Source organism: Rhizobium tropici CIAT 899 (genome assembly GCF_000330885.1).
Classification (GTDB): Bacteria; Pseudomonadota; Alphaproteobacteria; order Rhizobiales; family Rhizobiaceae; genus Rhizobium; species Rhizobium tropici.
Map to the genome: position 1 here is coordinate 1,258,857 of NC_020062.1, position 230,686 is coordinate 1,489,542.

At 59.2% G+C, this 230,686-nt stretch carries 208 protein-coding genes, 4 pseudogenes and 1 riboswitch (2 of these 213 only partly in view); of the genes and pseudogenes, 108 read left to right on the forward strand and 104 right to left on the reverse strand.

The annotated features are described in order from the left end of the window. The 6 genes from RTCIAT899_RS27885 to RTCIAT899_RS27910 form a co-directional block, all read right to left on the reverse strand. Positions 1–464 carry the start of an ABC transporter ATP-binding protein gene (locus RTCIAT899_RS27885; protein ID WP_015343183.1) on the reverse strand. It extends 532 nt beyond the left edge of the window, so only the first 464 of its 996 coding nucleotides appear in the window; it begins with the start codon at positions 462–464; its stop codon lies off the left edge, out of view. Further along, a complete protein-coding gene (locus tag RTCIAT899_RS27890) occupies positions 457–1,554 on the reverse strand; it encodes an ABC transporter ATP-binding protein (RefSeq protein ID WP_015343184.1) in 1,098 nt (365 codons plus the stop codon). The genes RTCIAT899_RS27885 and RTCIAT899_RS27890 overlap by 8 nt, the downstream gene beginning before the upstream one ends. Positions 1,555–1,557: 3 nt before the next feature. Further along, positions 1,558–1,746, reverse strand: coding sequence for a hypothetical protein (locus RTCIAT899_RS27895; protein WP_041678216.1), 189 nt, complete (start codon positions 1,744–1,746; stop codon positions 1,558–1,560). Continuing rightward, the gene (locus RTCIAT899_RS27900; RefSeq protein WP_015343185.1) at positions 1,743–2,684 is read right to left on the reverse strand and encodes a carbohydrate ABC transporter permease; all 942 of its coding nucleotides are present in this window, start codon (positions 2,682–2,684) and stop codon (positions 1,743–1,745) included. Before RTCIAT899_RS27900 ends, RTCIAT899_RS27895 begins: the two co-directional genes overlap by 4 nt. Then, positions 2,681–3,628 carry a carbohydrate ABC transporter permease gene (locus RTCIAT899_RS27905; protein ID WP_015343186.1) on the reverse strand — a complete coding sequence of 316 codons (948 nt, stop codon included), beginning with the start codon at positions 3,626–3,628 and terminating at the stop codon, positions 2,681–2,683. Before RTCIAT899_RS27905 ends, RTCIAT899_RS27900 begins: the two co-directional genes overlap by 4 nt. Positions 3,629–3,729: 101 nt before the next feature. Continuing rightward, the gene (locus RTCIAT899_RS27910) at positions 3,730–5,064 is read right to left on the reverse strand and encodes an ABC transporter substrate-binding protein (RefSeq protein ID WP_041678217.1); all 1,335 of its coding nucleotides are present in this window, start codon (positions 5,062–5,064) and stop codon (positions 3,730–3,732) included. Positions 5,065–5,314: 250 nt separating this feature from the next. On the opposite strand from RTCIAT899_RS27910, the gene RTCIAT899_RS27915 reads away from it, so the two are divergent. After that, positions 5,315–6,337 (forward strand): LacI family DNA-binding transcriptional regulator, encoded by a 1,023-nt coding sequence (locus tag RTCIAT899_RS27915; RefSeq protein ID WP_015343188.1) that lies wholly within the window; start codon positions 5,315–5,317, stop codon positions 6,335–6,337. 101 nt (positions 6,338–6,438) lie between these two features. Here the strand turns inward: RTCIAT899_RS27915 and RTCIAT899_RS27920 are convergent, their stop codons facing one another. From RTCIAT899_RS27920 to RTCIAT899_RS27930, 3 genes are all read right to left on the reverse strand, one after another. Next, positions 6,439–7,842, reverse strand: a complete 1,404-nt coding sequence (locus tag RTCIAT899_RS27920) for an aminotransferase-like domain-containing protein (RefSeq protein WP_015343189.1) — start codon at positions 7,840–7,842, stop codon at positions 6,439–6,441. A 349-nt stretch (positions 7,843–8,191) separates the two neighbouring features. Beyond that, entirely contained in the window at positions 8,192–8,455 is a 264-nt protein-coding gene (locus tag RTCIAT899_RS27925) for a hypothetical protein (protein ID WP_015343190.1), read from the reverse strand. A gap of 394 nt (positions 8,456–8,849) precedes the next feature. Further along, complete coding sequence (locus tag RTCIAT899_RS27930; RefSeq protein WP_015343191.1) at positions 8,850–9,365, reverse strand: NUDIX hydrolase; 516 nt, start codon at positions 9,363–9,365, stop codon at positions 8,850–8,852. A 332-nt stretch (positions 9,366–9,697) separates the two neighbouring features. Between RTCIAT899_RS27930 and RTCIAT899_RS27935 the strand changes: the two genes are divergently transcribed. From RTCIAT899_RS27935 to RTCIAT899_RS27975, 9 genes are all read left to right on the forward strand, one after another. After that, positions 9,698–10,561 (forward strand): DMT family transporter, encoded by an 864-nt coding sequence (locus RTCIAT899_RS27935; RefSeq protein ID WP_015343192.1) that lies wholly within the window; start codon positions 9,698–9,700, stop codon positions 10,559–10,561. Positions 10,562–10,906: 345 nt separating this feature from the next. After that, on the forward strand, positions 10,907–11,713 hold the full coding sequence (locus tag RTCIAT899_RS27940; RefSeq protein ID WP_015343193.1) for a class I SAM-dependent methyltransferase: 807 nt from the start codon (positions 10,907–10,909) through the stop codon (positions 11,711–11,713). A 94-nt stretch (positions 11,714–11,807) separates the two neighbouring features. Further along, positions 11,808–12,839, forward strand: coding sequence for a prephenate dehydratase domain-containing protein (locus RTCIAT899_RS27945; RefSeq protein WP_015343194.1), 1,032 nt, complete (start codon positions 11,808–11,810; stop codon positions 12,837–12,839). Then, complete coding sequence (locus RTCIAT899_RS27950) at positions 12,836–14,263, forward strand: FAD-binding oxidoreductase (protein ID WP_015343195.1); 1,428 nt, start codon at positions 12,836–12,838, stop codon at positions 14,261–14,263. Before RTCIAT899_RS27945 ends, RTCIAT899_RS27950 begins: the two co-directional genes overlap by 4 nt. A gap of 36 nt (positions 14,264–14,299) precedes the next feature. Next, positions 14,300–15,523 carry an alpha-hydroxy acid oxidase gene (locus RTCIAT899_RS27955; RefSeq protein ID WP_015343196.1) on the forward strand — a complete coding sequence of 408 codons (1,224 nt, stop codon included), beginning with the start codon at positions 14,300–14,302 and terminating at the stop codon, positions 15,521–15,523. A 38-nt stretch (positions 15,524–15,561) separates the two neighbouring features. Continuing rightward, complete coding sequence (locus RTCIAT899_RS27960; RefSeq protein WP_041678433.1) at positions 15,562–16,542, forward strand: ABC transporter substrate-binding protein; 981 nt, start codon at positions 15,562–15,564, stop codon at positions 16,540–16,542. Then, positions 16,539–17,471, forward strand: a complete 933-nt coding sequence (locus RTCIAT899_RS27965; RefSeq protein WP_015343198.1) for an ABC transporter permease — start codon at positions 16,539–16,541, stop codon at positions 17,469–17,471. The genes RTCIAT899_RS27960 and RTCIAT899_RS27965 overlap by 4 nt, the downstream gene beginning before the upstream one ends. Beyond that, positions 17,471–18,268: an ABC transporter ATP-binding protein gene (locus RTCIAT899_RS27970; RefSeq protein ID WP_041678435.1), complete on the forward strand. Its 798-nt coding sequence runs from the start codon at positions 17,471–17,473 to the stop codon at positions 18,266–18,268. Before RTCIAT899_RS27965 ends, RTCIAT899_RS27970 begins: the two co-directional genes overlap by 1 nt. Positions 18,269–18,323: 55 nt before the next feature. After that, on the forward strand, positions 18,324–18,875 hold the full coding sequence (locus RTCIAT899_RS27975) for a MarR family winged helix-turn-helix transcriptional regulator (RefSeq protein ID WP_015343200.1): 552 nt from the start codon (positions 18,324–18,326) through the stop codon (positions 18,873–18,875). A 93-nt stretch (positions 18,876–18,968) separates the two neighbouring features. On the opposite strand, the gene RTCIAT899_RS27980 is transcribed toward RTCIAT899_RS27975, so the two are convergent. After that, on the reverse strand, positions 18,969–19,910 hold the full coding sequence (locus RTCIAT899_RS27980) for an MYG1 family protein (protein WP_015343201.1): 942 nt from the start codon (positions 19,908–19,910) through the stop codon (positions 18,969–18,971). A gap of 144 nt (positions 19,911–20,054) precedes the next feature. After that, complete coding sequence (locus tag RTCIAT899_RS27985; RefSeq protein ID WP_015343202.1) at positions 20,055–20,951, reverse strand: GGDEF domain-containing protein; 897 nt, start codon at positions 20,949–20,951, stop codon at positions 20,055–20,057. A 441-nt stretch (positions 20,952–21,392) separates the two neighbouring features. On the opposite strand from RTCIAT899_RS27985, the gene RTCIAT899_RS27990 reads away from it, so the two are divergent. Further along, positions 21,393–23,438: an SPFH domain-containing protein gene (locus RTCIAT899_RS27990; RefSeq protein ID WP_015343203.1), complete on the forward strand. Its 2,046-nt coding sequence runs from the start codon at positions 21,393–21,395 to the stop codon at positions 23,436–23,438. An 80-nt stretch (positions 23,439–23,518) separates the two neighbouring features. On the opposite strand, the gene RTCIAT899_RS27995 is transcribed toward RTCIAT899_RS27990, so the two are convergent. Genes RTCIAT899_RS27995 through RTCIAT899_RS33720 form a run of 4 tightly spaced genes read right to left on the reverse strand, consistent with a single transcriptional unit; the run spans position 23,519 to position 24,768 of the window. Continuing rightward, complete coding sequence (locus RTCIAT899_RS27995) at positions 23,519–24,094, reverse strand: alpha-ketoglutarate-dependent dioxygenase AlkB (RefSeq protein WP_015343204.1); 576 nt, start codon at positions 24,092–24,094, stop codon at positions 23,519–23,521. Between the two features lie 15 nt (positions 24,095–24,109). Then, positions 24,110–24,304 carry a hypothetical protein gene (locus RTCIAT899_RS28000; protein ID WP_015343205.1) on the reverse strand — a complete coding sequence of 65 codons (195 nt, stop codon included), beginning with the start codon at positions 24,302–24,304 and terminating at the stop codon, positions 24,110–24,112. 42 nt (positions 24,305–24,346) lie between these two features. Further along, positions 24,347–24,583, reverse strand: coding sequence for a 30S ribosomal protein S21 (rpsU, locus tag RTCIAT899_RS28005; RefSeq protein WP_015343206.1), 237 nt, complete (start codon positions 24,581–24,583; stop codon positions 24,347–24,349). A 32-nt stretch (positions 24,584–24,615) separates the two neighbouring features. Beyond that, on the reverse strand, positions 24,616–24,768 hold the full coding sequence (locus tag RTCIAT899_RS33720) for a hypothetical protein (RefSeq protein WP_015343207.1): 153 nt from the start codon (positions 24,766–24,768) through the stop codon (positions 24,616–24,618). 864 nt (positions 24,769–25,632) lie between these two features. Here RTCIAT899_RS33720 and RTCIAT899_RS28010 point away from each other — a divergent pair. Together RTCIAT899_RS28010 and RTCIAT899_RS32720 are read left to right on the forward strand one after the other, a co-directional pair. Then, positions 25,633–26,160 carry a hypothetical protein gene (locus RTCIAT899_RS28010; RefSeq protein WP_015343209.1) on the forward strand — a complete coding sequence of 176 codons (528 nt, stop codon included), beginning with the start codon at positions 25,633–25,635 and terminating at the stop codon, positions 26,158–26,160. A 70-nt stretch (positions 26,161–26,230) separates the two neighbouring features. Next, complete coding sequence (locus RTCIAT899_RS32720) at positions 26,231–26,392, forward strand: DUF1328 domain-containing protein (protein WP_015343210.1); 162 nt, start codon at positions 26,231–26,233, stop codon at positions 26,390–26,392. A gap of 194 nt (positions 26,393–26,586) precedes the next feature. On the opposite strand, the gene RTCIAT899_RS28020 is transcribed toward RTCIAT899_RS32720, so the two are convergent. Then, a complete protein-coding gene (locus tag RTCIAT899_RS28020; protein WP_015343211.1) occupies positions 26,587–26,961 on the reverse strand; it encodes a hypothetical protein in 375 nt (124 codons plus the stop codon). Positions 26,962–27,563: 602 nt separating this feature from the next. On the opposite strand from RTCIAT899_RS28020, the gene RTCIAT899_RS28030 reads away from it, so the two are divergent. From RTCIAT899_RS28030 to RTCIAT899_RS28065, 8 genes are all read left to right on the forward strand, one after another. Continuing rightward, entirely contained in the window at positions 27,564–29,570 is a 2,007-nt protein-coding gene (locus RTCIAT899_RS28030; RefSeq protein ID WP_041678218.1) for an ABC transporter ATP-binding protein/permease, read from the forward strand. A 148-nt stretch (positions 29,571–29,718) separates the two neighbouring features. Next, entirely contained in the window at positions 29,719–30,519 is an 801-nt protein-coding gene (locus RTCIAT899_RS28035; RefSeq protein WP_015343214.1) for a bestrophin-like domain, read from the forward strand. 164 nt (positions 30,520–30,683) lie between these two features. Further along, positions 30,684–30,980: a hypothetical protein gene (locus RTCIAT899_RS28040; protein ID WP_244441516.1), complete on the forward strand. Its 297-nt coding sequence runs from the start codon at positions 30,684–30,686 to the stop codon at positions 30,978–30,980. Between the two features lie 96 nt (positions 30,981–31,076). Next, positions 31,077–31,868 (forward strand): SDR family NAD(P)-dependent oxidoreductase, encoded by a 792-nt coding sequence (locus RTCIAT899_RS28045; RefSeq protein WP_015343216.1) that lies wholly within the window; start codon positions 31,077–31,079, stop codon positions 31,866–31,868. 57 nt (positions 31,869–31,925) lie between these two features. Beyond that, positions 31,926–32,612, forward strand: a complete 687-nt coding sequence (locus RTCIAT899_RS28050) for a Crp/Fnr family transcriptional regulator (protein WP_015343217.1) — start codon at positions 31,926–31,928, stop codon at positions 32,610–32,612. Between the two features lie 151 nt (positions 32,613–32,763). Then, on the forward strand, positions 32,764–33,174 hold the full coding sequence (locus RTCIAT899_RS28055; protein WP_015343218.1) for a VOC family protein: 411 nt from the start codon (positions 32,764–32,766) through the stop codon (positions 33,172–33,174). Positions 33,175–33,423: 249 nt separating this feature from the next. Then, positions 33,424–33,897: a MarR family winged helix-turn-helix transcriptional regulator gene (locus RTCIAT899_RS28060; protein ID WP_015343219.1), complete on the forward strand. Its 474-nt coding sequence runs from the start codon at positions 33,424–33,426 to the stop codon at positions 33,895–33,897. Next, on the forward strand, positions 33,878–35,206 hold the full coding sequence (locus RTCIAT899_RS28065) for an alpha-amylase family protein (RefSeq protein WP_015343220.1): 1,329 nt from the start codon (positions 33,878–33,880) through the stop codon (positions 35,204–35,206). The genes RTCIAT899_RS28060 and RTCIAT899_RS28065 overlap by 20 nt, the downstream gene beginning before the upstream one ends. Before the next feature lie 169 nt (positions 35,207–35,375). Here RTCIAT899_RS28065 and RTCIAT899_RS28070 read toward each other — a convergent pair whose 3' ends face one another. The 4 genes from RTCIAT899_RS28070 to RTCIAT899_RS28085 are packed head-to-tail and all read right to left on the reverse strand — an operon-like array spanning position 35,376 to position 39,471. After that, a complete protein-coding gene (locus RTCIAT899_RS28070; RefSeq protein WP_015343221.1) occupies positions 35,376–36,302 on the reverse strand; it encodes an efflux RND transporter periplasmic adaptor subunit in 927 nt (308 codons plus the stop codon). Next, positions 36,289–37,023 carry an ABC transporter ATP-binding protein gene (locus RTCIAT899_RS34320; RefSeq protein WP_015343222.1) on the reverse strand — a complete coding sequence of 245 codons (735 nt, stop codon included), beginning with the start codon at positions 37,021–37,023 and terminating at the stop codon, positions 36,289–36,291. Before RTCIAT899_RS34320 ends, RTCIAT899_RS28070 begins: the two co-directional genes overlap by 14 nt. A 4-nt stretch (positions 37,024–37,027) precedes the next feature. Beyond that, positions 37,028–38,164, reverse strand: coding sequence for an FtsX-like permease family protein (locus RTCIAT899_RS28080; protein ID WP_015343223.1), 1,137 nt, complete (start codon positions 38,162–38,164; stop codon positions 37,028–37,030). A 2-nt stretch (positions 38,165–38,166) separates the two neighbouring features. Then, a complete protein-coding gene (locus tag RTCIAT899_RS28085; RefSeq protein ID WP_244441517.1) occupies positions 38,167–39,471 on the reverse strand; it encodes a TolC family protein in 1,305 nt (434 codons plus the stop codon). A 695-nt stretch (positions 39,472–40,166) separates the two neighbouring features. On the opposite strand from RTCIAT899_RS28085, the gene RTCIAT899_RS28090 reads away from it, so the two are divergent. Next, on the forward strand, positions 40,167–41,096 hold the full coding sequence (locus tag RTCIAT899_RS28090) for a GNAT family N-acetyltransferase (protein WP_015343226.1): 930 nt from the start codon (positions 40,167–40,169) through the stop codon (positions 41,094–41,096). Positions 41,097–41,119: 23 nt separating this feature from the next. Here the strand turns inward: RTCIAT899_RS28090 and RTCIAT899_RS28095 are convergent, their stop codons facing one another. From RTCIAT899_RS28095 to RTCIAT899_RS28105, 3 genes are read right to left on the reverse strand one after another with little or no spacing between them, the layout of a single operon-like run. Next, entirely contained in the window at positions 41,120–41,965 is an 846-nt protein-coding gene (locus tag RTCIAT899_RS28095) for a TIGR01459 family HAD-type hydrolase (protein WP_015343227.1), read from the reverse strand. Beyond that, positions 41,962–43,245 carry an FGGY-family carbohydrate kinase gene (locus RTCIAT899_RS28100; RefSeq protein ID WP_015343228.1) on the reverse strand — a complete coding sequence of 428 codons (1,284 nt, stop codon included), beginning with the start codon at positions 43,243–43,245 and terminating at the stop codon, positions 41,962–41,964. The genes RTCIAT899_RS28095 and RTCIAT899_RS28100 overlap by 4 nt, the downstream gene beginning before the upstream one ends. Further along, positions 43,242–44,321 carry a class II aldolase/adducin family protein gene (locus tag RTCIAT899_RS28105; protein WP_015343229.1) on the reverse strand — a complete coding sequence of 360 codons (1,080 nt, stop codon included), beginning with the start codon at positions 44,319–44,321 and terminating at the stop codon, positions 43,242–43,244. The genes RTCIAT899_RS28100 and RTCIAT899_RS28105 overlap by 4 nt, the downstream gene beginning before the upstream one ends. A gap of 170 nt (positions 44,322–44,491) precedes the next feature. Between RTCIAT899_RS28105 and RTCIAT899_RS28110 the strand changes: the two genes are divergently transcribed. The 6 genes from RTCIAT899_RS28110 to RTCIAT899_RS28135 all read left to right on the forward strand — a co-directional run bounded on the left by RTCIAT899_RS28110 (position 44,492) and on the right by RTCIAT899_RS28135 (position 51,212). Further along, positions 44,492–45,265, forward strand: coding sequence for a DeoR/GlpR family DNA-binding transcription regulator (locus tag RTCIAT899_RS28110; RefSeq protein WP_015343230.1), 774 nt, complete (start codon positions 44,492–44,494; stop codon positions 45,263–45,265). After that, the gene (locus RTCIAT899_RS28115; RefSeq protein WP_015343231.1) at positions 45,262–46,671 is read left to right on the forward strand and encodes an FGGY-family carbohydrate kinase; all 1,410 of its coding nucleotides are present in this window, start codon (positions 45,262–45,264) and stop codon (positions 46,669–46,671) included. Before RTCIAT899_RS28110 ends, RTCIAT899_RS28115 begins: the two co-directional genes overlap by 4 nt. Further along, positions 46,668–48,218 (forward strand): sugar ABC transporter ATP-binding protein, encoded by a 1,551-nt coding sequence (locus tag RTCIAT899_RS28120; RefSeq protein WP_015343232.1) that lies wholly within the window; start codon positions 46,668–46,670, stop codon positions 48,216–48,218. The genes RTCIAT899_RS28115 and RTCIAT899_RS28120 overlap by 4 nt, the downstream gene beginning before the upstream one ends. A 35-nt stretch (positions 48,219–48,253) precedes the next feature. After that, a complete protein-coding gene (locus RTCIAT899_RS28125) occupies positions 48,254–49,228 on the forward strand; it encodes an ABC transporter permease subunit (RefSeq protein ID WP_015343233.1) in 975 nt (324 codons plus the stop codon). A gap of 68 nt (positions 49,229–49,296) precedes the next feature. Continuing rightward, the gene (locus RTCIAT899_RS28130; protein WP_041678221.1) at positions 49,297–50,235 is read left to right on the forward strand and encodes an ABC transporter substrate-binding protein; all 939 of its coding nucleotides are present in this window, start codon (positions 49,297–49,299) and stop codon (positions 50,233–50,235) included. A gap of 80 nt (positions 50,236–50,315) precedes the next feature. Then, complete coding sequence (locus RTCIAT899_RS28135; RefSeq protein WP_015343235.1) at positions 50,316–51,212, forward strand: sugar phosphate isomerase/epimerase family protein; 897 nt, start codon at positions 50,316–50,318, stop codon at positions 51,210–51,212. Positions 51,213–51,299: 87 nt separating this feature from the next. On the opposite strand, the gene RTCIAT899_RS28140 is transcribed toward RTCIAT899_RS28135, so the two are convergent. The 3 genes from RTCIAT899_RS28140 to RTCIAT899_RS28150 form a co-directional block, all read right to left on the reverse strand. Then, positions 51,300–52,133 (reverse strand): carbohydrate ABC transporter permease, encoded by an 834-nt coding sequence (locus tag RTCIAT899_RS28140; protein WP_015343236.1) that lies wholly within the window; start codon positions 52,131–52,133, stop codon positions 51,300–51,302. After that, entirely contained in the window at positions 52,130–53,026 is an 897-nt protein-coding gene (locus tag RTCIAT899_RS28145) for a carbohydrate ABC transporter permease (protein WP_015343237.1), read from the reverse strand. Before RTCIAT899_RS28145 ends, RTCIAT899_RS28140 begins: the two co-directional genes overlap by 4 nt. Positions 53,027–53,154: 128 nt before the next feature. Beyond that, positions 53,155–54,489, reverse strand: coding sequence for an extracellular solute-binding protein (locus RTCIAT899_RS28150; protein ID WP_015343238.1), 1,335 nt, complete (start codon positions 54,487–54,489; stop codon positions 53,155–53,157). A 236-nt stretch (positions 54,490–54,725) separates the two neighbouring features. Between RTCIAT899_RS28150 and RTCIAT899_RS28155 the strand changes: the two genes are divergently transcribed. After that, positions 54,726–55,349, forward strand: a complete 624-nt coding sequence (locus RTCIAT899_RS28155; RefSeq protein WP_015343239.1) for a GNAT family N-acetyltransferase — start codon at positions 54,726–54,728, stop codon at positions 55,347–55,349. Between the two features lie 26 nt (positions 55,350–55,375). Here RTCIAT899_RS28155 and RTCIAT899_RS28160 read toward each other — a convergent pair whose 3' ends face one another. After that, complete coding sequence (locus RTCIAT899_RS28160; RefSeq protein WP_041678222.1) at positions 55,376–57,133, reverse strand: glucosidase family protein; 1,758 nt, start codon at positions 57,131–57,133, stop codon at positions 55,376–55,378. Between the two features lie 41 nt (positions 57,134–57,174). Here RTCIAT899_RS28160 and RTCIAT899_RS28165 point away from each other — a divergent pair, with 41 nt between their 5' ends. Together RTCIAT899_RS28165 and RTCIAT899_RS28170 are read left to right on the forward strand one after the other, a co-directional pair. Next, the gene (locus tag RTCIAT899_RS28165; RefSeq protein ID WP_041678223.1) at positions 57,175–57,390 is read left to right on the forward strand and encodes a hypothetical protein; all 216 of its coding nucleotides are present in this window, start codon (positions 57,175–57,177) and stop codon (positions 57,388–57,390) included. A gap of 113 nt (positions 57,391–57,503) precedes the next feature. Then, positions 57,504–58,676, forward strand: a complete 1,173-nt coding sequence (locus RTCIAT899_RS28170) for an ROK family transcriptional regulator (protein ID WP_015343241.1) — start codon at positions 57,504–57,506, stop codon at positions 58,674–58,676. Between the two features lie 142 nt (positions 58,677–58,818). Here the strand turns inward: RTCIAT899_RS28170 and RTCIAT899_RS28175 are convergent, their stop codons facing one another. The 6 genes from RTCIAT899_RS28175 to RTCIAT899_RS28195 form a co-directional block, all read right to left on the reverse strand. Next, the gene (locus RTCIAT899_RS28175) at positions 58,819–60,678 is read right to left on the reverse strand and encodes an ABC transporter ATP-binding protein (RefSeq protein ID WP_041678224.1); all 1,860 of its coding nucleotides are present in this window, start codon (positions 60,676–60,678) and stop codon (positions 58,819–58,821) included. A gap of 619 nt (positions 60,679–61,297) precedes the next feature. After that, positions 61,298–61,705 carry a hypothetical protein gene (locus tag RTCIAT899_RS28180; protein WP_015343243.1) on the reverse strand — a complete coding sequence of 136 codons (408 nt, stop codon included), beginning with the start codon at positions 61,703–61,705 and terminating at the stop codon, positions 61,298–61,300. 586 nt (positions 61,706–62,291) lie between these two features. After that, a complete protein-coding gene (locus tag RTCIAT899_RS28185; protein WP_015343244.1) occupies positions 62,292–63,350 on the reverse strand; it encodes a helix-turn-helix domain-containing protein in 1,059 nt (352 codons plus the stop codon). A gap of 165 nt (positions 63,351–63,515) precedes the next feature. Beyond that, positions 63,516–63,686 (reverse strand): hypothetical protein, encoded by a 171-nt coding sequence (locus RTCIAT899_RS34685; protein ID WP_081598461.1) that lies wholly within the window; start codon positions 63,684–63,686, stop codon positions 63,516–63,518. A 105-nt stretch (positions 63,687–63,791) separates the two neighbouring features. Further along, complete coding sequence (locus RTCIAT899_RS28190) at positions 63,792–64,928, reverse strand: acyl-CoA dehydrogenase family protein (protein WP_015343245.1); 1,137 nt, start codon at positions 64,926–64,928, stop codon at positions 63,792–63,794. A 182-nt stretch (positions 64,929–65,110) separates the two neighbouring features. Then, positions 65,111–66,607, reverse strand: a complete 1,497-nt coding sequence (locus RTCIAT899_RS28195) for an aldehyde dehydrogenase family protein (protein WP_041678446.1) — start codon at positions 66,605–66,607, stop codon at positions 65,111–65,113. 148 nt (positions 66,608–66,755) lie between these two features. Between RTCIAT899_RS28195 and RTCIAT899_RS28200 the strand changes: the two genes are divergently transcribed. The 3 genes from RTCIAT899_RS28200 (at position 66,756) to RTCIAT899_RS28210 (ending at position 69,577) form a co-directional block, all read left to right on the forward strand. Next, positions 66,756–67,502, forward strand: coding sequence for a glucose 1-dehydrogenase (locus RTCIAT899_RS28200; protein ID WP_041678447.1), 747 nt, complete (start codon positions 66,756–66,758; stop codon positions 67,500–67,502). Positions 67,503–67,665: 163 nt separating this feature from the next. Then, positions 67,666–68,904: a phosphoglycerate dehydrogenase gene (serA, locus tag RTCIAT899_RS28205; protein ID WP_015343248.1), complete on the forward strand. Its 1,239-nt coding sequence runs from the start codon at positions 67,666–67,668 to the stop codon at positions 68,902–68,904. Between the two features lie 214 nt (positions 68,905–69,118). After that, entirely contained in the window at positions 69,119–69,577 is a 459-nt protein-coding gene (locus tag RTCIAT899_RS28210; protein ID WP_041678225.1) for a hypothetical protein, read from the forward strand. 48 nt (positions 69,578–69,625) lie between these two features. On the opposite strand, the gene RTCIAT899_RS28215 is transcribed toward RTCIAT899_RS28210, so the two are convergent. Next, positions 69,626–70,402, reverse strand: a complete 777-nt coding sequence (locus RTCIAT899_RS28215) for an SDR family oxidoreductase (protein WP_015343250.1) — start codon at positions 70,400–70,402, stop codon at positions 69,626–69,628. A 589-nt stretch (positions 70,403–70,991) separates the two neighbouring features. Here RTCIAT899_RS28215 and RTCIAT899_RS28220 point away from each other — a divergent pair. Then, the gene (locus tag RTCIAT899_RS28220) at positions 70,992–72,926 is read left to right on the forward strand and encodes a methyl-accepting chemotaxis protein (RefSeq protein ID WP_015343251.1); all 1,935 of its coding nucleotides are present in this window, start codon (positions 70,992–70,994) and stop codon (positions 72,924–72,926) included. Positions 72,927–73,137: 211 nt separating this feature from the next. On the opposite strand, the gene RTCIAT899_RS28225 is transcribed toward RTCIAT899_RS28220, so the two are convergent. Together RTCIAT899_RS28225 and RTCIAT899_RS28230 are read right to left on the reverse strand one after the other, a co-directional pair. Then, positions 73,138–74,664 (reverse strand): SulP family inorganic anion transporter, encoded by a 1,527-nt coding sequence (locus RTCIAT899_RS28225; protein ID WP_015343252.1) that lies wholly within the window; start codon positions 74,662–74,664, stop codon positions 73,138–73,140. Between the two features lie 4 nt (positions 74,665–74,668). Beyond that, the gene (locus RTCIAT899_RS28230; protein WP_041678448.1) at positions 74,669–75,358 is read right to left on the reverse strand and encodes a carbonic anhydrase; all 690 of its coding nucleotides are present in this window, start codon (positions 75,356–75,358) and stop codon (positions 74,669–74,671) included. Positions 75,359–75,795: 437 nt separating this feature from the next. Between RTCIAT899_RS28230 and RTCIAT899_RS28240 the strand changes: the two genes are divergently transcribed. After that, a complete protein-coding gene (locus tag RTCIAT899_RS28240) occupies positions 75,796–76,593 on the forward strand; it encodes a creatininase family protein (RefSeq protein WP_015343255.1) in 798 nt (265 codons plus the stop codon). Here RTCIAT899_RS28240 and RTCIAT899_RS28245 read toward each other — a convergent pair. Further along, positions 76,581–77,549: a LysR family transcriptional regulator gene (locus RTCIAT899_RS28245; RefSeq protein ID WP_041678449.1), complete on the reverse strand. Its 969-nt coding sequence runs from the start codon at positions 77,547–77,549 to the stop codon at positions 76,581–76,583. The genes RTCIAT899_RS28240 and RTCIAT899_RS28245 overlap by 13 nt on opposite strands. 184 nt (positions 77,550–77,733) lie before the next feature. Between RTCIAT899_RS28245 and RTCIAT899_RS28250 the strand changes: the two genes are divergently transcribed. The 7 genes from RTCIAT899_RS28250 to RTCIAT899_RS28280 all read left to right on the forward strand — a co-directional run bounded on the left by RTCIAT899_RS28250 (position 77,734) and on the right by RTCIAT899_RS28280 (position 84,723). Continuing rightward, positions 77,734–78,750 carry an ABC transporter substrate-binding protein gene (locus RTCIAT899_RS28250; protein ID WP_015343257.1) on the forward strand — a complete coding sequence of 339 codons (1,017 nt, stop codon included), beginning with the start codon at positions 77,734–77,736 and terminating at the stop codon, positions 78,748–78,750. Positions 78,751–78,894: 144 nt separating this feature from the next. Continuing rightward, on the forward strand, positions 78,895–79,719 hold the full coding sequence (locus tag RTCIAT899_RS28255) for an ABC transporter ATP-binding protein (protein WP_041678226.1): 825 nt from the start codon (positions 78,895–78,897) through the stop codon (positions 79,717–79,719). Then, positions 79,716–80,585 carry an ABC transporter permease gene (locus RTCIAT899_RS28260; protein WP_376766880.1) on the forward strand — a complete coding sequence of 290 codons (870 nt, stop codon included), beginning with the start codon at positions 79,716–79,718 and terminating at the stop codon, positions 80,583–80,585. The genes RTCIAT899_RS28255 and RTCIAT899_RS28260 overlap by 4 nt, the downstream gene beginning before the upstream one ends. After that, the gene (locus RTCIAT899_RS28265) at positions 80,585–81,898 is read left to right on the forward strand and encodes a cytosine deaminase (protein WP_015343260.1); all 1,314 of its coding nucleotides are present in this window, start codon (positions 80,585–80,587) and stop codon (positions 81,896–81,898) included. Before RTCIAT899_RS28260 ends, RTCIAT899_RS28265 begins: the two co-directional genes overlap by 1 nt. Position 81,899: 1 nt before the next feature. Beyond that, complete coding sequence (locus tag RTCIAT899_RS28270) at positions 81,900–83,309, forward strand: FAD-binding oxidoreductase (RefSeq protein ID WP_015343261.1); 1,410 nt, start codon at positions 81,900–81,902, stop codon at positions 83,307–83,309. Further along, positions 83,306–83,887: an NAD(P)H-dependent oxidoreductase gene (locus tag RTCIAT899_RS28275; RefSeq protein ID WP_015343262.1), complete on the forward strand. Its 582-nt coding sequence runs from the start codon at positions 83,306–83,308 to the stop codon at positions 83,885–83,887. Before RTCIAT899_RS28270 ends, RTCIAT899_RS28275 begins: the two co-directional genes overlap by 4 nt. Before the next feature lie 338 nt (positions 83,888–84,225). Next, positions 84,226–84,723 carry a BON domain-containing protein gene (locus tag RTCIAT899_RS28280; RefSeq protein WP_015343263.1) on the forward strand — a complete coding sequence of 166 codons (498 nt, stop codon included), beginning with the start codon at positions 84,226–84,228 and terminating at the stop codon, positions 84,721–84,723. 56 nt (positions 84,724–84,779) lie between these two features. Here RTCIAT899_RS28280 and RTCIAT899_RS28285 read toward each other — a convergent pair whose 3' ends face one another. From RTCIAT899_RS28285 to urtA, 6 genes are all read right to left on the reverse strand, one after another. Beyond that, a complete protein-coding gene (locus RTCIAT899_RS28285; protein WP_015343264.1) occupies positions 84,780–85,217 on the reverse strand; it encodes a YqaA family protein in 438 nt (145 codons plus the stop codon). A gap of 500 nt (positions 85,218–85,717) precedes the next feature. Then, positions 85,718–86,413, reverse strand: a complete 696-nt coding sequence (urtE, locus tag RTCIAT899_RS28290) for an urea ABC transporter ATP-binding subunit UrtE (protein WP_015343265.1) — start codon at positions 86,411–86,413, stop codon at positions 85,718–85,720. 1 nt (position 86,414) lies between these two features. Next, positions 86,415–87,170 carry an urea ABC transporter ATP-binding protein UrtD gene (gene urtD, locus RTCIAT899_RS28295; RefSeq protein ID WP_015343266.1) on the reverse strand — a complete coding sequence of 252 codons (756 nt, stop codon included), beginning with the start codon at positions 87,168–87,170 and terminating at the stop codon, positions 86,415–86,417. Between the two features lie 4 nt (positions 87,171–87,174). Further along, a complete protein-coding gene (urtC, locus tag RTCIAT899_RS28300) occupies positions 87,175–88,335 on the reverse strand; it encodes an urea ABC transporter permease subunit UrtC (protein ID WP_015343267.1) in 1,161 nt (386 codons plus the stop codon). Continuing rightward, positions 88,332–89,957: an urea ABC transporter permease subunit UrtB gene (gene urtB, locus RTCIAT899_RS28305; RefSeq protein ID WP_015343268.1), complete on the reverse strand. Its 1,626-nt coding sequence runs from the start codon at positions 89,955–89,957 to the stop codon at positions 88,332–88,334. Before urtB ends, urtC begins: the two co-directional genes overlap by 4 nt. A gap of 67 nt (positions 89,958–90,024) precedes the next feature. Beyond that, entirely contained in the window at positions 90,025–91,314 is a 1,290-nt protein-coding gene (gene urtA, locus RTCIAT899_RS28310; RefSeq protein ID WP_015343269.1) for an urea ABC transporter substrate-binding protein, read from the reverse strand. Positions 91,315–91,544: 230 nt separating this feature from the next. Between urtA and RTCIAT899_RS28315 the strand changes: the two genes are divergently transcribed. Continuing rightward, positions 91,545–94,934, forward strand: a complete 3,390-nt coding sequence (locus tag RTCIAT899_RS28315; protein WP_015343270.1) for a hybrid sensor histidine kinase/response regulator — start codon at positions 91,545–91,547, stop codon at positions 94,932–94,934. Continuing rightward, positions 94,927–95,850 (forward strand): response regulator transcription factor, encoded by a 924-nt coding sequence (locus RTCIAT899_RS28320; protein WP_015343271.1) that lies wholly within the window; start codon positions 94,927–94,929, stop codon positions 95,848–95,850. Before RTCIAT899_RS28315 ends, RTCIAT899_RS28320 begins: the two co-directional genes overlap by 8 nt. Positions 95,851–95,865: 15 nt before the next feature. On the opposite strand, the gene RTCIAT899_RS28325 is transcribed toward RTCIAT899_RS28320, so the two are convergent. The 5 genes from RTCIAT899_RS28325 to RTCIAT899_RS28340 all read right to left on the reverse strand — a co-directional run bounded on the left by RTCIAT899_RS28325 (position 95,866) and on the right by RTCIAT899_RS28340 (position 101,124). Beyond that, entirely contained in the window at positions 95,866–96,729 is an 864-nt protein-coding gene (locus RTCIAT899_RS28325) for an alpha/beta fold hydrolase (RefSeq protein WP_041678227.1), read from the reverse strand. 223 nt (positions 96,730–96,952) lie between these two features. Then, positions 96,953–97,783, reverse strand: a complete 831-nt coding sequence (kynA, locus tag RTCIAT899_RS28330; RefSeq protein ID WP_015343273.1) for a tryptophan 2,3-dioxygenase — start codon at positions 97,781–97,783, stop codon at positions 96,953–96,955. Between the two features lie 382 nt (positions 97,784–98,165). After that, positions 98,166–98,453: a hypothetical protein gene (locus RTCIAT899_RS32730; protein ID WP_015343274.1), complete on the reverse strand. Its 288-nt coding sequence runs from the start codon at positions 98,451–98,453 to the stop codon at positions 98,166–98,168. Positions 98,454–98,557: 104 nt separating this feature from the next. After that, positions 98,558–99,943, reverse strand: coding sequence for an MFS transporter (locus RTCIAT899_RS28335; protein WP_015343275.1), 1,386 nt, complete (start codon positions 99,941–99,943; stop codon positions 98,558–98,560). A gap of 233 nt (positions 99,944–100,176) precedes the next feature. Then, complete coding sequence (locus RTCIAT899_RS28340; protein ID WP_015343276.1) at positions 100,177–101,124, reverse strand: dihydrodipicolinate synthase family protein; 948 nt, start codon at positions 101,122–101,124, stop codon at positions 100,177–100,179. 162 nt (positions 101,125–101,286) lie between these two features. On the opposite strand from RTCIAT899_RS28340, the gene RTCIAT899_RS28345 reads away from it, so the two are divergent. The 6 genes and pseudogenes from RTCIAT899_RS28345 to RTCIAT899_RS28370 form a co-directional block, all read left to right on the forward strand. After that, complete coding sequence (locus tag RTCIAT899_RS28345) at positions 101,287–102,318, forward strand: LacI family DNA-binding transcriptional regulator (RefSeq protein ID WP_015343277.1); 1,032 nt, start codon at positions 101,287–101,289, stop codon at positions 102,316–102,318. Positions 102,319–102,978: 660 nt separating this feature from the next. Further along, entirely contained in the window at positions 102,979–104,172 is a 1,194-nt protein-coding gene (locus RTCIAT899_RS28350; protein ID WP_015343278.1) for an acyltransferase family protein, read from the forward strand. 15 nt (positions 104,173–104,187) lie between these two features. Further along, complete coding sequence (locus tag RTCIAT899_RS28355) at positions 104,188–105,291, forward strand: glycosyltransferase family 2 protein (protein ID WP_015343279.1); 1,104 nt, start codon at positions 104,188–104,190, stop codon at positions 105,289–105,291. A gap of 1 nt (position 105,292) precedes the next feature. Further along, complete coding sequence (locus tag RTCIAT899_RS28360; RefSeq protein WP_015343280.1) at positions 105,293–106,330, forward strand: glycosyltransferase family 2 protein; 1,038 nt, start codon at positions 105,293–105,295, stop codon at positions 106,328–106,330. After that, a complete protein-coding gene (locus tag RTCIAT899_RS28365) occupies positions 106,324–108,111 on the forward strand; it encodes an ABC transporter ATP-binding protein (protein ID WP_015343281.1) in 1,788 nt (595 codons plus the stop codon). The genes RTCIAT899_RS28360 and RTCIAT899_RS28365 overlap by 7 nt, the downstream gene beginning before the upstream one ends. A gap of 493 nt (positions 108,112–108,604) precedes the next feature. After that, positions 108,605–108,913, forward strand: a pseudogene (locus RTCIAT899_RS28370) (IS6 family transposase); the annotation flags it as partial. A 152-nt stretch (positions 108,914–109,065) separates the two neighbouring features. Here the strand turns inward: RTCIAT899_RS28370 and ribB are convergent. The 7 genes from ribB to RTCIAT899_RS28405 form a co-directional block, all read right to left on the reverse strand. Beyond that, positions 109,066–109,692: a 3,4-dihydroxy-2-butanone-4-phosphate synthase gene (ribB, locus tag RTCIAT899_RS28375; RefSeq protein ID WP_015343283.1), complete on the reverse strand. Its 627-nt coding sequence runs from the start codon at positions 109,690–109,692 to the stop codon at positions 109,066–109,068. 115 nt (positions 109,693–109,807) lie between these two features. Further along, positions 109,808–109,952, reverse strand: a riboswitch (FMN riboswitch). Between the two features lie 98 nt (positions 109,953–110,050). Further along, complete coding sequence (locus tag RTCIAT899_RS28380) at positions 110,051–110,833, reverse strand: glucose 1-dehydrogenase (RefSeq protein WP_015343284.1); 783 nt, start codon at positions 110,831–110,833, stop codon at positions 110,051–110,053. Positions 110,834–110,886: 53 nt separating this feature from the next. Beyond that, the gene (tpiA, locus tag RTCIAT899_RS28385) at positions 110,887–111,624 is read right to left on the reverse strand and encodes a triose-phosphate isomerase (protein WP_041678451.1); all 738 of its coding nucleotides are present in this window, start codon (positions 111,622–111,624) and stop codon (positions 110,887–110,889) included. A gap of 4 nt (positions 111,625–111,628) precedes the next feature. Next, positions 111,629–112,417, reverse strand: a complete 789-nt coding sequence (locus RTCIAT899_RS28390) for an SDR family oxidoreductase (protein WP_041678228.1) — start codon at positions 112,415–112,417, stop codon at positions 111,629–111,631. Between the two features lie 22 nt (positions 112,418–112,439). Then, positions 112,440–113,918, reverse strand: a complete 1,479-nt coding sequence (locus RTCIAT899_RS28395) for a sugar ABC transporter ATP-binding protein (protein WP_015343287.1) — start codon at positions 113,916–113,918, stop codon at positions 112,440–112,442. Between the two features lie 27 nt (positions 113,919–113,945). Continuing rightward, positions 113,946–114,875 carry a sugar ABC transporter substrate-binding protein gene (locus RTCIAT899_RS28400; RefSeq protein WP_015343288.1) on the reverse strand — a complete coding sequence of 310 codons (930 nt, stop codon included), beginning with the start codon at positions 114,873–114,875 and terminating at the stop codon, positions 113,946–113,948. 117 nt (positions 114,876–114,992) lie between these two features. After that, positions 114,993–115,976 (reverse strand): ABC transporter permease, encoded by a 984-nt coding sequence (locus RTCIAT899_RS28405; RefSeq protein ID WP_015343289.1) that lies wholly within the window; start codon positions 115,974–115,976, stop codon positions 114,993–114,995. A gap of 214 nt (positions 115,977–116,190) precedes the next feature. On the opposite strand from RTCIAT899_RS28405, the gene RTCIAT899_RS28410 reads away from it, so the two are divergent. From RTCIAT899_RS28410 to RTCIAT899_RS28425, 4 genes are all read left to right on the forward strand, one after another. Continuing rightward, entirely contained in the window at positions 116,191–117,000 is an 810-nt protein-coding gene (locus RTCIAT899_RS28410; RefSeq protein ID WP_041678229.1) for a transketolase, read from the forward strand. Continuing rightward, entirely contained in the window at positions 117,000–117,956 is a 957-nt protein-coding gene (locus RTCIAT899_RS28415) for a transketolase family protein (RefSeq protein ID WP_015343291.1), read from the forward strand. The genes RTCIAT899_RS28410 and RTCIAT899_RS28415 overlap by 1 nt, the downstream gene beginning before the upstream one ends. 65 nt (positions 117,957–118,021) lie before the next feature. After that, positions 118,022–119,488, forward strand: a complete 1,467-nt coding sequence (locus tag RTCIAT899_RS28420; RefSeq protein ID WP_015343292.1) for an FGGY family carbohydrate kinase — start codon at positions 118,022–118,024, stop codon at positions 119,486–119,488. 21 nt (positions 119,489–119,509) lie between these two features. Then, complete coding sequence (locus RTCIAT899_RS28425; protein WP_015343293.1) at positions 119,510–120,463, forward strand: sugar-binding transcriptional regulator; 954 nt, start codon at positions 119,510–119,512, stop codon at positions 120,461–120,463. Between the two features lie 88 nt (positions 120,464–120,551). On the opposite strand, the pseudogene RTCIAT899_RS32930 reads toward RTCIAT899_RS28425, so the two are convergent. Further along, a pseudogene (locus RTCIAT899_RS32930) lies at positions 120,552–120,671 on the reverse strand (spermidine/putrescine import ATP-binding protein PotA); the annotation flags it as partial. Positions 120,672–121,025: 354 nt separating this feature from the next. Beyond that, positions 121,026–121,970, reverse strand: coding sequence for an aromatic alcohol reductase (locus RTCIAT899_RS28435; RefSeq protein ID WP_015343296.1), 945 nt, complete (start codon positions 121,968–121,970; stop codon positions 121,026–121,028). A 744-nt stretch (positions 121,971–122,714) separates the two neighbouring features. Here RTCIAT899_RS28435 and RTCIAT899_RS28440 point away from each other — a divergent pair. Both RTCIAT899_RS28440 and RTCIAT899_RS28445 read left to right on the forward strand, forming a co-directional pair. Further along, a complete protein-coding gene (locus tag RTCIAT899_RS28440) occupies positions 122,715–123,389 on the forward strand; it encodes a YceI family protein (protein ID WP_015343297.1) in 675 nt (224 codons plus the stop codon). A 159-nt stretch (positions 123,390–123,548) separates the two neighbouring features. Continuing rightward, positions 123,549–124,880, forward strand: coding sequence for a YceI family protein (locus tag RTCIAT899_RS28445; RefSeq protein WP_015343298.1), 1,332 nt, complete (start codon positions 123,549–123,551; stop codon positions 124,878–124,880). A 385-nt stretch (positions 124,881–125,265) separates the two neighbouring features. Here the strand turns inward: RTCIAT899_RS28445 and RTCIAT899_RS34325 are convergent, their stop codons facing one another. After that, complete coding sequence (locus RTCIAT899_RS34325) at positions 125,266–125,895, reverse strand: hypothetical protein (protein WP_244441518.1); 630 nt, start codon at positions 125,893–125,895, stop codon at positions 125,266–125,268. A gap of 142 nt (positions 125,896–126,037) precedes the next feature. Further along, a pseudogene (locus RTCIAT899_RS28460) lies at positions 126,038–126,694 on the reverse strand (IS6 family transposase); the annotation flags it as partial. A 732-nt stretch (positions 126,695–127,426) separates the two neighbouring features. Here RTCIAT899_RS28460 and RTCIAT899_RS28465 point away from each other — a divergent pair. The 5 genes from RTCIAT899_RS28465 (at position 127,427) to RTCIAT899_RS28485 (ending at position 131,404) form a co-directional block, all read left to right on the forward strand. Then, the gene (locus RTCIAT899_RS28465) at positions 127,427–128,269 is read left to right on the forward strand and encodes a transporter substrate-binding domain-containing protein (protein WP_015343302.1); all 843 of its coding nucleotides are present in this window, start codon (positions 127,427–127,429) and stop codon (positions 128,267–128,269) included. 56 nt (positions 128,270–128,325) lie between these two features. Beyond that, the gene (locus RTCIAT899_RS28470; protein ID WP_015343303.1) at positions 128,326–128,988 is read left to right on the forward strand and encodes an amino acid ABC transporter permease; all 663 of its coding nucleotides are present in this window, start codon (positions 128,326–128,328) and stop codon (positions 128,986–128,988) included. A gap of 6 nt (positions 128,989–128,994) precedes the next feature. Continuing rightward, entirely contained in the window at positions 128,995–129,654 is a 660-nt protein-coding gene (locus RTCIAT899_RS28475) for an amino acid ABC transporter permease (protein ID WP_015343304.1), read from the forward strand. Positions 129,655–129,667: 13 nt separating this feature from the next. Continuing rightward, positions 129,668–130,438: an amino acid ABC transporter ATP-binding protein gene (locus RTCIAT899_RS28480; RefSeq protein WP_015343305.1), complete on the forward strand. Its 771-nt coding sequence runs from the start codon at positions 129,668–129,670 to the stop codon at positions 130,436–130,438. 162 nt (positions 130,439–130,600) lie between these two features. After that, complete coding sequence (locus RTCIAT899_RS28485; protein ID WP_015343306.1) at positions 130,601–131,404, forward strand: IclR family transcriptional regulator; 804 nt, start codon at positions 130,601–130,603, stop codon at positions 131,402–131,404. Between the two features lie 12 nt (positions 131,405–131,416). Here RTCIAT899_RS28485 and RTCIAT899_RS34330 read toward each other — a convergent pair. The 8 genes and pseudogenes from RTCIAT899_RS34330 to speB form a co-directional block, all read right to left on the reverse strand. After that, positions 131,417–131,602 (reverse strand): annotated as a pseudogene (locus tag RTCIAT899_RS34330) (ISL3 family transposase); the annotation flags it as partial. 338 nt (positions 131,603–131,940) lie between these two features. Then, a complete protein-coding gene (locus RTCIAT899_RS28490; protein WP_015343307.1) occupies positions 131,941–133,296 on the reverse strand; it encodes an aspartate aminotransferase family protein in 1,356 nt (451 codons plus the stop codon). A 44-nt stretch (positions 133,297–133,340) separates the two neighbouring features. Beyond that, positions 133,341–134,405, reverse strand: coding sequence for a phosphotransferase (locus RTCIAT899_RS28495; RefSeq protein WP_041678231.1), 1,065 nt, complete (start codon positions 134,403–134,405; stop codon positions 133,341–133,343). 69 nt (positions 134,406–134,474) lie between these two features. Next, the gene (locus RTCIAT899_RS28500; RefSeq protein ID WP_015343309.1) at positions 134,475–135,908 is read right to left on the reverse strand and encodes an NAD-dependent succinate-semialdehyde dehydrogenase; all 1,434 of its coding nucleotides are present in this window, start codon (positions 135,906–135,908) and stop codon (positions 134,475–134,477) included. Positions 135,909–135,928: 20 nt separating this feature from the next. Then, positions 135,929–137,521 (reverse strand): gamma-glutamyltransferase, encoded by a 1,593-nt coding sequence (gene ggt, locus RTCIAT899_RS28505; protein WP_041678453.1) that lies wholly within the window; start codon positions 137,519–137,521, stop codon positions 135,929–135,931. A gap of 13 nt (positions 137,522–137,534) precedes the next feature. Beyond that, positions 137,535–138,917: an aspartate aminotransferase family protein gene (locus RTCIAT899_RS28510; RefSeq protein ID WP_015343311.1), complete on the reverse strand. Its 1,383-nt coding sequence runs from the start codon at positions 138,915–138,917 to the stop codon at positions 137,535–137,537. A gap of 122 nt (positions 138,918–139,039) precedes the next feature. Further along, the gene (locus RTCIAT899_RS28515) at positions 139,040–139,882 is read right to left on the reverse strand and encodes a lysine/arginine/ornithine ABC transporter substrate-binding protein (RefSeq protein ID WP_015343312.1); all 843 of its coding nucleotides are present in this window, start codon (positions 139,880–139,882) and stop codon (positions 139,040–139,042) included. A 78-nt stretch (positions 139,883–139,960) separates the two neighbouring features. Next, positions 139,961–141,007 carry an agmatinase gene (speB, locus tag RTCIAT899_RS28520; RefSeq protein WP_015343313.1) on the reverse strand — a complete coding sequence of 349 codons (1,047 nt, stop codon included), beginning with the start codon at positions 141,005–141,007 and terminating at the stop codon, positions 139,961–139,963. A gap of 182 nt (positions 141,008–141,189) precedes the next feature. Here speB and RTCIAT899_RS28525 point away from each other — a divergent pair, with 182 nt between their 5' ends. The 11 genes from RTCIAT899_RS28525 to RTCIAT899_RS28575 all read left to right on the forward strand — a co-directional run bounded on the left by RTCIAT899_RS28525 (position 141,190) and on the right by RTCIAT899_RS28575 (position 152,416). Next, entirely contained in the window at positions 141,190–141,888 is a 699-nt protein-coding gene (locus RTCIAT899_RS28525; protein WP_015343314.1) for a GntR family transcriptional regulator, read from the forward strand. A 33-nt stretch (positions 141,889–141,921) separates the two neighbouring features. After that, positions 141,922–142,647, forward strand: a complete 726-nt coding sequence (locus RTCIAT899_RS28530) for an ABC transporter permease (protein ID WP_015343315.1) — start codon at positions 141,922–141,924, stop codon at positions 142,645–142,647. Next, positions 142,647–143,351: an ABC transporter permease gene (locus RTCIAT899_RS28535; RefSeq protein ID WP_041678232.1), complete on the forward strand. Its 705-nt coding sequence runs from the start codon at positions 142,647–142,649 to the stop codon at positions 143,349–143,351. The genes RTCIAT899_RS28530 and RTCIAT899_RS28535 overlap by 1 nt, the downstream gene beginning before the upstream one ends. A gap of 11 nt (positions 143,352–143,362) precedes the next feature. Further along, positions 143,363–144,169 carry an ABC transporter ATP-binding protein gene (locus tag RTCIAT899_RS28540; protein ID WP_041678233.1) on the forward strand — a complete coding sequence of 269 codons (807 nt, stop codon included), beginning with the start codon at positions 143,363–143,365 and terminating at the stop codon, positions 144,167–144,169. 572 nt (positions 144,170–144,741) lie between these two features. Beyond that, positions 144,742–145,845 (forward strand): dimethylsulfone monooxygenase SfnG, encoded by a 1,104-nt coding sequence (sfnG, locus tag RTCIAT899_RS28545; RefSeq protein WP_015343318.1) that lies wholly within the window; start codon positions 144,742–144,744, stop codon positions 145,843–145,845. 139 nt (positions 145,846–145,984) lie between these two features. Beyond that, complete coding sequence (locus RTCIAT899_RS28550; RefSeq protein ID WP_041678234.1) at positions 145,985–146,890, forward strand: ABC transporter ATP-binding protein; 906 nt, start codon at positions 145,985–145,987, stop codon at positions 146,888–146,890. Continuing rightward, the gene (locus tag RTCIAT899_RS28555) at positions 146,890–147,786 is read left to right on the forward strand and encodes a branched-chain amino acid ABC transporter permease (RefSeq protein ID WP_015343320.1); all 897 of its coding nucleotides are present in this window, start codon (positions 146,890–146,892) and stop codon (positions 147,784–147,786) included. The genes RTCIAT899_RS28550 and RTCIAT899_RS28555 overlap by 1 nt, the downstream gene beginning before the upstream one ends. A 3-nt stretch (positions 147,787–147,789) precedes the next feature. Beyond that, positions 147,790–148,830 (forward strand): branched-chain amino acid ABC transporter permease, encoded by a 1,041-nt coding sequence (locus RTCIAT899_RS28560; protein WP_015343321.1) that lies wholly within the window; start codon positions 147,790–147,792, stop codon positions 148,828–148,830. A 98-nt stretch (positions 148,831–148,928) separates the two neighbouring features. Continuing rightward, positions 148,929–150,263, forward strand: a complete 1,335-nt coding sequence (locus RTCIAT899_RS28565) for an ABC transporter substrate-binding protein (protein WP_015343322.1) — start codon at positions 148,929–148,931, stop codon at positions 150,261–150,263. Positions 150,264–150,340: 77 nt separating this feature from the next. Then, positions 150,341–151,138, forward strand: a complete 798-nt coding sequence (locus RTCIAT899_RS28570) for an ABC transporter ATP-binding protein (protein ID WP_015343323.1) — start codon at positions 150,341–150,343, stop codon at positions 151,136–151,138. 30 nt (positions 151,139–151,168) lie between these two features. Further along, entirely contained in the window at positions 151,169–152,416 is a 1,248-nt protein-coding gene (locus RTCIAT899_RS28575) for an SfnB family sulfur acquisition oxidoreductase (protein ID WP_015343324.1), read from the forward strand. 81 nt (positions 152,417–152,497) lie between these two features. On the opposite strand, the gene RTCIAT899_RS28580 is transcribed toward RTCIAT899_RS28575, so the two are convergent. After that, the gene (locus RTCIAT899_RS28580) at positions 152,498–153,226 is read right to left on the reverse strand and encodes a GntR family transcriptional regulator (RefSeq protein ID WP_015343325.1); all 729 of its coding nucleotides are present in this window, start codon (positions 153,224–153,226) and stop codon (positions 152,498–152,500) included. A 183-nt stretch (positions 153,227–153,409) separates the two neighbouring features. Here RTCIAT899_RS28580 and RTCIAT899_RS28585 point away from each other — a divergent pair, with 183 nt between their 5' ends. The 5 genes from RTCIAT899_RS28585 (at position 153,410) to RTCIAT899_RS28605 (ending at position 158,430) form a co-directional block, all read left to right on the forward strand. Then, positions 153,410–154,396 carry an ABC transporter substrate-binding protein gene (locus tag RTCIAT899_RS28585; RefSeq protein WP_015343326.1) on the forward strand — a complete coding sequence of 329 codons (987 nt, stop codon included), beginning with the start codon at positions 153,410–153,412 and terminating at the stop codon, positions 154,394–154,396. A 191-nt stretch (positions 154,397–154,587) separates the two neighbouring features. Further along, positions 154,588–155,367 carry an ABC transporter ATP-binding protein gene (locus RTCIAT899_RS28590; protein WP_015343327.1) on the forward strand — a complete coding sequence of 260 codons (780 nt, stop codon included), beginning with the start codon at positions 154,588–154,590 and terminating at the stop codon, positions 155,365–155,367. A gap of 7 nt (positions 155,368–155,374) precedes the next feature. Then, positions 155,375–156,298, forward strand: a complete 924-nt coding sequence (locus tag RTCIAT899_RS28595; protein WP_015343328.1) for an ABC transporter permease — start codon at positions 155,375–155,377, stop codon at positions 156,296–156,298. A 19-nt stretch (positions 156,299–156,317) separates the two neighbouring features. After that, positions 156,318–157,565, forward strand: coding sequence for a kynureninase (kynU, locus tag RTCIAT899_RS28600; protein ID WP_015343329.1), 1,248 nt, complete (start codon positions 156,318–156,320; stop codon positions 157,563–157,565). Positions 157,566–157,599: 34 nt separating this feature from the next. Next, positions 157,600–158,430 carry an alpha/beta hydrolase gene (locus RTCIAT899_RS28605; RefSeq protein WP_015343330.1) on the forward strand — a complete coding sequence of 277 codons (831 nt, stop codon included), beginning with the start codon at positions 157,600–157,602 and terminating at the stop codon, positions 158,428–158,430. Between the two features lie 80 nt (positions 158,431–158,510). Here the strand turns inward: RTCIAT899_RS28605 and RTCIAT899_RS28610 are convergent, their stop codons facing one another. From RTCIAT899_RS28610 to uxuA, 3 genes are all read right to left on the reverse strand, one after another. Further along, positions 158,511–158,942 carry a VOC family protein gene (locus RTCIAT899_RS28610; protein WP_015343331.1) on the reverse strand — a complete coding sequence of 144 codons (432 nt, stop codon included), beginning with the start codon at positions 158,940–158,942 and terminating at the stop codon, positions 158,511–158,513. Positions 158,943–159,098: 156 nt separating this feature from the next. Continuing rightward, positions 159,099–161,171, reverse strand: coding sequence for a putative bifunctional diguanylate cyclase/phosphodiesterase (locus RTCIAT899_RS28615; protein ID WP_015343332.1), 2,073 nt, complete (start codon positions 161,169–161,171; stop codon positions 159,099–159,101). 186 nt (positions 161,172–161,357) lie between these two features. After that, positions 161,358–162,536: a mannonate dehydratase gene (uxuA, locus tag RTCIAT899_RS28620; RefSeq protein WP_015343333.1), complete on the reverse strand. Its 1,179-nt coding sequence runs from the start codon at positions 162,534–162,536 to the stop codon at positions 161,358–161,360. 114 nt (positions 162,537–162,650) lie between these two features. Between uxuA and RTCIAT899_RS28625 the strand changes: the two genes are divergently transcribed. The 3 genes from RTCIAT899_RS28625 (at position 162,651) to RTCIAT899_RS28635 (ending at position 169,275) form a co-directional block, all read left to right on the forward strand. Next, positions 162,651–163,352, forward strand: coding sequence for a FadR/GntR family transcriptional regulator (locus RTCIAT899_RS28625; protein WP_015343334.1), 702 nt, complete (start codon positions 162,651–162,653; stop codon positions 163,350–163,352). A gap of 28 nt (positions 163,353–163,380) precedes the next feature. Next, complete coding sequence (locus tag RTCIAT899_RS28630; protein ID WP_015343335.1) at positions 163,381–165,849, forward strand: glycoside hydrolase family 2 protein; 2,469 nt, start codon at positions 163,381–163,383, stop codon at positions 165,847–165,849. Positions 165,850–166,014: 165 nt separating this feature from the next. Then, complete coding sequence (locus tag RTCIAT899_RS28635; protein ID WP_015343336.1) at positions 166,015–169,275, forward strand: GH36-type glycosyl hydrolase domain-containing protein; 3,261 nt, start codon at positions 166,015–166,017, stop codon at positions 169,273–169,275. Positions 169,276–169,385: 110 nt separating this feature from the next. Here the strand turns inward: RTCIAT899_RS28635 and RTCIAT899_RS28640 are convergent, their stop codons facing one another. Continuing rightward, positions 169,386–170,240 carry a WcbI family polysaccharide biosynthesis putative acetyltransferase gene (locus RTCIAT899_RS28640; RefSeq protein WP_015343337.1) on the reverse strand — a complete coding sequence of 285 codons (855 nt, stop codon included), beginning with the start codon at positions 170,238–170,240 and terminating at the stop codon, positions 169,386–169,388. Between the two features lie 320 nt (positions 170,241–170,560). Between RTCIAT899_RS28640 and RTCIAT899_RS28645 the strand changes: the two genes are divergently transcribed. From RTCIAT899_RS28645 to RTCIAT899_RS28670, 6 genes are all read left to right on the forward strand, one after another. Further along, positions 170,561–171,217: a DUF2161 domain-containing phosphodiesterase gene (locus tag RTCIAT899_RS28645; RefSeq protein WP_015343338.1), complete on the forward strand. Its 657-nt coding sequence runs from the start codon at positions 170,561–170,563 to the stop codon at positions 171,215–171,217. A 262-nt stretch (positions 171,218–171,479) separates the two neighbouring features. After that, the gene (locus RTCIAT899_RS28650) at positions 171,480–172,982 is read left to right on the forward strand and encodes a DegQ family serine endoprotease (protein WP_015343339.1); all 1,503 of its coding nucleotides are present in this window, start codon (positions 171,480–171,482) and stop codon (positions 172,980–172,982) included. Between the two features lie 278 nt (positions 172,983–173,260). After that, positions 173,261–173,890, forward strand: a complete 630-nt coding sequence (locus RTCIAT899_RS28655; RefSeq protein WP_015343340.1) for a J domain-containing protein — start codon at positions 173,261–173,263, stop codon at positions 173,888–173,890. A gap of 227 nt (positions 173,891–174,117) precedes the next feature. Next, positions 174,118–175,614, forward strand: coding sequence for a lipopolysaccharide biosynthesis protein (locus tag RTCIAT899_RS28660; RefSeq protein ID WP_041678235.1), 1,497 nt, complete (start codon positions 174,118–174,120; stop codon positions 175,612–175,614). 72 nt (positions 175,615–175,686) lie between these two features. Further along, complete coding sequence (locus RTCIAT899_RS28665) at positions 175,687–176,502, forward strand: hypothetical protein (protein ID WP_015343342.1); 816 nt, start codon at positions 175,687–175,689, stop codon at positions 176,500–176,502. Positions 176,503–176,540: 38 nt separating this feature from the next. Further along, positions 176,541–177,611 (forward strand): acyltransferase family protein, encoded by a 1,071-nt coding sequence (locus RTCIAT899_RS28670; protein ID WP_015343343.1) that lies wholly within the window; start codon positions 176,541–176,543, stop codon positions 177,609–177,611. 13 nt (positions 177,612–177,624) lie between these two features. Here the strand turns inward: RTCIAT899_RS28670 and RTCIAT899_RS28675 are convergent, their stop codons facing one another. Beyond that, positions 177,625–178,953, reverse strand: coding sequence for an aminotransferase-like domain-containing protein (locus tag RTCIAT899_RS28675; RefSeq protein ID WP_015343344.1), 1,329 nt, complete (start codon positions 178,951–178,953; stop codon positions 177,625–177,627). 100 nt (positions 178,954–179,053) lie between these two features. On the opposite strand from RTCIAT899_RS28675, the gene RTCIAT899_RS28680 reads away from it, so the two are divergent. The 5 genes from RTCIAT899_RS28680 to RTCIAT899_RS28700 all read left to right on the forward strand — a co-directional run bounded on the left by RTCIAT899_RS28680 (position 179,054) and on the right by RTCIAT899_RS28700 (position 183,948). Beyond that, on the forward strand, positions 179,054–180,031 hold the full coding sequence (locus tag RTCIAT899_RS28680) for an ABC transporter substrate-binding protein (protein WP_041678454.1): 978 nt from the start codon (positions 179,054–179,056) through the stop codon (positions 180,029–180,031). Positions 180,032–180,077: 46 nt separating this feature from the next. After that, entirely contained in the window at positions 180,078–180,968 is an 891-nt protein-coding gene (locus RTCIAT899_RS28685) for an ABC transporter substrate-binding protein (protein ID WP_041678455.1), read from the forward strand. Continuing rightward, positions 180,965–181,903: an amino acid ABC transporter permease gene (locus RTCIAT899_RS28690; protein WP_015343347.1), complete on the forward strand. Its 939-nt coding sequence runs from the start codon at positions 180,965–180,967 to the stop codon at positions 181,901–181,903. Before RTCIAT899_RS28685 ends, RTCIAT899_RS28690 begins: the two co-directional genes overlap by 4 nt. Next, entirely contained in the window at positions 181,900–182,691 is a 792-nt protein-coding gene (locus RTCIAT899_RS28695) for an amino acid ABC transporter ATP-binding protein (protein ID WP_015343348.1), read from the forward strand. Before RTCIAT899_RS28690 ends, RTCIAT899_RS28695 begins: the two co-directional genes overlap by 4 nt. 75 nt (positions 182,692–182,766) lie before the next feature. Then, positions 182,767–183,948 (forward strand): M20 aminoacylase family protein, encoded by a 1,182-nt coding sequence (locus tag RTCIAT899_RS28700; protein ID WP_015343349.1) that lies wholly within the window; start codon positions 182,767–182,769, stop codon positions 183,946–183,948. A gap of 275 nt (positions 183,949–184,223) precedes the next feature. Here the strand turns inward: RTCIAT899_RS28700 and RTCIAT899_RS33600 are convergent, their stop codons facing one another. Further along, positions 184,224–184,400, reverse strand: a complete 177-nt coding sequence (locus tag RTCIAT899_RS33600) for a hypothetical protein (RefSeq protein ID WP_015343350.1) — start codon at positions 184,398–184,400, stop codon at positions 184,224–184,226. 155 nt (positions 184,401–184,555) lie between these two features. Next, positions 184,556–185,566, reverse strand: coding sequence for a hydrogen peroxide-inducible genes activator (locus RTCIAT899_RS28710; RefSeq protein ID WP_015343351.1), 1,011 nt, complete (start codon positions 185,564–185,566; stop codon positions 184,556–184,558). A gap of 340 nt (positions 185,567–185,906) precedes the next feature. Here RTCIAT899_RS28710 and katG point away from each other — a divergent pair, with 340 nt between their 5' ends. Next, entirely contained in the window at positions 185,907–188,105 is a 2,199-nt protein-coding gene (katG, locus tag RTCIAT899_RS28715; RefSeq protein WP_015343352.1) for a catalase/peroxidase HPI, read from the forward strand. Between the two features lie 43 nt (positions 188,106–188,148). Here the strand turns inward: katG and RTCIAT899_RS28720 are convergent, their stop codons facing one another. The 4 genes from RTCIAT899_RS28720 to RTCIAT899_RS28735 form a co-directional block, all read right to left on the reverse strand. Beyond that, on the reverse strand, positions 188,149–189,174 hold the full coding sequence (locus tag RTCIAT899_RS28720) for an acyltransferase family protein (protein WP_015343353.1): 1,026 nt from the start codon (positions 189,172–189,174) through the stop codon (positions 188,149–188,151). Positions 189,175–189,469: 295 nt separating this feature from the next. Next, positions 189,470–190,477 carry an aldo/keto reductase gene (locus RTCIAT899_RS28725; RefSeq protein ID WP_015343354.1) on the reverse strand — a complete coding sequence of 336 codons (1,008 nt, stop codon included), beginning with the start codon at positions 190,475–190,477 and terminating at the stop codon, positions 189,470–189,472. A 181-nt stretch (positions 190,478–190,658) separates the two neighbouring features. After that, positions 190,659–190,964, reverse strand: coding sequence for a zinc ribbon domain-containing protein YjdM (locus RTCIAT899_RS28730; protein ID WP_015343355.1), 306 nt, complete (start codon positions 190,962–190,964; stop codon positions 190,659–190,661). Between the two features lie 164 nt (positions 190,965–191,128). Next, positions 191,129–192,046, reverse strand: coding sequence for an alpha/beta hydrolase family protein (locus RTCIAT899_RS28735; RefSeq protein WP_015343356.1), 918 nt, complete (start codon positions 192,044–192,046; stop codon positions 191,129–191,131). Between the two features lie 61 nt (positions 192,047–192,107). On the opposite strand from RTCIAT899_RS28735, the gene RTCIAT899_RS28740 reads away from it, so the two are divergent. After that, entirely contained in the window at positions 192,108–192,746 is a 639-nt protein-coding gene (locus tag RTCIAT899_RS28740) for a TetR/AcrR family transcriptional regulator (RefSeq protein ID WP_015343357.1), read from the forward strand. Here the strand turns inward: RTCIAT899_RS28740 and RTCIAT899_RS28745 are convergent. The 4 genes from RTCIAT899_RS28745 to RTCIAT899_RS28760 form a co-directional block, all read right to left on the reverse strand. Next, the gene (locus RTCIAT899_RS28745) at positions 192,722–193,300 is read right to left on the reverse strand and encodes a hypothetical protein (protein ID WP_015343358.1); all 579 of its coding nucleotides are present in this window, start codon (positions 193,298–193,300) and stop codon (positions 192,722–192,724) included. The genes RTCIAT899_RS28740 and RTCIAT899_RS28745 overlap by 25 nt on opposite strands. A 185-nt stretch (positions 193,301–193,485) precedes the next feature. After that, positions 193,486–193,878 carry a DUF779 domain-containing protein gene (locus RTCIAT899_RS28750; protein WP_015343359.1) on the reverse strand — a complete coding sequence of 131 codons (393 nt, stop codon included), beginning with the start codon at positions 193,876–193,878 and terminating at the stop codon, positions 193,486–193,488. Between the two features lie 79 nt (positions 193,879–193,957). Then, positions 193,958–195,466: an aldehyde dehydrogenase gene (gene adh / locus RTCIAT899_RS28755; protein ID WP_015343360.1), complete on the reverse strand. Its 1,509-nt coding sequence runs from the start codon at positions 195,464–195,466 to the stop codon at positions 193,958–193,960. Between the two features lie 154 nt (positions 195,467–195,620). Beyond that, positions 195,621–196,574, reverse strand: coding sequence for a GAF domain-containing protein (locus RTCIAT899_RS28760; protein ID WP_041678238.1), 954 nt, complete (start codon positions 196,572–196,574; stop codon positions 195,621–195,623). A 401-nt stretch (positions 196,575–196,975) separates the two neighbouring features. Here RTCIAT899_RS28760 and RTCIAT899_RS28765 point away from each other — a divergent pair, with 401 nt between their 5' ends. From RTCIAT899_RS28765 to RTCIAT899_RS28780, 4 genes are all read left to right on the forward strand, one after another. Beyond that, the gene (locus tag RTCIAT899_RS28765) at positions 196,976–197,878 is read left to right on the forward strand and encodes a phosphatase PAP2 family protein (RefSeq protein WP_244441520.1); all 903 of its coding nucleotides are present in this window, start codon (positions 196,976–196,978) and stop codon (positions 197,876–197,878) included. A gap of 178 nt (positions 197,879–198,056) precedes the next feature. Further along, complete coding sequence (locus RTCIAT899_RS28770; RefSeq protein ID WP_015343363.1) at positions 198,057–198,311, forward strand: GCG_CRPN prefix-to-repeats domain-containing protein; 255 nt, start codon at positions 198,057–198,059, stop codon at positions 198,309–198,311. Between the two features lie 229 nt (positions 198,312–198,540). Then, a complete protein-coding gene (locus RTCIAT899_RS28775; protein ID WP_015343364.1) occupies positions 198,541–198,960 on the forward strand; it encodes a thiol-disulfide oxidoreductase DCC family protein in 420 nt (139 codons plus the stop codon). Then, positions 198,957–200,582 (forward strand): saccharopine dehydrogenase family protein, encoded by a 1,626-nt coding sequence (locus RTCIAT899_RS28780; RefSeq protein WP_244441521.1) that lies wholly within the window; start codon positions 198,957–198,959, stop codon positions 200,580–200,582. The genes RTCIAT899_RS28775 and RTCIAT899_RS28780 overlap by 4 nt, the downstream gene beginning before the upstream one ends. Before the next feature lie 46 nt (positions 200,583–200,628). Here the strand turns inward: RTCIAT899_RS28780 and RTCIAT899_RS28785 are convergent, their stop codons facing one another. The 3 genes from RTCIAT899_RS28785 to RTCIAT899_RS28795 form a co-directional block, all read right to left on the reverse strand. After that, entirely contained in the window at positions 200,629–201,183 is a 555-nt protein-coding gene (locus tag RTCIAT899_RS28785; protein ID WP_015343366.1) for a GNAT family N-acetyltransferase, read from the reverse strand. 2 nt (positions 201,184–201,185) lie between these two features. Beyond that, positions 201,186–202,259 (reverse strand): serine hydrolase domain-containing protein, encoded by a 1,074-nt coding sequence (locus tag RTCIAT899_RS28790; protein ID WP_015343367.1) that lies wholly within the window; start codon positions 202,257–202,259, stop codon positions 201,186–201,188. 264 nt (positions 202,260–202,523) lie between these two features. Beyond that, positions 202,524–202,925 (reverse strand): hypothetical protein, encoded by a 402-nt coding sequence (locus RTCIAT899_RS28795; protein WP_041678239.1) that lies wholly within the window; start codon positions 202,923–202,925, stop codon positions 202,524–202,526. Positions 202,926–202,945: 20 nt separating this feature from the next. Between RTCIAT899_RS28795 and RTCIAT899_RS28800 the strand changes: the two genes are divergently transcribed. The 3 genes from RTCIAT899_RS28800 to RTCIAT899_RS28810 are packed head-to-tail and all read left to right on the forward strand — an operon-like array spanning position 202,946 to position 206,187. Then, positions 202,946–204,427, forward strand: a complete 1,482-nt coding sequence (locus RTCIAT899_RS28800; protein ID WP_015343368.1) for a DUF4153 domain-containing protein — start codon at positions 202,946–202,948, stop codon at positions 204,425–204,427. 45 nt (positions 204,428–204,472) lie between these two features. After that, the gene (locus RTCIAT899_RS28805; protein ID WP_015343369.1) at positions 204,473–205,177 is read left to right on the forward strand and encodes a response regulator transcription factor; all 705 of its coding nucleotides are present in this window, start codon (positions 204,473–204,475) and stop codon (positions 205,175–205,177) included. Beyond that, positions 205,177–206,187, forward strand: a complete 1,011-nt coding sequence (locus tag RTCIAT899_RS28810) for a sensor histidine kinase (protein WP_015343370.1) — start codon at positions 205,177–205,179, stop codon at positions 206,185–206,187. The genes RTCIAT899_RS28805 and RTCIAT899_RS28810 overlap by 1 nt, the downstream gene beginning before the upstream one ends. 94 nt (positions 206,188–206,281) lie before the next feature. Here the strand turns inward: RTCIAT899_RS28810 and RTCIAT899_RS28815 are convergent, their stop codons facing one another. The 3 genes from RTCIAT899_RS28815 to RTCIAT899_RS28825 all read right to left on the reverse strand — a co-directional run bounded on the left by RTCIAT899_RS28815 (position 206,282) and on the right by RTCIAT899_RS28825 (position 210,780). After that, positions 206,282–209,677, reverse strand: coding sequence for an acyl-[ACP]--phospholipid O-acyltransferase (locus tag RTCIAT899_RS28815; protein WP_015343371.1), 3,396 nt, complete (start codon positions 209,675–209,677; stop codon positions 206,282–206,284). 90 nt (positions 209,678–209,767) lie between these two features. Next, complete coding sequence (locus RTCIAT899_RS28820; RefSeq protein WP_015343372.1) at positions 209,768–210,049, reverse strand: YiaA/YiaB family inner membrane protein; 282 nt, start codon at positions 210,047–210,049, stop codon at positions 209,768–209,770. A gap of 41 nt (positions 210,050–210,090) precedes the next feature. Continuing rightward, positions 210,091–210,780, reverse strand: a complete 690-nt coding sequence (locus RTCIAT899_RS28825) for a PspA/IM30 family protein (RefSeq protein ID WP_015343373.1) — start codon at positions 210,778–210,780, stop codon at positions 210,091–210,093. A gap of 110 nt (positions 210,781–210,890) precedes the next feature. Between RTCIAT899_RS28825 and RTCIAT899_RS28830 the strand changes: the two genes are divergently transcribed. Next, complete coding sequence (locus tag RTCIAT899_RS28830) at positions 210,891–211,499, forward strand: TetR/AcrR family transcriptional regulator (protein ID WP_015343374.1); 609 nt, start codon at positions 210,891–210,893, stop codon at positions 211,497–211,499. A 14-nt stretch (positions 211,500–211,513) separates the two neighbouring features. Here the strand turns inward: RTCIAT899_RS28830 and RTCIAT899_RS28835 are convergent, their stop codons facing one another. Further along, on the reverse strand, positions 211,514–212,293 hold the full coding sequence (locus RTCIAT899_RS28835; protein WP_015343375.1) for a polysaccharide deacetylase family protein: 780 nt from the start codon (positions 212,291–212,293) through the stop codon (positions 211,514–211,516). A 43-nt stretch (positions 212,294–212,336) separates the two neighbouring features. Between RTCIAT899_RS28835 and RTCIAT899_RS28840 the strand changes: the two genes are divergently transcribed. Beyond that, positions 212,337–212,537 (forward strand): hypothetical protein, encoded by a 201-nt coding sequence (locus RTCIAT899_RS28840; RefSeq protein ID WP_041678240.1) that lies wholly within the window; start codon positions 212,337–212,339, stop codon positions 212,535–212,537. A gap of 64 nt (positions 212,538–212,601) precedes the next feature. Here RTCIAT899_RS28840 and minE read toward each other — a convergent pair whose 3' ends face one another. The 7 genes from minE to RTCIAT899_RS28875 form a co-directional block, all read right to left on the reverse strand. Next, positions 212,602–212,862 carry a cell division topological specificity factor MinE gene (gene minE / locus RTCIAT899_RS28845; RefSeq protein ID WP_015343376.1) on the reverse strand — a complete coding sequence of 87 codons (261 nt, stop codon included), beginning with the start codon at positions 212,860–212,862 and terminating at the stop codon, positions 212,602–212,604. Continuing rightward, positions 212,859–213,674, reverse strand: coding sequence for a septum site-determining protein MinD (gene minD / locus RTCIAT899_RS28850; protein ID WP_015343377.1), 816 nt, complete (start codon positions 213,672–213,674; stop codon positions 212,859–212,861). The genes minE and minD overlap by 4 nt, the downstream gene beginning before the upstream one ends. Positions 213,675–213,703: 29 nt before the next feature. Next, the gene (gene minC / locus RTCIAT899_RS28855) at positions 213,704–214,435 is read right to left on the reverse strand and encodes a septum site-determining protein MinC (RefSeq protein WP_015343378.1); all 732 of its coding nucleotides are present in this window, start codon (positions 214,433–214,435) and stop codon (positions 213,704–213,706) included. 314 nt (positions 214,436–214,749) lie between these two features. Continuing rightward, the gene (locus RTCIAT899_RS28860; RefSeq protein WP_015343380.1) at positions 214,750–215,166 is read right to left on the reverse strand and encodes an organic hydroperoxide resistance protein; all 417 of its coding nucleotides are present in this window, start codon (positions 215,164–215,166) and stop codon (positions 214,750–214,752) included. 186 nt (positions 215,167–215,352) lie between these two features. Beyond that, positions 215,353–216,675 carry an ATP-binding protein gene (locus RTCIAT899_RS28865; protein ID WP_015343381.1) on the reverse strand — a complete coding sequence of 441 codons (1,323 nt, stop codon included), beginning with the start codon at positions 216,673–216,675 and terminating at the stop codon, positions 215,353–215,355. Further along, the gene (locus tag RTCIAT899_RS28870; RefSeq protein ID WP_015343382.1) at positions 216,672–217,412 is read right to left on the reverse strand and encodes a response regulator; all 741 of its coding nucleotides are present in this window, start codon (positions 217,410–217,412) and stop codon (positions 216,672–216,674) included. Before RTCIAT899_RS28870 ends, RTCIAT899_RS28865 begins: the two co-directional genes overlap by 4 nt. A gap of 113 nt (positions 217,413–217,525) precedes the next feature. Then, the gene (locus RTCIAT899_RS28875) at positions 217,526–218,578 is read right to left on the reverse strand and encodes an alpha/beta fold hydrolase (protein ID WP_015343383.1); all 1,053 of its coding nucleotides are present in this window, start codon (positions 218,576–218,578) and stop codon (positions 217,526–217,528) included. Positions 218,579–218,936: 358 nt separating this feature from the next. On the opposite strand from RTCIAT899_RS28875, the gene RTCIAT899_RS28880 reads away from it, so the two are divergent. The 3 genes from RTCIAT899_RS28880 to RTCIAT899_RS28890 all read left to right on the forward strand — a co-directional run bounded on the left by RTCIAT899_RS28880 (position 218,937) and on the right by RTCIAT899_RS28890 (position 222,225). Beyond that, the gene (locus tag RTCIAT899_RS28880; RefSeq protein WP_015343384.1) at positions 218,937–220,709 is read left to right on the forward strand and encodes a cytochrome c biogenesis protein DipZ; all 1,773 of its coding nucleotides are present in this window, start codon (positions 218,937–218,939) and stop codon (positions 220,707–220,709) included. A gap of 49 nt (positions 220,710–220,758) precedes the next feature. Next, positions 220,759–221,517 (forward strand): alpha/beta fold hydrolase, encoded by a 759-nt coding sequence (locus RTCIAT899_RS28885; RefSeq protein ID WP_015343385.1) that lies wholly within the window; start codon positions 220,759–220,761, stop codon positions 221,515–221,517. 213 nt (positions 221,518–221,730) lie between these two features. Then, a complete protein-coding gene (locus RTCIAT899_RS28890) occupies positions 221,731–222,225 on the forward strand; it encodes a cytochrome b (RefSeq protein WP_015343386.1) in 495 nt (164 codons plus the stop codon). A gap of 21 nt (positions 222,226–222,246) precedes the next feature. Here the strand turns inward: RTCIAT899_RS28890 and solA are convergent, their stop codons facing one another. From solA to RTCIAT899_RS28920, 6 genes are all read right to left on the reverse strand, one after another. Further along, positions 222,247–223,395: an N-methyl-L-tryptophan oxidase gene (solA, locus tag RTCIAT899_RS28895; RefSeq protein ID WP_015343387.1), complete on the reverse strand. Its 1,149-nt coding sequence runs from the start codon at positions 223,393–223,395 to the stop codon at positions 222,247–222,249. Between the two features lies 1 nt (position 223,396). Beyond that, positions 223,397–224,902: an HAL/PAL/TAL family ammonia-lyase gene (locus tag RTCIAT899_RS28900; RefSeq protein WP_015343388.1), complete on the reverse strand. Its 1,506-nt coding sequence runs from the start codon at positions 224,900–224,902 to the stop codon at positions 223,397–223,399. Then, entirely contained in the window at positions 224,899–225,675 is a 777-nt protein-coding gene (locus RTCIAT899_RS28905; protein ID WP_015343389.1) for an ABC transporter ATP-binding protein, read from the reverse strand. Before RTCIAT899_RS28905 ends, RTCIAT899_RS28900 begins: the two co-directional genes overlap by 4 nt. A 22-nt stretch (positions 225,676–225,697) precedes the next feature. Next, a complete protein-coding gene (locus RTCIAT899_RS28910; protein ID WP_015343390.1) occupies positions 225,698–226,402 on the reverse strand; it encodes an ABC transporter permease in 705 nt (234 codons plus the stop codon). A gap of 10 nt (positions 226,403–226,412) precedes the next feature. Next, positions 226,413–227,138, reverse strand: coding sequence for an ABC transporter permease (locus tag RTCIAT899_RS28915; RefSeq protein WP_041678241.1), 726 nt, complete (start codon positions 227,136–227,138; stop codon positions 226,413–226,415). A 101-nt stretch (positions 227,139–227,239) separates the two neighbouring features. Further along, positions 227,240–228,079, reverse strand: a complete 840-nt coding sequence (locus RTCIAT899_RS28920) for a transporter substrate-binding domain-containing protein (protein ID WP_015343392.1) — start codon at positions 228,077–228,079, stop codon at positions 227,240–227,242. Between the two features lie 193 nt (positions 228,080–228,272). Between RTCIAT899_RS28920 and hutC the strand changes: the two genes are divergently transcribed. Continuing rightward, on the forward strand, positions 228,273–229,028 hold the full coding sequence (gene hutC, locus RTCIAT899_RS28925; RefSeq protein WP_015343393.1) for a histidine utilization repressor: 756 nt from the start codon (positions 228,273–228,275) through the stop codon (positions 229,026–229,028). Between the two features lie 179 nt (positions 229,029–229,207). Here the strand turns inward: hutC and RTCIAT899_RS28930 are convergent, their stop codons facing one another. After that, positions 229,208–229,645, reverse strand: a complete 438-nt coding sequence (locus RTCIAT899_RS28930; RefSeq protein ID WP_015343394.1) for an Lrp/AsnC family transcriptional regulator — start codon at positions 229,643–229,645, stop codon at positions 229,208–229,210. Positions 229,646–229,786: 141 nt separating this feature from the next. Between RTCIAT899_RS28930 and RTCIAT899_RS28935 the strand changes: the two genes are divergently transcribed. Continuing rightward, positions 229,787–230,686, forward strand: partial view of an ornithine cyclodeaminase gene (locus RTCIAT899_RS28935; protein ID WP_015343395.1) — the 5' portion only. It continues 150 nt past the right edge of the window; the window shows 900 of its 1,050 coding nt (coding positions 1–900); the start codon lies at positions 229,787–229,789; its stop codon lies beyond the right edge, outside the window.

The window sequence follows — 230,686 nt, forward strand, 5'->3', positions numbered from 1 at the left end:
TGCGGGTTTCTCACCAGTGCGCGCCCTATGGACACGCGTTGCATTTCACCGCCGGAAAGAGCCGTCGCCTTGTTGTCGAGCTTATGGGAAATCTGGAGAATTTCGGCGATCGCATTCACCTTTTCGTCAATTATGCGTTGCGGCGTCTTCAGCAAGGGCGACTTCAGCGGAAATTCCAGGTTCTGGCGTACCGAAAGGTGCGGGTAGAGCGAATATTGCTGAAACACCATCGCGACGTTGCGCTGCGCCGGTGTCAGCCCGCGCATGGATCGTCCACCGATCATGATCTCGCCGACATCAGGGTTATCGAGGCCCGACACCATTCGCAAAGTCGTCGTCTTGCCCGCACCCGTCGGCCCCAGAAGAACGACGAACGAACCGTCGGGAACGATCATGGACAGCTCATCGAGTGCCCGGTGGCCGGCGAAAGATTTCGTAATATTCTTCAAGATGACCTCAGCCACGGCGCAACACTCCCTCGTTGGCCTCGGAAACAAGCGCAGCCCCGGTCACAGAGTTGAAGACCGTCAGGCTTCTGGAATCGAAGTCCAGTCCGATCAGTTCTTCGACATGTGCGAGCTGGTGGGATGGTGTACGAGCCTTGATCTCGCCATGCGGCGTGTCGATCGTGACGATCTGCGTCGTACCCAGATATTCCACGGCTATGACCCGCCCCCTATAAGCGGAATCGTCGTTGAAGCGTATGTGTTCGGGCCTGACGCCCAGCGCCAGCTCGCCGGTATGTTCTTCGCGAGACATTGGCACCCTCACCATGTGTCCGGCAAGGCTGACATGAGTTCCGCCGGTTCCGAGCGAACCATCGAACTCCAGGAAGTTCATGGGCGGCGAGCCGATGAACTTTGCCACGAATTTCGTCGCCGGCCAGTCATAGATCTCCTGCGGCTTGCCGAACTGCTCGACGACCCCGTGGTTCATCACCACGATCTTGTCGCCCATCTGCATGGCTTCCAACTGATCATGGGTGACATAGACGGTGGTGGCGCCCATGCGGTCGTGCAGTGCCCGCAGCTCTTGCGCCATGTGTTCGCGGAATTCGGCGTCGAGGGCGCCTAGCGGTTCATCCATGAAGAAGGCTTTCGGGTTGCGGACAATGGCGCGACCTACCGCCACACGCTGCCGGTCGCCGCCGGAAAGCCCGCCGATTGGCTTGTCGAGAATATTTTCGATCCGCAGGATCTTGGCCACCTCCGCGACCCGCTTTGCAACCTCAGCCTTTTTCATGCCCTGGCTGACCAACGGATAGGAAATATTTTTTCGGACATTCATATGCGGATAAAGAGCAAACATCTGGAAAACGAATGCGATATCGCGCTCGCTTGCCCTCTTCATCCCAACCTCTTCGCCACCGATATAGATTTCACCGCTGGTTGGGAGCTCGAGACCGGCCATCATCCGCAAGGTGGTCGTCTTCCCGCAGCCGGAAGGCCCGAGCAGCATAAAGAACTCCCCATCTTCCACGGTGAAGGTGGAAGACTTCACCGCGTTGAAAGCTCCAAAGTCCTTGCGCACATTGTGAACTCTGATTTGCGCCATGATTCACTCCGGGAAATGGCTGACGATGATGAACATGACTGTTCCTGCCAGCGTCACGAGGAAGGAATAGGAGTAAAGCGACAGCCACAGCGGCTGCATCAGCATGACGACGCCGAGTGCGATCAGGACCGAAGCGAGAATTTCCCACGCATCGCGGCGCAGACGTACCAAGCGATAGAGAAACGTCGTCATTTGCGTACCGCTCCGAAGGTGATGCCGCGCAGCAGATGCTTGCGAAGCAGGATCGTGAAGACCATGACGGGAACCAGGAAGATCGTTGCGCCGGCGGCAACCGCTGGCCAGTCCTGGCCGCTGACGCCGATGATGGTCGGGATGAAGGGCGGCGCCGTCTGGGCATTGCCTGATGTCAGCAATACGGCAAACGCATATTCATTCCACGCGAAGATCAGACAGAAGATTGCCGTTGACGCGATGCCGGTAACAGCCTGGGGCAGCACGACCTTGTAGAAGGCCTGAAACCGCGTATAGCCGTCGATCAACGCGGCCTCCTCGTACTCAATCGGGATTTCGTCGATAAAGCCCTTGAGGAGCCACACCGACAGCGACAGGTTGACGGCTGTGTAAAGCAGGATCATGCCCGCATGCGTGTCGCTGAGGCCGAGCGAGCGAAACATCAGGAAGATCGGGATTGCAACGGCGATCGGCGGCATCATGCGGGTCGAAAGAATGAAGAAGAGCAGATCATCCTTCAGCGGAACCTTGAAGCGGGAAAAGGCATACGCCGCCGTCGTGCCAAGCACGATGCAAAGGACCGTGGAACCAAAGCCGATGATGACGGAATTATAGAAGCGCTCGGCGAAGCGCGAGGCACCGGTGATGATCAAGCCGTCCTTGCGAACTAGCTTGTCGTACCACGTCGTAGGTTCACCAAGCGCTTTGAGTTGATCCTCAGGCACACGAGTCCGGGTGGTAAAAAGATTGACATATCCCTCCATCGTCGGCTGGAAGACCAGTTTCGGCGGATAGGAAATCGCATCGGCTGGTGACTTGAAGCCGGTCGCGATGATCCACAGCAGCGGGAGGAGGGTTATGACGGAATAGAGGACGACCAAAATACCGGCAAACCATTTCTGACGCGCGGATGGCTCGGTTACGGAATAGCTGCTCATCGTTGTTTGACCCTATTTAGAGCTTTGACGTAGATCGATGCCAAACCGAATACGGTGACGAAAAGAATGACGGCGTAGGCGGATGCGTAACCGGTTCGCCATTGTTCGAAAGCGGCGCGCTTCAAGTTGATGGATGTCAGCTCTGTGATCGATCCCGGCCCGCCACCGGTCAACTGTACGACAAGATCGAACATCTTGAAGTTCTCGATGCCGCGGAAGAGGACCGCCAGCATCAGGAACGGCAGTACCATCGGGATGGTAATGGTCCAGAACTGACGCCATTTGCTGGCACGGTCGCATTCGGCAGCCTCGTAGATGCTGCTGGGAATGGAACGCAATCCCGCCAGGCAGATCAGCATCACGAAGGGCGTCCACATCCAGGTATCCACGATGACGATGGCCCAAGGTGCCAACGTGGTGCTCGCAATCATCGAGAAGCTGGAGGGATCGTTCCCGGTCAGGAAAGCGATCACATAGTTGAAGAGGCCGATTTGCGGCTGGTACAGGAAGGTCCAGAAGTTGCCGACAACCGCCGGACTAAGCATCATCGGAAGCACGATGATCGTCGTCCACAGATCGTTGCCGCGAAACTTCTTGTTGATCAGATAGGCAAGAAAGAAGCCGATCAGAACCTGCAGGATGATGGTCCAGATCAAGAAATGGGCGGTTGCCTGCATGCTCCGCCATACATCGCCATCCGTCAGGATATTGATGTAATTCCTCAGGCCGACAAACCGTATCGGCTCGTTGGGTCGGTTCACCCGGAAGTTCGTGAAGCTGAGGCGGATCGTCCAAATCAATGGAAAGATGTTGATGGCAAGCAGCAACACGATCGAGGGCGCGACGAAAAGCCAGGCTATGGCGCGATCAGAGAGACCTTTGACGCGCGCTGCGATCGCGGGCGGCGTCGCACCGGCAATCCGATCGATCGGTGAGTGGAGCATGTCCGTCTCCTTGGCATGAAGTTGGTGGTGGGCAGAGCCAGCCCAGTCGGCACGGCTGACCCTGCGTGACGCCACTGTCGGGGAATACCCCTATGCCGGCGTCAATATTTTCCGTCGTCCTGGAAGACACCCTTCCAGTCTTTGACAAGGCCGTCGAGCGCGTCCTTTGCGGTACCTTGGTTTGCGACCACATAGTCATGAAACCGCTTCTGCGATGCCTGCAGGAGGGAGGCGTAGGAAGGCTCGGCCCAGAAATCTTCGACGATTGCCATCGAATTGAGGAACGGCTTTGCATAGGGCTGGCTTGACGCAAAGCCCGGATCATCCACGACGGCCTTCAGTGCCGAATAGCCGCCAAACGCCCACCATTTCCGCTGGATCTCGGGTTGCGCGAACCATTTGATGTAATCGAGGGCCTCGGTCTTTTTATCGGAGTTGGCAACCACGGAGATGCCCTGCCCTCCGAGCTGGGCGAACTGTGCACCCTTCGGGCCGGCGGGATTTGGGAAATAGCCGGTCTTTTTGCCACCGACATTGGCATCGGCATTGATGCCCGGCCAGGTGAAGGTGAAGTTCATCTGCAAGGCGACCTGCCCTGACTTATAGGCATCGACGTCTTCGGTCATATAGGCATCGGAATGACCGGGAGGCGTGCAGCACTCATAGAGTTTCTTGTATTTCTCCAGGCCCGCGACTGCTTCCGCCGAGTTTACGAAGCCTTCCAGATCATAGGGTTTGTTCGGATTCTGATATTGGAAGCCGTAGCTATAAAGGGCATTCATCGCCCCCATGGTGATGCCTTCAGAGCCGCGCTCGGTGTAGATTGCCGCGCCATAGACTTTCTTGCCGTCGATTTCGCGCCCCTGGAAGAAGGCAGCGATGTCCGTAAGCTCGTCCCAGGTCTTCGGAACGGCAAGGTCGCGGCCGTATTTCTTCTTGAACTCCGCCTGAAGCTCTGGGCGGGAGAACCAGTCCGCGCGATAGGTCCACCCAACGACATCGGCGAATGCCGGCAGCGCCCAGTAATTCGGTGTATTCTTTGGCCACTCGGCGTATCCGACCACCGTCGCGGGGATGAAATCGTCCATCTTGATTCCTTCCTTATCGAAGAAATCGTTGAGCTTGACGTATTGACCGTTTTCCGCCGCGCCGCCGATCCACTGGCTGTCGCCGATCATCAGGTCGCAAAGCTTGCCGCTGGAATTCAGCTCATTGAGCATACGGTCGGCGAAATTCGGCCAAGGCACAAATTCATAGTGCATCTTGTTGCCGCTCTTCTTCTCGAAATCCTTGCTCAGCTCCACCAGAGCGTTGGCGGGATCCCACGCCGCCCAGCACAGAGTCAGATCGGCGGCTTGAGCGTGCGACGCCGTAGCCGCGGATACTGCAAGATATATCCCGGCAGCAACTGCCGGGCTCAGCAAAAGAGACCTCATGGCTTCAATCCTCCCGTTGAACCTCTCGACCTCCATCGAGAAGATAAGTGAAAGCGTGACAGCCGGAATGTTGCGAAACGCACTCCAAACCCGGCCTACCCCCCTCGATCCGACCCGATGGCCGGACAATAAAGAAATAACTGAGGTGCGCACCTCAATGCAAGCAGTTTTTGAGGTCCGCACATCAATTCTTGCCTTTCTCTCGTTTTTGAGGGAAATGTCTGCTGTCTGTAATTCAAGTGGAGCTATCATGCGGCCAACAGCAAAGGACCTTGCGGAAGCCGCCGGCGTAAGCCTTGCCACAGTCGACCGGGTTTTGAACAATCGCCCCAATGTGAGCAAAAAAGCCGCCCGCAGCGTTCAAGAAGCCATTGAACGCATTGGCTTTATCCGAAACCCTGCCGCCGTCAGCCTCGCACGCAACAAGAGCTACAAGTTTCGGTTCATCCTGCCGAAGTCAGGAGATCTTTATCTTGGCGAGCTGTTGCGCCGGGTGGAGAATCTGAGAGCGGCGCTTAAAAGCGACCTGACCGATATAGACTGCGTTCAGATCCCCACCGAAGACGCCCACGGTGTTGCGAAATATCTGACCGGCATCAGCGAGGACACCGTCGACGGCATAGCCGTGATGGCGCCGGAATCGCCCCAGGTGCGCGATGCCTTGATGCGGCTTCTGGAAAGGGACATCAAGGTCGTCCAATTTCTGTCCGGTCAAGAAAAGCTTCCCGCCGCGGATTTCGTGGGCGTTGACAACTTCGCGGCAGGTGCAACGGCAGGACGATTGATCGGCACGTTTGTCCGTCAGACACGGGGGAAGGTGATGATCGTCGCAGAGACCATGCAATCACTGGACAGTATTCAGCGGCGTCACGGCTTCGATACCATAATCAATGAGCAGTTTGCGAACCTCACCTGCCTTCCATCGATCGAGACGCACGCTGACGAGAAGCGGGCAAGCCAGATTATCGGCCGCGTACTTGAGGGCAACAAAGATGTCGTTGCCGCCTACATACTGAGCTCAGAGGCGCGTATCCCCCTCTTGGCAGCCGCGGCGACAAGCGATCTGCGCAATCTTTCGGTCGTGGTCCACGAGCGCACCCCCTTTACCGAAGAAGGATTGCGCGACGGCAGCATCAATGCGGTCATCGCGCTGGATCCGGGTCACGCTGTGCGCAGCGCGGTTCGCATCATGCGCGCTCGTGCCGACGCACGTGAGCTATTGGCCGAACAGGAGCGATTGCGCATTGAGATCCTCCTGAAAGAAAATCTCTAAACGTCCCTCTCCTTTAGAACGCCCGCGCCCCGAGTCCTTGATGTGCGCAGCTCATTTGGCATCGCATAAAAAACCGTTGGAGACATGCCATTCTACGATGCCTAGAAGAATGAGGCGGACATTTCCGGTGGGCCTTCGAGCGCATGCGCCATGAAGTCGAGCGCGCCTTTCAGTCGGTCGCGGCCGATCGGCCCGCCAAGGCAGATGCGCACAGCCTCACTGACCGCACCATCGACTGTAAAGGCGTCGCTTGCCACGACGCCGATACCGGAGGAACGCATGTGACTGCTGAAGGTCGACCGGGTCCAGCCGTTGGTTAGCGGCATCCAGATGTTGAAGCTGATCGGATCGGCCTTGTAGCTGCCCTTGGGCAGAATATCGGCCACCATCTGCTGGCGGGCGGCTGCCTCGGCGCGGATGAAGCGCAGGATCGAATCCGCCGTGCCATCCTCGATCCACCGAGTGGCGAGCGCAACGGTCATCGGCGAGGCCATGACATTGTTTGTACGCATGGCGCTGACGAAGGGCCAGATCGCCTTGGTGTCCGGAGCAACCACATAGGCAAGGCGAAGGCCGGCACCGATGCATTTTGCAAGACCACCAATATGCCATGTCAAGTCTGGCGCGATGGCGCCAAGCGGCGGCGGCCCGTGCAAGGGAATGAAGCCGTAGGCATCATCCTCAATGATGGGCACATGATATTTGCGGGCGACGGCGACGATCTCCCCGCGGCGCTTCTCGGGAATGGTCAGCGTCAAAGGGTTCTGCAGCGTCGGATTGAGATAGAGCGCTTTCGGCTGCAGTCGCTCGCAAGCCTCGGCAAAGGCATCGGGCAATATGCCCTCATCATCCATCTGCAAGCCTGAGAGATTGAGGCGCAGCTGGGCAGCGATCGAGCGCATACCCGGATAGGTAATGATTTCCGACAGGACTGTCTCGCCAGGCTTTGCCAGAAGACCGAAGATCGCCAGCAGCGCCGGATGCGCGCCTGGCGTTACGAAGATACGCTCTTGCGAAGGCACCAGGCCGCGACGGCTGAGCCAGGCGGCAGCGGTATCCTTATCCATGCCTGATCCGCCGAAGCCCTGGTATCGCAGCAGTGGAACCAGATTGCTTGCCACGGCTGACAGGCCTTCGCGCATACGGGCAATCAAATCCGCATCGTCAGGCTCTGGTGGAAGGTTCATCGACAAGTCCACCAACGAAGCACGACGTGGATCGGGCATGGCATCGGACACGAAACCACGCCTTTCGCGATCTTGCCCGCCTGTGACGAAAGTGCCCCTGCCGACGTGCGAATCCACCAGGCCGCGCTTCTGCGCCTCGACATAACCGCGAGCCACCGTGGTGAAATCGATGTTCAGCCGCTTGGCCATCTCTCTTTGCGGCGGCAAACGGTCTCCCACCGCCAGCACGCCACTTCTCAGATCCATTTCGATCAGGTCGGCAATAGCCATGTAGCGAGGGCTGGAGGAGCGACTAAGGTCAGGATGCCAGTCTTTCATGTCGTGATCCGCAATGTGTGAGGCGCGTGGGCGAGTCACCATTGACCATATATTGTTGCAAAATTCCCTGTCACGGGAAAACGCCTGCGCATAAGTGCGATGCTTCACGAACAGCTGTTGGCGGTCATCATTACAATGGCAAATTGCCTCCAAAATTGATCTCTTAATTGAATGTCTCTTTGAAGAAATTGGATGCAAATTATGCAGCATCAATTTGGCGCAGCGCTTGTTATTTCATGGCACACCCCCACACGAGCTCTTCTTGGGGGCGCCATAATCCGATGCGCTCTTGCCTGATTGGCCATCGCCGAAGCCACGCTCGCCAGGACGGACTAGCCGGTGATAGGGGTCAATCGAACGGGTTATCGAGATATACCCGATCCACAAGCTTCAGGCTGCGGTCGGGTTGCAGGATGTAGGTCTCGCGCACTCGTTCGCCCCACTGATCTGTGAATGTGTGAGGGACAATGCTACCGATCGGTGATTTTAGTAACCGTTGGCTCGGCTGCCCGCCGTAGGTGATGCTTCCGGGAATAGGCTTCAGCCCCTCTTGGCTGGTTTGGCAGGCCGCAAGCATTCCCGCCAGAATTCCCGCTGCGACCATTCTTTTCATCGCCTGCTCCAATCTTGCTTCGATATACCAAACCGAATGTCGGCATGGAGGTTCCACCAAGTGGATCATAGATCAGCGAAGAGCATCAAGCCCGAATGTTCGCCCTGCCACCGGAGGTTCCTCCAATGACAGGGCAGACCGCCGACGGGTGATAATAGTGTCGGCGACCGGGGGCGGTCATCCACTATCCGAATAGACCTACGTTGAACACGGACCTTAGTCTGATGACGAGCGACACTCTTGCCAAGATGAGCCGGAATTCGGTGGGTATCGGACCATCGCAACGGCCGGATGCCGATCACGGGCCCCGCGTCCGATCGACTTCGACCGTTTCGGGAGGCCAAAAACCGTGACCATTGCGCTTCCAGCTGAGCAGACAAGGTCGCACGGGCGATTATTTGCGCTGCGGCTTAAAATTGACGAGCAATGATTTAAGCTCGATTTCACGCACGCGGCGCGCCGCCTCGTCGGGGCTGACCCAATCAATCCGGCGCTGTCCTCGTTCCTTGAACTCCGCCCCGACCTCCTTCACCTCGATTTGGAACATGTCGACGACGCAGGGCGCGACTTTTCCGTCAGGGAGTTCTTTAAGATAGGTGTACCGGCCAAACGGCACCTTCCTCACCTTGCCACGAACGCCCGCCTCCTCCCAGGCTTCGATCGCAGCCGCCTCATGAGGCTCCTTGCCTTTCATTGGCCAACCTTTTGGTACAATCCAACGGCCGCTCTCGCGTGACGTAATCACCAATATCTCGATTTCGCCTTCATCACCCTTGTAGCGGAAACAAAGTGCACCATACTGGTTGCGGAAAGCACTTGAAAACAGCTTCTCCGGCGTTCGCGCAAGCTGCTGCAGTAAGTGTTTCGGTTTGGATGATGCAGGCTTTCCGCCTTGCTTTTTCGACTTCATGCCGTCCAGCTTGTCAGATTTTCACCCGTGCCTCAATTACGTTAGCGACGTTTTTGAACCTGAAGATACTTCTGTCGCCTACCTGATATGACGGGCAGGCGGTGCAAGTCGTTCGACCTGGCACGCTTAAACATTGCGCGATCCATCAACCAAGATCCCAAAACGCCCGGCAATCGCCATCGCAGAAACCGGCGCAGCAGCGGCATCGTGGATGCAATTTAATAATAATTGCGTTTTGCAAGTAAATAGTTGACATTACGCTCTGAGTCCTGTGCACCTTATGCTGAACTCGCCGCTTGCCTGGATTACCGTCTGGCCACAAAGGATGTGAGATGACCGCAGCCCTGTTTCTTGCAACTGTGCTTTTTTGGGGCTCGGGCGCCATTGTGACGTCCCTTCAGGCAAGCGCTTCCGCACCTGAGCTATCGGTCGCCATTCGCATGTTTCTTGTTGGGTCAGGCATGCTCGGCTTTTCGATCGCAACCGGCAAACCGATCACAATTGTGCGCGGCGACCGTTCTTGGGTGGCAATGCAGGGCATATTGTTTTTCGGGCTAGCTTTCATCGCCTTTTACAAGGCGACGCAAGGTATACCGAGCGGGATCGCAGCTCTGGTGCTGTCGAGTTCCTCGCTTTTCGCCGCGGTAGCCAGCCGGTTTCTGCTGGATCTACGAATAAGCCGCCGCGCCGCGATCGGCATAATCTTTGGCCTATTGGGCCTCGGCATCGTGGCCGCCCCACAGATCTTTGCCTTGCATCTCAACCAGCAAACCATGAAAGGCTTTATCTGGGCCGCCATTGCCGCGATAGCGACCGGCGCAGGGACGGCGATCGCTGCGCGCAACCAGCGGCGCGGCGTGCCCATCCCAGTCCTCATGGGCTGGGGCGCATTGTGCGGATGCGGCTTCGGGTTCGCCTGGGCTCTGGTTGTCGGCACATCCCTGACAATACCTGTAACAACCGGCTATCTGGCACAGCTTGCTTATCTCGCAATTGTCGCCTCCTGCGTCACCTTTCTCATGTATTTCACGCTGATTGAAAAGGTCGGCCCAGCCCGCGCCGCTTATGCGTTAACCGTCGTTCCCATCGTTGCTATGACAATTTCCGTCATATTCGAAGGGCTGCACGTCGATACACGTCTCGCCCTCGGTGGCGCAACGATCATTCTGGGCAATATCCTGATCCTTAATGCCTGAAACCGGACCGTTAACAATCATTTGAGATCAGGATCGTACCAGGATGTGCATTGGCAGGCATTGGGATCATAACCGGCTATAGCTTAGCGGCTCCTGCGAAATCCGGGATAGGGCTATTCCAATCAGGGAGAATATCCTCTTCAGACAGCAATTGCCTCGGGCAAGACTGCCTCCAAAGAGATCGATTGCACAAAACTTATGCATGTCCAAATTACTTGCAAATAGCAATTGATTTCCTATCAAATCTATGTTGTAGTTTTAATCATAAGAGGTAAATCGCATCGCGATTACCCGTATAACTAGAATCTAGGGAGATGTCCGAACCGCAACAATTTTGGAAGGCATATGTTCATGTATATGTCCTCGACACCGATTGAATCTGAGGTCGTCTTTTCAGGTCGCCGCTCGGCGACCTACCGCGATGCACTCCACCTCTTCCCCGATGCCTGGCTTGACGATATTGCCGCCATGCGCCGCTTCCTGCAGCCGGTCGATGGCCGACGAGTCTTGGAAATCGGCGCCGGCAACGGTCATTTCAGCCGAGCAATTGCCGAAGATGTAGGCCCTACAGGCTTACTGGTCGCAACCGATCCGTCCACCGAACAACTTGAGGATCTCGAAATCGAAAGTGGCGGCCGGATCAGGGTCTTCGGTCAGGCAGCGCACATGCTCGACCTGCCGATCCGCGATTTTGACATGGCCTGGTCGCGCGGCGCCGTCCACCATATTTCCGACAAGACAGCGGCTTGGGCGGCTATCGCAGCCCATATGCGCCCCGGCGGCAAGCTGGTGATTGCCGACATCTTCGCCGGAACGCGACTTGCCGCCTATTTCGACGATTTTATCGCCCTGAGTTGCTGTACCGGCCACGAGGTCTCTTTCCTCTCGCGGGAATTTGCCACCAGCTTGTGCGCTCTGACCGGATGGGACAAGCCCCAATTTACCGATGTCACCACCCGCTGGCGCTTCGATACCAAGGCAGATCTCGGACATTTTCTGCGATTGCTGTTCTCGGCAACCGAGACCTTCACCGACGACGACTGCCTTGTTGCAGCGGAACGCCATCTTGACATCGTTTCCGACGGCAACGGCATCGCCCTGCTTTGGCCGATGACCGTGATGGAAACGACAAGGCTGCCCACCGCAAATTAATCATGGATGAGCGATCACAGGCGCTCGACGCGGGAGGGGGTTATCCTGCCCGCGGCGTGACCTGGCGTGCGCAAATCTCCTTCGGAGTTCGCCTATGACATCGACCGCCGCAAACCGTGGATCCACGCCCCCTCGCCCTGCGATCCCTTTCGATCCGAATACAAGTATATCGCCTCCGGTTGCCACGAAACTTGGTTCGGAGCTTGCGGTCCATAAGGTCGGATATAATGGTCGGCCCGGTGCATTTGCGGATGTTGCCTGCAGGATGGCGTTCCCATCCGCCGACCGCATCGCCCTGCCGAGCCTGGAGACCACGATTGCCAGCACCGTCCGCGGTGAAGTCGACCGGATCCTCCTGCCATGCGAAAACAGCTTGGTCGGGCGGGTGCCGGATGTGCACAGGATCGTGCCCGACAGTGGTTTGCACATCGTCGGCGAACATTTTCAACGCGTCGAACATTGCCTCATGGCGCCGCCAGGCGCTTCGCTTGCAAGCATCAGGCGCGTGCGCTCGCACCCCGTCGCACTTGGCCAGGTCAGCCGGCTAATTGCGGCACTTGATCTCGAGGCCATTGCCGCTCCGACGACATCGCACGCCGCCGAGCTGGTGGCATCTTGCAAGGATCCATCCGAGGCCGCGATTGCCTCGGATGTCGCCGCCGACCTTTATGGATTGGATATCCTTAAACGCAATGTCGAAGACGATCCGCATAACACGACACGGTTCTACGTGCTGTCTGCCGAACCTCAAGCGGTCGAGCAAAAAACACAGCTTCTGACGACGATCGTCTTCCGCACCCAGAACCGGCCGGGCTGCCTCTACCATGCCATTGCCGGATTTGCCGAAAACGGCATCAACATGACCAAGATCGAAAGCTACCTCGTCGGCGGACAGTTCGTGCCATCCCGCTTCCTTTGCGAGTTCGAGGGCGATCCAGCCACATCGGAGGTGGCCGATGCGCTCGATACTCTCGCCCACCATGCTCGCGAGCTGGTCGTGCTCGGGACATTCCCGATGGCAAGCCACCACCTGCGCAACCGCAGTGAGGAAAAGCTCTCGTCATGGGGGACCAAGCCTCCAGCCGCCTTTCGATGGTCCGATGGCCAGCAGGAGGCCGATCGATGACGACGGCGGTAAACCACTACGGACGCCATGGCGATCTTGTCGATGCGGCAATCGCGAAATTGAAGCTGCATTTTGGCGAGCGGCTGACAACGGCGACTGCCGTGCGTGATCAGCATGGCCATGATGTGAGTTGGCATCCCTCCTATCCGCCGGACGCGGTCGTCTTCCCGGATACGGCGGATGAGGTATCGCGTATCGTCGCGACCTGCCACGCTTTTGACGTGCCGGTGATCCCGTTTGGAACCGGCACCTCCTGCGAGGGTCATGTTGCCGCCCTTATGGGCGGAATATGCATCGACCTCTCGCGGCTGGATCGAATTTTGACGATTCAACCGGACGATATGACGGCGACGGTCGAGGCAGGCGTCACCCGCAAGCGCCTGAACGCCGAACTGCGCGATACCGGACTGTTCTTTCCCGTCGATCCCGGCGCGGATGCCTCACTTGGCGGAATGGCCTCGACGCGTGCCTCCGGTACGAACGCCATGCGGTATGGCACGATGAAAGACAATGTCGTTTCACTCGGTGTCGTTCTGCCCAATGGCGATCGGATCCGCACCGCAAGCCATGCCCGCAAATCGGCCGCGGGCTATGATCTGACACGTCTCTGGGTGGGATCGGAAGGCACGCTCGGCATCGTGACCGACGTGACTGTCAAATTGCATCCAATTCCGGACCACGTCGTTGCGATTTCGGCGAGTTTCTCCACACTGGAACAAGCGGTCGGCTTCGTGCTTGTTGCGACCAAGCTCACCGACAGTTTGGCACGCATCGAACTGCTCGATGAACTGCAGGTCGAGGCCGTCAACAGCTATTCGAAACTCTCCTTGCCGGTCGAGCCGACGCTTTTTATCGAACTGCACGGTAGTCGCGCTGCGGTCGAGGCCGCCTTGCCGTTCATAGAGACGGAGGCACATGCCGCTGGCGCCAGTCGATTTGACACGGCCGTATCGGCGGAGGCCCGAGGCAGGCTCTGGCAGGCACGCCATGATATATGGTGGGCCAACCTTGCGCTGCGCCCGGGCGCAAGCGCCCTGCCTACAGATAGCTGCGTGCCGGTATCCCGGCTCGTCGAGGCCATTCTTGCTGCCAAGGCCGATGTGAGAGACCTTGGCCTTCTCGCACCGATCTGCGGCCATGTGGGGGACGGAAATTTCCATCTTTGCGTCCTATTCGATCCCGCCGATCCCGATGAGCGTCAGCGCGTCGAAACCCTGACCAAGCGTCTTGCGGCCCGCGCAATCGCGCTGCAGGGGACATCGACCGGCGAGCATGGGATCGGCCACGGCAAGATGGCCGCGCTCGTCGCAGAGCATGGTCCCGCCATTCGGGTGATGGCCGCGATCAAACGCGCCGTCGATCCTCACAACATCATGAATCCAGGCAAGATTTTCAATCTCGCCGAGGCACCGCCGTTCAATTGAGCAAGATCCATAAACCAGGGAGGGAATAGAATATTCATGTCCAATCAGCATGGTCCGGCCTCCATCGCCGACTTCAGAATCGCCGCGCAACGCGCATTGCCGAAAATGGTTTTTGATTTCTTCGACGGCGGCGCCGGCTCGGAACTCACATTGCGCGAAAACAGGGCTGCATTGGATCGGATCCGTCTCGTCGGCTCTGCGCCGGTCGATGTTGGCCACCGCTCGGCGGCCATCTCGCTCTTCGGCAAACCGCTCTCAATGCCGATCATCATCGGGCCGACCGGGCTGGCGGGTGCTGCATGGCCCGCGGGCGACCAGGCATTGACCCGGGCAGCCGCACAAGCAGGAATCCCCTTTGTCATGAGTTCGGCGGCCAGCGCGTCCATGGAAGCCGTGGCAGCTGCCGGTGAAGGCAGGAAGTGGTTTCAGCTCTACCTGTTCCGGGACCGCGAGGTGAGCCTTAGACTATTGCAGCACGCTCAGGCCTTGGGCTTCGAAGCAATCGAGATCACCGTCGACAACGCCATTCCCGGCAGGCGGCTGCGCGATGCCCGCAATGGATTTTCACTGCCGTTCCGCTGGACGCCAAGAAAGCTCCTGAGCCTTGCCACCCATCCCGGCTGGGCATTGCGGATGGCGCGCGCCGGTGCACCGAGGCTGGAGGTCATGGCGGCCGAGTTCGACCTCAGATCCGCCGCCACCATCGCCGAGGTGATGGAACAGCAACTCGATCCGACCGTGTCCTGGGACGATATCGCTTTCATACGCGACCGCTGGAAAGGCCCCTTGATCCTTAAGGGGCTGCTCGATCCAGTGCAGGGGGCAAGGGCAGCCGAATTGGGACTGGACGGTATCGTCGTCAGCAATCATGGCGGCCGGCAGCTCGATGGAGCCGTTGCAAGTATCGATATGCTGCCGGAATTCGCCGCCGCCGTGGCCGGTCGGCTCGCCATTCTCGTCGACAGCGGATTTCGCAGCGGCACCGACATCATCAAGGCGCTTGCCCTTGGCGCCACGGCTGTGCAGCTCGGCCGTGCAACGCTCTATGCGCTTGCGAGCGGCGGCGAGGAAGCGGTCTCCCGCGCTTTGAGCATCCTCGCTGCAGAACTCGATGTCGCCCAGGCGATGACGGGTTCACCGACCATCGCCGATATCGGCCCTGCAAAGCTACGGCTGCCGCCGCCCTTGATCCGGACCGAAAGGGTGGCGACACCTGGCGAGCTCGCCTCATCCCGCCCGCAAACCTTCGCAGCCGCTTGAACGAATTTTCCGAAAACCCTTCCGAGGAGATCATTCCCATGCGCCGTAGAACTGCTCTGTTTCACGCCCTCGCCCTCTCAGCATTGCTGATGCCGCTGCCCACAGCGACCGCATTTGCAGCCGACAAGACGGTGGCACTGACCTATATCGTCGAACACCCGGCCATAGATGCGGCCCGCAAAGGGATCGTCGATGCGCTGGCGGATGCCGGCTTCGTTGACGGCAAAACCATCACGCTCGATGTCGCCAGCGCTCAAGGGAGCATGCCGACGCAAACGCAGATCGCAAAAACATTCGCCGGTAAATCGCCCGACCTGATCGTCGCCATTTCCACCCCCTCCGCCCAAGCTTGCCAGGCCGCGGCCAAAGGAGCGATCCCGATCGTGTTTTCTGCGGTAACAGATCCCGTTGCGGCAAAATTGGTCAAAAGCTTCACGCAGCCCGACGGCACGCTGACCGGAACCAGCGACAGACAGCCTTTGAACCTCACCTTTGAACTCATCCACAAACTGACGCCAACGGCAACGAAGGTCGGCGTTCTCTACAATGCCGGCGAAGCCAACTCTGTCGCGCAGGTGGCGGACATGAAAGCGGCAGCGGCGAAATTCGGTATCAGCATCGTCGAGGCGACGGCCGCGCAGTCGGCCGCCGTGCCGGATGCCGCCCGCAGCCTGGTCGGCAAGGCCGACGTCATCCTGCTGCCGACCGACAGCACAGTGGTTTCGGCGGTTGAAAGCGTGGTCAAGGTCGGTGTCGATGCAAAGATCCCGGTCTATGCCAGCGACACCAACTCCGTCGAACGCGGCGCAATGGCTGCGCTTGGCTTCAATTACTATAAGCTCGGGCGGCTGACGGGCGAGATCGCCGCCAAAGTTCTGAACGGCGCGAAGCCCGCCGACATCCCGGTTGGAACTCTGGACAGCGAGGATCTCTACCTCAATCTCGTCTCGGCCAAGAAGATGGGCGTCACTCTGTCCGAGGCCACGACGCAAAGCGCAGCAAAGGTGATCGCACAATGAGCCTGATTGCCTTTTCCGGCGCCTGCGAGGCAGGCCTGCTGTTTGCCCTCGTTGCCCTTGGCGTCTATCTTTCGTTTCGGGTGCTCGATTTCCCCGATCTGACTGTCGATGGCAGCTTTCCGCTGGGCGCTGCAGTCGCAGCATCCGCGATTATGGCTGGCATCCCGCCTATCGTCGCAACACTCCTCGGCTTTGCGGCGGGCGCGGTCGCCGGCTTCGTAACGGCATTTCTGTCGGTTCGCTTGAAGATCATGAACCTGCTGGCGGGTATCCTGACCATGGTTGCACTGTTTTCGATCAACCTGCGCATCATGGGCAAGCCGAACATATCGCTCTACGGCACCGACACCATATTTTCCTGGATCGGCACGATCGCCGCACTCGGGGTCTGGGGCAATACAATATTGCTTCTCTGCATCGTAGTGGCCGCAAAGAGTCTGGTTGACTGGTTCCTCGCGACACACATGGGACTTGCCTTGCGTGCAACCGGCGCCAACCCGAAGATGGCCGAGGCGCAGGCCGTCGACAACGGCCGCATGGTCATGCTTGGCATGGCTCTCGCCAACGGCCTCGTTGGCCTTGCCGGAGCGCTGTATGCCGAAAGCCAGGGCGTTGCCGATGTCTCCATGGGTATCGGCACCATCGTCACCGGTCTTGCCGCCGTCATTATCGGCGAGACAATCGTCGGCACCGGGTCGGTTGCACGCGCCACTCTGGGCTGCATCCTCGGCGCTTTGATCTACCGGCTGGTCATCGCGCTGGCGCTCGATGGGGGCGTGATCGGGATCCAGGCGCAGGATCTCAATCTGGTAACCGCACTGGTGGTCGCCGTTGCCGTGATGATTTCAAAAACGCGGATGAAGAAGCTGCCCACCATCAGGCGTACCCGGCTGTCGGAGCCGTCGAAAGCAGAAGGAGCAGCCTCATGATGCTGAAACTCGATACGATCTCCGTCACGTTCAATCCTGGCACCGCTCTCGAAGTAGCCGCCCTGCGTGGCGCTTCGTTGGCCATTCCCCATGGCCAGTTCGTAACCGTGATCGGCAGCAATGGTGCAGGAAAATCCACGCTGCTTTCGGCCATTGCCGGCGCAATTTCACCCGACAAAGGCCGGATCGTGATTGATGGCGTAGACGTCACGCGACTGTCCGCCCAAGCGCGGGCGCGATTCATCGGCCGCGTATTTCAGGACCCACGGATCGGAACCTGTGAAGCTCTTACCGTCGAGGAAAATCTTGCGCTCGCCTCCGCACGCGCCGGGCGACGAGGACTGTCCCTTGCGCTTGGCGGGAGACGTGGCCGCTCGCGATTTGAGGAACAGCTCGCCGGCCTTGGGCTCGGACTTGAAACGAAGCTTAGAGCGCGAATTGGCACACTTTCCGGCGGTCAACGGCAGGCGGTAAGCCTGCTGATGGCAACGTTGCTGCCAATGAAGATACTTCTTCTCGACGAACATACAGCCGCACTTGACCCCAAGGCAGCAGCGCGCATCCTGGCACTTTCGGCGGAGATCAGCGAGCGTCAGCATCTCACCACGCTGATGGTCACGCACAGCATGCGGCATGCTCTCGATTATGGCCAGCGCACAATCATGATGAGTGGCGGACGCATCGTGCTTGATGTTGCAGGCGATGAACGGGCAGGTTACGACGTCCCCGACCTGATCGCCCTGTTCGGGGCAGTGAGCGGCGGCGAGATCGCCGAGGACAGGCTTCTGCTTGCTTGATTGCTGCCCGGAGTGGCCGCTTGTTTTCACAGTTGCGCTGGAATATATCTGCAATATGCAATTAAAAAATGATCAACCTGAAAATGGGCTGGCGGAGGAACGCGAGGATGGGACGGCATTAAAGCCGGCCTTCCGGCTCGATCGCTGGATACCCTATCGAATGTTTCTGGTGGCAAGCAGCACCGCTGAGCTGCTCGCGTCCTATTACGGGCCAAGATACGGTCTGTCGCAAGCCTCGTGGCGAATTCTCGCCATCGCCGGTGGCCGTCCCGGGCTTTCGAGCAAGGAAATCTGCCACGCAGGCGCGCTCGATCAATTTGCCGTCAGCCGCGGTATCGCGCAACTGGTTTCGCTGGGCTTTGCCCGGCGCAACGCCGGCGCGGGCGACCGGCGGTTTTCGGCCGTCGAACTCACATCCGAGGGCTACAAGGTGCTCGACGAGATCGTGTCGATCGGTCAAGCGATGGAGGCACGCATCCTCGAAAGCCTGTCTGAACACGAGCGCGAGTTGCTCCATGCCATGCTCGATCGCATCGAGGATGCTTGCGCTGGAGCTGTCGCTCGTGGGTGGCAGGCCGTGGTTGGCGACGTCAGATCTGGAGGCTGATCCAATTCGGCATGCAAGCGGCCCGGCACATGGCTGAAACCAGCCGCTTGTTCTTCCCGACATTTGCGGCATGTGCCGATGGCGAGCCGAGCCTTAGTTCGAGACTCGATCGGCTCCTTTTTCCACGTCCTCTACCGCTAACCTAGCGAGAGCGAGTATAGCTTCCCGCGTTTTGGCGGCGGCAATAAAACGGCCGTTATGGCAGAAGCTGGCTCCCTCGACCCCCGTCGCCACCTCCAAATCGCGCCCGCTCAACCCCGCCCAGGCCGCCGGCAGGTCGGCGCGCAGCTCGAAACCTTCCTCCGCGCGGCGAATTCCCGTCAGGCACCAATCGGTCTCGCGCGGATGGACCACGAACAGGAGGTGATCGGCACCTGCCTTCATGATGGCCGGACGAAACGGCATGCCCATCGGCAGCTCGAGAACACGGGCCTCCCCCGCGGACGCAATCGCCTTCAGAACCAGGGTTTCAGCGCGCAGTTTCGCATGGATCCCGGCAATCTTTGCTTCAACAAAACTGCGGGCGATCGCAACCGCGGCATGGAAGGCTCGTTCGGTCGCCTCCGAATCCGGATCGTCGAAGACAGGCTTCAATGTTTCGAGCAGGGACGGCAGGGTCAATCCCGCCAGCAGACCGGCGCTATCCGGGCTGAGTGCGCCATTGTCGACCAGGTCGATCGGCAACACGAAGCTGGCATCGAAGGCGGCATGCATTGTCTCGACGAAGGCGCCCGGAACAGAGAGAGCGGTCAGATAGTCACGACCGAAATGTTTCCAGATCAAGCCGAACGAGCTGAAAGGCTGACCATCGTTGCGCTGCGGGGCGCCGCGCTGGTGATGATCGAAAATCCCGGCAGCCACGTCATAGGCGCCGCCGACATCATAGACGATGCGATCGGCGCCGGGGGTGATCCATTCCGGCGCCCTGCTGCGAACAAGCCGTGCTTCAGGGAAAAGCTGCGTGAGAATGACACTGGACAACACTTCGTCGGCATGAAAGCCGCCGGAATGCGTGACGAGGAAATTTGGAGCCATACGGCCATAGCCTTACTGTTCGCGAATTGGACAGCCCGGCAGATAACGAGTTTCGGCCATCATCTCAACCGCCTATAGCAAAAGTAAGGGATCAGGTGCTGCCGTTGCTGAGCAGCAGAACGATGTGCAAGCGTGAATCGACATTCAGGCAGCGCGAACCCGATCGCGGCCGCTAAGCTTAGCAGCGTAGAGAGCCTGATCGGCACGCCGATACAAATCTGGGGCGCTATCGGTTTCCAGGCAGGCAGCAATGCCCGCCGAGCAGGTGTAGCCGAAATCCGGCGAGGCCGTGAGCGGTCGGGAAAACCGGATCGTCGTCAACATCCGTTCAATGAGTTCGATTGCATCTTGCTGCGCCGTCCCCGGCATGACGAGTACGAATTCCTCGCCGCCGACGCGCCCGAAACAGTCGGTACGCCGCACATATTGATGGAGCCTATGTGCAAAATCCTGCAGGACGAGATCTCCAGCGTCGTGACCGTGCCTATCGTTGATCAGTTTGAAATTGTCGATATCGAATACGGCAAGGCATCCGATATCGCCAACCCTGGCGCCGGCCAGCATATCGTCTATTCGCGCCATGACGAAACGGCGATTGCCGATCCCTGTGAGCTCGTCGGTTTGAGAAGCCTTGATGGCCTGGTCGCGATCTTGCCGGACGCTTCGGCTTTCGGCACGCAGCGTTGTTATATCGCTCGCAATGCACAGCATCCAGCCATTCTTCTGCATGGTTTCGGTCATCCAAAGCCAGCGACCGTCCACCAAATCCGTCTCGAAGGCGCGATAGCCGATCTTCCCGCGACGTGACTGCGTCGACCGTAGCCATCCGTCGAAGTCGACTGTGCGAATGACCGTACCGCGCCCAAGTGTGAAGTTGCGCCGCATCAGATCCGGCCATAGCGGAGCTTCATCGGGATCGATAAAATAGGCTGATCGAAAGGCAGGGTTCGCATATCGCAACCGATCCTCGGCGTCATAAACCGCCATAAGCGTCGAACTGGTCGCACAAAGGTGCAGAAGCTGTTCGATCATTTCGTCCATATCGGTTCCTGCTAATTCAGCCGCACAATACTTATCGCAGAATCGCCGCGAGAAAAGGGGTGGGGCAGCTGGACGGAATTGGCTCGCCCCTTCCATTTGCTTTAGCGGCCACCCGATCGATTGATTGCGCGAAATCGCCGAATCATTGGAAGTACTTATGCGATTTCCGCACCAAGCATCTTTAAACCTATAGGCGCAATCCCTACGTGGTCTACCGTTATGTCTATCAAGGCAACACCGATGTGAGATTACTCACGACCACGCAGTTCCCCAGTGGGGACTGGGGACGCGCGGTCATTTTTCCAGACAATAAGCAGCCCAAACCTTCGACACACCCTTGGTGCGTCGAGTGCTTAGGCGCGCAATCTCCCCGTCTTATCAACCAATACCAACCGGGCGGCTGTCGGGTGGATGAACCCGTGCGCCCATAGGAGAGAAGAGATGGAAGCCCTCACCAATCTCAGTCCGATGGAATGGCTGGCGATCGAGATCGCCGGTGCTGCAATCGTGCTCGCGATAGTTTTCCGATGGAGCGGCGTGATCCGCTATATTCCCAACGACAGGCTCGGCATCCTCGAAAAGCTGTGGAGTTTTCGCGGTTCCGTGAAAAACGGTTTCATTGCTTTGAATGGCGAGGCCGGTTTCCAGCCTGACGTCGTGCGCGGCGGCCTGCATTTTTTCATGCCGTTTCAGTATTCCCTGCATCGCGCCAATCTCGTGACCATTCCACAGGGTCAGATCGGCTATGTCTTTGCCCGTGACGGCAAGCCGCTGCCGCCCACCCAGACGCTTGCTTCGAACATGGAAGCCGATGACTTCCAGGACGTGCGCGACTTTCTCCTCAAAGGCGGACAGAAAGGCCCGCAGCGTAAAATCCTGCGCGAAGGCACCTATGCCATCAATCTTGCGCAGTTCATCGTGCTGACCGCACAATCGATCTATGCCGTCAACCTCAGTTCGTCGGAACAGAAACTGTTTGCCGACATGTCGACGCAGATCACCGAGCGCGAGGGCTTCGAGCCCGTCGTCATTCATGACGCAGAGGACATGATCGGCATCGTGACCATCCATGACGGTCCGGCCCTGCCCGACGGCGAGATCATCGCACCGACGGTTGCCAACGATCCGACGGATGCAAACTTCCATAACAATTTCCAGGATCCGGAGAAATTTCTCAATGCCGGCGGCTATCGCGGTCGTCAGTTGCAGGTGCTTGCCGACGGCAGCTACTTCCTCAATCGCATTTTCGCGACCGTCGAACTGGTCGACAAGACGATTATAGAGGTCGGCACGGTCGGTGTTGTTGTCTCATATACCGGCCGCCGCGGCGCAGACATTTCCGGCCAGGCCTATCGCCATGGCGAACTGGTGGAGACCGGCGCGCGCGGCGTCTGGTCGGCGCCGCTTCTGCCCGGCAAGTATGCGTTCAACACCTATGCCGGTAGTATCGTCATCGTACCGACCACCAACTTCGTACTCAAATGGACGAAGGAACAATTCGGCGAGCACAGGCTGGATGAGAATCTGTCCGAAGTATCGTTGATCACCAAGGACGCGTTCGAACCCGTGCTGCCGCTCTCGGTCGTCGTGCATATCGACTATATGAAGGCACCGCTCGTCGTGCAGCGCTTCGGCGATATCAAGCGCCTGGTGGAGCAGACGCTCGATCCGATGGTCTCGGCCTATTTCAAGAATATTGCCCAGACCAAGACCTTGATCGAGCTCCTGCAGGAACGCAGCGAAATCCAGCGCAAATCCGGGGAGGAAATGCGCGAGAAATTCGCTTCCTACAGTCTCGAGCTGCAGGAAGTTCTGATCGGCACCCCGCGCGCCAGCAACGGCCAGAACAGCATAGAGCAAATCCTGATCCAGCTGCGCGAACGCCAGATCGCCGTTGAAAAGGTCGAGACCTATAAGCTGCAGGAAGTCGCGGCCGTCCAGGAGCGCACATTGCGCGAGAAGGAAGCGCTTGCCGAACAACAGGCCAAGATCACCACTTCTGCACTGACCATCGAGATCAGTGAAAACGAAGGTAAGGCGCAGCTGGCCCGCACCCGCCAGCAGGCGGAAACCATCCAGGTCACCGCCAAGGCGGAGGCCGAGAAGGTACGCCTTGCGGGCCTCGGCGAGGCCGACCGCATCAAGGCGATTGCGCTTGCCGATGCCGAGCGTATCAAGGCCACAGGCCTTGCCGATGCCGAAAAGGTGCGCGCCGTCGGTCTCGCGGAAGCAGAAGCTACCGAAAAGAAGGTCGCAGCCTTCGGCGGGCCGGATTATCAGCTGAATTCGCAGGTTCTGATGCGCTTCGCTGAAGCGATCGAGAACGGCAGGCTGCCTCTCGTACCGCAGATCCAGGTCGGCGGCGGCGTCGGGGAAAAGGGTGCCGCCAACGGTCTTGTCGAAATGATGTTGTCGATGCTGGTCGCCGACCGGCTTGGGCGGCAGGAAGCGCCGGCTGCTGCCCCCACAGCGATCGCGCACGATTGATTGCGGATGGGCCGGCTATGCCGGCCCATCTTGTCCAGTGGCTCGCTCCCAGCCGCAACTCACTGCGGCTCGACATCGCGTTAGCCGATTTCCCGGAAGGTAATCGAATAGCGAAGCCGATCAACCGGCGGGATGGAATGCTCCCATTCGCTTCGCGCAGGACCTGACAGCACGTAAGCCGAACCGGGTTCGCAGATTAGCGTGGCGCGCTGCCATTTATCCCCGGCACGGCGCCTCAGCCTGAACGTACAAGGCGATAGCAGGGAAATGCCGACAACCCGCCCGAACACCTTCTTGTCCCTATGCCAGCCAATCGGCGCACCCGGCGCGTATTCGGTGACAAGGGCTTGCTCCAGATCATCGGGCGCCATTCCCGCAAACTCAGCCGCGATGCTGCGCACGGGTAGAAGGAACGACGGAATTTCGCCGGTGCGCCTCGCACGCTGCGCCTCGTAATCGTATTTGCAGCCATAGGAGACGACGCGTCGCCTACCTTCGAAGCCATGAAAGTCGAACGGCTTCAGCGGCAATTGCGGTATCTCACGAAGCAGATCCAGCTGGATGGACTCCGGAACGATATTGGCTTGGTAGCGGAAACCCTCCGGCAACGGCGGTTCTACTGCCGCAAACAGGTTTCCTTGCGCTGAAATGCCCATGGCCGCTCCTTCTGTTTAATGGACACTTGGAACTTTCGCGACCGCAGCGAAATCCTCCGCGACCAGTTCGCTGATCGCAATCAGGACCTCTTCGGCCGAGAAACCGGAGACAATCGTGCTCCGGATCAGCTCCTGCAGATCGAACTCGATAGCATCGCGGCAGTCTTCCAGCCGCTGCTCCGAAACCGTAATGCTGTGCAGTTCTTCCATTATGTGATCCTTTCGTAGATGCTTGCGGTTGCTGCCGATGATTTACCGAGCAGCCGCCCGGCGCCTGGAGGAAGGAAGAAGCCCTTCGCGCTGCATCTTCTTGCGGACGGCCTTGCGCTGACGGGCAATCGCTTGCGCCCTTTCGCGCACACGCCGCTCGGACGGCTTTTCATAGGCCCGATGTTCCTTCATCTCGCGGAACAAACCTTCACGCTGCATCTTCTTTTTCAGTGCCCGAATGGCCTGTTCGACATTGTTGTCTCTCACGATGACTTGCATTCTCGTTCTCCTTGTTTCGTTGATAGTTCCGCTCAACCGAGCTGCTCGGCTATGATCGCCTTCAATTCGGCGCGCGTGAGCAGGCAGGGATATGGCTTCTGGTTTTTGTCCGGTCGTTCGATGCGTTCACCGCGGTCGCGCGGCTTCATCGCCGCCGGAGCGGCGGGGATATTTGCTTTGTTCAATTGAAATTCCTTACCGGCCATTCGGCGAAATGGCGGTTCGGCGCTGTTGCGCACGGGAGCGCCGACGACTTCAGCCGTCCGCTGTGGCCAATTATGTGAGTGATGTCGGAGATATAAGGAGTGGCATATCGCATTACAAGGCGATATCCAGGCCGTGAAAGACCTGGATCCAACACTATTGGAGCCGGAACATCGCACGTCGGGTCGAAGGGTGGATTAATCAGCTATTGACGTGCTTGATCGAGCCCGGTGCGAGAGGCCTGAATTTCGCCGGCTCGGCAACGAGGACGCAAACCTAGCTTGGTAGCCGAAAAAGCAAGAGGGCATGATGAAGTTCTGAAGACCGCCCTTCTATCGCTCACCAAGTGAAACGAGGACCGAAAGAGCCGTAGTAGCCCGGTGTCGAGCCGCCTGGAGCAAGCTCATTATCTCGTTGGACTCTCTCTGCCCATTTCCGACGCTCAGCCGCTTTTTTGGCGGCGGCAGGATCTGTCGATTTGCTTGCCTCTACGGAACCCGATTGACCGCCACTTCTATATCCCGTCGAGCAGGACGCACAGAAAACAGCCGGAAAAATAATCAGAATGCCTAGGGCTATTGCCCTTTTGAGCCTGCAGTAGATCGGCTGCATAGACATTCTCAATGCTCTCTGACCATTCGCGACGAGAAGAGACATTATTCGATTCCACATCGCATGGGAACTAAAGGCTATTCGCGTTTCCGCTACGACGATAACGGCCGTTCCTCCATCCGCGCATGGGAAAACGCCGGGTAACCTCCGCTGTATCGGCGGATTTTCAGTCTTGCCATGCTGGTGCCGGATTCTTCTGATGTTTGGCTGCGCCGACACTGGAAGGGCAAACCATGGAATTCCTCAATCGCTACATCGATCTTCCGCTGCTTCGCGGCGGATCGGCAGCCATGCGGCTGTGGCACAAACAAACCGGTCTTTCTCCGCAGACGCTAAGCCCGTCATCGAGCCTTATCGTTGTTCTTGCCCTTATGGCGGCAAGCGGCCTGTTGCTCAACGGCCCGATTTACGCTTTCTCCATCGGCACGCTCTTCATGCTTTCCGTTCCGTCACTGCGATTTTTGATGCCTGGTCGAATGGGGCGCAATTACGATATACGATCCTATCAGGCGCTGGCGGCTACAGCCACGCGCAAGCGTGAGGGCGAATGGGCGACCCGACTGACCGTTTTGCTTACCGCCGTCATTTTCCCCTTCTGTGTCTCCGCCGGCGACGAGGCAGCGGGCACCTTCCTGCTTGGCGCCAGCCTGTGGTTTGTGCTCACGGCTCCGGTCAAGATGTATCTGGATGCCGCCGAACCGCCGCCGCCGGGTGCCGGCGGCAAGCAGGTTTGGTTGAAACAAGCCGTGACAACGGCGTAACGCCAGCCCACATTCAAGGAACAAAGTGCACTTTGCTCCGTTCTCCATCCAGCAACCAATGGAGAGCGAAATGCTTTATTATGCACTGGTATTTCTCGTCGTAGCCTTGATTGCAGGAGCCCTCGGCTTCGGCGGCATAGCAGGCGCCTCTGCGTCTATCGCACAGGTCCTGTTCTTTATCTTTCTTATCTTCTTCGTCGTTTCGCTCGTCATGAATGTGATGAGACGTTGAAGGCGAAGATGAATGAGACCATGATCCGAATGCCGGCCCACCCGATCAACCATGACGGTGGGCCGGCCGGCGCCCTTCCTTAGCCGATTACGACAAATACTTTCCGTGACGGTCTCTTCCCGTTACAGTTCATATGTGCGGCGGGAACTCGGCCGAGGTTCATCGGCAAGAGCGGCCTCAGCCCTTTAGCACCCCTATTTTTCAGATCGCTGCAGAAGAATTCGCATCTCCTCGAAATGTCGCTTGCGATCTGCATCCCCGTCATTGGCCACATAGCATGTGCTGGAGACGCAAAACTTAACGAGGTTGTGAGGTTTGTCCGCCTTTTCGAACTCGCATTCGAAAGTGTCGCTCATCTCGGCTGCTGCAGTGCCGGGCCGGCTGGAGTAGGTCATACGAACGCCAGGGGGCTTCAGCTCCGGAAAAGACTGCACCGTTCCAATCGCAAGCCCGTCCGATAAAAAGAAATTCTTGGCGACGGTCTTGCATGTTGCTTCCAGATCAGGGGACTGGGCAAGAACGGCGGTTGGAAAGAGGACAATGCTGAATAAAACAGGAAATTTAAACACGATAGCCTCCTGTAAAGATCTCCAGGATCGAAGAGATCGCGATCAGCAAACGTCGGTCGAAACATAGAGTTCCATGAAGCTATGCCAAGCAGTTCCCGCGACTGGCATCAACGCTACCAAGTTCGGGAAAACCTTTCGCTTCAACAGCACGGATGACCGCGAGTGCGCTGTTTTTCGTCGCTATATATCTACTCTGCGAACCTGATCTTCTGCCCATCAAGGTAGCCATGCTCGTAGGCTTTCGCCTGTTCGCTATCCTCTGAATAGGGGTTCTTTCTATTTTCGGCATCGCATTTTCCATCCTTCACCCCCTTCTCGTAAGCCTCCTTTTCGCTCTCCGAGGCCGGAAGGCGAGGCGATGGCTCGGGGAAATATTGTATGGGGTTCGGCAGTCCAAGCGCAGGTGCAAAGTCTGAGGCCGTAATCGGCGTTTGCGGGCACATAATGAATTCCTCCTCTCATTGAAACGCCCTTTGCGACCGACAGTTCCCTCAAGCCTTTGAACCCTCGCGCTGCTTCCGCGCAGCACGTCCTTCAAGCCACTGCATGCATGCTCATGATCAAGGGTGAAACTTTTTGAATTTTGGGCCGTTGTCGTGCTTATGACCGACGCAAAATCCATTCCGAAATCGGTCGATGATGCCAAGCCGGCTGATGCCGAAAGGTTGCATCAGGGGAAGAGTTCGACTGTCGAGGCCGAGCAGCCACCCGATTTAGTAGAACCTGACCCGGATTTGACCCCCGAGCAAACAGAGCGGGCACGAAAACGATATTTGCTCAGCCGTTTCTGGATCAGCGCCCGCGGTTATTGGAGTCGTCGCGGAGACCGTTTTGCCTGGCCATGCTCGATTGGCCTCCTTGCCCTGATCGGCCTGAATGTCTGTTTCCAGTATGGGATCAATATCTGGAACCGAGCGATTTTTGACGCGATCGAGCAACGCAACGCTCATGCCGTCTACGTCCTGAGCGCGGTGTTTCCCCCGCTCGTGCTCGGCAGCGTCGCCCTTGTCACCATACAAGTCTATGTTCGTATGATGATCCAAAGACGCTGGCGCTTCTGGCTCACAACCGCCTTGATCGCCCGGTGGCTCGCCAACGGCCGCTATTATCAACTGAATCTGATCGGCGGCGACGACCACAAGAACCCCGAGGCCCGTCTCTCGGAGGATTTGCGGATCGCCACGGAATCCCCGGTCGATTTCATCGCTGGCGTCATTTCAGCATTTCTCTCGGCCTCGACCTTCATCGTGGTCCTCTGGACGATCGGCGGCGCCCTGACTTTCGAGATCGCCGGTTCAATCATTACGATTCCCGGCTTTCTCGTCGTCACGGCGGTCCTCTACGCCGTGATCACGTCTACCTCGATGGCGGTCATCGGCCGCCATTTCGTGAGGGTTTCCGAGGTCAAAAACCAGGTGGAAGCGGAATTTCGCTACACGCTGACGCATGTCCGCGAAAACGGTGAGAGCATCGCATTGCTGGGCGGTGAAGAGGAAGAGCGCAACGACCTCGAGCGGACATTCGGAAACGTGTTGAAACAGTGGGCACTGCTTGCCCATCAATACATGCGCACGACCCTCGTGTCACAGGTCTCCATGTTGATTGCGCCTGTCGTGCCGGTCCTGCTTTGTGCGCCGAAATTTCTGGAAGGCAGCATGACGCTCGGTCAAGTCATGCAGGCTGCCTCTGCCTTCGCCATCGTTCAAAGCGCATTCGGATGGCTGGTCGACAACTATCCGCGCCTTGCCGACTGGAACGCCTCGGCGCATCGTGTCGCCTCGCTTATGACCTCGCTTGATGGGCTCGAACGCGCCGAAAAGAACGATACGCTCGGACGGATCAAGCATGGAGAAACCGAAGACGAGACAATGTTGTCGCTCAACGATCTCTCCGTGACACTCGACGACGGTACGTCCGTAGTCAAGGAAACGGAGGTGGAAATCGATCCAGGGGAACGCGTCTTGGTCGCCGGCGAATCCGGTTCGGGCAAAAGCACGCTGATACGGGCAATTTCCGGTCTGTGGCCTTGGGGTCATGGCGGCGTCGACGTCCACCCCGATAGCCGGTTGTTCATGTTGCCGCAGCGGCCTTACATACCGTCGGGCACACTTCGCCGCGCCGTCGCCTACCCCCGCGCGGCCGACGACTGGACGCCGGACGAGATCAAGGCCGCTCTTGAAAAGGTCGGTCTCGACTATCTCAACGAAAAGATCGAGGAGGACGCGCCCTGGGACCAGACTTTGTCGGGCGGCGAAAAGCAGAGGCTCGCCTTTGCGCGTCTTCTGCTGCACGATCCCGATATCATCGTGCTGGACGAGGCAACCTCGGCCCTTGATGAGAAGAGCCAGGATAAGATGATGGAGATGATCATTCGGGAATTGCCGAAGGTCACCATTATCAGCGTCGCGCACAGGGCTGAGCTGGAAGCGTTCCACAGCCGCAAGATTACCCTGGAGCGCCGCCAAGGTGGCGCAAGGCTGGTCAGCGACATCGAACTCATTCACCGCCAAAGAAAAGGGAACCTGATTTTGCGCCTCTTGGACGATCGAAGACCCATGTTCAAAGATAATTCGACCTCGGATCAGGGCGCACGATCCTCACGCCGATAGCGGTTGGTGCAATTGCCGCGCACGCTTCGAACACGCGCAAAGTGAAGCGAAAGCAAATGCACCACGTCTGCGCCATTCGACATTGAGATGTATTCCCTTAGCTGGAACGTGACATACTCAACGATTAGATGCAGTTGGAGCATGTTCGATGCAACGAGAAGCGATCTGGTCGCTGGTCTTGCTTGTTCTTCTTGTCCTGGGCGCTTTCGTCGGCTCGATACTGCGCACCAAATTGCCTGCGCCGCATCGCGGCAACGAGACAATGGACTTTCTTCGGGTGGTAACCGCACTGCTCGTGACTTTTGCCGCTCTTGTCATGAGTTTGTTGCTGGCATCGGAACTCAATGCCTTCACTGCCGCCTCCCACGATCGCAATCGTTATGCCGCGGGTCTCGCCGAGATGGACGGTTGCCTGAAAAATTACGGCTCCGCCCTCGACAATGAGAGGCAGCTATTGCGCAGCTATACCGCTGCCGTCATTGCCAGCACCTGGCCCGATGAAGCGCCTCCGCAGGGCGAGAAATATCCCGACATCTCGGACTTGCCTTTGACCGGCGAGGCGCCGGCCCTTGGATCGATGTTGAATAATGTCGGGCTTAACATTGACCGCCTGCAGCCCGCCGACCCCTTGCATCAGGCCCTTGCGACCCGTTGCAGTCAGCTTTTCAGCAATGTCATGGCCGCGCGATGGACCGTCATCGAAGATGCACATGGCTCGCTTTCCGCGCCATTTCTTGGCGTTCTCATCTTCTGGCTTATGCTGGTATTTTTGAGTTTCGGGCTTCAGGCTCCCAAAAACCCGCTCGCCGGCGCGATTGTCCTTGTGGCCATCGTCTCCGTCGCAAGCGTCATGTTCGTCATCCTGGATCTTGACCTTCCCTATGGCGGCTTTTTCGGCATTTCGAGCACATCGATGCGACACACGCTGACCGACATGCAGCGCAACTAAAAATCGCAGTCTTTCATATATGTGGATCGTAGCGCTCCTGCGATGACCTCCCCTGGAGCAGCACCCGCAGTCGCTTCACCTTCTGCTCAATTGCTGACATGATGGAAGGAGCTGTTTGCTGTCGTGGGCTTATCATGAACGGATCAACACCGGAAGAAAGCAGGATGCGCGCGCCGGCAGGTTCGGTTACCGGGCTTTGCTCGGCATCAGCAACCATGTTCGCGGTTGGGATGGCGTTCCTTGGCTACTGGGGCGTTTATGAGCAAGGGCGCTGGCATGTCTCGGATTATTTTGTGGTGGCTCTGGCACTCATCGGCTTTGCGGCGCTGGGTTCCGTTCCTTGGATCGTAACGACGCCGGTGGCGCGCGAGGATGAAGAAAAGGTGGTCGGCGCGCGGCGCGCGCTGGCGCTTGGAATTGCCTTGCTCTGGCTGTCGGTCTGTATCGCAGTATTTGCCTGAAAGTCCTGAATGCCCTTGTGGCAGCCACGGTTAAACGGCCAGCGCGCTCAGGCGTTCTACACATTCCACCCCTGACGTTTTCATTGGAGAAGCATCATGAATCTCGAACTCGACGGTAAACTGGCTCTGGTCACCGGCAGCACCGCCGGCATCGGTCACGCAATCGCGGCAACTCTCCTGCGCGAGGGTGCCCACGTTATTGTCAATGGGCGGACCGAAGAAGCGGTCGATCGTGCGGTTGCCGAACTTGCTGTTATTGGAAGCGGCCGCGTGGAGGGATTTGCCGGCGATCTCGCAACCGAGCAGGCCGCTGATGAAATCGTAAGGCGCTTTCCGAATGTCGAGATCCTCGTCAACAACCTTGGGATATTCGAACCCAAGCCGTTCGAAGAGATCCCGGACGCTGACTGGCGTCGGTTCTTCGATGTCAACGTGATTTCCGGCGTTCGTCTCGCCCGCCTTTACCTGCCCTCGATGCGCCAGCGTAACTGGGGTCGTATCATCTTCATTTCGAGCGAAAGCGGTGTGCATATTCCGGCCGAGATGGTGCATTACGGCGTGACTAAGACGGCCCAGATTGCAGTGGCGCGCGGCATTGCGGAATCCGTTGCGGGCACCGGAATCACGGTCAACAGCGTCTTGCCAGGTCCAACGAAATCGCGCGGCGTCGTCGATTTCGTCGCCGCGCTGCCCGGCTCGGAAGGAAAGACTTTCGCGCAGTTCGAGACCGAATTCTTCGAGAAAATCCGGCCGACTTCCCTGATCAAGCGCTTCGCGCAGCCTGAAGAAATCGCAAACATGGTCGCCTATGTCGCAAGCCCGTTGTCTTCAGCTACCAATGGCGCAGCACTTCGGGTCGATGGCGGCGTGGTGAAGAGCGCATTCTGACCATCGCGACCAAACGAACGAACTCCGGCGGCAAGATGCGCCAAGCGCAACCTATAAATGTCGCCGGATGCCACCAGATTGCTCTTTTCCCACGGCGATGAGATAGGCCAGATTAAAGCCATCGCCGACTCGCGGATTGAGCTCATGAACACAGAAGCATTCTTCACCAAAATCCGGACCTACACCCCTCTGTCAGAAAAAGCCGAGCTCGCCTGGTCATCACTCCTGCGGCCGAGACAGTATCGTAAGGAGGAGCCCTTCATTCGGGCGGGCGACGTACCGACAACCTATGCCTTCGTCGTCAAAGGCCTGCTGTGTCAGCAGTATGTCGGCCGCGACGGCAACATGATTATTAAATGCTTCTTTCCTGAGAACCGCATTGCCTCTTCGGTCAGCGCGACCCTGCTCGGCGAGCCTAGCCCTTTCGCGATTACGGCGATCGAGAACACCAACGTCCTCGAATATGACTTTGCGGCTTTTAGGTTGCTCGTCAGCGACTTTGCCGACATTGCCGCCTTTTATATCAGGTACATGGAGCGCCATTGGATTATCGACAAAGAACCGGGCGAGATTGCGTTCAGGCATGACGACGCGATGCAGCGCTATATCGATTTCATCCGCAAGGAGCCGGAACTGCATAAGCGTTTGAAGCAGCATCACATCGCCGCCTGGTTGGGCATCACTCCGGAAAGCCTTAGCCGGCTGCGAAAGACAATCGCTATCACAAGGCCAGACAGAGGCTGACGCGATTTCTTACCAAACATCAATTCTTTCACGGCCGGATTGCGTCATTTCTGCCGGGCAAGCAACCACCGTAACGGTCACGGCGGGCGTCAACCAGCGGATATCGACCGCAGATGCGGCCCTGTCCTGCCGTGAACAAAGGAAACCAAAAATGACCAAGATGATTTTTGTGAACCTGCCGGTGACCGACCTGGCTCGGTCCAAGGCCTTCTATGCAGCCCTGGGATTTGTCAATAACGCCCAGTTCAGTGACGATAGTTCGGCCTGCATGGTGGTGAGCGAGGCGATCAACGTCATGCTCCTCACGCATGAAAAGTGGCGCGGTTTCACCAGCCGCCCGATCCCGCCGGCAACCTCAAGCGAAGTGATGCTGGCCATTTCCTGCGAGAGCCGTAAGGCCGTCGACCAGATGAATGATGCCGCCGCGGCACATGGCGGGCAAGCGGACATCAATCCGAAGCAGGATCTCGGCTTCCTTTACAATCGCAATCTCGCCGATCCGGACGGTCACGTCTGGGAAGCAGTATGGATGGATCCGAGCGCAATGTCCGCCGGTAACTGAAGCTCGTCAGGTCGCGCGGTAAAGCGGGCGGCTCCGAGCGTACCATTTGAATGACGAGAGCCAAATTGGGGCGCAAAGCTGTCCTTCAGCGATTGCGTCCTAAATATCTGAAAAACCGGGCGAGACCTGGAAAGGAGGTGCCGTCGAAGCCGACCACGCGGTTCAGATACCGGCGTACCACTTATATCCGCAGCGGGGAAATGGTGATGAATGCTCGCCTTCCTTCAATTAATACGCTATGCGTAGTATATGACAAATAAAGTCGATCAAGAAGCCCTCTTTCTCCTGCGCGCTGTCCTGGCGCTCGGACGGCGGCTACGCGGCGAGCGTCCGCAAGGCGCGCTGACGCTCGCTGCTATCAGTCTTCTGGGAACGCTCGGTCGCCTTGGACCGATGCCCGCTGTGCAACTGGCGACCGAGGAACGCCTTCAGCCTCAATCTCTGACGCGGATCGTAGCCGGTCTTGAAGGCGATGGACTGATCGAACGCCGGCGAGATCCGGCTGACCAGCGAGCGTTGATCATCGCTCTGACGGAGAAGGGCAAGACGGTGCTCGCAAATGATCTGCGCGCGCGACAGGCGTGGTTGCGCGAGGCGATGTTGCGCGTGCTTTCACAAAGCGAGCGCACGGCGTTGATCGCGGCCACCGACATTATGCTCAAGCTCGCCTTTGATGATCAAGGCAGATTGGAGATCGATGCTCATGACGCATTGGATCGATAGCGCCATCTTCTGGCACATTTATCCCCTCGGTTTCGTCGGCGCCGAGCAGAGGGTCCATGCGGGCATTCATCATCGCCTGAGCCATATCGTCGATTGGCTCGACTATGCCGTCGCGCTGGGGGCATCGGGTCTGCTGTTGGGGCCGATCTTTGCCTCGTCGACACACGGCTATGACACGATCGACCATTTTCGCATCGACCCCCGCCTTGGTGACGATTGCGATTTCGACCAGCTCATCATGGAGGCGCGACGACGTGGGTTGAAAGTCATCCTTGATGGCGTCTTCAACCATGTCGGAAGGGATTTTCCGCTTTTCCGTGCCGCCATTGAGAATGGAACGGCCTCACGGGCGGCAAGCTGGTTCCGCTTGCTCGGCGGCAAGGACGACACGGGCGGCCCTGCCTATGCGACGTTCGAGGGACATCATGCGCTGGTGGCGTTGAACCATGATTCTTCGGATGTTACCGCCTATGTGACAAGCGTTATGGACCATTGGCTGGACCGCGGCGCGTCAGGGTGGCGGCTTGACGCAGCCTATGCAGTATCTCGCCCATTCTGGAAAACGGTGTTGATGGATGTCCGCCAGCGCCATCCCCACGCTTACATATTCGGCGAGGTCATACACGGCGACTACAATGGTTTTGTAACGGCGACTGGCGTCGACGGAGTGACGCAGTACGAATTGTGGAAGGCGATCTGGAGCGCGATCAATGACTGCAACCTGTTCGAACTGCAGTGGGCGCTGGAACGGCACAATGGGTTCCTGGAGCGATTCGTACCACTCACCTTTGTCGGCAATCATGATGTCACGCGGCTGGCAAGCCGGTTGACTGATGAACGGCACATCGCTCACGCTCTTGCCATTCTTATGACAGTCGGCGGCATGCCGGCCATCTATGCCGGTGACGAGCAAGCTTTCCGAGGCGTCAAGGAAAACCGGGCCGGCGGCGATGATGCAATCCGGCCTGCCTTTCCCGCAAGGCCCGAGGAACTCGCACCGTTTGGCTGGCCGATTTACCGGCTTCATCAGCAGCTTATTGGGGTTCGCCGCCGTCATCCCTGGCTCGTCAGAGCCAAAAGCCGAAAAGTTCACCTCACCGCCCGGCAGGCCGTCTGGGCCATGGAAGCAAACAACCAGACGATCCTCGTCGCCCTTAATCTCCGTGATGGCGACGCCATTCTCCCTGCGCCGGGCGCCAAAAACGTGCTTGCTGGAACCGCCGCAGCAATAACGACTGAGCTGGATCGATCGACCGCGATCCGGTTGCCAGGATACGGCTGGGCCGTGCTTTCGACGGAGAAACAATAATCATATCGTGACGGAGCAGGTTCCGACCCTTTCGCCGAACTGGGAGAAGTCGCTTTTGTATCTCATCCACCGGCTGATCATTGCCTTGACATTGACCACTCCATTGCTTGGGCACTCCCTTCAAGCAACTTCTCGCAGAGCGCTGGAGCTCTCTTCCGGCACGGAGGCATCATTTCAGAACTCGGACAACCACGCGCTGCCCAATCGCCAAAGGAGCATCACGTGGAACGGTGATGATGCAGTTTGCCGTGCGTATATCGCTGCGTTCTCCAGGGTTTTCCGTCGATTTCGCGTGTGTCAATACTTTGGAAACTCGGCCGACACGGCCTAAAACGGTTTGTGTGGAGCGCCCTTCGGGAATGATTTCGACAGTCATGCCGGGACCGACGAGGTTGAGATATTCTTCAGGGATGTCCGCGCGCACGATTTTCGGGCCATCCGGCAACAGGACGAACATCTCACTCATCGCCTGTGACGAAACGGCTTCGCCGGCCTTTACCGCCTGGCGTATGACAACGCCGTCGGCCGGCGCCTTGATCTCGCGCAGGCTCACCTCGCGTTTGGCCATTTCGAGACGTTCCCGCGCGATATTCAGGGCCGTCGCAGCGGAGTTGGTTTCGATAGCCTGCGTCTCATAGGCGTTGCGCGCATCTTCGAGTGCCTGATCGGAAACGGCTTTGCCGGCGGCGGCGCGGCGCATTCTTTCATAGGTCTTCGAAAGGTTCCTTTCCTTCATTTCGAGGAGCTTATGATGATCTTCGGCCTGGGAAACCTCCTGCTCGGCGATGCGGACCGCAGCTTCCTCCTGCCTTCTGTCGAGAAGGGCAAGGACATCACCCTTGCGCACATACGCCCCTTCCCTTGCCGGCACCTCGGCAACGATCCCATCGCGCACGGCCGTTATTCGATAAAGCCCCCCTTCGACATCGACTGTTCCGCGTGCAGCGGCGGTGATTGCCGGCGCAATGCGTTCGGCAGCATCCGAGCTTTCCTCTGCCTTCGGGACGCCGACGGCAATCCATAAAATGCCCAACGTCAGGGACGAACCCAATAGGCCGGCCGCCCAAAGACGGCGTGAACGTTTAGTGTGATCCATGCCAGTACTCTCGTGTATCGGTGTTTCGCCCGGAGGCGGGCCGTTCATCGGACAGCAGGCGCCCGTCCTCCATCCTGAGGAGGCGATCTGCTTTCGAAAACAGACGGCTATCGTGCGAGACGCACAGAACCGCCGTTCCCAACTGTCTGGCCGCATCACGCAGGATCTCGACGATCCTCGACCCATTGCTGCTGTCGAGCGCACTCGTCGGCTCGTCGGCAAACAGGATTGCGGGCTCTTTGACGATGGCTCTCGCAATGGCAACGCGCTGCTTCTCGCCGCCGGACAGATGCGAAGGTCGCAGATGCTGGCGGTGCAGCAGGCCGACGCGCTCAAGTGCCGCAAGCGCCCGGGCTCGTGCCTCGGCTTCCGGAACCTTCAGGTAATCCAGCGGGACCTGAACCTGCTCAAGCGCGGAAAGTGCCGGAAACAGATTGAAGCCCTGAAAGATAAAACCGCAGCTTCTCAGGCGAAACGCATCTCTCTGCGCGTCCGTCGAGGAAGAGAGATCGATTTCACCGGCGCGAAGCTGCCCGCTGTCGGGTTTGGTCATACCGCCGAGCGTCGCCAGAAGCGTGCTCTTGCCGCAGCCGGAAGGGCCGCTCAGGACAGCGAATTCACCGCGATACATCTCGACGGAAATATCGATGAGCGCGTTTGTACGAACGCCCTGGACGGTAAAGGACTTGTGGAGATTGAGAGCAGTGATAGCAGATCGCATCATATCATCTCAACAAGGAAGCCGGGTCTGCCTCACGCAGGCGATGAATTGCTAAAAGACAGGCGAGAATTGCCACGACGAGCACAACGAGCGAGGCGAGAAGGATCACGATGCCGTCGAGCACGAAAGGAACCTTGTAGACCTGCGCAATGAGAGCGATGAGAAGGCTTAATACGCCGCTGATGATCAGGCCGGAAACACCCACCCAGGCGGCCTGCTCGGCAACAATGGTTCTCAACTCGCCAAAGGGCACGCCGAGCGCGCGAAGCGTGGCATATTGCGGAAGTGCACCTGCGACTGCCGCCATGAGGGTCTGACTGGTTATGAGCGCTCCGATGGTTGCGGCTATCAGCGTCGCAAAGATGAAGGCAATACCGGCCCCGGAATCGAACAGCATATAGCTGGTCGACATGCTCGCAAGCCTCCCGGAAGGCCAGATCTCGAAGCGCTCGACAGAGGCTCGTTGATTAAGACGCCTGATCACGCCCGCGGACTTATCGCCAGTTTTGATATCGAACAGGAAATAGGTGGCGGCGCCATCGGTGGGTAGCGTCTGATCAAGCACGCGTGCGGTATCGAGCGAACCGACGACATTCACACCACCCAGACCGCGAAGCCCGTCAATGAGGCCGACCACGCGCACGGCATGACCGTTGACCTCCGCCATATCCCCGGGCTTGGTGGAAAGCTTGTCGCCGTCGGATGCGTCAACGACCACGGCGCCGGGCTCGCGCAGCTGGCTGCGCAATCCTGCCGGAACGACCTTAGCCAGCCCGGCACTGCCGATCTCGGTATCGATGCCTATGATCGTGACGCTGACGCCACCATTGCCTCCGGTGGCGCGCCAGTCGCCCGATCCGAGCAGCAGCGGCTCGATATGGGATACAAGAGGCTCGGAATAGAGGCTCGTCAACACGCGCGCTTTCACCGTTCGCCCAAGTTCGACGCTTTGCGTGCCGGGATAGCCGGCCCAGTAATCGGCGGTCGATTGCGATACATAAAGCGAATTCGCACTCACGATCCCAAGCAGCAACGCTCCCTGAGCCGTCATGAGCAGCCCGGAAAACGCAACGGCTGCAACAGCCGGCAAAAAGCGCCGCCATTCGTAGAGGAGGGTTTTGCGCGCGATCGGAACTGGCATGACTACATCCGCCTTTCCGGCACAGGAGGTGGGGAAGCCTGCTGCGCAGTACCTGTTGCCTTGTAGAAAGCGATGAGGGAGCGGGCTTCGTCTTCGATACTGTCAGTCAGTGAAGCCCGCAGCTCCAATATGTCGAGCGCGCCCCTGATGGACTTCGATTTATCTTCCAGGCCTTCTTGAACGAGCTTATCGGCGCTGTTGCGCACCATCGTCGCTCGCTTCAACCTCGATCTTAGCAGCGTCGTCTTTTGTCGGGCGGCATTGAACTCGCGCAGCGCTCTTGACGCTTCCTCATAGGCAACGAGAACGGCCTGCCGGTATGCCAGCCCCGCTTCCCGAAATTTGGCTTCGCTCGCCGCGACGACGTCTTTGCGCCGGCCCAGATCGAACAGCGGGATTTGCAGCGATGGCCCTCCGGAAGCGCCAAACAAAGAACTTCCAACCGGAGCGCCGATCCCTATCGCGCCGGAGAGGCGTAGTTTCGGATAAAGGTCGCTTTTCGCAATGCCGACCTGCGCGCCCGCCTGGGTTACCGCGAATTCGGCTCGCCGCACGTCGGGTCGCAAACGCAGCAGATCGGCGGGACGGCCTCCCAGCAGACTGGCTCGGACGGTTGGCTGCGGCTGAGGTATAAGGAGGTCCGCCGTCGGCGTCGACGTTCCTTCGAGGGTCGCGATTTGCTGGACTGACGTGGCGATCTCGCTTTCCAACTCAACGAGCCTCGATCTGGCAGTGTCGATGACCGATTTCTGCAGTTCCGTGTCGGACGCCGTCGCCAGACCTACCTGCTCCCTGACGTTTGCCAGTCTGGAATTCTTCTCCAACAGACCGATCATCTCGGCAGTGTCGGCATGACGTCTTTGGAGCGCCCGAAGGTGAACGTAATTGGCGGCGATTTCCGCTGTCACCGCCAGTTTTGCCGCCGCCAGATCCTCATAAGCGATCTGCCCGGTCAGATCGGCCGATTTCTGGACCTGCCTGTCTTGCCCAAAAAGAGCGACCTCCCAGCCTGTCTCGAGATTCAATTGCAGCGGACGCCGCGTGAAATCATTATTCACCCGGGGTCCGGTTGCGGCATTTGCAATCCCGGTTGCCCCCAGCTCCGGCCGATAGCCGGAAAGCGCCGAATGCGCCATCGCTCTTGCCGCCGCCAGATTCTGCCGGGCCTGCGCAACGGTGAGGTTGCTGTTCGCGGCACGAGAAACGAGCGACGACAACATCTGGTCGTGAAAGCCTTCCCACCATGCCAGGTCCTTGGCGCCAGCCTGAGAGCTGCCGGGCGATGCCCCTGCATAGGCAGAAGGCAAGGGCGGAGGCGCTGCTGGTGGAGATAGATCCATCGTTTGACAGGCCGGCAGAGCGAATGCCAACGTCATCATCGACAGGATGATTTGCAGGCACCGGTGTCCGCGCCTCGGTATATCGGAACTGTCATTTTGACCCATGCCGTGCAGTCGGCACGCAATACCATAAGATCTGCCGATCATGATCCCGTCACTAAGCGATCCATTTCGTAACCGTTGCAGTCGCACTTTGTGGCTGATCGCATAACGAAAAGCTCGGCAACACTGCCCGATGAAATAGCCTGGTTCTGTGCGGATTTCATGGAGATTGCATACAGATTGAGTGAACGGCGGCGCATGGCGGGCAGCCTGTGTTTCACTCGTGAATTACTCTGCGGCCCCTCCCAATTGCCGATGATAGCGCTGCGGCGACAGAGGCGAGCGTCGAGCGCTGCAACCTGGTCGAGAGATTCTAAGGACGCTCTCGAAGCGTTTTGACATCAATCATTGCTGTGTTTAAGCGCAAACTATCTGAATATACTGCCCGTCCCGCCAATATAAATAGCGATCGACTGCAGGCTTTCCTCTTAATTCGGGAGAAAATATTACTTCATTTCTGATGGCGCCTGAGTATGCTAAGAGAGGTACTTTGGGGATGTTGCAGCAACTTGACCAATTAAAGAAGCAAGTTTGCACATTTCTTTTGGAGGAGGCCCGGAGTGTTGGATCCTTTGATACCGACAATATTTCACGAGCACTGGTGGCTCGATGCTGCGACGAAGGGACGAGCCGAGATATCCGAAGTGACCGAAGGCGGGCGGACAGTGGGCCGGCTGCCCTATCTCAAGGAAACAAGACTTGGTCTGCATAGCATCAATATGCCGACCCTCACCCACTTTCTCGGTCCAGGCATCAACGACGGTTCCGGCAGCGAGCCGAACCGCTTCGTGAAGCGTCAGGCGATCACACGTGAGCTCATCCGCAAGCTGCCGCAGTTCTCCTCATTCCGTCAGAAGCTGCACCACAACGTCAGAGACGTGCTTGCTTTTCAGGCCGAGGATTTCGAGGTGACGGCTCAGTTCACCTTCGAAGTCGGCCCGGCCCCTCAGGACGTTATGTGGAAAGCCATGCGGGACAAGACACGAAATGTCATTCGTCGGGCAGAGGAGCGTTACGGCGTCTCGAACATCATGGACCCGCAGGCGTTCTTCCGCTTTTCCATCGCCAATCTTAGGGCCAAAGGCGAGGAACCCAATATCGACTTCGTTACCTGCATAGATGTCGTCACCAGGGCACTTGACCGCGGACGTGGTCATTTCTACGTCGCAGTGGACGACAAAGGGGATGTCAGGGCGGCTATATTTTGTGTCTGGGATGCCAGATCCTATTACTACATGTTATCGACCCGCACGGCCGACAGCGGCAACGGCGCAATCCCTTTGTTGATCTGGAGTGCCATCAAAAATGCCGCTTCGATGGGGCTGATCTTCGACTTTGACGGTGTGGCGAATGCCGGTTCCATCCTGCTCTATTCCGGCTTCGGCGGCACCGTTTCTCCGCGCTACATCGTGATGAAGTCGAACACCCTCTACCAGACTTTGCGCAAGATCCGCCGCATCAACCCAAGAGTTTCGAACCATTTTCTCTGAGGACAGGGACAAGCACGCACCGTTCACACTGCGTCGACCGAAAAGCACGGCATCAGATAGCTCGGAACTGCATGATGTCGTCGCGTCAACTCGGCCAGTTCCTGCTGTGAGGCGGCTGCCAGGATGCCGGTACGCACCAGCACGGAGGCCAGACCCATATCGCCCGCACCCTTGATGTCGTGTTCGATACTGTCCCCGATGCAGACGATCCTGCCGGCTTCCGCATTCGTCCACCGGGATATAGCCAGCATGTAAATCTCGCGATACGGCTTGCCGATCCAGTGCACCTTACCGCCAAGCTCCTCGTAGATTCTGGCGATCGCGCCGGCGCCGGGCACGGTCCTTCCGCCGGCAAGCTTATGAATATCGGGATTGGTGCAGAAACAGGGCGTGCGGCGCGTTGCCGCCGGCGCCAGTTGCCGACGATAGTCGTCGAGCTCAATCTTTTCCGTCTCGCTGCCGGAAATGATAATGAGATCGGCTTCATTCGACCGCGACACGTTGGTAAGCCCGAGACGATCAGCAAGGTCATGATCGCCGCCACCGGAAATCGTGAAAGCCTTCATGCCCTGTCCAATTTCAGGCGAGGCAGATAGAATCTCGAAGGCGACGTCGCCCGAGGTCACGAAATGCTCGAAAAGCGAACGCTCGAAGCCAAGACGGACGAAGCGTTCTGTATTGTATTCGCCGCTTCTGCCTGAATTTGAAAGCACGATGACGTGTTTGCCATGCTCCTTCAGCACGCGCAGCGCCGCAGTTGCCCCATCATAGGCGCCTTCATCATCGCGCAGCACCCCGAATTGATCGATCAGGAAGTAGTCGTAATTGTCGATCAGTGCTGCAAGAGTGGTATATGGCGCAATTGTCACCGCTGTCTATCCTGCCATTGAAGAATGAGGGAGGCAGTGCCGACGGCTGCCTCCGTCGAGTTCGACGCTGCGAAGGGCACGGCGAGAACCGCCTGCCGCATCCGGGTCCATACTGGGTTTTTCGCGCCGCCGCCGACGGTTCTGACCGATCGCAGCCGTGCGGCGCCAAGCTCAGTCAGTCGTTCATAGCCGAGGCGCTCGATCTCGGTAATACCTTCAAGCACGGCCTGAAAGAATATCGCCTCGTCGGCAGGGCGCGGCTCCAGCCCGGGCGCATAATTCGGGTCGCTGATCGGAAAGCGTTCGCCGGCCTTCGGCAGCGGATAGAAATCGAGCCCTGTCGGCTGATCGGGGTCAATGCGCTTTGTCAATTCCTCGAGCCTGTTATCACCAAACAGCGATCGAATGACGCCGCCGCCGCTGTTGGAGGCGCCGCCGGGCAGCCAGAAATCCAGCACCCGGTGCGAATAGATGCCATATTGCGGCGCATTGATCGGCAGCTCCGACGCGAGCTTGAGAACGAGTGTGGAGCCGAGCGCGGTGACGCCATCGCCGATCTGCGAGGCCCCGGTTGCGAGAAAGGAAGCACAGCCGTCAGTCGTTCCCGCGTGAAAGCGGCAGGTCTTGTCGACGCCAAGATTGCGGATAAAGCCTGTCGTCACCGACAAAGGCGCCCCAGCTCGCTGAACGATCGGCAGCAGCCGGCGGTCCAGTCCGGCCCATTCGATCCAGTCCGGCCATTCTTCGGCGACAAGATCGTATCCGGTTTTGAGCGCGTTGTTCTCATCGCTCGCACAGCCATCATGACCGAGCTTCATCAGAATCCAATCAGCCTGATGAACCACTCGCGAGACCTGAGGCTGGCGCGAGAGATGGATCGCCCTTGCGAGTGCTGAACTGGAACCGCGGGCGGGACTGTCGGCTGGCGCGTGACGGGAGATGCTCTCGACGATCGATGGATCCGGGCAGGCGTCGTTGTACATCAAGGGTGCACCGACCGGCTCGCCCGCGCTGTCGATCGCAAGAACCGTTCCGGACGTTCCATCGACACCGATCGCGCGGACGCAGGAGAGACTTGCTTTTGCAGCAAGTTCCGTCAAAGCGGCCGATGTCCGAGCCCACCAGCTCGACGGCGATCGGCCTTCATCCGCGTTTAAGAAAGGTGCGCTCACCATCTCAACCAGATCGCCATTGTCAGCAAGAGCGGCGGCGCGAACGCCAGACGTTCCGATATCGATGCCGATGATGGTCGCAACGGCAGAGGTTTGCCTGGATGTCACGACTTTGCCGCTCCACGATCGAGCGCCTGACGATATTGCTCGGCCTCCCAATTGGTGAGTTCGTACTCGTCTGCTTGCGAGAGGTAAACGACGTCGGCGCCATCAGGGATGCGGGATACGACCTCCGCCAGGCAGCGAACCATCACCTGGCCACCAGGTGTCAGCGCATTCGATACCAGAACGCCGGAACCGGGAACGATAATCATCTTGGGCGCACCGCCCTCAGTGCCGTCAAAGCTTTCGAGATAGGCCTGTAGCAATTGACCGGCCTCCAGCAGCCCGATCTTCGTGCCGAGGAAGATCACATGGTCCGGATACATCGACCCGCCCGTGGCAATCCTGATGTTTTCAGGCGAGAGCGCCAGCTGATGGCTAGCTTCATCGGAGGCCGGCGCATAGCTGCTTCCCTCTGCGATGTGCTGCAATGCCTTGATATCCGGCTGGGAAACCTGCCTGACCGGCACCTCCAGCGCCGCGGTCACCTGTTCGATCCGGCCTGACACCTCCTCGACAGTTTCGCCGGTGACGATGATACCGTGGTTATAGAGGATGAGCACGTCAGGCTTGTCGGCAGCAACATGATCGACCTCCCGCGCCAGCGGCGTTCCGGGACGCCGATAAGGCGTCGTTGCCCATTTCATTCCGGCTGCGTCGAGCTTCGTCTTCAGGATCTCGTCACGTTGCGCCAGCACCGAAAGCGCAATCGCGTTGACACAGTGGTAATGGGCAACGACCCGATTTGTCAGAGCCGCATGAAAACTCGTTTCGATGGAAGGCCGCAAGCCACTCGTATTCAAGGCGCCGACGATAAAATCGGTCGCCTTCTCGGCACGCGGATCCCCCTGCCGCAGCGCCTCGACCAGTGGCGTGACGCGCACGGGAACCATGATGTCACGATCTCCGGCCTGGGCAAGCCAGGTACCCGAGGCCTTCACCCACATCATGTCGCCATCCTTCAGCGACGTGTTGCCGCCGGCACCCTGTGTCTTGAGAATGTCGGCGCCGATCTCTTTTGACAGAGCCAAAAACCGGTCGAACTCGCCATCGGAGCCGCGTGGTGCCACCGTCAAGATCATCCTCCATCCTCATGATGCCCCTCACCCAACGGTGAGCGAACTTTATCTTCATGGTATGTATTAGATTGAATATCGTCAACGATGAAGTTTCTGCGTCACACATGCTTGCGAAACGCCAATCATTGTGATTACATTCAATCATCGGCAGGGAGTGGCCGGGAGGAAATTGCGTGAACGACGCCGACCGGCACAAAATCATCACGGACCTGCTTCGCGAGACGCCATTTGCCTCGGTTCGAGACCTTCAAGACCGGCTGGGCGTTTCACCGGCGACCATTAGGCGTGATATCGACAAGCTCCACGAAACCGGTCGAGCCAAGAAGGTCTATGGCGGAATATCGGCTTTCGAAGTCGGCGGACGCCTCGCAGCCCGCCCCTTCGACGAAAACCGCGATATCGCCGTCGAGGCCAAGCGCGCGATCGCCGAAAAGGCTGCATCGCTGGTCCGGGACGGCGATTCCATCATTGTGCATGCCGGGTCGACCTGCTTTGAGCTCGGAATGCGTCTGGCGCGGCGCAACCTGCGCGTCTACACCAACTCCATGCCGCTTGCCGCCTATCTCGGCGAACATGGCAGCTGCCATCTGAGCCTTGCCGGCGGTGAGCTCTACCGTGAACCGGGCATTATCCATGATCCTGCCGCTGGCGCGCCTAATTTTTTCGCCTCGCGCTTTTTCATCGGGACCCAAGGCATTGGTACCCAGGGTCTCTTTGAATCCCATCCGCTGCTCATCAAGGCGATCGGCGAACTCAATACCTGTGCCGACGAGATCGTGCTTCTCGCCGACAGCCGGAAGTTCTCCATTCAGCCGCGCAACCTCGTCCTGCCGCTCTCACGTGTCGGCACGATCGTCACCGACGACGGCCTGTCCGATGCCAATGCCAACATGCTGGAAAATGCCGGCGTGACAATTCTGATTGCCGACGTCGGGGGTGTCGCATGAGCGCGCATCAGCCCATCGCCGTCTTCGACCTCGGCAAGACGAATTCGAAACTGTTTGTCATCGATGGAAACGGTACGGTCCTTGCTGAACGGCGTACGAAACCGATCTGGCTGGACGATGGCGATCTTCGTGTTCTCGACGACGGCACGCTGTTTGCCTGGATGGAAAGCGAGCTTGCCCGCGCCGTCGAGACACATGGGATCCGCCACGTCACCTTTTCCGCCCACGGATGCACTTTTGCTTTGATCGGCGACAATGCGCTGCGCCATCCGATCCTCGATTACGAGCAGGAGCCGCCGGCGGACATTGCCGCGCGGATCGACCTGTTCATCCCGAGCTTTGCGGAGACCTTTTCCCCCCGCCTGCCGCTCGGCTTCAATTATGGACGGCATGTGCTCTGGCTTGCCGATCGTGATCCGGAAATGCTGGAAGAGACCGACGCCATCCTGGCCTATCCGCAGTTCTGGTCCTGGCGTTTCTCGAGCAAGGCGGTATCCGAAGTCTCCTATCTCGGCTGCCATTCGCACCTCTGGGCACCCCTTGCCGATGATTTCAGCAGCTTGGTGGACGCCAAGGGCTGGCGGGCGAAGATGCCGAGCTTCGCAGTGGCCGGCTCGCATCTCGGCATCTATCCGGTGACGCTCGGCAGCGGCGAACACGTCGATGTTGCCGTACATAACGGCGTGCACGACAGCAATTCCTCGCTCTTCTACTATCGCTCCCTCGGCTTCGAGGATTTCACGCTGATCTCCACCGGCACCTGGGTGATTATCTTCAATCAGGCCTGCCCGCTCGAAGCGCTGGATCAGCGCCGCGACATGCTTGCCAACGTCACGGTCGATCATGCACCGGCGGCGACCATCCGCTTCATGGGCGGCCGGGAATATGATGTCGCGAGCGATGGCTGGACGAAGCCGATTTCGGTTGCCGCAATCGAAGCCGTCATCTTCAAAGGCAGCTTCGCCCTCCCCTCCTTTGCCCCCGGTGGTCCCTTCCGGCATTCCGAAGGCCGCTTTGCCGGCCCTGCGGTCTCGGGCGAAGAACGGGCTGCGGTTGCGCTGCTCTACGTGACGTTGATGACGGATCTGTCACTCGATCTGATCCACTCGGAAAACGCCATCGTCATCGATGGCGGCCTTGTCAAAGCGGAGCTCTATGCACCGATGCTGGCGGCACTGCGCAACCAAACGGTTTTCACCAGTTCCAATCCGGAGGGCAGCGCCTTCGGGGCTGCCGCCCTCGTGTTGCGCCAGGCCGGCCTGCAACCGTTCCTCAACGAGACCGAAGAGGTTCGCCCCGCCCTCATCAACGGCCTCGACGCCTACAGGCGGGAATGGCGACGCCGTGTTGAGGCGATGCATTCACAAGCGCCGGACGGGGCGGTGTCGAAGGAGATGATGCGATGAGCCCAGCTGCGGCAAGCGATCAGGTCGCCACCCCCGTTCTCGAAATGCAGAACATCAGCAAGACCTTCGGCAATGCGCGGGCGCTGACCAATGTGTCGTTGACCGTCTATCCGGGCGAGGTGCACGCACTGATGGGCGAGAATGGCGCCGGCAAGTCGACGCTGATGAAGGTTCTCTCCGGCGCCTATGTGGCTGATCCCGGCGGCAGCGTCCTTGTCATCGGTCGCCCTGTCATCGCCGGCGACCCGATCAAGGCAAGAGCCAATGGCATTGCCGTCATTTACCAGGAACTGTCGCTCGCACCCAACCTAACGGTCGCCCAGAACATGTTCCTGGGCGCCGAGCCGTCGCTTATCGGTTTCGTCGATCGCGGCGATATCAGAAAGCGCGCCGAGCCGATCCTGAAACGTCTCGGCATCGCCTTTTCGCCGAACCAACTGGTTGCCAGCCTGTCGCTAGGCGAACGGCAGATGGTGGAAATCGCCCGGGCGCTGACGACGAATGCGCGCATCATCGTCATGGATGAGCCGACGACCTCGCTGACAAGCCGCGAAACCGAAAAGCTCTTCGAGGTCATTGCCGGCCTGAAGGCTCATGGCATTGCGATCATCTATATCAGCCATCGCATGGAAGAGATCTACGCACTGGCCGACCGCGTGAGCGTGTTGCGCGACAGTGCCTATGTCGGCACGCTGGAGCGCAGCGAGCTTTCGGCCGAACGCCTGGTGTCCATGATGGTCGGTCGCGACCTTTCCTCCTTCTACAAGAAGGAACACCGCGCCGGCGGCAGGGATCGCCAGGTAGTGCTCTCGGTCAACAACATCGGTGACGGACGCCGCGTGCATGACTGCTCCTTCGAGGCCTGCGCCGGCGAAGTGCTTGGCATAGCGGGTCTTGTCGGCTCCGGACGCACGGAACTTGCGCGGCTTATCTATGGCGCGGACCACAGGAGTTCCGGAAGCGTTTCACTCGATGACCGCGACCTCTCCTTGAAGGGGCCGCGGGCCGCGCTTGATGCCGGGATTGCCTATCTCACCGAAGACCGCAAGGGCCTCGGCCTGTTTCTGGATATGTCGATCAACGAAAACATCAACATTGGCGTGATTTCCGAGGATTCGCGATCTGGCGGCTTTCTCGATTTCGGCAAGGGAAAGAAGCGTGCCGACAGCGCCGTCTCGTCGTTGTCGATCCGCACCAGGAGCACGGCGATCAATGTCGGTGCGCTCTCGGGCGGCAATCAGCAGAAGGTGCTTCTTGCCCGCCTGCTCGAAACCAAGCCGCGGGTGATCATCCTCGACGAGCCGACACGCGGCGTCGATGTCGGCGCCAAGTCGGAGATCTATCGGATCATAGACGAACTGGCCGAGAGCGGCATCGCGATCGTCGTTATCTCCAGCGATCTGCCCGAAATCATCGGCATTGCCGACCGGGTGCTGGTCATGCGCGAAGGCCGCATTGCCGGCGAGATCGCCGGCTCGGAAGAACGGCCGATCAGCCAGGAGGCCATCATGGCTCTGTCGACCGGCGCCGCCAAGCGAGGCGCATAAGAGCGCGACAAGAAAGAGAACGGGAAATAAGGGCAATGCAGAGCGAACAGACAGCAACAGACAAGATGAAGCTGCGGTCCACACTGACCGCCCTCGGCATGCTTCCGGTCCTCATTCTTCTGGCGATCGGCTTTCATCTTATCAGCGGCCGCTTTCTCAGCGTCAACAACCTGTCGATCGTCATGCAGCAGGCATCCATCAACACGGTGCTGGCGGCCGGGATGACCTTCGTGATCCTGACTGGTGGCATCGACCTTTCCGTCGGCTCTATCCTTGCCGCATCGGCCATGATCGGCGTCATCGTCTCCCTCGTTCCGGATATCGGCATGCTCGGCATACCCGCGGCAATCGCCGTCGGTCTTGCCTGCGGCGTCATCAACGGCACAATCATCGCCTTCCTGAAGCTGCCCCCGTTTATCGTCACCCTCGGCTCGCTCACCGCCATGCGCGGGATCGCCCGCCTGCTCGGCAATGACACGACGGTCTTCAACCCCGACCTGCCGTTCGACTTCATCGGCAACGGCAACTTCCTCGGCGTGCCTTGGCTTGCCATCATCGCGCTGCTGACGATCCTGATTTCCTGGGTGATCCTGAAGCGCACGGTTCTTGGCACCTGGATCTATGCAGTCGGCGGCAATATGGAAGCAGCGCGCCTGACCGGCATCAAGGTGCCCCTGGTGCTGCTCTTCGTCTATTCGATGTCAGGCCTGCTTTCCGGCTTGGGCGGCGTGATGTCGGCAGCCCGCCTTTATGCGGCCAATGGCCTGCAGCTCGGCCAGGCATATGAGCTTGATGCGATCGCTGCCGTTATTCTCGGCGGCACCAGTTTCGTCGGCGGCGTCGGCTCGATCTGGGGCACATTGATCGGCGCGCTCATTATCGCCGTGCTTTCGAACGGCCTGATCCTCGTCGGGGTATCCGACATCTGGCAGTACATCATCAAGGGGCTTGTCATCATCGTGGCCGTGGCGCTCGACCGCTATCGGCTGAAAGGGCTTAGCCGCACCTGAGGATGTGCGGCTGGAGGAACCGGGATTACCGGACAACGGGGCGCAGGAAGCGCCATAAGGAGGAAAGAATGCGTATGATCACGAAACTGCTCGCCGCCACCGCGCTTGCGGCTGCCATAGCAATGCCGGCTGCCGCCAAAGACCTTCAGAAGATCGGCATTTCTGTCGGCCTGCTCGGCAATCCATTCTTCGTCGCCACCATCAAGGGTATCGAAGACAGCGCCAAGAAGATCAATCCGAACGTCCAGGTTACGTCCGTATCGGCCGACTACGACCTCAACAAGCAGGTCTCGCAGATCGACAGCTTCATCGCCGCCGGCGTCGACATCATCATGCTGAATGCCGTCGATGCCAAGGCGATCGCCCCCGCCGTCAAGAAAGCCCAGGCAGCAGGCGTCATCGTTGCTGCGTTTGACGTATCGGCTCCCGGCGCCGACGTCACCGTCATGACCAACAACATCAAGGCCGGCGAAGAGGCTTGCCAGTACATCATCGACCAGCTGAAGAGCAAGGGCAACGTCGTCATCATCAATGGCCCGGCCTCCTCGTCGATCCTCGACCGCGTTCAGGGTTGCAAGAACGTCCTGGCGAAGAGCCCCGATATCAAGGTCCTGTCCGACGATCAGAACGGCCAGGGTTCGCGCGACGGTGGCCTTGCCGTCATGCAGGGACTTCTGACGCGCTTCGACAAGATCGATGCCGTCTTCGCGATCAATGACCCGACAGGCATCGGCGCGGAACTGGCGGCCAAGCAGCTCAATCGCCACGAGTTCTTCATCACCTCGGTCGATGGCGCTCCCGACATCGAAAAGTCGCTCGCAAGCAGCAAATCGATGATCAAGGCATCGGCCTCACAGGATCCCTACACGATGGCCGGAGACTCCCTGAAGATGGCGGTCGATGTCCTCAACGGCAAGAAGCCCGCCCAGCCCACCGTCCTCCTCGATCCCAAGCTGATCACGGCTGACAATCTCAAGGACTACAAGGGCTGGACGGCAGCTCGCTAAAATCTCCTCCCGAGCGGCCCGTCCCTTTTTTCTACGGGGGCGGGCCGCGATCTTTGCCACCAATCGGAAAGCGGCGTCCCATGTCCAAAATCGGTGTTCACTCCTTCGTCTGGAGTGCCGGCTCCTCCAAGGAAGACCTTGAAAAGGCTCTTACAAGATCGCACGAGCTTGGCTTCCAGCTGATCGAATTCTCCTATCTGGATCCGAAGCTGGTAGACGTGAAATGGCTCGCGTCCCGCATCGAAGAACTCAGCCTCGATGTCGCAATCAGCATGGGATTGCCGGCAGAAGGCGATATTTCCAGCGAGGATCCGACGATCGTTGCCAAAGGAAAGGACATTCTTGATCGCGCTGTAGCGCTGGTGCGCGATCTCGGCGGCACAAAGCTTGCGGGAATCCTGAGCTCGGCGCACGGCAAGCAGGAGCGTACGCCGACGAAAAGGGGGTGGGATACCAGTATTTCGACCCTGTCCAAGGTCGCCGACCAGGCAAAGACTTCCGGCGTCACCCTCAACCTCGAGATCGTCAACCGGTTCGAGAGCAATATGCTGAACACTGCCGCCCAGGGCATGGCTTACATTCGCGATACCGGCGCCTCCAACGTTTTCCTGCATCTCGACACGTTCCACATGAACATCGAGGAGGCCGATGTCGGGCTCGCTATCCGCCATGCTAGCGACAAGATCGGCTACGTCCATATCGGCGAAAGCCATCGCGGCTATCTCGGAACCGGCAATATCGATTTCGCCGCCATTTTCGATGCATTGGTCGCAGTCGGCTGGAACGACTACGTAACCTTCGAATCCTTCTCGACCGCCATCGTCGACAAGGACCTATCGCTGAAGACGGCGATCTGGCGCAATCTCTGGGACGACAATGTTGCCCTTGCCAGACATGCACGGCAATTCATCGAGCTGGGATTGGAAACCGCCAGCCGCAAGGCGGAACTGGTGAAGCTCGCCCACCTTTCCGGCTGAGCGTATCCGAAATAGTCGCTCAAGGATCGTCCGACGCTCAGCAAGCGCCGGCTCGGGATCGCGTCGCGCGGCAAAGTGCCTGCAGATCTACTTTGTCGCTCCAGCCGTGAGGCCTGTGATGAGTTTGCGCTGGAATAGCATGTAAGCGAGAATGAGCGGGCCGATAACGATGACAGCGCCCGCCGTCAGCACAGGCGTATTGACCGTATAACGTCCCTGAAAAAACAGCATGCCGATCGGTAGCGTGCGATAGTTGTCGTCATTAACCAGAACAAGTGGAATAAGAAATTCGTTCCATGTCCAGATGAACAGGAACAATGCCAGCGTCGACATGGATGGCAGCATCAGGGGTACGATAACTTTCGACAGAATGTATCGTCTAGATGCTCCATCGAGGACGGCTGCCTCTATGACCTCCAATGGCAACTGCTGCATCGCGCTTGCCATGAACATTGTCGCAAAAGGCAGCGACATGGCAATTTGCGGAAGGATCAACGCCGCATACGTGTTGATGAGACCGACATATCGCATCTCATAGTAGAGTGGAATGATGAAGGCTTCGGTCGGCACCATCATGCCGATGGTCAAGAGAACGAAAATGGTGCGTCTGAAGGGAAAGCTCAGGAATGCGAAACTGAATCCCATCAATGTCCCGAGTATGATGCTGACGATAACCACAGGGAAAACGATCAGAACCGAATTCAGGAAATAGACGTTAAAATGGCCCTCGATCCAAGCATTCGCATAGTTCTCGAAATGCGGATAGGCGGGCAATACGAATGCGCCCTGGATAAGATCGGCGCGGCTCTTCAGAGACGTCAGTATCAGAAGCGCGAAGGGGATAACCGTCAAGACCGCAAAGAGCCAAAGAATGATACGTGACGGCAGAACCGCGCCTATCCCATGAAAATTTCTGCTCACGATGCACTCCCTCCGTTCACTGGCCGCACCAGCCGATGAACGGCATAATTGATTGTGAAGACCAGAATCGCACCGATGATGGCAACGGCCGACGCATAGCCATAACGGTTCAATTGGAAGCCAAGCTCGTACATGTAAATATTAGGAACGAGGGTCGCATTGGCCGGACCGCCCCTGGTCATCGTAAAGATTAGGTCAAAGCTCTTGATGGAAGCAATGATGGTGAGAAGCAACGCGATGCGTATTTCTGGCAGCAGGAGCGGCAGCGTTATGAAGAAGAAAATCCTGCTTCCTGAAGCACCGTCGACCCTCGCCGCTTCAAACAGCGAAGGGTCAATCCGCTGAATACCGGAAAGAAACAGCACCATGCAGAAACCGAAGAAATACCAGCTGGCGACGATACCTACGGCCGGTAGGACAAAGGTGAAATCGCCAAGCCAGGGTAAAGCGATCGAACCTAGGCCAACCAGCTTCAATGCCTGATTGATGGGACCAAAAGCAGGATTGTAGAGCCAGTGCCAAATGATGCCAAGGACGGCGGTCGGCATGATATAGGGCAAAAACAGCAATGTGCGCAGCGCGAACTGTTCCCGCTGCCTCAGCGACCAGACCAATGCGGCAAGCAACAGGCCGACAACGATCGGGATGACACAGTAGAACACCATAAAGAGTGCATTGTTTTTCAATGCGACATAGAAAGTCTCATCCGAAAGCAATTTTGCATAATTGCCAAAGCCAACCCAATTGGGCGAGCCGATCCCATTCCATTCGGTGAAACTGATACCGATTGCCGCGATAATGGGGCCAAGGACAAGAGCAAGATAAACCAGCAAACCAGGCAGAATATAAATGAGATTTCTGCTGGCGTTGGCATCAAGTGGTGAACGTTTCATGCACCATCTCATGAATATGCCAGGGGTCGACTGGCGCCGCTCTGGCCGTGATCAGGATTGACGTAGCGAAGTTTCCCGCCGTTGCTTCTCATCAAATGGAGCAGCGGCAGGATTGCTGTGTCTGGCAATCACTTGCTCTTCATATAGGCGGCATAATCGGCATCGAGCTTGCCGATCAGCTCTTCAGGCGTTTGTTTGTTCGCGAGCAGCAGCGGCGTATTTTCATCAAACGTCTTGAGCATGGTGGGGCTCGCCCAATCGGGATAATGCCCCAGTGCATTGTCATCGTTCAACGATTTCCAGATCGCGATGCCCTCCTTCAGAAGCGGGGAAGCGTTGACCCCGGCATCTTCAGGAACTGGAGTAGCTGGCAGATAGCCGGCGCGAGCCCAGGTCACGGATGCATCCTTGGAGACCATGTAATTGATGTATTCGCCGGCGAGATCCTTCATTTTGTCGCTCTTGGCCAGGCCAGTGATCGCCCAGGCAAGGTCGACACCGCCAACCGAAAGCGGATGCTTGATACCGGCGGGTGCCGGGATCGGCATGAAATGGATATCCGGATTGTTCTGCATATCGCCGAAGTACCAGGTTCCAGAAATCAGAAAGGCCCCTTGGCCAGCAACAAAAAGCTGAACGGCATCATCACCCGAAATGCCCTGGTAGCCATCGGAGAAATAGCCGTTTGTTGCCCATTTCTGAGCAAGTCTCACCGATTCCAGATTGCCAGGCGTATTCCAGGTTCCGCCGCGGCCGTAGATCAGGTCATCAAGCGCCTTTCGATCGGACGCATCGATATGCGCCTGACTGATCCCGGCCAACATATGGAGCGCCAGGTGGCCCTTCGCAGTGCCTATGGTGAGCGGTGGGGTGCCTGCGGCCTTAACCTTATCGAGGGCTGCAAGGAAATCGTCGAAGTTCTTGATCGGCAGCTCGACTCCGGCAGCTTTCAAGACCTTTTCGTTGTAATAAAGACCGACGATTTCGGCGAGCGACGAGATACCATAGGTCTCCCCGACACCGAACTCGCCCTTGCTCGACCATCGGTCACGCGCAAGCAGACTATCGGACTGGTTTTTATCCCAGCCATATTTCTTGAGATAGGTATCGACAGGAACGAGAAGGTTTTCCTTCACCATCGCGCCCATGTCGCCAGCGCCCTGGTTAACTTTGGTCACCACTGGACCATCGCCGGATGAAACCGCAAGCTTGAGCGTAAGATTGAGATCCTGGAAGTCGCGTACGGTATGGTCGAGCTTAACCTCAGGATGCGCCTTCTGGAAATTGGCGTTGAGCTCAGTCATCACGGCAGCCCGCGACTCCGAGTCATGGTCGTCCCAGACGGTAAGCGTCTCGGCAAAGACAGCCGTCGACATGCCGAGCCCCACAAAAGTGGCGCCCGCCAAAATCCCTGTCTTCTTCAGCATTGATGCCATGTTGATGGAGATGAAATTGCTAAACATTGATTGGTTCCCTCTAGCTGCGTTTTGGCAGTTCCTATCGTTTCCAACCGGCCTGTCCTGCTGAGACGAGCCGAATGTCTTGCATCGTCAGGCCTTTACGGACCTGATGAATTTCCTTATCCTTTTCAAAAGATCAGCGGGCTTCCATCCCGCAGATGCAGTGCCTCAACTTTCCCAGTTTTACCGCTGCCTGATGTCAGCTCGCGCCGTGCAGCGGCCAGCAAATCGATGGTGCGATGCCTCCTAAGATCGACAATTATTTCATCCGTCCGGCGACCGAGAACGACGTTGACGCCCTCTTCCATATTTGCCTGCTGACGGCTGACGCGGGAGCCGATGCGAGTGCGCTTTACAGCAATCCGCGCCTTCCCGGTTACGTTTGGGCGGTGCCCTATCTCAAATTCGCTCCGGAATTCGCGTTCGTTCTTGCCAGGCACGACCGGGTCGTCGGCTATGTTGTCGGCACGCCGGATACCGCCAGCTTTGACAAAGCGCTCGGCAGAGATTGGTGGCCGCTTGTTCGCCGCGAGATCGCCGGTCTGATACCCAGCACGGTAAAAGACGCTGATGTTCTGGAGCGAATAGCCAATCCTCATAGCGGCACGCCGGGCCTTGAAGAGACCTATCCGGCGCATCTTCACATCAATATTCTGCCCGAAGCGCAATCGGGCGGATGGGGACGCCTGATGATCAAGACCATGCTCAACAAGCTTTCGAGCCACGGTGTGCCCGCGGTTCATCTTGGTGTCAGTCCAGCAAACGAACGTGCCAAGGGTTTCTACAGGCATCTCGGCTTCGAAGAACTCAGCCATGACGGGCACCTTGCCTTCGTTATGAAATTGGACAAGCCGGCAATCTGAACAGAAATCTTGCCGGCCTCCCTTCATTATCTATTCTCCGCGTTTACAGCTTCCAGGCCATATTTGAGGACGATAGCCGCCGGCATCGCGCTCCACCCCTGCAGCAGGGAACCGCGTCCATAGGGTGGCGAGAAATATTCGACAGCGCCGGCCCAACCATTTGCCAGGCAGGTTTCCCACCAGCGTATGAGGGCATAGCGTGCGCCACCGAGACCGTGGCGTATTCTCTCTTCCGCATAGACGCCGTCCCAATAGGGCCAATCGGATCCATTGTGATAGCGAAAGGGGAAAGCGGTTTTCGATCTCACGTCACTTGCCCGCTTGAACGGCGGATAGGCGCACAACACACCCCAATCGCCATAGGGCTGTCTGGTATTGTTTCGAGCCTCCAGGACCTCTTCCATGGCCTTGAGCAGACCAGAGGCTCGTGTCTGCGAAATCGCCCCATAACGGGAGAGCGTCAGGCTATCGAGCACGAGATGATCCTCGACAAATCCGTCGGGGGTAATGAAATCGGCGTAACCATTTCTGCTGGGGACAAAAAGCCCGTCTTCGATTTCGGCACGAGCGGAGGCCGCTATCTCGCGTGCCTTCTGCGTCAATGCGGGGTCATGTCCGGCTCCCAGCTTGGCCACGCCATCCAATGCACCGACGAAAAGGCCGAGATTGTAGGAGACGAGGCCCTCCCGGTAGACATTGTCCGCCCAATCCCTGTCGTTTCGCGGCTTCAGCGGCAATACGCTGCCGGGACCTGCAAGGGCCAGATATCGTTCAACGATGGCGGTCACAAGCGGCCAGTGCCGCACCGCCTCCGCCACATCCCCCGTGGTTTCCACATAGTCGGCAAGAAAGAGGATGAAGAAAAGCGGGCTGTCAAAATGATCGCTCCACCAGTCATCGGGACGATTGTGATGCTCCGGAGCAGCCTTCCCGCGATACTTCTCGGGATTTCGGGTAGCATCGAGAACGAAGTTCTGCCAGGCGCGCGATTGCGCCGGTCCGGTCAAAATCACACCGCTCGGCGCCTCTCCGTCTGGCTGGATTCCCTTGGCCAAAAGCCGAATTTCATCGCGTACCGCTTCCGGGGCAAGCTTCAACAGCATCTGCATCGTCCAGTAGCCATCGCGATAATAGGTGCGAGCAGGCGCACTGTAAGCCTGCCCCGCGGCCAGACCGGCAAACCTGCCATTCTCATCCAGGCGGATGCTGGAAAGTGCGGCGTGTGCTCCCTGCATCACCATGCTGCGCATTACGGGATCGGCCTTTGGCGTGAGGTCGCAGCGGGCTACATAACTCGCGGCTTCTGCGACGATAGCGTCGTTTGCAAGACCGAATGCAGCTTCTGCTTCCTCTTTCGAGGCTCCGGCAGCAATACGGATATCGCCATCATCGACCTCGATGATCATCGCACCCCAACCGGTCACAACGATACGGCGATTATTGCGTTTGGTGAGCTTGGGCTTCGGACTATCCTTGCCAATTTCATGCCACCAAGCGCAGCGACGAGCCGGATAAACGCCCTCCAGGCGGGCATTGCGGATCAGAAGGATGGGCCTTGATTGGGCGACAAAGATGCCATCCGCTTCGGCAATAATCCTGTTTGGCCCGTAAATGTAAGGTCCGGCAAGCCTGGAAAAACGTATGCGCCCCAGACGACCGCTCCCCCAAAGAGCGAGATCAAGATAGCCGTCGGGATGCGCATCCGCCTGCAGCCGAGGCGCCATGATCGGCAGAATGACCGGGTGGCTGGTTGTGATTTCGCCGTGGGACGTGGGAGTCATCATGGCAAATCAAGCACCTTTCACCGCGCGGTGTCGGACATGGGATGACGTATGAAAATCAGGCGGCAATACCAAGCAATCTTGCCGAAATGGAGCGCTATAAAGTCCGCGGCATAGGCGAAACGAGCTCTCTCATCCGTTGGCCTCGGTTTCATGACCCCTCCGCAATTTGCTTAGTCACCGGGGAAGTCTACAAATCACGCGCCAAATTTGTCAATGACATGGACAAATTAAATGATTTCGCCCAGCCAACCGACTGAGATTTACTTGCTTTTTGTTCATTTTCCCTGGAAATTGACATTGCCGCAGCACGACATGGATGAATTAGGAAAAGGTCCCGAACTAATTAGAGGTAGAATGCGAGACCGCCATCATGCCTAACGCGACACAGACACCGATCGCGCGAAAAATCTCGACGAACTCTGTCATTCGGACCATCCTTGCCAAGGGCTCCATTTCCCGCGCGGATATTGCCAAGCAAACCGGCTTATCCAAGCAAACCATTTCCGACGTCGTTCGCAGTTTGGAGAGCAACGGCTGGCTGAAGCCGACCGGATATACCGACGGGCGTTTGGGGCGAACGGCGATAACCTATGAGCTCGATGCGAGCGCGGGCTTTGCCGCCTCCATCGATCTCGGCGGAACCAAGATTGCCGCCATCATCTGCGATCTCGTCGGAAATGTCGTCGCCGAAACCAAGGTGCCGACGAACGCGCTCGGCGGGCTCCATCTGGTCGATCAATTCCAGGCCATTATTGAGGATCTTGCCCACAACGCCGGTATTGATCTTTCCAAGTTGCGCATCATCGTACTGGCGACGCCAGGCATACTTGACCCGGCCACCGGGCATATCAACGTTGCGCCGAACATCCCGGGTGTGGAAACGATCGACTTGCGCCGGCTCCTGAGCGACAGGACGGCAACGCCGGTCATCATCGAAAATGACGTCAATCTTGCTGCGCAAGGAGAACGATGGCGAGGGCACGGCTCCACGTCGGATAATTTTGCCTTCGTGGCACTCGGAACCGGTATCGGCATGGGCATCATTGCCAATGGTCGCCTCATGCGCGGCGCGCGCGGCGGCGCCGGCGAGATAGCCTATCTGCCTCTCGGCGGGGAGCCATTTGATCCAGACGGCTTTACACTTGGAACGCTGGAAAGCGCCGTGGGCAGCGCGGCAATGGTGCGGCGCTATTGCGGATATGGTGGGCAAGGCAAGGCGACGGTAGCGGATCTTTTTTCGGCGCTGGTGGCCGGCGAACCGGCCGCTATCGCGGTCATCGAGGAAACCTCGCGATCGATTGCGCTTGCCATTGCCGCAATCGGCGCAACTCTCGACCCCGAATTGGTGATCATGGGCGGCAGTATCGGCGCGCGGCCCGAACTTGTCGAAGCTATCAGCAGATATCTACCACGTTGCACACCCTACCCGCCGCGCATCGAAATCAGTCGGTTTGGCAATCGGGCGGCACTCATCGGTGGCATCAGCATTGCCGTGGAGCACATGCACCACGAGTTGTTCGGTGTCGATTTGCAAGATCCGTGAAATAGACATCTATCGCTCGGATGAAGCGGAAAAGCTGTCGATAGCAACCGTGTCTGCGAATCGGGGACGGACTCTTAGACCTCGGCAAACGTGAGACCTCCGGAGATAGTCACCGGTTTGCCGCTTTGCAATCTCCATTTCCCTATGCCACCGGGCTATCTTCCAAAGCCAGAAAGCCTCCCGATTGCCGTCGCCACAATCTTGCATAAAGGCCATCTTTGGCGATCAGCTCCTCATGCCTCCCCTCCTCGACGATCCGGCCCTCGTCCAGCACGATGAGGCGGTCGAGTTCAGCGATCGTTGAAAGACGATGCGCGATGGCAAGCACTGTCTTGTCGCGCATCAGACGATGAAGTTGGCCCTGAATCACCGCCTCCACCTCAGAATCGAGGGCGGAAGTCGCCTCGTCGAGCACGAGGATGGGAGCATCCTTGAGCAACACGCGGGCAATGGTGATGCGCTGGCGCTGGCCGCCGGAGAGCTTGACGCCGCGCTCGCCTACGCGCGAGTCGTAGCCGGCACGCCCTTCCTGATCGGAAAGCCCTATGATGAAATCATGAGCGGCCGCCTGCTGGGCCGCGGTCTCGATTTCTTCTCGCCCGACCCCTGTGCGGCCATAGGCGATGTTTTCATGGATTGAGCGATGAAGCAGCGAATTATCCTGGGTTACCACGCCGACATGCCGCCGCAGGCTGTCCTGGGTAACGCCTGCGATGTCCTGACCATCGATGAGGATTCGGCCGGACTGGATCGGATAGAGACGCAGCAACAGATTGACCAGCGTCGATTTGCCGGCGCCGGAGGGACCGACAATACCGATCTTTTCACCGGGACGAATGACGAGCGACAGATCGGCAAAGACGGGCCTGGCGCCGCCATAGCGGAAATGGACGTGATCGAAGACGATCTCGCCTCTGGGAACCGCCAATGTGCCGGCGTCCGGCGCATCAAGGAGATCATGCGGCTTTGCAATGGTCAGCATGCTCTCCTGTACTGTACCGATATTGTCGAAAACATCGCGGATCAGGTACATCAGCCAGCCCGACATCTGGACAAGCCGCAACACCAAGGTGATGGCTGCCGCCCCGGCGCCGGCGGTCATAGCGCCATGGCTCCACAAATAAAGTGTCAAACCGGCGGTGATGACGATCAGAACGCTATTGAGGATCTGAAGCACCAGGCTGGCACCGAGGATCAACCGCATCAGGTCGAGGAAACTATCGTTCCAGCGTTTCAGGGAGTCCCGAACGGCGGTGCGTTCGAGATCGCCGCGGGCAAAGAGCTTCACGGTCAGAATATTCGTATAGGAATCGACGATACGGCCGGTGGTCGATGAGCGGCCGAGGGAATTGGCCTCCGAACGTTTCAGAGCCCGCGGCACGAAATATCTGAGAAGCACCGCATAGGCTACCAGCCAGATGATAACCGGCAGCATCAACCAAACATTGACGGAGCCGAAGAAGCCGATCGTGACCGAGGCGAAGATCAGAGCGTACCAGAGGTCGCCGATCACGGCGATGACAGCCGAACGGATGGATTGTCCCGCCTGGATGACGCGTGCCGAGAGCCTGCCGGCGAAATCATTCTGGAAATAGCTCAACGAATGGCCGAGCGTATAGATGTGATTGCGCCAGCGGATCTGATTGGTAAGCGGCGGCACCACGATCTGGTTGGTAACCACCTGCGTCACGAAAAACAGGATCGGCCGCAGCACCAGAATGACGAAGGCAGCGCCCGCAAGCGGCCAGCCATAATCCTGAAACACTGTCGGGGGCGAGTGCTTGTTGAGCAGGTCGACAAACCAGCCGACCATCAAATAAATAGCCGCCTCTATACCGCTGAAGGCGAGCTCGATCAGCATGATGGCGACGAGCCATCCTTTGACCACCTTGAGATGATGCCACATGAAGCGCCATACGCCCGTCGGCGGCGTCTCGTCCTCGTTGAACGGGGCGAAAATATCGATGCGGCTTTCCAGGAAACGAAACAGGCGAGCAAACATCAAAATAAGACCTTGGCTGAAGACATCATCGGCTGAAAGCCGGCGAATTTGGGGAGAAGGTCTGGCGCGGGCCGGATTATGGCACGCCAACCGACAGGAACATCCCGTTCGTTATCCGCGTTGGGCGTCCGCATTTGGGCATCGATCATCTCATTCGGTGACGTTTTTCTTCAGTCGCCGACAAGACGCCGCGTGCCCATAGCATTCGCGGGCACCGGAAAATTTCTGCCAACAGGCGCGAACCGCCGGTCAGAACTCTCTACGATATTTGATAATTCAGGCAAAACGACAACAGGGCAAAAGACGGTTAGGGCTATCTATCCGCTGATTGCCGTACCGCGATTCGCGCTTCACTTGTGATAAAGACCTAGCCGGACGATCGGCCAGAAGCAAGTTACAAATCCCATAGCCGAGCAGCAACGGCCGAAGCCGCATCGTGCTCGGGCTTACTGCATACGCAGAGACGCGCATACAGCTGACAGCGAATAGGACAAGCTTCTAAATGGCGCCAATTCAGCGCGAAGACACCGGCAAACAACCGAACGGTGCGGAGCAGGCCTCAGCCAGCTGCGACTTGGCATGCAGGCAGAGACGCTCCCATCACCCATTCGCTTCCGGCCTAGTCAGCCACGGCGTTGACGACGCGGCAGAGATTGTCGCTCATGTTGGGGGCAACCTGCCCCTGCGGCACCATGAAAACCGCATCGACGCGACTGCCCTTGCCGGTTTTGCGGACGACGACGCGCAATGTCTGCGGGCGACCTGAGCCGGAGGTCTCCTGCTGTGCCGTCAGCGTGCCGAGTTGCTTCTCGACATTCACATCCACGAAGCCTTCCGCAAGAACGGCTCTCGATACTTTGTCGAAGGCCGCGGCAGGGCTGACGGAGGGAAACTCCATCCAGGTCTTGTAGGTCACACCGGTGACGAGAGGAACGCCGCTGCTTTGATAGTGCTGCGAACATACGCTGGCAGCCGCGGGTGTGAATGAAAGGGCGACGAAGGCAGAAGCACAGATGACCTTACGCAAGGTGAGTTTCCTCTTTTGACGAATATACGGATAGATACTTTCTTGATGACTCATGCCGCGGCAACGACTGAGCTTTGCGACTGCACCACGATCTGTCAGTCGATTCCGGATAGCGTTGGAAGACTTGAGCCTTTGACGTTCGGGATCGAATGGCGTGTCGCGTCGTGATCGCCGCGGCTTGGATAAATAGGAGGCAAGCTCAATGGTATGCCGCCCATTCACGCATTGCTACAGACGGGCACCGCTATCGGGGCTTGTGAGGTGGATCGCGGCTCCTGACTGATTTCCATTCCAGTTCGGGAACATAACAGCAAAAAACCACCTAGCAACAATCACAACCCGATCATCTTGTGCAAGGTCGTCCATAACAAGTGCACATGGGTTTGGAATTGCAGGAATCCCGTAGTGTCGGCCACAATATCGGCTACTGAACCATGGTTGGAAAGCCGAACGGCCGAGAAGTCCGAATTGCAAAAATTCAGTGTGTCACCGCCCCAACATCGCTCAAGACATGCTGACCGGCGGCCGGTTTGCTCATTTCCATTTCGAGCAACCATTGGTACATCCTATGCTCGCGCAAACGCAATTAACGGTCCGGCACGCCAAAGGGCAATGTCCAGCCAGAAGGACCGTTCGCCGGTTTTTCGCGGGTAAGGAAACCAATCGTTTCTGAAGCGACGGTCGAGTGGGAGATGTTTTCCAGTGTCTCACCCGGCGTGTGGCCGAATTCGGCCTTGAACAGCCGGTAGAAGTACTTCTCGTTCGAGAAACCATGCCTCCAAGCAAGCTCAGCTATGTGGAGCTTTGGTCCGCTTGGATTTGCCAGCATCTGATAGGCCCTGAGCAAGCGCTTGCGCTGTATCTGCCGCATGATGCCGCCATTGCCCTCGAACAAATGGTAAAGCTTCGCACGCGAAACCCCGACATCGCGGCAAATCCGATCGGGCGTCAGGTCGGGTTCGAGCAGATGCGCGTCAAGATACCGCAAGATACGCCCCAGTAACAGTTCGCGAAGCGGACCGGCTGCTTCCTGCATCGCCTCGGATGCCGACGACACTGCGGCAGTCAAAAGCTGCAGCGTCGATTGCACCACATAGGGGATCTCCACTGGCTGCAACCTATTGAAATTATTCAGCAGCGAAACGAGATGATCGGTCAGAAGCCGGGCAACGCCTGTTGAGAGGGTATGGCCGTGCAGGAGCGCCGTTCGGTTCGGCAATAAATCCCTTGGAACGGCAATGGAAATCGTGTTGTCTGCCTCGACTAGGCAGTCGTTAACCTGAGCGGCATCCAATATGAACAAGTCGCCCGCCCTCTTGACCGATGACGCATCCGCCGATCGAAAGGTAAAGCGGCCGCTCAGAATTGAGGTAAATCGGTAAAAATCATAGCCGTCGGTTCGGATGCGTCGCTCGGATCTCAGAACTTCGTAAGCCAGGAGCGGGCCTTGGCGAAGCAGCCGTCTGCCGGATAGGATGAGCGGACCGAGCGCCGCGCCGGTGGCCTCCGCATCGAACGGACCGGACTCAGGTTCCTGCAGCCTGCAGTCGCAATGATTATCCTTAACCCAAGTGTGAAATCGGTCTTTCTCGGGGAAGTTAAGTGTTGAGAAATTATAGATTAAATCAGATGATGTCTGCGCCATAACTATAACCCCGGCCCCTCCGGCCCGAGGCATACATAGGCGAACCATAGCTTGTGGCAATAGGTCGACTGGACGGAATGAGTGTTTATTTTGGGCCCAGCTCCTGAATTGGAAAACATCAATTCGATGCTATGTGAGACAGTCGGCGAGCCGGGAATTGAAGGCTCAAGCCAATTGAACGCCAGCTTCTGCACAGCAGCGAACCGCCGGGATTGGCGCATGTGGCAGGCGGGTGATCCATAAAGCGCGCGGAACATCGAAGTGGGAAAAATCCGGTTGGTCGCCGGGACGGAACTCTGGCTCCGGAACGGTCAGTGAGAGCTTGTTCCCAGTCATCGGTTCTCCTCAACGTCCGACAAAATTCGCTCGGCGCTTTTCCGGAAAGGCCATCTTCCCGATAGAGAATTCCGGTCCCGACGAGGTTGCCGTCCGGTATCCGCATCAATCGAAAATATGACGGGCAATGATCAGCCTCATGATCTCGTTGGTGCCTTCCAGGATCTGATGCACACGCAGGTCGCGGACGATCTTCTCGATGCCGTAATCTTCCAGGTAGCCGTAGCCTCCGTGCAACTGCAGCGCCGCATTGGCCACATCGAAGCTGGTATCCGTCACAAACCGTTTGGCCATGGCACAGAATTTGGATGCATCAGGGGAATTGCCGTCGAGCTTCCAGGCCGCCTGATACAACAGGGTCCTTGCCGCCTGAAGCTCGGTTTCCATGTCCGCAACCTTGAACTGAAGCGCTTGAAAACTGCTCAATGCGGCACCGAACGCCCGGCGCTCACGCATATGGGCGATCGCTTTATCGAGGGCGAACTGAGCCCCGCCGAGCGCGCAGGCGGCGATGTTCAATCGTCCGCCGTCCAGGGCTTTCATCGCATAGCGGAACCCGGCTCCGATCTCGCCAAGCCGATTTTCGGGCGGAACTTGGCAAGCATCAAAATGAACCTGCGCCGTCGGTTGGGCGCGCCAGCCCATCTTTCGCTCAAAGGCGCCGAAACTCATGCCCTTGCTGCCGCTCGGCACGACGAGTGTTGAGATGCCCTTGGGGCCCTCGCCGCCTGTCCTGCACATGACGATATAAAGATCGGAATAATTGCCGCCGGAAATGAACGCCTTCGTACCGTCAAGGACATAGTGATCGTCGATGAGGCGCGCGGTCGTGCGCAACGCTGCGGCATCGGAACCCGAACCGGGCTCGGTCAGGCAGTAGGATGCCACCTTGCGAAAGGCGCAGAGTTCGGGAAGCCATGCCGATCTCATCGCGTCCGATCCGAACGTATCGATCATCCAGGCGCACATATTGTGGATCGAAACGAAGGCCGCCACTGATGGGCATGCATGCGACAGCGCCTCGAAGATCAGCACCGCATCCTGTCGGGACAGGCCTGAGCCGCCGAACTCCTCCGAAACGTAAATTCCGCCGAATCCCAAGGCGCCGATCTCTTCCAGCATATCCCTTGGAATGGTGCCCTCATGTTCCCAGGCCGCGGCGTGCGGCGCGACGCGCTCTGCGGCGAAGGAGGCCGCCAAGTCGAAAATAGCTTGTTGTTCGGCAGTTAGAGAGAAGTCCACGATACGCTCCGCAATTCAGCAGGAATGAAATCGTGCCGAGCATGCATCGCTTCTCGAGCTCTGACAACGGTGAGATCGACGATCTCGTTGAGGCGAAGGCATTCGACGAAATTGAAAATGTGTAGGCAGCGCTATGCGGAGCAGCTTATCGCCCTCATTCGCACCAATCTGCGCGGTGAAGGCTAGTCCGTCTGTATCCAAACGGCCTTGGTTTCGAGATATTCGTGCAGGTGCTCAACGCCGCCTTCGCGCCCGTAGCCGGACATCTTCATGCCGCCGAATGGCACGGCGGGGTCGAGCGCATGATACATGTTCACCCAGACCGATCCCGCCTTGATGCGGCGCACCAGCTTGTGCGCCATTCCGAGATTTTGGGTGAAGATGCCAGCCGCAAGTCCATAGGGCGATGCATTGGCGCGCTCGACGGCTTCCTCGATCGTATCGAAGGGCATCGCTGAAATGACCGGCCCGAAGATCTCCTCGCGGGCGATCCTCATCTCGTCCTTGACGTTACCGAATACAGTCGGGGCGATGAAGTTTCCCTTGTCGTAGAGCGCGCCCGAAAGGCGCATGCCGCCCGCGACCAGGGCCGCGCCTTCGCTCTGCCCGGATGCGATGAAGCTCTCGACGACCTGCGCCTGGCGAGCCGAAATCAGCGGTCCGATATCGGTATCGGCTTCGATCCCGTGACCGATCCGCAGCGAGCGGGCAAATTCACCGACCTTGGCAACGAATTCTTCGTGGATCTCGCGCGCCACGAACAAGCGCGAACCGGCGATGCAGATCTGCCCCGAATGCGCAAAGACCGCCATGGCGGCGACGGGCACGGCCCGGTCTATGTCAGCGTCACGGCAGACAATCACCGGCGACTTGCCGCCGAGCTCGAGCGAAACCCGTTTCAAGTTGCCGACCGCGGCACGGGCGATCGATTGCCCGGTGGCGGTGGACCCCGTGAAGACGATCTTGTTGACATCGGGATGTTCGGCCAGCCGGGCGCCGGCGACCGATCCCTTGCCGGTGACGATATTGACCACGCCGTCCGGCACCCCGGCCTCTTGCATGAGTTTGGCGATCAGCAGCGGAGTGAGCGGCGCATCCTCCGAAGGTTTCAGAACCACGGTGCAGCCTGTCGCCAGCGCCGGGGCGATCTTCCAGATCGATGCTGCGGTGGGCGCGTTCCAGGGGATGATCGCACCGACGACCCCGATCGGCTCCCGGCGGGTGAAGGTCACGATCTCGCCGGGTATCGAATTGTCGATCACCTCGCCATGAAGGGCGGTCGCCATGCCGGCATAAAACCGCAGCATGCCGATGACCCGTCGTTTGTTGGCGAGCGTGCGCATAATTGGCATGCCCATGTTCAGCGTGTCGGAAACCGAGAGGCGTTCCCAGTTTGCTTCGAACAGGTCGGCAATTTTCAGGAGCAGTGTCTGGCGCTCATAGGGCGAAAACCTGGACCACGGCCCTTCGAGAGCCCGTCGCGCCGCGGCAACAGCGCGGTCGACATCGGCGGATGCAGCCAACGGAACCGTTGCCAGGACCGCCCCGGTTGCCGGATTATAGGTTTCGCTGACTTCGCCGGATTGGGCGGCAACCCATTGGCCGCCGATGAACATTGGCCGAAAGCCGCCGTCGTAAAGCTCGGCCGCCATTTGCTTGGCGTCGAAAGTCAATGTCATGGCGCGGCCTCCCGGCTTCATTCCGTCGTTGATATTCACTATCAGACGGCCACAATACAAATAAAGAAAGCTAAAAAGGCGTTCAGATAAATCGGACTGTGAAATCGCTCCGAGTTATCCGATGCTGGAGCAAATGGAGGAGCTTGACATGCGTCTTACGGGAAAAGTGGCGATCGTCACGGGTGGGGGGTCGGGTTTCGGCGAAGGGATCGTCCGGAAATTCGTCGAGGAAGGTGCGCGGGTCGTGCTCGTCGATCGTGACCTTACGGCGGCAGAGCGGGTGGCAACGCAGCACGAAGGGTCGGTCGCACCGCTTGCCGGTGATGTCGCCACGCTCGACAGCCTCGCTGCCGCAAGGGATCTTGCGCTGGAGCGGTTCGGCGGTCTGCATATCCTCGTCAACAATGCCGGTGTCGGACAGCCGCCAATGCCGATGGAGGATATGGATGAAGGCCTGTTCGAGCGCATCTTCAATGTCAACATCCGCTCGATCTACAATGGTGCGCGCGCGGTGCTGCCGCATTTCAAGGCCGAGCGGCATGGCGCCATTTTGAACATTGCCTCGACCGGTGGCGTCTCCCCTCGCCCCAATCTCACCTGGTACAATGCCTCGAAAGGATGGGGCATAGCCGCTACCCGCGCGATGGCCGTGGAGCTTGCTCCCTTCGGAATTCGCGTCAACGCCATCAATCCCGTCGCCGGCGATACGCCACTGCTCTCGACCTTCATCGGCTCCGACAGCGACGAAAGCCGGGCACGGATCGTCGCCACCATTCCGATCGGACGGCTTTCGACGCCCGCGGATATGGGCAACGCCGCCGCTTTCCTCTGCTCGGACGAGGCGAGCATGATCACCGGCGTCGATCTCAACGTCGATGGCGGCAAGTGTATCTGAAGAGGCGGGCAAGCCCATCACCATGGTGACTTGCTGGAACCAAGGCTCCTTCCGCCGAGCGAATTGAGTTTGTTCTTGCGCTGTCCCTTGGATGGTCTAAGTCATGTGGTCGTGGCGGCGAGCGACGTCAGCCTAATCGAATTCGACTATCGAAGGTAATTCAATGAGCGGACAACTTTCTCTTCCCCGTGATCGGATTTCAGTCCTTCTGCTGGAAGGGATCAGTGAGAGCGCGGTGGACTATTTTACTTCATCGGGCTACGTCAATCTCACGCATTTGCCGAAGGCTCTCGACGACAAGGATCTCAAGAGCCATATCGCCGAAGCACATATCATCGGCATTCGTTCCCGCACGCAGCTGACGGAAGAGATTTTCAGCGCCGCCAAGAAGCTCATGGCGGTCGGCTGCTTTTCCGTGGGGACGAATCAGGTCGATCTGGATGCGGCTCGCCGGCGCGGGATACCCGTGTTCAACGCTCCCTATTCAAATACGCGCTCGGTCGCCGAACTCGTCATCGGTGAAATCATCATGCTGACCAGGCGGATCTTCCCGCGTTCGACTTCCGCTCATGCGGGCGGATGGGACAAATCCGCCGAAGGCAGTCGCGAGACGCGTGGGAAAACGCTTGGCATCGTCGGCTACGGCAATATCGGCTCGCAGCTGAGCGTCCTTGCCGAAAGCATGGGTATGAACGTTCGCTATTTCGATCCGTCGGACAAGCTTCGCCACGGCAATTCAGAATCCATGGCTTCGCTCGGCGAGCTGCTGGAAATCTCGGATTTCGTGACGATGCATGTTCCCGAAACCAGCGCGACCCAGAACATGATCACCGAGGCCGAGCTGCACAGAATGAAGAAGGGCGCCTTCTTCATCAACAATTCCCGCGGCACCGTGGTCGATCTTGATGCGCTTGCGAAGGTTTTGAAAGAGGGACATCTCGCAGGCGCAGCCGTCGACGTGTTCCCGAAGGAGCCGGCGTCGAACAAGGAGCGCTTCGAAACGCCGCTGCAAGGGCTGGATAATGTGATTCTGACGCCGCATATCGGCGGATCGACCGAAGAAGCCCAGGAGCGGATCGGAAGGGAAGTTTCCAGGAAGCTTGTGGAATATTCCGATATCGGCTCGACGCTTGGTGCGGTCAATTTCCCGCAGGTTCAATTGCCGCCACGTCCAAACGGCACGCGTTTCATCCATGTTCACGAAAATCGCCCGGGTATCCTCAACAGCCTGAATACGATCTTTTCATCGCGCGGGTTGAACATCGTCGGCGAATTCCTGCAGACCCACGGCGACACGGGCTACGTGGTCATTGAAGTGGAAGGCGTTGGCCAAACGGCGAATGAAATACTCGACACGCTCCGGCAGATCCCAGGAACGATAAGAGCTCGATTGGTTTACTGACGCCTTTTATTGACACCGATGAGCGATTGGCATTCTCCAGCCATACCTCGCTTGATCGCCAGATGACGCCGCTAACTGCCTTAGCCCACACGCTGTGCGAGCATAGGCAGGCGACGCCATGGGACTTGAACAGCTCGTCTTGACAAAGCTGCACTTTTCAATACATCCATTGCGTTCATTTGTATAGGCTATACAACGCAAGCGAGGAATTTTAATGAAAAGTGCAGCTTTGTTCGCCACCGCATTCATCGGTGCCCTCATCACAGGCGCTGCCTCACAAGCAGGCGAACCTTCCGGTAAGGGATCTTTCGAGATGCTGGTCGCGCCGGAGCAGGTTTTCAATTTGAAAGCAAAGGCTTGGAAACCGGTCCCAAACGAAGATAGTTTTGCGCTGACGCATGATGGCGAATTCTATCTCACCGTCGCAAAACGCAAAGACGGTATGCTGATGTTGCTTGTACGCCAGCCCAGCACCGAAAAGCAGGGGCAGCCCTTCTACGCGGGATATTATCTTAAATGCGGAGTGATGGTTGATGTGCCGGTCTTCCCGCAAAATGCGGCTGAGCTGAAGAGCGAGCTCGCAAATCCGCAAGCAGATAGTGAGGAAGCTCGAATCGGGTTTGGCCCAGGCACCGGCATGCATGACCTTTACACTCTCGTTTGCCGGTCTTGAGAGCCTTTGCAGGACTGCCGCGACATCGGCGGTCCTGGCCTCTGCCATTTAGCGCAGCAGACCCTGCCCCCCGTCGACCCAGATGGGCGAGCCGGTTATGTGACGGGCCTTGTCGGACGCCAGGAAAGCGATCACATCGGCTACATCTTCGCTTCGGCCCGGCCGACCACCGGTAATCGGCACCTGGCCCTCGGGCCAGATGACGGGGATCGATGTTTCGTCGCGTTTGCGCAGACTGGTATTCGCGTCGATATTGGTTTCGATTTCACCGGGACAGACCGCGTTGATGCGTATGTGATGCCGGGCCAGTTCGAGAGCCAGCTGCTGCACCATGGCGACCTGCCCTGCTTTGGTGGCGGTATAGGCCGTCGCGCCGGGAGTCGTGAAGGTCCTGGTTCCATTGATGGAGGAGACGACGATGATCGAGCCGCCGCCCGTGCGCTTCAGCTCCGGCACCGTTGCGCGGATGGTCAGGAAAGTCCCGGTCAGATTGATCGAAATTGTGTCATTCCATTCCGACAGGCTCAGATCGTCGATGGGCGCCCAGACTCCGTTGATGCCGGCATTGGCAACGACGACATCCAGCCGGCCGAAACGCGCGACAAGCTCTTTCACGGCTGCCGATATCTGATGTTCATCCGAAATGTCGGCGAGGAGGATGGCCGCCTCCCCGCCCCTGGCGGAAATCTCATCGGATGTGGAGGAAATCTCTTCCTTCGTGCGTCCCAGCACACCAATTGCAAAACCATCCTCCGCAAGCGCCAATGCGGTCGCTCTTCCAATCCCCGAGCCAGCTCCGGTGACGAGGGCGACGGCAGAACTCATTGACGAACCTCCAGCTGCTCTGGCGTTGACGACGAGGAACGGGAGCACCGGAGAGTGAACCTTTGCGCTCACATCGGCTCTCGTCATTGAGCTATTCGAAACTCGTGGATATGGGAAATGTTCCGGAATAAATGCATTCCCCACGGCAGCAGCCGCGCCCGCAACTTCCGACACCCGCACTGTCCTTTAGGCATATTGAGGGATGTCGGCTTCAGAACATCTGACACTGTGGCGAAGCTCGACGAGTGTTTTTGACACGCAAAGTGCATCCGGAATTTAGTTAGGCATTCCATCTCGCAATTTTCCAATCGAGAGCAGCCGGAAACAAAGCAGAGACACAACTAAGGGGTCATTTAGAATTATATATTCTATATCTATGGAGGTATTTTTCGTTCAACTGGACCAATATCGAACAGGATTAACCGTTTTGTCAGCTTGGTTATAGATTTTGAAAGAACAGCGCCAAGATGCGACGAGCAGGATGCTCCCTCTCTGTAATGCCCCCATTATCCAGAGCAGGTCATCGCTGGCACTTGCCCCTATTCAATCGTCCTAGCGGTTGCCGACCCTTTCGAGAGCGAAACAAGCCATGTCATTTCTCCAGAACGCCAAGATCAAGACGAAAGTCCTCACGATCTTAATCCCGATCTGCCTGATCGGGATCGCAGGTGTCCTCGTCGTCTCGAACCAGTTCAGGGACACGGTTGGCACTTACTCGAATTTTATCGCCAAGGATGAAACGGCAGCGGTGGAGATGTCCAGAGCCAGCCAGCGCATCACCGCCATGAGTTACAACGCCTACCAAATCCTGCAATATCCAGCAGAAGATCCGGCGATGTCGAGGTTCTCGAAGGATTACCAGGAGAACAAGCAAGTTCTTTTGCAGCGTTTCGCAAACGCCAGGCAAATGGTTCCGACAGAAGCAGATGCAATCGACAAGCTCGTCGCAAGGGCAAATGACATCATCGCTCTTACAGACCAAGCCGTGAAAGCCGGCCTGATAGACGATAACAATAGCGCCTCCACGCTCTTGAAGCAGGTGGATCCGATGATCAATGACGAGGTCGTTTCCATTCGTCAGTGGCTCGACACGTTCAACAAGTCCCTCAACGACAAGAGCAACATGTTGGCAGAAGAGGCAAGCAGCACCATCGACGACGCTTTGATCGCGCTCGGCCTTCTCTTCGCTGCCGCCATCGCGATCGCTATTCTCGTTTCGGCACGCGGCATCGCCGCTCCCATCGAACGGCTGCGGGCACGTATGGTATCGCTCGCGGACGGCAAGACCGCCGAGCCTGTTTCAGGGATCGAGCGCAAGGACGAGGTCGGTCACATGGCGGCGGCCGTTGCCGTCTTTCGCGACGGTGCCATCGAGCGTCTGCGCCTGGAGCAGGAAGCCGCCGATGGCCGCAGCCTCTCCGAACGGGAAAGGCTGGAACGCGAGGCGCAGAAGGCCAAGGATGCCGCCGAGGCGCAATTTGCAGTCGACAGTCTGGCACAGGGCCTGGGAGAGCTCTCGAACGGTAACCTGACCTATCGCCTGGAGAAGCCCTTCGTCGCCCATCTCGATCGTCTAAGGATGGATTTCAACGCCTCGATGGAGAAGGTCGAGGAGACCCTTGTCGCAGTGGGCCAAGGTGGTCAGGCCATTGCCGCCGGCGCCAATCAGATCCGCTCGGCAGCCGACGACCTTTCCAAACGCACCGAGCAGCAGGCGGCCTCGATCGAGGAGACGGCGGCAGCACTCGAGGAGATCACGACGACCGTCAAGGATTCCACCCGGCGCGCCGAAGAGGCAAGTTCGCTGGTCGGGCGCGCTCGCGTCGGCGCCGAAAAATCCGGCGAAGTCATGCAGGAAGCGATTTCAGCAATGGAGGCGATCTCGAAATCCTCGGGCGAAATTTCCAACATCATCGGCGTCATCGACGATATCGCCTTCCAGACGAACCTGCTGGCGCTGAATGCCGGCGTGGAGGCGGCGCGGGCCGGTGACGCCGGCAAGGGTTTTGCGGTCGTCGCGCAGGAAGTCCGCGAGCTCGCCCAGCGCTCCGCTACCGCGGCAAAGGAGATCAAGGCGCTCATTTCCACATCGGGCCAACAGGTCGGCAGCGGCGTCGATCTTGTCACCAGAACCGGGCAGTCTCTACAGCAGATCGTCAAGGAGGTGGAGGAAATCGACCGCAATGTACGGGCGATCGTCGAAGCAGCCCGCGAACAGGCGACCGGCCTGCAGGAGATCAATACGGCCGTCAACAGCATCGACCAGGGAACGCAGCAGAATGCGGCCATGGTCGAGGAATCGACGGCTGCCAGCTACAGCCTCGCCAAGGAGGTGACGGCGCTGAACGAGATTCTCGGTCAGTTCAATCTGCAAAAGGGGCGCTCGCATGCAAGACCGGCTGCAGCGACCGAACGCTCCAGCCCCGCCGCATCGCCGGCACGCTCGCTGCGAGCCAAGATTGCCGGCGCATTCGGGGGCTCCGGCGCTGCCACTGCGGCATTGCCATCCTGGGAAGAGTTTTGACCTTGCGGGGTTCGGCCCGTCCTTAAAAGATTGCCTGATTTAAAATCGAAGATCGCGGGAAGGTATTGACCTCCTTACCGCGATCTTCCCGGGCCGATGGTCATTGGGTGGACTTGGTTCCCAAAAACATGATGTTTCGCTTCTTCTGCTCGCCTTGCCCCCAACAAAGGGCAAGGCGTTGCCGCAAGCTGCCTGATATCTTAACCGACGGTCAGGCAACCTCTTCCGATAGTTTTTCAAAGATCGGCTTCAGCCGTCGATGGCGTCCGATCGGCGGATGCTCGATTTCGACCAGGCGTCCCGATTTTTTCTGCCGTTTCAGCCATTCACGCAGGGTTTCGGCGCTCGTGTGGTCAAGATAATGCAGGCGAGCGCCGGCAATCCTGATCTTGCGACCCTCTGGAAGCGTTTCCAGCGCGTTGAGCAGGACGGGAACATCCTTGCATGTCGCCACACCGACGAGGTCGAGATGGATGGTTTCATCATCCTCCAATCTGTCGATAGCGAGCTTGCGGCGCAGATAGGGAAGGATTTCCAATATGGACAGTGCAAGACCGAGTGCCACGCCGACGAGCAGGTCCTGAAGCACCACCATCGCCACCGTCGCGGTCCATATCCCGACGGGAACCCAGCCGTGATGATCGAAGAGGTGGCGGACATGATGGAGACTGATCAGCCGCCATCCCGTCACCAGCAGCACCGCGGCAAGTGCCGTCAACGGCACCATTGCGAGCACCTGCGGCAGCAATGCCACCAGGCCAAGGATCCAAACACCGTGCAGCACGGCAGATGCCCGGCTACGCGCGCCTGCCTGAATATTGGCGGACGACCTGACGATGACACCCGTGATCGGCAGTGCACCAAGCAAACCACAGAGCCCATTGCCGATGCCCTGCGCAAACAGCTCCTTGTTGAAGCGGGTCCGCACGCCATCATGCATGCGATCGACGGCGGCGGAAGACAATAGCGTTTCCGCGCTGGCGATCACAGCAATGACCAACGTCGCCAAGATGATACCGGGCTCGGCCATTCTGGCAAAACCCTCGAGCGTCGGCAGCGAAATGTTGTCGATGAGGGAGGACGGTACTTCCACCCTGGCGATCGGCAGCTTCATGCCGGCCGTCAATATCGTGCCGGCAGCAACCCCCACCAGAGCACCGGGCACCAGCATCAATGGCTTCGGCCTGAACTTCTCCCAGGCGACCATGGCCAGCAAAGAAATCAACCCCACGAGGAGAGCAACCGATTCTCGAGTCAGTCCGGCGCCCCATACGCGACCAAGGGTCTGCTCCATGGCGGTGACGTTCTCGATGCCGCCGGCGGCAGGTCTTGCCCCCATCAGCACATGGACCTGACCAAGAATGATGAGGATGCCGATCCCGGCGAGCATGCCGTGAACCACCGCAGGCGAAATGGCCCGAAACCACGATCCGATCTTCAGGAATCCGGCAAGGCACTGCAGCAATCCCGCCACGATGAGAACCGGCCCGAGCATGGCAATGCCATATTGCTCGACGAAGCCGAAGACGATCACGGCGAGACCGGCCGCCGGCCCTGACACCTGAAGTGGAGATCCGGCCAAAAGGCCGACGACGATGCCGCCGACAATGCCTGAAATGAGGCCCATGGCCACCGGAACGCCTGAAGCCACGGCAATCCCGAGGCACAGCGGTATGGCGACGAGAAACACGACAAGCGACGATGCGAAGTCTCGCGAAACAACAGAGCTTGACATCATCAGCCTACTCCACAGCTTGCGGCATTACATGCGGACGACCACGACCGGTGACGGCGACGGGCAAGGGCCTGTCCTCATTGATATCTGTGAATCGGGCGGCCGCACCGTCATAAACGAGCACCTCCCCTGTCTCGATATCGAAAAACCAGCCATGCAGCGCAATATCGTTGGTCGCCAGCTTGGCCGCGACCGAAGGATGCGTGCGCAGATGATCAAGCTGGACAACGACGTTTTCCATGGCGATGGCGCGAACCCTTTGGCGCTCGGGCAGATCGGCAGGATAGGCTTCGCAAACGATCGAATGGGCAGCATGGCTGTGTTTCAGCCACGCTTTAACATTCGGCATCGGCTTCAGGAGATCGGGATGGCAAAGCCCTTTCATGGCGCCGCAATCGGAATGCCCGCACACGATGATATCGCGAACGCCCAGCGCGACGACGGCATATTCTATCGCCGATGATACGCCGCCATTGGCGGTGGAAAACGGAGGAACGATATTTCCGGCATTGCGGCAAACGAAAAGTTCACCGGGGCCGGATTGCGTGATCGTTTCAGGCATCACCCGGCTGTCGGCGCAGGAAATCATCAGCGCTTGTGGTTGCTGTCCCTCCTCCGCCAGCCTGCGATAAAGTGCTTGATGGTCGGGAAAGACGGCTCCGCGAAAGCTGGAGATACCCTTGAGCAAATCACCCATTGTCGAGTCCTTGTGATGGGCCGGACGGCAGGCAGGGGGCGTACCCATGCCCGGCGGGTTGGAATGCGCGATCATTTCGCAAGTGCGAGATAGGAACGGGCGACGGGAAGAAAATAGCGAAATCGAAATTAGTCGCATCTAATTTATAAAAAACTTGTGAGTGGCTTGTGAGATGGTTTGAATCGACCCGCCATGCATATCGTGCCGCGCGCCGAAACGAAGCGACTTGGTTTCAGCAGTGGCAATCGGCACGGCGGTCAGGCGCCTTACCCAATGCAGAATGCTTCGGTTCCGGCATCGCTTCTGCCCTATCCCAAGTTTGCCCATCGGTCAGCGCACGCAAAAAGGCAGCGGCACGGCCGCAAATTGATGCTTTCCACCGTTACCATCCTTGCCGTATCCGTTGAGCAACCAGGTGCTGACGAGAGGACATGGCAATGACGAAGCCCTTCTATTGGAACGAACTTAATACCCATGATTTCGCCGAGCTTTCGCCAGACACCACGATCGCGATCCTGCCGATCGCCTCGACGGAACAGCACGGTCCGCATCTGCCGATCGCAACGGATGTCGCAATCGCTGAAGGCATGCTGGCGGAATTGAAGGTGCAGCGTCCGGACGATCTCGATTTTCTCGTGCTGCCTCTGCAGGAGATCGGCAAGGCCAACGAACATGTCTACGGTCCCGGCACGCTGTCGCTCCCCGCAGAGCTGCTGATCCCGGTCTGGACCGCCATCGGCGCGAAGGTGGCAGAGGCCGGCATCCGCAAGATGGTGATCGTGAATTCCCACGGCGGAAACGTGGATATTATGAGCATCGTCGCACGCGAACTGCGCGTGCGCTATCAGATGGCCGTCGTCGCCACGCAATGGACACGCTTCGGCACGCCCGACGGCATGATCGACGAACATGAACAGCGCTTCGGCATTCATGGCGGCGATGTCGAAACATCGCTCATGCTGCACTTCCGGCCCGAACTCGTGCGGATGGACAAGGCTGAGAATTTCGCCTCCAAGGCCGAATGGATGAAGGAGCATTCCAAATATCTGCAGCCTTTGCCCCCACATTCGCTCGCCTGGATCGCGCACGATCTCAATCCGAGCGGCGTCGTCGGCAATGCCGCCAACGGCACGGCGGAAAAGGGCGCGCTCATCTGCCGACATGAGATCGCTGGCTTCATCGAGATGCTTCGTGATCTCCGCGATTACCCGCTAGCCAACCTCTATTCGAAATAGGCGTCCGCGCGGCGGCGTTCGGAGGGCGGCATGATATGCCCCTTCTCCTGCAGCTCTTCCACCATGCCCGCAAGCTCGGCAAGCAGGTATTCGACGAAGAGGCTGGTCGCAGCGTCGAGTGGCGCTCGTGCACGGGCGACGAGCTTCATCGGTTGATGCCGCGAATGAGGCTCGGCGATCGGCCGGAAGACCAGCTCTCCCCGGCGGCACTCGGTAAGCACATCAAGGGGGTTGAGCAGTGTAAGCCCTGCCCCGCATTTTACCAGCTGCTTCAGCATTTCCGACGCATTGCTCTCCAGCACAGGTTCGACCTGCACGGAAAGACGCGAAAGCATCAGATTGATGACCTCGCGCAGGCTCGTCCCGGGCTGCGCAAGCAATAGCCGCTCCTCCACGACATCGGCGAGATTGATGGGACCAGGCCCGATCAGCGGATGACCGGGCGGCAGGACGACGCCGATCGGTATGTCGAAATTGGCAAGGGAGCGAATGCCAGGCGTTGCCGGAATATTGAAGCCAAGCCCGAGATCCACTTCTCCGGAGACGACCGGCGCCATCGTCGTCGATCCGGCATCGTTGCGCAGCTGGACGAAGACCCTTGGATGCTCGGAAAGAAAGCGCGCGATAATCTCGGGTAGCGGACCTGAGGCCAGGCCGACGGTGGCGACGATGCGAACCTTGCCCGCCTGCTGCATCTTGAGACTGCGAATGCGGCCCTCAAGCCGCTCGTAATTCTTCAGAACCTCGCGGATATGCTCGATACAGAGCTCGCCGGCCGCCGTCAGTCTGAGCCCGCGAGGCAGCCGTTCGAAAAGCGGCGCCCCCATTTCCTCTTCCAGCGCCAGGATCTGCCGGTTGATGGCCGATGAGGCCACATTGAGCCGTGCCGCCGCCTTGCGGATCGAGCCGCAGCGGGCGATTTCATTGATATAGAGAAGCCGTCGCGAGTGCAGCATATCTGTCCCCATTGCTTAATTTTTGCCCAGACCGCACAATTTAGGCACAGACCCGGGAACAGATGCCGAAAAGGCATCAATGCGCACGAATTTTGATGCTTTTCAAAGAGCGAAGCAACCGCTCAAATGCAGCAAATGGGCGCCAACCACGACGTCCCATGGCAGATAAGGGGAACAGTCAGCCATGTATAAAGCCTTGAAGACAAAAACATTCTTTGCCGCCATGGGGCTTGCCGCCGCGATCATGGCCGCCGAGCCTGCAAATGCGCTCGATAAAGTAAGCTACGGCACGAACTGGCTTGCGCAAGCCGAGCACGGCGGTTTCTACCAGGCGGTTGCCGACGGCACCTACAAGAAATACGGCCTTGATGTCACGATCGTCCAGGGCGGCCCCAACGCGGCCAATTCTGCCCTGCTGATCTCCGGCAAGCTGGATTTCTACATGGGCGGCCCGCAGCAGGAGATCGATGCGGTCAAGCAGGGCATTCCGATCGTCGATGTCGCGGCGATCTTCCAGAAGGACCCGCAGGTTCTCATCGCGCATCCGGACGCCGGCGTGGAGAAGTTCGCAGATCTGGCCAAGCTGCCGACGCTGTTTCTGAGCAAGGACGGCTACATCACCTATTTCGAGTGGATGAAGGCGAACTTCCCGGGCTTCAAGGACGAACAGTTCAAGCCCTACAATTTCAGCCCCGCACCCTTCCTTGCCGACAAGCAGTCCGCGCAGCAGGGTTATGTCACCTCCGAGCCCTATGAGATCGAGAAGCAGGCCGGCTGGAAGCCGAAGGTCTTCCTGATCGCAGATGCCGGCTACTCGCCCTATTCGACGATGATCACCGCGCAGAAGGCGCTGGTCGACAAGAACCCTGATCTCGTGCAACGTTTCGTCAATGCCTCGATCGAGGGCTGGTACAATTATCTCTACGGCGACAACAAGGCGGCCAACGAGCTGATCAAGAAAGACAATCCCGATATGACGGATGGCCAGATCGCCTATTCCATCGCCAAGATGAAGGAATACGGCATCGTCGAATCCGGCGAGGCCCTCGAAAAGGGCATCGGCTGCATCACCGAGGCCCACTACAAGAAGTTCTTCGACGAGATGGTCCAGATCAAGCTCTTCGATGCCGACATCGACTACAAGAAGGCCTTCGATACGCAATTCGTCTGCAAGGGCTTCGGGATGTCGCTGAAGAAGTAACATTGGCACCTCCCCTCAAGGGGGAGGTCGCCGCAAAGCGGCGGGTGGGGGTGATAGCCTGAGATAGCAGCAGATCACCCCGCCCCGGAGCTTCGCTCCGACCCTCCCCCTCAAGGGGAGGGTGGATCAACAAAGAGCTAAACCATGCTAGTGTCCGAAGCTACCAAATCCACCCAAACCGAGACACGCAAGCGGCCGCTCGTCGTCATGGAACAGGTCTCCAAGGTCTTCTCCAACGGCACGCTGGCGCTGTCGGGCATGTCGCTCAATGTTGAAAGCGGCGAGTTCATCAGCCTGCTCGGCCCTTCCGGTTGCGGCAAGTCGACGGCCTTGCGCATCATCGCAGGCCTTGGTGGTGCCTCCAGTGGCAGGATCGATTGGCCGAGTTCGCGCATCAACGCCAAGGGCCTGCCGGAGGGCGATATCAGCTTCGTCTTCCAGGAACCGACGCTGCTTCCCTGGAAGACTGTGTTTGGCAATGTCCATCTGCCCTTGAAGCTCAGGGGTATTTCGAAAGCGGCCGCTCACGACCAGATCATGGAAACACTGGCAACCGTCGGCCTTCAGGATTTTGCGCAAGCCTATCCGCGCGAATTGTCCGGCGGCATGAAGATGCGCGTTTCGATCGCCCGCGCCTTGGTGACGAAGCCGAAGCTGCTGTTGATGGACGAGCCCTTCGCGGCACTCGACGAAATTACCCGACAGAAACTGAACGACGATGTTCTCAACCTTTGGCAGAAGACCGGCATTACCGTCATCTTCGTCACACATTCGGTCTATGAGTCCGCCTATCTCTCCAATCGTATCGTCGTCATGAAGGCACGACCAGGCCGCGTTCATAGCGATTTTCCGCTGAAAACCAGCGGCGAGCGCGATCCGCTTTATCGTTCGTCGGAAGAATATCGGCAGGTGTGCGAAAAAGTGTCCCGTTCCCTGATCGAGGCCATCGGCTGGCCGGAGGCCCATTGATGAGCGACAGCACCAGCCTGCCCGCCACTCTTTCCGTTGAATCGGCCGATGCGCCAGCGGCAGATGCGGCCAGGAAGCGCAGTATCGAACGCGCACTCGGCATCTTCGTGCCGATCCTGACCGTGCTTGCGCTTCTTATCCTCTGGCAGCTTCTAGTCGTCGGCACCGGCATTCCGCAATATATTCTGCCAAGCCCCATCGCCGTCGCCAAGGCGCTCGTTTCCGACTGGGGCATCCTGTGGCCGGCTTTGTGGGTGACGACCGAGATCACCTTCATATCGCTGATCCTAGCGCTGATCGGCGGCGTCGGCTTTGCGATCTTCCTCGTGCAGTCCCGCTGGATCGAACTTGCCTTCTATCCGCTGGCCGTCATCCTTCAGGTAACACCGATCGTCGCGATTGCGCCGCTGATCCTGATCTATGCACCGACGCGCGAGGCCGCACTTCTGATCTGCGGCTTCCTCGTCGCCTTCTTTCCAATCCTCTCCAACATGGTGCAGGGATTGAAGAGCGTCGACCATAACCTGCTCAACCTCTTCGATCTCTATGGCGCCTCGCGCTGGCAGGCCTTGCTGCATCTGAAGCTGCCCGCCGCCCAGCCCTATTTCATGACAGGCTTGAGGATCGGCGGCGGCCTGTCGCTGATCGCATCGGTCGTCGCCGAATTCGCCGCTGGTTCGGGCGGCCCCAACTCCGGTCTCGCCTTTCGATTGCTGGAAGCACAATACCGCCAGAACATGCCGCGTCTCTTTGCAGCACTCCTGCTGCTATCGGCGCTTGGCGTTGCAATCTTCGCCTTTACCTCCTTCATCTCATGGCTGAGCCTGCATCGCTGGCATGAGAGCAGCCTCAAGCGGGAGAACTGATGTCACACGCCTTCATGTCACCGCCGAATGCGGCCCGCTTCGTGCTGAGCAATGCCACCGTTCCAGCCGTAACGCTCTCCGGCTTCAATACGCCTGCCAAAGAAGGCCTCGTCAAGGCCGATATCGTCGTCGCCGACGGTCTCGTCAGCGGCATTCTGGCGCCTGGCGCCGCGCCGGTCGAATATGCCAAAGTCGATATGAAGGAAGGCATGGTCTGGCCGACTTTCGCCGACATGCACACCCATCTCGACAAGGGCCATATATGGGAGCGGCGCTCCAATCCGGACGGCAGTTTCATCGGTGCGCTCGACGCCGTGCGTGCCGACCGCGAGGCCAACTGGTCGGCCGACGACGTGCGCAGGCGCATGGAATTCTCGCTACGCTCGGCTTACGCGCACGGTACCGGCCTGATCCGCACCCATCTGGATTCGCTGGCGCCGCAGCACCGCATTTCCTTCGAGGTTTTCACCTCGGTCCGCGAGTCCTGGAAGAGCAAGATCGCGCTGCAGGCTGTCGCTCTCTTTCCGCTCGACAACATGGTCGATGATGCCTTTTTTGCCGACCTGCTCGGTGTCGTGCGCGAGGCAGGCGGGTTGATGGGCGGTGTCACCCAGATGAACCCCGATCTCGATGCTCAGCTTGACAAATTGTTTCGCGCCGCCACCGACAGCGGCCTCGATGTCGACCTGCATGTCGATGAAACCGAAGACAAGCAGGTGCTGACGCTCAAGGCCATAGCCGAAGCCGTGTTGCGAAATGGCTACCAGGGCAAGGTCACCGCCGGCCATTGCTGCTCGCTTGCCCGGCAGGATGAAGATGTCGCGCGCGCCACCATCGATCTCGTTGCCAAGGCCGGGATCTCCATCGTTTCGCTGCCAATGTGCAACATGTACCTGCAGGACCGCCATGCCGGCCGTACACCACGCTGGCGCGGCGTCACGCTTCTGCATGAGCTTGCCGCCGCCGGTGTTCCCACAGCCGTCGCCTCCGACAATACGCGCGACCCCTTCTACGCCTATGGCGATCTCGATCCGGTCGAAGTGTTCCGGGAAGCGGTGCGCATCCTGCATCTCGACCATCCGCTGGATACCGCTGCAAGGGTCATCACCACCTTGCCCGCAGAGATACTTGGCCGCCCGGATATTGGGCGGATCGCCGTCGGTAGCCCAGCCGACCTCGTGCTTTTCAGCGCGCGGCGCTGGAGCGAATTCCTCTCTCGTCCGCAGTCCGATCGCGTCGTCCTTCGCAAAGGCAAGGTGATCGATCGCAGCCTGCCGGATTATCGTGAACTCGACAGCGTCATTGGAGCCTGACATGCCGGATTATCAGCGCATCAAGAAAGAACTCGAAGGCATCGCCGTCGAAGACAATCCGGCGCTCGTGCGCCAGAAGAGCCGTGACTTCTACTGGTATTCGCCGATCCTGAAGGCGCAGCTCGACAATGTCACGGCCGATCTCGTCGTCACGCCGAAGACCGAAGAAGAGGTGATCCGGACGTTGAAGGTCGCCTATGCGCATGACGCCCCCGTCACGCCGCGCGGCGCCGGCACCGGCAATTACGGCCAGGCCATGCCGCTTTCCGGCGGCATCGTGCTCAATCTCGCCGCCATGAACAGGATCAAGGAGATCCATCCCGGTCGCGTCATCTGCGAGCCCGGCATCGTCATTGCCGAGCTCGACCGGCAGACCAAGGCCCATTCGGGTCAGGAGCTGCGCTTCCATCCTTCGACCGCGCAGATGGCGACGATCGGCGGCTTCATCGCCGGCGGCTCGGGCGGTGTCGGCTCGATCACCTGGGGCGGCCTGCGCGATCTCGGCAACATCCTGCGCCTGCGCGTCGTGACGATGGAAGCCGAACCCCGCACGCTCGATCTCACCGGTTGGGATCTGACCAAGGTCAGCCATGCCTACGGCACCAACGGCATCATCACCGAGATCGAGATGCCGCTGGCGCCGGCCTATGATTGGGTCGACGTGCTGGTCGGCTACGACGATTTCATGGACGCCGTGCGCTTTTCCGACGCGCTCGCCAAGTGCAACGGCATTCTGGTCAAGGAAATCGCCCCAATCGCCGCTCCCATCCCGCAGGACTATTTTACCCGCCATAAGCCCTACATCCGTCAGGGGCAATCGATCGTGGCGCTGATGATCGCGCCGCATTCGATGGATCCTTTCGTCGCCTTCACCATGCAGCAGAAGGGCGAAATCACCTTCCGCTCCGACAAGGTCGAGAGCATGAAAGGCATTCCGCATGCCTATGAGCTTGCATGGAACCACACCACATTGCGCGCCCTGAAGGTCGATCCGTCGATCACCTACCTCCAGGTCCAATATCCAGGACCGGATCATGTCGCCAAGGTCCGGAAGATGGTGGAAATCTTCGGCGACGAGGTGCCCGGCCATCTCGAATTCATCAGGTTTGACGGTCAGATCCAATGCTCGGGCCTGCCGCTGGTTCGCTATACCTCCGAGGCTCGGCTCGAGGAGATCATCAGGATTCACCAGGATCACGGCTGCCCGATCTTCAACCCGCATCGCTATACGCTGGAGGAAGGCGGCATGAAGCAGACGGATGCGGTCCAGCTTTCCTTCAAGAAGGAAACCGACCCGAAGGGCCTGCTCAATCCCGGCAAGATGATCGCCTGGGACGACCCGAATTTCGATTTCAAATCCGGCAAGAACTATCTCTTCCCTGGCCTTGCGGCGCTGATGGAGGCCTCATGAAGGTTCTGGTCCTTCATTCCCATCCGGTCGAGGAAAGCTACGGTGCAGCGCTGCACCGGAAAACCATTGAAAGCCTGAAGAGTGCCGGTCACGAGGTCGACGACTGCAACCTCTATGCCGAGGGCTTCGATCCCGTTCTGTCACGCCACGACAGGCTGATCTATCACGACTATCCCGAAAACACTGAAGCGCTGAAGCCCTATGTCGAACGGCTCGAACGCACCGAAGCCCTGGTGATCGTTACCCCGGTCTGGAATTTCGGCTTTCCGGCCATTCTCAAAGGCTATTTCGACAGGGTCTGGCTTCCAGGCGTCTCCTTCGAACTCGTCGACGGCAAGGTGCGCTCCAAGCTGCAGCATATCCGCAAGCTCGGCGCGGTCCTGACCTATGGCGCCGATCCGTTTCGCGCCTTCGTCGCCGGCAATCCGCCGAAGAAGATCGTCAAGCGCGTGCTGCGTGCCCAGATCAAACCCTTCGCCCCGGTCGTCTTCCTTGCTCACTACGACATGAACCGCTCGACCGACATGTCCCGTAGCCGCTTTCTGACGAAGGTCGGTCAAGAGATGGAACGGTTCTAAAGCGTTTCCGTTTTTCGTCGGATCGCGAACGTGCAAGCACTTCTGTCGGAAGTAGCGGTCAGGTTCGCGGACACCCAGGACCAGGAAATACGGCGTTCGATATCAGATTCCCAAGCCATCGGCATTCGTATCAATTCCGGACGGAAGGCAGATAGCGATTTCAATCGACGCCGCTCTAGCTGCTGACTGAGCGGCAACCTGCCGCGAAACTTCACAAACGGCCAGATGCCACGACGAATTGGGGCGATCGAAGACCTGCGTCGGGCAAGCGAAGGGAACATTTTCCCATTGCTGCTGTTAGGTCATCCCAGATGATAGGTGGCTGTAAGGAGGTCAACATGGCACCGCCACGTAAACCAAACCCGTTGTCTCGCGAAGAAGACTATCGCGATTACGAGGATCGGGAAATTCGAGATGGCTGGCCCTATTCGGATGTCGATGGCAATCCGTTGGAAAGCCGTCCCCATAATACTCCCTACGGCGACACACCGGCCAATTTCGACGAAGATCCGAGTACTGGATTCACCGTGGATACCGCCGACGGGTCAGGCCGCGAGCATAGGGTGGATACGGCCGCTCCATTGCCAGCCAGCAGAATTGACGACGATGAGTTAGAGGCAGAGATCACCGAGCTGCTAGAAGAAAGCGGCAAAGTCGTTACCGACAACATCGAAGTGCATTCCCTCGACGGAATTATCACGCTGGAGGGACGCGTCGAGACGATTTCGTTGGCGCGCAAGCTTGAGGAGATCGTTCTGACGGTTCCGGGTGTCGTGGGCGTACATAATAACCTCGAAACGCTCGGCGTCGATTCTCATATGCCCGATGAGGAATAGCGAATTGGAACCGGACGGCAACCTCGGCGGGGTGGCCGACGTCCGTTCGTCAGATGTCATGCAAGATTCATCGTGGCCAGCGCCACGATGACGTAACGCCCGAGCTTGGCAATCGTCACCAGCAGCAGGAAGGTTGGCAACGGCTCGCGCAGAACGCCGGCGACCACCGTTATCGGGTCTCCGACGATGGGCACCCAGCTCGCAAGCAGAGACCATTTTCCATATTTTCGATACCATGCCTGCGCACGATCGAGGGTATCCTCGCCAACAGGGAACCAACGGCGCTGTCGAAATCGTTCGATCCCTCTTCCCAGAATCCAATTGACGAGCGAACCCAGAATATTGCCAACGCCGGCAGTAACCACCAGCCAGGGAGCGGAGTATCTTCCGGTCAGAAGCAAGCCGGCAAGCACCGCCTCCGATTGCATCGGCAGGATCGTTGCGGCACCGAAGGCTGCCATGAACAATCCGAAATAGGCCAATAGGTCGGTCATGCCGCCGGAGGTATTTCGTAATGGTGTTGAATTCGTCGGTCGGCCACCGATAATTGCCGAGCGATATCAACACGCGGCTTGCCGCCCCCGATCATGCTGGTGACGCTATTCAGATGGTCTTCAGAGCGCTTGAGCCGCTTGACCGCCTTTGGATGGGTAGCGCGAGTGTGTTCAGTCATGGCACTCTGTATCCCCGCAAGAGAGCATGATTGTCAACGTCGGTCTGGTCGCGTACTTGACTGCGGGCCAAGGGGTGTGGACTGGGGTTTGGTGGGCCTAGAATGGCGGGCCGCCCGTTCTACCACCGTAAGAGCCCAAAGGGTTTGGGCTGCACGTCGAACGCATGACGGCACAAGAGTTGAGAGGTTCGATCGGCCGTCTCTGGGATCCTGCAGGCCTGCGGATCAATTTGCGAATTCCGCTGCCTAGCTCTCAAGGGTTAGACTGTCGTATCGCCTTCTCAACGCCTCGCTTCAGATGAATGAACCTGAGACCGTTGCTCAAACGGTCAGATGCCTGCGGGCCTCCGGTGTATCCAGCGTTTCAGCCAGTCCCTCATGCACGATCTCGCCGCGATCCATGATATAGACGTAATCGGCAAGTTCCCGGCAGAAATCCAGATATTGCTCGACCAGCAGGATCGCCATGCCGGTGGAGTCTCTGAGATAACGGATCGCCCGGCCGATATCCTTGATGATCGACGGCTGGATGCCCTCGGTCGGTTCGTCCAGGACGAGAATCTTCGGCCGTGTCACCATCGCCCGGCCGATCGCCAGTTGCTGCTGCTGCCCGCCCGAGAGGTCGCCGCCACGGCGCGACAGCATGGATTTCAGCACGGGAAACAGGCTGTAAATGTCATCCGGAATATTGCGGTCACGACGGGAAAGCGGCGCATAGCCCGTTTCGAGATTTTCCTTCACGGTCAAAAGCGGAAAGATCTCGCGTCCCTGCGGCACATAGCCAATTCCCTGCTTGGCGCGCGCGAACGGCGCCATGCCGTTCAGCGTCACGCCGTTGAAGGCAACGGTACCGGCCGACAAGGCATGCTGCCCGGTAACCGCGCGCAGGAGCGAACTCTTGCCGACGCCGTTGCGCCCGAGGACACAGGTGATCTTGCCCATCTCGGCCTTGACAGAGATGCCGCGCAGCGCCTGAGCGGCGCCATAATGCAGATTTGCGTTTTCGACTGTCAGCATCTCACCGCCCCAGATAATTCTCGATCACCTTCGGATCGCTACTGACGAAATCGATGGACCCTTCCGCCAGAACCGAGCCCTCCGCCAGGCAGGTCACCTTGACGCCAAGATCGCGGATGAAGCCCATGTCATGTTCGACCACGACGACCGAGCGCGTCTTGGCGATCTCTTTCAGCAGCACCGCCGTTTCCGCCGTCTCCGCATCCGTCATGCCCGCCACCGGCTCATCGACCAGCAGGAGCTTCGGTTCCTGCGCGAGCAGCATGCCGATCTCCAGCCACTGCTTTTGGCCGTGCGAGAGATTGGCCGCCAGCTCGTCGCGCCGATGCGAAAGCCGCACCGTCTCGAGGATTTCTTCGATACGATCGCGATCGACAGGCGTCAGGCGGTAGAAGAGCGTCGAAAAGACGCCGCGGTTCCGATTTAGCGCCAGTTCGAGATTGTCCCAGACCGTATGGCTTTCAAACACGGTCGGCTTCTGAAATTTGCGACCGATGCCGAGCTGGGCGATGTCGGCCTCGTCCTTCTTTGTCAGGTCGATCTGGCCGTTGAAGAATACCTCGCCCTCGTCGGGCCGGGTCTTGCCGGTGATGATGTCCATCATCGTCGTCTTGCCGGCGCCGTTCGGGCCGATGATGGCGCGAAGCTCGCCCGGCTCGATGACGATCGACAGCGAGTTCAAAGCCTTGAATCCGTCGAAGGAGACAGAGACGTTGTTGAGGTAGAGCATGCTGTTGGGTTTGATATCCGGGATCATGGTCCTACTCCGCAGCCTGCACGGACTTTTGGGCTTCATCCTTCGCAGCCTTCGGCGGCGGGCTTGCCGGCGTGCGTTTCCTGCCGAGATATTGCGCGATGGTGCCGACGATGCCCTTGGGCAGAAGCAAGGTCACCGCGACGAACAGGCCGCCAAGCGCAAACAGCCAGAAGTCGGGGAATAGGCCGGTGAAAACAGTCTTGCCGCCATTGACGAGGATGGCACCGATGATAGGCCCGATCAGGGTCGCTCTGCCGCCGACGGCCGTCCAGATGACGACTTCGATCGAATTGGCAGGAGCGAATTCGCCCGGATTGATGATGCCGATCTGCGGCACGTAGAGCGCGCCGGCAATACCCGCCATCATCGCCGATACGACGAAGACGAAGAGCTTCATATGTTCGACGCGATAGCCGAGAAAGCGCGTACGGCTTTCGGCGTCGCGTACGCCCACGAGCACCTTGCCGAACTTCGAACGCACGATGGCCGAAGACAGCATCAATGCCAGCGCCAGGAACACGGCCGTAATGGCGAACAGCACGGCGCGCGTGCCATCGGCCTGAATATTGAAGCCGAGAATATCCTTGAAATCGGTCAGGCCGTTATTGCCGCCGAAACCCATGTCGTTGCGGAAGAAGGCAAGCAGCAGCGCATAGGTCATCGCCTGCGTGATGATCGACAGATAGACGCCGTTGACCCGAGAGCGGAATGCAAACCAGCCGAAGACGAAGGCAAGCAGGCCGGGTGCTGCGAGAACCATCAGCATGGCGAACCAGAAATGATCGAAGCCGTACCAGAACCAGGGCAGGTCCTTCCAATTCAGGAAGACCATGAAGTCGGGCAGGATCGGATTGCCGTAGGTGCCGCGCGAACCGATCTGGCGCATCAGATACATGCCCATCGCATAGCCGCCGAGCGCAAAGAAGGCGCCGTGGCCGAGCGAGAGAATGCCGCAATAGCCCCAGACCAGATCGAGCGCCAGGGCGAGCAGCGCATAGGTCAGGTACTTGCCGAACAATGACATCAGATAGGTGGGCACATGCAGCGGGCTCGTTTCCGGCAAGGCCAGATTGGCGAGCGGCACGAGCACCGCGACGGCAAGCAGGATCGCGATGGCGATGCTGATCCGGCGGTCGAGCGAACGGAGGATGAAGGCCGTGATCATGCTTCCACCGCCCTTCCCTTGAGCGCGAAGAGGCCGCGCGGACGTTTCTGGATGAAGAGTATGATGAGGACGAGGACGAGGATCTTGCCGAGCACCGCTCCCGCATAGGGCTCGAGAAACTTGTTGAGGATGCCGAGCGAAAAAGCGCCGACGAGCGTCCCCCAGAGATTGCCGACGCCACCGAACACCACAACCATGAAGCTATCGATGATGTAGCCCTGGCCGAGGTTCGGCGAGACGTTGTCGATCTGCGAGAGTGCCACACCCGCCATGCCGGCGATGCCCGAGCCGAGCGCAAAGGTGAAGGCGTCGACCCATGAGGTGCGGATCCCCATCGAAGACGCCATGCGCCGGTTCTGCGTCACCGCCCGCATTTGCAATCCAAAGGCCGAGCGCTTGAGGAGAAGCAGGAGCGCCACGAAGACAGCGAGCGAAAACACGATGATCCAGAGCCGGTTCCAGGTGACCGAGAGATAGCCGAGGTCGAACGAACCGGACATCCAGGAGGGGTTGCCGACTTCCTGATTGGTCGGACCAAAGATCGAGCGCACCGCTTGCTGCAGGATCAGCGAGATGCCCCAGGTGGCGAGCAGTGTTTCCAGCGGCCGGCCATAGAGGAAGCGGATGACGCCGCGCTCGATGACGAGGCCGACGGCGCCGGTGACGAGGAAGGCGACTGGCAGGGCAATCGCCAGCGACCAGTCGAAGAGCTCAGGGTAAGATGTGCGGATGATGCTTTGAACCACGAAGGTCGAGTAGGCGCCGAGCATCACCATCTCGCCATGCGCCATGTTGATGATGCCCATGACACCGAAGGTAATCGCAAGGCCGATAGCAGCCAGCAGCAAGACGGAGCCGAGCGACAGGCCGTACCAGACGTTCTGCACCGCATCCCAGAACTTCAATTGATCCTGGATGCCGACAATGGCGGCAGCGACATCGGGCTTCAGGCTGTCGTCGACGGAAACCGACGAAAGAATGCCGATGGCATCGCGGCCGCCTTCGTTCTTGATCGTCTCGATCGCCGCCTTTTTGTCTTCGATCGGACGGTCCGAGCCAAGCACGGCAACGGCTTTTGCGCGTTCAAGCACACCGCGGATATCCGCGTCCTTCTCGGTCTGCAGCGCCGTCTCGACGGCGTCGAGCGAATCCGCACTCGGCGCCTTCAAAATGGATTGCGCCGCTTCGAGCCTCGTGGCGCGATCCGGGCTCATCAGCGTCAGACCGCCGAGAGCCGCGCGAACCGCACGGCGCAGATTGTTGTTGATCTTGATCTTGCCGAGATTGTCCTTGGCTTCCTGACCGGCCGCTTGCCCGGTTAAAGGATCCACCAGATCCATCATGTCGCCGGAGGATTTGGCGATAAACACCTGGTTGTCGGATTTTCTTATATAAAGATCACCGTCGGAAAAGGCCTGCAATGCCGGCACGACCTTGGGATCACCCGACTTCGCAAGGCTTTGGACGATATCGCCGGCCTTCTGGAAATTGGCCTGGCCGAGGGAGTTGATGAGGCCGTGGGCGTCTTCCTGGGCGCGCAGGCCTGTCGCCGTCAGCGCCAGCATCAGGCAGAAGCCGGCGACCAGCGCCAGGGCGATGCGGTAAACGAATTTGTCGAACATTGCGCTAGTCCCCTCAAGCTGCCGCGGCCAGAAAAGCCTGCCCGCGGCGATCTTGCGTCGGCTGATATCAGGAGCCCTTGCCGCCGCACTTGCCGGTGGTGACGTTGAAGTTGCCGCAGTTCATCGGCATACGCCAATCCGAGATCAGGTCCTTGCTGTCAGGCAGGTAGTCAGACCATTCCTTGCCGACCACGGCGGGGGTCTGCGAAACGACGTCGAACTGGCCGTTTTCCTGCACTTCGCCGATCAGGACCGGCTTCGTGATGTAGTGGTTCGGCATCATGGTGGCGGTGCCGCCGGTGAGGTTCGGCACCGCGACACCGACGAGCGCGTCGATCACCTTGTCCGGATCGGTCGTGCCGGCCTTCTCGACAGCCTTCACCCACATGTTGAAGCCGATATAGGCGGCTTCCATCGGGTCGTTGGTCACACGCTTGTCGTTCTTGGTGTAGGCATGCCATTCCTTGATGAAGGCGGCGTTGGCGGGCGTGTCGACGGACTGGAAGTAGTTCCAGGCGGCAAGATGGCCGACAAGCGGCTTGGTGTCGACGCCGGCCAGCTCTTCTTCGCCGACCGAGAAGGCGACGACCGGGATATCCTCGGCCTTGACGCCCTGGTTGCCCAGTTCCTTGTAGAAGGGAACGTTGGCATCGCCGTTGATGGTGGAGACGACGGCGGTCTTCTTGCCGGCCGCGCCGAAAGCCTTGATCTTGGAGACTTCCGTCTGCCAGTCCGAGAAGCCGAACGGCGTGTAGTTGATGATGATGTCCTCGTCCTTGACGCCCTTGGACTTCAGATAGGCTTCGAGGATCTTGTTGGTCGTGCGCGGATAGACATAGTCGGTGCCTTCAAGCACCCAGCGCTGTACGCCTTCGTTCTTCATCAGGTAGTCGACGGCAGGAATTGCCTGCTGGTTGGGAGCGGCGCCGGTGTAGAAGACGTTACGCTCGGACTCTTCGCCTTCGAACTGTACCGGATAGAACAGGATCGAATTCAGTTCCTTGAAGACCGGCAGCACCGACTTGCGCGACACGGAGGTCCAGCAGCCGAATACGGCCGAGACCTTGTCCTTCTGGATCAGTTCGCGAGCCTTTTCGGCAAAGAGCGGCCAGTCGGAGGCCGGGTCGACGACGACGGGTTCGAGCTTCTTGCCGAGAACGCCGCCCTTCTTGTTCTGCTCGTCGATGAGCATCAGCATGGCATCCTTCAGCGTCGTTTCCGAAATCGCCATGGTGCCGGACAGCGAATGCAGGACGCCGACCTTGATGGTGTCGTCGGCTGCGAAAGCGCCGTGGAATGCTGTGGTGGACATGATGGCGCCGAGCAGCGCGCCGGAGACGAGAGTCTTGAATTTCATCCGTGGTTCCCCTCTTTTTGTCTGCCGCAACGGCCGGTAAACAAGGATTAGCCGCTGCCTTCCGCGACTATCCGGCGCACCCTCAGGAAACCACATACGTAAAATGACGTAGACGCCGGGGCGAAATGTGCAGCTTTGGGCACTCCGACGCTCTTAAGCACGGCATCGATCCATGTTACGACGTCTTCGGACCGCTAAGGTGACGATGGCGGGACTGCTGAAGGGTAAGCATGGCTGCGCGGCAACGCATCATTCCGGTAAGACGCGAATATAATCGCTGGGTCGCAAACCAGACGCTGGAAGACTACGCCCTGCGTTTCACCGCCAAGAGCGCCCGGCAATTTTCTTCGCAACGTATCTCGCAAACCGCGATCGGCGCCATTTCCTTCCTGGCGCTGGAGGCGATCGGCGGCACGATCACGCTCTCCTACGGCACCACCAACGCCTTCTACGCCATCATCGTCGCAAGCCTCGCCATGCTCGCAGTCGGCCTGCCGATCAGCCGATATGCGATCCGCCACGGCGTCGATATCGATCTTCTGACGCGCGGCGCGAGCTTCGGCTATATCGGCTCGACCATCACCTCGCTGATCTATGCCAGCTTCACCTTCATGCTGTTTGCGATCGAAGCCTCGATCATGTCCGGAGCACTGGAGCTGACGCTCGGCATACCCGTTTGGATCGGCTACATCATCAGCGCCGTCATGGTGATCCCGCTCGTCACCCATGGTGTCCGTCTCATCAGCCGGTTTCAGCTGCTGACGCAGCCCTTCTGGATTGTTCTCAACATCCTGCCGTTCGTCTTCATCGCCTTTGCCGATTGGGAAAAATTCGACCTCTGGCGGGCCTTTGCCGGCATTCACCACCCCGCAAGCGCGCCGGGCAGCGCCGCTCCTTTCGACCTGGTGGAGTTCGGCGCCGCTTCCGCCGTCATCCTGGCGCTGATGTCGCAGATCGGCGAACAGGCTGACTTCCTGCGCTTCCTGCCACCGGAAGGTCACCGCAAATGGCGTCATCGCCTGGCCATCTTCCTGGCCGGACCCGGATGGGTCATCATCGGGGCGCCGAAGCTGCTCGCCGGCTCCTTCCTTGTCGTCCTGACGCTGACGTCAGGCGTGCCGGCCGACCGCGCTGCCGACCCGGCACAGATGTATCTGACCGCCTTCGGCTACATGATCCCTTGGCACAATGCGGCATTGCTGTTGATGGCCGCCTTCGTGATGATCTCGCAGCTGAAGATCAACGTCATGAACGCCTATGCCGGCTCGCTCGCCTGGTCGAACTTCTTTTCGCGGCTGACGCACAGCCATCCAGGCCGTGTCATCTGGCTCGTCTTCAACGTCGCCATTGCGCTGCTTTTGATGGAACTCGGCATCTACCGGCTGCTGGAGGAGACACTCGGCATTTTTTCGATCATCGCCATGGCCTGGCTCTGCACCGTCTCCGCCGATCTCTTCATCAACAAGCCGCTGGGGCTTGCACCTCCCGGCATCGAGTTCAAACGCGCGCATCTCTACGACATCAATCCGGTCGGCCTCGGCGCCATGGCGCTTTCGGCAACCATCGCTCTCATCGCGCATTTCGGCGCCTTCGGTTCGATTGCCGCCTCGCTTGCGCCCTATATCACCCTGATCGTCGCGCTTATCGCATCACCTGCCATCGCCTGGATCACCAAGGGCAAATACTATCTCGCCCGCAAGCCGCGGCAGAGCTGGAAGAACCTGACCACCATCACCTGCTCCGTCTGCGAGCACCCGTTCGAGCCGGAGGACATGGCCTGGTGTCCGGCCTATGCCGCGCCGATCTGCTCGCTCTGCTGTTCGCTCGACAGCCGCTGCCACGACATGTGCAAGCCGAAGGCTCGGCTCAACACGCAGGTCGCCACCGTCGCAAAAACCTTGCTGCCGGAAAGCATCGTCGCAAGGCTCGCGACGCGCCTCGGCCGCTATGGAATTGCCGTTGTCTTGGCGCTGACCGCCATGGGCGCTATTCTTGCAATGATCGCGCATCAGGTCGGCGCAGCCTCTCCCGAGACCGCTGCCGTGGTCGACCGCACCATCCTCATCGTCTTCTTCGTCTTTGCCGTCATCGCCGGCGTCGCGTGCTGGTTCTATGTGCTTGCCCATGACAGCCGCGTGGTCGCCGAAGAAGAATCTTCGCGCCAGAACACGCTGCTTTTGAAGGAAATTGCCGCCCACAAGAAAACGGACGCTGCCCTGCAGGGTGCCAAGGAGGCGGCCGAGGCGGCAAACCGCGCCAAGAGCCGCTATGTCGTGGGTCTCAGCCACGAATTGCGCACGCCGCTCAATGCCGTGCTCGGTTACGCGCAGATCCTTGAGCGCGACGAGACCATTCCGGCGCCCCGACAATCCTCGCTGAAGGTTATCCGACGCAGCGCCGAGCATCTTTCCGGCCTGATCGACGGGCTGCTCGATATTTCCAAGATCGAGGCCGGCCGCCTGCAGGTCTATTCCAACGAGATCAACATCCAGGATTTTCTCGACCAGATCGTCGACATGTTCCATCCGCAGGCACAGGCAAAGGGGCTGGCTTTCGTCCACGAGCGCGCCGCCGCCTTGCCCGACTATGTCCGCACCGACGAGAAGCGGCTGCGCCAGATCCTCGTCAATCTCTTGTCCAACGCCATCAAGTTCACCGATGCCGGAACCGTCCGCTTCGAGGTGGGCTATAGAAACCAGGTCGCGACCTTCACCGTTTCCGACACCGGCCGCGGCATAGCGGCAAAGGACATTACCCGTATCTACGAGCCCTTTCAGCGCGGCGAAGCCGACAGCATCAGACCAATGCCAGGCCTCGGCCTTGGTCTCACCATCACGCGATTGCTGACGAATACGCTCGGTGGCGAGATTTCGGTCTCAAGCGAGAAGGACGTGGGCTCGACCTTCAGGGTGCGCCTGATGTTATCTGCGGTGATCCGGCCGATGAAGCCGCCGGCGCAGGAGCAGCGTATCGTCGGCTACGAGGGGCCGCGGCGCACCATCGTCGTCGTCGACGACAATGAGGATCATCGCGAACTGATGCGCGAGATACTCTCGCCACTCGATTTCATCGTGCTCACCGCCGCCGGCGGCCCGGACTGCCTGACCTTGATCGAGGGCATCAAGCCGGATCTGTTCCTGGTCGATATTTCCATGCCCGGCATGAACGGATGGCAGCTCGTCTCACGGCTCAGGGAAAACGGCCAGACGGCACCGATCCTGATGCTGTCGGCCAATATAGGTGACGCTGCTGCGGCGACCGACAGCGACGACAGCCATAACGACGCCATCTCCAAACCGGTCGACATCCGCCAGCTTCGCGACAAGCTCGCGCTGCATCTCGGGCTGAAATGGATCTATGCCGATGCTTCTATCCCGACCGCGCCGAAGCCGCCACCGCCCCTGAAGAGCCCTGGGATCGAGCATGTCCGCGAATTGCTGCGGCTCGGCGAGATCGGTTATGTCAGGGGAATCGAAGCAAAGCTTGCGGATCTTGCGAAACTTGAAGAAAACAGACCCTTCATCGATGCCTTGCGCGCCCATGTCCAGGCTTTCGATCTCGACGGTTTCCTGAAGGTGCTGCGCAGCTTCGACACTGAAAAGGTAGAACAGATTGGCTGAGCCTGCCCTTCCCCGCGATATAGTCCTGCTGGTGGACGATTCACCGGAGGCGCTCGGTTTTCTGACTGACGCGCTCGAGCAATCCGGCTTTTCCGTGCTGATCGCCACCTCGGGACCGGCGGCGCTCAACATCGTCGAGCGCATCACACCCGATCTCATCCTGCTCGATGCCGTCATGCCTGTCATGGATGGTTTCGAAACTTGCCGCCGGCTGAAAGCCAATGCCGGCATCGCCCAGATTCCGGTCGTCTTCATGACCGGGCTCACCGAAACCGAGCATGTGGTGCATGCGCTGGAATCCGGCGGCGTCGATTATCTCACCAAGCCGATCAATATCGACGAACTGCGCGCCCGCATCCGGGTCCACCTGCGCAATGCCCGCTCGGCTCAAAGCGCCAGGGTGGCGCTCGACGCCGCGGGCCGCCATCTCCTGGCGGTCAAGGGCAATGGCGCCATCCATTGGTCGACGCCCCAGGCAACCCGCCTGATCAATGCTGCCACGGGCAGCGACGACGGCCTTGAGCTCGCCTCGAAACATATCGCCGCCTTCATGCTGGAGCGCGAGCGGCTCGGCCCTGCTCGCGACAATCTTCTTTCGATGAACAATGGCGGCCAGGCGGCACTGCAATTCACCTTTCTCGGTGCCATCGGCGCCGACGAATACCTCTTTCGCCTGACGGCCACCAGCCAGCGTGCCGACGACGAAGCCCTGCGCCGGCATTTTGCGCTGACGCAGCGCGAATCCGAAGTATTGCTGTGGCTCGCCAAGGGCAAATCCAACCGCGATATCGGCGAAATCCTCGGCCTTTCCGCCCGCACCGTGAACAAGCATCTTGAGCAGATCTATGTAAAGCTCGGCGTCGAAAACCGGGCATCGGCGGCTGTCAGGGCCGCGCACGTCCTGCATGAAGCTTAAGCCGCGGCCAGTTTTTCATTCCCCGCTCAAAAAACGCTGGAGCGAGTTTGCAAGATCGCCGGGATTTTCCTCCGCGACGTGGTGACCGCTTTCGATGCCGTGGCCGGTGACATTCACCGCCCACAAGCGCCAGATTTCCCTCGGATCGCCGAAGAAGTATTCCAGATCGTCTTTCGTCGACCAAAGGCAAAGCAACGGGCATGCGATCCGTTTACCGGCAAGGCGGTACTGCAGCTCATCCTGCCGATCAACGGTCAATCCTGCCCGATAATCCTCGATCATCCCATGGACGACCGCGGGATCGTGGATCGCCGTCAGCAGATCGTCATAGGCCTCTTTCCCCATGAAATCAGGGTGAATGCGGCTGTACCACGCGCGAGGGTCGGCATTGATGGCATGTTCGGGCTTTTCCGGCTGCGCGAAGAAGAACCAATGGTACCAATCACGCGCAAAGCGCCAATCCATCCGTTCGAGATGCTCGATGATCGGAATGCTGTCGATCACGGCGACCTTTGTGACGATCTCGGGATGATCGAGGGCAAGGCGGAACGCCACGTAGCTGCCGCGGTCATGGCCCGCCACGGCAAAAGTCCGATGCCCTAAAGCCTGCATCAGCGCTACACAGTCCAGCGCCTTCGCCCGTTTCGAAGAATAACGGCTATCCTCGCTGTCAACGGGCTGGAAAGACTTCCCAAATCCCCTGAGGTCAGGGCAAACAATCGTGAAGTAGGGAGACAAGAGGTCTGCGACATGGCCCCAAGTCATATGCGTTCGCGGATGGCCGTGCAGCAACAGCAACGGCGGCCCGTTGCCGCCGTGGCGAACGCGCAAAAGGCCGGGACCGACGTCGATATAATCCAATGTCATTCCGCTGAACAAATCCCGCCTCGAATATTCGCACCTTCCTCCTTACGTTTGCGGCATCGGATTGTTCCAACTTTGCTCTATGGGAATGGCACATGACTCCTACGACAGCGGAGCACCGATCGGCCTGCTTACCTTTTGAAAATTGGGCGACGGTCGCAGACCGCGTGCATAGACGACAATCATGCACGACGTGAAGCTGAACGCCTCTACAACGCCGGCCAGGCTTCCAGCCATTCTACAATTCGGTGCGCACGCGCCACAATTCCGGGAAAAGCTCCACCTCCAGCATCCGCTTCAGATACGAGGTCCCCGCTGTTCCGCCTGTGCCGCGCTTGAAACCGATCACGCGCTCGACAGTGGTAACATGGTTGAAACGCCAGCGCCGGAAATAGTCCTCGAAGTCGACCAGCTTCTCGCCAACTTCGTAGGCTTCCCAGTATCGCGACGGATCGCGATAGACCGTCACCCAAACGGCCATGACACCCTCGTCGAATTGCCATGCCTGGCGCAAGTCCCGCTTCAGCACCTCCTCCGGCACAGGCAGGCCGATGCGCGCCAACCGGCGCAAAACTTCATCATAGAGCGAGGGACGCGCCAGTTCGGCTTCCAGCATCTCCAGAATATCAGGCCGATGTTCGTGCGGCTTCAACATTGCGAGATTCCGGTTTCCGGCCGCATATTCGATCAGCCGGTATTGCCATGACTGGAAGCCGGACGACTGGCCGAGATCGTCGCGGAAGCGCGTATATTCCGATGGCGTCATGGTCCTCAAGACATCCCATGCGGAATTCAGCTGCTCGAAAATCCGGGCCACACGCGATAGCATTTTCAACGCTTCCTGCGTCTGATCGGCCGCGATCATCTTCCTGGCTGCCTGGATCTCATATAGCGCAAGTTTCATCCACAATTCGGACGTCTGATGCTGGATGATGAAGAGCATCTCGTCATGCGCCGATGACAATGGGAGCTGTGCCGTCAGAATCCGATCGATCTGCAAATAGTCGCCGTAGGACATGCGCTGCCGGAAATCCATCTCGGCGCCATCTTTCGAAGGATCATAGGTCATTCTGGCTTTCCTCCTCCCGGACATGAAATTCGGGAGGACCTCCCGATATGAAGCGAAGCGTCGTCGCCGGTGCCATTGTACAATTTTGTTCGTGAATCGGCAGGCGCGACGTTGCTTCTAGCATATGCGCGGCAAACACCGTGCAGCTTTTGCTCGGTGTTTGAGGTTACCCTTGCTCGCAGTCCGAACTCGGGCTCGTGCCCGCCCGGCAATCAACCATCAGACTCTGCAAATCCATGCGACAATGGCGCCTGCTGTCGCAGACGCCATCATGCCTTCGAACTGCAGTGCCTTTCAGAGCCGGTTCAGGCGATATCGCCGGTACTCGGCTTTAGGTTGCGCGAGGGTTTGGTCGTGAGACTACACTCCCGTCGAGCTGCGATCACCAGCGATAGTAGCGGTGATGGCGGTGGTGGTGACGATGCTTGTACCAACCGTGATGATGGCCGCGCCAGTAATGGCTCCGATAGCTGCGGTGCGATTTCCAGTGGTGATGCCGGTGATGTCGCGGCCCGTGCCAGTGGCGCCGATGATGATAACGGACCGTTTGAACAGATGATTGGACCTCTGGCTTCGTCATGTTCATCATCGGTGCAGCCGACGCAGCCCCCGCACCGATCAACAGGCCGACAGCCAGAAATGCAGCAAGCAGATTGTTAAAGATTTTCATAGCGAACCTCCATCAGTGCCATCATCCTGAAGCCAGGCGGCTGAACGGAGCATGAATGCCTGCAGCTCCCGCGTTCATCAGAAGGAACAGGTAATGCGACTGGATTATGGAGAGAGTTCTTCGAGCGTCCGGCCTTTGGTTTCCACGGCGAATACGGCGGTGACAAGTGCGCCGAGCAGCAAAATTGCAGCAAATACCATAAATATGTACTGGATGCCCATCGACGAGAGCAGGAAGCCGATCACGATCGGGCCTGCCGAGGATCCCAGGCGAAGCCACGCACTTCCAGCACCCGTCCCGATTGCCCGCAGGCGCGTAGGATAGATCTCTGCGGAGTAAAGATACAGCGAGAAGGTGACCGTCTGAACGATGGCATAGGCAAGACCTGCCAGCACCAATACCTGTGTGGCGGATGTCGCTCCGAGCCATGCGAGGATGGCAAGCGGGATGGGAGCGATGAGCAATGCTCCCGTATACCAGCGCTTGCGGCCCACCTTATCGATGAGCAGCGCGCAGATAACCGCTGCAACAACGCCACCCACCGATGTCGCGAACCCATAGAATATGCTGGTTTCAAGCGGCAGGTTGAAGGTCTGACGATAAAGGGTGGGCAACCAGGTAATCGTGCCGTTGGCGACCAGATAGGCACTGAACCACATGGCCCAGATGGATAGCGTGCGCTTGAGATAGATGCCTTGGAAAAGTTCCCGCCAGTCGGATGACTTGCGCACAGGCACTGCGGCATGTTTCGGCTCAGGAAGCGTCTCGCCTGCGGCTCGGGCGCTGTCTTCGAGCTTGGTGACGATGCGATCGGCTTCCTCGTAACGCCCGTTGGCAACGAGCCAGCGGGGTGACTCGGTGAGGAACCAGCGCAGCGGGATCATCAATACAGCCGGGATCAGGCCGATGGCAAACATGACCTTCCAACCATAGAGCGGCACCATGAAGTAGCCGATCAGGCCCGCACCGACGAGGCCGAGCAGGAACATCACTTCGTAGAGAAGAAAGAAGCGCCCGCGGCCTTTCGAGCCGATCAGCTCATTGATGTAGGCGCTGGCGACCGGAACTTCGCCGCCGGTGCCAACACCCTGAACGAAGCGAAACGCCATCATCATTGCTGCGCCGGCTGCAAAGAGGCAGGCGATGTCCATGCTGACGAAAAGTAGGATGGTAAAGAGAAGAACCTTCAATCGACCGATCTTTTCGGCTAGCCAACCGAACAGGACGGCGCCGACCAGTTGCCCCAGATATCCCATCGATAGGATCATGCCCGTCTGGCCGGGTGTCAGCCCCCATTCGTGCACGAGTATCGGCATGGCGTAGGCGATGGCGATAACTGTATAGCCATCGAAGAATGTCGCGGCGCCGACGATATTACGAGCCCAGAATACTTCTCGGGTGATGGGCAACCGCTCCAGCCGCGCACTTATGTCGGCTTGCGGATCGATGACATGCGCAACCGACGCCGTCATTCGCTGTTCGATATTCATTCTATCCTCCCTCTGCCCGGTCTCCGGCTCCCCGACTTGGCATTGACCTACGCATTGAACATCTTGCCTCGGCTGCGCTCATCCTGCAGGCGGCGATCCGAAGCTGCGGCCTTTTAAGGGCGAAGCGACTTTCCGGCACATCACAATCGCCTTTAGAAAGCGTCGCTCCCCGACGCATCTGCAGCCTCCCCCATCGAATACGCCTCCGCCGATTGGCGGCGGAGGCGTGTTTTCTATTCGGCCGCCAAAAGCTGCCCGACACGGCCGATGCCCGCCGCGTCGAAAGCGGCGAAGATTTCGGCCTCGGCCTTTTCACCTAGGCTCTTCAATGGCTCGCGGATCGTGGCATGGTCGAGAACGCCGCGATGGACGAGGCCAAGCTTGAGGGCGACGGTGCCTTCCATGTGCGAACCACGGTGATAAACGGCGCGGGTGACCGGCAGCAGGCGCTCGAAGATCTTGCGGGCTTCCGGATAATCCTGTGCCTTGCCGGCCTTGATGAGATCGATGAGCAGCTCCGGTGCAATATTGCCGTAACCGACGAGCAGACCGTCGACATCGAACATAGTCGGCAACAGCCATTCGTCGTGGCAGCTCAGGATCTGCAAGTTCGGATTCGCCTTCTTCAGTTCCGGAATTTCCACATACCAGCGCTTCATGTTGCGAACGCCGTTCTTGGTCGCAACAACCCCCTCCTGTGTTGCGATCGCAAGCTGCGTGTCCAGATCGTAGGAAGCCTTGGTGACATCCGGATATTGGAACAGGATGCACTGCAGACCGGATTCCTGCCAGATCGCATTGTAGCGGTCCTGCGGCGCGCCCTTCTGGAAGCCAAAGCGCAGCCAGCCGTGGTTTGGATAGACAAGGGCCCCGGTAGCGCCCGCGGCCTTGCATTTCTTGGCCTCTTCGGCGGCAACCTTCGTGCCCTCGCCCGTAATGCCGGCGATGATCGGAATTTCGCCGTTCACGGCTTCGACATAGGTGCGGATCAGCTTGAGGCGTTCCTCTTCGGTCAGGAATGTGCCTTCACCGGCGTGGCCGAGGATGACGAGGCTCTTTACGCCGTCCATGGATGCAAGCCACTTCGCAATCCGAGCGTTCGCCGCATAGTCGACTTCACCGTCGCGGGTGAATGCGGTCACCGGTGCGGGGCTCAAGCCCCTGAGGTCCATTGGGTGCATGGGTAGTCTCCTCCTTGTCGTCGCTGTCCGGTTCACAATCAGCAACGGGATCGTTAATGGGAACGTTCCCACTATCGTTTCCGATTTCGCTGGAGTCAACAGGATTTTTCAGGCATCATCAGATCCATACGCAGATCAGACTCGCCGGCACGGAAATTCCGAATGAATTCAATAGTGGAAGACAACGCTCGCCAGTCGCGCATAACGATTCTCGACGTCGCGGCGGCGGCCGGCGTTTCGAAGTCGACAGTGTCGCGAATTTTGGATGAGCGCCTGCCGCGCTCGGACAGCGAAACAGCCAGGCGCGTCAGAAAGATCGCCGAGGAACTCGGTTACGTCAGAGATGTTTCTGCAGCCAGTCTTCGCCGCGGCAACACCATGACGGTCGGTATCATCGTACCGAGGCTCACGGACACCGTTATGGCGATGCTCTACGAATCCCTTGCAAAAGCCTGCAGCAGGACCGGGCGGTTCGCCATCGTCGCGACTACGGACGACAAAGCGAAGGCAGATCGCCTCGCTGCGGAGTCACTTCTGAAGCGCGGCGTCGATGGGCTCATTTTATCGACGGCGCGCGACGACGATGACTTTCCCGACATATTGGCCGCAAGGGGGGTGCCGACGGTTTTGGCACTTAGAACCGATGGCCATAGTCTTTCGTCGATCGGCGACGACCGGCTTGGGGGATATCTCGCCACGCGGCACCTGCTCGATCTTGGTCATCGGAGGATCGCAGTCATTGCGGGTCCATCTTATGCCTCCAGCGCGCGAACCCGTGTGGAAGGCTATCGCCAGGCCATGACTGAAATGGGACTGGCGATCGATCCATCCCTGATCGTCTCGTCGACCTTCGGAATTGAATCCGGAGCGGAAGCCGCCGAGAAAATCATGCACTTGCCGCAGGCGCCGACGGCAATATTTGCGGTAAACGACAACACAGCCATCGGCGCATTATCGGGCCTGATGCGTATGGGTCTGTCGGTGCCAGGCGACGTCTCGCTGGTCGGCTACAACGATATTCCGATCGTCAGCCATCTTTCCACGCCGCTGACCACCTTGCGGGTGCCCTTCGAGCAGATTGCTGCAAATGCGCTTGATTTGTTGGGAGGCGAGGCTATACCGCCGGATGATCGCATTCGGGTGTCGGCCCCGACACTCATCCCCAGGAAGTCGACGCGATCCATCGTACTCTAGCAGCTGATAGGGTTAGAACCAACGCCCATGAAGCAGCACGGATGAACTCACAACGGCTGTCGGACATACCCCGCCCGCCTCTTCGCAAGAACGCGCACCCGTCCAGCGCGGGCGGCCATCATCAGTTCCGTGCACTTTCATGATCCAGCAATGCAACAAGCGTTCGTGCGATCGAAACACCGCATAAGATGCACAAATAAACTCATCTACCAAAAATAGAAAAGAACGAAGCAAAAGCGAAAAATGTACGCAATACCGCAGTGCATGGATGTCTGAAGGGTCCGGAATCTTTCGCTAATTGCATAGTGTAAGCATAGGGTTGACCAACCGAAGTCCCGCCCAAGATTACGTTTACGGCCCCTGATCGGCTCTCCGCGATCCAGGCCGGCCTTGCCTGATGAATGACAAATTTTGCACCCCTCGAAGCGGCCATAGTTCAGTATTTCGAGAAACATGGCCGATTGTTTCAAACACGTGATCGACCACTGCCTTATCAGCCTAGAACTGCCCAAGTTTGGCCGGAATCGATCCGGAAGCCTCGATAGGTCGCTTGGCAAGTTGATGGTGCGACGGGGCCGGAAAGAAGAACAGCAGCGGAATAGCGGGGTGCTGGCGCCGTAATGAGAGGGTTCGAAAAAGGCTGAAAAGCCGGGGGTGTCTATGTCGAATATGCGCGATCGCCAACTGGATGGCCTAAGAACCATTGCCGTTGCCATGGTGCTCTACGCACATTTTTTTGCGGCCGACGGTTCCATCTGGGGTCATCTGGGCGTTCGTCTCTTCTTCGTACTCAGCGGCTTCCTGATTACGCGCCTGTTGTTGGAGGCACGGGCAGATGCCCGCTACCAGCCGGCCACCGCCTTGAAGGCATTCTATATCCGCCGGGCGCTGCGCATATTTCCACCCTATTTCGCAGTTCTGGCGCTGGTGTGGCTCGTCAATCTCGAAGGTGTTCGCGGCACTGGCAGTCTGAAATGGCATGCGCTCTACCTGGCAAACTACTGGTATGCCCTGCGCGGCGAATGGACGCCTTGGGTTCTGTGCCATACCTGGAGCCTCAGCATCGAGGAACAGTTCTATATCGTCTGGCCGCTGGCAATCCTACTGACGCCGCGGCGAATGATCGGGGGCATCTGTCTAGCCGTCATTGCCTGCTCGCTCGCCTATCGCCTCTGCTGGCCACTAACGGGGACGCCCTCGCTGGTGCGCGACCTGCTCCCCTCGGGCTCTATGGATGCGCTCGCATGCGGCGCCCTGCTCGCTACCTATCGCGAAAGAACACAGGCCTGGCCGCAATGGATGCGGCTGAGCTGGATGCCGTTGGTGGCTGCCGCCAGCGTGGCACTATGGCTGAGACCCGATCCTATAACGCCTGCTCTAGACTGGTTCATCTGGATCGGCTCGGAGGTCTTTCCGCTCGTGCCGCTTGTCATGTTGGTCGGGGCCGCTTCCTTGGGCTTTCGATCGGCTTTTGGCCAGCTGCTCGAATCCGCGCCGATGGCAGCAACCGGACGGATCAGCTACGGCATCTACCTCTTCCATCCGATCATCCTTTCTCTGATCGTCAGGGCCCAAGCCTGGATTCCCGTCAACGTCTCACAACAGGGTTTCGGCCGCCTGATCATCGGAAGTGCCGCGACACTGGCGGTGGCTGCCATCTCATGGCGCCTTTTTGAAAAGCCGTTGAACGGCTTCAAGCGCCACTTTCCCTATGTCGCCCGCGACAATTTGCCGGTGGCTGCAGCTGGCGAGCCATGGGAACCGCGGCGTGGTGCGAAAATATACGAAACAACACTCTCTCGCCGCGATACTCATGATCCCGGCGAAGCCGTTCAAGCCTCTGATCTGCAATAGCGCGGGAGCTGAAGAATGACCGTCCCACTGGTTTCCGTCCTGCTGCCCGTCTATAACGGCGAACCTTATCTCGCCGCAGCGATCGAGAGCATCCTGCGACAGGATCACAAACACCTCGATGTCATTGCCATCGACGATGGCTCCACCGACCGGTCGCTGAATATCCTGCAACGGTATCGGGCAGCGGACGATCGCCTGCGTATCGTCTCGCGTGAAAACCGCGGCCTCATTGCGACGCTCAACGAGGGCATGACCATGGCGAAAGGCGATTTCATCGCCCGGATGGATGCCGACGACATCGCCTATCCCATACGCTTTTCACGCCAGATCACCCTGTTTCGTGAGCGGCCAGAGCTTGCGATCAGCGGCACCGGCATCGACCGGCTCATCGGCAATCGCGTTGTACGCGGCGCGCCCAATCCGATCCATCAGTCGGCCGACTGGCATGTTCTATCGATGTTTTACACCGTCTTCATGCATTCGACCGTGATGTATAACCGCAGGGTCATTCCGGCTGACATGCTGACCTACGATACAAGCTATGTGCATGCCGAGGATTTCGATCTGTTCCGGCGGATCACCCGAGAATTCCCCGCTGCGATGATCGACGAAAGCCTCGTTGCCTATCGCGTTCACGACGAGAGCGTCACCAACAAACATAAGCGACCGATGCGCTTCACGCATCTGAAGATCGCGGCAGAAAATCTCCAACGGGTATCGTTGATCGATGATCCCTATGCCCTGCACGATATCGGTATGGCGGTGACGAAGGACACGGTTGCCCGTGCCGCCGACTGTCTCCTCTCCATCGAAGAAAGGATCGCCGCACGCGGCCTGCGGGCCTCCGCAAGCTATGAGGAAGGGCTGATGTGCTTCTTCTATTTCCTCTATCAGCTGATCGCGGACGAGAAGCAGCCCGCATTGACGCATCAGTTCCTGACAAAGACAGGCAAATGGCACACGATACGGCGTCGCGAACGGTATGGGCTTCGCGTCGCCACCTATGCGCCCTGGTGCAGCCGCCTTTGGAGCGATGCGAGCCTGCGCCTCGACGCCCTGGCAAGATATCGGCAATCGGTGCCGGCAGGAAGCGTGCTGCCGCAGCAAGGACTTGCCTGATATGGCTGGCGCGGATTCCGACATCCCGCAAGCGCAGGCGCAGCTTGCCACAAGGCCTCCTCGCCTGTCCATCGGCCGAGTGCCGACGGCGAGCTTCATCGTCTGCACCCGCAACCGCGCCGAGGCGCTTGAGGCCTGCATCCGATCGATCGAGGCAGCCAGTCGCGCGCACGCCTCGATGGCAAGCGAGGTGGTGGTGGTCGACAACGGCTCGACCGACGATACCGCCGAGCGGCTCGCCCGCATCGCCTCCTCCTCCAGCATTGCGATCATACCGGTGGTGGAACGCCGCTGCGGCTTGGCCGCCGCCCGCAATGCAGGGATGGAGCGGTCTCGCGGGCGCATCCTGATCTTCATCGATGACGATTGCGAAGTGGACTTGCACTACCTGCGGGATCTGGAGCGGCACTACGCAGGCGGAGAACGCTTGGTCATCCGGGGCGGTCGTGTCGAACTCGGCAATGCGCTCGATCTGCCGTTTACGATCAAGCGATCGCCGGAGCCGGCCCGCTTTACGCCGGATGTCCACCCGGGCGGCTTCATACTTGGCTGCAACATGACGATGCACCGCGAAGTCGCCCGGCGCGTCGGCCGCTTCGACGAGCGCTTCGGCGCCGGCAGCGTTCTGCAATCGGCCGAAGATACCGACTATCTCGTCCGCGCCTTTCAGCTTGGTATTCCGATCGAATATGTTCCCGACATGAACGTGCTGCATTATCACGGCCGCAGCCAACGCGAGGCGATCGAACGGCTTCATCGCAGCTACAGTCTTGGAAATGGCGCGCTCTGTCTGAAGCACCTGTCCGGCGCGCCGTGGCTGCTGCGTCATTTCTGCTGGACTTTCCGCTCGGCCTGGAAGGAATTGTGGGGCGGGCCGCGCTTCGATCCAGAAGTCTCCTTGTCTCATTGGCCAATCATATTCATGAATGTGCTGGGCGCACTCGAATTCGCGCGATGTGCCATAACGAGCCGCCCTCGGCCGGAACTGAACCGGATCAAGCAGACGACCCGCTCATTGAGGAGAGATCCGCCATGCTGAAACTCCTCCTGCCAGGTTTGCAGCTCCTACGGCAGGCGCTTGGCCGACAGATCCGGCTCATGCCTGTCGTCGTCATTCTCGGCCTGATCAGCGCCGTACTCGAAGGCACCGGCATCGGCCTCATCATTCCGATGCTCAGCATCATCGGAGGCGAAAAGGCTTCGACTGGGCTGAGCGGGTTTTCCGCTCTCTTCCAGCAAGTCGGATCCGGTCTGGACGACCGACAGCGGATGATGGTGATTGCCGCCTGCATTCTGGCGCTGATCACGCTCAAGAACATCCTCGCCTTCGCCAATACGGCACTGACCAACTTCATACACGGCAAGGCCGGCCACGCGATCCGCAGCGCGCTTGCCGATCGGCTCCTGAAGATCGGATATCCTTTCTTCCTGCAGCAAAGCCCAGGCCGGCTGCTCAACATCATCTCCAACGAATCCTGGCGGGCATCGGATGCCATACAGACGGTGCTTGGGGCGATGGTCAATGCATCGGCGACTGTCATTCTTCTTGACTTTCTGCTGCTGCTGTCCTGGCAGATGACGCTTTGCGTCGCGCTCGGCCTCATCCTCGTCCAGGCCGCGCATGCCGGCCTCTCCGCCGGCCTGAAGATGCCGAGCCGCACGGTCACTTCCTCTAACAATGAACTTGCCGGCAGAATGCTGCATCTCGTTCATGCCGGACGGCTGATCCGGATTTTCGGCCAGGAGAAGCGCGAAAAGGCCGTGTTCGACGGCGCATCGAATGCGGTGAGAAAGGCGGGCTTTATTCTGCAGACTCGCCAAGGCGCGCTGCCGCCGCTGACGGAGGTGCTGCATTCCGCACTTTTCCTCGCGGTCGTCGTCAGCGCCTGGTCGTTTGACGTCAGTTTTCCCATCATCGTCGCCTTCGTCGTCTTGCTCTACAGGCTGCAGCCGCATGTGCGCGCTCTGCAGCAGGCATGGAGCCAGGTGCAAGGCTGGAGCGGTTCGCTGGAGGAAGTCCGCTGGCTGCTGGATGCCTCCGGCAAGCCACCCCCGCCGGCGGGAGATCTGCCAGCTCCCCGACTGAACCGCGAGATAAAATTCGACAAGGTGAGCTTTCGATATCCTGGCTCCGCCGCACGTCCGGTGGTGCTGCGATCCACCAGTTTCGAAATTGGCCATGGTCGCTCCACTGCCCTGATCGGCCGATCGGGAGCGGGAAAGACGACGATCGTGAACCTCCTTTGCCGTTTTGTCGAACCTGACGAAGGCGAGATCCTGATCGATGGATTGCCGCTCAGCCGCATCGATCCCACGCAATGGCGAAACCGGCTCGCGCTTGCCAGCCAGGACCTGGAACTGGTCGACGGCACCATTTTCGAAAACATCGCCTATGGGCAGCATACCTCGCACGCTGAGGCGGAAGAGGCCGCCAGACTTGCCGAAGCGCATGAATTCATCGAAAAACTGCCTGACGGATACGCAACACTCGTCGGCTACAGGGGCGCGAGCCTTTCGGCCGGACAGCGCCAGCGAATAGCTCTCGCAAGGGCGCTCGTTCGCGATCCCGATATTCTCATTCTGGACGAAGCGACCAACGCCATGGATGGATTGTCGGAAGCTGCCATTGTCGAGACGCTGAAATTGCGAGCCGGTCGTCGCACGACGATCGTGATCAGCCATCATCGCAGCACGATCTCCTTCTGCGACGACGTTGTCATCCTCAGCGGCGGCCGCGTCCGCAACCAGACGGCATTTGCCGAGGTCGCGTCCCTCAGCATGGATCAGCTTTATGAGGACGAAGTGCTCGGCAAACAGTGACGCCAGGTGAGGCAACGGCCATTGGCGCGGCTTGGCTGACGGCGATGCCGGGGGTGCTTGCGACCGTACTTGGTGGTCCGTCACCTGCTCGCGGCTACATGCCGTCACTACCCATCCGTATCCTCCGAGCGGAGGGCATCCCAGAAAACGTGGCGAACCATAATTAGATTTTATTAAAATAATTCAAAAGCTTAATCGGCAATTCAGATCAGAAAGCCTTCTCACACCTCGCCCGAGATACCACCGAAATTGACTCTATCCACCTCGCAAGCTCGCCTGCACTCTTCCGATATTGCTCAAATTTCATACTCAGTTGCGCTTCAGTGCAACGCGCACCTTCTGGTCGCGGAAGATAGAAGAGGTAAGCTAGCATGATTTCGTTCTCCATTATGAAACCGGCACAAATCCAAGCAATGGCACGACTGTTACGGGCACGGCCATTGAGGGGCTGCACGTGATTGAGCGGGAAGGAAATTGAGGTAGCAGCGCGCCCATGACCGTGAGTGAACCGACCTCCAGGAACCACCGCTGCCCGATCGAAATCGTAGCCCGTGCTGTTTGGCTCTACTTCCGCTTCAATCTGAGCCTGCGCGATGTTGAGGAAATGCTGTTCGATCGCGGGATCGCCGTTTCCTACGAGACGATCCCCCGATGGTGCCGAAAGCTCGGCCCTGATTATGCGCGCCGCATACGCCACAAGGCGCCCACGAAAGGCGATGTCTGGCACCTCGCTGAGGTCGTGGCACGCATCAACGGTCAGAAAAGCTGGTTGTGGAGAGCGGTTGATCAGGACCGATATGTCAAGCGGCCACCTTTCAAACAACGTGACAACGCCGCTACCGGTATTTGAAGTTCTTCCCCTGCGAATTTGAATGATCAGCCGGAGCCGACCAATCGCGATGACGCGATTGGCAAATTTGGTTTCCGCGGAGCTGTCGTGGTCAAAAGAGCGACTTAAGCTGCCTTGATCGTCGGTGCCAGCCGCTGATAGGAAATAAGATCTTCGATCGTAATGAGATGAAGGCCATGTCGCTCGGCGAAAGCTTCCAGCTCGGGAAGACGGGCCATGGTGCCATCGTCATTGGCAACCTCGCAGATCACGCCGGACGCGGTCAGTCCTGCAAGTCGTGCGAGATCGACGGCTGCTTCCGTGTGACCCGGCCGGCCGAGCACACCTTCAGGATGGGCGCGCAGCGGGAAGATGTGGCCGGGACGAGCAAAATCGTCAGGCTTTGTTCCCGGCGTGACGAGAGCGCGGACGGTGGCTGCACGGTCGGCGGCAGAAATGCCCGTTGTGGTTTCCGGAATATAGTCAACCGAGACAGTGAAGGCGGTCTTCAGCATTTCGGTATTGCGGGGAACCATAAGCGGGATATCGAGCTCATCGAGGCGCTCTCCCTTCATCGCGACACAGATCAATCCACGCGCATGGTTCATCATGAATGCGATGGCCTTGGCGCTGATCGCGTCGGAAGCGATGACCAGATCGCCTTCATTCTCACGGTCGCGGTCGTCGACAACAACGACAATATCTCCGCGCGCTATCGCTTCAATTGCATCTTCAATTTTGGCAATTGCCATGTCTTCTGCCTTTCAAGGGTTCGCCGCTTCGGCGGCATCCATGGCCGATTTCTCAGCCACCGTTTTCCCTTGGGCGAACAAGGATGCGAACACGCCACGAAGCATGGCGTTGCAACATTGCTCTCTTCCATCCGGACTATGACCGTCGGCTCCGGCATCTCACCGGATCTGCTGACCCTCCGCTTCGACGGAGGCGCTCGCGGGCTCCGAGTTTCCTCGATACCGCCGGTGGGGAATTACACCCCGCCCTGAGAACATCTGAAACATAGGCGATCGGCAGCCGGAATCGCAAGAGGGGTTTCAGCATTCGGCCGCATTTCAATCACTTGAAACGCTGAACAGTCTGTTCGGCTCGTTTTTACGACATGATCAAGCCGCCATCGACATTGATGGTCTGGCCGGTGATATAGGCAGCGTCGTCGCTTGCAAGAAAGGTGACAAGGCCGGCGACATCCTCGCCGGAGCCCGCTCGCTTCATCGGGATGCCATCGACCCATTCCCTCATCAGTTCACCCGGGCCGTAATTGCCGAGCAGCTTGCCCCAAGCCTGGTCGTTGTAGGCCCACATGTCGGTCTCGATGATCCCGGGGCAAAACGCATTGACGGTGATATTCTCGATGGCGACTTCCTTGGCGAGGCTTTGCGTGATGCCCACGACCCCCATCTTGGATGCCGCATAATGCGGCGTGTAGATGAAGCCGTCTCGCGCCTGGCCGGAAGCCGTGTTGATGATACGGCCGCCGCGGCCATGCTTGCGCATGCGGGCAATTGCTTCCTGGGCGCAGAGAAAGACGCCCTTTGTATTCACCGCCATGACCTTGTCCCACTCGCTCTCGCTCATCTCCTCGATGCGAGCAATGGTGATGACACCTGCATTCTGTATCGAGACGTCGACGCTACCGAAGGCCTGTTCGGCGGCATCATAAAGCGCCTTGACACTTGCCTTGTCGGTAACGTCACCGACGAAAGAGACGGACTTCCCGCCGTCAACCTTGATCTGTTCGGCCACACCATGGACGCTTTCTTCGTTGGCTGAGACCACGAGATTGGCGCCTTCGCGCGCGAAGCGCTTGGCGATGGCCGCACCGATGCCGCGGCTGGCACCCGTTATGACCACGGTCTTCTTCTCAAAGCGTTGCATTTTTTTCCTTTCAAGGCGCCATCGGCACGCCGACGGCATCTGAGCCTTCTCGCTCAACCTGCTGCAGAAATGATCCCGGCAAATTCCGATGCCTTCAAAGAGGCGCCGCCGACGAGTGCCCCGTTCACGTTACTCAGGCCGAAGATTGCCGGCGCATTCGACGCCTTGACCGAGCCGCCATAGAGGATTTTGACCAAGCTTCCATCCCGGCCCATCCGTTCTTCCAGCAAGCGCCGGATCGCTGAATGGACCTCCTCAATTTGCTCGGAGGTCGGCACCAGGCCTGTCCCGATTGCCCAAACAGGCTCATAGGCGATCACGAGATTGGCGCTGTTTGCGCCCTGAGGAATGGACCCGCTCAACTGATCGCCGACGACTTCGATCGCCCGTCCTTCGTCGCGCTCATGCCGCGTCTCACCCACGCAGATAATCGCGATCAAACCCGCGCGATGAGCGGCAATTGCCTTTGCAAGAACGATGTCATTATCCTCTCCGTACGACATGCGCCGCTCCGAATGCCCAAGGATGATGTAGCGAACACCGGCGTCCGCCAGCATTTCCGCGGACACATCGCCGGTGTGGGCGCCGCACGCCTGGGCATGGCAATCCTGCGCGCCGATGACGAGATGCGATTCTCTAGCCCGCTCCACGGCGCGGTCGATCAGCGTGAAGGGCGGGCAGACGACGATGTCGCACGCCGCACTGCCCGTCAGTCCCTTCAGCGCCTCGATCTCAGCCTGGGAGGAGACGAAACCGTTCATTTTCCAGTTTCCAGCGATCAGCTTGCGCATGGCATCACCAGCAGCAGAAGCCGCCATCGACGAGCAGATCAACGCCCGTCACGAAGCTTGCGGCATTCGATAGCAGAAAGACGGCCGGACCGACCATCTCGTCAACATTGGCCATACGCTGCATCGGCGTCTGCTCTTCGAAGAGCTTGGTCTGATGCACCATTTCCGGGCGCGTATTCATTGGTGTTGCCGTATAGCCTGGCGAGATCGTGTTGACGCGGATGCCGCGGCCAACCCATTCCATGGCGAAAGATTTCGACATATGGATCACACCGGCTTTCGACGCATTGTAATGCGCCTGGCTTAGACCCCGATTGACGATGACGCCGGACATGGATGCGATATTGACGATCGAACCGCGGCCGTTCCTCAACATGGCGCGCGCTTCGGCCTGGCAGGACAGAAAGATGCCCTTGAGGTTGATATCCATCAGCGTCTGATACTGATCCTCTTCCATGTCCTCGGCAGGGTTGGCATTCGCAATGCCGGCTGCATTCACGGCCAGCGAGAGCGCACCAAGATCGGCCTCGGTACGCGCGACCGCTTCAGCCATGGACCCCTTGCTGGTAACATCTGCTGCAATTTCGATCGAACGGCGCCCGGCGGCCTGAATATGGTGCGCGGTCTTGGCAAGACTGTCATCGGTGCGGCGATCCAGAAGCGCTACGTCCGCGCCGCACTGGGCAAGACCGATCGCGATCCTTTGCCCGATGCCGCTGCCGGCGCCGGTTACAATCGCAACCTGGCCGCTGAGATCAAATAATTTCGGTGCATTCAGAGAGATGTCGGACACCGCTCTTCCTTTCTGTCTTTGCCTAGATTGTCGCCAGTTCCATGACCGAGACATCATTGGCCTCGTCACGCTTGAGAATGCCTGCTTGCTTGCCCTGCGCCAGCACGAGAATGCGGTTTGAGACGCCGAGAACCTCCTCCAGATCCGAGCTGACGACGATGACCGCAACACCCTGCTTGGCGAGGTTGACGATGATATCGTAGATGCCGGCACGCGCTCCGACATCGATGCCGCGCGTCGGCTCATCGAGCACCACGACCTTGGGATTGCGCATCAGCCATTTGGCGATTACGACCTTCTGCTGGTTACCGCCGGACAGATCCGACGCGAGTTGCTCCGCACGCCCTTTTACGCCGAACTTCGCCACCGCCTTCTCGGCGAAGACACGCTTCATGCCCGCTGTTATCCATCGGCCGCCGAGCTTATCGAGATTGGCATAGATAATGTTTTCGCTGATCTTGTGTGCCACGACGAGACCTTGCTCCTTGCGGTCCTCAGGCACCATCACGATTCCCTTGGCAATCGCGTCGGCGGGACTGCGCAGCCTCAATGTCTCGCCGTCGAGGCTGACAGCGCCGCCGCTGATCGGGTCGGCGCCTGAAATCGCGCGCACCAATTCGGTGCGGCCCGCACCGACAAGACCGGCAATGCCGAGGATCTCGCCTGCGTGCACGTCAAAGGTGACATCGCGGAATGCATTTTCCGGAGATGAAAGACCGGATACCTGAAGAACCGGGCGGCTGGTTGGCTCCGGCAGCGCCGGAAACAGGCGATCGAGTGAACGGCCGACCATGCTTTCGACAATCGTGCGAACCGGCGTCGAGCTGTCCGCGAACTCGTGGACCCGTTCCCCATCACGCAGCACCACGATGCGGTCCGTGATCTGCTTGATCTCTTCCATGCGGTGGGAAATATAGATGATGCCGACGCCCTCGGAACGAAGCTTGCGAACCTGTTCGAAGAGGGCTTCGGTTTCCGCGCCGCCTAATGCCGCGGTCGGCTCATCGAGGATCAGGAGCTTTGCATTGAGCGCCAGCGCCTTTGCGATCTCTATGAGCTGCTGGTTTGCGGTCGACAGGCCGGCGACTTTCCGTGTCGCTGGAATATGGAGGTTCAGTCGAGCCAATTGCTCCTGGGCGCGGCGGACCATCTGCGCGCGGTCGACCACGCCGTTCTTCATCGGCCAGCGGCCGATGAAGACATTTTCGGCGATCGAAAGATGCGGCAGAAGCTGCAGTTCCTGGTGGATCAGGACGACACCCTTGTCGATCGCCTCACGCGGTGCGGCCGGGGCATAAGGCTGCCCCAGCCATGTCATCAAACCTTCGGAAGGGGTGCGTGACCCCGCGATGATACCTGACAGCGTCGACTTGCCGGCGCCGTTTTCGCCGAGAAGGGCAACCACTTCGCCGGGATAGACGTCGAGGTCCACATTCTTGAGAACCTGGAGCGGTCCGTAGCGCTTGGATATACCCCTTAGGGAAAGAACCGGCTCGGTCACAACACACCTCCTAACGATTTCGACTGATTACGGGTGGTTGGCGATGAAGCCCGCCACGTTTTCCTTGGTCGTCAGCGTGGCATCCATCAGCTGCACCGGCGGCACCTTTTCCTTGGCAGCGAGCTTGACCGCGTTCTCCACCGCATCGCGGCCCATCTTCTGCGTCTGCTGTGTCGCGGTCACGTTGAACACACCTTTGCCGAGGGCCTCGAGCGCGGCGGTGTCGCCATCAAAACCACCGACCACAATCTTTTGCGATGGGTTGGCGACTTTGATCGCCTGGGCCGCACCGAGCGCCAGTCCATCTGCCTGAGCAAAGACGATCGAGACATCCGAATTCGACTGCAGCATGTTCTGCATGATCTGGAAGCCCTCGTCCTGGCTCCACATGTTAGAATACTGCTCGGCGACGACCTTGACGTCCGGATAGGCCTTCAGCGACTCCTGGCAACCCTTGGTGCGGTCAAGCTCGGGCGTCGTGCCCTTCTGACCATGGATGATGACCATCTTACCCTTGCCACCGGCTTCCTTCAGAAGGTAATCGCAAACCGCCTTGGCCGATTTGACGGAGTCGGTCGCAAGAAACGTATCGCCCGGAGCCCCATCGGCATTGCGATCGACGTTGACAACAGGAATGCCGGCCTTTTGGGCGAGTTTGACAGGAACGGTTGCTGCAGCTGCACCCGCCGGAATGTAGATCAGGGCGTCGATATTCTGCGTCAGAAGGTCTTGGACCTGATTGATCTGGGTCGGACCATCGCCCTTGGCATCGACGGTGACAACCTCGATGCCGCGCTTCTTGGCTTCAGCTTCGACGGACTGCTTGATCTGGTTGAAGAAGTTTGCCTGCAGGTTGGCCACAGCAAGGCCGAGCTTCTTGACTTCGGCCGCATGAACGGATCCGAGGCTGAGGCCAAGCAGGGCAGCAGACGCGAGCAGAGTGCGCGCAAATTTCATGTCAGTTCCTCCGTTGTTAATGAACCCGTGGGTTATCCTCCCCCTCGGGCAATAGATCCGCTCCAAACCTTTCGGAGAGGAATTTCTGGTGGCCCGCATGATCTGCGAGCCGAAAGATCATGCAGCACGCCGCTTGCGGATCGTCTCCGCGCCGACAGCGAGAACGATGACGACACCGATGATGACCTGCTGCAGGAAGGGCGAGACGTTGAGCAGGTTGAGGCCGTTGCGCAGAACGCCGATGATGAGGACGCCGATCAGCGTCCCACCAATGCCGCCTGCGCCTCCCGACAGAGACGTTCCGCCGATGACCACGGCCGCGATCGTGTCTAGCTCATAGCCAAAGCCGCTGGACGGCTGAACCGAGTCGAGGCGGGCGGCAAGAACGATGCCGGCAAGACCTGCAAGGACGGCACTCGCCACGTAGACAAGAATAGTCACAAGCTGGACGTTGATACCGGCAAGGCGCGCGACTTCGGGATTGCCGCCGACCGCATAGAGCATGCGGCCTTCTGCGCGGAAGTGCAGGAAAGTCCAGGCAGCTGCGACGACTGCGAGCATCAGGAAGACGGTTGCGGTCAGGATGCCGAAATGACGGTCAATGGCCAGCATCATGAACCAGTCGGGGAAGCCGACGATCTGCTGACCGTCGGTGATCATGTTCGCCACGCCGCGCGCGGCCGACATCATCGCGAGCGTCGCGATAAAGGCAGGGACCCTGAACCAGGTGACCATGATGCCGACGATCAGGCCACTGATCATAGAGGCAATGAGCGCCACCACGATGCTGAGGCCGAGTGGCAGACCGGCGACGTTAGCCGTCCAGCCCATAACCATCATCGCGAGAGCCAGAACCGAGCCGACCGAGAGATCGATGCCGCCGATCAAGATGACGAAGGTCATGCCGACCGCCATAATTCCAAGCACCGTGATCTGATCGAGGATGTTCAGGCCATTGCGGACCGAGAGGAAAGCATCCGTACTGAAGGTCAGGAAAAGGCAAAGTAGGACGAGCCCGATCAGCGGGCCAGTCGCTCCCGTCAGCTTGCTGCGCCACGTCCCAGACGGCCGACTCTCACTCTGAATATCTACCGCCACCATCGTTCCTCCTGCAATCTTGACGTCCGAGGTGATATTTGTTCAATTAAGAATAAATATTCATCCCTGCTATAAAATTCGTAACAAGCCGGCGAATGACTGTCAACCCGGCTCATTTGACAATACTGCACAAGTGAAAGTGACCATGGGGCTTGACTATCGCTGCGCCTGTGTAAAAATATCTAATAGTGAATAATTATTCATAGTGAGGAAGATGATGGAGATTTCGGACCTTGAGCGCATCGCTCGCCAGATCCGCTTACGGGACCTACGGGCCGTGTATGAGGCCGGTGCCGGCCATATAGGTGGGGAGATGTCCGTCATCGACCTGCTTGCTGCCCTGTATTTCCGGGTACTGCGCGTCTTCCCTGATCACCCAAAGAACCCGAACCGAGACCGCTTCGTTCTTTCCAAAGGTCATACGGCCTGCGCGCTCTATGTCGTGCTGGCGAAACGCGGGTTCCTTCCGGAGGAGGAAATCTCAACCTTCCTGAAGCCCCATTCCCGGCTGAACGGACACCCGAACTGCAATAAGGTTCCGGGAGTGGAGACCAACACTGGCCCCCTCGGGCATGGATTGCCCGTTGCTGTTGGCATGGCAAAAGCCGCAAAGCTGTCCGGCGCTCAGTACCATACCTACGTCATCACCGGCGACGGCGAGATGCAGGAAGGCTCCAATTGGGAGGCGATCATGGCCGCCGCCCAGTTCGGCCTCGACAACCTTACGCTCATCGTCGACCACAATCGCTTCCAGCAAGGCGCATCCCTAGCCGATACGAACGATATCGCTCCTCTTCGTCCCAAGCTGGAGGCCTTCGGCTGGGAGGTCAGCGAGATCAACGGCAATGCCATGTCCGAAATCGTTCCAGCGCTCGAGAAGCGTACGACACGCCCCCATTGCATCGTCGCGCGCACCAACAAGGGCCACGGCATCTCCTTCATGCAGGATCGGGTCGATTGGCATCACAAGGTTCCGAGCAAGGAACAGTATGAAATCGCGTTGGCAGAATTGTCGGAGGCCCTATAATGAACGCGCCCACAAACGCACCGAAGCTCCACGACTGCCGCGACGCTTTTGCCGCGACGCTCGAACGTCTGGCGGTCGAAAATGAGACGATCGTCGCTGTTTGCAATGACTCGGTGGGATCCTCCAAGCTTGGTGGCTTCAAGTCGAAGTTTCCCGAACGCCTCGTCAATGTCGGGATTGCCGAGCAGAACATGGTCGGCGTCGGCGCCGGTCTCGCCAATGGCGGACGCCTGCCTTATGTCTGCGGCGCCTCACCGTTTCTGACCGGCCGCTCGCTCGAGCAGATCAAGGCCGACATCTCCTACTCCAATGCCAACGTCAAGCTCGTCGGCATTTCATCCGGCATGGCGTATGGCGAACTCGGCCCGACCCATCACTCGATTGAGGATTTCGCCTGGACGCGCGTCCTGCCGAATCTGCCCGTGATCGCTCCTTGCGACCGGATTGAAACGGCCGCCGCCGTCGAATGGGCGGCGGGCTATGATGGCCCTTGCTTCCTGCGCCTGTCGCGCGTCGGCGTTCCGGATCTGCTTCCCGAGAACCATAAATTCGAGGTCGGCAAGGCTAATCTGTTGCGCGAAGGTTCCGACATCACCCTCATCGCCAACGGCACGCTGACCCACCGGATGGTCAAGGCAGCCGAGATCCTCGCCGAGCGCGGAATCAAGGCGCGCGTCCTGAATATGGCAACTGTCCGCCCGATCGATGAGGCCGCCATTATCGCTGCGGCCAACGAGACGGGCGCGATCGTAACGGCAGAAGAACATTCGATCTTCGGCGGCCTCGGCTCGGCGGTCGCCGAAGTGGTGGTCGACAACGCACCTGTGCCGATGAAACGTCTTGGCGTTCCCGGCATTTACGCACCGACAGGTTCGGCCGAATTCCTCCTCGACGAATTCGGCATGGCGCCGACAGCAATTGCTGATGCCGCAGTCGCGCTACTCAAGCGCAAATAATCTGGTAGCAGATCGTATAAGTCGGGGTGCGCATCCGCCCCGGCCCTATATGTGAGGAGACGATGATGCGGGCAATTCTGGCAATCGACCAGGGCACCACCAATTCCAAGGCCGTATTGGTTTCAGAAGCGGGCGAAATTCTTGCCAGAGGCTCGGCCGCCGTTGGCATTTCCTATCCGCGGCCTGGCTGGGTGGAGCAGGACCCACGCAGAATCTTCGCCTCCGTCTGCGAGGCGGTCGAGGCCTGTCTGAAGGTGGCTGCCGAGGTCACGGTCGAGGCCGTGGCCATCTCCAATCAACGCGAATCCGTTACGATCTGGGACGCCGAAACCGGCGAAGCGCTCGGCCCGGTCCTGAGCTGGCAGTGCCGACGCACCGCGCCGGACTGCGAACGCCTGACCACGGAAGGCCATCTTGCGCGCGTCGAAGCTCTGACCGGCCTGCCCCTCGACCCGATGTTTCCCGGCTCGAAGTTCCGCTGGCTGCTTGATCGGGCACCTGCCGGACGCCGCGTGCGCCTCGGCACGATCGACAGCTGGCTCATTCATTGCCTGACCGGCGGCAGTCGTCACGTCTGCGATGCCTCCAATGCCGCGCGCAGTCAGCTGTTCGACCTGCAGGCCCAGGCCTGGAGCGAAGAACTCGGACATATCTTCGGCGTCGATATCGACCGGCTTCCCGAGGTGCTTGACAGTTCCGCCGATTTTGGCACGACGCGAGGGCTGCCCGGCATCCCGGACGGCACGCCGATACGCGCCGCTATCGGCGACAGCCATGCCGCCCTTTTTGGCCATGGCGCCTTCAAGCCCGGCGATGGGAAGGTGACCTTCGGAACCGGCTCTTCCGTCATGACGACATTGCCGCGCTTCATCGCGCCGCGCAACGGCATCACGACGACAGTTGCCTGGCGTATTGCCGGCGTTCCAACCTTTGCCTTCGAGGGCAATATCCTGGTCTCCGCCGCAAGCCTTCCGTGGATGGCGGATATTCTAGGCCTCGCCGATGTGGCGGCTCTTGTCGATCTGGCCGCCACGGCAAAACCGGGCGGGCCGGGCTTCGTGCCCGCCTTTGTCGGCCTCGGCGCCCCTTACTGGAGCTCGGACGCGCGCGCGCTCTTTTCCCAGATCAACTTCTCCACCACACGCGCCCAGATGGCACGTTCGGTCACCGATTCGATCGCCTGCCAGGCCCATGACGTGATTGCCGCCATGCGCGCGCAAAGCGGGGGCTCGCTCGGCGCTCTCTATGTCGATGGCGGCCCTAGCCAGAACCGGTTCCTGATGCAATGCGTATCGAACCTCATCGACCATGCCGTCTTACGGTGCGAGGCGCCGGAAGCCTCGGCATTGGGAACTGCCTATCTCGCCGGATTGTCGCTCGGCCTCTGGAAGGATCTAACGGTGATCGAGGCGCTTCCTCGCAGCACGGACATCATCCGCCCCGAGAAGATCGACCGAACCACACTTCTGAATACGTGGAATGATGCACTTGCCCGCTCGACGTTGCGGCCAACACCGGCTAAGTGTGAATAAAAATTCAAGCCGGAATTGCTCATGTCCCGCCTTAACGAACTCCGCCTGATTTCAAGAGTGGCCCAGATGTACCACATCGAAGGGCGACGACAGGCGGAGATCGCCCAACACCTGCGCTTATCGCAGGCGACGGTGTCGCGGATGCTGAAGCGGGCGGAAGCGGAAGATATCGTTCGCACCAGCGTCATTCCGCCCATCGGCACCTACAGCGAACTTGAGGCCGGACTGCGAGACAAATTCCAGCTGCCGGAGGCCATCGTCGTGGAATGCACCGAAGATCGGGACGGCGCCATTATGGCCCGCATCGGAGAAGCGGCTGCTCATCTGCTTGAGGTGACGCTGGCACCTGGCGAGATCATCGGCGTGTCAAGCTGGAGTCAGACGATCTTCAGGATGGTCGAAAACATTCACCCGCAAAAGAGCGCTCAGGCGAAATATGTCGTCCAGACCCTCGGTGGCATGGGCGATCCATCGGTTCAGACACATGCCACGCAGCTCACGACACGGCTTGCCCGATTGACCGGCGCGGAACCGAAGCTCCTGCCTGTGCAGGGGGTCACCAGTTCGCGCGAAGCCAAACTTCTCATGCAGGCGGATCCGTTCGTGCGCGAGACCATGGATCTCTTCGGCAGCATCTCACTTGCTATTGTAGGCATCGGCGGGGTGGAGCCCTCCGAATTGCTGGCACGGTCGGGAAATATATTTTCGTCACGCGAACTAGCCGATTTGGCAGAGGCCGGCGCCGTCGGTGACATTTCACTTCGGTTCTTCGATAAAGATGGCCGGCTGGTGAAGACGCCGCTCGATGAACGCGTGATAGGCTTGCCCATAGAAGACTTGCATCGGATCGATCGCGTCATAGCCTTGGCGGGCGGTGCCAAGAAGACGGCTGCTATCGCCGGAGCCCTTCGCATCGGTGTCATCGACATGCTCGTGACCGATAAGTTCACCGCCGAGCGATTGATCAGCGCCTGATTTTCCGGGGCGCGAATAGCGATACAAAGAGGGAAAGTCGCATGATCGTGAGCGATGGGTGACCGACCAATGTCCGCAGCGGGATCGGGGTGCGTGGATTGGCGTAGAGTTCGGGTCCAGTACCGATCTGATCGATGATGCCTTTGGAGAAGACGGCGATACGATCGGATAACCGCAACGCTTCTTCCTGGTCGTGGGTCACATAGAGGTGTGAGTTCATGCTGAACCGCGACTTGCGGATCGTCTCAAGCTATCCCGCATGTCGCATTTGAGCGAGCAGTTTCTTGCGGAAGACTTCGGCGGGCGTTCCTTTTGGGAGCCGATAAGGGGTCCCGTTACGACGCCGATTGACAAATTCGGAGCAGTTTCGAAAGTCCCGTGAGGATTTTGATTTCCGTCCGCCAGAGAAGCCGTCCTGGCAGATGGGTTGGCAGCCCTGACATAGACCGTCGCTCCCTGATTTGAGTGCAAAAGGGCTGCCCTGCTGGAGATGGGCGTTGTGCCAAATGTTGACGGAAGAAAGCGAGATTATCGCGCTCCCCCACCGCACCTTTAAGCCCCGTTACTTGGCCGTCAGGTTCGCGTTGATCCAATCGGAAACATCCGTGACCTTGATGCCTTCTCGTACGTTGAAAGTGCCGGCCTTGTCCCATGCCATGCCTCGTCCGATACCGAAGGCCGCTCGGTACTTGCGCATCATGTTTTGGGGATCGTTTGCCAGTTCCTCCATAAGGACCGGAACAGTCCATTCGGACCGGCTGAAGGGCCGGTTTAATCCCGCCTCCAGCTTGTCCGCAAGCTCGCCATAGGTGACGGTATCTCCGGCTAGGAAGACAATCTCGTTGGTGATGGTCGGCTCGTAGAACACGATTTCAGCGGTGAGCACGCCGATGTCGTCAGGTGTCGTTACCGTGACAGCGTTATCGAAGCTGCCAAGAGCATTGACCGCGCTCTTTTCCAGATCAACGACACCAAACTCCGGCTCGAACAGGTAGCTCATGAACATGCCGGTGGAGATGATGACCCATTCGGTCTTTTGCTGCGAGCGAAGCAGTTCGCGCACATCAAGCTGCGCGTCGAAGATGTCCTGCGGACCACCTCGACCGATTGCTTCGAAATCAACACCGAACTGCCACGGGAAATAGCGCGGAATTCCTGACTGCAAAGCGGCCTTTGCCAGCTTCATTGGAGTATTGATCCCAGCCGCATATCCCGTGCAGCCAATTACGGTGTCATACTGCGAGAACAGAGATGCCAACTCGTCGACTGAGCTCTTCACCAAATCGCCCACGACTATCTCAATCCCCAAATCGCGAATTTCAGCAATGTCGCGCTGCTTGGCTGGTGAGTCAGACTCTACGGCGCTGGCGCGCAACAAGACGCTTATCGTTGCGCCGTCAATGTCCTTTGCGCGACGGGCCAGATTGCGCAGGACCGGCATGCCGAGTTCTCCAGCACCCAGCACGAGAATATTCCGTGACTTCACGTTGGAAGCTGTTTGATTCATAGTTTTCAATCCTTCAGAAATTCAATGTCGCCACTACTTGGCAAGGTGGGAGCATGAAGAAAAGAAGGCACACGGATGATACTGCAACAAAACTGAGGGCTGGCAAGCACGAAGCGGATCGGCGGATGTGATGTCCGGTGTTGGCGCGCATCCCGCCATCAATCTTATGGGGGCGGTTATCGGAACAGCCTGTCGCGACTAGTCAATGTGATAGGGAACCCCTGACACAAGCCGAGATACACCGAACTGCTCAAGTTTCCGGAAAACACCGCACGTTGGAAACATCCGACGTTGGTTTCTGAACCGCCTTACTGAGAATCAACCTACAATTTTCGCGAGCCGGGTCGATGACCCGGTTTTTTTGTGCGTAAAATCCTGGCCACGCTACGTTCCGTTTCAGGCCACACACATTCCGTTTTTCCCGGAAAAGCAGGGATTTTGGCGCCCGTTTGGACCATACTTGGTTCCGTTTTTACAAATGCAAAACAAAAGGACGCAAGATTCCAGCGATAATATCCAACCTGCGCACCGGCAGTCCGCAATACGACGGAAAAGCCGGAGCCTTTCCTGACGAGCCTTGCTCTGCAGCATGCCTGCCCTAGTTTGCGCAAGCTGACAACGACACCATGGTCCGGCAACCAGCGATTTCAAGAGGCTTCCCCTCAACATTAAATTCATTTCCAAGTGAACGCTTTGCCTTCCAATAGTCGCCATGCCCATCAACAGAGAAAGAGCTTGCTACATATGAAAATAAGCCAATACCGTATTTCTTCCGCTCTCATTGCCTTGGGGATGCTCAGCGCAATCCCAACCTATTCCTTTGCACAATCGGCGGCGGCAACCAATGCTACCGTGCCCGCCGGGGTCTACAAGCTCGACCCGACGCATGCGGCCCTGCTGTGGTCCGTGAAGCACAATAAGATTTCGAATTATACCGTTCGCTTCAACAAGCTCGAGGCCGTATTGAAGCTCGATCCTACCAAGATCGAAGATTCCTCGATCGAAGCGAGCATCGATGCGACGTCGGTCGTGACGGGCTACCCAGGCGACTACAAGGCGACGCACGCTTCCACGCCCTATCAGACCTGGGATGAGGAAATCAGCCGTGATCCGAAAATGCTGAACAGCGACGCGCATCCGAAAATCACGTTCAAATCGACGAAGGTTACATCCACCGGCCCGACCACCGCCGATGTCGCGGGCGATCTGACCTTCCTTGGCGTCACCAAGCCCGTGATCCTGAAAGCTACCTTCAACGGCGAGATCGACAGTCACCCGTTTGCAGGCGTGCCGGCCGTCGGCTTTGCAGCCGAAGGCAGCTTCAATCGCACCGAATTCGGCCAGCCGACGGGATTCGTCGGCCCTGACGTCGCCATCCGCTTCGATGGCGAATTCATACAGGATCCGTCGGCCAAATAAGTCTCACGAATATCCTGAAAAGCGGGAAGCCGCAGGCTGCGATGCGATTTCGTATCGCAGCCGACTGTCGATCACTGCAACGGTTTTAAAGCCGATTTCCCGTTTACCCGTCTTCAAGCTCCCCAAGGCCAACGGGTCATGTCTTAAAATAGGATGGCAATGAACATTCATTCGAGCGCCCAGGTTCGCCCGGCCCCAAAAACCATCAAGCGCTACAGCGCGATTGCCATCATCCTTCATTGGGCGACGGCGCTTCTGGTAATCTCGATGATCCCGATGGGCTGGTGGATGGTCAGGGCAATCAGCAAGCCCGGCACACAACAACTCGCCTATCAATTGTTTCAGGCGCATAAGTCCATTGGTTTCGCCATTCTCGTGCTGACCTTGCTGCGGATCGTCTGGCGTCTCGCGCATCCGGTCCCAGCGCTGCCCGCCGGCATGAAAGGATGGGAGCGTATCCTCGCCCGCGCCACGCATGTTGCCTTCTATGGCCTGTTGCTCGCCATTCCATTGACCGGCTGGGTCTATATATCGGCCGGCTGGGCTATCGGCACGGATCGCCCCCTGCTGGTCGCGACCTCCTGGTTCGGCCTGTTCACGATTCCGGACCTTCCTGGTCTTGAGGGCCTGCGAGCGCTTGCCTTCGGCGTGATGGGTGCCCATGCCTACATGGCCTATGGCGGCGCCGTGCTCATCTGTTTGCATATGGCTGCAGCTCTTAAACACCATGTCATCGACCGCGATGGAGTTCTCGCACAGATGCTCCCTTTCCTGCGCGGCAAGGAGCATGAGGGCCAGCATGCGCCACCGGGAAAAGTCCTGCTGCCCCACAGCGCCGGTTTAGCCTTGGTCCTGCTAGTCGGCCTCGTCGGCGGCTGGCTGCATCTGCCAGGCCCACACGCCGAGCCTACACCGGCCGCGACCGAAACAGCCGCTCGTGCGGCAGTTCCGGTTCCGGCCGCTACGACCGCCATGCCGGCCATAGGCGGCAATGCCACGGCTTGGACCGTCGACAAGGCCGCGTCCGGCATCACGTTCAGCGGCAGCCATGCCGGCAAGCCGTTCAGCGGGCGCTTCGACGAGTGGACCGGCGACATTCGCTTCGATCCCGCCGATCTGGCCGGCTCGAAAGCCGTCATCGTCATCGACACCGTCTCCGCTAAGACTGGCGACGCCACCCAGGAGAGTTCGTTGAAAAACGGCGAATGGCTCAACACCGCGCGCTTCCCAGAGGCCCGCTTCGAGACGAAAAGCTTCAGATCACTCGGCGGCGACCGCTATGAAGCAGCGGGTAGCCTAACCATCAAGAAGGTGACCGTTCCCATCACCCTGCCCTTTACCTACAAGATGCAGGGCGACAAGGCAGCAGTGGAAGGCAATGTCAAGCTGGAGCGCGCCGCGCTGGATCTCGGCATGTTCTCCGATCCGGCTGCGGAATGGGTCTCCAAGATCATCGAGGTTAAGATCGCCGTCACAGCGACGAAACAATAGCCGATCATCCGTCTATGCAGCCCATCCTCACAAGCCGTTACCGTGACATCACCGGGACTTCAGTTTCCTTCTATATTTCGCTCGTAATCTGCCAACGCTCCCTGCACTTTAGCGTTCTTGGCATAGCGCTTCAGGAGACGCGCCAACGCAACGTCGGTGCCGGTGCAAAGCCGGCGTAGCTCCCTGTCAATCTGGGCCTGACGGCTCGCATCAGGGGAGGCTTCGCCGCGGAAATGATCGCAGTCGTTCCGCCGGATGATAAAGGCTTCGACCTCCGCCGGAAGAGACAGGCCCGTTGACGGGACGCTTTCAGCCCGGGAGGAGGCCGGCAAGATTGTGAGCGACAAGGCTGCGAGCAACAGAGGTCGGAGCAGAGCTTGCAACATTATTCGATCTGCTCTTCAAGCTGTTTCGCGACCCCCTCATAAAGGTGGGCGGAAACCTGATTTCCCTGTTTGGCATATCGGGAGCCCACCTCGCGCGCTGCTTTGACAGCCGCTTCGAATGCATCGATCCTGACTTGAAATTCAAGCTCCGCATCGTCACCGATGTCGCCATTCTTGAAGCGGCCAACGCGGTAACCCTCGTTGTCGATGACGCCGATCGTCGGAACACCGGCGCGCATCTCCCCGTAAAAGGCGGGGCCGGCCTGGTTGCCGTCGCGGCGCCTGAGCATTCCGAAGCCACTTGCCCGATTGGCCGTGCATTCGCCTACCCAATAGGTCGGGCCAGCGCTGAGCGATACCGGCGAGACGAATTCGCATTGAGAACTCGGGTCCTTGGACCATTTCTGCCCATTCGTCTGCCCTTGCGCCTGAAATGCGGTGACGCAAAGAAATGTTGTGCTCACCAGAAAAACGGGGCGCCATGTGATCTGCATGTCAAACCTCGGAAATGAAGGTTGTTTTTGTAAATTCCCGGCTTCTCTCCGATCAGGCATCCCGGCGCCTGTCGCCGATCCACGCCAATCCCACTTAGCCGCGACGTGTAACAGATCGCTATCGATCCTCGTCATCGCCAGCTAGATTGTAGTGCGCGCCTCGTCTTTTGCAATCCGCCAGACGTGCCGTGACCCACTTCCGTGTGACGAGATAGGTACTGCTGCCGGCTCTGTTGCAAGAATTCCGGCTGGTTTAAGAGGTCCTATTTTTCTGCCGTTACGCGGCCCGTCCTTCGAGATTCGAGGCGAGCAGGGCGACGGCTTCTGTCAAGGCGCTCGGTCCGATAGAGAAAGCGCGTTCAACGATGCGAGCTTCTCCACGGACGTCGCCGGCGAGATTGAAAATGGCTGCCTGGCCCTTCCGCAAGGCGCGCATAACCTCGAAACCTTTGATTGTCGCATAGGCCGTTTTCAACGCTTTGAATCCTCTCACCGGTCTGATCAACTGTTTCAGTTTGCCATGATCGGCCTCAACGACATTGTTCAGGTATTTGACCTGCCGATGCACCATCTCTCCAGGGCATTTGCCCTCGGCCTTCAGTTCCGACATCGCGATGCCGCAGGTGGGGGCCTTGTCGGTGGTGACGACAGCCGGCTTTTCCCAGTCCTTCAGGCCGTGCAAGGCCTTGCCAAGGAAGCGCTTCGCCGCTTTGGCATTCCGGGTGCGCGACAGATAGAAATCAATCGTATTGCCGAATTTGCCGACGGCTCGGTGCAAGTACGTCCGTTGCCGGCGAACCTTCACATGGGTTTCGTCGCCGCTCCAGCTTGTTGACTGCGGCCGGCGCCAGTGCCAGCGTAACCGCTTTTCCATCTCCGGCGCATATTTCTGGACCCAGCGGTAAATCGTGGAATGATCCACGGGCACGCCCCGCCCGCCTATCTACTATGATGGTTCCATAGCTTGTCGCCCGCCGCCAACTCCAGTCATCGATGCCGACCACCCGGACCTCGGAACTCCGATGAGAAACCGCGGCATCCCTCTTCAGTTGTCGGAGGATGGCCAAGACAGCACCTCAGGATGATAAGGGGCAGTACAGGCATCAGAGACCGCCCGAACTTCTGCGTTTCAGCATACGCCCAGGGATGAGCGTGGCGAGGATGTCCGTGATGAGCAGTTGCTCGCTACACGAGGGCGTCATGGAAAGCCCGTGCTATAAGGCCGCGACTTGCTGTCCAGTTACGGGCTCGACGGAGCTGTAAGACCACAATGAGGACAGAGAAGCGGGCCACATCGACCACCGGCCCGGCCGCAATAAACATCGGGCGCGCTGCCTTGGGACCTAGCCGTTATCCTACCTCCCGTTCGGATAAGTCCGCTCCGAATTTCACCTTTGTAGGCACCGACGAAAGGCTGCATTCGCATGCCGATGCTGATCGCCTTTCCTGACATCGTGTCGATTCATGGCGCGCCCGCAGTATCACGTTGCGATCGCCGACGACGACATTCTGCCGGCGGCGCTTTACCGTTCCCGATCTCCCGACGATCGATGGCCGCAGTCACTATTGACAACTTGCCCCGCATGTCCCTTGATACGCCCTATCCGAGATAACAGACAGATGTCCATAATATCGGATTATAAGTTATCGACCAAGGGGAACAACCATGAACATTACCTTTCGCGCCGGCCTGATGTCGCTGGTCGCCGCCACACTTCTCTCCACCACGCCCGCTCTCGCCGACGGCAGCAAGCTCGATGAGGTGCTTGCGCGCGGCCACCTCGTTCTTGGAACCGGCAGCACGAACGCGCCGTGGCACTTCAAGAGCGCCGACGACAAGCTGCAGGGCTTCGACGTCGACATGGGCCACATCATCGCCAAGGCCCTGTTCGGCGATCCCGACAAGATCGAATACGTGAATCAGTCATCCGACGCCCGTATTCCGAACATCACCACCAACAAGGTCGACATTACCTGCCAGTTCATGACCGTGACCGGCGAGCGTGCCCAGCAGGTTGCCTTCACCATTCCCTATTATCGCGAGGGCGTCGGCCTGATGCTGAAGGCGGATGGTCAATATGCCGACTATGCTGCACTGAAGGCAGCGGGCTCTTCCGTGACCATTTCGGTTCTGCAGAACGTCTACGCAGAATCCATGGTTCATGCCGCCCTGCCGGATGCGAAAGTCGACCAGTATGAATCGGTCGATCTCATCTACCAGGCATTGGAATCGGGACGCGCCGATGCGGTCGCCACCGACCAGTCGTCGCTTGCCTGGTACATGACGCAAAACCCTGGCCGCTACAAGGATGCAGGCTACGGATGGAACCCGCAGACCTATGCCTGCGCGGTCAAGCGCGGCGATCAGGACTGGCTGAACTTCGTCAATACCGCGCTGCATGAAGCCATGACAGGCGTTGAATTCGACAGCTACGCCAAGTCCTACAAGACCTGGTTCGGCAAGGACCTTACCCCGCCGCAGATCGGCTTTCCGGTCGAATACAAGTAACAGCATAGCGGAGCGGGCACTCCCCGCTCCGCCAGCCTGAAAAGGGATAGCCCGCCATGGGTTACACGCTGAACTTTGCCGTCGTCTGGCGCAACTTTGATTTTCTTCTGAGCGGCTTGGCGCTCAGCCTCGGCCTTGCGATTATCTCGATCCTCATCGGCGCTCTGATCGGCCTTGTGCTGGCCTTCGCGCTGACGTCGAAGAGCCGTATCGCTGTCGTGCCGGCGCAGGTCTACGTTACCATAATCCGCAACCTGCCGATCCTCGTCCTGGTGCTCTTCGTCTTCTTTGCCCTGCCGCAGCTGGGCTTCCGCCTAGATAAGGTGAAGAGCTTCGTCCTGGTGCTTTCCGTTTATTCGGGAGCCTATCTGGCAGAGGTATTCCGTGCAGGATTGCTATCGATTCCGAAGGGGCTGACCGAGGCAGGTCTTTCCATCGGCCTGACATCCATGCAGATCCGTGGGTCCATCATCGCCCCCTTGATGCTGCGCAACGTCCTGCCGTCATTGTCTTCGACGATCATCTCCTTGTTCAAGGACACGTCGCTTGCCGCGGCCATTGCCGTGCCGGAACTGACCTTTGCCGCCCGCAAGATCAATGTCGAAAGCTTCCGCGTCATCGAAACGTGGCTCGTCACCTCGGCTCTTTATGTCGCAACCTGCTTCCTCATCGCCGCCCTGATGCGCTTCGTCGAGCGCCGGCTGGCCCTGCCCAGGTAGGATCGAATGTCCCACACATTTCTCGAACAACTCTGGATCGCCCGCTACGTCATCCTGAACGGCGTCGGCGTAACCGTGTCGATCTCGCTGCTCGCCATTCTTGTCGGGTCCGTGCTCGGCGTTTTCGTCGGCTTGGCACTTGTTTATGGCGGCGCCATCCTGCGCCTAGTGATCAGGGCTTACACCGATATCATCCGTGGCACGCCCGTGCTCGTCCTCGTACTGGCGAGCTATTACGTCTCTTCCGCGGTGGGTCTTGATTTGAGGCCGTTTTCCGCAGGCGTTCTTGCCCTTGCGATCTTCTGCTCCTCGCATGTCGGCGAGATCGTGCGCGGCGCGCTGCAGGCCATCCCGAAGGGGCAGACGGAGGCGGCAAAGGCGATCGGCCTCACCTTCACCCAGACCTTCACTTCAGTTCTGTGGCCGCAAGCGATGCGTCAGTGCCTGCCGGCTTGGGTCAATACGGCAGCCGAGATGGTGAAAGCCTCGACACTTCTTTCCGTGATCGGCGTCGCCGAACTGCTCCTGCGCACCCAGGAGATCATCTCGCGCAATTTCATGAGTCTCCAGTTCTATTTCCTGGCTGGCGGCCTCTATTTCATCGTCAACTTCGGTATCGAGCGCTTCGGCAAATATGTCGAGCGCAAGACCGCACTGCCGTCCTGAGGAGATCGGACCGATGGGCAAGACAATTCTAGACATTCAGGGCCTGCGCAAGACCTATGGCCAGCATGAGGTTCTCAAGGGCGTCGACTGCACGGTGCAGGAAGGCGAGGTGATTTCCATCATCGGCTCGTCGGGCTCCGGCAAGACGACGATGCTGCGCTGTATCAACATGCTGGAGGAATTCCAGGGTGGCAAGATCAGCCTCGACGGCGAGGAGATCGGCTATCATATCGATGGCAGCACCCGACGCCGCAAGAGTGAGAAGGAGATCGCTCGCCAGCGCGCACTCACCGGCATGGCCTTCCAGCAGTTCAATCTTTTTCCGCATATGACCGCCGCCGAGAACGTGATGCTCGGCCTCGTCAAGGTGAAGAAGATGTCGAAGGCGGATGCACGCGCCGTCGCCGAAAAATGGCTCGACCGCGTGGGCCTTGCCGCTCGGGCCAATCATTATCCGGGCCAGCTCTCGGGCGGCCAGCAGCAGCGTGTCGCGATTGCCCGTGCCATCGCCATGACGCCACGGCTGATGCTGTTCGACGAGGTGACCTCGGCCCTTGACCCCGAACTGGTGGGCGAGGTTCTTCAAGTCATCAAGGGGCTCGCTGCCGACGGCATGACGATGCTTCTGGTCACCCACGAGATGCGCTTTGCCTATGAAGTCTCGTCACGCGTCATCTTCATGAACCAGGGCGTCATCTGCGAAGAAGGAGATCCGAAGGACATGTTCGTGCGCCCGAAGACGGAGCGACTGGCAGAATTCCTCAAGACCTCGAGTTTCAATTGAGAGGAAACGAGAGCGCTGCGCAAGCGTTGCGTCGTCGCACGCGTGAATGCTATCGCAGCATCTTGCTAAGATCTGACAGCGCCTGCGTCGTATAGTCGGCGTCAAGTGCCGATGCGTCGCAACGTGCCGGTTGCGGCTGGTTTGGAATTTTTGGAGAAAAGCATGGCCGAGACTGCAAATGACATTGTATCCCGACGCATGCGAGGCCTGGATCGCGCGTTTGAGATCCTGGAATTTCTGCGGGTGAAACGCCAGCCCATGCGCCCGAACGAGATCGCTACGGAAATCGGCGCGCCGCGCTCTTCCATCTACGAACTCGTCAATCTTCTGCTCGGCCATGGCATGCTCGACTATCAGGGCGGCGATGGCCGGGTATTTCTCGGCCGCCGCCTCTATTTTCTCGGGACCGCCTATGCCGAACAGTTCGACCTGATGCGGGAGTGCGGCCGCATGCTGGGCGTGCTGGCGGAGGAGACGCGCGAAACAGCGCAAATGTGCCTGCTGGAAGGCAATAAATATACGGTCGCCATGATGCGTGAGGGCATCCGGCCCTTTCGCATTTCGTCGAATGTCGGCGAGCCCGTCGCAATTCCGTGGACGGCCTCGGGCCGACTGCTTGTTGCTCATCTTTCGGACCAGGAAATTCTCGATTTCATTCCGCCGGAAGATTTCCTCCTGCCGAATGGCAGGCGACTGGAGCCTGCCGATTTCATTGCTCAAGTGCGGCAGGCCGCCGAAGACGGATATTTCACCTTCAACAGCGAAGTGGAGAATTTCACCCATTGCTTTGCCGTACCCATCCGCCAGGCCGACGGTGCGAGCATCGCGACACTTTGCCTGGTCACGCCACGCGAGGATGGTTTACGCAACCGCTCCGCCTATCTCGACAGCCTCTTGAAAGCTGCTCATGAAATCTCTGAAAAGCTCGGCTTCCGACCATCGAAAGGCCGCCTCTTCGGCTCCTAAATCGTTTCATCCTCACCTTCTGTGATTCAGCGGCATCGATCTCGCCCTCATCAGCTCTGCTCCGGCGCGACCGTACATTGCTCGCTCCGGCATCTTGAGGCGGTTGATCCGCCTTACGGCTTGACGGTTGCTCCAAGGGAGTCCGATTGCATTTCTTACGGCATCAATATCTCGGCGCAGAACTCCGGCGAGGCGCATGGCCAACCCGACGCTGCCGTTCAGGGTGATCTTGACCAGCTTGCGACAAGCATGCGCCCAACAACAGGCAAGTTGGCCTCCAGCCACTGCAAGAATGCCTGGGTGTCGGGAAGCCGTTCCTCACGAGATCACTATTTAAGCAAGCGGCATTTCGCTTAAATAACCAAGGGATTAAGGTAAGCGCCCTTAAATGCGCGGGTTTTGAATCGACTTGCTCTTGAAGGGAATAGAACGGCCGGCCTGCAATTGCGAAGTGGCCGGCAATAGATGTACGTTTCAGTTCAGCACGTTAAAAGCGCCGATTTGGCTAACCGGAATGGCAAGTGCATTCCCACTCCCTACCTCTTTGAATTCGACTCACCAGCCACTCTTCCTGCGCTGCGATTTATTTGGACAAGAGCATCCCGCAGTGCGTCGAGCAGCATATCAGCATTTTCGCGAGAGAAAGGGAGCGGCGGCCGAATTTTCAGAACATTACCATTCAGACCTGAGGCGCTTATCAACACATGCCGGTCACGAAGCCCGCTGACAACTTTCAGCGCGAGCGCGCTATCCGGTTCGCGGCTGTCCTGATTGCGTACAAATTCCAATCCGAGAAACAAACCACTGCCCCGTACATCTCCAATCGAGGCGAACGTCTCTTTCAGGCTCTTCATTCCTGCGAGCAGGTAGTCCCCTGTCTCGCGCGCATTTTGCATAAGATTTTCGCTCTCGATAACATCAAGGACGGCCGAGGCAGCAGCCAAAGAAACGTTGTTGGCCCCGAATGTGTTGAAGTAACGTATATCCCGGCCGAAACACTCCTGGATGTCCGACTTCATAATGGCCGCTGCGATTGGCATTCCGTTACCCATGGGCTTGCCGGTCACTACAATGTCGGGGACGACTTCGTGACGCGCGAAACCCCACATGTTTGTGCCTATTCGCCCGAAGCCGGGCTGCACCTCGTCAGCGATATAAAGCACGCCAGCTTTTTTCAGCACATCAACAACGGGTTTGAGGAAACCGGGCGGATCGGCAAAAACGCCATCCGAGGAAAAGATGCTATCGGCGATAAAGGCGGCTGGCGTGATATCCCGGCGGCGCATGTGGCCGATCGCTTCAGCAACGTCCTGCGCCAATGCTGCGCCGACATCGCCACCATTGGCGCGATAGGTATCGGGTGCCGGTACCGTCAGCACGTGCTGGCCAAGGGGTACGCTGGCTCCAAGCAACGGCGAAATTTCCGCGGCCGCGGCCGTAACGCCATGATAGGCGTTCTCCGTAATGATGATGCCGGTGCCGCTTGTATAATGGCGTGCCAACCGGAGGGCCAGATCAACCGCCTCGCTTCCGGTGCAGGTGTACATGACGCGGTCGAGTTCGGCCGGAAATGTCGCCAAAAGCCTTTCAGAGTAGGAGAGGATTTGCTCGTTCAGATAACGTGTATGCGTATTGAGTTGCGACGCCTGATAACTTATTGCCTCCACAACGTGCGGGTGGCAATGACCGACCGACGGCACGTTATTATAGGCGTCGAGATAGGCTTCTCCGTCCGGTCCGTACAACCATACGCCCTTGGCCTTCGAGACATGGATCGGGTTTTCATAGAAGAGCCGATACGACGATCCGAGTAACGTCTGTCGGCGCTCGATCATCTTTCGCTCTCGTTCCGGCAGGCTGCCGAGCCGCGCCGGGTCGAACCCGTTGACCATTGATGCGCCCGGTTTGGGGGAAGCGTTTTCTTTCATGCTTTTGATCACCGATTGGCTTCGCGCAGTCTTTCGATAGCGACGGATCTTGGGATTGCATCAAGGCGCGCCAGCTGCGCCCAAACGCTCGCGCTTTGGGTGGTCAGACGCTGAGCGTGCTCGGGGAGCAGCTGTGCGCGCCATCTCGGAATACAAAGCCGCATCACCAACCGCATGACCGCTGCCTTGTAGATAAGGGGGATTTCGGCATCGGACAGGGAACATTCGCTGCGATATCCCGCGATAAGATCGCACATCGCCGCTATCGGATCAGGTTCATCCCCGATCTGATAGGCAGCAGCGACACCGACGTCGAAAAGCCTGGGGGCGTGCACCATATCGCCGAAATCGATGATGCCGGTGATTGTATCCGGCGCTGTCATATCGACAAGGATGTTTTCCATGTTGAAGTCGTTGTGAATGACTTGGGCATCCAACGTGTTCATGATCGGCATGATCGCCTCCTCGAACTCGTCGATCGCGTTTTCTAGGCGCGTTCGCTGATGTACGTCAGCGAATGTCGGCAGGACTTCACGCATCCCTGCCGCATGTTTCAAATCCCAGGTGATGCGATGTGATGCGGCCTCATGTGAAAAGCTCTTCAAGGCTTTTTGCAAACGTCCGAGCATTGCGCCAACCCGCCGGCGCTGCAAAGGAGACTGCCGCGCGGTCCGTTGCGCAACGCCCGGCGCGAAGGTAACCATGCGGACGCCGCGTTCGGTGCCGTCGTCCGCTACGAAGCGAAAATCCGCGGCACCGTCACGGGTGAGAATGACACGCTGGGTCGGGATTCCCGGATCCACCTCCTCCACATGCAAGAGCGCCAAACTATGCATCGAGGTAACGAGAGAATCCTCTGCGGGATTAAGGATTTTTAGAAGATATGCTGTGTCGTCCTCGAGCATCAGGCGAAAATTACTGTCCTTCTCGCCCCACAGCCATGTTGCGCGACCAGAAAAGCCATAATGGTCGCGCGCAATTTGCTGAGCCTGGTCACAGGACACGGGGACAGAAGCAGTTTCCAATTCGGCGCCGAGCACACCAGTTTTGGAATTTTTTTGTATGGCCGACATTGTACCGTCCCACCCTTTTTGGGTAACGTCTCGTGAAATTTTCCAAGCCTTCTGCAGGCAAAAGTCGAACTATGTCGCTTCGGTCACGAGCTTTGTATTGAAATAGCTTTCCATCGCCTCGGTGCCACCTTCTGAGCCGTGACCGGAGTCTTTCACGCCTCCGAAAGGCAACTCTGGCAGCGCCAGCCCGTGTTGATTGATAGAAAGCATCCCAGTTTCTATATCGCGGGCGAGCGCGGCGCTTGTCTTGGCAGATGTTGTATATGCATAGGCGGCAAGTCCGTAGGGCAGTCGGTTCGCTTCCAAAATGGCCGCGTCGTAATCCGCAAATGCGCTGACCAATGCGATGGGACCGAAAGGCTCCTCATTCGCAATGCGCGCGTCTTGCGGAACATCGGTGAGAATAGTGGGTTGGAAGAAATTTCCTCGATTTGCGAGCCTCTTGCCGCCGGTCGCAATGCTTGCTCCACGAGACACGGCGTCCGCCGTCAAGGCTTCCATGGCTTCGACGCGGCGAGCATTGGCAAGCGGACCCATGTTCACGCCATCCATCAAACCGTCGCCCACTTCTATCGCTTCGGCTGCCTTCACAAAGCCTTTCAGAAATCTCTCATACACGCTCTGCTGAACGAGAAAGCGCGTTGGCGCCACGCAGACCTGCCCGGCATTTCGAAACTTTGCGCCGCTCAATATTCGAACTGCCAGATCGACGTCCGCATCATCGAAAACAATGGCCGGCGCGTGTCCGCCCAGTTCCATCGTCACGCGCTTCATGTGGGCACCCGCGAGCGATGCGAGTTGTTTTCCAACCGCCGTCGATCCCGTGAAGGAGATTTTGCGGATCACCGGGTGCGGGATGAGGTAGCTCGAGATCTCTGCCGGTATGCCGAAGACAAGATTGAGAACACCGGCCGGCAACCCTGCGTCAGCGAATGCACGAACAAGCTCAGCACAACTCGCCGGCGTCTCTTCGGGTCCCTTCAAGATGATCGAACAGCCGGCAGCAAGAGCTGCCGACACCTTGCGCACAGCCTGGTTCAATGGGAAATTCCAAGGACTGAAGGCCGCCACCGGGCCAACGGGTTCCTTTACGACCATCTGTCTGACATTCATCGCCCTTGGGGGGATCAAACGGCCGTATGCGCGGCGGGCTTCCTCGGCAAACCAGTCGATGATGTCGGCCGCACTCAAAGTTTCCGCCAGGGACTCGGCCAAGGGCTTACCCTGTTCCAGCGTCATTGTCCTGGCGATCGCCGAGGAGCGCCCGCGCAGAATTTCAGCCGCCTTGCGAAGGAGTTTCGCCCGCTCGAACGCGCTGACCTGACGCCATTGCTGGAAGCCGGCCGATGCTGCCGCAAGTGCCTCGTAGAGATCATTGCTGCTGGCATTTGAGACGTTGCCGATAACCTCGCTCGACGCCGGATTTATGACAGGTAGCTGCTCATTCGAGCCATCGCGCCAGACGCCGTTTATATAGAGCCTTGTGTTCGGATACTCGGACATTTCAGTTCCATCCTTTTTTGTCAGTAACCGAGGGCACAACCGTCTTTTCTATGATCGGAAGCACCCAGCAAGGTGCCATTTTGATCATCGATCCAGATCGCCTGCGCACCGCCGATCGCCCATTTCGGAGCGACAACCTTAAAACCGCGAGCTTCCAGATCGTTGCCGATCGCCGACCGAAGCAGCGCCTCGATCTCGACCGTGGCCGTGCCCGGAAGCGGGAACAAACGCGGAAGATCGATTGCGCTTTGAATATCGAGATCGTAGTCAAAAAGCTTGGAAAGGAAGTGGGCGTGACCCATTGCCTGGTAATGCCCTCCCATGACGCCGAATGAGAGCACGGATTTTCCAGCGCGCGTCACCAGTCCCGGAATGATTGTGTGCATCGGTCTTTTGCGCGGACCTATCGCGTTCGGATGACCATCTCTAATGACGAAACTCTGGCCGCGATTGTGAAACAAGACGCCTGACTTCGGAGCCATCAAGCCGCTTCCGTAAGGATGGAAGATCGAATTGATGAAGCTCGCGACATTTCGGTCCTTATCGACCACCGATATGTAAACGGTATCCGAGTGCTCGACACCGTCGATAATGGCTCCCGCATCGACCGCTTTCTGCAGATCTATTTTTGCAGCAAGACTGTCAATGAACTGATCGGACAAAAGGTGTTCAACCGGGACAAGCGACGTTTCCGACTCGGCCAGCCATCGATCGCGTGCCGCATAGGCAAGCCTCGTTGCCTCCACCTCGATGTGCAGATTATCGGCGCTCAGCGGATCGCCTTTGCGCTCGAACCGCTCCAGAATCCTCAGGATCATGAGCGCGATGATACCTTGACCGTTGGGGGGGCATTCGTGGACGGTCCATCCCCGGTAGGTCGCACTGATCGGCTTCACATATTCACCGGCGGCGGAGGCAAAGTCCTCTGCCGTATGCAAACCGCCCAGCGATTTAAGCTTGGTCAGCATGTCCTCGGCGACCGGCCCGCGATAGAACCCGTCACGGCCTGAGATCCCAATCGCTTCCAACGTCTGCGCAAGCTCAGGCTGTCGTTGGACCGATCCGACAGCAGGAACCTGATCGTCGGTCAAAAAGATGCGACGGGTCGGCGGATCACGTAAAAGCAGGTCTCGCTGGTTCGAAATGTCGGCTGCCACCCTCGGCGTGATCCCATAGCCGTCCCGTGCCAGCGCGATTGCAGGGGCAAGTATCTCCGCGATCGGCATCCTGCCATGGTCGGCGACCAGACGCGTCCATGCATCCACCGCGCCCGGAATTGTCACGGCATGCGGCGATGACCGGTCGATGGCGGTAATGCCGTTATCCTTGTACCATTCGTATCTCGCCGCAGCGGGCGTCCGTCCCGAACCGTTATAGGCGACGACCTGGTCGGTACCGTTTGCCGTCAGCAGTGCAAAGCAGTCGCCACCCACGCCGGTGGACCCCGCCTCCACTACGCACTGAACGGCGCAGGCGCCGACGGCGGCATCAATGGCGCGGCCACCGCTCTTCAATATCTCGATCGCAGTCATGGTCGCCATCGGATGGGATGTTGCCGCCATCCCATTGCGCCCGACGGCGATTGATCTTCCCGGAGTTTCGAAATTGCGCATCGTCATTCTTTCTTCAGTACAATCCAGTCGCCCTGGCCCAGGCATAGGTGTCGTCCAGCGCGCGGGTGGAGCGGTCGAACAATTCGTTGATCTGCGCCTCGGTGATGATCAGCGGCGGGCACAGCGAATAATTGTCGCCCAATGCGCGGGTGATGACACCGTGAGCCTGTGCTCTTCGTCCGGCGTGGATAGCAATGCCATGGGCTGGATTGAACGCTTCCTTCGTCTCCTTGTTGCGAACGAGTTCAAGCGTTCCAATCAGACCCCGGCCACGGGCGTTGCCGACAAGCGGATGCGCGCTGAGATCATTCAGTCGGCGCTGAAATAACGGCGCTACGTCCTGGACATGGCCGACTATGTCCCGCTCCTCGTATATCTTGAGGGTTTCCAGCGCGACGGCCGTGGCAACGGGATGGCCGCCATAGGTGAAGCCGTGCCCGAAGGTTCCGATCTTCTCGCTTTCCGAAACGACCGCAGAGTGGATCTTTTCATTGATCATCAGTGCTGAGATTGGCTGGTAGGCTGCCGAGAGCTGCTTTGCCATCACGATCATATCGGGTTGCAGCCCGAAGCTTTCGGAACCGAACATCGTCCCAAGCCTGCCAAAACCGCAGATCACCTCGTCTGCGATTAGCAGCACGTCGTATTTCTTCAGGATTGCCTGAATTTTCTCGTAGTAGGTTGGCGGCGGGACGATGCAGCCGCCCGATGCCATAAGCGGTTCGGCAAAAAACGCGCCGATTGTTTCCGGGCCTTCCGCAAGGATCAGTCTCTCAAGCGAATCCGCGCAACGCGTGGCAAATTCCTCTTCCGTCTCACCCGCGTGGCCGTAGCGATAGAATTCCGGGCAGTCGGTGTGCAGCACGCGGCCGATCGGCAGATCGAAATCACGGTGATTATTGGGAAGCCCCGTCAGGCTTGCCGAGGCGATGGTCACGCCGTGATAGGCACGCATACGGGAGATGATCTTCTTCTTTTCCGGCTTGCCGATCGCGTTGTGATAATACCAGACAAGTTTCATGGCCGTATCATTGGCCTCGGAACCCGAATTGGCAAAGAACACCTTCGACATCGGAACAGGTGAAAGCTGGATGAGCCTGTCGGCAAGCTCGATGGCTGTCTCATGCGATTTGCCGCCAAAGCTGTGATAGAACGGCAATTCCTTCATTTGCCGGGTCGCGGCATCGACCAGGCGCTGCTCGCTGAAGCCGAGCGACGCGCAAAACAGTCCCCCAAGACCTTCGATATACTTATTGCCTTCACTATCGACGATATAGATGCCCTCACCCCTTGCAATCACCAACGGACCATCCTTCAAATGTTGCGAGGCATTGGTGTAGGGATGAAGAACGAAGGCAGCGTCCCGAGCTTCAAGGGAATTAAGAAGGATGGTCACAATGGCTCTCCAAATGAGGTATGTTTCGATAGCGACGCCTGGGAAAGCTCCGCCGGTCAGCCGATGAGACCTTTTGGTACACCGGCTGCCATTTTTGTCGGAATGAGAACTTCAGCGCTCAATCAATCAAGATTTGTCTTGATCCATTTCTGCGCAAGCTTGTTGATCGTGCCGTCCGCCTTGGCTGCTTTGATCGCCGCATCGAACATGGACTTCAGCACCGTATCGTCCTTACGAAGTCCTGCGGCGATACCCTGCCCGAAGACCCCGCCTTTGAAGGTCGGACCGGCTATCGTGTAGTCTTTGAAGTCATCCTTTCGAAGCGTGGCGGTCAGCGATGTTTTCTGCGCAACGACCGCGTCGATGCGGCCGGCCTGAAGATCCAGATCATGCTGCTCGACGGTTTTGTATTCTCTAGGATCGACAACGCCCTTGAAGTAGGTGTCGAGGAACACTGCGTTCGCCGTCGATACCTGGGCGCCGACCGTCTTGCCCTTGAGGGCGTCTTTGATCGGCTGCAATTCCTGCTCGACCTTCGCTTTGTCCCCGGCAAGATCGACCGTGGTCCCGGTACCTGGCAGATTTGCAAGCGGACCGGTCTTGTCGACCATGAAGGCCGCCGCAGTCGGGGCATAGGGCTCGCTGAACGAAATGACGGCAAGACGCTTTTCGGTAACGATCATCGAGGCCATGATGGCATCGAACTTTTTCGCATTGAGCGATGGAATGAGACCGTCCCAATCCTGAGCAACGATCGTGCACTTGATCTTCATGCGAGCGCAAAGGTCGTTGGCAAGATCGATCTCGAACCCGGCAAGCTTGCCGTCGGGTCCTGTGAAATTCCACGGTTCGTATGCACCTTCCGTCGCAATGGTGATTTCGGTTGGCTTTGTCTCTGCGCTCGCGGTGCCAACGGAGATGACACCCAGCAGGACGGACGCCAGCAAGAGTTTTGATAATTGCATGTTGCATTCCCCTTTTTGTTGCCCCCTGTCCTTTGCGGACAGGGCGGTTGCAGCATTCACAACGCCCGACCTCAGTTGCTAGGACGCGCGAATCTTGATTGCCTCCGCCGTCAGGCAGAGGAGTTCGAATAAAACCTGCGCCGCGATTTGCGCCGTGTTCGTTGTCGGATCGTACTGTGGAGCGACCTCAACGACGTCGCCGCCAACGATGTTCAATCCCGCAAGACCTCGCAGGATGCCCAGCGCCTGGGCGGAGGTCAGTCCGCCGACTTCAGGCGTCCCCGTACCGGGCGCAAATGCCGGATCGAGAGAATCGACATCGAAGCTGATATAGGTCGGACCCGAGCCGACGATCTCTCTCGCCCTCGCGATAATCGCCCCTATGCCGATATCGCCAACGTCTTCAGCATGTATGACAGTCATGCCGGAGGCATACGAGAACTCCCATAGATATTCCGAATTTCCGCGAATGCCGATCTGAACCGTCCGCCGCGGATCCAGCACACTGTCGAGAACCGCCTGACGGAAGGGACCGCCATGATGGAATTTGCAGCCCTCGAAGGAACCACCGGTATCGCAATGCGCATCGATATGGATCATCCCCACCGGTCGATCCTTGCCGACAGCCCTGAGAATGGGAAGACCGATCGAATGGTCGCCGCCGACAGCCAGAGGCACGACGCCCGCCTTGACCACCCCGAGGACAAATCGCTCGATATCCTCATGGGATGCGGCGAGATCAAAACGGCTCCTGAATGGAACATCGCCGACATCGGCGACCCGTGCATGGGCGGTTGGAACGGCCCGCAACACATGCTCATAAGGACCGACTCGATCGACATTTCGAACGGCACGCGGACCGAACCGCGCGCCCGATCGGTTCGTCACGCCAAGATCCATTGGTATCCCGAAAAGCGCGATGTCGATGCCGGTAAAATTGGGCGACGCATCAGGACGATAAGGAGCCTTCAAAAGCGTTGGCATGCCGCAATAGGGAGCCTGACGGCTGTCGCCGCCCCCGAAGACCAGCTCGGCAACCTTTTGAAACTCCGGATCGAACATCTCGCCGCCCGAAGCGTTCGAAAAGCGCTCCCGCAATTCTTCCAGGCTTAGAATCTCCGGCATCAGGCCTCCATTTGTCCTGTACCCACATTTCAAGCCGCCCCCAAAATACAGATGAAGGCCATTGCTTGTTGTGGTCAACATTGTATACATAATCGTATTCTCCTTGATCAAGCAAGAGGGAAAAAGTTATGGTGCCGCCGACAGGACCCGCTGAACGGGCGAGAACATGGAAAGGGAATTGATTGGCATCGACCAAGACAGAACAGCGAGGCTCCTTGCGTGAGAGCACATACTCGCAGCTGAAGGACCTTATCCTCAGCGGCCAACTACGCCCCTCGGAGCGACTGTCGGAAAACACGCTTGCGAAACGCTTTGGCGTCAGCCGGACGCCGTTGCGCGAAGCGTTGATGAAGCTTGAAGAGGAAGGGTTGATCGTCGGACAACGAAACCTCGGATACACCGTCACCGATCTGGACGTCACCAAATTCTGCAATTTGCTGGTCGTTCGCGAAGCGCTCGATGTTTGCGCGGCGCAGCTTGCCTGCGAGATGGCGACCGAAGAAGACCTTGACCGGCTTCGAGGCGTAATCGCCCAGATGATCGAACTCAAGGAGACGACCAATGAGGCGCCGTCCGACGCCGCCCGCAACCTAGACCTTGGACTGTACATCCACAGAGTCATTGTGGAATCGACTCAGAACGAGGCTCTCGTAAGGGTAACCGACCAAGTCTACCAGCAGCTTCGTTTGGCTCTGTGGCTCGAAGTTCTCTGGGTCGATCTTGAGCACACGGATCTCGATGAGCATCGGGCAATCGCGGACGCAATCTGCGCACGCGACCGCAAGGCCGCTGCAGATGCAGCGCGCGCGCATGTGCAAAGCTCGCTCAAGAACATGTCGAAGCTCCAGCGCATTTGGGCGCATCGGCGAACTGTCGACTGAGCCAAAGCCAAGCTCTCACAAAGAGGTTCATATATGGAGCTTATCGATAGTTATCTGGCACTCGTCGGCGCCGGACAGGCAGGCTGGGGGCCGCTCCTTCTGACGGCCGCCGCCATGACAATTGGCGTTTCCGTGTGTGGCTTTCTGGCTGGAACGGTCATCGGCTCGGTTGTTACCTTTATGCAGTTGTCGCGCCACATGGCCGTTCGCTGGTGTGCCGATTGCTACACCACAATTCTCCGCGGCGTGCCGGACCTTCTGATCATCTATCTTTTCTATTTCGGCGGAAGCTCGCTGCTCGGATCTGTCGGCGGCCTGTTCGGCTATCATGGTTTCATCGGAATGCCCGCTTTCCTGACCGGAACCCTGGCACTTGGCGTCGTCTCGGCCGCCTATCAGGCCGAAGTCTTTCGCGGGGCCTTCAAATCGGTTGCGCGTGGTGAACTCGAAGCGGCGAGCGCCGTTGGCATGCGGCCGTGGCCCAAGTTCAGGCGCATTATCGCTCCTCTGGTGCTTCGATACGCCATTCCGGGGCTCGGAAACACCTGGCAACTTGTCCTGAAGGAATCGGCATTGATCTCCGTGACCGGCCTTGTCGAACTCCTCCGGCAATCGCAAATCGCCGCCGGGTCCACACGCCGCCCGTTTGAATTCTACCTGACGGCGGTCGTCCTTTATCTCGTCATCACATGGGTCTCCTCGATCCTGTTCAAGAGAATGGAAGCACGAACAGCTCAAGGGATAAGGAGGGCCTTGTGATGGATATCGTCTTCATGAGGGAAACGTTCCTCACTCTTCTCACCGGTTTGCCGCTAACCATCGAACTTGCAGTCACATCCATTCTGGCGGGGAGCGCCCTGGCGCTCGTCATAGCGCTCTTTGCGGTGATGGGTGGCACCATAGGTCGAGCCATAACCCGCGCTTACGTCTTCGTGTTCAGAGGTTCACCTCTCCTTGTCCAGATGTTCCTGATCTACTACGGCCTTGGTCAATTTCGGCATGGGCTGCAGGATCTCGGTGTGTGGTGGTTCTTCCGGGAGCCTTATTGGTGCGCCGTGTTGGCGTTGACGCTGAACACAGCCGCCTACTGCAGCGAAATCTTTCGAGGCGGCCTGCAGGCTGTTTCCATGCAACAGGTTGAGGCCGCACGCGCCTGTGGCATGTCGGGCATTCTATTGTTCAGACGGATCATTCTTCCGATTGCCATAAGGCACGCGCTGCCTGCCTACGGCAATGAGATCATCTTGATGGTCAAGGCGACGGCGCTCGCTTCCGTCATCACCATCATGGAAGTCACAGGTCTCGCAGGAAAATTGATCGCGGACAGCTTTCGGGCTTTCGAAATCTTCATCGTCGCAGGGGCGATTTACCTTGCGATCAATTTCGTCGTCACGCGCATGCTCATGGTGCTCGAATTTTGGCTTTCGCCACATATGCGCATGCCACCCAATCCTACAACTTAACGGGAGTACGCATGTCCGTCAGGGGAACAGTCTTGGTCAGCGATAACAGACAAAAAAGCGCTGCCGTTTCGGTCAAGGATCTCAGAAAGTGCTTCGGCCCGCTGGAGGTTCTGAAAGGTGTTTCGCTAGAAGCTCACCAAGGCGACGTCATATCGATCCTGGGCTCTTCCGGCTCCGGAAAATCGACGATGCTCCGATGCATCAATATGCTTGAAGTGCCCGACAGTGGCGAGATACGCATCGACGGCGAGATGTTCTCGCTGAAAAAGGGACGTCACAGGACTGAACCGGCCGACCGCAGGCAGGTCGATCGACTACGCGAACACATCGGCATGGTATTCCAGAGCTTCAATCTTTGGTCACATATGACCATTTTGGAGAACGTAATCGAAGCGCCGATACACGTGCAGAAACGCAACCGTGCCGAATGCGTCGCGGAAGCGGAAGCGCTGCTCGAACGAGTTGGAATCGCCGATAAGCGAAATTTCTACCCAGCGCATCTATCTGGAGGCCAGCAGCAACGTGCGGCGATTGCTCGTGCTCTTGCGCAACGGCCGAAGGTCATGCTGTTTGACGAGCCGACTTCTGCGCTTGATCCCGAACTTGTTGGCGAGGTGCTTAAAGTCATGCGCTCCCTTGCCGAGGAAGGTCGAACCATGCTGGTCGTAACGCATGAGATGGGGTTTGCACGTGATGTTTCGAATAAGGTCGTGTTTCTCCACAAGGGGATCATCGAGGAGACAGGCGAGCCTGCGGAATTGTTCAAACATCCAAAATCCGAGCGTTTTCGACAGTTCCTCGCACACGAGCGACACTGAGACGTCCACAACGGAGACAGCTTCGGCGATCAATAACTGGGGAGTTTCCGCTGAGGCCGCGCGACATACCCTGGAGCCAGGCTGTCACGATCATTGCATAGCCGTAGATCTTCATTCCCTCTGATGTGAAGGGCCCCTTATGCTACGGCGGCACGGCCGGAGCCATCGCCAACTCGTTCGCCCTATCCGATAGCATTCGCAGATCATCTTTTTCTCAAAATCAGAAAACTTTGGGATAGGTTTGTTCGATAATCAACAAAATCTATAGACTATTATCAATATAATTTGAGGGGCTTGGATGATCGTGCTCGGTATTTCTGGCGCCGTTCGGCGTCCGTCGCAGACAACTAGCCTTGTTGACGCGATCACAGATGAGGTCCGAACCCATCTTGGCGCCGACATCGCGGGGGGATGGATCTGGTAGACGCGGCGGCGCGCATCGAGCGGGTTTTGAAGAGCTCCTCACTTTTTGCCGTCTGCATGGCAGAGCGGCAGCCAAAAGTCATATCTCGCGTAAGCGAGTGCCTGAATTCCGCGTGAGCGCGACCATTCTATCAAGAGGGAAGAGCATAATGTCGCATGCAAATAACGAAGCCGTAAAATTCGCTTACTGGGTACCGAACGTCTCAGGTGGCCTTGTCATCTCGAACATCGAGCAACGCACGAGCTGGACAATCGAATACAACAGAAAGCTTGCGCAGATCGCGGAGGCGAGTGGTTTCGACTATGCGCTCAGCCAGATCCGTTTCACGGCGGGCTACGGCGCGGAGTTCCAGCATGAATCCGTCTCCTTCAGCCATGCCCTGCTGGAATCGACAACCAGCTTGAAGGTCATTGCGGCGATCCTGCCAGGGCCGTGGAACCCGGCGCTTGCGGCAAAGCAGATCGCCACCATCAACCACCTGACCAACGGTCGTGTTGCCGTCAACATCGTCAGCGGCTGGTTCCGCGGCGAGTTTGCCGCCATTGGCGAGCACTGGCTCGATCATGACGAGCGCTACCGCCGCTCCGAAGAATTCATCCGCGCGCTGCGCGGCATCTGGACCGAAGACAATTTCACCTTCCGCGGCGATTTCTATCGCTTCAACAATTACTCGCTGAAACCAAAGCCGATTGATCCTCAGCCGGAAATCTTCCAAGGCGGCTCGTCGCGTGCCGCGCGCGACATGGCGGCGCGCGTGTCCGACTGGTATTTCACCAACGGCAACACACCGGCCGAAATCCGCAAGCAGGTTGACGATATCCAGTCGAAAGCCAGGGAAAACGGCCATTCGGTGCGGATTGGTGTCAATGCCTTCGCGATCGTGCGCGAGACGGAAGAGGAAGCCAAGGCGGTTCTCGCCGAGATCATCGAGAAGGCCAATCCCGAGGCGGTCAATGCCTTCGGGCATGAAGTCAAGAATGCCGGCAAGGCCTCGCCGGAAGGCGAAGGCAACTGGGCGAAATCCTCCTTCGAAGACCTCGTCCAGTACAATGACGGCTTCCGCTCCAACCTGATCGGCACGCCACGGCAGGTTGCCGAGCGCGTCGTCGCGCTGAAGCAGGCCGGCGCCGACCTGATCCTCCTCGGCTTCCTGCACTTCCAGGAAGAGGTGGAGTATTTCGGCAAGCACGTCATTCCGCTGGTGCGGGAGCTGGAAGCGGCGCAGGCCGCGCAACCGGTCGCGGCAGAATAGACAATCCCGAGAGAAGCGGGCCGCCGGCGCGGTCCGCAATCGGCAAAGCATGGCGGAACCTGCCGGCTCCGACGGGAACTTGTGCCTCCTCAGCCAACGAATGCCGTGAGGGGCCGTGAGAGGGAAGGACATAAACGCAATGACCTATGCACTCAGAGGGTACGACACATCCCCTCCTTTGCCGGAGCTCCAGGGCCGTCACATCGAGACCCCTGCTCGGGCCGGTTTGGTGGCAAATGTGGCGATTGCGTCTGCGGAGGTTTTGCTTGCGCTGGATAACGTCAGCCTTTCCTTCGGCGGCGTCTCGGCTCTCGCCGATGTCGACCTCAGCGTCGAACGCGGCGAAATCCGCGCCATCATCGGGCCGAATGGCGCTGGAAAGAGTTCGCTCGTCAACGTCATTTGCGGCGTCTATCGGCCGGATCGCGGCCATGTCCGGATCGGCGGAAAGCGCTATGGCAATGTTCCCACGGATAAACTCGCACACCTTGGCATTGCCCGCACCTTTCAGAACCTTGCCCTTTTCAAGGGCCTGAGCGTCCTCGACAATGTCGTCTCCGGTCGGGCCCATACCGTCCGCTCGAGCTTCATCGGCCAGATCGCTCGCATCGGCGTTGCGCGCCGGGAGGAAGCGGATGCCCGCGAGCGTGCACGGCAGATCCTTTCTTTCCTTCATCTTGACGACGTCGCCGACCGGCTTGCCGGCACGCTGCCCTATGGTCTGCAGAAACGGGTGGAACTTGCCCGCGCGCTGGTCGCGGAACCGGATATTCTGCTTCTGGACGAGCCGATGGCCGGCATGACCGCGACCGAAAAGCAGGAGATGGCCAGCTTCGTGCAGGCGACCCGCAAAGCCCATGGCACCACGATCATTCTGATCGAGCACGATATCGGGCTCGTAATGGAACTGTCGGATCGGGTCGCGGTGCTCGATTACGGCCGCAAGATCGCCGACGGCACCCCGGAAGAGGTACGGGCCGATCAGCGCGTCATCGATGCCTATCTGGGCGTCGCCACGGAAAATGAAGACGGGGCGGGAATCTGATGGCGGACTTCGACTGGCTTTTCTTCATAGAGGTGCTTGTCGGCGGACTGCTGTCGGGCGTGATGTATTCGCTCGTCGCGATCGGATTCGTCCTGATCTACAAGACCTCCGGCGTGCTCAATTTCTCACAAGGAGCACTCCTGCTTTTCGCAGCCCTTACCTTCGTCAGCCTGGTTGAAAAAGGCGTGCCGTTTGCGCTGGCGCTCGTGCTCACCTTCGCACTGATGGTCATCATCGGCACCACCATTGAACGTGTCGTGTTGAGGCCGCTCACCAACAAGCCGCCTATTACGCTGTTTATGGCGACGCTAGGCCTCTCCTATGTTATCGAGGGCGCCGCGCAGTTGATCTGGGGAACGCAGGTGCATGGCCTCGATCTCGGCATCGAGGATGTTCCCTTCGACGTCGGCGGCGTGCTTATCAGCCAGTTCGACATCTTCGCCGCGGCGGTGGCGGCCATCATGGTGGCGCTCCTGTCGATCTTCTTCCGCTATACCCGGGTCGGTCTTGCCTTCCGCGCCGTCGCCGACGATCAGTTCGCCGCACTTGCCGTCGGCCTGCGCCTGCCTTGGATCTGGGCCACCGTCTGGGCGACCGCCGGTCTGGTGGCGCTGGTGGCAGGGCTTCTCTGGGGCGCTCGCCTTGGTGTTCAATTCTCGCTATCGCTGGTCGTCCTGAAAGCGCTGCCGGTCCTGGTGCTTGGTGGGTTCGACTCCGTTGCCGGCGCCATCGTCGGCGGATTGCTGATCGGAGCGACCGAGAAGCTCGCCGAGGTCTATCTCGGCGATTATTTCGGCGGCGGGATCGAAAGCTGGTTTGCCTATGTCGTGGCGCTCGCCTTCCTGCTTATCCGCCCCTCCGGCCTGTTCGGCCAGAAGCTCGTCGAAAGGGTCTGAACCATGGCGTCCATCACACATGATCTAGCCGGCACTTGGACGCTTCCGCGCTGGCTTGCACCGGTAGCCCTCCTTACCGTGGCCTATCTCGTCGTCCCCTTCATCGGCACCAGCTATCTCTTCGAAGCGATCCTGCTGCCGTTCCTGGCGCTCAGCCTTGTCGGCGTCGGCTTGAATATCCTGACCGGCTATGCCGGCCAGGTCTCACTGGGCAGCGCCGCCTTCATGGCGGTCGGCGCCTTCGGTGCCTATAATTTCAATCTTCGCATCGAGGGACTGCCGCTGATCGCAAATATCGTGCTCGCGGGTCTGTCGGCAGCGGCGATTGGCATCATCTTCGGTCTGCCGAGCCTGAGGCTCAAAGGCTTTTATCTTGCAGTGTCGACGCTCGCGGCACAGTTTTTCGTGCAATGGGCGTTGACCAAATTCAGTTGGTTTTCCAACAACTCCGCCTCAGGCGTGATCGACGCGCCGCCGCTTCGCATCGCCGGCATTGCTTTCGATGGCGCGATCGGGCGCTATCTTTTCGCGCTGACCGTCGTCACCGTCCTGACCTTTCTGGCGCTGCGGCTCGTGTCGTCTCAGACAGGACGGAATTTCATCGCGGTGCGTGACAACGAGACGGCGGCCCGGATCATCGGCGTGCCGGTCTTGAAGACCAAGCTGCTCGCCTTTGCGATTTCCTCCTTCATCATCGGCGTTGCCGGCGTGCTTTGGGCCTTTACCTATCTGCGCACCGTGGAGCCTGCGGGGTTCAACCTCGATCGCTCCTTCCAGGTGCTGTTCATTATCATTATCGGCGGGCTCGCCTCCATTCGCGGCGCCTTTCTCGGGGCGGCGCTGATCGTGGTGTTTCCGCTCGTCCTGTCGCGATTGGGAGCTTTCTTTCTCGGCGACATCTTTGATTCCGGCGTGCTCGACATGAGCCAGCGCATCATGCTGGGCAGCCTGATCATCCTGTTTCTCATTCTCGAACCGGACGGCCTCGTCGCCCTCTGGGACAGAAACGTAAGGCGAATCGGCAGCGTTCTGACACGGCGCTGAACTGAACCCGGAGCGCGCGCTCCCAAAAGCAAGAAATCCATTTTCGATCAATGCAGGTCCGGTCATCTCGCCGGCCATCACCCGGAGTGTATCCAGAAATGACAATCCTCAGCAAACTCAAGATCGCGGCGCTCGCTGCCGGGATCGCCTTCTCCGTGGCGCTTCCCGCCGCACATGCCGACGAGCAATATTTTCCGCTGCAAAGCTATCGTGTCGGCCCATATGCGGCCGGCGGCACTGGCTTCTTCGGCGGCTTCATCGATTACCTGAACCTGATCAACACGCGCGAAGGCGGCGTGAACGGCGTCAAGCTGACCTGGGACGAGTGCGAAACCCAGTATGAGGTCGAACGTGGCGTCGAATGCTACGAACGACAGAAAAGCCACCCCAACGCGGCAGCGTGGAACCCACTTTCCGTCGGCATCGCCTACGCCATGATCGACCGCATTAGCCAGGACAAGGTGCCGCTGGTCACGATCAATCACGGCCGCACCGATTCCACCGATGGCCGCGTCTTCCCTTACGTGTTCCCGCTGCTGCTCAATCCCTACAGCGAAACGTCGGGTATCGTGAACTACATTGCCTCCAAGCTCGGGGGTCTCGACAATCTCAAGGGCAAGAAGATCGTGGTCCTCTACCACGGTTCGCCCTATGGCAAGGAAACCATTCCGATCTACGAACTCCTGTCGAAGAAATACGGCTTCGACCTGCAGCAGATCGAAGTTCCCCATCCCGGCAATGAGCAGCAGTCGCAATGGCTGACGATTCGTCGTGCTAAGCCGGACTATGTCGTCCTACGCGGCTGGGGTGTGATGAATCCCGTCGCACTGAAGACCGCCGTCAAGGTCGGCTATCCGGTCGATCACATCATCGGCAATGTCTGGTCGAATTCCGAGGAAGACGTCATTCCCGCCGGCGAGGCGGCAAAGGGCTACACCGCGATTACCACGCAGGCCTCCGGCGCCGAGTATCCGGTCGTCAAGGAGATCGTGAAGACGCTCTATGACCAGGGCAAGGGCAATCTCGAGGACAAGAGCCGCATCGGTTCCGTCTATCACAACCTCGGTATCGTCAACGGCATCCTGAACGTCGAGGCGATCCGCATCGCGCAGGAAAAGTTCGGTAAGCGAACGCTGACCGGCGATGAGGTCCGTTGGGGCTTCGAACATTTACGGCTTGACCCGGCTCGTGTCGAGGCACTGGGCGCCAAGGACCTGTTCCACTCCATCAACGTCACCTGGGACAACCACGAAGGCAACGGCTACGTGACCTTCCAGCAATGGGACGGCAAGAAGTGGAAGGTGGTTTCCGACTGGATCGCGCCGGATTGGGCTCTATTGCGTCCCATCATCGAAAAATCCTCCGAAGCCTATGCCAAGGAAAAGGGTATCAAGCTGCGCACCTCCCAGGACGCAGAGGCCGCCACCAACTGATTGGCGGCAGGCCCGGTGGCGGTACGCCTGCCGTCACCGGGTCCGGCCTAGTCTGCGACAAGTTCGAGGAGAATCATATGGTCGATACCGATATCCTGCTCAGCGTCGAAAGTTTGAGGGCCACCTACAACCACACGATCACGGCACTCACCGATGTCAGCTTCAGCGTCAAGCACGGCGAGATCGTCGCCCTGCTCGGCGCCAATGGCGCGGGCAAGACGACGACGCTCAAAGCGCTCTCCAACCTCCTGCCGGCCGAACGCGGCCAGATCGTTGCGGGACGCATCCACTTCGGCGCAATCGATGTGACTACGGCAAGCCCTGCGGCACTTGTTCGCGCCGGGCTCGTGCAGGTGCTCGAGGGCCGCCATTGCTTCCGGACCTTGACCGTGGAGGAGAACCTGATCTCCGGCGGGCTTGGCCGCAGTGCGACACGCTCTGAAATCACAGCCGATCTCGAAAAAATCTACGCTTTGTTCCCACGCCTCAAAGAAAAGCGCCGCGTGACCTCCGGGCTGACCTCCGGCGGTGAACAGCAGATGACGGCAATCGGCCGCGCCTTGATGTCGAGGCCGCGTTTGCTCGTCCTCGACGAGCCTTCCATGGGCCTGGCACCGCTTGTCGTCCAGGACATTTTCCGGACATTGCGCCGCCTGAATGAAGAGGAAAGACTCTCCATTCTCGTGGCCGAACAGAACTCGGCCATCGCGCTGAAATATGCAGATCGTGCCACGATCCTCGAAAACGGTGTCACAGCCATCAACGGGGCGGCCGCGGATCTGCGCCAACGCAGTGAGGTGCAAGACCTCTATCTTGGGCGCAAAACGGCGGCCAGCGGCCATCTCGCACCCCTAGTCCCCGCAACCAATCCATAAACCCATCACAGCTGAAGAGGAGAGTTTGACATGACGATTTCGCAAGTGAAGACCGACGATGCCGCAAAGGCGGTTCCACCGGTTGCAAGGCCAACCGAGCCAGCTCACATCATCAAGAGCGATGCCGAGGCGATCGCTGTCGCCAAGAAACTGGCGGCTGAGTTTATCAAGGATTCCGCCAAGCGTGATCGTGAGCGGATTTGGCCGGCGGCCGAACTCGATGCCTTCTCTCAAAGCGGGCTATGGTCGATCAACGTCCCGAAAAAATTCGGTGGGCCAGAGGTTTCCTATGCTACGCTCGCAAAGGTGATCGAGATCATTTCTGCCGCCGATTCATCCATCGGCCAGGTCGCCCAAAACCATCTGGGCGTCGTCGCCGCCATCCGCACCGTCTCCGATGAGGCACAGCAGAAGCTGCTGTTTGGCGAGGTGCTGAAGGGCACTCGTTTCGGCAACGCCTTCTCGGAGTTCGGCTCCAAGCGGGCTGTCGATTTCGAGACCAGGTTTACCGACGGTGGCGACCATGTGATCGTCAAGGGGCAGAAATTCTATTCCTCAGGCGCACTCCTTGCCCATCTGGTGCCGATCGTCGCGCTCGATGACGAGGGGCGCGCCTGGTACGCGATTGCCGACCGCGGCGCACCCGGGCTCACCGTCATTGACGATTGGTCGAGCTTCGGTCAGCGCACGACGCTTTCGGGCACAGTGATCATCGACAACGTCACGGTGCCCAAGACGCATCTGGTGCCAGGCTACAAGGGTTACGACAAGCCGACCGCGGACGGCGCCATTTTCCAGATCATCCAGGTGGCGGTCGATACCGGCATTGCGCAAGCCGCGATCGACGAAACCATCGACTTCGTGCGCACGAAGAGCCGTGCCTGGGTGGACAGCGGCCTCGAGCGCGCCTCCGACGATCCCTATACGATCCAGGCCGTCGGCGATCTGACCTTACGCCTACATGCTGCGCAGGCGCTGCTTGAAAAAGCCGGCTATGCCATCGATCGCGCGGTGGCGAACCCCACCGAGGACAGCGTGGCCGAGGCGCAGATCGTAACAGCCGAGGCAAAAATCCTCTCCACCGAAATCGCGATTGCCGCCACGAATAAGCTGTTTGAACTGGCTGGAACCCGCTCGACACTTGCTGAACACAATCTCGATCGGCATTGGCGTAACGCCCGCACGCATACGCTTCACGATCCGGTCCGGTGGAAATACGCCATCCTCGGCAAGTACTTCCTAAATGGTGAAAAGCCACCGCTTCATGCCTGGAGCTAGATGCGATGTGAACTGGGCGCGGGCAAAATCTCGCGCCCTCTTATGCAGTAGTGCTATTTAGTGGATTTGGATATAACGGAGTTACCCGTCTTTATCCTCCGAGCGGATATAAACCTGCAGCGTATAGCCGATATGCTCGGTCATCAGAGCGCGTGCACGCTCGATATCGCGGTCGAGGGCGGCGTCCATCAGGGCCGTGTGATGCTCGATCGCCATGGCGTCCTGCAGGGCGGCGGCAGCTTCTTCGTAACCGATGGAGAGGCCGGCGGCCGCGCGCTGCGTCGGTGCCAGACCGAGAAAACGATGGTGGCGGCGAAGCTGATCCGCGATGGTGGACCGGAAGCGCTGAAGCCAGTTCGATGTCGCAGCACTGACAAGTGCTGCATGAAAGGCATTGTGCTTCTCGTCCCATTCGTCCGCCATTTCGTCGGAGGGGGACCCAAGCACGATCTTGCAGCGCGACAGACGGTAATGCGCCGTCACAACAGCCGATTCCCAATCCGGCCCGCCCTTCTCGATCGATTCCATGAAAAGCGGCAGTTCCACGATCATGCGTGCCCGCGTCAGATCCTCCAGTTCGGCGCGCGATACGGGGGCGACCGCAAAGCCGCGATTGCTGACCGCGGTAACCAGCTTTTCAGCTTCCAGCCGCGACAGCGCCTCGCGTAGCGGCGTCCAGCCGACGCCGTAGGTATCCCGAAGCATGCTCAACCTCAGCGAGGCACCCGGCCTTAACCTGGTATTGAGGATGTCGCGTCGCAGCAGCCAGTAAGCCGCCTCCGTCTTGCTTAGGGCATCCGTGTCTTGCATGATCCTCGTCCCAGTCCCCTCAGGCTCGGATTATATATAAAATCATTTGCCGCCCAAATTATATATAAAACCTCTCTATCGTGAATATCATATATCGCAAATTGACAGGCTTGCGGCAGTCGCTATGATCCCCCGTCAAGAGAGCCGATGGAACACGGCTCCTTGTCTATCCGGGAGGAAAATATGCTGAGATCTACATCTAAATGGCTCTCCGGCCTCGTGGTTGCCGGCGCGTTCGTTGCCAGTGTTGCGACGGCATCGGCCGAACCGATCAAGATCGCAATCGCCAATTTCGGGGAACATCCGCAGCTCAATGCTTCGATCGCCGGCTTCAAGAAGGCGCTCGCCGACAACGGCTTCATCGAAGGCAAGGATGTCGTCTACTCCGAGAGCAATACGAGCTTCGACGCCTCGCTCGTTCCGCAAATGATCGCCAAGCTGCAGTCCGAACATCCGAAGCTGATGTACACGGTCACCACGCCCGTGTCGCAGATCGCCAAGAAGGCGCTCGCCGGCTCCGGCATTCCGATCGTCTTTACTGCCGTCACCGATCCCGTCGCCGCCAAGCTCGTGCCGTCCTGGGACGCAGGCGACGCTGGCATCACCGGATCGAGCGATCTGCAGGACATCTCCGCGATCCTGACCTTTACCAAGAAGCTGCTTCCGAATGCCAAGCGTATCGGCATTCCCTACAATCCGGGCGAAGCCAACGACGTGGCGCTGCTCGACAAGGTCAAGGCGGCCGCTCCGGCAGCCGGCTTCGAAGTGGTTCCCGTCGGCGTCGACAATGTCAATGACATCCAGCAGCGCATCGCATCGCTCGCAGGCAAGGCGGATGTGATCTATACGCCCGCTTCCAATCTGCTGCAGCCGGCAATCCCCGCCGTTGCCGCTGCCGCCCGCCAGGCACAGATCCCGATCGTCAACTCCGACGACGCGGCTGTTCGCAACGGCGTCGTTCCGGCAAGCTTTGCCGTCAACTACGAGCAGGTTGGCAAAAACGCCGGCAAGATCGCCGCGCAGATCTTGAAGGGTGCCGATCCGAAGACGATCAAGCCCTCCGTTCCCGCCTATAAGGACCACGCGCCGCTGATCAACAAGGCCGTGTTGAAAGCCTTCGGCGCCGAGGTTCCGGCTTCGCTTGCCGATTGCAATTGCTTCACGAAGTAATAGGCGGCATCCTCTACTGCATAATTCCTTAAATCGACATCGGTTTAGGGATAGAATTGTGCAGCAGATTTAAAGTGCTACAGCGACCTTTGCGCGTCACATGTGATGCGCGGCGCTGTAGGATCAATCCGATCCATGGCGGCGTCAGGGGTGCCGCCATTTCATAACCCTATACTGCAGGGGAGGCACGGATGCTGGATATCAAATCCGCGCGCAAGGTTTTCTATAAAGGCCAGCCCGACGAGAAGGTCGCGCTCGACGGCCTGACGCTCTCCCTTAAAACAGGCGAATTCGGCGTCGTGATCGGCTCGAACGGCGCCGGCAAGAGCAGCATGCTGAATGCGATTTCGGGCGCTCTCAGCCTCGATTCCGGTCAGATCCTCATCAACGGCAACGACGTCACAGGCATGCCGGTCCACAAGCGCGCCGCGCGGCTTGCCCGCGTGTTCCAGGACCCGATGAAGGGCACCGCCGCCAGCATGACGGTCGGCGAGAACATGCTTCTCGCGGAACTGCGCGGCAAGAGCAGAGGATTTCGTCCCGGCCTGAATGCCGGCCGCCTCGCGGCCTACAAGGAGCGCCTGGCCGTGCTTGGTCTCGGCCTCGAAAACCGGCTGGACACCAAGGTCGAGCTCCTTTCGGGCGGCCAGCGCCAATCGCTATCCCTCATCATGGCAGTCGGCGGTTCGCCCGACGTGCTTTTGCTGGATGAACATACGGCCGCGCTCGATCCGCGCACCGCCGATATCGTCATGCAGGCAACGGTACGCACGGTCGAGGCGCTGAAGCTGACGACCCTCATGGTGACGCACAACATGCAGCACGCCGTCGATTTCGGGGACAGCATCATCATGCTCGATGCCGGCCGCGTGCATCTTGAAATTACCGGCGAAGGCAAGCGGCGCATCACCGTGCCCGAGTTGATCGGCCACTTCGCCGTCAAGACCGACCGAATGCTGCTGGTGAGCTGAGATCATGATGGACTTCATTCAGACAACCGTTTCGAGCTTCGTCTCGCTCATCCCGGTCACGCTGGCCCAGAGCTTCATCCTGAGCTTCGTCGTCCTCGGCATCATGATCCCGTTCCGGATGCTGAGCTTTCCGGATCTGACCAGTGAAGGCGCGTTTCCGCTCGGCGGCTGCGTCTGCGGTATTCTGCTTGCCGCCGGCGTCGCACCACCGCTGGCGATCGCCGTCGCGTTCGTCGTCGGCCTTGCCGCCGGCTGCTGCACGGCCTTCATTCACCTGCGCTTCCGCATTCATACGCTGCTCGCCGGCATCCTGATGTCGACGATGCTTTATAGCGTCAATCTCGGCATCATGGGCAAATCGAACCTCTCCGTCTTCGGCTCGCCGACTGTGTTCGACTGGGTACCCTTCACGACGCCGGGCTTTCCCGCGAGCAAGATCGTCATCGCCGGCCTGCTGGCCGTCATCGTGTTGATCGCCCTCAATCTCTATTTCAAGACGGAAAAGGGCACAGCCATGCGTGCCGTCGGCTCCAATCCCGACATGGCCGAGGCGCAGGGTATCAATGTCTGGGCCGCCACCATCGGCGGCGTCGGCATCGCCAGCGCCTTTTCAGCCGCAAGCGGTGCGCTGATGGTGCAATCGCAGGGCTTTGCCGACGTCAACATGGGTATCGGCATCCTGATCAACGGCCTTGCCGCGCTCATGATCGGCGAAGCCTTTACCGGCAAGCAGACCGTGTTGCGTCAGCTACTGGCGCCGTTCGTCGGCTCCGTCATCTACTATCAGCTGGTGTCGCTGTGCCTTGCCGCCGGGATGCCGCCGCCGAACCTGAAGCTCGCCACCGGCCTTTTCGTGCTTATCATGCTGGCACTGCCGAGCATCCGCCGCAGCCGCGGCGGAGCTGCCACCCGAGAAACCATTCGCGAATAGATTACGAGGCAACGACATCATGGATAGCCTTCCCGATCTCGCCGCCGTCGAGGCCATGGACGAGGCCGACCCGCTGCGCGTCTTCCGCAGCCGCTTCGCCCTGCCCGCCGGCGTCATCTATCTCGACGGCAATTCGCTCGGTGCAGCCTCGCACGAGGTCTTTGCAGAAGTGCGCCAGGCCGCCATGGAAGAATGGGGCAACGGCCTGATCCGCAGCTGGAACAGCGCCGGATGGTTTCATCTGCCGCTGGAACTCGGCGACCGCGTCGGCCGGCTAATCGGCGCCGCCGAAGGCCAGACCGTCGTCACCGACTCCACCTCGATCAACATCTACAAGACGCTTCATGCGGCGCTCGCAATGCGACCGGGCCGCAACGTGATCGTGGCAGAGGGCGACAGTTTCCCGACCGATATCTACATGGCCGAAGGCGTCCTTTCGACGCGCCCCGGTATCACGCTCCGCCTTGAAGGCCGTGATGCCAGCACCATCGAGGAGCTGATCGACGACAGCGTCGCCGTCGTCCTCGTCAATCACGTCAACTACAAGAGCGGCGAACTGCGCGACATGGCGGCGCTGACGAAGCGCATTCAGGCGGCCGGCGCGCTCGTCATTTGGGATCTGTGCCACAGCGCCGGCGCTCTGCCCGTCGATCTCGACGGTGCCGATGCCGATTTTGCTGTCGGCTGCACTTACAAATATCTGAATGGCGGTCCGGGGGCGCCGGCCTTCATCTATGCGGCGAAGCGTCATCACGCATCGATCGTTCAGCCGCTCAGCGGCTGGTGGGGCCACGCCCGCCCCTTTGCCTTCGAACAGAGCTTCGATGGCGATGCCGGTATCAAGCGTTTCCTCTGCGGCACCCAGCCAATCCTGTCGCTTCGGGCTCTGAAAGGGGCGCTCTCCATCTGGGACGAGGTGGACATGGAAGCCTTGCGCCGGAAGAGCATAGCGCTGACCGATCTCTTCATCCGCCTGGTCGAAACCAAATGCGGCCAATATGGTGTCGAGCTCGAGACGACGCGCGACAGCGAGAAGCGCGGCAGCCAGGTCTCCTTCATCCATAGCAACGCCTATGAAGTCATGCAGGCGCTGATCGAGCGCGGCGTTATCGGCGACTTCCGCGCCCCGTCGACATTGCGCTTCGGCTTCACGCCGCTCTATGTCTCATATCACGACGTCTGGCGCGCCGTGACGGTGCTTGAGGATATCCTGAGCAGCGGATCATGGAAGGATGCGCGCTTTGCGGTGCGCGGGGCCGTGACCTGATACGAATATCGGCAGCCGGAAGAAGGAGGCGGAGATGAGCTATTTCACGGTCACCGATTGGGACGCCGCCTATACCAACGGCGCTTATATCGTCGACGGCGATCGATGGCCGGCCGCCTGGGTCGAGCCGGCGAAGTCTTTCCGCGACAGGCTGACAACCGCGGGACGCGCAAAACTCGATCTGGCGTATGGTCCTGCGGAGCGCAATCGCTTCGATCTCTTTCTGCCCGAAGGCCAGCCGCAGGGATTGGTGGTCTTCGTCCATGGCGGTTACTGGCTGCAACTGGACAAAAGCTACTGGTCGCACCTGGCCGCCGGCTCGATTGCTAGAGGATACGCGGTCGCGATCCCGTCCTACACGCTCTGCCCGGAAAATCGCATCGCCGGGATCGGCAAGGAGATTGCGGCCGCGATCACGAAAGCAGCCGAGCTCGTCGGCGGCCCTATCGTTTTGACGGGTCATTCGGCCGGCGGTCAGCTCGTCGCCCGCATGATGACGACGACATCGCCGCTCGGTGAGACAATCCGCAAACGCATTCGCCACGTCGTTGCCATTTCCGGCCTTCATGACCTGCGCCCGATCATGAAGCGCAGCATGAACGAGCAGCTTCGCATCGATGCCACCGAGGCAAGGGCTGAGAGCCCTGCTTTGCTCGAACCGGTCGAAACCGTCCACCTCACCTGCTGGGTCGGCGGCGCCGAACGCGCCGAATTCGTCCGCCAGAATGCGCTGCTCGCCAATATCTGGACAGGACTTGGCGCTGCCACTGAGGTGGTGGTGGAGCCCGACAAGCATCACTATTCGATTCTGGATGGCCTCATCGAGGCCGAACATCCGCTGACGCGGGCCTTGCTAGCCGAATAACGTTTTCGCAGTCGGACAAGAGAGGTGCCCTCGGCGCTATCCGCGCCGAGGGCATTCCGTTAGCCGCGATTGAGATAGTGTCAGTTATTGACAGGCGCATTCATTGCCCAGGCGACGCCGAATGGGTCGCGGAGCTGGCCCCAGCGATCACCCCAGAACATCACCTGCGGCTCGACGACCACTTCGGCTCCGGCATCGACGGCACGCTGCCACCAGAAATCGAGGTCATCGACGACGAGCTGCATCGTGAAGGACTGCGGCTTTTCCAGCGCATGGCCATATTCCGGAAAAGCGTCGCCGAGCATGACCGAACTGCCGTTGATATAGAGATGAATATGCATGGTCCGGCCCTTTTCATCGACCGGATACATGAAGGCCTGTTCGGCACCGAAAGCGCGCTTGTAGAATTCGGCGGCCTTCACAGCGCCGTCTACCGTCAAATAAGCCACGACGCCGCCGCGAACCGGCACGCGCGGCGGCTGGAACTGCGTCTGATCTGCTGCATCGGTCATGTTCGTCTCCTTGGGAACGGTTCTAGGTGTCGTGCCCTTTCGAAGGGCTGCTCCAAGGACGTTGGCCGATCATCCTTCCCGACAACCGGCGCCGAATTTTTTCGATTGTTTCTCGCGCGCCGCTCCAGCCTTCGGCGACCATCCACGCGCTGACATTCAGGCGCGCATAAGCCGGGCGGGACGGGCTTCGTTTAAAATTCGCGCCAAGGCATTCTCGCGTGACATTGGTCGCCCGAGCAGAAAACCCTGCACCTCGTGATAGCCCTCGGCCCGCAATTTCGCCAATTGCGCCTCCGTCTCGATGCCTTCGGCCAATGTCACCGCATTGAAGCCGGAGGCAATACCGACAACGGCCCGCACGATTGCAAGATTGCCGGGATCGGCATCCATGCCGGCGACGAAACTGCGGTCGAGCTTGATCTTGTCGAAAGAGAAGGAACGCAGATAGCTGAGCGAGGAATAGCCCGTACCGAAATCGTCTATCGCGATGCGAATGCCAAGCTCCTTGAGGGCACGCAGCAGCGACAGGCTTTGTTCGACCTCGGAAAGCAGGATCGATTCGGTGACCTCGATCTCCAGGCGTCCGGGGCAAAGACCTGTCTCGCTCAGCGCCGAGACGACCGTGGCCAGCAGGCTCGCATGCCGGAACTGATAGACAGACAGGTTGATGGCCACTTTCAGATGTTCCGGCCACTCCATGGCGGTCCGGCAAGCTTCCCGCAGCACCCAGTCGCCGATCGGAACGATCATCCCCGTTTCCTCGGCGACGGGGATGAATTCCGCCGGCGCGATGAGCCCACGCTTGGGATGGCGCCAGCGGATCAGAGCTTCGAAGCCGGAAAGAGCGTCTCCGTCCAGACGGATGATCGGCTGGTAATGGAGCTCGAATTCGTCGTTCTGCAACGCCTCACGAAGCTCCAGCGTGAGCTGGTGGCGGCGTTCAGCTTCAAGCCGCATCTCCGTCTGATAGAATCGATAGGTCGAGCGGCCACTTGCCTTGGCGGCATAGAGCGCCAGATCCGCGTCCCGCATCAGCACATCAGCATCGTTGCCGTGCTCCGGCGCCATGGCAATGCCGATGCTGCAGGTCACATGTTCCCGCACCCCATCGAGATCGAAGGGTGCCGAGAGCGATTGCAACAACAGGTCGGCGAAGCGCTGGGCTCGCCCGGCATCCGTCATCCTTAAAACCAGCGCGAACTCGTCGCCGCCCAGGCGCGCGACCAGATCGCTCCTCTCGGCAAGCTGCTGGAGCCGCTCGGCAACCTGGCGCAGGAGCATGTCGCCGGCGGCATGGCCCTTGCTGTCGTTGATATGCTTGAAATGATCGACATCGATGTAGAGCAGCGCGATTGGCTTTTCCGGCCTCGCAGCCGCCACCTGCCGCACGATGCTCTCTGAAAAGAATGCTCTGTTCGGAAGGCCGGTCAGGGAATCATGCATGGCAAGATGCGCAAGCCGCGCCTCGACACTGCGCTCCTCGGTAACATCCTGGGAAATGCCGAGAACATAGCGCGGCGCTTGCCCTGACGGAGCGGGAAGCCCCCGCTTCGCTGTCTTCAGGATACGCAACACGCCATCCACCGTGTGAATGGTTTCCTCGAAGTAGACGGTTTCGGCGGTTTCGAAGGCAAGCTTGTCCTGCTCCCGGAAAAGCGCCGTCTGTTCATCGGAGAATATCGCCCGATCCGACTTGCCGATCACATCTTGTGCTGCGTGCCCCGCGATAGCGCCGCACGCCTCATTGAAGAGAATATAACGGCCGTCCCGCTCCATATCCTTGACGAAGACGCCGACGGGGAGATTGTCGACGATGCTGTCGAGCAGCGACTGGGTGGCATCGACCTGCCGCCGTGCCGCATTGACCTCGGTACGGTCCTGCACGATCGCCAGGATTGCTATCTTGCCGTCGAAGCGGATTTCCCGCCCATAGGTCAGAACCTCGAATGTCGCGCCATCCGCCTTCAGATGGGTCCAGCGCTGCGCCGTCTCGATGTCGGTGCGGTGGTGCACGGCATCCAGCATTCGCTCGCGCTCCACAGATGGCCTGATGTCGAGCACGGTCATGACCGCGAAGTCAGCATCGCCATAGCCATAGAGGTCGCGAGCCGCATCGTTGACGATCAGAAACTTCAACGTCTGCGGATCATAGACCCACATCGGCGACGGATGTGTCTTGAAAAGCGACCGAAAATCGTCGTTCGGGGCGTCGGGCCAAACGGAATTCATAGGAAGGTCGACCTTGCCAATTCGAGTTTGAAGATTAGCGAATTGGACATTGATAGACGAAAAAACTAAATAAAATCAAAATAGTAACGAGATTAAACTTTAGGCAAAAGCCTATCGAATATGCAACGACAGGCTTTATTCTCTTCGCCCAGTTTCATCGATATGGGACCGCAAATGCCGTGAGGTTCAAAGCCCCGCCTTGCCGATCGAGTGGATGACGCCGTGCAGCTCGCCAAGACCTTTCAGGCGGCCGATGAGGGAATAGCCGGGATTGGTCGGCTTATCGATATCGTCACCGATCAGATGGCCATGGTCCGGCCGCATCGGGATCATATGGTCTTCCCGGCCTTCTTTGCGGCGCCGCGCCTCTTCTGCAAGCAAAGTGCGCAGAATGGCATGCATATCGCTGCGCCCTTCCAGATGCGAAGCCTCCACAAAGGAGCCATCCTCTTCGATCGCAACGTCGCGCAGATGCGCGAAATTGATGCGGGAGGCAAATTCGCGGGCGATCGCCAGCACATCATTGTCGGCACGGGAGCCGAGAGAGCCGACACAAAGCGTCAAACCGTTGGCCGGATCATCGACAATGCCGAGGATGCGGCGCAGATCTGCCGCCGTCGAAACGACGCGCGGTAGGCCAAAGAGCGAAATTGGCGGATCGTCTGGATGGATCGCAAGCCTTGCGCCGAGCTCTGCTGCAACCGGAACGATCTCGTGCAGAAAGGCTTCGAGATTGGCCTGGAGATCTTCTGCCGTCATTTCGTTGAAGAGGGCGATGGCTGAGCGGATCGCTTCGCGGCCATAGCTGTCCTCACCGCCGGGAAGACCGGCGATGATGTTGTTCTCCAGCCGTTGAACGGCCTCCGGCGAAAGCCCTCTCAGCCGCTCCTCGGCACGCCGCAGCAGGTCCGACGCATAATTTCCTTCGGCACCCTGCCTGCGCAGGACGAAGACGTCATAGGCGACGAACTCCACCATGTCGAAACGCAATGCGAGCGCGGTGGTCGGCATCTCGAAGCGCAGATCCGTGCGCGTCCAGTCAACGACGGGCATGAAATTGTAGCAGATCGTCTTGATGCCGGAGCGGGCGAGATTAACGAGGCTGTCCTTCCAGACACCGATCGCAGTTTTCGCCCCTGCCCCGCCGAGCTTGATCGCGCTTGGAACGGGGATCGATTCACACACGCTCCAGCGCAGTCCTGCCGCTTCCACCAGCGCATTTCGCGCTTCGATTTCGGCGAGTGTCCAGACGCGCGAATGCGAGACTTCATGTAGCGCCGTGACGATGCCCGTCGCGCCCGCCTGCCGCGCATGCAAGAGCGGAACGAGATCCTTCAGGCCGAACCAACGCCAGCAGCTTTCCATACGACATCCCCTCCATTTGTCGGTCAAAATATCCTTGAAAAGCAAAATGTCTACCGTCATACGACAGTTGACACCTCTTATTGCCCAACAATATGATCCGATAGCGGAGGAGAGATGGTGGCAGATACCGCTGATATCGAGGATAGAGGTTCGGCGGTCGATCAGGTGGTCGACGCACTGCGACGGCTGATGCGCGAGCGCAATCTTGGCCTCGGAGATGCACTGCCCTCGGAGGCGGAACTTGCTTCCATGTTCAATGCCAGCCGCAATACGGTGCGCGAAGCGATCCGCATCCTGAAGGCCTATGGCATCGTCGAAAGCCGCCAGAAGGTCGGCGCGGTGATTACGGATCGCCGCCAGCAGGCACTAATGGAGCTTTTCTCTTTCGCCATCGACATCTCGGCAGAAAGCTTTCTCGATATCCAGGGGTTTCGTCGCCTCATCGAGGTCAATCTCAGTGACCTTCTGTTCGAAACTCTCGAGGAAACCGCCATCGACAGGCTGCGCTCCATCAACGACGCGATGAAGGCTGCATCGACATTGGCCGAGGCTGCGGAGCTTGATTTCAGGTTTCACGCCGCCCTTGTCGGCTTCGGCGGCAATCAGACCTTGTCACAAGTCTATGGCATTCTGCAGCCATTGTTGCAGCGGCTGATGGAAGTGGGAAAGCGCTCACGCGAGGCGGTCGACAGCGCCTATCACGACCATCGCGCCATCATCGAAGCGTTGGAACAACGAGATCGAATCGCCTACGCCTATCACATGAACCGCCACCTGCAGGCGGGCCTGCAATTCATCACGCCAAAGGCTGTTTGAGACATCCATTCCATCACGGATACATGACATGAAAAGACAGACGCTCGACACCGGCTGGACCATCTCGCGCCTTCGCGCGCCATCCAGTGCCCCGGCCCTGCCCAATTCGATCCCCGCGACCGTGCCGGGCAATGTGCATCTTGACCTGATGGCGGCGCAGCTGATCACCGACCCCTATCTCGACGTCAACGAGATTTCTCAGGACTGGGTTGGGCGTTCCGCCTGGCGCTATCGTCTGGCCTTCGACTGGGATGGCGAAGACGCCGAGCGCATCGATCTTTCCTGCCTTGGCCTCGACACGGCGGCACGCCTAGAACTGAACGGCACGGTGCTGGGCGAAACCCGCAACATGCATCGCAGCTACCGCTTCGGCATCGGCGATCACCTGAAAAGCGGCCGTAACGAGCTGATTGTTGATTTCCAATCCGCCTATGAACATGGCGAGGAGGTCCGCAGGCAGCTCGGCAGCGCCGCTGATATCCCCCAGAATTATCCTGGCCCAAGCAATCTCATCCGCAAGATGGCCTGCAATTTCGGCTGGGACTGGGGTCCGACCGTTGTCACCTCTGGCATCTGGAAACCTGTCGTCATCGAAAGCTGGTCGAAGGCCCGTCTCGGCAGTATCCGCCCGGAAATCACCCTGCAGGGCAGCCAGGGCGTCGCGCGCCTGCATGTCGAAATCGAATGGGCCGACAAGGGCACGGATAGTGTAGCGCTCGTATTGTCCATCGGCGGCAAGCGCGCGGAAGTGCGCGTTGCGCAGGGCGAGACCCATGCGCTGATCGAATGCCGCATCGACAACCCGCAGGTCTGGTGGCCGCATGGCATGGGCGGCCAGCCGCTTTACGATCTCGACCTGCAGCTGCTTGGCTCGGATGGGACGGCGCTCGACGGCTGGAAGCGGCGCGTCGGCTTCCGCTCCGTGCGGCTGGATACGACACCGGACGAGATCGGCTCGGCCTTTACTCTCGTCGTCAACGACGTGCCGGTCTTTGCCCGCGGCGCCAACTGGATCCCCGATGATTGCTTCCTGCCGCGCGTGACGCGCGAACGCTATCGTGAGCGGATCGCCCAGGCCCGCGATGCCAATATGAACATGCTGCGCGTCTGGGGCGGCGGCATCTATGAGACCGATACGTTCTACGAGGAATGCGATGCCGCCGGCATCATGGTCTGGCAGGATTTCCTCTTTGCCTGCGCCACCTATCCCGAAGAAGAGCCCGTCTATAGCGAGGTCGAGGCGGAAGCGCGCGAAGCGATCACTAGGCTCATGCCCTACGCCTCGCTGGTGATCTGGAACGGCAACAACGAGAATATCTGGGGCTATTTCGACTGGGGCTGGCAGGATGTGCTCGGCAACCGCCCCTGGGGCGCCGGTTACTACCTCGACCTCCTGCCGAAGCTGGTGGCCGAGATCGATCCCACCCGGCCCTATTGGCCGGGCAGCCCCTATTCCGGCTCGATGGAGATCGCGCCGAATGCGGACGAGCATGGCTGCAAGCACATATGGGACGTCTGGAACGAGGTGGGTTACGAGACCTACCGCAACTATATCCCGCGCTTCTGCTCCGAATTCGGCTGGCAAGCACCGCCGACTTTCGCAACCCTTGCCCAATCCATTCGCGAGAAGGATCGCGCCCCGGCCTCTCCCTCGGTCATGCATCACCAGAAGGCAACCGGCGGCAACGACAAGCTTCTGCAGGGGTTGGAAGGCTGGTTTCCCCACCCGCAAAATTTCGACGACTGGCTCTTCGTCACCCAGCTGAACCAGGCGCGCGCGATCAGCTACGGCATCGACCATATGCGTTCGCATCGGCCGACCTGCATGGGCACCATCGTCTGGCAGCTCAACGATTGCTGGCCGGTCACCTCCTGGGCGGCAATCGATGGCGCTGGCCGGAAGAAGCCGCTCTGGTATGCCTTGAAGCATAGCTATGCGCCGCATCTGCTCACCATCCAGCCGCGCGGGAACGGCCTGGCCGCGGTTGCCGTCAATGATGCTACCCTATTCTGGCGCGTGCCCTTCACGGTCGAGCGTTTCGATTTCACCGGTAAGCTGCTCGCCCGTCACCACGTCTGGCGCATCCTGTGCGATCGCTTCGAAAATACCGATATCGACATCCCGACCGAGGTCGCGACCCCGGGCGATCCGCGTCACGAATATCTGCGCGCCCGCCTCGGCGATGCGGAAGCGTGGTGGTTCTTCGAGAAGGACATGAAGCTGCAATACCCCCAGCCTCGCTTTGATATCGAGACCATCCAGACGACGGGCGGGATCACCGCAACCATCACCGCTCAGTCGCTCCTGCGCGATGTCTGCCTGTTCGTCGATCGCATCAATCCGAATGCCGAGGTCGACGACATGCTGGTCAATCTCGCGCCCGGCGAAAGCAGGACGTTCAAGATAAAAGGCATCTCAAAGGAGGCCTTCGACGATGCCGATCTTTCGGCGATCCTTCGCACGGCCAATCAGGTTGCGGAGCGCCCGCACCACTGACAGCGGGTACTCTCTCACGGAAAATATCCGGCGCATTGCGCCGGATATTTTCCGCAAGCCGTCACAAAAGATTGCGCTGGTGAATGGCGAATTGCCTCCTATGATCGGGCGCAACCTTGTGATCTAGTGCCCTCATCCGATCCATGAATCAGCGAGATCACGCTTATGTCCTCGGGCACCAATCGCAGCTTTCAGACGCCCCGCCGCGAAGAACTTGGCCTCATCACCCTCAGCAATACCGCCGGTCTTTCGGCTTCGGCCCTGCCGAACGGCACGCTGTTTTCGATCGACTTTGCCGACCAGCAGGGCGGCGTCATGATCAATCAGGTCCTCGGTTCGCCGGTCTATGGCGGCATCGGCCGGCTCTATCTGCGCATCGGTGGCGCCAAGCCGGCGACTGCGGAAATCGTCGGGCCAAAGGCTGCCGTGCAGTTCGGCCATGGCAAAAGCGGCTTTTCCTGGAGCGGCGAAACGGCCGGTGTGAAGCATACGATCAGCCTGCGGCTGCACCCGAATAAGACCGCATGGTTCTGGCAGGTTTCGCTGGAAAACAGCAGCAATGCGACGCTTTCGGCCGACCTCGTTCTCGTTCAGGATGTCGGCCTCGGCGATCGCGGCTTCCTGATGAACAGCGAAGCCTATGCCTCACAATATATCGATCACCACATTGCCGATCACAGCGCCTTCGGCCCTGTCATCATGGTCAGGCAGAACCTCAAGCAGGGTGGCGGGCGAAATCCGTGGCTTGCGCAGGGCTGCCTCGAAGGTGCGGCGGCCTACGCGACCGATGCAATCCAGCTCCTCGTCCCGTCCAAAGGCAATGATGGCGTCATGGTGCCGGACTTTGGCACCAGCCTGCCCAGCGCGCGCCGCCAGCACGAGGTCGCCTGCCCGACAATACAGTCGAAGCCGCTTGCGCTCGCCGCCGGTGCTAAGGCGACCACGACCTTCTTCGGCCTCTTCATCGCCGATCATCCGGCCGCTTCCAGCGATGCCGATCTTGCCCATCTCGATGGCCTGCCGGCGCTTCAAAGTGAGCTGGCAGCGGAGACGATATCCGCTGGACAACCAGTGCGCAGTCTCTTGCAGGACGCGCCGCTCGCCGAAAGCGACGATCTGGATCAAGCCGCGCTCGATGCGCTCTACCCCCGGCGTATGCTGGAAGAACATGCCGATGGAAAGCTGCTTTCCTTCTTCGTGCCCGACGGGCCGCACAACAGGCACATCGTGCTGCGTGAAAAGGAGCGGCTGGTGGCGCGCCGCCATGGCGCGATCGTCCGCAGCGGCCAGAACATGCTGCTCGATGACCAGACACTGGCCGCCACCTGCTGGATGCAGGGCATCTTTGCCGCGCAACTGACCATCGGCAACACGTCTTTCCACAAGCTGTTTTCAGTCTCGCGCGATCCCTACAATCTGACCCGGTCGAGCGGCCTGCGCATCCTCGTTGATCTTGGCGATGGCTGGCGCCTGCTTGGCGTGCCTGCCGCCTTCGAGATGGGCTTGAGCGACACACGTTGGATCTACCGTCTTCCCGGCCGCACCATTATCGTTTCGGCAATCGCCTCCGGCGACGACCCGGCGATGCAATGGAGCGTCTCGGTCGAGGGCGCCGCCTGCCGCTTCCTCGTATTCGGTCAAATCGTGCTTGGCGAACGCGATTATGAAGCCGTGGCAAACATCGCGGTCGATACGGCAGGCAAGCGCATCTCCTTCCAACCGCAACCATCCTGGCTATGGGACCGGTATCCGAAGGCTGGATACCATCTTGTCACCTCGACCCCGGATGCGTTCGAAGCCATTGGTGGCGATGAACTGCTCTATAGCGACAGTACCGCCCGCAATGGCCCATTCATCGCCCTGAAATCGCACCCGACGAAAGCACTGCGCTTTGCCGTCACGGGCTCGATGACCGATGCGCAGGCGGCCGAGGCGCTTGCCGCGCGCTATACCACGGGTGTCGAAAGCGAAGAGATGCTGGCGCCGGCGCGCCGCTTCTGGAGCCATGTGACGCGGGGCGCGCGTATCGAAGGCGATGGCCGCGATGTGGCCGCACAAGCCGTCATGCTGCCCTGGATCGCGCATGACGCCATCGTGCATCTCAGCGTGCCGCATGGGCTCGAACAATATACGGGTGCTGCCTGGGGCACGCGCGACGTCTGCCAGGGGCCGATCGAATTCCTGCTTGCCTACGAGCATGACGAAGAAGTCCGGCAAATTCTTTTGACGCTCTTTTCCGAGCAGTACCGCGATCGCGGCGACTGGCCGCAATGGTTCATGCTGGAGCCCTACGCCAATATCCGTGCCGGCGAGGCGCATGGCGATATCGTTGTCTGGCCGCTGAAGGCGCTCTGCGATTACATCGAGGCGACCGGCGACATCGCCTTCCTTGCCAAAACGGTGCCGTGGCGTGCCGACGACACGATGCAGCTGACATCGGAGCACGCGACGATCTCCGATCACATCGAAAAACTGCTGGACACCGTGCGCAGCCGCTTCGTGCCAGGCACGAGCCTGATCCGCTACGGCGAAGGCGACTGGAACGACAGCCTGCAGCCAGCCGACCCGCATTTGCGCGATTGGATGGTGAGCAGCTGGACCGTTTCACTTCTGTATGAACAGCTGGTGCGCTACGCCAACATCCTGACGCTTGCCAACCGCAATGACGAAGCGCAGTCGCTTCAGGCAACCGCCGTCGCCATGCGCGCCGATTTCAACAGGCTCCTGATGCGCGACGGCATCGTCGCCGGTTACGGCGTCTTTGATCCGAGCCATGACGGCGTCGAATTGCTGCTGCATCCCGAGGATACCCGCACCGGCCTGCATTATTCGCTGATCGCGATGACCCAGCCGATGATTGGCGGGCTGTTCGCTCCCGAGCAGCGCCATGCCCACATGAAGATCATCCGCGCGAACCTATTGTTCCCGGACGGTGTGCGGCTGATGGAAAAGCCGGCAACCTATTCCGGTGGTCCGGAAAAGCTCTTCCGCCGCGCCGAGTCCTCGTCCTTCTTCGGTCGCGAGATCGGGCTCATGTATGTGCATGCGCATCTGCGCTACTGCGAAGCCCTTGCCCTCGACGATGACGCGGAGGCCGTATGGGCGGCGCTTGCGCTCGCAAATCCGATCGCCGTCAGCGGGCGGGTGGAACACGCGTCGCTCCGCCAGCGCAACACCTATTTCAGCAGCAGCGACGCGGCCTTCGAGGACCGCTATCAGGCTTCTGCGGAATGGACGCGCGTCAAGGCGGGCGATATCGCCGTCGATGGCGGCTGGCGCATCTATTCGAGCGGCCCCGGCCTCTACACCAAGAGCCTTATCGGCAACGTCTTCGGCTTCAAGCGGCAGTTCGGCCAGCGCATCCGCAAGCCGCTCCTGCCGGCCTCGATCGGCGCTTGCGAGGTCAAGCTGGATTTCAAGGCTTGACCGAAATCAAATCAACAAGGCCGCTTTTGCGGCCTTTTTTCTCGCGCAGACTACCGCCGGTGCGTGCGAAATGGCACAGGCTGATGATACCCGGCCGGTTTAGCGATCGGCTATCGAGCCGCCTCCACCACAACTGTTTTCACATGGTCATAGCGCGCACGAAAGGTCGATTCGACCTGAATGGATCGCGGTGGAAGCCGCGAATACGCGGCAAAGCTGAGCTCGACGAACCTCTCGAGGGAAATAAGTCGATACTCGTCCGGCAGCTTGAAAAGGTAGGAGCCCTGGGTTCCAAAAGCCTCGGCAATTTCGGGATAGACCGGATAGCACGCTCCGTTCAGAAAATCGTCAACGGGCTTGATACCGCTGACAATGGGCTCGACCCCCAGCCGCTTCAAAAAGCTGCCGGCAATATCGTGGATGCAGCGGATCTTCGGGTGATTCACCGAATACATGAAGGCTTCGCCTCTCGACCATTGTGCGAAGCAGGGCGCGATATCCAGACCATATTCGGCAAAATGCTTGAGGAGCCGCGCCCGCTCCCCTTCCCAGCGTGCAAAAAAGCCGCATCGTTCGAAAACGTCGCGCCGAAAGAGCTTCCGGGTCGTTTCTACACTTAACCCGACTTCGTACGCCGCCAGGACGATCATGGAATGATAAAAGCCCATCGGGCCTTGGACCGGGCCGGGCGAGAAGGCATAGCAGATATCTGGATGATAGGCATCGAAGCCGATCGAGGGGATGAAATCGAGATTCTGGGCGATACTGAAATCGAAATCCATACTGTAAAAGCGGGGGTGGAGAAGCACCCTGAAATAACGAGGTAATTCCTGCTTGTATTTCTCGATATTCTTCGTGAATGCCCATATGTCGATTGCATCGATATGGAAACGAGAGGAAAGAAGCTTCAGGGAGTTCGCAAGTTCGTAGGTTTGGCAATTCGACAGTACGAGCCAAGTCTCCATCAGGTAATCACCTCAACACGCCGCACACAACCTCAGCTATCAGATTGAAATTCCGACTATTTATGTCGATGGAAGCTTCTCCGCGAGATCGAATATGGCAAGTAAGCCATTGTTTTATTGATGGGTTGGGCTTGTCTATATCGATGACGTCAGGGCTGCGCGAATTGCGGCGAGAATGGCGGTCGTCGGGCGCCAGCATAGGCATCCGGCGAATCGACCTCAGCGCTTTCGCTTTGGCTACCTATCGCCGCGTCTTTATCGACCGTCTGGTTAACCGAATCGGCTAGGCTCACCCGGATGTGCAAAGCCCGGAGGCGGATTTGGAAACGGCGCTCTATCTCCCCATCAAGTCATTCCTCGAAACCGCCGGCTATGCGGTGAAAGGCGAGATCGGCGGCTGCGACCTCGTCGGCCTGACTGGTGGCGAGCCTCCGGTCGTTGTCATCTGCGAACTGAAGATGACCTTCAACCTCGAACTCATCCTGCAGGCGGTGGATCGCGCCGCTGCCAGCGACGAGGTCTGGATCGCCGCGCGCGTCTCGGCAAAGGGCAAGGGGCGCGAAGGCGATCGTCGGTTCCGCGATTTATGCCGAAGGCTCGGCTTCGGCATGCTCACCGTCTCGGACAACGACCAAGTCGATATCATCCTCAGTCCCGTCGCGCCGATGCCCCGCAAGAATGCACGGCGCAGGTCGCGCCTTGTCGACGAACATCGTCGGCGCAAGGGCGACCCCGCTCTTGGCGGCAGTACCCGCAAGCCGATCATGACCGCCTATCGCCAGCAGGCCCTTGCCTGCGCCGCCGCTATTGAAAACGGCGTGCAGCGCCCGAAGGATATGCGTGAAGCGGCACCGAAGGCCCCACAAATTCTGAGAGATAATGTCTATGGCTGGTTCGAGCGCATCGACCGCGGCATCTACGCACTGACGGAGCTTGGAACGGAAGCCCTTAAGCGTTGGCCGGCAGCGCAGCTTTAAATATGGAAAAATTCCGGCCGACAAACATTAAATTCATGTAATATCTTAAAATTTTGCAATAAAAACATGATCAATATTTAATTTGTAAAAGTTTACCAGCAGATCATATTAACCCCAAGCGCCAATTCAAAACTATACTTTGCTTCCCGCAGTAAAAACGGGAAACAAAGTCGCTCGCAAAATTGACGCGGAACCAATCACAGCTCGTCTCCGATATGGACGGGCCGTCAAACCGCCAACGATCTCGCAAGGGACTTTTGCCATGCCTTCTCTTCTCCACAAACATCGCACAGCCGCCATTGTCAGTGCCGCTATCATTGTCGGCGCCGGCGCATTACCTTTTGCCTTCAGCACATCCGCAACCGTCGCTTCGGCCGCCGAACCGGCCGGCATCATCGCACCCGGCGGCTCCTTCGCTCCGATCGTCGATGCCGACAAGCCGGCCGTCGTCACCGTCACCACCACCATGAAGGCAACCGATACCAGCGCCGACGGCAGCAACTCGCCGATGGACGAGCAGTTCCGGCAATTCTTCGAAAACCAGGGTATCCCCTTCCCGAAGCAGATGCCGCATCAGCAGCAGAGCCAGCGCGCCATGGCGCTCGGTTCCGGCTTCATCATCAGCCCGGATGGAGTCATTGTCACCAACAACCACGTCATTCAAAACGCCGTCGACATCAAGGTGACGCTTGATGATGGCACGGAGCTGCCGGCCAAATTGCTGGGCGCAGATGCCAAATCCGACCTTGCCGTTCTGAAGATCAACGCGCCGAAGCCGCTCGCCACCATCGCCTGGGGTGACTCCGACAAGCTGAAGCTTGGCGACCAGATTCTCGCCATAGGCAATCCCTTCGGCATCGGCACGACCGTCACAGCCGGCATCGTCTCGGCCCGCGGCCGCGACCTGCACAGCGGACCCTATGACGATTTCATCCAGATCGATGCTCCCATCAACCACGGCAATTCCGGTGGACCGCTGGTCGACCGCGAAGGCAATGTCGTCGGCATCAACACCGCCATCTACTCGCCGAACGGCGGCAGCGTCGGTGTCGGCTTTGCCATTCCCTCTGCCGAGGCTAAGGCGATCGTCGCGAAGCTGGAGAAGAACGGCTCGATCGATCACGGTTATCTCGGCGTCGCCATCCAGCCGGTGACCTCGGATATCGCCAATGCCATGGGCCTCTCGCAGACCCAGGGTGCGCTCGTTGCCAGCGTCAATGATGACACGCCAGCCGCACGCGCCGGCATCAAGAGCGGCGACATCGTCACCGCCGTCGGCAACGAGAGCGTGAAGACGCCGAAGGATTTGTCGCGGCTGGTCGCCGATCTCTCTCCCGGCGACAAGCGTTCCATCACCCTGTGGCGCGACGGCAAGAGCATGGACGTCAATGTCACCATCGGCGGCAATGACGACAGCAAGCAGGCCGCCAACGACGCTGGTGACGGCAAGGTCCAGCCCTCCAACCAACCGAGCATCGGTGTCGGCCTTGCCAACCTCACACCGGATGTGCGTGAGCAGTTGAACCTGCCGCATGGCGTCGAGGGCGCCGTCGTTGCCAGCGTCAATCCGGAGAAGCCCGCCGCCGCGGCCGGCATCCAGACCGGCGACATCATCGTCTCGGTCAACGATCAGCCGGTGCGCAACGCCCATGAGGTGCAGACGGCCGTCGCCAAAGCCGGTAAGGATGGCCGCAAGTCCGTCCTGCTCCTGATCGAGCGCGACGGCAACAAGACCTTCGTCGCCGTGCCGTTCTCGGCCGCTTAAAAAATCTGAGGCATTGAATGATCGGCCCGCTTCCAGCAACGGAGCGGGCCGAATTTGTCTTGTTTCGCCGTCTCCACGTGGCCTATGTCCTGAACACCGCCCTTCCACAGCGGAAACTTTCCGTTTTTGACACCTGACTCTTTTTGTCCAAACTCTGCCTTTGTGATGGTACAAATAGCGCCGGAGCCGATTGAAACGATCGGGCGGGAAGTTTAAACCGCTCCGGCGATATCAGCGGCTAGGCCTTAAAACAGGAATAAGCGGCGGCAGGAGTTGGAGTGACTGATCCCTACGATATTCTCGGCGTTGCGCGCGATGCGGGCGAGGAGCAGATCAAGGCAGCTTATCGCAAGCGCGCGAAGGCAGCCCATCCGGATTCCGGCGGCGATACCGAGGCTTTCGCGCGGTTGCAAAAGGCCTACGAGCTTCTTCTCGACCCCGTACGCCGCAAGGTGTTCGACGATACCGGCTATGATGTCGAACTGACCGATGCCGTCGACCTGCAGGCGCTGGTCGCGATCGAAAAGCTCATTACCGAGGTCGTGCTGGACGAACGGGAACCGGGTACCTTCGATCCGGTCGCCAAGATGCGCGCGAGCCTTCTGGAAGAAATTCGCAAGGCGAATTTCAGCAAGAGCGAGCTCGAGCGACACTCCAATCGCATCGGCCTTCATTTAGAGCGGCTAGGCAAGCGTCCGGGCAAAGACGTGGTCGGCCACATGCTGCGCGCCCGCATCAAAGCGATCGCCACCGCCATCAGCGAAACGGAAGCAAAGATCGGCGCCAGCGAACGCGCCTGCGACATGCTCGAAGGCTATCTTTACGAGATGAACGAGCCTCAGGAAGAAGCGGAAACAGCTGCCGAGATCGAATGGGACGAGCCAAGGATCCGCTCCGCCGCGCAGTAGAAGCGTACTTTTTCACTGCTCTGAAGAGGCAAATTTCGCGTTTGCCTTGATCGCCACATCACTTTCAGCAACGCAATGTTGCAATGCAACAATTTTCCCTGGACAAATCGGGGGGCTGGCCTAGATCATGCATCCAGCACGCCGTCCTATTTCATCGAGCGACGGCGAAGCAGCAATGGCGGGCGCCGTGTTTCCGGCATTCGCCGAAGGTCTAAAAACGGCGAGGTATGCGTTTGCTGGCTTCCGAAGCGGATGAAGTCGTCTTTGAACATCTGAGCGAGAACCGATCGCGGGCCGCATTGAGAGGCGCCTTCTGGTCGGCGCTGGACACGTTGATCCCAACGGCGCTCAACAGCCTGGTCTTCGTCGTCACCTCGCGTTTTCTTCTGCCCCAGGATTTCGGCCTGGTCGCACTCGCCTTCGCCATCGTCAGTTTCGCTTCCGGTTTCGGCCCGACGGCCTTCGGCGAGGCGTTGATCCAGCAGAAATCCATTCGGCGCAGCCACCTCGATACTGTCTTCTGGCTATCCTTCGCCTCCGCGGCGATCCTCTATGCCGCGCTGTTTCTGCTTTCCCCGTTTCTCGCCCATTGGGTCGGACATGACGACATCGTCAAGCTGCTGCTGATCATCGGCCTGAAAATCTTCTTCGACATGATGATCATCGTGCCAAACGCCCTGATCGGCCGCACGATGTCCTTCCATCTCGCAGCTGCCCGCACGGCGATCGCCACCACCGTTTCGGCGACCATCTGTCTTGCTCTGATCTTCGCCGGTTTCGGGCTATGGGCGCTTGCAATTGCCCAGATCGCCGCTCCCGCTGCTGCCTGCGTTGCTGCATTCTGGGGCGCAAGATGGCTGCCGGGCTTCCGGATAAAGCTCTCGAGCCTGCGCGAATTGCTGCATTACGGCATCTTCGCCTCGGGCAACCGCTTCCTCCAGACCATGAATCTAGACCAGCTGATCATCGGCACGCTCGTAAGCCCGGCCGCTCTAGGCATCTATAATTTTGCCCGGCGGCTCTACGAGATGCTCAACAATGTCGTTGCGGGCGGACTGAATTCGGTCAGCCACGTGCTGCTCTCGTCGCTGCAGCACGATAAGGACAAGGTGCGCGAAGCCTTCCTCATGGCGACCTTCGGCTGCTCGCTGGTGTCTTTCCCGGCCTTCATGGGGCTTGCGGCGGTCGCCGACGATGCCATTCCGCTGATCTTCGGACCGCACTGGGCCGCCGCCATCTGGCCGGTTCGCTTCTTCTGCGTCATCGGCCTGATGGCCGGTATCGGCATCATCCAGGCCTCCTTGATCACCAGCCAGGGCAGATCCGACTGGTGGTTCTACTATCAGCTGGTGCGCAATGTCGTCTCGATCCTCACGGTGCTCATTCTTCACCAATATGGGGTGACAACCGTCGTCTTCGGTCTCATGCTCGGAGTGGTGATGCTCTGGCCGGTGACGCTGTGGATGGTGTCGCGATTGATCGGCCTCAGCATCGCGGAATATTTCGGTCAGTTCCTGAGGCCCATCGCGGCTTATCTCGGCATGCTTGTCGCCATCTTGGCAATCTCGTCGGCCTTGATCAACCAGCCCCTGGCAGAACGCCTTATCTGTGAAGTCCTGGTCGGTGGCCTCGCCTACTCGGCCCTCATCCTTCTCCTATGCAGAGAAAGGGTCCTCTTCCTCGTGCGAACGACGCTGCAAGGCCGTCGCGCGAAGGCACAGTAGCAGTCGTCGCGAACAAGGACGGAAAAGGCTCATTCCATCTCGCGATAGAATACCAAGTCGGAAAGGCGCCTCATGACACTGGTTACGTTCATCATTCCCGTTCGCCATCAGGCCAATTCCAATGATTGGCCGGCGCTGAAACGGCGGCTGTCGCAAACGATCGCATCGATCGCCGGGCAGTCCAACAAAAACTGGCGCGGCGTAGTCGTCGCCAATGAAGGCGCCGATCTTCCGGATCTGCCGCCGAATTTTACGGCGGAGCGCGTGACCTTCCCGCCAAACCAGCTGCATGACATCAATGGCGCCGATCGCGAGAAGGTCTATGATGCGTTCCGGCTGGACAAGGGCCGCCGCGTGTTGAGCGGCATGCTATCGGCGCGGGATACCCGTTTCTTCATGATCGTCGACGACGATGATTTCGTCAGCGCCAACATCGTGGATTTCGCCGCCGGAAATACCGATGCCAACGGCTGGAAAATCAACCGGGGCTATCTTTGGAACGAAGGCGGCAGGCTGCTTATGCATCACAACGACTTCGCCAATTATTGCGGTACGTCGCTGATCATTCGCTCCGATCTCTATCGCTTGCCGGCGACCTTCGAGGATGCCGAGGTCGATTACATCAAATCCATGCTCGGCAGCCACGTGCGCATCGGCAAGCTGCTGGCCGACGCCGGCTCTCCGCTCGGCTCGCTGCCCTTCCGCGGCGCGATCTATCGGGTCGGCCATGCCGGCGCCCACAGCAAATCCTCCAATCTCATCAGGACCCATTTCCTCAACCGGTCGGTGCTGACAAGTCCGCGCCAGTTCCTGGGCAACCTTTCGCGGGTGCGCCCGCTCGATCGAAATTTGAGAAACGAATTTTTCGGCGCGCGGGCCGCCGGATAGCTTAAGGCATAACCTTTTCCCCCATGAGGTTTCGATCAATGCCGGCTGATGCAACGAGACACAGATATGCTGCCCTGGATGCGATGCGCGGTCTGGCGGCATTCGCCGTTGTCGTCTATCACCTCGACAGGCCCTATGCGCCTTCGGCCTATATCGCGGTCGATTTCTTCTTCGTGCTCAGCGGCTTCGTGATTGCCAGGGCCTATGGTGAAAAACTCGCGAGCGGCATGACCGTGCTGGCCTTCATGAAGGCTCGCTACGCGCGTCTCTATCCGCTCTTTCTCATCGGCAGCGTCTACGGCCTTGTGCAATTGCTGCTGCACTGGCAGGCATCCGGTGTCGGACGGGCCGATCTTGCCGCGAGCATCCTTACGACCATATTCATGCTGCCTTCGCCGAGTTTTCTGACGCGGTCGGCGGGCGATATCTTGGCGCTTTATCCGCTGAATGGCCCCGCCTGGTCGCTGTTTTGGGAGCTGCTGGCCAATCTCATATTCGCGCTCGTGCTGTTCAGATTGAAGACGCGGAGCCTGATCCTCATAGCCACTGCATCTCTGGCGCTGCTGATCGGCTCCGTCTTCCTGCACAAATCGCTCGATCTGGGCTGGGAATGGCTCTCGGTGGACGGCGGCTTTGCCCGCGTCTTCTTTTCCTTCACGCTCGGAATGATCATCTACCGGCTTCGAAACAGCACCGCGATTGGCTGGACCATGAACAGCTATGCCGCCCTGCTGCCCATTGCGGTGATCTTAATCTTGCTGTTTCTCCCCACATATTCGCTGAAATATGCGCTTGTTTTCTGCATCCTGATCTCGCCGCTCATCGTCCTTGCCGGCACGATGCTGGAACTGCCAGAGAGGCTGCAACGGCTCGGCATCTTTCTCGGCTATCTCTCCTATCCCATCTATATGTGCCATCGCGGCTTCACTGAGATTTACGGGCATCTGATGCGCGATACCCACTTACCGCAGGCCGTCTACATCGCGATCTATCTCGTCGCGATTTCCATCATCGCGTTCGTCTCTGCCAAGCTTGCTGAAATCCTGGTTCGCTATATCGGCGCCTCGAAAGGCGCTCACAAAGGCATCGAAGCCAGCCAACGCGGCTGACTGTCTCCGGAGATCACGTGTGGACGGCGGCAAGTGCGATGGCATCTGCGACCTCGTCACACCGCTCCGAAAGATTGGCCGTCGCAACGCGCAAGTGGCTGCTGGGCAGGATCGAGAATTTTGCACCGGGATGCACGGCAATGCCCCGAGCGGCAAGCGTCACCATTGCGAAGGGCTCCGACGAGACCGGCACCCAGGCACATAGTCCCTCTCCATGCCACGCATCGACGCCGCGCTCGCGAAGCGCATCGATGAGGCCTGCGCGGCGTTCCCGATAGGTCCTGCGGGCATGATCCAGGCACGATGCCGTCGCCGGATCGCGCAGCAGCCAGGCAGCCGCCGCCTGCAGAATACGGCTGGTCCAGCCGGAACTGAAGCTGCGATAGGACTGGATCTGATCGATGATCGCCCGTGAGCTCGACAATACGGCGAGGCGCAGGTCCGGCCCGTGCGTCTTCGAGTAAGACAGAATATGGATGACCCGATCCGGAAAGAGATGCCCCATCGAATGACGTGGTGCCGTCGAGATATCGGCAATGCCATCGTCCTCGACGATCAGCGTGTCCTTGTCGCGAAGGATCTCCGCGAGGCTTGCCATGCGCGCCGGGCTCACGCTCTGGCCGGTGACGGAATGGATGCGCGGCTGGAAGATGAACGCAACCGGGCGATATTTTAGCGCTTCCTCCAGCGAGGCCGACAGCGGCCCCTCCTCGTCGCATTTCACCGGAATGATGCGGGCGCCCCGATCCTCGAGAATATCGAGAAGCCGCATGCCCGTCGGATCTTCGATCGCAACGGCAGCACCCGGCATGACGAGGGCGTTGATCAGGGTGTAGACGGCATTATAGCCGCCATTGGTCGCCAGAAACGCCTCCGGCTCGTAAGGCCACGTCTTCCTGACCTGCTCCTCCAGCTCCGGCAGGATCCGGCTGCGCTCATAGCTGTTGAGATTTTCCGCCGAGGCGCCATAAGCCATCGCCGCTTCCAGCTTTGGCAACAGCCGGACATCGGGAACGGCTGCCGTTAGATTGAGGGCGTCGGAACCGTAGTCGCCGACACTTGCCAGCCGCGCCGGCTTGGCGACGAAGCGGTCGCCGCTGACCCATGTGCCATTCCTGCCGCGTCCGCTGATGATCTTCTGACGTCTGAGTTCGCTCCAGGCTTCCGACAGGGTTGCCGGGCTCACGCCAAGGACAAAGGCGAGGTCGCGGATCGGCGGCAGTTTGGTGCCAACAGGCAGGGCGCCGGCGCGAATGAGCGCGCTCGTTTCAAGCGCGATGCCACGGATGGTCCGATCGCTCAATTTTGAGGCAAACCATTTTGCATCCCGATCTTCGCTCATTTTTACACCATTTTTAATGTTCAATAACGTAATAACATTTGATCGACTTATATTGAACATTTACTCGTTGAGAAAACAAGTTTTCCCGCGAGTGAATTTCATGCCCCTTACTCTCCGCCTTGCCCTTCGTGACTGGGACTACATGACCCCCCTGGTCTTGGGCGATGTCTCCTCCCCGAAACTCGACATTAGGGTGGACCGGGTCGGCACGCTGATCTCGCATGTCGGCAAGAGCGACGCCTATGATGCCGCCGAAACCTCTTTCAGCCGCTATACCCAAATGCGTATCGATGGCGACGAGAGCGTAATCGGCATTCCGAACTTCATCATGCGCGGCTTCCGCCACCGCTGCGTCATCACCACCAAGGACAGCCCGATCACGAGCTTCGCCCAATTGGCCGGCAAGCGTATCGGCGTCACCGGCTGGCGCGATTCCGGCAATACCTGGACGCGGGCAGCGCTGCGTCGCGAAGGTGTCGGCGTCGAAGATGCCATGTGGTATGCCGGTCGCCTCACGGAAGCGCATCCGATCACCGACCGCCTGGATGGCTTCGGCCGTCCCGGCCGCATCGAGGCGGCACCCGGCGAAAGGCCGATGGTGGAGCTGCTGAAAGAAGGGCTGCTTGACGCAATCTTCACGCCCTTCATGCCGGACGGCTATTTCGCCGGCAACTCCGGCTTCCGCCAGCTGCTGCCGGATTTCCGCGCCGCCGAGCATCGCTATTTTGCCGATGTGGGCTATGTACCGGGTATGCACCTGATTGGTTTCAAGGCGGAGTTTGTCGCCGAGCACCCCTGGGTCATGGCCGAACTGAGCGCGCTGATCGATGAATCGCAACGTGTCTGGCTCAGCAAGCGGCGCAAATATGCCGACACCACGCCCTTCATGCTCGATGAGCTGTTGAAATCGGCAGCCGAGCTGCCGGAAGATTGGGATGCGAGCGGCTTTGCCGCCAACCGCAAGATGATCGCGGATTTCGCCGGGGAACTGCATGTGCAGGGTATCCTGCCGCGGCTCCTGACGCCGGAGGAACTCTTCCCGTTCGACGTCGACGGCAGCCGGACGAGCGCTGCCTGACCACCGACTGAAAAATCAGAGACGCAAAGCAAAAAGGGGAATGAACATGTCGCTGAAGAAAATGACCTATCTCGCCCTGGCAAGCCTGATGATGTCGGGTGCCGCCTTCGCCGAGGATGCGAGCCCGCCGAAACTTTCGGTCAACAAGGATCTGCAGGCCAAGCTGCCGGAAGCCATCCGCACATCGGGCAAGATGATCTCCGTCAACAACGGCTCTTTCCCTCCCTATGAAATCGTTACCGGCACCAAGCTGACCGGCGCCAGCGCCGATCTGACCGACGCGATCGGCGAGGTGCTCGGCGTGAAGATCGAGCATGAAAGCGTCAGCGGCCTGCCTGCCATTCTCGCCGGCATCAATTCCGGCCGCTATCAATTCGCCTTCGGACCGATCGGCGATTTCAAGAGCCGCGAGGAGGCCAATGATTTCGTCGACTGGGTACAGGAATTCGTCGTCTTCGCCGTCCAGAAGGGCAACCCGAAGGGCATCACCTCGCTCGATAGCGCCTGCGGCCAGCGCATTGCCGTCATGGCCGGCGGCTCGGCCGAAAAGGTCATCCAGGTCCAGGCGGAAAAATGCAAGACTGACGGCAAGGGCGCGATCGAAGTCCAGTCCTTCACCGACCAGCCGAGCTCGATACTTGCTGTCCGCTCCAAGCGCTCCGACGCCTTCTTCTCCTCGCAGGCGCCGCTCACCTATTTCGTCTCGCAGGCGAACGGCCAGCTCGAACTGACGGGCGTCGGCCAGAAGAATGGTTTCGAGGATCTCTATCAGGGCGCCGTCGTGCCGAAAGGCTCGCCGCTCGGCCCAATTCTGAAGGATGCCGTCGAACTTCTCATGGACAATGGCACTTACGCCGCCATCATGAAGAAATGGGGCCTTGAGAACAACATGATCAAGGAACCCGGTATCAATCTCGGCGGGAAGTTGCCGAAATGAGCACGAGTGCCAGAGATATCGCATCGCCATCAGGCGATGCGGCGGAGCGGGATGTGGCGAATGCCCACACACCGTTCCCGAAGGGTCGTGTGGCGGCCTGGATCGTTACCCTTGCGATCGCGGCCTATTGGGCCTGGTCTGTCGCCCACAACGAGAATTTCGGCTGGCATGTCGTCGCCCAGTATTTCTTCGACCCCGTCGTCATCAGCGGCCTCTATGTCTCGCTCGGCCTGACCGTCATCGCCATGGCACTCGGCATCGTCTTCGGCCTGCTGCTGGCGATTGCCCGCATGTCGAAGGATACGCTGGCAAGCACGCTCGCCTCGCTGTTCATCTGGTTCTTCCGCGGCACGCCGCTGCTCGTGCAGCTGATCTTCTGGTACAATCTCTCGACGCTCTTCCCGACACTATCGATCGGCATTCCCTTCGGCCCGACCTTCGTCAGCTGGGATACCAATTCCGTCATCAGCCCGATGACGGCGGCGATCGCCGGCCTTGCTCTGAACGAGGCCGCCTATATGGCCGAAATCATCCGCGGCGGCCTGCTTTCGGTCGACAGAGGCCAGTTCGAGACCGCCGAAGCCTTCGGCATGACCCGAAGCCGGGCTCTGCGCCGCATCATCATCCCCCAGGCCATGCGCTCTATCGTGCCGCCAACCGGCAACCAGTTGATCAGCATGATCAAGGCGACCTCGCTCGTCAGCGTCATCGCCATGGCCGACCTGCTCTACTCCGTGCAGTCGATCTACAACCGCACCTTTGAGGTCGTCCCGATGCTGCTGGTCGCCGTCATATGGTATCTGCTGATCACTTCGGTGCTGAATATCGCCCAGAGCTATATCGAGCGCTACTATAGCCGCGCCGACCGCCGCACCAGTGGGACGAAGGTGGCAACGGACAGCACGCTCGCGCCGGCGCAGGAGGCAGGCCAATGAACGCTTCCATAAACCCAGTCGTCGGCGTCAGCCCCCTGGTGCAGGCGCGCGACGTCCACAAATCTTTCGAACATCTCGAAGTGCTAAAAGGCATCGATCTCGACGTGACGCCCGGTGAAGTGGTCGTCATCCTCGGCCCTTCCGGTTCCGGTAAGTCGACCTTCCTGCGCTGCATCAACCATCTGGAATCGATCAATCGCGGCTCGATCGAAGTGGATGGCGAGCAGATCGGCTATCGGCTGAACAAGGGCCGGCTGGTCAAATTGTCAAACCATGCGATCGCGCTGCAGCGGCGCAAGATCGGCATGGTGTTCCAGCAGTTCAACCTCTATCCGCATATGACGGCGCTGCAGAACGTCATCGAAGCGCCGATCGGCATTCATGGCGAAAGCCGCAAGCAGGCAACCGAGAATGCGCTGGCATTGCTCGACCGCGTTGGCTTGTCGGCCAAGACTCACAACTACCCCCGGCAACTCTCCGGTGGGCAGCAGCAGCGCGTCGCGATTGCGAGAGCGTTAGCGATCAAGCCGAAGCTGATGCTCTTCGACGAGCCGACCTCGGCACTCGATCCGGAACTGGTCGGCGAGGTGCTTGCCACCATGCGCGACCTTGCAAAACAGGGCCTGACGATGATCGTCGTCACCCATGAGATCGGCTTTGCCCGCGAAGCGGCTGATCGCGTCGTCTTCATGGATGGCGGCAAGATCGTCGAACAGGGCAAGCCGGATGATGTGATCGGCAATCCGCAGCATCCGCGCACCAGAAGCTTCCTGTCGCGCTTCATCTAGCGCGGCAGTATCATCATCAGCGAGGCCTGCACGCTTTATGGCGGATGGCGGCTCAAGCGAACCATTGGAATAGCCATGACCCTCGACAACGATTTCGCCCGGCTCTCGGACCTCGAGCCGATGAAGGCCGAACTGACCGGCATCCGCCAGCATCTGCACGCCAATCCCGAACTCTCCTTCGAAGAGGCTGAAACGGCGCGTTTCGTTGCCGAGAAGCTGGAAGCCTGGGGCTATGAGGTGACGCGCAATGTCGGCGGTCATGGCGTCGTCGCGCGCATGACTGTTGGAGCCGGCAAGAAGAGCATCGCGATCCGCGCCGACATGGACGCCCTGCCGATCACCGAGCAGACCGGCCATTCCTATGCCAGCAAAGTGCCGGGCAAGATGCATGCCTGCGGCCACGACGGCCACACCACCATATTGCTGGGGGCGGCCGAATATCTCGCCCGCACCCGCCGCTTCAACGGCACCGTAAACCTGATCTTCCAGCCGGCCGAAGAGGCGGGCGCTGTCAGCGGCGCTCCCGCAATGATCAAGGATGGCCTGTTCGAACGCTTTCCCTTCGACGTCATTTACGGGCTGCATAATCATCCGGGTGCTGCGGAAGGCACCTGGCTATTGCGCTCCGGCCCGCTGATGGCGGCCGCCGACACAGTTGAGATTACCATCATAGGCAAAGGCGGTCACGCCTCGCGTCCCCATCTGACCGTGGATCCCGTCGTCGTCGCCTGCAACCTCGTCGTCAGTCTGCAGACGATCGTTGCCCGCAGCGTCGACCCGACGCAGACAGCAGTCGTGACCGTTGGTGCCATCCATGCCGGCGAAGTATCGAACGTCATTCCGGAGAGCGCAAAGATGCTGCTCACGGTCCGCTCCTTCGATCCGAAGGTGCGTGAGCTGCTCGAGGCGCGCATTCGCAAGCTGACGGCATCCATCGCGGATGGCTACGGCGCGAGCGCCGAGATCGACTACGTGCATGGCCATCCGGTTGTCGTCAACTCGGAGAAGGAGACGGAATTCGCGCGGATGGTCGCCGAGGAACTTGTCGGCGCTGAGAAGGTCACCACTTGCGGCCTTATCCCCGGCAGCGAGGATTTCTCGCATTACCTGGAGCATAAGCCCGGCAGCTTCCTGCGCCTCGGCAACGGCGTGAACTCGGCCATCCTCCACAGCGCCAAGTATGATTTCGCCGATGAAAGCCTCACCGTCGGTGCCGCTATGTGGGCGCGTCTGACCGAGCGTTATCTCGACGCCTGAACCGGTTCCTATATGGATCGCAAGGCGGCGCTGGCGACGCCACGATAAACAGCAGCCCTGGCAACAAGCCGGGGCTGATCCGTTTTCTGGATGTCATGGAAAAAAGCGGAATGCGATGCTTTCAATAGCGCCGCGAGAGCAGTTCCAGCAAAAGTGCGAAGCGGTTTTGCGTTCGGAACGGCGTAATAACAAGGAGATAGAGCATTTTCGCGATTCGAAGAAAAGCGGAATTGCTCTAGACCCGCGGTGCAGTGCGATTCCTGCCTTTATAAATACTACTTATCGAAGGATCCGAGACTATCGCCCGTTGCAGGCGCTGTATTTGCAGGCGTTTCAGTCCCCAACCCGGCTTCCAGCTGCCCATTCTGAGTCTGCATTACCCGCCATTCATTTTCGAGGCGGTCAATCACATACGTAGGAATTTCATTTCTTACGTTTTCAAACTCTTGCATCACGACCTCCATCGCCATGCGTTACTGGCATGACATGGAGGAGTTTCTTTGTAAATCAAGGCATTAAACTATTTAAACGATTAAAATATTTTCAATCGTTTGAAATATCGGCTTCTGTGGAAAAGATTCCAACAGCGTTAATGCGCGATGGGAGCTTACCGCGGCGAAGCGGGGTCATTGATGCCAGCAAAGCCGGGGTGGCGAGCAGCCGACGGTTGCAATCGCCCATCAAACTCCAGATCCTGCGCGCGTCCGATCGAATCATGTTGCTCGCGCATGGCGTCGGCAGCCTCACGGACTACTTCAGAAATCTGCAGGAGCTGCTTGGCGAGAGGGCTCGTCCTGCGCCAGATCATGCCGATGGTGCGCGACGGCTGCGGGCTTTGGAAGCGCACCGTCGACACCGAGGCGGAACGAGTTTCCACCGCGACCGCCATCTCCGGTATCAAAGTGACGCCGATGCCGGCGCTGACCATCTGCACCAGCGTCGACAGTGAGCTGCCGTCCATCAGCTCGCGCGGCAAGGCTGAATGGATGTTGCAGAAGGAAAGAGCCTGGTCGCGGAAACAATGCCCCTCTTCCAACAGCAGCAGCCGCATTTCGCGAAGCGCTTCCCGATTGGGCACCGGCTTGCCCTCGTCCTCGCTCGGTCGCACCAACACGAAGTTTTCCGCAAACAGCGGCACCTCCGTCAGAGATGTCTCGGAGACGGGCAGAGCGACAATCGCCGTATCCAGCCTCCCCTCCTCCAGCTCCTCGACCAGCTTCGACGTCAAAGTCTCGCGCACATGGATATCCAGACCGTCATAGATGCGGGAGAGATTGCCGATGATGCTCGGCAGCAGATAGGGCGCGACCGTGGGGATGATGCCGATGCGCAAACGTCCCACAGGCTGATCGCGCGACGCGCGGGCAAGATCTCCCAGCTCATCGACAGAGCGCAGGATGTCGCGGACGCGGATCGCGAAGGCCTCGCCGAAATTGGTCAGCCGGACCTGTCTCGCGCCTCTTTCGAAGAGGTCCGTACCGAGCTGCTGCTCCAGCTCCTTGATCTGCATCGACAAGGCGGGCTGAGAGATCGCGCATAGATCGGCGGCACGTCCGAAGTGGCCGAGCCGAGCCAGCGCTTCGAAATAGCGAAGCTGTTTGAGCGTGAAGTTTGCCATAAGCGCATCTTATCGCGTCAATCAGGAAATCCAACTTAAATTAATGGAAAGCCTTGGCTATAGTGCCGCGGCAAAGATGAGATGCGGCCGCCTGTCATACGAAGCTCATATCGAGAGCATTGACTGCGTTCAGCTCATCGATGCACGGACCGGTCGGAAGGCAGGGACCCAAGCTTTGCCTGCTTCCACGTCTCCGTTTCACGCGAGGCCAGAATGACGAGAGATTCATGCGTCTGACATGTCGCTGCCATACCAGTTTTGGAACCGGGCCGTTTCCCGGCGGGCTGGCAAAGCTCCTTCTCCGGTCGTCACAAATCAAATCATCGTAAGGGAGAGTATCATGGATACAAAAGTCGAAACTGCCGGCAAATGTCCGTTTCCGCATGGAAACACGAGCGTTTCCGCACGTTCGAACCGGGACTGGTGGCCGAATCAGCTGAACCTCAAGATCCTTCATCAGAACTCCGCGCTGTCCAGCCCGCTGGGCAAGGCATTCAACTACGCCGAAGAGTTCAAGAAACTCGATCTGGAGGCCCTGAAGAAGGACCTCACCGCCCTTATGACGGATTCGCAGGAGTGGTGGCCGGCCGACTTCGGTCACTACGGTCCGCTCTTCATCCGCATGGCCTGGCATAGCGCCGGCACCTACCGCACGGGCGACGGCCGCGGCGGCGCCTCCTCCGGCACGCAGCGTTTCGCTCCGCTCAACAGCTGGCCGGATAACGTCAACCTCGACAAGGCTCGCCGTCTCCTTTGGCCTATCAAGCAGAAATACGGCAACAACATCTCCTGGGCCGACCTGCTGGTCCTGACCGGTAACGTCGCGCTGGAATCCATGGGCTTCAAGACCTTCGGCTTCGGCGGCGGTCGCGAAGATGTCTGGGAGCCGGAAGAAGACATTTACTGGGGCGCGGAAGACACGTGGCTCGGCGACAAGCGCTACAGCGGCGATCGCGATCTGGAAAACCCGCTCGCAGCTGTGCAGATGGGTCTCATCTACGTCAATCCTGAGGGACCGAACGGCAATCCGGACCCGCTCGCAGCCGCTCGCGACATCCGCGAAACCTTCGCCCGCATGGCAATGAACGACGAAGAAACCGTCGCCCTCATTGCCGGCGGCCATACCTTCGGCAAGACCCATGGTGCCGGTGACGCAGCCCATGTCGGCCCCGAGCCGGAAGCAGCCGGCATCGAAGAACAGGGCCTCGGCTGGAAGAACAGCTTCGGCACTGGCAAGGGCGGCGACACGATCGGCAGCGGCCTCGAAGTCACCTGGACCTCGACGCCGACCAAGTGGAGCAACAATTTCTTCTGGAATCTGTTCGGCTATGAATGGGAACTGACGAAAAGCCCGGCCGGCGCGCATCAGTGGGTGCCGAAGCATGGCGCTGGCGCCGGCTCGATCCCGGACGCGCACGACAAGTCCAAGCGTCACGCTCCTGCCATGCTGACCACCGACCTCGCCCTGCGCTTCGATCCGGCTTATGAGAAGATTTCCCGCCGCTTCTTTGAAAATCCGGATGAGTTCGCCGATGCCTTCGCCCGCGCCTGGTTCAAGCTGACCCATCGCGATATGGGGCCGCGCGTCCGTTATCTCGGCCCGGAAGTGCCGAGCGAAGAGCTCATCTGGCAGGATCCGATCCCGGCTGCCGGTCCCGCATCGATCGAACCCAGCGATGTCGCCGCCCTCAAGGCCGAGATTGCTGCATCGGGTCTCACCATCCCGCAGCTGGTTTCGACGGCCTGGGCTTCGGCTTCGACCTTCCGCGGCTCAGACAAGCGCGGCGGTGCAAACGGCGCTCGCGTCCGTCTTGCTCCACAGAAGGACTGGGAGGCCAACCAGCCGGCCCAGCTCGCTTCCGTTCTGGCAACGCTCGAAGGCATCCAGAAGAAGTTCAACGATGCCCAGACCGGCGGCAAGATTGTATCGATTGCCGATCTGATCGTTCTCGGCGGCTCGGTCGCTATCGAACAGGCTGCGAAGAAGGCCGGCCATGACGTGGTTGTACCCTTCGCTCCCGGCCGCACCGATGCGTCGCAGGAACAGACCGATGTCGAGGCCTTCGCCGTTCTCGAGCCGATCGTCGACGGCTTCCGCAACTATCAGCGGCAGGCCTACACCGTCTCTTCCGAAGAGCTTCTGATCGATAAGGCGCAGCTGCTGACGCTGACGGCTCCGGAAATGACCGCCCTCATCGGCGGCCTGCGTGTGCTGAATGCCAATGTCGGCCAGAGCCAGCACGGCGTCTTCACCAAGCGTCCGGAAACCTTGACCAACGACTTCTTCGTGAACTTGCTCGACATGGGCACGGAGTGGAAGGCCGTTTCGGATGCCAAGGACGTCTTCGAAGGCCGCGACCGCGCAACCGGCGACGTGAAGTGGACCGCGACGCGCGTCGATCTCGTTTTCGGCTCCAACTCGCAACTGCGTGCGATCGCTGAAGTCTACGGCCAGTCCGATGCCGAGAAGAAGTTCGTCCAGGACTTCGTCGCGGCTTGGACCAAGGTCATGAACGCCGACCGCTTCGACATCGCTTGATACTGAAAATATCGGGCGCGATCAAAGGTGATCGCGCCCTTTTTCAACCGCCTTCAGAAACGGCATTTGGCCGTTTGCTTCTTTCGAACCACGCATTCAATCCCGTGCGTGCGGGCTGCTCGATCAGATAGTAGCTAAGCAACCCAAGGCATATGGCTGTGAGCAGCGCAGGCAGTTCGGCCAAGCGACCTTGCCGAGCCAGCACGTAAAATGGCTGCTGCCATAGATAGATTGAGAACGACATCCGCCCAAGTTGCCGGATAAAGGAGCCTTCAAATAAAAGCCTGGAAAAGCGAGTAGCACTTTCGATCGAACACACGCTGATCGCCAGCAACAGGGTTTTAACGCCGAAAAACAGCCAGGCGACATCGGCGAACAAGCGCGCAGCCAAGCCGCAGAAAAATATCAAAGGTACCAGCCATTCCAGGGGTGATCCGCGGCCTCGCTGTCCCATCAGTAGGAACAACGCGGCTGAAATTAAAATTGGCGCCGCCGCCACCTGGCTCGACCAAAAAACGATAAATGGATTTTGCCCATAAACGTCATATTGCAAAATGCCGGTGGCAAGTGCGGTAAGACCAAGCAGCAAGAGGGAAAATCCCACGAAGCTGTTACCGGCGCCACGCAATGAAAAGGCTAGCAGCCCAAGCAGGAGGTAACTGTGCTCTTCGACGCATAGTGACCAAATGTGATCGAATATCGAGATGAAGGTGTGACTGGTAATTATGAAATAGTTCAACGTGAAAGAAAGCGCGGCGAGGACGGCCGCAAGCTCGGGCGCAAGCGACGTTGACGAGAAGATCGCCGTATTCACCAAAACAAATATGAACAAAGTTGGATAGACGCGGCTGAAACGCCGAAGGAAGAAAGTGCCCAAAGGCATCTCCCTGACGAAAAGGATCTCGGCCATAAGGCGTCCGGAGAGCACGAAAAATAGATCCACACCGGCGGATCCAAGACCGGGCAGGTACTCGTCGCCGCCGAAATGGCCCATCAATACCAGAAGGACGGCAAGTCCACGCCATCCATCAAGGGCCGGAATATAGGTCGGTCTTCCTGCTTCTGACATCGGTAACCAGCGGCTGCGCTATCGAACCGCTACCGTAAGGCGTCAATATTAATGAAATTACTTTAAGTACTATCGAAAGTAAGCACAGCGCCAACATTTGAAGTAATGCGATTTCATTACGATCACGTCTCAAACATGCACTCGTGAAATTGAATAATGATCATGTGGCAATCGGCAACGCTTCTAGCGGCTACTCCTCCGCAGATCGGATCGTCCTCTTGCTCCGGTGCCATGCTTGCGGGCGCAATTGGAAGCTTCAGACACCGGCTGCAATGCATCGCTTGCAGGCTGCAGCTCAATCGACGCAGCACAGGGGCGCGGCGTTGTGCAACGGCAGCGGCAGGGTCATGACGGGATTGGGAATCGTAAGCGCATCCAGTGTCGCCGTCTGCTCGGGCGAAAGCTGGACATCGAGTGCGCCGATATCCTCATTGAGTTGTTCCAGCGTATGGACGCCGATAATCGTCGAAGATACGCCAAGGCGTCCCATTGCCCAGGCAAGAGCCACGCGTGCGGTCGTCGTACCTAGTTCGTCGGCGACGCGGAATAAGGCGTCCACGATTTCAAGATCCTGCTCATCGGGCCTTTGCGCCAATTGCGCCGCATGCCCCCGTCTCATGCCCGCATTATTGGCAGGCTTATATTTGCCGCTGATGAGACCGCCACTCAAGGGGGAATGCGAGACGACGCCAAGCCCCAATCCCGTTGCCAGCGGAATGAGTTCGTTTTCAAACAGCCTTGCTGCAAGCGAATATTCGATCTGCAGACCGATGAACCGAGCCCAGCCGTGGGATTGCGCCAGGAGGTGCGCATGCGCCACCTTCCAGGCAGGGGCATCGGAAATGCCGAAGTAACGCAATTTTCCGGACTGAACGAGATCGTGGAGCGCCGCCAGTATGTCTTCCAGGGGCGCCTGGATGTCCCAATTATTAAGCCAATAGAGGTCGAGGTAATCGGTGCGCAGCCGTCGCAGGGCCTGCTCGAAACCGGCTATCACGGCCTTGCGGCCAGGGGTTTCACCATCCCATTCGACATTGAATTTGCCAGCAATGACAAGATCGCCACGTCTGATCGAGTTCTGGGCGATATAGGTGCCGACAACCGTCTGGCCGCCCGCTTTGACCGCTCCATTGCCGGTATCGAGGTAGTTGCCACCGAGTTCGAGATAACGCGCCAGAACTGCAGCAGGCTGGTTTTCACGGGATGGCCAGGCGCCGCCCCTATCGAAAGTCATGGTTCCGAGCGCAAGCGGACTGACGCGCAACTCCGAGCGGCCGAGTGCGGCATAGTCTTCGAGATGCATGCATAATCCCCCAGCCGGCCTGCAGCCGCTACATAACTTTTCACATCATGTAAGTGCATCAAGCAAGGGAGATAAGCACCAATTTACAATTTTACAATTCGGAAATCCGGATAATCGGCGCGATATCGTTCAATTTTGCAACCGCGTGGCACGGGAGGAACAATTCGTCCCGCACCATAGTCTAACGCTTGCGTATGAACTCGGTGCGGAGAACCAAACCCTTGATCCCGTCGTAACGGCAATCGACTTCTTCAGGATTGTCGGTCAGTCGAATGGACTTGATAACCGTGCCCTGCTTCAAGGTCTGGTTGGCGCCTTTTACTTTCAGATCCTTGATGAGGGTAACGGAGTCGCCGTCGGCAAGCACGTTGCCGCTTGCATCATGTACGATGAGGCCCGTTGCGGGAGCTGCGGCAGCCATCTCAGCGGCGGGCCGCCACTCGCCAGTCACTTCGTCATAGACATATTCGTCATTTTGGCCGGTCATTCCAAACTCCACTTCACCTTTTTTTCAAATCTTCCGGAGCCGACAAATGCCTGGCTTCCATCTCAATCATGATCTGAAAATGGCGTCTATCCGAGACGATCAGCCTATGCAATACAGGCAGCCGCGCAAAGCGACAGCCCTGAGGCGGGCCTAACCTTCCGGTTTCACGCCGAGACCGACCAGGGATTGCGGCCTTCGCGAAGCCACGACAGCGTGTCGATCCAGAAGCTCTCCTTGTAGCTATCGTGAAACAGGCCGAAATGACCGATCCTATCGCGGCCAAGGTCAATAGGATGCAGATGCACCAGGATGGATTGCGCACCCGTATAATAGTTCAGCGTGCGGCGAACCGCCGGCACCGTGCCGAGTTCATCGTCCGAAACCGCAATCGCGAGGATCGGCGCCCGGACCGCGGCCATTCGCCGAAGAGCATCCTGCCTCTCCGCCGCTGGATGGCTGCGCTCGAACCGGGGGCCACGAAAGCCCCACTCATTTGCTACGCCCTTCGGCAGATCCTCCAGCCAGCCAAGCCGACGACCGGGAAAATAGCCATAGAGCGCAGTGATTGCGGGCATGGCGACATGCCATTTGAAAAAGAGGGCGGCGCGGCGGTGCGGCATGTAATCGCCCCACCAGGCATATTGGGCGCCGACTGTCAGCATCCTGTCCATCATAGGTGCATGTTCGGCCAGTCCCGGCAGGAAACCGCCGACGCTATGGCCGACCACCATCAGTAGGTCGCTGCGACGATGGCCAGCCATCCATTGCAGTGCGGCATCGAAATCCCGCTCACCCCAATCCCGCCAGCGATAGCGGGATCCACGCAGCCGTTGCGGCCGCGATAGTCCGATACCGCGATAATCATAGGTCAGGACATCGAACCCATGTCGAGCCAAAAATTGCGCGTAGCGGTGATAGTAGCGCGCAAGCACGCCCGTGGCCGGGTTGATGATCACGCTGCCTTCCGGCTTAGCCGTCTTCGCCAGCCAGAGATGACCTCCGAGAACGACGCCGTCGGCACATGAAATGGAAATCTGCGTGCTGCGCGGCCCCGAGGATGATGGAATGTGTTGCTCGTTCATGGGACGGAGGATGAGGCCACCGCCGCATTGTGTATATTCACTACCCGGTATACATTGAGTCATGAAAGACAGCTCGCAGCCGACGCGCGAACGTATTCTTCAGGCGGCCGGAAAACTTTTCCATCGCGATGGGATCCGCGCGATCAGCGTCGATGCCATTGCCGAAAAGGCAGGCATCACCAAGCGTACCCTCTACTATCATTTCCGCAGCAAGGACGACCTGATCGCCGCCCATCTGCAGGCGCGCGACGAGCCGAACCTCGTCCTCTTCAAACGCTGGTTCGAGGAAACGAAAGGCGATACAGCCGAGAAGGTTGCCGGCATTTTTCGCCATCTGGCACAATCGGCGCGCAGCGCCAAATGGAAGGGCTGCGGCTTCCTGCGCACCTCGGTCGAGCTCATCAACCTTCCCGGCCATCCGGCTCTGCTGGCCGCCCGTGCCCATAAGAAGCGCGTCGAGGATTGGCTTGCTTCAACCTTCATGGAAGCCGGAGCCGGCAATGATGCCCTGCCGCTCGCGCGCCAGATCATGTTGCTCCTCGACGGTTCATTTGCCGTGGTGCTGCTTCATCGCGATCCGAGTTACTTGGAAACTGCGGCGGATGCTGCAGCCGATCTCGTCAAAAGTCGTCTGACGGAACCGCCAGAACTCGATTCCGCGACTGACAAACCGCGTCAGTTGAACGAAAGCAGGCCGTAGAGATTGGCAGCAGCCGCATCGATCTGGATAGCTTGATCCGCTCCGGTTCCGCTCTCCTCGTTCTTTTCTTTCTTCGCCCGTCTTTCGAGGGCTTTCGTGACCTTGTCGTTGCTGTCGCCATCTTGAGCGCTCTCGATAACGTCTTCGATCGTCAAGCCAAGTTTGTCGAGGCCGAGCTGCCTTTCCAGCGCATGCAACGCCCCCATGCCGCCAGCCTGCACCTTTATCTCGCCATAGACCTTTTTCATCGCTGCAACGAACTCGTCCATGGAGGAATAGTCGCTTCGCTCGACCCCCAGAGCCCTGCCTGTCCGCTCGATAAGATCAAGCTTCTGCTTCGCAATGCTGTCCTTGCTCATGCTGAACATGGCTTCCGAAACTTTCGACTGGGCCTGAGTGGGCTGCTTGGAAACGGTCACGTTATTCACTTGGCCGGTCGCCACCGCAATGAGGCTATCGGCGGCGGATGGAGGCTGCTCCGATATTGTCGTGCCCTTATTCAATTGCTGGAGAATGGCCAAAGCAGCCGAAGACACATTTGAAATCGATGTCATCGCTTATCCCTCAAGCGCCACAGCCTCTCCCTCATGGAAGCCAGACGCAAAGCTCTATGCCTCATGCGATAGTCGATGATTCAATTACTACCGGAAGTTAGTTAAGGTTTGAATAACCCAGGATATGCGTCAGCGCGAAGGCTTCGCTAGAAGTTGCATGCCGCACAAGAATAGTTATCGACAGCCTATTGCGCGGGCGAGCGGCTGACGTCCGGGATTGCGCAGGCCTCGCCACCGCCGAACAGGCGCGAGCGGGTCAGAAATCGCTTCTCCCGCCCATTGTCGAGCGAGAACATGCCGCCGCGGCCCGGCACGACATCGATGATGAGCTGTGTGTGCTTCCAGGCTTCGAACTGGCTGCTGCTGATATAGACGGGCACGCCACCGATTTCGCCGAGCTTGACGTCATTGTCACCGATCATGAACTCGCCTGCCGGATAGCACATCGGCGAGGAGCCATCACAACAACCGCCCGACTGATGAAATAGGATATCCGGATGGTCCTGCTGTATCTCGCGGATAAGCTCGAGCGCCTTGTCGGTCGCCAGCACCCGCGGCTCCGATCCACTGTCGTCCATCATGATCCTCCATCACCCCTGAAAATGCTGGAAGGCTCCCGGCCGCGGCCGGGAGCCTTGCTCGCTTGGTGGGGAGATCTCAGAAGAAGCCAAGCGCCTTCGGGCTGTAGCTGACCAGCATGTTCTTGGTCTGCTGGTAGTGATCGAGCATCATCTTGTGCGTCTCACGTCCGATGCCCGATTGCTTGTAGCCGCCGAAAGCGGCGTGGGCCGGATAGGCGTGATAGCAATTCGTCCAGACGCGGCCGGCCTGGATCTCCCGGCCGAAGCGATAGGCGCGATTGCCGTCACGGGTCCATACGCCGGCGCCGAGGCCATAGAGAGTATCGTTTGCGATTTCGAGCGCTTCCTTCTCATCCTTGAAGGTCGTGACCGATACGACCGGGCCGAAGATCTCCTCCTGGAAGACCCGCATCTTGTTATGCCCCTTGAAGATGGTCGGCTTGATGTAATAGCCGCTCGACAGCTCGCCGCCGAGATCGGCGCGACCACCGCCCGTCAGCACTTCGGCGCCTTCCTGTTTGCCGATATCGAGATAGGAGAGGATCTTCTCCATCTGCTCGCTCGATGCCTGGGCGCCGATCATGGTTGCGGCATCAAGCGGATTGCCCTGCTTGATGGCTTCCACGCGCTTGACGGCACGCTCCATGAAGCGGTCGTAGACCGATTCCTGGATCAGCGCTCGACTCGGGCATGTGCAGACCTCGCCTTGGTTAAGCGCGAACATTGCAAAGCCTTCGAGCGCCTTGTCGAAGAAATCGTCGTCTTCGGCCGCGACATCGGCAAAGAAGATGTTCGGCGACTTGCCGCCGAGTTCGAGCGTGACGGGGATCAGGTTCTGGCTCGCATATTGCATGATCAGCCGGCCCGTCGTCGTCTCGCCGGTAAAGGCGATCTTGGCGATGCGCGGGCTCGTTGCAAGCGGTTTACCGGCCTCCAGGCCGAAGCCATTGACGATGTTGAGCACGCCCGGCGGCAGGAGATCGCCAACCAGCTCAGCCCAGACCAGAAGCGAAGCCGGCGTCTGTTCTGCCGGCTTGATGACGACGCAATTGCCGGCGGCAAGCGCCGGCGCAAGCTTCCAGGCGGCCATCAGGATCGGGAAGTTCCAAGGAATGATCTGGCCGACGACGCCGAGCGGCTCATGGAAATGATAGGCAACGGTGTCGTGGTCGATCTCCCCGATCGAGCCTTCCTGGGCGCGGATGCAGGAGGCGAAGTAACGGAAATGATCGATGGCAAGCGGAATGTCGGCCGCCATGGTCTCGCGGATCGGCTTGCCATTGTCCCAGCTTTCGGCCTGCGCCAGCACTTCCAGCTTGTCTTCCATGCGCTGGGCGATCTTCATCAGGATATTGGAGCGCTCGGTGGTAGACGTCCGCCCCCATTTGTCCTTTGCCGCATGGGCGGCATCGAGTGCGGCGTTGATGTCCTTTTCGTCGGAGCGCGGAATTTCGCAGATCTTGCCGCCGGTGATCGGCGTCAGGTTGTCGAAATACTTGCCAGCGATCGGCTCGCGCCACTCGCCACCGATGTAATTGCCATATTTCAGCTTGAACGGAGATTCCACGATCTTCTGATGCAGCATGCCATCCTCCCTTGGTCGGCAGGTTCGATGAGCGAACCGATGGGAGAAGTCTGCGGGCACATCGCGGCCGGCGATAGAGGTGGCTTGCCGTGCTGCAGCGCACAGTGTCGCAACTCTGCGACATCCGCCGGATCGAATGCGCGTTGACCGCGCTTCAGTGCAGATTGAACCGGTTCATCTTCCGATGCAGCGTCGAACGGCTCATGCCGAGCGCCGCCGCTGCCTGGGAGACATTGCCGTTGGCGCGGGAAAGAGCCCTGAGCAAGGCGGCGCGCGCTGCCTCAATCAGATCCTCGCCCGCGGCCCCTTGCTGCTCGCGAAGAACATCGGAGGCCGGAATGCCCGCGGCAATGCGATGATCGTCGAGCTTCAATGCAAGGCGGGCCGCGCGGGTCGCACCGAGCACGAGGTCGTTGCGGTCAACCGCCAGCAGCGCCGAAGTGGATGCGATATCCGTGGGCACCATGACGAAGCGGGCGCCGGCAAAGGCGCTGCGGAAAAGATTGAGCTCGATGCGCACTGCCGCATCGCGCACCGTCTGCGACAGGATCGCCAGTGTCCCGTCGCTCACATCGTCGCGGCAGCTCGAAATGTCGAGCGCCCCGGCAAGCTGGCCGCGATGATCGCGGATCGGCGCCGTGGTGCAGCTGAGATTGATATTGGAGCAGAAAAAGTGCTGGTCTCGGAAGATCGCAACGGCCCGCTCGTCGGCAAGCGCAGTCCCGATGCCATTGGTACCGATACTCGCCTCCGTCCAGACAGAACCGGTCCATAGGCCGAGATCATGGAACTCCTTATCGTCGCCGACGGCGCCGCGCCGTTCCAGCGCGATACCGTTGCGATCGGTCAGAAGCAGGCAGCAGCCGGCCTTGCCGACCGCGAGAAACAGGCGATCCAACTCATTGGCAGCTTCGGCAACCAGCCGTTCCGATCGCTCCAGCGCCGTTTGAAACTCCTGACCGGACAGGCGGATCGGCAGGCGCTTCTCCTCCGGCGCCAGGCGATGCATGACCATGCACCGCCTCCACGAAGCAACGACCGAAGAACTCGCTGCCGCAGATTGCGCTGACGCGTAAACCTGATCCGCATGTGCGGAATAGTCGTGCATTTGGCTCCTCCCACCGAACGCTAACCCGATTGTCGCTAAAAATGGCCATTGAAGCAATCCTCCCAGCAACTTTCGCCCCGGATCGCGGAATTCAGCGGCCACCTTGTTGACGGTACAGTCTTTTTCGGCACCACCGTCTCTTCAGCCCATGACTGCACAATCTAACAATCGAAGCCGCCTGGCGACGCCGTGCGTTTTGGTTTGTCGCCCACACAATCGAGATCTGACCCGCCAAGCGCGATCTTTCAGGCGGCTGTCAGCGTGTTGCTATAGCAGCTTTTTCCAAGGGAAACGGAGCGGAAGGCGATTGGTGAGCCCAGCTCCACGAGCGGCTGTCTCGACAGTAATGGAAAGTCGGCTTTATGCAGGCATGGCAGCGAGGCCGAGAGGCCATAAAAGAAATGCTGGGGCGTTCCGCCGACACCGGTCGCAGGCGCGTGGCTGGCGGCCTTCACTGCTTCTTCAACACCCCGACCATCGGGTCCCCTGCAAATCGTGCTTTTCTCGAGCGCCCGATCGTTATCATCGCCATCTTCCTCGCCTTGTCATTGCTCGTCATGTGGGCGGCCGATTATCCCTTGGGCATCTGGATGAAATCGTTTCCCGCGCAGTTGCGTGGGGCGGCGAAGTGGATCAGCAGTCTCGGCACCGGGCTTCTGGTGCTCTCATTCAGCGGAGCGCTGCTGATTTTTGCGATCTTCGCGCCTGCGCACAAACTGCGGAAATCCATGCGAACGGGGGCAGATCTCATCGCGACTGCGGCTGCCTTCGTCTTCCTGGCGGTCGCCGGCGGCGGCATTGTCGATTCGCTCGCTAAGAACATCATCGGTCGCGCCAGGCCGGAACTCCTGGATACGAACGGCGCCTTTTTCTTTCGTCCCTTCGCCTTCCACGCCGACTTCGCCTCCTTTCCCTCCGGACATTCGGCAACGGCCGGCGCCATGGCGATGTCGCTGGCGCTCGTCTTCCCCCGCCTTCGCCCCGTCTTCATGCCGCTCGGCATCCTGATCTGCCTGTCGCGCCAATGGGTCGGCGCGCATTGGGCAAGCGACACGCTGATGGGCTGGGGCGTCGGTGTCGCTTTTGCCCTGTGGCTGGCGCACGCATTCGCGCGACGGCGCCTCCTCTTCGCCTATGATGTCAATGGCCGCTTGTGTCCTGGGGAACAATACAAGGCAATTCTCGCCGTTCTACGCGCTCTTATCCGGCGCATGCCCGTCATCGGCAAGAAAACCCTGCCTGCGGCAAAATCGTGCCCGGCTCAGGGTCGCCTCGTATCCAAAGCTCTTGAAATTCGATCCTGATCCCACAGCGGGTGCAGCTCTTCCCGCATTGCCTGCCCGCTTCGGCGCCACTGATGCCACCAGCCTTTCGCATCCGAACGCAAAATCATCGCTATGCAGCGACGGATTTGCCGCTCGCCGCCGTTTAAGCGCTGAAGGGATAACAGCTTGAAGCTCTTCAAGGACGAATGAGGACATCATGAAAAAGATCATTTTGCTGGCCTTTGCCGCGACCGCCTGCTTTGCGGCCATCTCGCCAGCCGAGGCCCGCGACGGATGCGGCATGGGCTGGCATCGCAACCCTTACGGCTATTGCCGCCCGGATGGACGGCCTGTGGTCGTCGTGCCGGCGGTTCCGGCCTATGGTATCTTCTATCCCGGCCGTGGCTATTGGGATGGACACCGCTATTGGGTGCATCGCGAGTGGTGGCATGGTGGCTGGCGTTATCGCTAAGCTACTCTTCCGCGATGCGCGCGGCCCGGTCTTAGCAGATCGGGCCGCATGCCAACCGACAGATCGATCGGCCTGCTTTTTCGATCCTTCCGCAATCTAGCCCTGCGATGCAAAGCTCACGGTCGTTTGCCGGTTTGACATGGCAGCCCACAGAAACGTGCAATTGACGGCGGCAATGCAACTGGTCAAAGCTGTTGCGAGACCGTTTACAGAAAAAGACGCCGCCAGCATGAGCAAAAGCACCATCAGCGACCATCAAGGGCCGATCATCGTCTTCGACGCCATGTGCGTCCTGTGTACCGCCAACGCCCAGTTCGTGCTGCGCCATGACCATCATGGTCGTTTCCGTCTTGCCTCCATGCAGAATGAAACCGGCATCGCGCTCTATCGTCGCTACGGCATGGATCCCGCCGATCCCGACAGCCTCATCATCGTCGACGGCGCAAAGGTGTTACGCGACAGCGACGCGGTGCTGGCCATTTATGCCGGCCTCGGCTGGCCCTGGAAGGCGATTTCCGTGTTGCGCATCATACCTCGCATGCTGCGCGATCCGATCTACCTCTGGCTTGCGCGCAATCGCTACCGCATCTTCGGCAAACGGGAAACATGCTGGCTGCCGACGCCAGAGCAGGCGAGCCGCATCCTTTGAAAAGAATCCTCGTTCTCGGCGGTTATGGCGGGTTCGGCGCGCGACTGTCGCGGCGCCTTGCCAGCGACGGCTTCGAGGTTCTGGTCGCCGGGCGCAATCTCGAAGCCGCGAAGGCGCTCGCCGCTCGATTGCCGCATGCGATTGGTCTGCAAGCCGATCGAAATGGCGATATCTCTGCGATACTCGGCGAGCACAGGCCCTTTCTGTTGATCGATGCGGCAGGTCCCTTCCAGCAAAGCGATGACAGAGTTGCGCGAGCCTGCATGGAGGCCGGTATCCACTACATCGATCTTGCCGACGCGCGCGATTTCGTCGGCACGATCAGCTGCCTCGATGAACCGGCCAAGGTGGCCGGCGTCAATGTCATCTCCGGTGCGTCCAGCGTGCCGGCGCTCTTCGGCGCCGTAGTGGCGAACCTTGCCAGGGACATGGAGGAGGTTCGTTCGATAGAACTGTCGATCAGCGCCTCCAATCGGGCGACCGCCAGCGCCTCGGTTGCATCAGCGATCCTGAGTTACGTCGGCAGGCCGGTGCGGCTCTGGCGCGGCCGGCGCTGGCAAGAGGCGACCGGCTGGCACTTGCTGAAGCGCGAAACCTATGTGGTCTCTGACCATCGACCTCTGCGCCGGCTGGTGGCGCTGGCCGACGTGCCGGATCACGATCTGTTGGTCGAAAGCTTTGCCGGACGGCCCAGTGTCATCTTCCGGGCTGGGCCGGAATTCGCCTTTCAGACGCTGGCACTCTGGTTACTGTCCTGGCCTGTTGCCTGGGGTTGGCTGACATCGCTCAGGAAGATCAGCCGCTTTCTGCTGCCAATGCAACGCCTGACAGCGAGGCTTGGCTCCGCGCGCTCGGCTGTAACGATCGAGATCAAGGGCATTGAGCAAGGCGCCATGAAGGCTCGCCGTTGGACTCTGATTGCCGAAGATGGCGACGGCGTGGAAATTCCCACGCTTCCGGCGCAGTTGCTGGCGCGGGCGTTGCGCGACGGCCGTCTTCCACCCGGCGCCCGTCATGCCGGCGGGTTGCTGTCGCTTGAGGATTTCCGGAGCTTGTTTCGCGATCTGGCAATCATCGAGGAAACGACGGAAGCACCCTATACGCCGCTCTATCAGCGTGTCATGGGTCCTGCGTTCGCGCATCTTTCCGAGCCGGTACGTGCGATGCACCATGTCTTCGGCGATGGCGGCGCCAAAGGAGAGGCAGTCGTCACCCGCGGGCGTTCTCCTCTTGCCCGGCTGGTCGCGAAAATATTCGGCTTTCCCGCAGCCGGGAAGCACGTGCTGCATGTCTCCTTCGAGGAAAACAACGGCATCGAAGAATGGACGCGGGATTTTTCCGGCCGGCGCTTCCTCAGCCATTTGAGCGAAGAGAATGGCCGCCTCGTCGAACGCTTCGGCCCCTTCCGCTTTGCATTCGATCTTCCCATCGTTGGCAACGGGCTCAGCATGGAGATGCGACACTGGTCATTCCTGCGCATTCCGCTACCGCTCTTTCTGGCGCCCCAAAGCATCGCTCATGAATGGGCGGAGGACGACCGCTTCCACTTCGATGTCCCGATTGCCCTGCCGCTCATCGGCCCAGTCGTTCATTATCGAGGTTGGCTGAGGCGGATTGATTGATAATGCAAGACCGACCGGCGAAACGAGCCGGGATATCGAGTTGGGACTACTTTTGATCGCCGGCCAGACAGCCGAACATGCGGAAATCGTGGAAGGCTTCTTTGAACCGCGCCTTCTGCCGCAGCGTGCCCTCATATTGAAAGCCCGCTTTTTCCAGAACCCGGTCGGACGCAGCGTTTCCCGGCAACGTCCAGGCTTCGATGCGATTGAGCGAAAAGACATCAAAACCGCATCGGACGACGGCGCGCGCGGCTTCGCTCATCAGCCCCTTGCCCCAGGCGGAGGGATGCAGTTCATAGCCCAGTTCTGCGCATCTGGCATGCTTATCGAAGCTGTTGAAGCGAATGGCTCCGAGCAATTGGCCGGAAACCCGATCCTCGATGATCCATGAGCAACCCGTTCCCTTGGGGAAGATTTTGATCATCCATCGCAAAGAGCGCTCGATCTGCGCCATTTTCGGCGCATCCACCCAATTCGAGAATCGCGTGACCTCCGGAATCGAAATCAGCGCATGGAAATCGTCGCGGTCGTCCATGCTTGCTTCCCGAAGCCGCAGCCGCTCGGTGACGAGTGTGGGAAACTCGGCTTTTGAAGACGCCATCTTCATGCTTTCAGCAGATTGGCAAGGATGATCTCGCGCCAGACGCGGGTGGGCGTAATCCAGGCATCCCAGGAATTATACTTGCCGGAATAGATGACAGCGGCGATACCCGCATCGGGCATCAGCCAGAGCCTTTGCCCGCCATTGCCGAAGCCCGCATACCACGATCGCTGACCGTCAAACGCCGGCACCGGCGCATCGCCGGAGAACCACAATCTGCCATAGCTCAAACCGTCCCCGGTCGAAATCGCCGGCGCGAGGGATTGCGCGATCCACTCTTCCGAGACGATCCTTTTCCCGTTCCACACGCCCTTCTGCAGGAAAAGCATCCCGATCTTCAGCAAGTCCGGGGCAGTCAGGCGTAACCCGGATGCAGGCGACGCCACACCGTCACGCCCGGCGTTCCAATGGAATTTGGCAATCCCCAGCGGTTCGAAGAGAACCTCTCGCGCGAAATCGGGCAGACGCCTGCCCGTGCCGCGCTCGATGATCGCGCCTACAAGCGCGACGCTGCCGCCGGAATAAATCCAGCGCGTTCCCGGCTCTGCGATCACCGGACGTTCCAGGACGAAACGATATCGGTCCGGCGCGTTCTCCATCGCAATTTCGCTGTTCAGCGGGTCGGTATAGGGACGATCCTCGTCCCACTCCATCCCCAGCGTCATCGTCAGCGCATGAGCGATGGTGATTTTGGCGCGCGCTGGATCTTGGACGAGATCGCCATATTCCGGGAACTGCTCATAGAGGGATGCATCCGGCGGCGGCACCAATCCCCTATCGAGCGCAATGCCATAAAGAAGGCCGGCAATGCTCTTGGTGACCGAACGAAGATCGTGCAGCGTATCCGCGTCGAAGGCGACATCCCCAAGCGGATCTCCCCAATTTTCGTCGGAGCCGATGGCATAATATTCCAGGCATACACGCCCGGAACGGGCGGCAAGCACGACATGCAGATCGCGCAGCAGGCCGGATTCGATGCCGGCTTCAAACTTGCGGCGGAGGCCGGGATCAAAACCCATGGCCTGCAGGGTTTTGCGATCGGGTGACGAGGATGAATTGCCCTGCGTGATGACCATGCAACCTCCACCCTTCGCTCAACGACCGTCAGGGAAAGCTACAATCAAAGCGCGCATGCGGCAAGGCGATGGTACAGTAATTTGACATCCATATTGGCCGGTCTTTCGATCAGCCCTGTCCCATCTTCAGGTCTGTTTGCGTCTCATCGCAAATGTGGTGCCTTCCTTTTGCTGACGAGAATCCCGGTCGCGGCTGAAGGCCGCTTCCGAGATTCCCGGCTGTCGTCAGGGGTGAGTACGACAGCCGGGTCAAGAAATCGATTTTCACACCGGCAATCCATAGGCGGACTGGAAGCTGGGAAACACAGGATTAAAGTCCACAAGTGACTGCTCCATTTTGAGACATCCTTCGCGCAACGCTAAATTTGCCTCGTCCAGTATGGCCGGTCGGCGGCAACTCTTTTCAGATCTCATACAAGTACGATGATCTGAACGTTCCGACTTAGCCAATTTTCCTGAAGAGCTCCTCAGCTTCTGCACAAATTCTGCAAAGGCGGACGCCATCGTCGCGCCATGAACAATACGCCCGAGACAATCGCAATTCCACCCGCCCGCCTGCCACGCAGTCTTCTCAAGGAAGGCTGGTGGCTGGAGGACGATCGTCAGCCGCCAGCCGATCCGCCCGTTCGGGAAGCCAGCATCATACCCTTCGCCTTGGCCGAACATCCCTCACGGAGCCGATACCGATGAGCCTATCCGATACACTTGCTCTCCCCGCAAACGCCACAAGCAGTCCCTATCGCAAACTCCTCACATTCATTTCCCTTATCGCCCTAGCCGACATTCTTCTCTTCGACGAGGCGCCGGGTGTTAATCTCTTTCTCTTCGCCAATGCCGTCGCCGCCGGCCTGATGATTTCCTCCAGAAGAAGGCAATCGATTCCAAAGATTGCAGCCTTTGTGATCCTTTGCCTTGTTGCGTCGGCGCCGCTTGTCGAGACCGCATCTTGGATGGGCATCATCACCAGCCTGATTGGGCTTTGCTTGATATCGCTGGGTGTCGGCGGATTGCTCCCGCGGCAATCGACGCGCTTGCCATTGGTGCTGCTCCGTTTCCTGCTGGATCTGCCGCTGCGGCCCCTCCGCCAGGCGAGCTATCGCTGGCTGCGGCGGCTGCAGAAGCCAGCGCCGGATGGTGTCCGACATCATCTGCGCGGCTGGATCATGCCGCTGGCGTTTGCTGCCGGCTTTCTTGCTCTTTTCGCTATGGCCAATCCGCTGATCGACAAGACGTTGCGCAGCATCGATCTCACTTTCCTGCTACAGCTGCTGAGCATGTGGCGCATCGGCTTCTGGCTCGTCGTCGCGGCCCTTTTATCGGTGTTGCTTCATCCACGCCTGAGGCGCCGCCGTCACCATCGCGAAGGGGGCGCTGCGGTCAGCACCAGGATTGAGGATGGACTGTTCGGCCATGCCGCATTGCTGCGCTCGCTGCTGGTCTTCAACGCGCTGTTCGCCGTGCAGACACTGCTCGATCTCACCTATCTCTGGGGTGGCGTCAGCCTGCCGGATGGCATGAGCCACGCCGAATACGCCCATCGCGGCGCCTATCCGCTGATACTGACAGCAATCCTTGCCGCCGTCTTCGTGCTTGCCGCCATGCGGCGCGGCGGGCCGGGCGACAGAAGTTCCCTGCTTCGCGGCCTGGTGCATCTCTGGATCGCGCAGAACATCCTGCTCTGCCTTTCCTCCATTCTACGGCTCGATCTCTATGTCGAAGTCTATTCGCTGACGGAGCTGCGCGTCGCGGCCGGCATCTGGATGGGCTTGGTCGCCATCGGCCTCTTCCTCATCCTCCTGCGCATCCTGCTTCGTCGCTCCAACGAGTGGCTGATTGCGTTAAGCTCCGCAATGCTGGTTCTCACACTCTATGCCGCCGCATTCGCCGACATTCCCGCCTTCATCGCTCGCTTCAACGTTGCCCATAGCCGCGAAATATCGGGCGAAGGCATCGTTCTCGATCTCGATTATCTCTCGACGCTCGGCCCTGCCGCCATTCCGGCACTCGACACCTATCTGGCATCGCTGCCTGCCGACGTGAATGCTCGCAAGGTGCGCGAAGCACTATTATGGCAGCATGTCGGACGCTCGCACGATTGGCGAAGCTGGACCTATCGCGATGCTCGTCTCGATGCTTACCTCAAAAATGATGCGACCCTTGTCAGATGAGGCCGAAACGAAGACAAAGAGCAGAATAACCAGAACAGGCACTACATGGCACCGCGCATCCTCGTCGCCGACGACGAACCGAATATTCGCGACGTGATCTGCTTCGCGCTCGACCGCGCCGGCATGAAGACGACCACCGCGCGCAACGGCACAGAGGCCATGATGGCCTTTCACAAAGGCGGTCTCGATCTCATCGTCCTTGATGTCGGCATGCCTGAGATGGACGGGCTGGAAGTCTGCCGCCGCATCCGCAAGGCATCGAACCTTCCGATCCTCTTCCTCTCGGCGCGCGACGAAGAAATCGACAGGATCCTCGGCCTGGAAATCGGTGGCGACGATTATGTCACCAAACCTTTCAGTCCGCGCGAGCTGGTGGCCCGGGTCCGCACCATCTTGAAGCGAAGCGGCCATGGCTCGGAGCCGGATGCGACCAATGGCTCCGTGTCCGCGGGATCTCTGCGGCTCAATCGCGGTAGCCGCACCGCCAGTTTCGCCGATGTGCCGCTCACCTTGACGGCGCTCGAATTCTCGATCCTCGAGACGCTGCTATCGCGCCCCGAGATCGTCTTCAGCCGCGATCAACTGATGGAAGCGGCCTATGGCGCTGACATGCAGGTGGCCGACCGCACCATAGACAGCCATATCCGCAATCTCCGCGCCAAGCTTTTGGCCGTTGGCGGCAAAGGCATCATCGCCACGGTGCACGGCGTCGGCTTTAAACTGACATCGGCGACAGAAGGAAACGCTTGATGCGTACGCCGCGGGTGAAGTCGAAATGGCGGCCGCCGCTCGCCCTCATCGTCTACTCGGTGCTTCTGACCGTGATGATGCTGCCGATGCTCACAATCATCTGGTTTCGGGTCGTGCGCGCCGCCTCCGGCGCCATGGCGCCGGCGGAGCTCGCCACCCTCGCCGCCGTTCTGATCCTCACCCTAATCGTCGCCTATGTGCTGACGCGCACGCTGACTACACCGATCAATGCCCTGATTGCCCGGACCGAGGAGATCGCCCGCGGCGGACGCTCCGCGATCCGGCCGCTCGAAATCTACGGCACGCGCGAGGTCGCGACCCTTTCACAGAGCTTTCTCGATCTCGCCGGCAAGCTGGTCGATCATTCCGATTATGTGCGCTCCTTTGCCACCCATGTCTCGCACGAGCTGAAATCGCCCCTCACCTCGATCAGGGGAGCTGCAGAACTGCTTCGCGACGACGTCGACAATCCGATGAGCCGCGAGCAGCGCAACCGCTTCCTTACAAACATCATCGCCGACACCGAACGGCTGGATCGGCTATTGTCACGACTGCGGGAGCTGGCAAAGGCCGAGCTGCCGTCCGAACAGGGGTCAAGCAGCCTTCGCGATGTCATTGCCCAGTTGGAGACGCAATTTCGCCAATTGGCGATTATCGACGAAAGCAGCGCCGACGAGATGCTGGCATTACCCGGCGAGGCCGCAAGCATCATCTTTGCCAATCTGGCGGAAAATGCCTTTCAGAACGGCGCGACAGGCCTCGCAATCAAGGCAAGCGGCGAAGGGCGTGGGATAACGATCCAAATTCGCGACAATGGTTGCGGCATTGCCAATGGCAATCGGGATCGCATCTTCGAACCCTTCTTCTCGACGCGCCGGGACGATGGCGGCACTGGCATGGGCCTTGGCATCGTCAGAGCAATGCTCGCTTCCCACGGAGGCAGCATCGAGTTGCTTGAGAGCAGCAAGGATGGCACAGCATTTCAGATCATCCTTCCCATCGCCGCCTGAAACGGAATTGGCGCACTCCACTATGAACTGACGGCAACGAAAAAGCGGCCGAAGGCTGAAACCATCGACCGCTCCACTATTTCGAGATGGGAGCCTACGCTGCCTGTGACTGCGCTTGAGCTTCCAAAGCCATCGCGCGTGCCGTGACGAAATCGACCTTGCCGGAGCCGAGAACCGGCACCTTGCCGACGGTCACTTCGGCGGGAACCATCATTTCTGTGGCACCCTTCGATTTGGCGAAGGCGAGGAAGTCGCCTCGCGTGGCGTTCACCGCATCGGTCAGGAGCACAAGACGCTCGCCCTTCTTGGCATCGGGTACAGCCGAGACGACGCTGAGGGCACCCGGCCAGAGCTGTGCGGCAAGCGTCTCCACAGCGGCAAGCGAGATCATCTCACCGCCGATCTTGGCGAAGCGCTTGGCGCGGCCGCGAATCTTGACGAAGCCATCCTCATCGATGGTGACGATGTCGCCGGTATCGTGCCAACCCTCCGGTAGCGGTTCGAGAACACCGGGATTGTCGGCGCGCAGGTAGCCGGCCATGACGTTGGCGCCACGGATGAGAAGGCGGCCGCCCTCATCGATGCCGGGAACCGGCTCGAGCTTCCATTCCATGCCCGGCATGATCTTGCCGACCGTTCCGGTGCGATTGTACATCGGCGTGTTCAGCGAGATCACCGGCGCGGCCTCGGTCACGCCATAGCCTTCCAGGATGCGCAGGCCGAACTTCTCCATATAGACCTCGCGGGTCGATGCTTTCACCGGCTCGGCGCCTGAGAAGATGTAGCGGATCGATCTCAGGTCGTAAGGATGGGCGGTGCGGGCATAGCCGTTCAGAAATGTATCGGTACCGAAGACGATGGTGGCGTTGGAGACGTAGATCAGCTCCGGCACGATGCGATAGTGCAGCGGCGAGGGATAGAAGAACACCGGCACACCGGAGACCAGCGGCAGGATCGTGCCTGCCGTCAGGCCGAAGGAGTGGAACATCGGCAGGACGTTGAACACCTTGTCGCCCGGGTGGAAGTCGATGCGCGAGGCGGCCTGGGCAGCGTTCGAGAGGACATTGCGGTGCGTCAGCACCACGCCCTTCGGCGCCCCTTCCGAACCGGAGGTGAAGAGGACCACGGCCGGGTCATCGGCGTTGCGCTTTACCAGCGGCCGATATTTGCGCATGAGGCCGACGATCTTGTCGAAGAAGGTGATCTGCGTGCGCAGTTCATCCAGCCAGACGAAGGCCACCTGCTTTTCGAGCTCCTCGACCACTGGGCCGAGTTTCGCCTGCGTGATGAAAGCGCGCGAGCAGAGCACATGCTTGACCTCCGCCGTCCGGCATGCAGACAGGATGTTGGCCGCACCCGCCGTGAAGTTCAGCATGGCCGGAACCTTGCCCGCCGACATCACGCCAAGGACGGTTGCGGCCGTGCCGTTGGCGTTCGGCAGCATGACGCCCAGCGTCTTCTCGTTCGGGAACATCTTCCTGAACTTGGCGCCGAGTACCGCAGCGCCGGTCAGGAGCTTGGCATAGGAGAGCTTGCCGGCGATCGGGTCCTCGACGGCAAGTTTCTTGCCGCCATATTCATGGGCGCTGTCGATGACGCGGCCGAGGACTGTATTGTTGGTGTCGGCGGTGCGGAACATCAGCGTCGACATGATCTGGTAGAGCGCAGCACCGGCGGCGATACGGCGCTTCCTGCCCTTGAGCTCGGCGGGAACATCGAGCTTGACCGGCTCGAGGATCGTCACCTTGACCTTGGGGAAGAGACGGCGGCGAACATGGCTCGAGGTCAGATAGGAGGCGTAGCTCTTTTCCAGTCCGTTGATGCGGACGGGAACGATCATCGCGCCGGTCTTGTCGGCGACCATGGCTGCACCGTCATAGACCTTCATCAGCGTGCCGGTGACGGTCAGGCGCCCCTCGGGGAAGATGCCGACCGGGCTGCCATCCTGGATGACCTTGATCAGCGAGCGCGTCCCCATCGGCTTGGTCGGATCGAGCGGCAGGAACTTGCACATCTTCAAAAGCGGCCGCATCCACCACTTCTTGGCGAAGGCATAGTCGATGGCGAAGACAGGCTCTTCCTCGGTGATGGCAAGCGCGAGTGCGCCGTCCAGCAGGCTCACATGGTTGAGCGCGATGATCGGCGCGGGACCTGCCTTGCGGATGTTTTCAAGACCTTCCACTTCCAGCCGCATGAAGGCGCGGAAGATGATGGAGATCAGATCGCGAAAGGCGTTGGTCGGCAGCATTTTCAGCATGAGCCAGGCGATTGCGATGTTGAGCACGGAGATGCTGAGAATGATGACCGAGATCGACAGACCCACGCCTTGAAGCACGGCCACAAGCGCCAAACCCACGGCAATGAAGAGAGCGGAAAGCACATTCGAGGCTCCGATGACGCGGGCGCGGCGATCCACATTCGCCCAGCTCTGCATGGCCGAGAAGGTCGGAACGGCCAGGAAAGCACCGCCGATCGCCATGCCGGCGAGATCGATGGCAACGCGGATCGTTTTCGGTCCGGCGAAGAAGGCAAGAATGGTTTCAGCATGGCGGGTCGACTGCAGACCCCATAGGTTCCAGCCGAGATCGAGGCCGAAGAGAGCGACGATCAGCATGCCGATGGGCGCCGGCAGAAGCACGATGCGGCCAGCCGCCATCCATCCGGCAATGGCAGAGCCGATGGCGACGGAGATGGCGAAGATCGCGAGATAAGCGGGAACGACGATTTCCGAGCCGCCGAGAATATCGGTGACCATGACCGGCAGCATCGACATGATGAAGGCGCCAACGAACCAGAACCAGCAATTCATCAGCGACGCCCGCCAAATGCGGCTATCGGCGCGAAGCTCATTGACCAGCCTGTAGCTGGAGCGCACGACATTGGTGTCGACGACGAGATCGGGTGCCTTGGAGCCGGTCGCGGGAATCATGCGGGCGGCAAACCAGCAGAGGATGGAAAGCCCCATCATCATCGGCCCGAAGATCCAGACATTCTCGCCCTCGCGGAAGGCGACGGCCGCAACCATGGTGCCGGTGAGGATGGCGATGAAGGTGCCGCCCTCGATCCAGGCGTTGGCCTTGGGGAGATCCCGGTTTGCCAGATGATCGGGCAGGATGCCGTATTTGATCGGGCCGAAGAGCGAGGAAATGACGCCGAAGCCGAAGAGGGCGAGCATCAGGATCCAGATCGAGGAGAAGGCGATGCCGACGACCGAGATCGCCGCCACCAGGAGTTCGCAGCGCTTCAAAAGCTCCGCCATCCCAGCCTTGTCGTATTTGTCGGCAAGCTCACCGGCAATCGCCGACAGAAACAGGAACGGCACGATGAAGATGCCGCCGGCTAGTGTGACCAGCGCCGCACCCTCCGTCGCCATCTGCGCGAGAATAACGAAAACCAGAGTCTGCTTTAAGAAATTGTCGTTGAATGCAGTCAGGAATTGCGTCCAGAACAGCGGCGCGAACTTCCTCGATCTCATCAGGTGCGTTTGCATGGCGTATCCCTCATTCGGCCAACAGCAGGCCATAGAGTTGTTACGCAAAGGTTGAGCGCGACTACAACTCTATGGCGTCGTTAATAAAGATTAGTCCTGACCGTCACGATTGAACTTAACCAGAAGCTTTTCCGTACGGGCATCTTCTACCTTGCGGATCAGCTTGTCAGCCTCGCTGTTGTCGCGGATCGTCTTGGTGACGTTGACCGCGGTCTGCACCAGCATCAGGATGCCCATGGCGAGATAGCCTTTGCCCCAAAGATCGATCGGCATCATGTAAAGGCCGACGAGGAGCATAAAAGCTGCAGCGGCAAAAGAAATGTAGGAGAAGCTGACCCAAGCCTGGGAATGTTTCTGGAAGCTGTCGTTCATGATCGTATCCTCTCAACTATCTAATGTTTTGATGGTTTTTTTCAGGCTGCTGAATTCAGGCGTTGGCGCAGGCGGGCCAGCACGTCGTCGGCGGAAGGGCCGAGCGGTGCGCCGCAGCCGGCATTGGCGAGTTTTTCGATGATATGTGCCTGCCGGCTCGCAGCATCCATTTCCTTCATGGCAGAGGCCGCAATCTCGCAGCGGCTCTGATAGGCCTCGAGACGGGCCAGCGTCTCCTCGGCATCGTCGAGCGTTGCCAGGCCGGAATTGTCGTCGCAGGCGGCGTTGAGTTTCTGCGTCTGCTCGGTGGCGCGCGCCAGCCGCTCGCCGCGTTGCAGTTCCTGCAGCCGCGCTTCCGATGTGCGAACGGTTGCCTTGAGCTTGCCGATCGTCTGAGTGAATCGGGCCTGGGCCTTCTCGGAAGCATCCCGCTCGGCTTCGAGCTGGGCAATTGCCTCGGCCGCTTCCCGCGCAAGTGCGTCGCTACCCTTCTGCAGGGCGGCGACGGCGCGGGTTTCCAGGTCCGCGATGCGACCGGTAATCGCTGCGTGCCGGTTCTTTTCCTGCTCATTCTGCGCGATGGCGATCGCCACGGCCCGGCGTGCCAACTGAATGGCGCTGGCCGCCTCGCGGATCTGCTGGGCCAGCAGCGGCACGGCGTTGCGATCGATGAACGCCTGTTCCGCATCGTAGGCGCGGCCGCGAATGAGCGTCAGAATTGAATTGAACATTTGTCGTCTCCCGTTTATGAACGATGTTCATGAACACATGTATGGCAGAAACGTGAACAACGTTCAAGAAAAATATTGAACAACGTTCAAAAATCGGATTGGAATTGGCAATGGCTAGAAAAACCCTGGAAAAGCGAGAGGATCTGAAACAGCGGTTAATCGAGGCGGCGCGCAATCGCATCGCTGCCGACGGGCTCTCAAACCTGAGGGCGCGCGACGTCACGCAGGATGTCGGCTGCGCTCTCGGAGGTCTTTACACTGTCTTTGCCGATCTCGACGACCTCGTCATTCACGTCAATTCGGCGACGCTGAAGGCGCTTGAGGCATCGCTGGCGCTGACGGAGGTTCGAGATCATACGCCAGCGGACCGGCTGCGCAATCTCGCGCGCGGCTATCTGCGCTTTGCGGTTACCCATCGCAATCTGTGGAAGGCGCTGTTCGACCATCGGCCTCCGGATGACCGCCCCAGCCCCGAATGGCACCTGGAAGAGCATATGTTCCTGATGGGCGTCATTGCCGAGCCGCTCGCGGAGTTGCAGCCGAACATGTCGGAAACGGCGCGCGCCATCCGCGCGAGAACGCTTTTCGGCGCTGTGCATGGCGTCGTCAGCATCAGCCTCGAAGGGCGTTTCGTTGGTCTGCCGATCGAAAGCCTGGAACAGGAACTCGACGACTTCATCCTGACGGTCGCAGCCGGAGCTGCGGCACGACAAGGCTAGCCGGCTTATGGTTTTTAAGGTTTCGAGGGCGCGTAATTCCTGATGTCGCCGAAGGCGTAACCACGATCCCGCAGCATGCGGATCAGCGACTGCAAGTTTTCGCGGCCGTTGAACTGGTCCTGAAACATCTCGTCATGCATGAGCAGGATCATCTTGCCCCGCTGCGTGAAACGACCGTACTGGAAAAGATGATCGATCTCGTTGACGAGATGGTCCACCGATTGGACTGGTTTGCCGTCATCGCTATGCACCCACTCGAAATCCCAGCCGAAGAGATAGAAGCCAGCTTCGGCGACGAGCTCGTAATCCAGCCATTCGCGCTCCCATTGGGCAACGTTGATGGATAGATCCTCCCTCGATACGGTCGGAAGCCGGAAGACGTCTCTGCCCGGCAGCCGCGCATTGACGATCGGCGTCAGGCCGAGCACTTCGTTGGCATGGCGCATGTCCGCAACCACTGCCTGGGTATCGGAGTAATATTTCCTGTAACGATTGTTGGCGTGACTATAGCTGTGGTTGCCGACGGTCACGAGCGACATGGCCTTGGCTTCGGCAAGCAGGTCGCGCCCGGATGGAATGGTTTCGACATGCAAGCCAACCATGAACATGGCGGCCGGAACCTTTTCCTCGCTCAGCACGGCGAGGATGTTCTTCGTTCCCGGCAAGGGGCCGTCGTCGAATGTGAGATAAATCGTCTTGTCGGCCGCCTGGGCACCGAGGGCGCATACAGCAAGGAAGATGCCGGCAAGCAGCCATGAGAACACGGCATTCCGTTGATTGTCCAATCCGCCCAAGCCAGCCGCCTCCCCGTATCATCGCCGCAAAGTGGCATATCGCATGGAACAAGAAAAGCACCGCGAGCACGACAAAAGCAAAGGGCGCTCTACCCATTTCTGGGGAGCGCCCTTGCTTTTTAACCCGGACAGCGAACGCCGGCTCGACACAGAAATGTCAGCGCGGCAGGCCATCGATACAGGTGATGACCCGCAGATAATCGCGAATCGCACCCTTTGCAAGAGCCGGCTGCGAAAATTTTAGCTATTCTGCCACACGAGAGTTCCATGTGACAGAATTCGCACATTTGACGGGCGTTGATCCCTCGTCAGGCGGCCTTCAAGGTCGCATCACGCGGGATCTCGACATCGATCTCCAGCATGGAGACGTCCTTGTCGCGATCCATCTTCACCTGCACCTTGTCGCGATCGACCTGCACATGCTTGGCGATGACGGCGAGGATTTCCTCTCTCAGCACGGATACGAGATCCGAGCCAACGGAGGCGCGTTCGTGGGCAAGAAGGATCTGCAGACGCTCGCGCGCCATCGGTGCAGATCTCTGCTTGCGGAACAATCCGAAAATGCTCATGCGGCCCTCCTTGCGAAGATTTTGCCGAAGATACCCCGCTTCTCGCCGGGGATGGTGATCGGCACCTGCTCGCCGGCAAGGCGGCGTGCGGCGTCGAAATAGGCAAGCGACGGTGCGCAGCGCGCATCGGCAAGCGTGACCGGAGAGCCGAGGTTGGAGGCGCGCAGAACGTCCGTGCTTTCCGGGATAATGCCGAGGAGCGGAATGGAGAGGATCTCCAGCACGTCGTCGACCTTCAGCATGTCGCCGCGCTCGGCGCGGGCCGCATCGAAGCGGGTCAGCAGCAGGTGCTTTTCCATGCGCTCGCCGCGTTCCGCCTTCAGCGTCTTGGAGTCCAGCAGACCGATGATCCGGTCGGAATCGCGCACCGACGAAACTTCCGGGTTGGTGACGACGACGGCGACGTCGGCATGGCGCATGGCAAGGGTGGCACCGCGCTCGATACCGGCCGGGCTGTCGCAGATGACCCAGTCGAAATAGTTCTTGAGCTCGTTGATGACCCGCTCGACACCCTCGGGCGTCAGATTGTCCTTGTCGCGGGTCTGCGAGGCCGGCAGGAGGAAGAGCGTCTCCAGCCGCTTGTCTCGGATCAGCGCCTGCGGCAGCTTGGCGTCGCCGTGAATGACGTTGACGAGGTCGTAGACCACGCGGCGTTCCGCGCCCATGACCAGATCGAGATTGCGCAGACCGACATCGAAATCGACGACGACGACCTTTTCGTTTCTCTGTGCCAGAGCCGCCCCCAATGCGGCCGTCGAAGTCGTCTTTCCAACTCCGCCCTTGCCTGATGTGACGACGATTACCTTGCCCATCTTGCTCTCCTGTTTTGGCCGGCTTCGGCTCAGATTAGTTTTTCGGCCATGATCGTTTCACCATCCAGCCAAAGCTGGACGGCTTGTCCCCTGAGGCCGGGTGATACGTCTTCCGCCATTTTGTAAATTCCATCGATCGCCAAAAGCTCGGCCTCGAGCTTGCGGCAAAAGATTCGCGCCGAGGCATTACCGATCGATCCCGCCATGGCGCGGCCGCGAAGGGCGCCATAGATATGGACCGATCCACCCGCGATGACTTCCGCGCCTGATGCCACCGAACCGATGACGGTGACATCGCCTTCCGGAAAGATCACCGACTGGCCGGAACGCACCGGCTCGCGGATGATCAGCGACTGCGTGACCGGCCGGATTTCCGGCGGCGGCGCCTTGGGCTCGCTGTTTCGGCGCTCCACGACCGGCTCGGCCTCGGAGACTTCGAAATCGGCAGCCGGACGCCCGCCCTTCAGGATCGGCGGCATACCAGGACCCGCGATCGACGGGCGACCGCCCTCGATGCCCATGATGCTGACATTGCGAGCCGAAAGCTCAGCAATCAGCTCCTTGAGCTGCGCCTTGTCGATCGGCAGGTCGGTGATATCGAGCACGACCGGCCGCCCCAGAAAGAAGCCGGCCGAACGAGCTGCGAGGTCGTCGAGCCTGATCAACCACTGATCCAGCGGAAGATCCGGCGAAAGCATGACCGCAAGAAATGAGCGGCCCTTGATACGGATCGAACGAGCGTCTGTTAGCACTTTGGTCATCTATGTGAATAAATCGTTGATCTTGTGTACCGTTGATATGGTTAACAAATGGTTAATACGGGGCTCCATTGGAGCCCGAACCGCCCCATAAAACGGCGATGCTCGCAAGCGCCGAAGGCTCGTTCGAGGTGGGGTCGTAGACGCATGGAGCGGCGAAAATCGCTGCTCCTGCAAGGAGAAGAATGATTGGTCTCATGAGATCCCCCATGCGCAAGGTATGACGTGCCTTGCCTGACATCCGATGCGATAAAAATTAACGATTCGGCGCGCCGCGCCTTCCGGAACGGCGCGCTATATCGACGCTTGGGTGATTCTCAGGCGAGCTTCAGCTCGACATTGATGTTGCCGCGAGTCGCCTTCGAATAGGGGCAGGTCTGATGGGCTTCCTCGACCAGCGTGCGGGCGAGTTCCGGCTCAATACCGGGCATGCTGACGGTCAGACGCGCCTGCAGGAAGTACGCGCCTTCCGTCGTGCCGAGATCCACTTCCGCATCGACGGCGAGATCGGCCGGCAGCTTGACCTTGCGCTTGCCCGCGGCAAGGCCCATGGCTCCGATGAAGCAGGCCGACCAGCCGGCTGCAAAGAGCTGTTCGGGATTGGTGCCGGCATGGGCGCTGCCGGGAGGCGAAAGCTTGACATCCAGCTGGTTGTCATCGCTGCGGGCCGAGCCATCGCGGCCGCCGATGGTGTGGGTCTTGGCGGTATAGAGAACCTTGTCGATCTTGGTCATGGAACACTCCTTTGTTGCGGCGCCCGTCTGCTATGTTGTGAGGGCAACGTCTGTTGACGGAGTTGTTTTTGATGGATCGACGTATCCGGCATGTTTCCGGAATTGCCGGAAGTGTTACAAAACGTAGGCTCCAACGAGCCGGATACAATTGCTTACAAATTGCCGGAAAGTCTTCTGAAGGGACAATCAGGAAATGACGACCTCCGCAGCTAGGCCACCGCTTTCGCGGTTATAGAGCCTGACGGAGCCGCCGAGCGTCTGGGCGAGCTGCTGGGCAATCGCCAGGCCAAGGCCGGTGCCGCCGGTGTTGCGGTTGCGCGACTGCTCCAGCCGGAAGAAGGGCTGCATCGCCGCTTCTATCTGGTCCTGCGGAATGCCGGGACCGCGATCCAGAACTGTGATCGCAATTTGTCCGGTATTCCGGCGCTCCACGGCGATTTCCGCGGCACCGGCGAATTTCAGGGCATTGTCGATGAAGTTGGTGAGAATGCGGCGCAGCGCATGCGGCTTCGTCGTTGCCGTGCCCTGGATGAGCCCAAGAATCTCGACGGATTTGCCGGTGTCCTGATAGTCATAGCTGATGCTTTCAATGAAGGAGGCAAGATCGATGCGCGCGCTCTTCTCGCCATTGCCATGGGCGCTGCGCGCATAGGCTATCCCATCCTGCACCAGACGCTCGATCTCGCCGAGATCCTGCAGCAGCTTGGTTTTCTCCGGCGAATCATCGGCAATATCGGCGCGCAGGCGCATGCGGGTGATCGGCGTCTGCAGATCGTGTGAGATGGCGGCGAGGATCTGCACGCGCTCTTCGAGATAATGCGCGATTCGATCCCGCATGGCGTTGAAGGCTCTTGCGGCGTGCGCCACTTCGCTCGGCCCTCGGTCGCTCAAGGCCGGGCTCTTGTTGTTGGGATCGAGCGCATCGGCCGCAGCGGCAAGCTCGGCGAGCGGGCGCGTGGCCTGTCGCACGGCAAACCAGATACAAAGGATGATCAATAGCATCTGGACGACGAAGACATAGGGCAGCCAGGCCGCAATCGGCATGACACCCTTTGGCGTGACATCGATCGTCAGCGGACTGCCATCGCTCAGATTGAGATGCGCCTGCAGTCGCGAGATGGGTCCCGGTATTGCTTCCATGCGGATGGGAAAGCGATGGCCGACCGCATCCTCTATCTTGGCGGCGATCTCCGCTCCATGCGCGGACGTATCAGGCACGCCGGGCAAGCCATTGCCTAATTCGAAGTTGTAATTGCCGCGGCTGAGCCAATCGACAAAATTCGCCCTCTCATCGGCCGACAGCCGGTCGAGCACCGCGATCGAGGTCGCAACGTCGTTCTCCAGCGTGCCGAGCATGACGGCCTTTGCCGACATGTAGCGTTCGATATAGAGCACGCTGAAAGAAAGGCCGTAGGCGATCGCGAGCCCCGCCAGAAGGATCAGCGAAATGCGTGCGCGTAGGGTGCTAGGCCACCATGGCCGGTGACCTGGAAGGTCGGCCACGGTCATGCGCGAAGCTCCGCAATTTCCACCGGCACGGAGAAGACATAGCCTTCGCTGCGCACCGTCTTGATGTAGATCGGCTCACGCGCATCGTCCCCCAGCCGCTGACGAAGACGGCTGACGAGCAGGTCGATGGAGCGATCGAAGAGATCGGCATCGCGGCCTTGCGTCAGGTTCAGAAGCTGATCACGATTGAGCACCCGCTGCGGGTGATCGATGAAGACGCGCAGCAGCCGATACTCGGCGCCGCTGAGCGTGATCTCGGTGCCGTCTTTGTCCAGCAGATGACGCCCGACCGTGTCGAGCCGCCAGTCCCCAAAGACCAGCAATTGGCCGGCCTCGCTGATCTGCAGATTGGGCGGCAGCATGCGAGTGCGCCGGAGAACCGCCTTGATGCGGGCAAGAAGCTCACGGGCGGCAAACGGCTTTGCCAGATAATCGTCCGCGCCCATCTCCAGGCCGAGGATGCGGTCCATTTCGTCGCTGCGCGCCGTCAGCATGAGAATGGGCGTCGCCTTGTGCTTTCCTGCGCGAAGCTCGCGACAGAGCACGAGGCCATCATCGCCCGGCATCATCACGTCGAGCACGATCAGGTCGACCGAATTGGCCTCGAGGAAACTGCGCATCTGCCGGCCATCGGCAGCCGTCGTCGCCCGCAGGCCATTCTTCTTCAAATAGCTCGACACCAGTTCGCGGATTTCCCGATCGTCATCCACGATCAGGATATGGTCGACATGATCCATTTCGATTTCCCACTCGTTATCGTAAGCATCGAGCTACGAATATTCATTCTTCGTCGCGCCGACGGCAACGGGCGCCAGCTTATGCCGGCGCCCATTCGCACACTACCGCCGAACTAGAAGCGATCAACATCTATCACAGCCTGGGCGAAGGCTTGCGGTGCTTCCTGGGGAAGATTGTGGCCGATGCCGCCGGTGATCGTGCGATGTTCATACTTGCCCGAGAACTTGCCGCGATAGGCCGAAGGCTCCGGGTGAGGCGCGCCATTGGCGTCACCTTCCATGGTGATCGTTGGGATCGAAATCACCGGGGCGGCGGCGAGCTTCTTTTCATAGGTATCGAACTTCGCCTCGCCTTCGACGAGACCGAGCCGCCAGCGATAGTTATGAATAACGATATCGACATGGTCGGGGTTATCGAAGGCTGCAGCCGAGCGATCGAATGTGGCGTCATCAAAGGCCCATTGCGGCGAGGCGGTGTGCCAGATCAGCTTTGCGAAATCGTGGCGATTTTCCTGGTAGCCGAGACGGCCGCGCTCGGTGGCGAAATAGAACTGGTACCACCAGGCAAGCTCGGCCTTCGGCGGCAACGGCTTGCGGTTGACCTCCTGGCTGCCGATGAGATAGCCGCTGACCGAGACCAGCGCCTTGCAACGTTCCGGCCAGAGTGCCGCCATGATATCGGCGGTACGGCCACCCCAGTCGTAACCGGCAACGACGACCTTTTCGATCTTCAGCGCGTCGAGAAGCTCAATCATATCGGCGGCAAGTGCTGCCTGCTGGCCGTTGCGCGCTGTGTCCTTCGAATGGAAGGTAGTGGTGCCATAGCCGCGCAGATAGGGAATGATCACGCGATAGCCGGCACCTGCCAAAAGCGGTGCGACATCGACGAAGCTGTAGATGTCATAGGGCCAGCCGTGCAGCAGCAGCACGACGGGGCCGTTGGCCGGACCGGCTTCGGCGTAACCGACATTGAGCACACCGGCTTTGATCTGCTTCAGCGCGTCGAAGGAGGTGTGGGTACCGGCCTTGACGGCGGGCAGGGTCAATGTGGAAGCCATTGTTTCTTGCGCACCGGCGATTACAGGCAGACCGAACTCGGCAGCGGCAACAGCGATTGCGGCCATGCCAAAAAAGCGGCGGCGGGTGTGGTTGATTTCCTCGGACATCTGTCTCTCCTGTGGATTGGATCGTGAGCACAAGAAAGCCAGCCACATGTATCGCCGATGTGTCGCCGATGGCCTCGTTTTGAAAGCCTGTGTAGCTTCCGGCCGCCAGGATACAGTCTGATACAATTCCCGGCCCTTAGCGGCAACGCCTCGGCAAGCGGCCGGACTTGCTGAAAACCAGATCGGCACCTTTCAGTTTGTATCGCAATGTATCGAAGCCGGGAGCGTCGACGTTTCGGTACATTCTCCCATCCAGCCAGACACATTCGAGATACGTCGTCACTGGCAGATAGCGTCACTGCTGAGCACGGCCCCTCGCCGTTCGCAGCCGGTCAATCGCTTCTAAAGGAACAAGACGATGACGCTTCTCATCATAGCCTATCTCGGCGGTGCGCTGACGATCCTCAGTCCGTGCATCCTGCCCATCCTCCCCTTCGTCTTTGCTCGCGCCGGACAGCCCTTCGTCCGGAGCACGTTGCCCATGCTGGCGGGCATGGCGCTCACATTTGCTGTTGTCGCGACGCTGGCCGCGGTCGGCGGCGCCTGGGCGATCCGCGCCAACGAGTATGGTCGCCTCGCGGCAATCGTGCTGCTCGGGCTCTTCGGCCTGAGCCTGATTTCGCCACGCATCGCCAATGCGCTGTCCCGGCCGGCAGTCGATCTCGGCAACAACCTCCTGAATGCCGCCGGCAACGGCCGCGCGACATCGAGTGTCAGAAGCTCTTTCGTGCTCGGCATTGCGACCGGCCTGCTCTGGGCGCCCTGCGCCGGCCCGATCCTTGGGCTGGTCCTGACGGGTGCTGCCTTGAAAGGCGCCAATCTGCAGACGACATTCCTGTTGCTTGCCTATGGCGCCGGCGCCGCGACCTCGCTTGCCATTGCCCTCTTTGCCGGCGGCAAGATCTTTGCCCGCATGAAGCAGTCTCTCGGCGTCAGCGAACGCATCCGCCAAGTCGCAGGCGCAGCGGTTCTGGCAGGCGTTGCCGCCATCGCGCTCGGCCTCCATACCGGCCTGCTCGCCCGCCTCTCCTATGCAAGCACCGGCTCCTTCGAACAGGCTTTGCTCGAGAAGCTGCACCCCCAGACCTCAGCCCCGGAGACCGAGGTTGCCAGCAACGGCGCCATCAAGGTTGCCACAGACGCGGCACGTCCATTCCACAGCGATCTTCCGATCGAAGGCCCCGCCCCCTCGCTCGACGGCGCCGTCACCTGGCTGAACTCTGAGCCGCTGACGACGGCCGGACTTCGCGGCAAGGTCGTCCTCGTCGACTTCTGGACCTATTCCTGCATCAACTGCATCCGCACCATCCCCTATGTTCGTGCCTGGGCGGAAAAGTATAGGGATCAGGGTCTCGTCGTGATCGGCGTCCACTCTCCGGAATTCGCCTTCGAAAAGAACATCGACAACGTCAAGAAGGCGATCGCCGACTTCAAGATCGGCTATCCCGTCGCGATCGATAATGATTACCGCATCTGGCGCGCCTTCGAGAACAATTACTGGCCTGCCCATTATCTGATCGACGCCAAGGGGCAGATCCGCTACCAGCACTTCGGCGAAGGCAACTACCGCCAGACCGAACAGGCGATCCAGGACCTCCTGCGCGAAGCCGGCAGCGACATGGCCCAAAGCGGCCCGGTCGTCCCCAATGCGAAGGGTGCGGAAGCAAGCCCCGACCTTGGCCACATCCGCTCCGGCGAAACCTATGTCGGCTACAGCCAGGCGACAGGTTTCGTCTCCCCCGAAGGGCTGAAAGCCGACACCGCCGCGGACTATTCCATTGCCAATCCCGGCCTCAACCAATGGGGACTGGCCGGAACCTGGACCGTCGGCTCGGAACAGGCATCGCTAGACAAGGCAGGCGGCGGCATCAGCTATCGCTTCAGTGCCCGCGATCTGCACCTCGTCCTCGGACCGTCGGCAGACGGAAAACCGGTCCGCTTCCAGGTGACCGTGGACGGAAAGGCGCCCGGCGCCGACCACGGCTCCGATACCGACGCCGATGGCAACGGCACCGTGACCGCAACCAAGCTCTATCAGCTCGTCCGCCAGTCCGGCGATGTCACCGCGCGCAACTTCGAGATCCGTTTCCTCGACCCCGGGGTGCAGGCGTACGCCTTCACCTTCGGCTGAAATGTCCTCTTCACCCCCAGCATGAACCTCATCTAACAGGAGTTACACCATGAAGACCCGTTTTCTCTCCATCGCCGCCCTTAGCCTTGCCGCAAGCACTTTTGCCTTTGCCGCACAGGCAGCCGAGATCAAGAATATCGTCATCGTCCACGGCGCGCTCGCCGACGGCTCCGGATGGCGCAAGACTGCCGACATCCTCGAAAAGGATGGCTTCAACGTCACGGTCGTGCAGGAACCGATCACTTCGCTCGCCGACGATGTCGCCGCCGCCAATCGCGTGCTCGACCTCCAGAACGGACCGAGCCTGCTCGTTGGCCACAGCTATGGCGGCATGGTCATCACCGAGGCAGGTAATCGCCCGGATGTCGCAGGCCTCGTCTATGTCGCAGCGTTTCAGCCGGACAAGGGCGAAAGCCTGATCAGCCTTGCAAGCTCGAAGCCTGCAGGCAGCATGAACATCCGCGAAACCAAGGACGGCCAATATCTTTATCTCGATCCCGCGACATTCGCCGCCGACTTTGCCGCCGACCTGCCGAAGGATGAAGCCAACTTCCTGGCAAAATCGCAGGTCTTTGCCTCGAAGGCCGCCTTCACCGCCAAGGTTGGCGATCCTGCCTGGAAGGCGAAGAAGAGCTGGGCCATCGTCGCAACCAATGACCGTTCCATCAATCCCGAGCTCGAGCGCGACATGGCAAAGCGTGCCGGCAGCGACGCGACCGAAATCGAGGCAAGCCATGCCGTCTTCGCCTCGCAGCCGGAAAAGGTGGCCGCCGTGATCGAGAAGGCGGCCAAGGACGCCGGCAAGTAAAGCAATCCGAGCGGCGGCTTCATGAACGAGGCCGCCGCCTATCCTTATGCGGGATCGTAGCGGCTGGCTTCGCTACCCGAGCCTAGAGGCAATAAAAGAGATCGAACCCCGACTTGATGTGAATAGGCAATGAAAGCCTATGGGGACGGCACGTTCAGGTTCCCGTTAGAATCATGCCCTACCTTTAGAATAATTCCAATCTAAGGAGGCACGATGTCTGCAAGATCCGCCTATTCCGTTCCGCAACGCATCCTTCACTGGCTTATGGCGCTGCTGATCTTCTTCAATCTCTTGTTTCCGGACGGGATGAATGCATGGCGGCGTCTTATTCGCCATGGCCAGACGCCGACGTCGGCAGACATCGCCAACGCCAACATTCACGCCTATGCCGGCATTGCCATCTTGCTGCTCGCCATCGTGCGCCTTGCCCTCAAATTTTCATCGGAAGCGCCCTCAATGCCGGACGGCCAGCCCGTCATTGTGCATTACATCGCCAGCGTGACGCATGTCCTGCTTTACGCATTGATTTTCGCGATGCCACTCTCGGGAATGGCGGCCTATTATCTCGGCGTCGACACCGCCGCTTTCCTGCATGGCGGCCCGATCAAGGCGGTGCTGTGGACAGTTGTCGTCCTTCACATATTCGGCGCGCTCGTTCAGCACTTCTATTTCCGATCGGACGTGCTGCGACGCATGACGATCGGTTGAATTGCGCGCGAGATTGGTGGCCTATACTCCCAGACCGCCAAAATGCTTCTCGAAGGAAAACAAGGCGGTCGGCAATGCGCTTCCGCCTTCAAGCGCGAGATCCGCCAGGATTTCGCCGATCACGCTCGTAAACTTGAAGCCATGGCCGGAACAGGCCGACGAGATCACCACATTCGGCTGTCCGGGCACCCTGTCGATGAGAAAATCCTCGCTCGGCAGCATCGTATAGCGGCAGGTGGTCGCCCGGACGCGAAACGACGTGGCCTCCGGCAAGCGCTTGCGGGCGAAGCTGTCGAGTAGATCGGTGTCGGTATCATTGACCGGCGGATTGGGAAGGGTCGGGTCGATCGGCTCCCTGAAATGCGCGTGGCGACCGATTTTGACGCCATCGACGCCGATGGCCGGGAAGCCGAAATAGGAACCTTCCGCTCCTTCATCGCGCAGGAAGCATGGCATGCGCTGCGGTTCGGCAACGAAGCCATCCTTGGGCTGATACCAGGCGACCACCTGCCGGATCGGCAGTGCATGCGCTTTCAGCTGCGGCACGAGTTCGGCAATCCAGGCGCCGGTTGCGACGATCACCTTGCGGGCGCGATATCGCCCGGTTGTGGAAATGACGGTCACGCCCGTATCGTCTGGCTCGATTGCGTTGACGCGCTCTCCGAAATGCAGAACCGCACCATCCTCCGCCGCAAACTTCAAATAGCCCATGATCGCCGCTTCAGGCCTGACATAGCCGCCCTGAGGATCGAGCACGCCGACCTCCCCGTCGTCCAATGCGAAGGCCGGAAAGCGACGTTTCATGGCGTCGCGATCGAGTATCTCATGCGCCAGGCCGTGCATGTCGCAGGAAGCGCGCGTGCCGCTCACGATCTTACTGTCGGGCGTACCGATCTGCAGGACACCTGTCACCGTCAGGATTTCGGCTCGCAGCCTTGCCTCCAGCGAGCGCCAGTTTTGATAGGCACGCTTCAGCAAGGGAACATAGGACGGATCTTCGAAGTAGCCGAGACGGATCAGGCGGCTGTCGCCATGCGAGGAGCTGAGCGCATGGGCGGGGAAATGCGCCTCGATCCCGATCGCCTTTGCACCGCGCGCCGCTGCGAAAGACAAGGCTGCACTTCCCATCGCGCCGAGGCCGACGACGGCAAGGTCGAATTCCGTAGTCATTTCATGCTCCAGTTTGGCTTTCCGCAGGCGGCGCGGTCTTGGTGATCATGGCCCGCAAGGCTTCCATATCCGCATTTAAGGGACGATCGTCGCCGTAAACGGGCACGCATGAGCGGACAGCCGCGTGGATACGCTCCGTTCCCGGCGCTCTGGCACCCTTCGAAACGAGGAAATCATGTGCCTGCGCCGCCGCCATCAGCTCGATGGCCAGGATATATTCGGCATTGTCGAGGATAGCGAGCAGCTTGTTGGCAGCAGCGGTCGGATGGGCCAGGAAGTCTTCCTGCAGGCCGGAGGTCAGGCCGCCATCGAGCGATGCCGGTGCGGCGAGCCGCCGGTTGTCGTTGCTCAGCGCCGCGGCCGTGTATTGCGCGATCATGAAACCGGAGTGGCTGCCGGCGTCGCTAGCAAGAAACGGCGGCAGGCCGCTGACCAGCGGATTGACGAGGCGATCCGTCCGGCGTTCGCTCATCGCGGCAATTTGGGCGATCGCAATCGCCAGACTGTCTGCTGCCTGGCCGAGGGCGGGTGCAACGGCATGGGCTTCGGAAGAGACGATGGGCTCTTCTGGCGTCCCCGAAACAGCCGGATTGTCCGTTACCGAGGCGAGTTCCTGATCGACGATATCAGCCGTCTGCTCGAAGACATCCCAGGCCGCGCCGTGGGCGTGGGGGACTGACCTCAGGCTCAGCGCATCCTGCGTCCGCCGGCCGACGGCGGCCGCAACGAGACCGCTGCCATGCAAACGGCTGCGCAATCTGCGCCCGACTTTAGCGATGCCGGCCGATGGGCGCAACGCCAGTACCTTCTCATCAAAAGCCGCCATCTGGCAGCCAACGGCTTCCAAGGTCAGCGCGGCGATGGCATCGGCCCAATCGAGCAGGTGCTCGGCACGGGAGACGGCAAGCGCCGATAATCCCGTGGCGCAGGCCGTGCCATTGACGAGGCTTAAGCCCTCTTTGGCGCCAAGCACCAAGGGGTTCAGACCGATTGCCGCAAGCGCCTCGGCACCTTTCATCGACTTGCCTTTCACGACAGCCCTGCCCTCGCCGATCAGGACGAGCGCCGTATGGGCATTGTGCGTGAGATAGCCGGCTGAGCCTTTGGATGGGACTTCCGGAATGCAGTCACGTTCGAGAAACGCGGCCAGATGCCTGATGATCTCTGGCCGCACGCCGGAATGGCCATGGGCGAAATTGGCGATCTGCGCCGCAATGATCGAGCGCACCTCGCGGGCTGGCAGAAGCGGGCCGACACCGCAGGCGTGGCTGAGGATGATATTGCGCGACAGCCGGCTTTGGGAATCGCGATCAACAACCGTATCGGAAAGCGCACCAACGCCGGTATTGACGCCGTAGGCGCGGACGCCCGTTTCCACGATACGCTCTACGATGCGGCTTGCCTGAGCAACGCGTTTCCAGGCAGCATCGGAGAGAGACAAGGATTCACCGGCACCGACGCGGGCGACGTCGCGCCAGGATAGCGGCCTATCGATCGTAACGGTCATTGTCCGTTTCCGAAGTGACCGATGAACTGGCGAAAGGCCGGCGAGGCGCCGCCGCCGAACATCTCATCCGGCGTGCCGGTGCTTTCGACAAGCCCTTCCTTCATGAAGACGACGCGGTTGGAGACATTGCGGGCGAAGCTCATCTCGTGGGTGACGACCAGCATGGTCATGCCTTCCTCGGCAAGGGCGCGCATGACGCGCAGCACTTCGCCGACGAGTTCCGGATCGAGCGCCGAGGTCGGCTCGTCGAACAGCATAACCTTCGGCTTCATGGCGAGTGCACGGGCAATTGCCGCGCGCTGCTGCTGGCCGCCGGAGAGATGTGCGGGATAGGCATGACGCTTGTCGGCAATGCCGACCTTCTCCAGCAGCGCTTCGGCCTCGGCAATGCATTCCGAGCGTGAGCGCTTCAGGACATGCACCGGCCCTTCGATGACATTCTGCAGGATCGTCATGTGGGACCAGAGATTGAAACTCTGGAAGACCATGCCAAGTTCGGAGCGGATATGATCCACCTGCTTATGGCTCGCTGGGTAGCTCTTGCCATTCTTATGGATCATGCGGATCTGCTCGCCATCCACCCAGATCTCGCCATCGGTGGCAATTTCGAGGAGGTTGATGCAGCGAAGGAAGGTCGATTTGCCCGAGCCGGAAGCGCCGAGCAGCGAAATCACATCGCCATCCTGAGCATCGAGGGAAATGCCTCGCAAGACTTCATGAGTACCGAAGCTCTTGCGGATGTTGCGGACGGAAAGTCGGGTGACACCTGGCATGATTTGCCTGCTCCAGTAAGCTTTAGGCCTTCAGCGCCGGCGGTATCGCGCGGCGATGGCGGGACAGAGAATATTCCAGCAGGGCCATGGCCTGCAGAATGATGAAATTCAGCACGAGGTAGATGATCGCGGCACAGATGAAGACTTCCATCGTGCGGTAGGTCTGCGAAATCAGCCGCTGGGCGACACCTGTGACCTCCCAGACCGTGACGAGGCTTGCGAGCGCCGTCGACTTCATCATCAGCACGATCTCGGTCGAATAGGCCGGCAGCGCATGCCTAAAGGCGATCGGCGCTATGATGCGGCGCACGAGCAGGAAGCCGGACATGCCGATCGAACGCGCGGCTTCGATCTCCTTCGGCGAAACGGCACGGATGCCGCCGCGAAAGATCTCGGCCGAATAGCCGGCGGTGCAGAGCGCCAACGACAGGATCGCGCAAACGACGGGCTCGCGCAGGAACGGCCAGAGGAACGAATAGCGGATGATCGAGAATTGCGCCAAGCCATAGAAGACCAGGAACATCTGGATCAGCAGCGGCGAGCCGCGAAACACGAAGATGTAACCCTTGGCAAAGCCGGACAGGATCGGATTGCCGCTGACGCGCATGGCGACGATGACGAGAGCGAGAAGGCCGCCACAGAGGATCGACAGGGAGAAGAGCAGCAGCGTCATCGGCACTGCCTTCAGCAGCGTGACCATCGTGCTCGAAAGAAAAACGAAATCCATACCGTCCTCCTCAAGCCTGGCCGATGGTCGCAGCCGGCATGCTGCGATTGGCGTGACGTTCGGCTTTGTTGAAGATGCGGTCCGACAGGCTGGTCAGGACCAGATAGAGAATGCCGCCGGCGATGAAGAAGAGGAAATATTGACGGGTAGAGCCGGCTGCGACCTGGCTGGTGCGCATCAGCTCCGCAAGGCCGGTCACGGAAATCAAAGCGGAATCCTTGAGGCTGAGCTGCCACACATTGCCGAGCCCGGGAATGGCAAAGCGGAAGACCTGCGGAATGATGATGCGGCGCAGGCGCAGACCGCGATGCATGCCTATGGCAGACGCGGCCTCCAGCTCGCCCTTGGAAATGGCAAGATAGGCGCCGCGGAAAACCTCGGCCTGATAGGCGCCGGAAATGATGCCGACGGCAAGAGCACCCGCGGCAAAGGACGGCAGGCCGAGAAAGCCTTCATAGCCCAGCCATTTGCCGATGGACGTTACCGCTGACGAGCCGCCGAAATAGATCAGATAGATGATCAGAAGCTCGGGAACGCCGCGAAAGACTGTCGTGTAGATATTGCCGAGCGTCTTCAGCACCAGGCTTCCGGAAAGTTTCGCGAAGGCAATGACCGCGCCCAGAACGGCGCCGATGGCCAAGGCGGTTGCCGTGACGGCAAGCGTCATCAAGGCGGCAACAAGCAGCAGCGCGCCCCACCCGTTCGAGCCGAAGCCCAGCAATTGCAAGCTTGCCATAGATCCAATCCCCGTCCGTGGCAGTTTCAGGCGTCAGGATATCATATGGTCTCCGGCCGCAAAGCCGGAGACCGATGAAAACGACCCAAAGGCCGCACTCATCAATTCGGGCTGACGTCGACCTTGAACCACTTCATCGACAGGGTCTTGATGGTACCGTCGGCAAGCGCAGACTTGATCGCCTCATTGAACTTGTCGCGCAGATCGGTATCGGCTTGGCGGATGCCGAGGCCTTCGCCTTCGCCCCAGATGGAGCCGGCGATTTCCGGGCCGGTGAAGGCGAGCGAATCATTGGCGCTGGCAAAGGCGTTCGCGAAGTAGACGGCGTCATCGAAGCCGAGATCGATACGGCCGTTCTGCAGATCGAGATCGCGGTCGGCGCCGGTCTTGTATTCGCGGATCGTGGCGATCGAGCCGAAATTGTCATAGACGAACTTGGCATAAACGGTTGCAGCCTGGATGCCGATCGTCTTGCCCTTGAAGGCTTCCTTCAACACGTCGATTTCCTTGACGCCGGTCTGGCCGGGGGTCATCTTGATCGTGGTGCCGGTGCCTGCAGCCTTGGCAAGCGGGCTGTCCTTGGCGGTCGCAAAGGCAGCGGGCGTCGCGGCGTAAGGAATGGTGAAGCCGATGACCTGCTTGCGCTCGTCCGTGATCGACAGCGCATCCATGATGACGTCGAACTTGCCGGCGTTCAACGCCGGGATCATGCCGTCCCAGTCGGAAGCAACGAGCTTGCAATCGATCTTGGCTCGTTCGCACAGAACCTTGGCAAGCTCCGGCTCGAACCCGCCGAGCGTGCCGTCGGCGTTCGTCATGTTCCACGGCGCGTAGGCACCTTCCAGGGTAATCGTTGCCGTCTTCCAGTCCTTGGCGAATGCCGGCGCGGCAAAAGCGGCGGCAGCTACGACGCCTGATAAGAGAATTGCACTGAATTTCATCGTATTGAGCTCCTCTGAGGTTGAAACAGGCTTTGCAGCACTTCCTACCGATCTTCGCCGGCTTGCCCGCTTTCCCAATTAATTTTTAGGATTGATTGCGAGGTTGTATAGGGTACCATATGAGATAATTTATGATATGCAAGTGGGAAAGTTGTTTTCGAGGCAGATTCACGCGGTGCAAAGGGAATAGGCAATGAAGCGTTCCGGCGAGATGAAACGCGAACTGGCGGAAAATGATACCGCACCTCTCTATGCCGGCGTCAAGCAGATGATACTCGACCGCATTCATAGCGGTGAGTGGCCGCCGAAATATCGCGTTCCCTCCGAAAACGAATTGGTGGTCGAGCTTGGCGTCAGCAAGATGACGGCCAATCGTGCGCTGCGAGAACTGGCCAATGAAGGCGAACTCGTCCGCATCCAGGGTGTCGGCTCCTTCGTCGCCGAGCGCAAAGGAGCCTCTGCCCTCTTCGAGGTCCGCAACATCGCCGAGGAAATCGCCGAACGCGGCCATTCTCATCAGGCAACTGTGATTGTGCTGGCCCAGGAAGCCGCCTCGCCCGACGTAGCCGATGCACTGGAACTCGGCATCGGATCGCCGGCTTTTCATTCGCTGATCGTGCATAGCGAGAACGGCGTGCCGGTACAGATCGAAGACCGGCATGTCCATCCGGACGCCGCGCCCGATTACCTGCAGCAGGATTTTACCGACATGACGCCGAATGCCTATCTCTCGGCCGTTGCCCCGCTCAGCGGCTCGGAACATGTCGTCGAAGCCGTCATGCCGCAAGCCTGGGAATGCAAGCTGCTGACGATCCTGAAGACCGAACCCTGCCTGACGATCTGGAGGCGCACATGGTCGGCGCGCGGCATCGTGTCCACGGCGCGGCTGGTTTATCCGGGACATCGCTATCGGCTGGAGAGCCAAAGCGGCAAACCATCCGAGCGCTAGTTGTATATGGAACATATGACATCCACGCGTTCTGAAAAAGCGCAAGGGATAAAAGCGGGGTCGAATGGCCTGATATGCTGTCGGCACATTACGATAGCTGCGGGTGCATTCCATAATAGCGTGCCCAAAAGCGGGTCCGATGCTTTTGCAAGGTCTGCGATAGCCGTCAATGATGGCCTTCAGAGACTGCTCAGCAAAAGGCTGGTCTCGCTGTTTGCGACACCATCGATCATCCGCACCTCGCGCAAGACGCGGTCGAAGTCGGACAGGCTGGTCGCTCGGATATTGGCGACGAGATCCCAATTGCCGTTCGTCGTATGCAGTGAGTAAATTTCGGGCAGGCCGCGCAGCTTGCGGATGACCTGCGTCGTCGATTTCCCCACGACTTCGATCATCATGACGGCATGCACGGTCTGCTCCTCATAGTCTTCGCGGACCCTCACGGTGAAGCCAAGCAGCGTGCCGGTCTCTATCAGCCGGTCCAGCCTGTTCTGCACCGTGCCACGCGCGACGCCCAGAACGTCGGACAGTTTGGAGAGCGAAGCCCGCCCGTCGGCACGCAGATGAGCGATGATACGCCGGTCGAGATCATCGGGAATATACTTGGCAAGCGTCATCGCAGATCCTGATCTTATCTAATCTGTCAAAAATCCTGGGCAATTTGTATAAACCCATACCAGAACTGACACAGTTTTGCGATTTCAGTCAATCGATCCGCTTGATACCCTAGGGAAATGATTTTCATCGAGGATACGAGAATGTCCGCACCGCTCCCATCGGAAAGAGCTTTCATTCCCTTCGTCAGCGTCGAGAACATGATGCGGCTTGTCCATCACATCGGCATCGAAACCGTGCTCATCGAACTCACGGACGCCATCGAAGCGGATTTCCGCCGCTGGGACCTCTTCGACAAGACGCCCCGCGTAGCTTCCCATTCGCATGACGGCGTCATCGAGCTGATGCCCACCTCGGATGGCGCCGTCTACAGCTTCAAATATGTCAACGGCCATCCGAAGAACATGGCGCAGGGACTGCAGACCGTGACCGCCTTCGGCCTGCTTGCAGAAGTCTCGACCGGATATCCGGTGCTTTTGACCGAAATGACGCTGCTGACGGCGCTGCGCACCGCTGCCACCTCGGCGATGGCGGCCAAACATCTGGCGCCGGCCAATTCGCGGCGCCTCACCCTGATCGGCAATGGCGCACAGGCGGAATTCCAGGCGCTGGCAATGAAGGCGGTCCTCGGCATCGAGGAAGTCCGCCTCTACGACATTGATCCGAGAGCAACCGAAAAGACCGTCCGCAATCTCGCCAGAACAGGCCTGCGTCTGGTGCCCTGCACCTCGGCTCAGGCTGCCATCGAAGGTGCCGATATCATCACGACGTGCACGGCCGACAAGCAATTCGCGACCATTTTGACGGACAACATGGTCGGCGCCGGCGTCCACATCAACGCCATCGGTGGCGATTGCCCGGGCAAGACGGAGCTCCACCGCGACATCCTGCTGCGCTCCGACACCTTCGTTGAATATCCGCCGCAGACACGCATCGAGGGCGAAATCCAGCAGATGGGCGCGGACTATCCGGTCACCGAACTCTGGCAGGTCGTCAGCGGCCGGGCGCCGGGCCGCAGCAGCGACGGGCAAATCACGCTCTTC

Coding starts and splice junctions, on each gene's coding strand:
- RTCIAT899_RS27985 (WP_015343202.1), bottom strand. CDS start 20,951: ATGGACGAAATGATCGAACAGCTTCTGCACCTTTGTGCGACCAGTTCG.
- RTCIAT899_RS28710 (WP_015343351.1), bottom strand. CDS start 185,566: ATGGCAAACTTCACGCTCAAACAGCTTCGCTATTTCGAAGCGCTGGCT.
- ggt (WP_041678453.1), bottom strand. CDS start 137,521: ATGCGCAATTTCGAAACTCCGGGAAGATCAATCGCCGTCGGGCGCAAT.
- RTCIAT899_RS28810 (WP_015343370.1), top strand. CDS start 205,177: ATGCGTACGCCGCGGGTGAAGTCGAAATGGCGGCCGCCGCTCGCCCTC.
- RTCIAT899_RS28530 (WP_015343315.1), top strand. CDS start 141,922: ATGGAGCTTATCGATAGTTATCTGGCACTCGTCGGCGCCGGACAGGCA.
- RTCIAT899_RS28660 (WP_041678235.1), top strand. CDS start 174,118: ATGCGTTTGCTGGCTTCCGAAGCGGATGAAGTCGTCTTTGAACATCTG.
- adh (WP_015343360.1), bottom strand. CDS start 195,466: ATGCTGCATCAGAAGATCGTGGAATCTCCGTTCAAGCTGAAATATGGC.
- RTCIAT899_RS28405 (WP_015343289.1), bottom strand. CDS start 115,976: ATGGTGGCGGTAGATATTCAGAGTGAGAGTCGGCCGTCTGGGACGTGG.
- RTCIAT899_RS28830 (WP_015343374.1), top strand. CDS start 210,891: ATGGCTAGAAAAACCCTGGAAAAGCGAGAGGATCTGAAACAGCGGTTA.
- RTCIAT899_RS28345 (WP_015343277.1), top strand. CDS start 101,287: ATGAATTCAATAGTGGAAGACAACGCTCGCCAGTCGCGCATAACGATT.
- minE (WP_015343376.1), bottom strand. CDS start 212,862: ATGAGCATTTTCGGATTGTTCCGCAAGCAGAGATCTGCACCGATGGCG.
- RTCIAT899_RS28055 (WP_015343218.1), top strand. CDS start 32,764: ATGACCAAGATGATTTTTGTGAACCTGCCGGTGACCGACCTGGCTCGG.
- RTCIAT899_RS28250 (WP_015343257.1), top strand. CDS start 77,734: ATGTATAAAGCCTTGAAGACAAAAACATTCTTTGCCGCCATGGGGCTT.
- RTCIAT899_RS27900 (WP_015343185.1), bottom strand. CDS start 2,684: ATGAGCAGCTATTCCGTAACCGAGCCATCCGCGCGTCAGAAATGGTTT.
- RTCIAT899_RS28105 (WP_015343229.1), bottom strand. CDS start 44,321: ATGATCTTGACGGTGGCACCACGCGGCTCCGATGGCGAGTTCGACCGG.
- RTCIAT899_RS27940 (WP_015343193.1), top strand. CDS start 10,907: ATGTTCATGTATATGTCCTCGACACCGATTGAATCTGAGGTCGTCTTT.
- speB (WP_015343313.1), bottom strand. CDS start 141,007: ATGCCGGAGATTCTAAGCCTGGAAGAATTGCGGGAGCGCTTTTCGAAC.
- tpiA (WP_041678451.1), bottom strand. CDS start 111,624: ATGCGCAAGCTGATCGCTGGAAACTGGAAAATGAACGGTTTCGTCTCC.
- RTCIAT899_RS28030 (WP_041678218.1), top strand. CDS start 27,564: ATGACCGACGCAAAATCCATTCCGAAATCGGTCGATGATGCCAAGCCG.
- RTCIAT899_RS28470 (WP_015343303.1), top strand. CDS start 128,326: ATGGGTTACACGCTGAACTTTGCCGTCGTCTGGCGCAACTTTGATTTT.
- RTCIAT899_RS28495 (WP_041678231.1), bottom strand. CDS start 134,405: ATGTCGGCCATACAAAAAAATTCCAAAACTGGTGTGCTCGGCGCCGAA.
- RTCIAT899_RS28905 (WP_015343389.1), bottom strand. CDS start 225,675: ATGCCAGGTGTCACCCGACTTTCCGTCCGCAACATCCGCAAGAGCTTC.
- urtC (WP_015343267.1), bottom strand. CDS start 88,335: ATGATCACGGCCTTCATCCTCCGTTCGCTCGACCGCCGGATCAGCATC.
- RTCIAT899_RS27930 (WP_015343191.1), bottom strand. CDS start 9,365: ATGAAGTCGAAAAAGCAAGGCGGAAAGCCTGCATCATCCAAACCGAAA.
- RTCIAT899_RS28805 (WP_015343369.1), top strand. CDS start 204,473: ATGGCACCGCGCATCCTCGTCGCCGACGACGAACCGAATATTCGCGAC.
- RTCIAT899_RS28350 (WP_015343278.1), top strand. CDS start 102,979: ATGTCGAATATGCGCGATCGCCAACTGGATGGCCTAAGAACCATTGCC.
- RTCIAT899_RS28930 (WP_015343394.1), bottom strand. CDS start 229,645: ATGACGCTTGCCAAGTATATTCCCGATGATCTCGACCGGCGTATCATC.
- RTCIAT899_RS28120 (WP_015343232.1), top strand. CDS start 46,668: ATGAGCCCAGCTGCGGCAAGCGATCAGGTCGCCACCCCCGTTCTCGAA.
- RTCIAT899_RS28680 (WP_041678454.1), top strand. CDS start 179,054: ATGCCCCTTACTCTCCGCCTTGCCCTTCGTGACTGGGACTACATGACC.
- RTCIAT899_RS28115 (WP_015343231.1), top strand. CDS start 45,262: ATGAGCGCGCATCAGCCCATCGCCGTCTTCGACCTCGGCAAGACGAAT.
- urtA (WP_015343269.1), bottom strand. CDS start 91,314: ATGAAATTCAAGACTCTCGTCTCCGGCGCGCTGCTCGGCGCCATCATG.
- kynA (WP_015343273.1), bottom strand. CDS start 97,783: ATGACCTATGATCCTTCGAAAGATGGCGCCGAGATGGATTTCCGGCAG.
- RTCIAT899_RS33600 (WP_015343350.1), bottom strand. CDS start 184,400: ATGCAAGAGTTTGAAAACGTAAGAAATGAAATTCCTACGTATGTGATT.
- RTCIAT899_RS28475 (WP_015343304.1), top strand. CDS start 128,995: ATGTCCCACACATTTCTCGAACAACTCTGGATCGCCCGCTACGTCATC.
- RTCIAT899_RS28585 (WP_015343326.1), top strand. CDS start 153,410: ATGCTGAGATCTACATCTAAATGGCTCTCCGGCCTCGTGGTTGCCGGC.
- RTCIAT899_RS28445 (WP_015343298.1), top strand. CDS start 123,549: ATGAACATTCATTCGAGCGCCCAGGTTCGCCCGGCCCCAAAAACCATC.
- RTCIAT899_RS28840 (WP_041678240.1), top strand. CDS start 212,337: ATGGAACAAGAAAAGCACCGCGAGCACGACAAAAGCAAAGGGCGCTCT.
- RTCIAT899_RS28590 (WP_015343327.1), top strand. CDS start 154,588: ATGCTGGATATCAAATCCGCGCGCAAGGTTTTCTATAAAGGCCAGCCC.
- RTCIAT899_RS28160 (WP_041678222.1), bottom strand. CDS start 57,133: ATGATGACTCCCACGTCCCACGGCGAAATCACAACCAGCCACCCGGTC.
- hutC (WP_015343393.1), top strand. CDS start 228,273: ATGAAGCGTTCCGGCGAGATGAAACGCGAACTGGCGGAAAATGATACC.
- RTCIAT899_RS27895 (WP_041678216.1), bottom strand. CDS start 1,746: ATGACGACGTTTCTCTATCGCTTGGTACGTCTGCGCCGCGATGCGTGG.
- RTCIAT899_RS28795 (WP_041678239.1), bottom strand. CDS start 202,925: ATGTTCGGCCAAGGCGAAGGGTATGATGCTGGCTTCCCGAACGGGCGG.
- RTCIAT899_RS28315 (WP_015343270.1), top strand. CDS start 91,545: ATGGCTGCGCGGCAACGCATCATTCCGGTAAGACGCGAATATAATCGC.
- RTCIAT899_RS28285 (WP_015343264.1), bottom strand. CDS start 85,217: ATGACCGACCTATTGGCCTATTTCGGATTGTTCATGGCAGCCTTCGGT.
- RTCIAT899_RS28150 (WP_015343238.1), bottom strand. CDS start 54,489: ATGTTTAGCAATTTCATCTCCATCAACATGGCATCAATGCTGAAGAAG.
- solA (WP_015343387.1), bottom strand. CDS start 223,395: ATGACTACGGAATTCGACCTTGCCGTCGTCGGCCTCGGCGCGATGGGA.
- RTCIAT899_RS28605 (WP_015343330.1), top strand. CDS start 157,600: ATGAGCTATTTCACGGTCACCGATTGGGACGCCGCCTATACCAACGGC.
- RTCIAT899_RS28740 (WP_015343357.1), top strand. CDS start 192,108: ATGAAAGACAGCTCGCAGCCGACGCGCGAACGTATTCTTCAGGCGGCC.
- RTCIAT899_RS28725 (WP_015343354.1), bottom strand. CDS start 190,477: ATGCATCTCGAAGACTATGCCGCACTCGGCCGCTCGGAGTTGCGCGTC.
- RTCIAT899_RS28425 (WP_015343293.1), top strand. CDS start 119,510: ATGTCCCGCCTTAACGAACTCCGCCTGATTTCAAGAGTGGCCCAGATG.
- RTCIAT899_RS28420 (WP_015343292.1), top strand. CDS start 118,022: ATGCGGGCAATTCTGGCAATCGACCAGGGCACCACCAATTCCAAGGCC.
- RTCIAT899_RS27995 (WP_015343204.1), bottom strand. CDS start 24,094: ATGGGCATTTCAGCGCAAGGAAACCTGTTTGCGGCAGTAGAACCGCCG.
- RTCIAT899_RS27950 (WP_015343195.1), top strand. CDS start 12,836: ATGACGACGGCGGTAAACCACTACGGACGCCATGGCGATCTTGTCGAT.
- RTCIAT899_RS28785 (WP_015343366.1), bottom strand. CDS start 201,183: ATGGCGTCTTCAAAAGCCGAGTTTCCCACACTCGTCACCGAGCGGCTG.
- RTCIAT899_RS34325 (WP_244441518.1), bottom strand. CDS start 125,895: ATGACGAGGATCGATAGCGATCTGTTACACGTCGCGGCTAAGTGGGAT.
- RTCIAT899_RS28765 (WP_244441520.1), top strand. CDS start 196,976: ATGCTGGGGCGTTCCGCCGACACCGGTCGCAGGCGCGTGGCTGGCGGC.
- RTCIAT899_RS28215 (WP_015343250.1), bottom strand. CDS start 70,402: ATGAGTTCTGCCGTCGCCCTCGTCACCGGAGCTGGCTCGGGGATTGGA.
- RTCIAT899_RS28465 (WP_015343302.1), top strand. CDS start 127,427: ATGAACATTACCTTTCGCGCCGGCCTGATGTCGCTGGTCGCCGCCACA.
- RTCIAT899_RS28920 (WP_015343392.1), bottom strand. CDS start 228,079: ATGAAATTCAGTGCAATTCTCTTATCAGGCGTCGTAGCTGCCGCCGCT.
- RTCIAT899_RS28735 (WP_015343356.1), bottom strand. CDS start 192,046: ATGAACGAGCAACACATTCCATCATCCTCGGGGCCGCGCAGCACGCAG.
- RTCIAT899_RS27960 (WP_041678433.1), top strand. CDS start 15,562: ATGCGCCGTAGAACTGCTCTGTTTCACGCCCTCGCCCTCTCAGCATTG.
- RTCIAT899_RS28555 (WP_015343320.1), top strand. CDS start 146,890: ATGGCGGACTTCGACTGGCTTTTCTTCATAGAGGTGCTTGTCGGCGGA.
- RTCIAT899_RS28245 (WP_041678449.1), bottom strand. CDS start 77,549: ATGCTGCACTCGCGACGGCTTCTCTATATCAATGAAATCGCCCGCTGC.
- RTCIAT899_RS28195 (WP_041678446.1), bottom strand. CDS start 66,607: ATGACATTGACTTTCGACGCCAAGCAAATGGCGGCCGAGCTTTACGAC.
- RTCIAT899_RS28060 (WP_015343219.1), top strand. CDS start 33,424: ATGACAAATAAAGTCGATCAAGAAGCCCTCTTTCTCCTGCGCGCTGTC.
- RTCIAT899_RS28275 (WP_015343262.1), top strand. CDS start 83,306: ATGAAGGTTCTGGTCCTTCATTCCCATCCGGTCGAGGAAAGCTACGGT.
- RTCIAT899_RS28335 (WP_015343275.1), bottom strand. CDS start 99,943: ATGAATATCGAACAGCGAATGACGGCGTCGGTTGCGCATGTCATCGAT.
- RTCIAT899_RS28355 (WP_015343279.1), top strand. CDS start 104,188: ATGACCGTCCCACTGGTTTCCGTCCTGCTGCCCGTCTATAACGGCGAA.
- RTCIAT899_RS28280 (WP_015343263.1), top strand. CDS start 84,226: ATGGCACCGCCACGTAAACCAAACCCGTTGTCTCGCGAAGAAGACTAT.
- RTCIAT899_RS27910 (WP_041678217.1), bottom strand. CDS start 5,064: ATGAGGTCTCTTTTGCTGAGCCCGGCAGTTGCTGCCGGGATATATCTT.
- RTCIAT899_RS28630 (WP_015343335.1), top strand. CDS start 163,381: ATGAAAAGACAGACGCTCGACACCGGCTGGACCATCTCGCGCCTTCGC.
- RTCIAT899_RS28690 (WP_015343347.1), top strand. CDS start 180,965: ATGAGCACGAGTGCCAGAGATATCGCATCGCCATCAGGCGATGCGGCG.
- RTCIAT899_RS28875 (WP_015343383.1), bottom strand. CDS start 218,578: ATGTCCGAGGAAATCAACCACACCCGCCGCCGCTTTTTTGGCATGGCC.
- RTCIAT899_RS28410 (WP_041678229.1), top strand. CDS start 116,191: ATGGAGATTTCGGACCTTGAGCGCATCGCTCGCCAGATCCGCTTACGG.
- kynU (WP_015343329.1), top strand. CDS start 156,318: ATGGATAGCCTTCCCGATCTCGCCGCCGTCGAGGCCATGGACGAGGCC.
- RTCIAT899_RS27975 (WP_015343200.1), top strand. CDS start 18,324: ATGCAATTAAAAAATGATCAACCTGAAAATGGGCTGGCGGAGGAACGC.
- RTCIAT899_RS28665 (WP_015343342.1), top strand. CDS start 175,687: ATGACACTGGTTACGTTCATCATTCCCGTTCGCCATCAGGCCAATTCC.
- RTCIAT899_RS28870 (WP_015343382.1), bottom strand. CDS start 217,412: ATGGATCATGTCGACCATATCCTGATCGTGGATGACGATCGGGAAATC.
- RTCIAT899_RS27955 (WP_015343196.1), top strand. CDS start 14,300: ATGTCCAATCAGCATGGTCCGGCCTCCATCGCCGACTTCAGAATCGCC.
- RTCIAT899_RS28080 (WP_015343223.1), bottom strand. CDS start 38,164: ATGCCAGTTCCGATCGCGCGCAAAACCCTCCTCTACGAATGGCGGCGC.
- RTCIAT899_RS32720 (WP_015343210.1), top strand. CDS start 26,231: ATGCTTTATTATGCACTGGTATTTCTCGTCGTAGCCTTGATTGCAGGA.
- RTCIAT899_RS28825 (WP_015343373.1), bottom strand. CDS start 210,780: ATGTTCAATTCAATTCTGACGCTCATTCGCGGCCGCGCCTACGATGCG.
- RTCIAT899_RS28670 (WP_015343343.1), top strand. CDS start 176,541: ATGCCGGCTGATGCAACGAGACACAGATATGCTGCCCTGGATGCGATG.
- RTCIAT899_RS28910 (WP_015343390.1), bottom strand. CDS start 226,402: ATGGATTTCGTTTTTCTTTCGAGCACGATGGTCACGCTGCTGAAGGCA.
- RTCIAT899_RS28255 (WP_041678226.1), top strand. CDS start 78,895: ATGCTAGTGTCCGAAGCTACCAAATCCACCCAAACCGAGACACGCAAG.
- RTCIAT899_RS28540 (WP_041678233.1), top strand. CDS start 143,363: ATGTCCGTCAGGGGAACAGTCTTGGTCAGCGATAACAGACAAAAAAGC.
- RTCIAT899_RS28900 (WP_015343388.1), bottom strand. CDS start 224,902: ATGACCGTTACGATCGATAGGCCGCTATCCTGGCGCGACGTCGCCCGC.
- RTCIAT899_RS28775 (WP_015343364.1), top strand. CDS start 198,541: ATGAGCAAAAGCACCATCAGCGACCATCAAGGGCCGATCATCGTCTTC.
- RTCIAT899_RS27920 (WP_015343189.1), bottom strand. CDS start 7,842: ATGAAAGACTGGCATCCTGACCTTAGTCGCTCCTCCAGCCCTCGCTAC.
- RTCIAT899_RS28050 (WP_015343217.1), top strand. CDS start 31,926: ATGTCGCCGGATGCCACCAGATTGCTCTTTTCCCACGGCGATGAGATA.
- minC (WP_015343378.1), bottom strand. CDS start 214,435: ATGACCAAAGTGCTAACAGACGCTCGTTCGATCCGTATCAAGGGCCGC.
- RTCIAT899_RS27925 (WP_015343190.1), bottom strand. CDS start 8,455: ATGAAAAGAATGGTCGCAGCGGGAATTCTGGCGGGAATGCTTGCGGCC.
- RTCIAT899_RS27915 (WP_015343188.1), top strand. CDS start 5,315: ATGCGGCCAACAGCAAAGGACCTTGCGGAAGCCGCCGGCGTAAGCCTT.
- katG (WP_015343352.1), top strand. CDS start 185,907: ATGGATACAAAAGTCGAAACTGCCGGCAAATGTCCGTTTCCGCATGGA.
- RTCIAT899_RS28625 (WP_015343334.1), top strand. CDS start 162,651: ATGGTGGCAGATACCGCTGATATCGAGGATAGAGGTTCGGCGGTCGAT.
- RTCIAT899_RS28010 (WP_015343209.1), top strand. CDS start 25,633: ATGGAATTCCTCAATCGCTACATCGATCTTCCGCTGCTTCGCGGCGGA.
- RTCIAT899_RS28240 (WP_015343255.1), top strand. CDS start 75,796: ATGACGAAGCCCTTCTATTGGAACGAACTTAATACCCATGATTTCGCC.
- ribB (WP_015343283.1), bottom strand. CDS start 109,692: ATGGCAATTGCCAAAATTGAAGATGCAATTGAAGCGATAGCGCGCGGA.
- RTCIAT899_RS28045 (WP_015343216.1), top strand. CDS start 31,077: ATGAATCTCGAACTCGACGGTAAACTGGCTCTGGTCACCGGCAGCACC.
- RTCIAT899_RS28880 (WP_015343384.1), top strand. CDS start 218,937: ATGACGCTTCTCATCATAGCCTATCTCGGCGGTGCGCTGACGATCCTC.
- RTCIAT899_RS28065 (WP_015343220.1), top strand. CDS start 33,878: ATGACGCATTGGATCGATAGCGCCATCTTCTGGCACATTTATCCCCTC.
- RTCIAT899_RS27970 (WP_041678435.1), top strand. CDS start 17,471: ATGCTGAAACTCGATACGATCTCCGTCACGTTCAATCCTGGCACCGCT.
- RTCIAT899_RS28125 (WP_015343233.1), top strand. CDS start 48,254: ATGCAGAGCGAACAGACAGCAACAGACAAGATGAAGCTGCGGTCCACA.
- urtD (WP_015343266.1), bottom strand. CDS start 87,170: ATGATCCCGGATATCAAACCCAACAGCATGCTCTACCTCAACAACGTC.
- RTCIAT899_RS28860 (WP_015343380.1), bottom strand. CDS start 215,166: ATGACCAAGATCGACAAGGTTCTCTATACCGCCAAGACCCACACCATC.
- RTCIAT899_RS28485 (WP_015343306.1), top strand. CDS start 130,601: ATGGCCGAGACTGCAAATGACATTGTATCCCGACGCATGCGAGGCCTG.
- RTCIAT899_RS28135 (WP_015343235.1), top strand. CDS start 50,316: ATGTCCAAAATCGGTGTTCACTCCTTCGTCTGGAGTGCCGGCTCCTCC.
- RTCIAT899_RS28815 (WP_015343371.1), bottom strand. CDS start 209,677: ATGCAAACGCACCTGATGAGATCGAGGAAGTTCGCGCCGCTGTTCTGG.
- RTCIAT899_RS28890 (WP_015343386.1), top strand. CDS start 221,731: ATGTCTGCAAGATCCGCCTATTCCGTTCCGCAACGCATCCTTCACTGG.
- RTCIAT899_RS28175 (WP_041678224.1), bottom strand. CDS start 60,678: ATGTTTGCTCGCCTGTTTCGTTTCCTGGAAAGCCGCATCGATATTTTC.
- RTCIAT899_RS28200 (WP_041678447.1), top strand. CDS start 66,756: ATGCGTCTTACGGGAAAAGTGGCGATCGTCACGGGTGGGGGGTCGGGT.
- RTCIAT899_RS28130 (WP_041678221.1), top strand. CDS start 49,297: ATGCGTATGATCACGAAACTGCTCGCCGCCACCGCGCTTGCGGCTGCC.
- RTCIAT899_RS32730 (WP_015343274.1), bottom strand. CDS start 98,453: ATGAAAATCTTTAACAATCTGCTTGCTGCATTTCTGGCTGTCGGCCTG.
- RTCIAT899_RS28380 (WP_015343284.1), bottom strand. CDS start 110,833: ATGCAACGCTTTGAGAAGAAGACCGTGGTCATAACGGGTGCCAGCCGC.
- RTCIAT899_RS28515 (WP_015343312.1), bottom strand. CDS start 139,882: ATGCAATTATCAAAACTCTTGCTGGCGTCCGTCCTGCTGGGTGTCATC.
- RTCIAT899_RS28400 (WP_015343288.1), bottom strand. CDS start 114,875: ATGAAATTTGCGCGCACTCTGCTCGCGTCTGCTGCCCTGCTTGGCCTC.
- minD (WP_015343377.1), bottom strand. CDS start 213,674: ATGGGCAAGGTAATCGTCGTCACATCAGGCAAGGGCGGAGTTGGAAAG.
- RTCIAT899_RS27945 (WP_015343194.1), top strand. CDS start 11,808: ATGACATCGACCGCCGCAAACCGTGGATCCACGCCCCCTCGCCCTGCG.
- RTCIAT899_RS28535 (WP_041678232.1), top strand. CDS start 142,647: ATGGATATCGTCTTCATGAGGGAAACGTTCCTCACTCTTCTCACCGGT.
- RTCIAT899_RS28490 (WP_015343307.1), bottom strand. CDS start 133,296: ATGGTCAACGGGTTCGACCCGGCGCGGCTCGGCAGCCTGCCGGAACGA.
- rpsU (WP_015343206.1), bottom strand. CDS start 24,583: ATGCAAGTCATCGTGAGAGACAACAATGTCGAACAGGCCATTCGGGCA.
- RTCIAT899_RS28070 (WP_015343221.1), bottom strand. CDS start 36,302: ATGGATCACACTAAACGTTCACGCCGTCTTTGGGCGGCCGGCCTATTG.
- RTCIAT899_RS28640 (WP_015343337.1), bottom strand. CDS start 170,240: ATGGAGACTTGGCTCGTACTGTCGAATTGCCAAACCTACGAACTTGCG.
- RTCIAT899_RS28435 (WP_015343296.1), bottom strand. CDS start 121,970: ATGAATCAAACAGCTTCCAACGTGAAGTCACGGAATATTCTCGTGCTG.
- RTCIAT899_RS28770 (WP_015343363.1), top strand. CDS start 198,057: ATGAAAAAGATCATTTTGCTGGCCTTTGCCGCGACCGCCTGCTTTGCG.
- serA (WP_015343248.1), top strand. CDS start 67,666: ATGAGCGGACAACTTTCTCTTCCCCGTGATCGGATTTCAGTCCTTCTG.
- RTCIAT899_RS28885 (WP_015343385.1), top strand. CDS start 220,759: ATGAAGACCCGTTTTCTCTCCATCGCCGCCCTTAGCCTTGCCGCAAGC.
- uxuA (WP_015343333.1), bottom strand. CDS start 162,536: ATGGAAAGCTGCTGGCGTTGGTTCGGCCTGAAGGATCTCGTTCCGCTC.
- RTCIAT899_RS28615 (WP_015343332.1), bottom strand. CDS start 161,171: ATGAATTCCGTTTGGCCCGACGCCCCGAACGACGATTTTCGGTCGCTT.
- RTCIAT899_RS28170 (WP_015343241.1), top strand. CDS start 57,504: ATGCCTAACGCGACACAGACACCGATCGCGCGAAAAATCTCGACGAAC.
- RTCIAT899_RS28790 (WP_015343367.1), bottom strand. CDS start 202,259: ATGGTCATCACGCAGGGCAATTCATCCTCGTCACCCGATCGCAAAACC.
- RTCIAT899_RS28365 (WP_015343281.1), top strand. CDS start 106,324: ATGCTGAAACTCCTCCTGCCAGGTTTGCAGCTCCTACGGCAGGCGCTT.
- sfnG (WP_015343318.1), top strand. CDS start 144,742: ATGTCGCATGCAAATAACGAAGCCGTAAAATTCGCTTACTGGGTACCG.
- RTCIAT899_RS28560 (WP_015343321.1), top strand. CDS start 147,790: ATGGCGTCCATCACACATGATCTAGCCGGCACTTGGACGCTTCCGCGC.
- RTCIAT899_RS28595 (WP_015343328.1), top strand. CDS start 155,375: ATGGACTTCATTCAGACAACCGTTTCGAGCTTCGTCTCGCTCATCCCG.
- RTCIAT899_RS28565 (WP_015343322.1), top strand. CDS start 148,929: ATGACAATCCTCAGCAAACTCAAGATCGCGGCGCTCGCTGCCGGGATC.
- urtB (WP_015343268.1), bottom strand. CDS start 89,957: ATGTTCGACAAATTCGTTTACCGCATCGCCCTGGCGCTGGTCGCCGGC.
- RTCIAT899_RS28480 (WP_015343305.1), top strand. CDS start 129,668: ATGGGCAAGACAATTCTAGACATTCAGGGCCTGCGCAAGACCTATGGC.
- RTCIAT899_RS34320 (WP_015343222.1), bottom strand. CDS start 37,023: ATGCGATCTGCTATCACTGCTCTCAATCTCCACAAGTCCTTTACCGTC.
- RTCIAT899_RS27905 (WP_015343186.1), bottom strand. CDS start 3,628: ATGCTCCACTCACCGATCGATCGGATTGCCGGTGCGACGCCGCCCGCG.
- RTCIAT899_RS28720 (WP_015343353.1), bottom strand. CDS start 189,174: ATGTCAGAAGCAGGAAGACCGACCTATATTCCGGCCCTTGATGGATGG.
- RTCIAT899_RS28820 (WP_015343372.1), bottom strand. CDS start 210,049: ATGAACGACAGCTTCCAGAAACATTCCCAGGCTTGGGTCAGCTTCTCC.
- RTCIAT899_RS28165 (WP_041678223.1), top strand. CDS start 57,175: ATGACGTATGAAAATCAGGCGGCAATACCAAGCAATCTTGCCGAAATG.
- RTCIAT899_RS28685 (WP_041678455.1), top strand. CDS start 180,078: ATGTCGCTGAAGAAAATGACCTATCTCGCCCTGGCAAGCCTGATGATG.
- RTCIAT899_RS28635 (WP_015343336.1), top strand. CDS start 166,015: ATGTCCTCGGGCACCAATCGCAGCTTTCAGACGCCCCGCCGCGAAGAA.
- RTCIAT899_RS28695 (WP_015343348.1), top strand. CDS start 181,900: ATGAACGCTTCCATAAACCCAGTCGTCGGCGTCAGCCCCCTGGTGCAG.
- RTCIAT899_RS34685 (WP_081598461.1), bottom strand. CDS start 63,686: ATGACTGGGAACAAGCTCTCACTGACCGTTCCGGAGCCAGAGTTCCGT.
- RTCIAT899_RS27935 (WP_015343192.1), top strand. CDS start 9,698: ATGACCGCAGCCCTGTTTCTTGCAACTGTGCTTTTTTGGGGCTCGGGC.
- RTCIAT899_RS28185 (WP_015343244.1), bottom strand. CDS start 63,350: ATGGCGCAGACATCATCTGATTTAATCTATAATTTCTCAACACTTAAC.
- RTCIAT899_RS28580 (WP_015343325.1), bottom strand. CDS start 153,226: ATGCAAGACACGGATGCCCTAAGCAAGACGGAGGCGGCTTACTGGCTG.
- RTCIAT899_RS28610 (WP_015343331.1), bottom strand. CDS start 158,942: ATGACCGATGCAGCAGATCAGACGCAGTTCCAGCCGCCGCGCGTGCCG.
- RTCIAT899_RS28550 (WP_041678234.1), top strand. CDS start 145,985: ATGACCTATGCACTCAGAGGGTACGACACATCCCCTCCTTTGCCGGAG.
- RTCIAT899_RS28040 (WP_244441516.1), top strand. CDS start 30,684: ATGCGCGCGCCGGCAGGTTCGGTTACCGGGCTTTGCTCGGCATCAGCA.
- RTCIAT899_RS28360 (WP_015343280.1), top strand. CDS start 105,293: ATGGCTGGCGCGGATTCCGACATCCCGCAAGCGCAGGCGCAGCTTGCC.
- RTCIAT899_RS28570 (WP_015343323.1), top strand. CDS start 150,341: ATGGTCGATACCGATATCCTGCTCAGCGTCGAAAGTTTGAGGGCCACC.
- RTCIAT899_RS28500 (WP_015343309.1), bottom strand. CDS start 135,908: ATGTCCGAGTATCCGAACACAAGGCTCTATATAAACGGCGTCTGGCGC.
- RTCIAT899_RS28760 (WP_041678238.1), bottom strand. CDS start 196,574: ATGCACGACTATTCCGCACATGCGGATCAGGTTTACGCGTCAGCGCAA.
- RTCIAT899_RS28145 (WP_015343237.1), bottom strand. CDS start 53,026: ATGAAACGTTCACCACTTGATGCCAACGCCAGCAGAAATCTCATTTAT.
- RTCIAT899_RS28750 (WP_015343359.1), bottom strand. CDS start 193,878: ATGGACGACAGTGGATCGGAGCCGCGGGTGCTGGCGACCGACAAGGCG.
- RTCIAT899_RS28230 (WP_041678448.1), bottom strand. CDS start 75,358: ATGGGTGATTTGCTCAAGGGTATCTCCAGCTTTCGCGGAGCCGTCTTT.
- RTCIAT899_RS28265 (WP_015343260.1), top strand. CDS start 80,585: ATGTCACACGCCTTCATGTCACCGCCGAATGCGGCCCGCTTCGTGCTG.
- RTCIAT899_RS28650 (WP_015343339.1), top strand. CDS start 171,480: ATGCCTTCTCTTCTCCACAAACATCGCACAGCCGCCATTGTCAGTGCC.
- RTCIAT899_RS27965 (WP_015343198.1), top strand. CDS start 16,539: ATGAGCCTGATTGCCTTTTCCGGCGCCTGCGAGGCAGGCCTGCTGTTT.
- RTCIAT899_RS27990 (WP_015343203.1), top strand. CDS start 21,393: ATGGAAGCCCTCACCAATCTCAGTCCGATGGAATGGCTGGCGATCGAG.
- RTCIAT899_RS28865 (WP_015343381.1), bottom strand. CDS start 216,675: ATGACCGTGGCCGACCTTCCAGGTCACCGGCCATGGTGGCCTAGCACC.
- RTCIAT899_RS28270 (WP_015343261.1), top strand. CDS start 81,900: ATGCCGGATTATCAGCGCATCAAGAAAGAACTCGAAGGCATCGCCGTC.
- RTCIAT899_RS28035 (WP_015343214.1), top strand. CDS start 29,719: ATGCAACGAGAAGCGATCTGGTCGCTGGTCTTGCTTGTTCTTCTTGTC.
- RTCIAT899_RS27980 (WP_015343201.1), bottom strand. CDS start 19,910: ATGGCTCCAAATTTCCTCGTCACGCATTCCGGCGGCTTTCATGCCGAC.
- RTCIAT899_RS28575 (WP_015343324.1), top strand. CDS start 151,169: ATGACGATTTCGCAAGTGAAGACCGACGATGCCGCAAAGGCGGTTCCA.
- RTCIAT899_RS28210 (WP_041678225.1), top strand. CDS start 69,119: ATGAAAAGTGCAGCTTTGTTCGCCACCGCATTCATCGGTGCCCTCATC.
- urtE (WP_015343265.1), bottom strand. CDS start 86,413: ATGCTGACAGTCGAAAACGCAAATCTGCATTATGGCGCCGCTCAGGCG.
- RTCIAT899_RS28915 (WP_041678241.1), bottom strand. CDS start 227,138: ATGGCAAGCTTGCAATTGCTGGGCTTCGGCTCGAACGGGTGGGGCGCG.
- RTCIAT899_RS28340 (WP_015343276.1), bottom strand. CDS start 101,124: ATGCACCCAATGGACCTCAGGGGCTTGAGCCCCGCACCGGTGACCGCA.
- RTCIAT899_RS28155 (WP_015343239.1), top strand. CDS start 54,726: ATGCCTCCTAAGATCGACAATTATTTCATCCGTCCGGCGACCGAGAAC.
- RTCIAT899_RS28225 (WP_015343252.1), bottom strand. CDS start 74,664: ATGATGTCAAGCTCTGTTGTTTCGCGAGACTTCGCATCGTCGCTTGTC.
- RTCIAT899_RS28800 (WP_015343368.1), top strand. CDS start 202,946: ATGAGCCTATCCGATACACTTGCTCTCCCCGCAAACGCCACAAGCAGT.
- RTCIAT899_RS28440 (WP_015343297.1), top strand. CDS start 122,715: ATGAAAATAAGCCAATACCGTATTTCTTCCGCTCTCATTGCCTTGGGG.
- RTCIAT899_RS28220 (WP_015343251.1), top strand. CDS start 70,992: ATGTCATTTCTCCAGAACGCCAAGATCAAGACGAAAGTCCTCACGATC.
- RTCIAT899_RS28700 (WP_015343349.1), top strand. CDS start 182,767: ATGACCCTCGACAACGATTTCGCCCGGCTCTCGGACCTCGAGCCGATG.
- RTCIAT899_RS28415 (WP_015343291.1), top strand. CDS start 117,000: ATGAACGCGCCCACAAACGCACCGAAGCTCCACGACTGCCGCGACGCT.
- RTCIAT899_RS27890 (WP_015343184.1), bottom strand. CDS start 1,554: ATGGCGCAAATCAGAGTTCACAATGTGCGCAAGGACTTTGGAGCTTTC.
- RTCIAT899_RS28000 (WP_015343205.1), bottom strand. CDS start 24,304: ATGGAAGAACTGCACAGCATTACGGTTTCGGAGCAGCGGCTGGAAGAC.
- RTCIAT899_RS28675 (WP_015343344.1), bottom strand. CDS start 178,953: ATGAGCGAAGATCGGGATGCAAAATGGTTTGCCTCAAAATTGAGCGAT.
- RTCIAT899_RS28730 (WP_015343355.1), bottom strand. CDS start 190,964: ATGACCGGCCAAAATGACGAATATGTCTATGACGAAGTGACTGGCGAG.
- RTCIAT899_RS28745 (WP_015343358.1), bottom strand. CDS start 193,300: ATGACATCGATTTCAAATGTGTCTTCGGCTGCTTTGGCCATTCTCCAG.